Source organism: Pseudomonas antarctica (assembly GCF_001647715.1).
GTDB lineage: Bacteria > Pseudomonadota > Gammaproteobacteria > Pseudomonadales > Pseudomonadaceae > Aquipseudomonas > Aquipseudomonas antarctica_A.
The window spans coordinates 3,076,947-3,307,632 of the sequence record NZ_CP015600.1 but is presented as its reverse complement, the minus strand read 5'-3'; the positions used below and the strand labels follow the sequence as shown (position 1 = coordinate 3,307,632).

General features: G+C 59.1%; 189 protein-coding genes and 8 pseudogenes (2 of these 197 only partly in view). 101 read left to right on the top strand and 96 right to left on the bottom strand.

The window, feature by feature from the left end:
• Positions 1-1,879: the 5' portion of a hypothetical protein gene (locus A7J50_RS14885; protein WP_064452494.1), read on the bottom strand. It extends 1,376 nt beyond the left edge of the window; only the first 1,879 of its 3,255 coding nucleotides appear in the window; the start codon lies at positions 1,877-1,879; its stop codon lies beyond the left edge, outside the window.
• Positions 1,880-2,155: 276 nt separating this feature from the next.
• Here A7J50_RS14885 and A7J50_RS14880 point away from each other — a divergent pair, with 276 nt between their 5' ends.
• The 5 genes from A7J50_RS14880 to A7J50_RS14860 all read left to right on the top strand — a co-directional run bounded on the left by A7J50_RS14880 (position 2,156) and on the right by A7J50_RS14860 (position 8,723).
• Positions 2,156-5,653 (top strand): response regulator, encoded by a 3,498-nt coding sequence (locus A7J50_RS14880; protein WP_064452493.1) that lies wholly within the window; start codon positions 2,156-2,158, stop codon positions 5,651-5,653.
• A complete protein-coding gene (locus A7J50_RS14875; protein ID WP_208604435.1) occupies positions 5,654-6,484 on the top strand; it encodes a CheR family methyltransferase in 831 nt (276 codons plus the stop codon).
• Complete coding sequence (locus A7J50_RS14870) at positions 6,481-7,080, top strand: chemotaxis protein CheB (RefSeq protein ID WP_064452492.1); 600 nt, start codon at positions 6,481-6,483, stop codon at positions 7,078-7,080. Before A7J50_RS14875 ends, A7J50_RS14870 begins: the two co-directional genes overlap by 4 nt.
• The gene (locus tag A7J50_RS14865; RefSeq protein ID WP_064452491.1) at positions 7,074-8,267 is read left to right on the top strand and encodes a hybrid sensor histidine kinase/response regulator; all 1,194 of its coding nucleotides are present in this window, start codon (positions 7,074-7,076) and stop codon (positions 8,265-8,267) included. Before A7J50_RS14870 ends, A7J50_RS14865 begins: the two co-directional genes overlap by 7 nt.
• A gap of 78 nt (positions 8,268-8,345) precedes the next feature.
• On the top strand, positions 8,346-8,723 hold the full coding sequence (locus A7J50_RS14860) for a response regulator (RefSeq protein ID WP_003217591.1): 378 nt from the start codon (positions 8,346-8,348) through the stop codon (positions 8,721-8,723).
• Between the two features lie 25 nt (positions 8,724-8,748).
• Here A7J50_RS14860 and A7J50_RS14855 read toward each other — a convergent pair whose 3' ends face one another.
• From A7J50_RS14855 to A7J50_RS14840, 4 genes are all read right to left on the bottom strand, one after another.
• Positions 8,749-10,419, bottom strand: a complete 1,671-nt coding sequence (locus A7J50_RS14855) for an ATP-binding protein (RefSeq protein ID WP_064452490.1) — start codon at positions 10,417-10,419, stop codon at positions 8,749-8,751.
• Entirely contained in the window at positions 10,416-11,918 is a 1,503-nt protein-coding gene (locus A7J50_RS14850; RefSeq protein WP_064452489.1) for an ATPase domain-containing protein, read from the bottom strand. The genes A7J50_RS14855 and A7J50_RS14850 overlap by 4 nt, the downstream gene beginning before the upstream one ends.
• 143 nt (positions 11,919-12,061) lie before the next feature.
• Complete coding sequence (locus tag A7J50_RS14845; protein WP_064452488.1) at positions 12,062-13,120, bottom strand: HEAT repeat domain-containing protein; 1,059 nt, start codon at positions 13,118-13,120, stop codon at positions 12,062-12,064.
• Positions 13,121-13,196: 76 nt separating this feature from the next.
• A complete protein-coding gene (locus tag A7J50_RS14840) occupies positions 13,197-14,090 on the bottom strand; it encodes a bestrophin family protein (protein WP_064452487.1) in 894 nt (297 codons plus the stop codon).
• 223 nt (positions 14,091-14,313) lie between these two features.
• Between A7J50_RS14840 and A7J50_RS14835 the strand changes: the two genes are divergently transcribed.
• The 5 genes from A7J50_RS14835 to A7J50_RS14815 are packed head-to-tail and all read left to right on the top strand — an operon-like array spanning position 14,314 to position 19,871.
• A complete protein-coding gene (locus tag A7J50_RS14835) occupies positions 14,314-15,963 on the top strand; it encodes an AMP-binding protein (RefSeq protein ID WP_064452486.1) in 1,650 nt (549 codons plus the stop codon).
• 21 nt (positions 15,964-15,984) lie between these two features.
• Entirely contained in the window at positions 15,985-16,752 is a 768-nt protein-coding gene (locus A7J50_RS14830) for an SDR family NAD(P)-dependent oxidoreductase (RefSeq protein ID WP_064452485.1), read from the top strand.
• Positions 16,753-16,764: 12 nt separating this feature from the next.
• A complete protein-coding gene (locus tag A7J50_RS14825) occupies positions 16,765-17,949 on the top strand; it encodes an acetyl-CoA C-acyltransferase (protein WP_064452484.1) in 1,185 nt (394 codons plus the stop codon).
• A gap of 9 nt (positions 17,950-17,958) precedes the next feature.
• Positions 17,959-19,086 (top strand): acyl-CoA dehydrogenase, encoded by a 1,128-nt coding sequence (locus A7J50_RS14820; RefSeq protein ID WP_064452483.1) that lies wholly within the window; start codon positions 17,959-17,961, stop codon positions 19,084-19,086.
• An 11-nt stretch (positions 19,087-19,097) separates the two neighbouring features.
• Positions 19,098-19,871, top strand: a complete 774-nt coding sequence (locus A7J50_RS14815) for an enoyl-CoA hydratase (RefSeq protein WP_064452482.1) — start codon at positions 19,098-19,100, stop codon at positions 19,869-19,871.
• A gap of 206 nt (positions 19,872-20,077) precedes the next feature.
• Here A7J50_RS14815 and A7J50_RS14810 read toward each other — a convergent pair whose 3' ends face one another.
• The 12 genes from A7J50_RS14810 to arnC form a co-directional block, all read right to left on the bottom strand.
• The gene (locus A7J50_RS14810) at positions 20,078-21,229 is read right to left on the bottom strand and encodes an acyl-CoA dehydrogenase family protein (RefSeq protein WP_064452481.1); all 1,152 of its coding nucleotides are present in this window, start codon (positions 21,227-21,229) and stop codon (positions 20,078-20,080) included.
• Positions 21,230-21,232: 3 nt separating this feature from the next.
• Complete coding sequence (locus A7J50_RS14805) at positions 21,233-22,351, bottom strand: enoyl-CoA hydratase/isomerase family protein (RefSeq protein WP_064452480.1); 1,119 nt, start codon at positions 22,349-22,351, stop codon at positions 21,233-21,235.
• Between the two features lie 131 nt (positions 22,352-22,482).
• Positions 22,483-23,193, bottom strand: a complete 711-nt coding sequence (locus tag A7J50_RS14800; protein ID WP_064452479.1) for an HPP family protein — start codon at positions 23,191-23,193, stop codon at positions 22,483-22,485.
• Between the two features lie 173 nt (positions 23,194-23,366).
• Complete coding sequence (locus tag A7J50_RS30720; protein ID WP_082895893.1) at positions 23,367-23,561, bottom strand: type VI secretion system contractile sheath small subunit; 195 nt, start codon at positions 23,559-23,561, stop codon at positions 23,367-23,369.
• A gap of 266 nt (positions 23,562-23,827) precedes the next feature.
• Entirely contained in the window at positions 23,828-25,450 is a 1,623-nt protein-coding gene (locus A7J50_RS14795) for an ArnT family glycosyltransferase (RefSeq protein ID WP_064452478.1), read from the bottom strand.
• 3 nt (positions 25,451-25,453) lie between these two features.
• Positions 25,454-26,833, bottom strand: coding sequence for a UDP-glucose dehydrogenase family protein (locus A7J50_RS14790; RefSeq protein WP_064452477.1), 1,380 nt, complete (start codon positions 26,831-26,833; stop codon positions 25,454-25,456).
• Positions 26,830-27,243 carry a 4-amino-4-deoxy-L-arabinose-phosphoundecaprenol flippase subunit ArnF gene (gene arnF, locus A7J50_RS14785; RefSeq protein WP_064452476.1) on the bottom strand — a complete coding sequence of 138 codons (414 nt, stop codon included), beginning with the start codon at positions 27,241-27,243 and terminating at the stop codon, positions 26,830-26,832. Before arnF ends, A7J50_RS14790 begins: the two co-directional genes overlap by 4 nt.
• Positions 27,240-27,587: a 4-amino-4-deoxy-L-arabinose-phosphoundecaprenol flippase subunit ArnE gene (gene arnE / locus A7J50_RS14780; protein WP_064452475.1), complete on the bottom strand. Its 348-nt coding sequence runs from the start codon at positions 27,585-27,587 to the stop codon at positions 27,240-27,242. The genes arnF and arnE overlap by 4 nt, the downstream gene beginning before the upstream one ends.
• Positions 27,584-29,239 (bottom strand): lipid IV(A) 4-amino-4-deoxy-L-arabinosyltransferase, encoded by a 1,656-nt coding sequence (gene arnT, locus A7J50_RS14775; RefSeq protein ID WP_064452474.1) that lies wholly within the window; start codon positions 29,237-29,239, stop codon positions 27,584-27,586. Before arnT ends, arnE begins: the two co-directional genes overlap by 4 nt.
• On the bottom strand, positions 29,236-30,120 hold the full coding sequence (gene arnD / locus A7J50_RS14770) for a 4-deoxy-4-formamido-L-arabinose-phosphoundecaprenol deformylase (RefSeq protein ID WP_064452473.1): 885 nt from the start codon (positions 30,118-30,120) through the stop codon (positions 29,236-29,238). Before arnD ends, arnT begins: the two co-directional genes overlap by 4 nt.
• Complete coding sequence (gene arnA, locus A7J50_RS14765; RefSeq protein ID WP_064452472.1) at positions 30,120-32,111, bottom strand: bifunctional UDP-4-amino-4-deoxy-L-arabinose formyltransferase/UDP-glucuronic acid oxidase ArnA; 1,992 nt, start codon at positions 32,109-32,111, stop codon at positions 30,120-30,122. Before arnA ends, arnD begins: the two co-directional genes overlap by 1 nt.
• Positions 32,108-33,142 (bottom strand): undecaprenyl-phosphate 4-deoxy-4-formamido-L-arabinose transferase, encoded by a 1,035-nt coding sequence (arnC, locus tag A7J50_RS14760; RefSeq protein WP_064452471.1) that lies wholly within the window; start codon positions 33,140-33,142, stop codon positions 32,108-32,110. The genes arnA and arnC overlap by 4 nt, the downstream gene beginning before the upstream one ends.
• A gap of 466 nt (positions 33,143-33,608) precedes the next feature.
• On the opposite strand from arnC, the gene A7J50_RS14755 reads away from it, so the two are divergent.
• Positions 33,609-34,427, top strand: coding sequence for a M949_RS01915 family surface polysaccharide biosynthesis protein (locus A7J50_RS14755; protein ID WP_064452470.1), 819 nt, complete (start codon positions 33,609-33,611; stop codon positions 34,425-34,427).
• A gap of 108 nt (positions 34,428-34,535) precedes the next feature.
• Positions 34,536-35,450, top strand: a complete 915-nt coding sequence (locus tag A7J50_RS14750) for a site-specific integrase (protein ID WP_064452469.1) — start codon at positions 34,536-34,538, stop codon at positions 35,448-35,450.
• A gap of 6 nt (positions 35,451-35,456) precedes the next feature.
• Here the strand turns inward: A7J50_RS14750 and A7J50_RS14745 are convergent, their stop codons facing one another.
• Positions 35,457-35,720 carry a DUF2790 domain-containing protein gene (locus A7J50_RS14745; RefSeq protein ID WP_064452468.1) on the bottom strand — a complete coding sequence of 88 codons (264 nt, stop codon included), beginning with the start codon at positions 35,718-35,720 and terminating at the stop codon, positions 35,457-35,459.
• A gap of 111 nt (positions 35,721-35,831) precedes the next feature.
• Positions 35,832-37,034 carry a multidrug effflux MFS transporter gene (locus A7J50_RS14740; RefSeq protein WP_064452467.1) on the bottom strand — a complete coding sequence of 401 codons (1,203 nt, stop codon included), beginning with the start codon at positions 37,032-37,034 and terminating at the stop codon, positions 35,832-35,834.
• Positions 37,035-37,329: 295 nt separating this feature from the next.
• On the opposite strand from A7J50_RS14740, the gene rbsK reads away from it, so the two are divergent.
• Genes rbsK through A7J50_RS14725 form a run of 3 tightly spaced genes read left to right on the top strand, consistent with a single transcriptional unit; the run spans position 37,330 to position 40,651 of the window.
• Positions 37,330-38,250 (top strand): ribokinase, encoded by a 921-nt coding sequence (gene rbsK / locus A7J50_RS14735; RefSeq protein ID WP_064452466.1) that lies wholly within the window; start codon positions 37,330-37,332, stop codon positions 38,248-38,250.
• A gap of 26 nt (positions 38,251-38,276) precedes the next feature.
• A complete protein-coding gene (fucP, locus tag A7J50_RS14730) occupies positions 38,277-39,608 on the top strand; it encodes an L-fucose:H+ symporter permease (RefSeq protein WP_064452465.1) in 1,332 nt (443 codons plus the stop codon).
• Positions 39,605-40,651 carry an aldose 1-epimerase family protein gene (locus A7J50_RS14725; protein WP_064452464.1) on the top strand — a complete coding sequence of 349 codons (1,047 nt, stop codon included), beginning with the start codon at positions 39,605-39,607 and terminating at the stop codon, positions 40,649-40,651. The genes fucP and A7J50_RS14725 overlap by 4 nt, the downstream gene beginning before the upstream one ends.
• On the opposite strand, the gene deoR is transcribed toward A7J50_RS14725, so the two are convergent.
• The gene (deoR, locus tag A7J50_RS14720) at positions 40,648-41,406 is read right to left on the bottom strand and encodes a DNA-binding transcriptional repressor DeoR (RefSeq protein WP_064452463.1); all 759 of its coding nucleotides are present in this window, start codon (positions 41,404-41,406) and stop codon (positions 40,648-40,650) included. The two genes, A7J50_RS14725 and deoR, sit on opposite strands and share 4 nt — an antisense overlap.
• Before the next feature lie 128 nt (positions 41,407-41,534).
• Between deoR and deoC the strand changes: the two genes are divergently transcribed.
• Positions 41,535-42,218, top strand: coding sequence for a deoxyribose-phosphate aldolase (deoC, locus tag A7J50_RS14715; protein WP_064452462.1), 684 nt, complete (start codon positions 41,535-41,537; stop codon positions 42,216-42,218).
• Between the two features lie 137 nt (positions 42,219-42,355).
• On the opposite strand, the gene A7J50_RS14710 is transcribed toward deoC, so the two are convergent.
• Positions 42,356-43,246, bottom strand: a complete 891-nt coding sequence (locus tag A7J50_RS14710) for a thaumatin family protein (RefSeq protein ID WP_064452461.1) — start codon at positions 43,244-43,246, stop codon at positions 42,356-42,358.
• A 541-nt stretch (positions 43,247-43,787) separates the two neighbouring features.
• Here A7J50_RS14710 and A7J50_RS14705 point away from each other — a divergent pair.
• Positions 43,788-44,288, top strand: coding sequence for a hypothetical protein (locus tag A7J50_RS14705; RefSeq protein WP_156526283.1), 501 nt, complete (start codon positions 43,788-43,790; stop codon positions 44,286-44,288).
• Positions 44,289-45,005: 717 nt separating this feature from the next.
• Here A7J50_RS14705 and A7J50_RS14700 read toward each other — a convergent pair.
• On the bottom strand, positions 45,006-46,220 hold the full coding sequence (locus A7J50_RS14700) for an acetate/propionate family kinase (RefSeq protein ID WP_064452459.1): 1,215 nt from the start codon (positions 46,218-46,220) through the stop codon (positions 45,006-45,008).
• A 194-nt stretch (positions 46,221-46,414) separates the two neighbouring features.
• On the opposite strand from A7J50_RS14700, the gene A7J50_RS14695 reads away from it, so the two are divergent.
• Positions 46,415-46,984 (top strand): GNAT family N-acetyltransferase, encoded by a 570-nt coding sequence (locus A7J50_RS14695; protein WP_064452458.1) that lies wholly within the window; start codon positions 46,415-46,417, stop codon positions 46,982-46,984.
• A 4-nt stretch (positions 46,985-46,988) separates the two neighbouring features.
• On the opposite strand, the gene mgtA is transcribed toward A7J50_RS14695, so the two are convergent.
• The 10 genes from mgtA to A7J50_RS14645 form a co-directional block, all read right to left on the bottom strand.
• Positions 46,989-50,492, bottom strand: a complete 3,504-nt coding sequence (gene mgtA / locus A7J50_RS14690) for a magnesium-translocating P-type ATPase (protein ID WP_237140845.1) — start codon at positions 50,490-50,492, stop codon at positions 46,989-46,991.
• A 163-nt stretch (positions 50,493-50,655) separates the two neighbouring features.
• Positions 50,656-51,549: a universal stress protein gene (locus A7J50_RS14685; RefSeq protein ID WP_064452456.1), complete on the bottom strand. Its 894-nt coding sequence runs from the start codon at positions 51,547-51,549 to the stop codon at positions 50,656-50,658.
• A gap of 63 nt (positions 51,550-51,612) precedes the next feature.
• Positions 51,613-52,530: a universal stress protein gene (locus A7J50_RS14680; RefSeq protein ID WP_064452455.1), complete on the bottom strand. Its 918-nt coding sequence runs from the start codon at positions 52,528-52,530 to the stop codon at positions 51,613-51,615.
• Between the two features lie 539 nt (positions 52,531-53,069).
• Positions 53,070-53,843: a helix-turn-helix domain-containing protein gene (locus A7J50_RS14675; protein WP_082895892.1), complete on the bottom strand. Its 774-nt coding sequence runs from the start codon at positions 53,841-53,843 to the stop codon at positions 53,070-53,072.
• Positions 53,844-53,874: 31 nt separating this feature from the next.
• Positions 53,875-54,456, bottom strand: a complete 582-nt coding sequence (locus tag A7J50_RS14670) for a GNAT family N-acetyltransferase (RefSeq protein WP_064452454.1) — start codon at positions 54,454-54,456, stop codon at positions 53,875-53,877.
• The gene (locus A7J50_RS14665; protein ID WP_064452453.1) at positions 54,446-55,474 is read right to left on the bottom strand and encodes a zinc-dependent alcohol dehydrogenase family protein; all 1,029 of its coding nucleotides are present in this window, start codon (positions 55,472-55,474) and stop codon (positions 54,446-54,448) included. The genes A7J50_RS14670 and A7J50_RS14665 overlap by 11 nt, the downstream gene beginning before the upstream one ends.
• Entirely contained in the window at positions 55,452-56,972 is a 1,521-nt protein-coding gene (locus tag A7J50_RS14660; RefSeq protein ID WP_064452452.1) for a bifunctional ADP-dependent NAD(P)H-hydrate dehydratase/NAD(P)H-hydrate epimerase, read from the bottom strand. Before A7J50_RS14660 ends, A7J50_RS14665 begins: the two co-directional genes overlap by 23 nt.
• Before the next feature lie 13 nt (positions 56,973-56,985).
• Positions 56,986-58,020: an alcohol dehydrogenase AdhP gene (adhP, locus tag A7J50_RS14655; RefSeq protein WP_064452451.1), complete on the bottom strand. Its 1,035-nt coding sequence runs from the start codon at positions 58,018-58,020 to the stop codon at positions 56,986-56,988.
• Between the two features lie 64 nt (positions 58,021-58,084).
• Positions 58,085-59,515: an NAD-dependent succinate-semialdehyde dehydrogenase gene (locus A7J50_RS14650; protein ID WP_335707177.1), complete on the bottom strand. Its 1,431-nt coding sequence runs from the start codon at positions 59,513-59,515 to the stop codon at positions 58,085-58,087.
• 72 nt (positions 59,516-59,587) lie between these two features.
• On the bottom strand, positions 59,588-60,241 hold the full coding sequence (locus A7J50_RS14645; protein WP_064452450.1) for a BON domain-containing protein: 654 nt from the start codon (positions 60,239-60,241) through the stop codon (positions 59,588-59,590).
• A gap of 171 nt (positions 60,242-60,412) precedes the next feature.
• On the opposite strand from A7J50_RS14645, the gene A7J50_RS14640 reads away from it, so the two are divergent.
• Complete coding sequence (locus A7J50_RS14640) at positions 60,413-61,117, top strand: VIT1/CCC1 transporter family protein (protein WP_064452449.1); 705 nt, start codon at positions 60,413-60,415, stop codon at positions 61,115-61,117.
• Between the two features lie 25 nt (positions 61,118-61,142).
• Here the strand turns inward: A7J50_RS14640 and A7J50_RS14635 are convergent, their stop codons facing one another.
• The 3 genes from A7J50_RS14635 to A7J50_RS14625 form a co-directional block, all read right to left on the bottom strand.
• Positions 61,143-61,604, bottom strand: a complete 462-nt coding sequence (locus A7J50_RS14635; protein ID WP_064452448.1) for a hypothetical protein — start codon at positions 61,602-61,604, stop codon at positions 61,143-61,145.
• Positions 61,558-61,812: an Lpp/OprI family alanine-zipper lipoprotein gene (locus A7J50_RS14630; RefSeq protein WP_064452447.1), complete on the bottom strand. Its 255-nt coding sequence runs from the start codon at positions 61,810-61,812 to the stop codon at positions 61,558-61,560. Before A7J50_RS14630 ends, A7J50_RS14635 begins: the two co-directional genes overlap by 47 nt.
• A 114-nt stretch (positions 61,813-61,926) precedes the next feature.
• On the bottom strand, positions 61,927-63,546 hold the full coding sequence (locus tag A7J50_RS14625) for an oleate hydratase (protein WP_082895891.1): 1,620 nt from the start codon (positions 63,544-63,546) through the stop codon (positions 61,927-61,929).
• Between the two features lie 378 nt (positions 63,547-63,924).
• On the opposite strand from A7J50_RS14625, the gene tpiA reads away from it, so the two are divergent.
• Genes tpiA through A7J50_RS14610 form a run of 3 tightly spaced genes read left to right on the top strand, consistent with a single transcriptional unit; the run spans position 63,925 to position 68,173 of the window.
• A complete protein-coding gene (gene tpiA, locus A7J50_RS14620; RefSeq protein ID WP_064452445.1) occupies positions 63,925-64,710 on the top strand; it encodes a triose-phosphate isomerase in 786 nt (261 codons plus the stop codon).
• A 35-nt stretch (positions 64,711-64,745) separates the two neighbouring features.
• A complete protein-coding gene (locus A7J50_RS14615) occupies positions 64,746-67,133 on the top strand; it encodes a phosphoketolase (RefSeq protein WP_064454941.1) in 2,388 nt (795 codons plus the stop codon).
• The gene (locus tag A7J50_RS14610) at positions 67,130-68,173 is read left to right on the top strand and encodes a class I fructose-bisphosphate aldolase (protein ID WP_064452444.1); all 1,044 of its coding nucleotides are present in this window, start codon (positions 67,130-67,132) and stop codon (positions 68,171-68,173) included. Before A7J50_RS14615 ends, A7J50_RS14610 begins: the two co-directional genes overlap by 4 nt.
• Here A7J50_RS14610 and A7J50_RS14605 read toward each other — a convergent pair.
• Entirely contained in the window at positions 68,160-68,855 is a 696-nt protein-coding gene (locus A7J50_RS14605; protein ID WP_064452443.1) for an HAD family hydrolase, read from the bottom strand. The genes A7J50_RS14610 and A7J50_RS14605 overlap by 14 nt on opposite strands.
• Positions 68,856-68,864: 9 nt before the next feature.
• A complete protein-coding gene (locus tag A7J50_RS14600) occupies positions 68,865-69,629 on the bottom strand; it encodes a Crp/Fnr family transcriptional regulator (protein WP_064452442.1) in 765 nt (254 codons plus the stop codon).
• Positions 69,630-69,910: 281 nt separating this feature from the next.
• Between A7J50_RS14600 and A7J50_RS14595 the strand changes: the two genes are divergently transcribed.
• The 7 genes from A7J50_RS14595 to A7J50_RS14565 all read left to right on the top strand — a co-directional run bounded on the left by A7J50_RS14595 (position 69,911) and on the right by A7J50_RS14565 (position 86,335).
• Complete coding sequence (locus A7J50_RS14595) at positions 69,911-70,738, top strand: PRC-barrel domain-containing protein (protein ID WP_064452441.1); 828 nt, start codon at positions 69,911-69,913, stop codon at positions 70,736-70,738.
• Complete coding sequence (locus A7J50_RS14590; RefSeq protein ID WP_064452440.1) at positions 70,735-71,382, top strand: BON domain-containing protein; 648 nt, start codon at positions 70,735-70,737, stop codon at positions 71,380-71,382. The genes A7J50_RS14595 and A7J50_RS14590 overlap by 4 nt, the downstream gene beginning before the upstream one ends.
• 408 nt (positions 71,383-71,790) lie before the next feature.
• Entirely contained in the window at positions 71,791-74,013 is a 2,223-nt protein-coding gene (locus A7J50_RS14585) for a response regulator (protein WP_237140844.1), read from the top strand.
• A gap of 219 nt (positions 74,014-74,232) precedes the next feature.
• Positions 74,233-74,628 carry a hypothetical protein gene (locus A7J50_RS14580; RefSeq protein ID WP_082895889.1) on the top strand — a complete coding sequence of 132 codons (396 nt, stop codon included), beginning with the start codon at positions 74,233-74,235 and terminating at the stop codon, positions 74,626-74,628.
• A complete protein-coding gene (locus A7J50_RS14575; RefSeq protein WP_064452439.1) occupies positions 74,625-76,091 on the top strand; it encodes an ATPase domain-containing protein in 1,467 nt (488 codons plus the stop codon). Before A7J50_RS14580 ends, A7J50_RS14575 begins: the two co-directional genes overlap by 4 nt.
• A 36-nt stretch (positions 76,092-76,127) precedes the next feature.
• Positions 76,128-77,516: a diguanylate cyclase domain-containing protein gene (locus A7J50_RS14570; RefSeq protein ID WP_064452438.1), complete on the top strand. Its 1,389-nt coding sequence runs from the start codon at positions 76,128-76,130 to the stop codon at positions 77,514-77,516.
• A 173-nt stretch (positions 77,517-77,689) separates the two neighbouring features.
• Positions 77,690-86,335, top strand: coding sequence for a glycoside hydrolase family 94 protein (locus A7J50_RS14565; protein WP_064452437.1), 8,646 nt, complete (start codon positions 77,690-77,692; stop codon positions 86,333-86,335).
• A 551-nt stretch (positions 86,336-86,886) separates the two neighbouring features.
• Here A7J50_RS14565 and A7J50_RS14560 read toward each other — a convergent pair.
• From A7J50_RS14560 to A7J50_RS14540, 4 genes and pseudogenes are all read right to left on the bottom strand, one after another.
• Entirely contained in the window at positions 86,887-89,490 is a 2,604-nt protein-coding gene (locus A7J50_RS14560; RefSeq protein WP_082895888.1) for a cation-translocating P-type ATPase, read from the bottom strand.
• 277 nt (positions 89,491-89,767) lie between these two features.
• Positions 89,768-90,325, bottom strand: a pseudogene (locus tag A7J50_RS14550) (cytochrome b).
• A gap of 319 nt (positions 90,326-90,644) precedes the next feature.
• Positions 90,645-91,064, bottom strand: a complete 420-nt coding sequence (locus tag A7J50_RS14545; protein ID WP_064454938.1) for a DUF6691 family protein — start codon at positions 91,062-91,064, stop codon at positions 90,645-90,647.
• Positions 91,065-91,066: 2 nt separating this feature from the next.
• Positions 91,067-91,501, bottom strand: coding sequence for a YeeE/YedE family protein (locus A7J50_RS14540; protein ID WP_064452434.1), 435 nt, complete (start codon positions 91,499-91,501; stop codon positions 91,067-91,069).
• A gap of 64 nt (positions 91,502-91,565) precedes the next feature.
• Here A7J50_RS14540 and A7J50_RS31635 point away from each other — a divergent pair.
• Positions 91,566-91,724 (top strand): annotated as a pseudogene (locus A7J50_RS31635) (GNAT family N-acetyltransferase); the annotation flags it as partial.
• Here the strand turns inward: A7J50_RS31635 and A7J50_RS14535 are convergent.
• From A7J50_RS14535 to A7J50_RS14520, 4 genes are all read right to left on the bottom strand, one after another.
• Complete coding sequence (locus A7J50_RS14535; protein WP_064452433.1) at positions 91,653-91,919, bottom strand: hypothetical protein; 267 nt, start codon at positions 91,917-91,919, stop codon at positions 91,653-91,655. The pseudogene A7J50_RS31635 and the gene A7J50_RS14535 sit on opposite strands and share 72 nt — an antisense overlap.
• A gap of 27 nt (positions 91,920-91,946) precedes the next feature.
• Complete coding sequence (locus A7J50_RS14530; RefSeq protein WP_064452432.1) at positions 91,947-93,026, bottom strand: ArsO family NAD(P)H-dependent flavin-containing monooxygenase; 1,080 nt, start codon at positions 93,024-93,026, stop codon at positions 91,947-91,949.
• A 194-nt stretch (positions 93,027-93,220) separates the two neighbouring features.
• Positions 93,221-94,555 (bottom strand): ATP-binding protein, encoded by a 1,335-nt coding sequence (locus tag A7J50_RS14525; RefSeq protein WP_064452431.1) that lies wholly within the window; start codon positions 94,553-94,555, stop codon positions 93,221-93,223.
• The gene (locus A7J50_RS14520) at positions 94,552-95,211 is read right to left on the bottom strand and encodes a response regulator transcription factor (RefSeq protein WP_053256075.1); all 660 of its coding nucleotides are present in this window, start codon (positions 95,209-95,211) and stop codon (positions 94,552-94,554) included. The genes A7J50_RS14525 and A7J50_RS14520 overlap by 4 nt, the downstream gene beginning before the upstream one ends.
• Before the next feature lie 131 nt (positions 95,212-95,342).
• Between A7J50_RS14520 and A7J50_RS14515 the strand changes: the two genes are divergently transcribed.
• From A7J50_RS14515 to A7J50_RS14490, 6 genes and pseudogenes are all read left to right on the top strand, one after another.
• Positions 95,343-95,666, top strand: coding sequence for a PepSY domain-containing protein (locus tag A7J50_RS14515; protein ID WP_053256076.1), 324 nt, complete (start codon positions 95,343-95,345; stop codon positions 95,664-95,666).
• Positions 95,667-95,751: 85 nt separating this feature from the next.
• The gene (locus A7J50_RS14510) at positions 95,752-96,222 is read left to right on the top strand and encodes a DUF2271 domain-containing protein (protein ID WP_064452430.1); all 471 of its coding nucleotides are present in this window, start codon (positions 95,752-95,754) and stop codon (positions 96,220-96,222) included.
• 25 nt (positions 96,223-96,247) lie between these two features.
• Complete coding sequence (locus A7J50_RS14505; protein WP_064452429.1) at positions 96,248-98,428, top strand: PepSY domain-containing protein; 2,181 nt, start codon at positions 96,248-96,250, stop codon at positions 98,426-98,428.
• Positions 98,418-99,374, top strand: a complete 957-nt coding sequence (locus tag A7J50_RS14500; RefSeq protein ID WP_064452428.1) for an FAD:protein FMN transferase — start codon at positions 98,418-98,420, stop codon at positions 99,372-99,374. Before A7J50_RS14505 ends, A7J50_RS14500 begins: the two co-directional genes overlap by 11 nt.
• Before the next feature lie 43 nt (positions 99,375-99,417).
• Positions 99,418-100,119 (top strand): VIT1/CCC1 transporter family protein, encoded by a 702-nt coding sequence (locus A7J50_RS14495; RefSeq protein ID WP_064452427.1) that lies wholly within the window; start codon positions 99,418-99,420, stop codon positions 100,117-100,119.
• A gap of 1,049 nt (positions 100,120-101,168) precedes the next feature.
• Positions 101,169-101,495 (top strand): annotated as a pseudogene (locus A7J50_RS14490) (transposase); the annotation flags it as partial.
• Between the two features lie 416 nt (positions 101,496-101,911).
• On the opposite strand, the gene A7J50_RS14485 reads toward A7J50_RS14490, so the two are convergent.
• Positions 101,912-102,370, bottom strand: a complete 459-nt coding sequence (locus A7J50_RS14485; protein WP_064452426.1) for a MarR family winged helix-turn-helix transcriptional regulator — start codon at positions 102,368-102,370, stop codon at positions 101,912-101,914.
• Between the two features lie 52 nt (positions 102,371-102,422).
• Between A7J50_RS14485 and A7J50_RS14480 the strand changes: the two genes are divergently transcribed.
• Positions 102,423-103,553, top strand: coding sequence for an FAD-dependent oxidoreductase (locus A7J50_RS14480; RefSeq protein ID WP_064452425.1), 1,131 nt, complete (start codon positions 102,423-102,425; stop codon positions 103,551-103,553).
• A gap of 1,596 nt (positions 103,554-105,149) precedes the next feature.
• On the opposite strand, the gene A7J50_RS30710 is transcribed toward A7J50_RS14480, so the two are convergent.
• From A7J50_RS30710 to A7J50_RS14455, 3 genes are all read right to left on the bottom strand, one after another.
• Positions 105,150-106,003, bottom strand: a protein-coding gene (locus A7J50_RS30710; RefSeq protein WP_156526282.1) for an IS5 family transposase whose coding sequence is annotated in 2 segments (ribosomal slippage) — positions 105,150-105,655 and positions 105,655-106,003 — 855 coding nt in all. Because the reading frame shifts where the segments join, the coding sequence is not laid out codon by codon here.
• On the bottom strand, positions 105,901-106,821 hold the full coding sequence (locus A7J50_RS14460) for a hypothetical protein (RefSeq protein WP_156526281.1): 921 nt from the start codon (positions 106,819-106,821) through the stop codon (positions 105,901-105,903). The genes A7J50_RS30710 and A7J50_RS14460 overlap by 103 nt, the downstream gene beginning before the upstream one ends.
• Positions 106,822-107,314: 493 nt before the next feature.
• Positions 107,315-107,779 (bottom strand): DUF3429 domain-containing protein, encoded by a 465-nt coding sequence (locus A7J50_RS14455; RefSeq protein ID WP_064452420.1) that lies wholly within the window; start codon positions 107,777-107,779, stop codon positions 107,315-107,317.
• Positions 107,780-107,915: 136 nt separating this feature from the next.
• Here A7J50_RS14455 and A7J50_RS14450 point away from each other — a divergent pair, with 136 nt between their 5' ends.
• Entirely contained in the window at positions 107,916-108,977 is a 1,062-nt protein-coding gene (locus A7J50_RS14450) for an SDR family oxidoreductase (protein ID WP_064452419.1), read from the top strand.
• 144 nt (positions 108,978-109,121) lie between these two features.
• On the opposite strand, the gene A7J50_RS14445 is transcribed toward A7J50_RS14450, so the two are convergent.
• From A7J50_RS14445 to A7J50_RS14420, 6 genes are all read right to left on the bottom strand, one after another.
• The gene (locus A7J50_RS14445; protein ID WP_064452418.1) at positions 109,122-109,799 is read right to left on the bottom strand and encodes a glutathione S-transferase family protein; all 678 of its coding nucleotides are present in this window, start codon (positions 109,797-109,799) and stop codon (positions 109,122-109,124) included.
• The gene (locus A7J50_RS30705) at positions 109,796-110,467 is read right to left on the bottom strand and encodes a TetR/AcrR family transcriptional regulator (RefSeq protein WP_237140906.1); all 672 of its coding nucleotides are present in this window, start codon (positions 110,465-110,467) and stop codon (positions 109,796-109,798) included. Before A7J50_RS30705 ends, A7J50_RS14445 begins: the two co-directional genes overlap by 4 nt.
• A gap of 606 nt (positions 110,468-111,073) precedes the next feature.
• A complete protein-coding gene (locus tag A7J50_RS14435; RefSeq protein ID WP_064452416.1) occupies positions 111,074-111,724 on the bottom strand; it encodes a dTMP kinase in 651 nt (216 codons plus the stop codon).
• A 222-nt stretch (positions 111,725-111,946) separates the two neighbouring features.
• Positions 111,947-112,195 (bottom strand): CsbD family protein, encoded by a 249-nt coding sequence (locus A7J50_RS14430; protein WP_064452415.1) that lies wholly within the window; start codon positions 112,193-112,195, stop codon positions 111,947-111,949.
• 140 nt (positions 112,196-112,335) lie between these two features.
• The gene (locus A7J50_RS14425) at positions 112,336-113,706 is read right to left on the bottom strand and encodes a heavy metal sensor histidine kinase (protein WP_064452414.1); all 1,371 of its coding nucleotides are present in this window, start codon (positions 113,704-113,706) and stop codon (positions 112,336-112,338) included.
• On the bottom strand, positions 113,703-114,374 hold the full coding sequence (locus A7J50_RS14420) for a heavy metal response regulator transcription factor (protein ID WP_064452413.1): 672 nt from the start codon (positions 114,372-114,374) through the stop codon (positions 113,703-113,705). The genes A7J50_RS14425 and A7J50_RS14420 overlap by 4 nt, the downstream gene beginning before the upstream one ends.
• A 146-nt stretch (positions 114,375-114,520) precedes the next feature.
• Here A7J50_RS14420 and A7J50_RS14415 point away from each other — a divergent pair, with 146 nt between their 5' ends.
• From A7J50_RS14415 to A7J50_RS14390, 6 genes are all read left to right on the top strand, one after another.
• Positions 114,521-115,024 (top strand): GlcG/HbpS family heme-binding protein, encoded by a 504-nt coding sequence (locus A7J50_RS14415; protein WP_064452412.1) that lies wholly within the window; start codon positions 114,521-114,523, stop codon positions 115,022-115,024.
• 10 nt (positions 115,025-115,034) lie between these two features.
• The gene (gene uraH, locus A7J50_RS14410) at positions 115,035-115,445 is read left to right on the top strand and encodes a hydroxyisourate hydrolase (protein ID WP_064452411.1); all 411 of its coding nucleotides are present in this window, start codon (positions 115,035-115,037) and stop codon (positions 115,443-115,445) included.
• A gap of 268 nt (positions 115,446-115,713) precedes the next feature.
• Positions 115,714-116,178 (top strand): thiol-disulfide oxidoreductase DCC family protein, encoded by a 465-nt coding sequence (locus tag A7J50_RS14405; RefSeq protein ID WP_064452410.1) that lies wholly within the window; start codon positions 115,714-115,716, stop codon positions 116,176-116,178.
• A gap of 153 nt (positions 116,179-116,331) precedes the next feature.
• A complete protein-coding gene (gene folE, locus A7J50_RS14400) occupies positions 116,332-116,892 on the top strand; it encodes a GTP cyclohydrolase I FolE (RefSeq protein ID WP_064452409.1) in 561 nt (186 codons plus the stop codon).
• Positions 116,893-116,928: 36 nt separating this feature from the next.
• Positions 116,929-117,639: an SDR family NAD(P)-dependent oxidoreductase gene (locus tag A7J50_RS14395; protein ID WP_064452408.1), complete on the top strand. Its 711-nt coding sequence runs from the start codon at positions 116,929-116,931 to the stop codon at positions 117,637-117,639.
• A 220-nt stretch (positions 117,640-117,859) separates the two neighbouring features.
• Positions 117,860-118,297 carry a PAS domain-containing protein gene (locus A7J50_RS14390; RefSeq protein WP_064452407.1) on the top strand — a complete coding sequence of 146 codons (438 nt, stop codon included), beginning with the start codon at positions 117,860-117,862 and terminating at the stop codon, positions 118,295-118,297.
• A gap of 43 nt (positions 118,298-118,340) precedes the next feature.
• Here the strand turns inward: A7J50_RS14390 and A7J50_RS14385 are convergent, their stop codons facing one another.
• Entirely contained in the window at positions 118,341-118,904 is a 564-nt protein-coding gene (locus A7J50_RS14385) for a carboxymuconolactone decarboxylase family protein (protein WP_064454937.1), read from the bottom strand.
• Between the two features lie 272 nt (positions 118,905-119,176).
• A pseudogene (locus A7J50_RS32275) lies at positions 119,177-119,314 on the bottom strand (inorganic diphosphatase); the annotation flags it as partial.
• A gap of 253 nt (positions 119,315-119,567) precedes the next feature.
• Between A7J50_RS32275 and A7J50_RS14380 the strand changes: the two are divergent.
• Positions 119,568-120,989 (top strand): ATPase domain-containing protein, encoded by a 1,422-nt coding sequence (locus A7J50_RS14380; protein WP_167353730.1) that lies wholly within the window; start codon positions 119,568-119,570, stop codon positions 120,987-120,989.
• Positions 120,990-121,033: 44 nt separating this feature from the next.
• Positions 121,034-121,396 (top strand): response regulator, encoded by a 363-nt coding sequence (locus A7J50_RS14375; RefSeq protein WP_064452405.1) that lies wholly within the window; start codon positions 121,034-121,036, stop codon positions 121,394-121,396.
• 124 nt (positions 121,397-121,520) lie between these two features.
• Here the strand turns inward: A7J50_RS14375 and A7J50_RS14370 are convergent, their stop codons facing one another.
• Positions 121,521-122,393, bottom strand: coding sequence for a patatin-like phospholipase family protein (locus tag A7J50_RS14370; protein WP_064452404.1), 873 nt, complete (start codon positions 122,391-122,393; stop codon positions 121,521-121,523).
• Between the two features lie 202 nt (positions 122,394-122,595).
• On the opposite strand from A7J50_RS14370, the gene A7J50_RS14365 reads away from it, so the two are divergent.
• The 3 genes from A7J50_RS14365 to A7J50_RS14355 all read left to right on the top strand — a co-directional run bounded on the left by A7J50_RS14365 (position 122,596) and on the right by A7J50_RS14355 (position 124,368).
• Positions 122,596-123,234: a cytochrome b/b6 domain-containing protein gene (locus tag A7J50_RS14365; RefSeq protein WP_064452403.1), complete on the top strand. Its 639-nt coding sequence runs from the start codon at positions 122,596-122,598 to the stop codon at positions 123,232-123,234.
• Complete coding sequence (locus tag A7J50_RS14360; protein WP_064452402.1) at positions 123,231-124,016, top strand: molybdopterin-dependent oxidoreductase; 786 nt, start codon at positions 123,231-123,233, stop codon at positions 124,014-124,016. The genes A7J50_RS14365 and A7J50_RS14360 overlap by 4 nt, the downstream gene beginning before the upstream one ends.
• A 70-nt stretch (positions 124,017-124,086) precedes the next feature.
• A complete protein-coding gene (locus A7J50_RS14355; RefSeq protein ID WP_064452401.1) occupies positions 124,087-124,368 on the top strand; it encodes a pentapeptide MXKDX repeat protein in 282 nt (93 codons plus the stop codon).
• A gap of 280 nt (positions 124,369-124,648) precedes the next feature.
• On the opposite strand, the gene A7J50_RS14350 is transcribed toward A7J50_RS14355, so the two are convergent.
• Complete coding sequence (locus tag A7J50_RS14350; RefSeq protein WP_064452400.1) at positions 124,649-125,551, bottom strand: LysR family transcriptional regulator; 903 nt, start codon at positions 125,549-125,551, stop codon at positions 124,649-124,651.
• Positions 125,552-125,698: 147 nt separating this feature from the next.
• On the opposite strand from A7J50_RS14350, the gene A7J50_RS14345 reads away from it, so the two are divergent.
• From A7J50_RS14345 to A7J50_RS14240, 22 genes are all read left to right on the top strand, one after another.
• Positions 125,699-125,896 carry a tautomerase family protein gene (locus tag A7J50_RS14345; protein WP_064454936.1) on the top strand — a complete coding sequence of 66 codons (198 nt, stop codon included), beginning with the start codon at positions 125,699-125,701 and terminating at the stop codon, positions 125,894-125,896.
• Positions 125,897-125,982: 86 nt separating this feature from the next.
• On the top strand, positions 125,983-126,336 hold the full coding sequence (locus A7J50_RS14340) for a putative quinol monooxygenase (protein ID WP_064454935.1): 354 nt from the start codon (positions 125,983-125,985) through the stop codon (positions 126,334-126,336).
• Between the two features lie 241 nt (positions 126,337-126,577).
• Entirely contained in the window at positions 126,578-128,092 is a 1,515-nt protein-coding gene (tssA, locus tag A7J50_RS14335) for a type VI secretion system protein TssA (protein WP_064452399.1), read from the top strand.
• A 53-nt stretch (positions 128,093-128,145) separates the two neighbouring features.
• Positions 128,146-128,643 carry a type VI secretion system contractile sheath small subunit gene (gene tssB / locus A7J50_RS14330; RefSeq protein ID WP_064452398.1) on the top strand — a complete coding sequence of 166 codons (498 nt, stop codon included), beginning with the start codon at positions 128,146-128,148 and terminating at the stop codon, positions 128,641-128,643.
• A 4-nt stretch (positions 128,644-128,647) separates the two neighbouring features.
• A complete protein-coding gene (gene tssC, locus A7J50_RS14325) occupies positions 128,648-130,135 on the top strand; it encodes a type VI secretion system contractile sheath large subunit (protein ID WP_064452397.1) in 1,488 nt (495 codons plus the stop codon).
• Positions 130,136-130,217: 82 nt separating this feature from the next.
• A complete protein-coding gene (tssE, locus tag A7J50_RS14320; RefSeq protein ID WP_064452396.1) occupies positions 130,218-130,637 on the top strand; it encodes a type VI secretion system baseplate subunit TssE in 420 nt (139 codons plus the stop codon).
• 7 nt (positions 130,638-130,644) lie between these two features.
• Complete coding sequence (gene tssF, locus A7J50_RS14315) at positions 130,645-132,357, top strand: type VI secretion system baseplate subunit TssF (RefSeq protein ID WP_064452395.1); 1,713 nt, start codon at positions 130,645-130,647, stop codon at positions 132,355-132,357.
• The gene (gene tssG, locus A7J50_RS14310) at positions 132,354-133,334 is read left to right on the top strand and encodes a type VI secretion system baseplate subunit TssG (RefSeq protein ID WP_237140905.1); all 981 of its coding nucleotides are present in this window, start codon (positions 132,354-132,356) and stop codon (positions 133,332-133,334) included. Before tssF ends, tssG begins: the two co-directional genes overlap by 4 nt.
• Positions 133,331-135,952 (top strand): type VI secretion system ATPase TssH, encoded by a 2,622-nt coding sequence (gene tssH, locus A7J50_RS14305; RefSeq protein ID WP_064452393.1) that lies wholly within the window; start codon positions 133,331-133,333, stop codon positions 135,950-135,952. The genes tssG and tssH overlap by 4 nt, the downstream gene beginning before the upstream one ends.
• Before the next feature lie 91 nt (positions 135,953-136,043).
• Entirely contained in the window at positions 136,044-138,596 is a 2,553-nt protein-coding gene (locus tag A7J50_RS14300; protein WP_064452392.1) for a type VI secretion system Vgr family protein, read from the top strand.
• 28 nt (positions 138,597-138,624) lie between these two features.
• On the top strand, positions 138,625-141,018 hold the full coding sequence (locus A7J50_RS14295; RefSeq protein ID WP_064452391.1) for a DUF2169 family type VI secretion system accessory protein: 2,394 nt from the start codon (positions 138,625-138,627) through the stop codon (positions 141,016-141,018).
• On the top strand, positions 141,011-141,958 hold the full coding sequence (locus tag A7J50_RS14290; protein ID WP_064452390.1) for a pentapeptide repeat-containing protein: 948 nt from the start codon (positions 141,011-141,013) through the stop codon (positions 141,956-141,958). Before A7J50_RS14295 ends, A7J50_RS14290 begins: the two co-directional genes overlap by 8 nt.
• A gap of 10 nt (positions 141,959-141,968) precedes the next feature.
• A complete protein-coding gene (locus tag A7J50_RS14285; protein ID WP_064452389.1) occupies positions 141,969-142,619 on the top strand; it encodes a DUF3540 domain-containing protein in 651 nt (216 codons plus the stop codon).
• Positions 142,620-142,629: 10 nt separating this feature from the next.
• On the top strand, positions 142,630-143,037 hold the full coding sequence (locus A7J50_RS14280; RefSeq protein WP_064452388.1) for a DUF4150 domain-containing protein: 408 nt from the start codon (positions 142,630-142,632) through the stop codon (positions 143,035-143,037).
• The gene (gene tssJ, locus A7J50_RS14275; RefSeq protein WP_064452387.1) at positions 143,034-143,660 is read left to right on the top strand and encodes a type VI secretion system lipoprotein TssJ; all 627 of its coding nucleotides are present in this window, start codon (positions 143,034-143,036) and stop codon (positions 143,658-143,660) included. The genes A7J50_RS14280 and tssJ overlap by 4 nt, the downstream gene beginning before the upstream one ends.
• A 40-nt stretch (positions 143,661-143,700) precedes the next feature.
• On the top strand, positions 143,701-145,086 hold the full coding sequence (gene tssK / locus A7J50_RS14270; protein ID WP_064452386.1) for a type VI secretion system baseplate subunit TssK: 1,386 nt from the start codon (positions 143,701-143,703) through the stop codon (positions 145,084-145,086).
• Entirely contained in the window at positions 145,083-145,751 is a 669-nt protein-coding gene (locus tag A7J50_RS14265; protein WP_064452385.1) for a DotU family type IV/VI secretion system protein, read from the top strand. The genes tssK and A7J50_RS14265 overlap by 4 nt, the downstream gene beginning before the upstream one ends.
• Positions 145,752-145,758: 7 nt before the next feature.
• The gene (locus A7J50_RS14260) at positions 145,759-149,451 is read left to right on the top strand and encodes a type VI secretion protein IcmF/TssM N-terminal domain-containing protein (protein WP_167353699.1); all 3,693 of its coding nucleotides are present in this window, start codon (positions 145,759-145,761) and stop codon (positions 149,449-149,451) included.
• Positions 149,448-152,135, top strand: coding sequence for an ATP-binding protein (locus tag A7J50_RS14255; protein WP_082895886.1), 2,688 nt, complete (start codon positions 149,448-149,450; stop codon positions 152,133-152,135). The genes A7J50_RS14260 and A7J50_RS14255 overlap by 4 nt, the downstream gene beginning before the upstream one ends.
• Before the next feature lie 24 nt (positions 152,136-152,159).
• Positions 152,160-152,804 (top strand): two component system response regulator, encoded by a 645-nt coding sequence (locus A7J50_RS14250; protein ID WP_064452382.1) that lies wholly within the window; start codon positions 152,160-152,162, stop codon positions 152,802-152,804.
• Positions 152,805-152,920: 116 nt separating this feature from the next.
• Positions 152,921-153,409, top strand: a complete 489-nt coding sequence (locus A7J50_RS14245; RefSeq protein WP_053256108.1) for an Hcp family type VI secretion system effector — start codon at positions 152,921-152,923, stop codon at positions 153,407-153,409.
• Positions 153,410-153,604: 195 nt separating this feature from the next.
• Entirely contained in the window at positions 153,605-154,513 is a 909-nt protein-coding gene (locus tag A7J50_RS14240) for a LysR family transcriptional regulator (protein WP_064452381.1), read from the top strand.
• 42 nt (positions 154,514-154,555) lie between these two features.
• Here the strand turns inward: A7J50_RS14240 and A7J50_RS14235 are convergent, their stop codons facing one another.
• Complete coding sequence (locus tag A7J50_RS14235; RefSeq protein ID WP_064452380.1) at positions 154,556-155,497, bottom strand: hypothetical protein; 942 nt, start codon at positions 155,495-155,497, stop codon at positions 154,556-154,558.
• A gap of 422 nt (positions 155,498-155,919) precedes the next feature.
• Here A7J50_RS14235 and A7J50_RS14230 point away from each other — a divergent pair, with 422 nt between their 5' ends.
• The 4 genes from A7J50_RS14230 to A7J50_RS14215 all read left to right on the top strand — a co-directional run bounded on the left by A7J50_RS14230 (position 155,920) and on the right by A7J50_RS14215 (position 162,793).
• Positions 155,920-157,464 (top strand): efflux transporter outer membrane subunit, encoded by a 1,545-nt coding sequence (locus A7J50_RS14230; RefSeq protein ID WP_064452379.1) that lies wholly within the window; start codon positions 155,920-155,922, stop codon positions 157,462-157,464.
• Between the two features lie 104 nt (positions 157,465-157,568).
• Positions 157,569-158,681 carry an efflux RND transporter periplasmic adaptor subunit gene (locus A7J50_RS14225; RefSeq protein WP_156526323.1) on the top strand — a complete coding sequence of 371 codons (1,113 nt, stop codon included), beginning with the start codon at positions 157,569-157,571 and terminating at the stop codon, positions 158,679-158,681.
• A 9-nt stretch (positions 158,682-158,690) separates the two neighbouring features.
• Complete coding sequence (locus A7J50_RS14220) at positions 158,691-161,744, top strand: efflux RND transporter permease subunit (RefSeq protein WP_064452378.1); 3,054 nt, start codon at positions 158,691-158,693, stop codon at positions 161,742-161,744.
• Positions 161,745-161,923: 179 nt separating this feature from the next.
• Entirely contained in the window at positions 161,924-162,793 is an 870-nt protein-coding gene (locus tag A7J50_RS14215) for an isocitrate lyase/PEP mutase family protein (protein WP_064452377.1), read from the top strand.
• A 58-nt stretch (positions 162,794-162,851) separates the two neighbouring features.
• Here A7J50_RS14215 and A7J50_RS14210 read toward each other — a convergent pair whose 3' ends face one another.
• Complete coding sequence (locus A7J50_RS14210) at positions 162,852-163,487, bottom strand: hypothetical protein (RefSeq protein ID WP_064452376.1); 636 nt, start codon at positions 163,485-163,487, stop codon at positions 162,852-162,854.
• Between the two features lie 123 nt (positions 163,488-163,610).
• Positions 163,611-166,220: a hypothetical protein gene (locus A7J50_RS14205; RefSeq protein ID WP_064452375.1), complete on the bottom strand. Its 2,610-nt coding sequence runs from the start codon at positions 166,218-166,220 to the stop codon at positions 163,611-163,613.
• 461 nt (positions 166,221-166,681) lie between these two features.
• Here A7J50_RS14205 and A7J50_RS14200 point away from each other — a divergent pair, with 461 nt between their 5' ends.
• Positions 166,682-168,004 carry an OprD family porin gene (locus tag A7J50_RS14200; RefSeq protein WP_064452374.1) on the top strand — a complete coding sequence of 441 codons (1,323 nt, stop codon included), beginning with the start codon at positions 166,682-166,684 and terminating at the stop codon, positions 168,002-168,004.
• Positions 168,005-168,051: 47 nt separating this feature from the next.
• On the opposite strand, the pseudogene A7J50_RS32270 reads toward A7J50_RS14200, so the two are convergent.
• Both A7J50_RS32270 and A7J50_RS32265 read right to left on the bottom strand, forming a co-directional pair.
• Positions 168,052-168,528, bottom strand: a pseudogene (locus A7J50_RS32270) (methyl-accepting chemotaxis protein); the annotation flags it as partial.
• A gap of 111 nt (positions 168,529-168,639) precedes the next feature.
• Positions 168,640-169,407: pseudogene (locus A7J50_RS32265) on the bottom strand (PAS domain-containing protein); the annotation flags it as partial.
• A 181-nt stretch (positions 169,408-169,588) separates the two neighbouring features.
• Between A7J50_RS32265 and A7J50_RS14190 the strand changes: the two are divergent.
• Both A7J50_RS14190 and A7J50_RS14185 read left to right on the top strand, forming a co-directional pair.
• Positions 169,589-169,969, top strand: coding sequence for a RidA family protein (locus A7J50_RS14190; protein WP_053256117.1), 381 nt, complete (start codon positions 169,589-169,591; stop codon positions 169,967-169,969).
• A gap of 80 nt (positions 169,970-170,049) precedes the next feature.
• Positions 170,050-172,029 carry a peptidase U32 family protein gene (locus A7J50_RS14185; RefSeq protein WP_064452372.1) on the top strand — a complete coding sequence of 660 codons (1,980 nt, stop codon included), beginning with the start codon at positions 170,050-170,052 and terminating at the stop codon, positions 172,027-172,029.
• On the opposite strand, the gene A7J50_RS14180 is transcribed toward A7J50_RS14185, so the two are convergent.
• Positions 172,007-172,912 (bottom strand): DMT family transporter, encoded by a 906-nt coding sequence (locus A7J50_RS14180; protein ID WP_064452371.1) that lies wholly within the window; start codon positions 172,910-172,912, stop codon positions 172,007-172,009. The genes A7J50_RS14185 and A7J50_RS14180 overlap by 23 nt on opposite strands.
• Before the next feature lie 109 nt (positions 172,913-173,021).
• Between A7J50_RS14180 and A7J50_RS14175 the strand changes: the two genes are divergently transcribed.
• Together A7J50_RS14175 and A7J50_RS14170 are read left to right on the top strand one after the other, a co-directional pair.
• Positions 173,022-173,462 (top strand): Lrp/AsnC family transcriptional regulator, encoded by a 441-nt coding sequence (locus tag A7J50_RS14175; protein ID WP_064452370.1) that lies wholly within the window; start codon positions 173,022-173,024, stop codon positions 173,460-173,462.
• Positions 173,463-173,563: 101 nt separating this feature from the next.
• Positions 173,564-174,421: an NmrA family NAD(P)-binding protein gene (locus A7J50_RS14170; RefSeq protein ID WP_064452369.1), complete on the top strand. Its 858-nt coding sequence runs from the start codon at positions 173,564-173,566 to the stop codon at positions 174,419-174,421.
• A 244-nt stretch (positions 174,422-174,665) separates the two neighbouring features.
• Here the strand turns inward: A7J50_RS14170 and xylB are convergent, their stop codons facing one another.
• The 6 genes from xylB to A7J50_RS14140 form a co-directional block, all read right to left on the bottom strand.
• Positions 174,666-176,126, bottom strand: a complete 1,461-nt coding sequence (gene xylB / locus A7J50_RS14165) for a xylulokinase (RefSeq protein ID WP_064452368.1) — start codon at positions 176,124-176,126, stop codon at positions 174,666-174,668.
• A 16-nt stretch (positions 176,127-176,142) separates the two neighbouring features.
• Positions 176,143-177,135, bottom strand: a complete 993-nt coding sequence (locus A7J50_RS14160; RefSeq protein WP_064452367.1) for a LacI family DNA-binding transcriptional regulator — start codon at positions 177,133-177,135, stop codon at positions 176,143-176,145.
• 21 nt (positions 177,136-177,156) lie between these two features.
• A complete protein-coding gene (locus A7J50_RS14155; protein ID WP_064452366.1) occupies positions 177,157-178,089 on the bottom strand; it encodes an ABC transporter substrate-binding protein in 933 nt (310 codons plus the stop codon).
• Between the two features lie 34 nt (positions 178,090-178,123).
• A complete protein-coding gene (locus tag A7J50_RS14150) occupies positions 178,124-179,092 on the bottom strand; it encodes an ABC transporter permease subunit (protein ID WP_064454933.1) in 969 nt (322 codons plus the stop codon).
• Between the two features lie 13 nt (positions 179,093-179,105).
• Complete coding sequence (locus A7J50_RS14145; RefSeq protein WP_064452365.1) at positions 179,106-180,638, bottom strand: sugar ABC transporter ATP-binding protein; 1,533 nt, start codon at positions 180,636-180,638, stop codon at positions 179,106-179,108.
• A gap of 212 nt (positions 180,639-180,850) precedes the next feature.
• Positions 180,851-181,402 (bottom strand): cytochrome b, encoded by a 552-nt coding sequence (locus tag A7J50_RS14140; protein WP_064452364.1) that lies wholly within the window; start codon positions 181,400-181,402, stop codon positions 180,851-180,853.
• 157 nt (positions 181,403-181,559) lie between these two features.
• Between A7J50_RS14140 and A7J50_RS14135 the strand changes: the two genes are divergently transcribed.
• The 7 genes from A7J50_RS14135 to A7J50_RS14105 are packed head-to-tail and all read left to right on the top strand — an operon-like array spanning position 181,560 to position 187,857.
• The gene (locus A7J50_RS14135; protein ID WP_064452363.1) at positions 181,560-182,237 is read left to right on the top strand and encodes a thermostable hemolysin; all 678 of its coding nucleotides are present in this window, start codon (positions 181,560-181,562) and stop codon (positions 182,235-182,237) included.
• Positions 182,227-183,705 carry an AMP-binding protein gene (locus A7J50_RS14130; RefSeq protein ID WP_064452362.1) on the top strand — a complete coding sequence of 493 codons (1,479 nt, stop codon included), beginning with the start codon at positions 182,227-182,229 and terminating at the stop codon, positions 183,703-183,705. Before A7J50_RS14135 ends, A7J50_RS14130 begins: the two co-directional genes overlap by 11 nt.
• Positions 183,702-184,376, top strand: coding sequence for a TenA family transcriptional regulator (locus A7J50_RS14125; protein WP_064452361.1), 675 nt, complete (start codon positions 183,702-183,704; stop codon positions 184,374-184,376). The genes A7J50_RS14130 and A7J50_RS14125 overlap by 4 nt, the downstream gene beginning before the upstream one ends.
• Positions 184,363-185,172, top strand: coding sequence for an SDR family oxidoreductase (locus A7J50_RS14120; RefSeq protein ID WP_064452360.1), 810 nt, complete (start codon positions 184,363-184,365; stop codon positions 185,170-185,172). The genes A7J50_RS14125 and A7J50_RS14120 overlap by 14 nt, the downstream gene beginning before the upstream one ends.
• Positions 185,169-185,813 (top strand): tetratricopeptide repeat protein, encoded by a 645-nt coding sequence (locus A7J50_RS14115; RefSeq protein ID WP_064452359.1) that lies wholly within the window; start codon positions 185,169-185,171, stop codon positions 185,811-185,813. Before A7J50_RS14120 ends, A7J50_RS14115 begins: the two co-directional genes overlap by 4 nt.
• 11 nt (positions 185,814-185,824) lie before the next feature.
• Positions 185,825-186,487, top strand: coding sequence for a response regulator (locus A7J50_RS14110; RefSeq protein WP_064452358.1), 663 nt, complete (start codon positions 185,825-185,827; stop codon positions 186,485-186,487).
• Entirely contained in the window at positions 186,484-187,857 is a 1,374-nt protein-coding gene (locus tag A7J50_RS14105) for an ATP-binding protein (RefSeq protein WP_064452357.1), read from the top strand. The genes A7J50_RS14110 and A7J50_RS14105 overlap by 4 nt, the downstream gene beginning before the upstream one ends.
• Positions 187,858-187,905: 48 nt before the next feature.
• Here the strand turns inward: A7J50_RS14105 and A7J50_RS14100 are convergent.
• Both A7J50_RS14100 and A7J50_RS14095 read right to left on the bottom strand, forming a co-directional pair.
• A pseudogene (locus tag A7J50_RS14100) lies at positions 187,906-188,262 on the bottom strand (DUF4010 domain-containing protein); the annotation flags it as partial.
• Between the two features lie 79 nt (positions 188,263-188,341).
• Positions 188,342-189,415, bottom strand: a complete 1,074-nt coding sequence (locus tag A7J50_RS14095) for an NAD(P)-dependent alcohol dehydrogenase (RefSeq protein ID WP_064452355.1) — start codon at positions 189,413-189,415, stop codon at positions 188,342-188,344.
• A 121-nt stretch (positions 189,416-189,536) separates the two neighbouring features.
• On the opposite strand from A7J50_RS14095, the gene A7J50_RS14090 reads away from it, so the two are divergent.
• From A7J50_RS14090 to A7J50_RS14075, 4 genes are all read left to right on the top strand, one after another.
• The gene (locus tag A7J50_RS14090) at positions 189,537-189,875 is read left to right on the top strand and encodes a GNAT family N-acetyltransferase (RefSeq protein ID WP_335711412.1); all 339 of its coding nucleotides are present in this window, start codon (positions 189,537-189,539) and stop codon (positions 189,873-189,875) included.
• A 184-nt stretch (positions 189,876-190,059) separates the two neighbouring features.
• On the top strand, positions 190,060-191,409 hold the full coding sequence (locus tag A7J50_RS14085) for a sensor histidine kinase (RefSeq protein ID WP_064452354.1): 1,350 nt from the start codon (positions 190,060-190,062) through the stop codon (positions 191,407-191,409).
• Positions 191,394-191,777, top strand: coding sequence for a response regulator (locus A7J50_RS14080; protein WP_064452353.1), 384 nt, complete (start codon positions 191,394-191,396; stop codon positions 191,775-191,777). Before A7J50_RS14085 ends, A7J50_RS14080 begins: the two co-directional genes overlap by 16 nt.
• A gap of 9 nt (positions 191,778-191,786) precedes the next feature.
• The gene (locus A7J50_RS14075; RefSeq protein WP_064452352.1) at positions 191,787-193,040 is read left to right on the top strand and encodes an EAL domain-containing response regulator; all 1,254 of its coding nucleotides are present in this window, start codon (positions 191,787-191,789) and stop codon (positions 193,038-193,040) included.
• 26 nt (positions 193,041-193,066) lie between these two features.
• Here A7J50_RS14075 and A7J50_RS14070 read toward each other — a convergent pair whose 3' ends face one another.
• Positions 193,067-194,065, bottom strand: coding sequence for a succinylglutamate desuccinylase/aspartoacylase domain-containing protein (locus A7J50_RS14070; RefSeq protein ID WP_064452351.1), 999 nt, complete (start codon positions 194,063-194,065; stop codon positions 193,067-193,069).
• A 90-nt stretch (positions 194,066-194,155) separates the two neighbouring features.
• Between A7J50_RS14070 and A7J50_RS31930 the strand changes: the two are divergent.
• A pseudogene (locus tag A7J50_RS31930) lies at positions 194,156-194,695 on the top strand (TetR/AcrR family transcriptional regulator); the annotation flags it as partial.
• Here A7J50_RS31930 and A7J50_RS14060 read toward each other — a convergent pair.
• The 7 genes from A7J50_RS14060 to A7J50_RS14030 all read right to left on the bottom strand — a co-directional run bounded on the left by A7J50_RS14060 (position 194,651) and on the right by A7J50_RS14030 (position 201,901).
• Positions 194,651-195,649 (bottom strand): DMT family transporter, encoded by a 999-nt coding sequence (locus A7J50_RS14060; protein WP_064452350.1) that lies wholly within the window; start codon positions 195,647-195,649, stop codon positions 194,651-194,653. The pseudogene A7J50_RS31930 and the gene A7J50_RS14060 sit on opposite strands and share 45 nt — an antisense overlap.
• A complete protein-coding gene (locus tag A7J50_RS14055; RefSeq protein WP_064452349.1) occupies positions 195,646-196,344 on the bottom strand; it encodes an ABC transporter permease in 699 nt (232 codons plus the stop codon). The genes A7J50_RS14060 and A7J50_RS14055 overlap by 4 nt, the downstream gene beginning before the upstream one ends.
• Before the next feature lie 7 nt (positions 196,345-196,351).
• Positions 196,352-197,056 carry an ABC transporter permease gene (locus A7J50_RS14050; protein ID WP_064452348.1) on the bottom strand — a complete coding sequence of 235 codons (705 nt, stop codon included), beginning with the start codon at positions 197,054-197,056 and terminating at the stop codon, positions 196,352-196,354.
• Position 197,057: 1 nt separating this feature from the next.
• A complete protein-coding gene (locus A7J50_RS14045; protein WP_064452347.1) occupies positions 197,058-197,912 on the bottom strand; it encodes a transporter substrate-binding domain-containing protein in 855 nt (284 codons plus the stop codon).
• A gap of 24 nt (positions 197,913-197,936) precedes the next feature.
• Complete coding sequence (locus A7J50_RS32135) at positions 197,937-199,931, bottom strand: aminotransferase class I/II-fold pyridoxal phosphate-dependent enzyme (RefSeq protein ID WP_064452346.1); 1,995 nt, start codon at positions 199,929-199,931, stop codon at positions 197,937-197,939.
• A gap of 174 nt (positions 199,932-200,105) precedes the next feature.
• Positions 200,106-200,861: a CDP-diacylglycerol diphosphatase gene (locus tag A7J50_RS14035; protein ID WP_064452345.1), complete on the bottom strand. Its 756-nt coding sequence runs from the start codon at positions 200,859-200,861 to the stop codon at positions 200,106-200,108.
• Positions 200,862-200,917: 56 nt separating this feature from the next.
• A complete protein-coding gene (locus tag A7J50_RS14030; protein WP_064452344.1) occupies positions 200,918-201,901 on the bottom strand; it encodes an aldo/keto reductase in 984 nt (327 codons plus the stop codon).
• 113 nt (positions 201,902-202,014) lie between these two features.
• On the opposite strand from A7J50_RS14030, the gene A7J50_RS14025 reads away from it, so the two are divergent.
• Positions 202,015-202,941 carry a LysR family transcriptional regulator gene (locus A7J50_RS14025; RefSeq protein WP_064452343.1) on the top strand — a complete coding sequence of 309 codons (927 nt, stop codon included), beginning with the start codon at positions 202,015-202,017 and terminating at the stop codon, positions 202,939-202,941.
• 58 nt (positions 202,942-202,999) lie between these two features.
• Positions 203,000-204,367 (top strand): cation:proton antiporter, encoded by a 1,368-nt coding sequence (locus tag A7J50_RS14020; protein ID WP_064452342.1) that lies wholly within the window; start codon positions 203,000-203,002, stop codon positions 204,365-204,367.
• Here A7J50_RS14020 and A7J50_RS31625 read toward each other — a convergent pair.
• The 3 genes from A7J50_RS31625 to A7J50_RS14010 form a co-directional block, all read right to left on the bottom strand.
• Positions 204,358-204,498 carry a hypothetical protein gene (locus tag A7J50_RS31625; protein WP_167353698.1) on the bottom strand — a complete coding sequence of 47 codons (141 nt, stop codon included), beginning with the start codon at positions 204,496-204,498 and terminating at the stop codon, positions 204,358-204,360. The genes A7J50_RS14020 and A7J50_RS31625 overlap by 10 nt on opposite strands.
• A gap of 11 nt (positions 204,499-204,509) precedes the next feature.
• Entirely contained in the window at positions 204,510-204,722 is a 213-nt protein-coding gene (locus tag A7J50_RS14015) for a hypothetical protein (protein WP_064452341.1), read from the bottom strand.
• Between the two features lie 86 nt (positions 204,723-204,808).
• Entirely contained in the window at positions 204,809-205,354 is a 546-nt protein-coding gene (locus A7J50_RS14010; RefSeq protein WP_064452340.1) for a hypothetical protein, read from the bottom strand.
• 418 nt (positions 205,355-205,772) lie between these two features.
• On the opposite strand from A7J50_RS14010, the gene A7J50_RS14005 reads away from it, so the two are divergent.
• The 3 genes from A7J50_RS14005 (at position 205,773) to A7J50_RS13995 (ending at position 208,672) form a co-directional block, all read left to right on the top strand.
• Positions 205,773-207,182 (top strand): circularly permuted type 2 ATP-grasp protein, encoded by a 1,410-nt coding sequence (locus A7J50_RS14005; protein WP_064452339.1) that lies wholly within the window; start codon positions 205,773-205,775, stop codon positions 207,180-207,182.
• Between the two features lie 2 nt (positions 207,183-207,184).
• A complete protein-coding gene (locus tag A7J50_RS14000) occupies positions 207,185-208,135 on the top strand; it encodes an alpha-E domain-containing protein (protein WP_053256152.1) in 951 nt (316 codons plus the stop codon).
• Between the two features lie 108 nt (positions 208,136-208,243).
• On the top strand, positions 208,244-208,672 hold the full coding sequence (locus A7J50_RS13995; protein WP_064452338.1) for a nuclear transport factor 2 family protein: 429 nt from the start codon (positions 208,244-208,246) through the stop codon (positions 208,670-208,672).
• A gap of 118 nt (positions 208,673-208,790) precedes the next feature.
• On the opposite strand, the gene msrA is transcribed toward A7J50_RS13995, so the two are convergent.
• The 3 genes from msrA to msrB form a co-directional block, all read right to left on the bottom strand.
• Complete coding sequence (gene msrA, locus A7J50_RS13990; protein ID WP_064452337.1) at positions 208,791-209,486, bottom strand: peptide-methionine (S)-S-oxide reductase MsrA; 696 nt, start codon at positions 209,484-209,486, stop codon at positions 208,791-208,793.
• Positions 209,487-209,569: 83 nt separating this feature from the next.
• Positions 209,570-211,330, bottom strand: coding sequence for a cytochrome c biogenesis protein DipZ (locus A7J50_RS13985; protein WP_064452336.1), 1,761 nt, complete (start codon positions 211,328-211,330; stop codon positions 209,570-209,572).
• Positions 211,331-211,365: 35 nt separating this feature from the next.
• Positions 211,366-211,866 (bottom strand): peptide-methionine (R)-S-oxide reductase MsrB, encoded by a 501-nt coding sequence (gene msrB, locus A7J50_RS13980; RefSeq protein WP_064452335.1) that lies wholly within the window; start codon positions 211,864-211,866, stop codon positions 211,366-211,368.
• A 140-nt stretch (positions 211,867-212,006) separates the two neighbouring features.
• Between msrB and A7J50_RS13975 the strand changes: the two genes are divergently transcribed.
• Both A7J50_RS13975 and A7J50_RS13970 read left to right on the top strand, forming a co-directional pair.
• Positions 212,007-212,717, top strand: coding sequence for a response regulator transcription factor (locus A7J50_RS13975; RefSeq protein ID WP_064452334.1), 711 nt, complete (start codon positions 212,007-212,009; stop codon positions 212,715-212,717).
• A complete protein-coding gene (locus A7J50_RS13970; protein WP_064452333.1) occupies positions 212,714-214,180 on the top strand; it encodes a sensor histidine kinase in 1,467 nt (488 codons plus the stop codon). The genes A7J50_RS13975 and A7J50_RS13970 overlap by 4 nt, the downstream gene beginning before the upstream one ends.
• Here the strand turns inward: A7J50_RS13970 and A7J50_RS13965 are convergent.
• The 3 genes from A7J50_RS13965 to A7J50_RS13955 all read right to left on the bottom strand — a co-directional run bounded on the left by A7J50_RS13965 (position 214,143) and on the right by A7J50_RS13955 (position 219,061).
• Complete coding sequence (locus A7J50_RS13965; protein ID WP_064452332.1) at positions 214,143-215,075, bottom strand: alpha/beta fold hydrolase; 933 nt, start codon at positions 215,073-215,075, stop codon at positions 214,143-214,145. The two genes, A7J50_RS13970 and A7J50_RS13965, sit on opposite strands and share 38 nt — an antisense overlap.
• Before the next feature lie 90 nt (positions 215,076-215,165).
• Positions 215,166-217,421, bottom strand: a complete 2,256-nt coding sequence (locus A7J50_RS13960) for an ATP-dependent DNA helicase (RefSeq protein ID WP_064452331.1) — start codon at positions 217,419-217,421, stop codon at positions 215,166-215,168.
• Positions 217,418-219,061, bottom strand: coding sequence for a VRR-NUC domain-containing protein (locus tag A7J50_RS13955; RefSeq protein WP_064452330.1), 1,644 nt, complete (start codon positions 219,059-219,061; stop codon positions 217,418-217,420). Before A7J50_RS13955 ends, A7J50_RS13960 begins: the two co-directional genes overlap by 4 nt.
• 187 nt (positions 219,062-219,248) lie before the next feature.
• Here A7J50_RS13955 and A7J50_RS13950 point away from each other — a divergent pair, with 187 nt between their 5' ends.
• Positions 219,249-219,473, top strand: coding sequence for a YgdI/YgdR family lipoprotein (locus tag A7J50_RS13950; RefSeq protein WP_064452329.1), 225 nt, complete (start codon positions 219,249-219,251; stop codon positions 219,471-219,473).
• A 59-nt stretch (positions 219,474-219,532) separates the two neighbouring features.
• Here A7J50_RS13950 and A7J50_RS31620 read toward each other — a convergent pair whose 3' ends face one another.
• Positions 219,533-219,700, bottom strand: a complete 168-nt coding sequence (locus A7J50_RS31620) for a hypothetical protein (RefSeq protein ID WP_167353697.1) — start codon at positions 219,698-219,700, stop codon at positions 219,533-219,535.
• Between the two features lie 189 nt (positions 219,701-219,889).
• Between A7J50_RS31620 and A7J50_RS13945 the strand changes: the two genes are divergently transcribed.
• On the top strand, positions 219,890-220,162 hold the full coding sequence (locus A7J50_RS13945) for a hypothetical protein (RefSeq protein ID WP_064452328.1): 273 nt from the start codon (positions 219,890-219,892) through the stop codon (positions 220,160-220,162).
• Here the strand turns inward: A7J50_RS13945 and A7J50_RS13940 are convergent, their stop codons facing one another.
• The 5 genes from A7J50_RS13940 to A7J50_RS13920 form a co-directional block, all read right to left on the bottom strand.
• Positions 220,163-221,593 carry a lipase gene (locus A7J50_RS13940; RefSeq protein WP_064452327.1) on the bottom strand — a complete coding sequence of 477 codons (1,431 nt, stop codon included), beginning with the start codon at positions 221,591-221,593 and terminating at the stop codon, positions 220,163-220,165.
• Positions 221,594-221,785: 192 nt separating this feature from the next.
• On the bottom strand, positions 221,786-224,893 hold the full coding sequence (locus tag A7J50_RS13935) for an autotransporter outer membrane beta-barrel domain-containing protein (protein ID WP_064452326.1): 3,108 nt from the start codon (positions 224,891-224,893) through the stop codon (positions 221,786-221,788).
• Between the two features lie 175 nt (positions 224,894-225,068).
• Positions 225,069-228,026, bottom strand: a complete 2,958-nt coding sequence (locus tag A7J50_RS13930) for an autotransporter serine protease (protein ID WP_064452325.1) — start codon at positions 228,024-228,026, stop codon at positions 225,069-225,071.
• A gap of 30 nt (positions 228,027-228,056) precedes the next feature.
• Positions 228,057-229,391, bottom strand: coding sequence for a TolC family outer membrane protein (locus A7J50_RS13925; RefSeq protein ID WP_064452324.1), 1,335 nt, complete (start codon positions 229,389-229,391; stop codon positions 228,057-228,059).
• Between the two features lie 2 nt (positions 229,392-229,393).
• A protein-coding gene (locus tag A7J50_RS13920) for an HlyD family type I secretion periplasmic adaptor subunit (RefSeq protein ID WP_064452323.1) crosses the window boundary here: on the bottom strand, positions 229,394-230,686 show its 3' portion. 21 nt of this gene lie beyond the right edge of the window; only the last 1,293 of its 1,314 coding nucleotides appear in the window; the start codon falls outside the window, past its right edge — the gene reads right to left on this strand; it ends in the stop codon at positions 229,394-229,396.

Sequence of the window (230,686 nt, the reverse complement as noted above, 5' to 3'; positions counted from 1 at the left end):
TATTTGCATTTCGTTTATCCAGTTTTTCACCACTGTAAGGCTCGGTGAACTTACTTTTCAGGTGGTTCGCTTTCTCAAAGGTTCCCTTACTGGTATCAAGGTAATAAATATTCACCTCACCCGCGCGAGTGGTTTTTACATGCAGCGTATTCCCCCGTTTTGCCAGCGCGAGCGGCGACGTGAAATCCATGTCCACCTTGTAGTCATTGGTGTGGAAGAACTCGAGTTTGCCGGAATCGAGGTTCCTGCGATCGTCCAGTGACAATGTCGAGGTCAGGTACTTCACCATCTCGTGGTGCCCATCGGCTTGGGCTCTTAAGGTGTTTTTATACTCATCTTTGAATAGACGGGCGGCCTGAAAGTTATCGGACTGGACATAGGCGTTGAAACGACTGATCGGAACGCTGGTGTCGTCGGTGACCCAGCTGTGATTTTTTTCGAGCCTTTCACCTTCCATTGCGATGTCGAGCATGGAACGCCGCTCGGGGAAAACGAAGGGCGCCTGACTGCTGTTCTTGTGGAGGAGTTTCAAGACTTTGGCTTCAAAAACCGCTGGATCAACCCCCGGGAATTCCGCTTTAAGGCAGTTGAGCGCGATCTCCTTTCGACTGGGCCAAGGTGTCTGCATCAACGAAGAAGCGTTGGTCAATGCTTTCAACTGATTGTTATAGGCATTCCTGACCTTCTCGATTTCGGGCTCCGAAGGTTGGGTGCCGAAGAGATCCAACATGCCACTGACCACGCCCCAATTTCTCAGGGCTTCGCGCTGGGCAGATTGAACTGCATAGCTGTCGGTCGGCATGGATTCTGCGGCGGCAATAACCTCGGCATAGGTCATGTTTGGTACCCGACCAGGCGTCTGCGCTTCGATCTTGGCTACTGCAAGGGTCAGTTGCGTCCAGACGGTGCTGCCGTACGTCACAGTGGGCGGGATATCTTTGATGAGAAATTGTGGGTAACTGCGGGCTAACAGAAGGTGCGTTGCGAGTTTAACGGTGGTCGCTGTCGCTTTGCTGTTGGCAACAAGTTGATCGCTCACGGATTTAACCGCCAGCGAGGGGGACGCGCCCCAGTACGAGGAGTCATGCAAAACAACACCGGCTACCTTGTTACGCTCGGGATGCCTACTGGACGCCTGATCGAGTCCAAGATGAATGGCGGCCAATACATAGTCGTAAATACTGATGTCCGATGACGCGCCATTCAGATGCGTTTGCAGCGCTTTCCCCAGTGCCTGGCCCTTGGGTGAGTCGATTAGTTTTTGTAGCGCCAGGGCGGGGTTGTGCAGGTCGCTTGACGTCAGCGAACTGCCCCTCAACAAGTAACCAAGGGTGCTGTCGCCATCTCTGGGCAGCGGTAAGCCAGGCAGCCCCGTGTTGTGTGAGTGGAGGAAGTTCACGATGCGGGTCTGGTCTTGTTGCGATATCGGCATTGGCCAGGACAGCGCGCCACCGAAATCTCCCAGAGGATGCAATGAGGCCTTTTGCTCCAGCTTTTGCGCCAACGCAGTGAATTCATCCGCAGTACGCGGCAGGTCATAACCGAGGTCAGTAATGACGCTGGTAAACGTTTGAGGCGTGGTCTGGGCTGAGGCTTTGGACGAATGCTCATGCAGCCGCAGTGTGTTTTTGTTCAACCAGTCTGAAGCTAAGAAGCCGTCTTTAACCCAGGGAACAATCCCCCGCAGCCTGCTGGCCAGGTTTTTCAGGTTTTCCTGGTCAGCGAGAAGTCGCTGCAAGGAACTGGTAGTGGGCGCCTGAACGGTGGCAGTGGTCGTTGTTGAAGTGCTTGAGGCGTTTTGCGTTTTAACGTCAGGCTCTGTGACAGTGTGGTTGTGAGAGGTGACGACTGGCTGCAGTGCAGCGTGGGTGATGCTCATGTGAATTACCTTGGTGGGTCAGAAAAGACGCCTTCCAAAAGATCTTCCGTGTTCCTGAGGCGCAATCTTGAGTGCGAAAACCTTGTAGGTCCGTTCCGCTGAAGTCCCAGTCATCTGTTTTAAGGTGTGTAAATGAGTTGAAGAAACCAGCCGAAATCACCTTGAAATGCACGTGCAGTGAGTAGGCTATTGCTTCAAATCAACGCAGAAACGTAGCCCTTGGCCCTGGTATTCGGGCAAACTCCCCCTTTTTCCGCACTTGGCCAAGGCATGCCCATGACTCCCGCTTCGTCTGTCGATGAAAAGAGCTTCCGTAAACTCCTGAGCCGAAACGTGGCCTTGCCTCTGGGCGTGGGCGTGCTCAGCGCGGCTTTTTTTGTCGTTTTGATCACCTATCTGTTGTCGGTGATCCAGTGGGTGGAGCACACCGATCGGGTCATCAATAACCTCAATGAGTCGTCCAAATTGACGGTTGACCTGGAAACCGGCTTGCGGGGTTTCCTGATTACCGGCGATGAGCATTTCCTCGACCCGTATGAAGTGGCAAAGCCGCGCATCATTGGCGATTTACGTAATCTGCAGGAGCTGGTTGCGGATAACCCGCAACAAGTGGATCGCCTTAAACGCCTGGAGTCGATGCAGGCCGAGTGGAACAAGTACGCCCAATCGATGATCGACCTGCAGCGCCAGAGCGGGGATTACCGCGGGGCGGTCAAGTCCGGCCGGGGCAAGAGCCTGACCGACGCCATTCGCCAGGAATATGCAGATGCGGTGGATATGGAGCAGCAGTTCCGTGTCACCCGCAACGCAGATGTCACCCGCACAACAGTGGTCAGCGTGAGCCTGTACCTGGCCTTTGTGCTCGGCCTAAGCGGTTTTTTGGCGTACAGCGGCAGGAAGAATTTAGTATCCTTATCAGATAGTTACAGCGCAAACCTCGCGTCACAACAGAAGATCGCCCGGCGCCTGGAACAGCAGGCTTGGTTACGCAACGGTCAAACCGAGCTGGCCGAACAAGTGCTGGGGCAACTCAGCGTGAATTTGCTGGGGCGCAACATCCTGCATTTCTTCGCCCAGTACATGGGCTCGGTCGTGGCTGCGCTGTATGTGCGTGAAGAGCACGGCGGCCTCAGACGTGTTGCCACGTATGGCTTCTCCCGTGAACAGGAGCAGCAGGAACAGTCGATCTACAGTGACGAGGGCATCGTTGGGCAGGCCGCCCAGCTCGATCGCCTGATTCGCCTGGACGATGTGCCGGTGGATTACTTCAAGGTCAGTTCGGGCCTGGGCGAAGGCTCAACCCGCAGTGTGCTGGTGATGCCGACCAGCGACGACGACCGTGTCAACGGCGTCATCGAACTGGGCTTCCTGCGCCCGCTGGAAGAGCGTGATGTCGAATTGCTGGAATTGATTGCCGGCAATATTGGCACGTCCATCGAAGCTGCCCGTTATCGCCAGCGCCTGCAAGAAGTGCTGGCCGAGACCCAGCAACTCAACGAAGAGCTGCAAGTGCAGCAGGAAGAGCTCAAGACCGCCAACGAAGAGCTGGAAGAGCAGTCGCGCATTCTCAAGGAATCCCAGGCTCACCTGGAAACCCAGCAGGCCGAGCTTGAGCAGACCAACGAGCAGTTGGCCGCGCAGACGCAAACCCTGGCCGAGCAGCGCGATGCCATGGACCGCAAAAACGTCGAGCTGAACCGCGCCCAGATCGAACTGGAAGACCGCGCAGATGAATTGCAGCGCTCCAGCAAGTACAAGTCCGAGTTCCTCGCCAACATGTCCCATGAGTTGCGCACACCGCTGAACAGCTCGCTGATTCTGGCCAAGCTGCTGGCGGAGAACCCTCAGGAAAACCTCAGCGCAGAACAAGTCAAGTTCGCCGAATCCATCTATTCGGCCGGTAATGACTTGCTTAACCTGATCAACGACATCCTCGACATTTCCAAGGTAGAAGCCGGCAAACTGGAGGTGCGCCCGGAAAACTCCAGCGTCGCGCGGCTGGTCGATGGCTTGCGTGTCATGTTCGAACCGCTGACCGCCGACCGCAAGCTGGGCTTCCAGGTTGAGGTACAGGCAGACTCACCGACGATGCTGTTTACCGACCGCCAGCGTCTGGAGCAGATCCTCAAGAACCTGCTGTCCAACGCCGTCAAGTTCACTGAGCAAGGTGAGGTCAGCCTCTCGGTGTCTCGTGCCGGGGAGGGCGGCATTGCCTTTACCGTGCGGGACTCAGGGATCGGCATTTCGCCGGACCAGCAGGAAAGCATCTTCGAGGCGTTCCGTCAGGCGGATGGCACGACCAACCGCCGTTACGGCGGGACCGGCCTGGGCTTGTCGATCTCGCGTGACCTGGCGACGTTGCTCGGCGGCTATATCAGCGTGACCAGCGAGCCGGGCAAGGGCAGCGTGTTTACCCTGGTGTTGCCGGAGCAGTACGTGGAACACGCGCAGAACGACGCGCCGATCGAGCCGCCACGCCAAGTCGTCGCGGCGCCTGCACCGAAGCCTGTTGTGGTCTCTGTGTTGCCGATTGCCGACGCACAACAGATCCCGCGTTTTGCCGATGATCGCGACAAGGCACCGTTCACCACCCGTTGTATTCTGGTGGTGGAAGACGAACCCAATTTTGCGCGCATCCTGTTCGATCTCGCCCACGAGCTGGGCTACAACTGCCTGGTCGCCCATGGCGCGGACGAAGGCTACAGCCTGGCCGAGGAGTTCATCCCCGACGCCATCCTGTTGGACATGCGCCTGCCCGACCATTCCGGGCTGACCGTGCTGCAACGCCTCAAGGAACACGCCAATACCCGCCACATTCCGGTGCATGTGATCTCTGTGGAAGATCGCGTCGAGGCCGCGATGCACATGGGCGCCATCGGGTATGCGGTCAAACCGACCACCCGCGAAGAGCTCAAGGATGTGTTTGCGCGCCTGGAAGCCAAATTGACCCAGAAGGTCAAACGCGTACTGCTGGTGGAAGACGATGACCTGCAACGCGACAGCATTGCCCGCTTGATCGGCGACGATGACATTGAAATCACCGATGTAGGCTACGCCCAGGCCGCGCTGGACCTGCTGCGCACGAATATTTACGACTGCATGATCATCGACCTCAAACTGCCGGACATGCTCGGCAATGAGCTGCTCAAGCGCATGGCGACCGAAGACATCTGCTCGTTCCCGCCGGTAATCGTCTACACCGGGCGCAACCTGACCCGTGACGAAGAGGCGGAGCTGCGCAAGTATTCGCGCTCGATCATCATCAAAGGCGCGCGCTCACCTGAACGCTTGCTGGACGAAGTGACACTCTTTCTGCACAAAGTCGAATCCCAGCTGTCCCATGACCGCCAGAAGATGCTCAAGACCGCCCGCAGCCGCGACAAGGTCTTTGAAGGTCGCAAGATCCTGTTGGTGGACGACGATGTGCGTAACATCTTCGCCCTGACCAGTGCCCTGGAGCACAAGGGCGCCGTGGTGGTGATCGGGCGTAACGGCCGTGAGGCGATCGACAAACTCAATGAAGTTGACGACGTGGACCTGGTGTTGATGGACGTGATGATGCCGGAAATGGACGGTTACGAGGCTACCACCTTGATCCGCCAGGACCCGCGCTGGAAAAAGCTGCCAATCATTGCAGTGACGGCCAAGGCCATGAAAGACGATCAGGAACGTTGTCTCGCGGCGGGCTCGAACGACTACCTGGCCAAGCCGATCGACCTGGACCGTTTGTTCTCGCTGATTCGCGTATGGCTACCGAAGATGGAACGCATTTAAGTGGAGCGAAGTTTTTTGGATAAAAGCAGCGATATTGAGCTGCGCCTGCTGATCGAGGCGATTTACCTCAAGTACAGCTATGACTTTCGCGACTACTCGGGTGCGTCAGTCAAAAGACGTGTGGCCCACGCCTTACACCAGTTTGGCTGCGCCACTATTTCCGCGCTGCAGGAGCGCGTGCTGCACGACCCCGCCGCGTTCATGCAGTTGCTGCAATTTCTGACGATTCCGGTGAGCGAGATGTTTCGCGACCCGTCGCACTTCCTGGCGATCCGCCAGGAGGTGGTGCCGTTGCTCAAGACCTACCCGTCGATCAAGATCTGGATCGCCGGTTGCAGCACGGGGGAGGAGGTGTACTCCATGGCCATCCTGCTGCGCGAAGAAGGCTTGCTGGAGCGCACGATCATCTATGCAACGGATATCAATCCGGCATCGCTGGAAAAAGCCAAGCAAGGCATCTTCTCCCTGGAGAATGTGCGGGCCTACACCGCCAACTATCAGCAGGCCGGCGGGCAGCGTTCATTTGCCGATTACTACACGGCGGCCTACGATTATGCGATCTTCGACAAGACACTGCGCGAGAACGTCACCTTTGCCGATCACAGCTTGGCAACCGACAGTGTATTCTCAGAAACTCAATTAATTTCATGCCGCAACGTGCTGATTTATTTCAATAAAAAATTACAGGATCGAGCGTTCGGGTTGTTTCATGAGTCGCTGTGCCATCGCGGTTTTCTGGTGCTGGGCAGCAAGGAAACCCTGGATTTTTCCGCTTACAGCAAGCAGTTCGAACCCTTGGTCAAGCAGGAACGGATCTACCGAAAATCATGAGCGACGCCGCAACCAGCCCGATCAGCGGGATTGAAGCCATCGTCGTCGGCGCTTCCGCCGGCGGTGTCGAGGCGTTGCTGAGTATTTTTGGCACGTTGCCCGGTACCTTCAGTGTGCCGATCATTGCCGTATTGCACCTGCCGGATGAGCGCCGTAGCCAGTTGGCCGAAGTCTTTGCACGGCGCCTGCGCATCCCGGTGCAAGAAGCACGAGACAAGGAAGTGATAGTGGCGGGCACCTTGTATTTTGCCGGGCCCGGCTATCACCTGTCGGTGGAAAACGATCGCAGCCTGTCCCTGAGCCAGGAAGACCGCGTACACCATTCCCGACCCGCGATCGATTATTTGTTTGCGTCCGCTGCCGATGCCTATGGCACCGGTTTGATGGCGGTTCTGCTGACGGGCGCCAACCATGATGGCGCGCGCGGCCTTGCCCACGTCAAACAATCGGGTGGCACCACCGTCGTACAAGAACCCACAGAAGCACGCATCGCCGTGATGCCCCTGGCGGCCCTGGCCTTGCATACACCTGATCATATTCTAACGTTGAGCCAGATTGGCTCACTGCTGGCTTCCCTGGAACCTTCCCCATGTTAAGTACTGTCCAGGCCAAACTGCTGATCGTCGATGATCTGCCGGAAAACCTGCTGGCCCTCGAGGCGCTGATCAAGCGCGAGGATCGCCAGGTCTTCAAGGCATTGAGCGCCGACGAGGCCTTGTCACTGTTGCTGGAGCACGAGTTCGCCATGGCGATTCTCGATGTGCAGATGCCCGGCATGAACGGTTTCGAGCTGGCCGAACTGATGCGCGGCACTGAAAAAACCAAGAATATCCCGATTGTGTTCGTCAGCGCTGCCGGCCGTGAACTCAACTATGCCTTCAAAGGCTATGAAAGCGGTGCCGTGGACTTCTTGCACAAACCGCTGGATATCCATGCGGTCAAGAGCAAGGTCAATGTGTTCGTAGACCTGTATCGCCAGAGCAAGGCCATGAAACTGCAGGTGGAAGCCCTGGAGCGCAGCCGCCGTGAGCAGGAACTGTTGCTGACGCGCCTGCAGGCCACCCAGTCCGAGCTGGAGCAGGCGGTGCGCATGCGTGACGACTTCATGTCAATCGTCGCCCACGAAGTGCGTACGCCGCTTAACGGGCTGATCCTGGAGACCCAGCTGCGCAAGATGCACCTGGCGCGTGATAACGCCGCTGCGTTTACGCTGGACAAGATGCACGCGATGGTCGACCGCGATGAGCGCCAGATCCAGAGCCTGATTCGCCTGATCGAAGACATGCTCGACGTGTCGCGCATCCGCACCGGCAAGCTGTCGATTCGCCCGGCGCGTTTCGACCTGACCCAACTGGTGCGTAACCTGGTGCAGAACTTCGCGCCGCAGGTGGCCGCGGCGGGCTCGACCATGGACCTGGAGGCCGAAGAGGGCGTCGTGGGTAATTGGGATGAGTTTCGCATCGAACAGGTGGTGACCAACCTGCTCACCAATGCGTTGCGCTACGGGGCCAAGAGCCCTGTGGCTGTGCGGGTATATACCTCACACGGCGAGGCGCGCGTTGAAGTGCGTGACCATGGCATTGGTATCAGCGAAGACAACCAGAAGCGTATTTTCCAGCAATTCGAGCGTGTCTCGGCCAGCCATGTAGCGGCAGGCCTGGGCTTGGGGTTGTTTATCTCCGAGCAGATCGTGACCGCCCACGGCGGCGCCATCGAGGTCGAAAGCCGCATAGGCGAGGGCGCCTTGTTTCGGGTGTGCCTGCCTCTTGAGGCGTCGGTATGAAATCAATCGTCACCTCGACGCAACCTCTGCGTGACCCCATGGTCGTACTTGCAGCAATTGACCGGACAAAGGCTTCCCATGAGTGAAGATGCACAAGATGTCGTACTGATCGTCGAAGACGACGAATCCATTATGTTCGTGCTGGGTGAATACCTGGCCGGCCTGGGCTACCGGGTATTGAAGGCGATCGATGGGGAGCAGGCCTTTGAAATCCTTGCGACCAAGCCGCACCTGGACCTGATGGTGACGGACTACCGTTTGCCGGGTGGCATTTCCGGTGTGCAGATCGCCGAGCCGGCGATCAAGTTGCGACCGGAACTGAAAGTCATTTTTATCAGCGGCTACCCGCAGGAAATTCTTGACTGCAACAGCCCGATCACGCGCAACGCGCCGATCCTGGCCAAGCCTTTTGACCTGGACACGCTGCAAGAGCATATCCAGCGTTTGCTGGCCTGAAGCTCGCCAGGGCTGCCATGCAGCCCTATTGCTTGATCATCTCCCGCACCTTTTCCGTCAGCAGGTCAAACGTGAACGGTTTGGTGATCAGTTGCATGCCCGGGTCCAGGAAGCCACCTCGCACGGCTGCATGCTCGGCATAGCCGGTGATAAACAGCACTTTCAGCTCCGGGCGCAGTTGCCGCCCGATTTCCGCCAGTTGCCGCCCGTTCATGCCGGGCAGTCCGACATCGCTGATCAACAGGTCAATGCGCTGGTCAGACTCAATGATCGGTACGGCGGTGTTGGCGTCACCTGCTTCCACAAAGGCATACCCCAATTCCGTGAGTACAGCGCTGACCAGCACACGCACGGCGGGGTCGTCTTCGACGATCAATACCGTCTCGCCAGGATTGGCAAACGGCAACAGCGCCGGGTTAACGGCGGCGGCCGTCACCGGCTCACCGATAAAGCGTGGAAGGAACAGGCTGACGGTCGTGCCCTTGCCAACTTCACTGTGGATGATCACATGGCCATGGGATTGCCGGGCGAAGCCATAGATCATCGACAGGCCGAGGCCCGTTCCCTGGCCAATCGGCTTGGTGGTGAAGAAGGGGTCGAAGACGCGACCAATCAGGCTCTCAGGGATACCGCAACCGGTGTCACTCACGCTCAGTTCGACATAATCGCCTGGCATCAACGTGCCGTAGGCGGCGGTGAACACACTGTCGAGGTGGCGGTTGGTGGTCTCCACGATAAGGCTGCCGCCGTTGGGCATGGCATCACGCGCGTTGATCACCAGGTTGAGCAGGGCACTTTCCAGTTGGTTGGGGTCGGCTTCGGCGGTCCACAGCGCGTCGGTCAGGCGCATATCCAGGCTAATGCTTTCGTTGATGCTGCGCTGCAGCAGTTCGCCCATGGAGGCGACCAACTGGTTGATCTCCACGGGCTTGGGATCGAGGGATTGGCGACGGGAGAACGCCAGCAGCCGATGGGTCAGGCCGGCGGCGCGGTTGGCGGAGGTGACACCCAGGTCGATCAGGCTGTCCAGATCATCCAGCTTCCCGCGCGAAACGCGCCTGCGCAGCAGTTCCAGGCTGCCGATGATCCCGGTGAGCATGTTGTTGAAGTCATGGGCGATGCCGCCCGTCAGCTGTCCCACAGCTTCCATTTTTTGCGACTGACGCAGCGCTTCTTCGTTGCTGCGCAACTGCGCCGTGCGCTCTTCGACCTGCTGCTCAAGGGTCTCGAGGGTACGTTGCAGGCGCAGTTCACTCTCGCTCAAGTCGATCAGGCGGTCACGCGCGTCATATTGCCGACGCCGACCGCGCAGGGCCGCGCTCACCAGGCTGATCAGGGTCACGGGATGGAAGGGCCGCTCCAGGAAGGTCACGTTGCCCAGCAGCCCGCTCAGATGGGATGAGCCATTCTGTTCGCTGCCACCATGGTGGGTCATCAGTACGATGGGCAGGTCTGACCAGGCCGGTTGTTCATGCAGGTATTCCAGCAGCGGTTCCAAATCGACACCGCGCAGGGCTTCAGCGGCAATCAACAGCATACCGGCGCCTTGCTCCAGGGCCTCGCAGAGTGCCGTCAGGTTGCCGGCAATCATGCCGCTGTAGCCGGCTTCGTTGAGCATCTTCAGCGCCAGAGAGCTGTCACGGCCCAATGGCGCGAGGATGATTGCGCGTTCGGAGAGGGGGGAAAGACCGGTCACACGCCGTCTTCCTTGAGCAGCGGGGAACCGGCGCCCATATAAGTCGGGATGCCGCGCAGTACGCCTTGGAAATTGTCGAGGGGTTCACCAATAGTCAAGCCACGCGCGCTGATTCGATACTCGCGAATGGTCGACTCATGGGCGCCGGTGCGTTTCTTGATAATCGAAATGGCCCGGCGAACTTTGCCGAGCGCTTCGAAGTAACGCAGCAGAATCACGGTGTCGGCCAGATAGGTAATGTCCACGGGCGCCTGCATATCGCCGACCAGCCCGTGCTGGGCCACCGTCATGAAGGTCGCGGCGCCCCGGCGGTTGAGGTACAGCAGCAGTTCGTGCATATGCAAAATCAGTGAGTTTTCTTCCGGCATTGCGGCCTGGTAGCCGTTGATACTGTCGATCACCACGGTTTTGATCCCGCGCTCGTCGACGCAGCGCCGCACGCGGTGCGAAAACTCGCCAGGAGAAAGCTCGGCTGCGTCCACCTGTTCGATCAGCAGGTTGCCCGTGGCTTGCAGGGCGGCGAGGTCGATGCCCATGTTGTTCATGCGCTCGAACAACAAGCCCAGCTCTTCGTCGAAAATAAACAACGCGGCTTTCTCGCCACGGGCCACGGCGGCTGCGGCAAAGATCATCGAGATCAGGGATTTGCCGGTACCGGCAGGGCCGAGGATCAAGGTGCTGGAGCCGGTCTCGACCCCGCCGCCCATCAAGGCATCCATTTCGCGGATGCCACTGCTCAGGGTCTCACGCACGTAACCACCACGGTGCTCGGCCGCTACCAGGCGGGGGAATACGTGGATGCCGTCGGCCATGATGGTGAAGTCATGGAACCCGCCGCGGTACTTCTGGCCACGGTATTTCACAATCCGCACGCGACGGCGCTCGGCGCCGTAGGTGGGCGTCAATTCTTCCAGGCGAACCACCCCGTGGGCCACGCTGTGTACGGTCTTGTCCAGGGATTCGGTGGTCAGGTCGTCCAGTAACAGCACCGTGGCGTTGTAGCGCACAAAGTAGTGCTTGATCGCCAGGATCTGCCGGCGATAGCGCAGCGAGCTTTGCGCGAGCAGACGGATTTCCGAGAGGCTGTCGATGACCACCCGCGACGGTTTGACCCGTTCCACCTCTTCAAAAATCTGTCGAGTGGCTTCGCCCAGTTCCAGGTCGGAGGAGTACAGCAAGCTTTGTTGGTGATCGGCGTCGAGCAGGCTTTCCGGCGGGGTCAGTTCGAAGATATGGATATTGTCATCCAGGTCCCAGCCATGGGATTCGGCGCCTTGGCGCAACTCCCGTTCGGTTTCGGACAGGGTGATGTACAAGGATCGTTCACCGTTCTTTGCGCCGTCCTGCAGAAAGTGCAGCGCTACGGTGGTTTTACCGGTGCCGGGTTCGCCTTCCAGCAGGAACAGGTGGCTGCGCGAAAGCCCGCCGGAAAGAATGTCGTCAAGACCTTCGATGCCGGTGGCCGCCTTTTCACTGAACAGCTCTTTGGATGTAGACAAGAAGTGCCCTCGGGTCACGTACAAGTAGAGGAGCGCACCGCCTTGGGCGCGCCATATTTACTTGACCGTAGTGGTCCGTGGCGGTTCAACGTTTTGCACAATTTGTACAAGCCTGGCTAAGGCTTACATCTTTTTAGCGCGAGCTACAGGCCTTGCTGCAGGGCGGGATCATCCGGATTTTGTTGCTCAAGTTGGGCGAGTAACACCTGGACGTTCTGCAACTGGCCGCTCTCTTTCCAGTAATTGACCAGCAACACCCGTGCCTTGCGATTGGCCGGGTGGCGCTGAATGATTTCTTCCAGCTGACGCTGGGCCGCTTCCAATTCCTCCTGGGCGTGCAGGGTGGTGGCGAGGTCGTAGCGGTAATCTTGATTGTCCGGTTCAAGCTCTACCGCTTTGGACAAACCGAGCAGGGCATACGGCCGTTCGCCGTGGTGCAAGAGCCACATGCCCAGAGCATGCTGCAAGTAAGCCGACTCGGGATGGGCCGCCAATTGGCGTGCCAGCAACTGACGCGACTCATCGGTTTTGCCTTGTTTGTCCAGTAGCTCGATTTGTGCGACCACGGCCTGCAGATTGTCCGGCTGCAAGCGCATGGCCTGCTCCAGTGCGTTTTGCGCCTCCGGCAGCAAGGCACTGTGGATGTACAGGCGCGCCAGTTGAATCCAGCCTTCAGCCGTTTCGGGCTCGCCCTTGAGCTTTTTCACGAACTCATCCAGCACCTGCTGCAAGGGCCCGAAATACAAACCCAGGGTGTCCGGCGACAGGCCGAGCAAGGCATTCGCGGCGGCAAAGCGCACGTCTTGTTCAGGGTCATCCAGCACAGGGCCGAGCAACAACGTGCGTTGGCCGCTGGGTACCAGGCCGACAATGCTGTGAATGGCCGCCTCGCGGACCAATGGAGACTCGTCGGCCAGGTCTTTATCGGCCAGTTTCAGCGCTTGTGGGCTGGGGTAATTGGGCAGTTCGGCGTGCAACGCAGCGCGACGCTGGGGAGTCAGGTCCGGCCGGCCGAGCTGTTGATACAGCACGCGCGCGGCCCCTGGCTCGCCGTTATGCGCCTGCTTCAAGGCTTTGGAATAGCCGTGGGCAATCGCCGGCGGCACGGCCACTGGACTGGAGCGGGAGAAAAACCAAGTGACCAACACAAGCAACAACAGGGCGCACAGGCCGATGATGGAGTAACGGCGTGACTTTGACATGCAGGCGTCCAAAAGCTGGGGCAGCTATCGCAAAGCCATCAGCTTCGGTCAGACCACGGCGAGTGTCAAACCCGCGTCAGTTCAGCACGTATTCAACCGGCTCCAGCGCCGGTGGCAGGTCGGATTCGCCGAGGGCGGCGAGCAACTCGCGCTCCAGGGTGCGTACGATCGCATTGCACGGCAAGTCGTTTTCGTCAAAACCGAACGGGTCCTCCAGGTCGTCGCCGATTTCATCCAGGCCAAAGAAGGTGTAGCTCACGATGGCGGTGAACAGCGGCGTCAGCCATCCCAATGGCTCGGCCATGGCGAACGGCAGAAGAATGCAGAACAGGTAGATGGTGCGGTGCAGCAGCAGCGTGTAGGGGAAGGGCAGCGGCGTGCTTTTGATGCGCTCACACGACGCTTGCACCTGGCTCAGGCTGACCAGCCGGGTTTCGAGCTGGGTGTAGCGCCATTCGCTGATCACGCCCCGTTCTGCCAGCAGCGAAAATCGCGCGCCCAGTTGTTGCAATACCCTATCGGGCAGGTTGGGGTGCGCCTGCTCGACGCTGATCCAGGGCTTGATGGCCCGGGCCTCATCTTCATGACGCAAGCGCGCGATCAAACCATGGGCAAAGCCGCACAGACCGCGCAACACGCCCGCGCGCTCAGCCGGATCAGCCAGCACCTGGGTTTCGCGAATCAGCGAGCGCACCTCAATGATCATTTGGCCAAGTTGCTTGCGGCCTTCCCACCAGCGGTCGTAGCAGGCGTTGTTGCGAAAACTCATGAAGATCGACAACGACAGCCCGAGCAACGTGAAGGGCGTGGCGTTGACCTTGGAGAAATAGGCCGGGTGCAGGGTTTCCACCAACACGATCACTGAGGCCAGTAACGTGACCAGCAGGCTGCGCAAGGCGATGCGCTTGGCAATCGAGCCCTTGAGGGAAAACAGGATGCCCAGCAGGTTGGGTTTGGGGCGAACGATCATGGAAGGCTTCTGTGGTGGCGCAGGCCATCAGGTTAGAAGCAAGCGCTGGGGGCGTCCAATCACTTGGGCTGACCGGCTGATCAGCGCAATCAATGATTGGCCAAACCAGTCAGCCAAGTTGAAGGCTTTGACCATTGCTGCTGCGCCGCTCCAGAGCGACTATTTCAGCGATTCTTGTCCTCAAAACCGTCATCAAAATAAAAATACAGAAGGATTTGAAGCAATGCGTGAGTACCTGGCTGCCATCACCGAATTCGATTATCAGCACACCGTCGATGCCGCACTGGCCGGCAATCTACAGGCGCTCAATGCCTGCGTGGAATGCTGCGACCGGCACGCGCTACCGGGGCGCATCGCGTTGTTCTGGGAGGGCAAGGACGGGCAGAGCGCCACGTCTACCTTTACCCAATTGCAGGACCAGGCGGCCCGCTTCGCCAATTTCCTGCAGGCCCGGGGCGTCAAACGCGGTGACAAGGTGGCGGGCCTGCTGCCCCGCACGGCTGAATTGCTGGTGGTGGTGTTGGCGACCTGGCGCATCGGCGCGGTCTATCAGCCGTTATTTACTGCGTTTGGCCCCAAGGCTATTGAGCATCGTCTGAGCAGCTCCGCCGCGGCGCTGGTGGTCACCGATGCGGTGAACCGCCCGAAACTGGCTGAGGTGCAGGGTTGCCCAACCATTGTCACGGTCGCGGGTGCCAAGGGTGAAGGCATCGTGCGGGGCGATTACAGTTTCTGGGCCGAATTGCCCAACTATTCCCCGGTGTGCGAGCCGGTGTTGCTGGGCGGCGATGACCCTTTCCTGCTGATGTTCACCTCGGGCACCACCGGCCCGTCGAAAGCGCTGTCGGTGCCGCTCAAGGCGATCGTTGCGTTCCAGCGCTACACCCGTGACGCGGTGGACCTGCGCCCTGAAGATGCGTTCTGGAATGTGGCCGACCCAGGCTGGGCCTACGGTATCTATTTCGGCGTGACCGGGCCGTTGTCCATGGGCCACCCGATCACCTTCTACGATGGCCCCTTCACCCTCGAAAGCACCTGCCGGGTGATCAATAAATACGGGATTACCAACTTGACCGGCTCTCCCACGGCGTATCGCCTGCTGATTGCCGGTGGTGAGCAGTTCGCCCGTTCGATCAAGGGCAAGCTGCGCATCGTCAGCAGCGCCGGCGAGCCGCTGAACCCGGAGGTCATCCGTTGGTTCGCCGATAACCTGGGCGTCACTATTCACGACCACTACGGCCAGACCGAACTGGGCATGGTGCTCTGCAACCACCATGGCCTGGCGCACCCGGTGCACGTCGGCTCGGCCGGTTTTGCCTCACCGGGGCATCGTATCGTGGTGCTGGATGACGATTACCAGGAGTTGCCCGCCGGGCAACCGGGAATCCTGGCCATCGACCGTGAACAATCGCCGATGTGCTGGTTTGCGGGGTATGACGGGGTCAAGACCAAAGCCTTCGTGGGCAAGTACTACCTCAGTGGCGACACCGTCGAGCTGAACCCTGACGCCAGCATCAGTTTTGTCGGGCGCAGTGATGATGTGATCACCACTTCCGGTTACCGCGTGGGGCCGTTCGACGTGGAAAGCGCGCTGGTCGAGCACCCGGCTGTCATCGAGGCTGCGGTGGTCGGTAAACCCTGCCCGGAGCGCACCGAACTGGTGAAAGCGTTTGTGGTGATCAACGAGCAATACCGCGCCACCCCGGAATTGGCCGAAGAGCTGCGCCTGTATGTGCGCCAACGCCTGGCCGCCCATGCCTACCCACGAGAAATCGAATTCGTCAGTGACTTGCCCAAGACCCCGAGCGGCAAGCTGCAGCGCTTTATTTTGCGTAATCAGGAAATCGCCAAGGCCCAAGCGGCACTGGCTTGATCCACTTTTAAGGAAACAATGATGCAGATTGAAAACAAGGTATTCCTGGTCAGCGGCGGTGCCTCGGGCCTCGGCGCGGCCACCGCTGACATGCTCATCGCGGCCGGTGCCAAAGTGATGCTGGTGGACCTGAACGCCGAGGCCGTGGCGGCCAAAGCCCTACAGCTCGGCGAGAACGCCCGCAGTGCGGTGGCAGATATCAGCCAGGAAGCCGCTGCTGAAGCTGCCGTTCACGCCACCGTTGCAGCCTTTGGTGGTTTGCATGGCCTGGTGAATTGCGCCGGTGTCGTACGCGGCGAGAAGATCCTCGGCAAGAACGGCCCCCACGGCCTGGCCAGCTTTGCCCAGGTGATCAACGTCAACCTGATCGGTAGCTTCAACCTGTTGCGCCTGGCTGCTGCGGCAATGGCCGACACCGAGGCGAATGCCGACGGTGAGCGCGGTGTAATCATCAACACTGCATCGGTGGCCGCCTTTGACGGGCAGATCGGCCAGGCGGCGTATGCCGCCTCCAAAGGCGCCATTGCCAGCCTGACCTTGCCCGCCGCGCGCGAATTGGCACGCTATGGCATTCGGGTGATGACCATTGCCCCCGGCATCTTCGAGACGCCAATGATGGCGGGTATGACGCCGGAAGTGCGCGATTCCCTGGCTGCCGGCGTGCCATTTCCGCCGCGCCTGGGCAAACCGTCCGAATACGCTGCGCTGGTGCGGCACATCATTGAAAACAGCATGCTCAATGGCGAGGTGATCCGTCTCGACGGTGCCTTGCGCATGGCGGCCAAATAAGGAGAATTATTCATGAGCGATCCGATTGTCATTGTCAGCGCCGTGCGCACGCCCATGGGCGGTTTCCAGGGCGACCTCAAAGGGCTGACCGCACCGCAACTGGGCGCCGCCGCGATTCGCGCGGCTGTCGAGCGCGCCGGTATTGCGTCCGATGCCGTGGATGAAGTGTTGTTCGGTTGTGTGCTGCCCGCAGGCCTGGGCCAGGCGCCTGCGCGTCAGGCGGCCCTGGGTGCCGGGCTGGACAAGGCCACCCGCTGCACCACGCTGAACAAGATGTGTGGTTCAGGCATGGAAGCGACCATGCTAGCCCACGACGCGTTGTTGGCCGGCAGTGTCGAAGTGGTGATCGCCGGTGGCATGGAGAGTATGTCCAACGCGCCGTACCTGCTCGACCGTGCGCGCAGCGGCTACCGCATGGGCCATGGCAAGGTGCTCGACCATATGTTTCTCGACGGCCTGGAAGATGCGTATGACAAGGGCCGCCTGATGGGCACCTTTGCCGAAGACTGCGCCGAGCACAACGGGTTTACCCGTGAAGCCCAGGACGCGTTCGCCATCGCCTCGCTGACCCGTGCGCAAGCGGCGATTACCGGCGGCAGCTTCGCTGCGGAGATCGTTCCGGTGCAGGTCACCGTTGGTAAAGAGCAAAAAACCATCGTGCATGACGAACAGCCACCCAAAGCCAGGCTGGACAAGATCAGCAGTCTGAAACCGGCGTTTCGTGAAGGCGGCACCGTGACGGCGGCCAACTCCAGTTCGATTTCCGATGGCGCGGCGGCGTTGCTGCTGATGCGCCAGTCCGAGGCGCAAAAGCGCGGTCTCAAGCCGCTGGCGGTGATCCACGGGCATGCTGCATTTGCCGATGAGCCGGGGCTGTTCCCGGTGGCGCCGGTGGGCGCAATTCGCAAGCTGATGAGCAAGACCGGCTGGCACCTGGGCGACGTAGATTTGTTCGAGATCAACGAAGCCTTCGCGGTCGTCAGCCTGGTGACGATGAGCAAGCTGGATATCCCCCACAGCAAGGTCAACATCCACGGCGGCGCCTGTGCCTTGGGGCATCCGATCGGCGCCTCCGGCGCGCGCATTCTGGTGACCTTGCTCTCGGCCCTGCGCCAGAAAGGCCTCAAGCGTGGCGTTGCCGCCATCTGCATCGGCGGTGGTGAAGCCACGGCCATGGCCGTCGAATGTCTGTATTAAGGACTCAACATGCTGCCCAATGACGAACAACTGCAAATCAGCGAGGCGGCCCGGCAATTTGCCCAGGAACGCCTGAAACCGTTCGCCGCCGAATGGGACCGCGAGCACCGTTTCCCCAAGGAAGCCATCGGCGAAATGGCCGAGCTGGGCTTTTTCGGCATGCTGGTGCCGGACCAGTGGGGCGGTTGCGACACCGGCTACCTGGCCTATGCCATGGCGCTGGAAGAAATCGCCGCCGGTGACGGCGCGTGCTCAACCATCATGAGCGTGCACAACTCGGTGGGTTGCGTGCCGATTCTCAAGTTCGGCAACGATCAGCAGAAAGAACTGTTCCTCAAACCCTTGGCCAGTGGCGCCATGCTCGGTGCTTTCGCATTGACCGAGCCACAGGCAGGCTCTGATGCCAGTAGCCTGAAAACCCGTGCGCGCCTTGAAGGCGACCATTACGTGCTCAATGGTTGCAAACAGTTCATCACCTCCGGACAGAACGCCGGCATTGTGATTGTGTTTGCGGTCACTGACCCGGCAGCCGGCAAACGTGGGATCAGCGCGTTTATCGTGCCTACCGACTCACCGGGTTACACGGTCGCGCGGGTGGAAGACAAGCTGGGCCAGCACGCGTCCGACACGTGCCAGATTCTGTTTGAGGATGTGAAGGTGCCCGTCGCCAATCGCTTGGGCGAGGAGGGCGAAGGCTACAAGATCGCCCTGGCCAACCTCGAAGGCGGGCGTGTGGGTATTGCCTCGCAATCGGTGGGCATGGCCCGCGCCGCGTTTGAAGCAGCACGCGACTATGCACGTGAGCGCGAAAGCTTTGGTAAAGCGTTGATTGAGCACCAGGCGGTGGCGTTCCGCCTGGCGGACATGGCCACTCAAATCACGGTCGCCCGGCAAATGGTGCATTACGCCGCCGCGCTGCGTGACAGCGGCAAGCCGGCGCTGGTCGAAGCGTCGATGGCCAAGCTGTTTGCCTCGGAAATGGCCGAGAAAGTCTGCTCCGCCGCCTTGCAAACCTTGGGCGGTTACGGTTACCTGAGCGACTTCCCCCTGGAGCGGATCTACCGCGATGTGCGGGTCTGCCAGATTTACGAAGGCACCAGCGACATTCAACGCATGGTCATCTCACGCAATCTTTAAGGAGCCAATACATGAGTTATGAAACCATTTTGCTCGAAGTGCAGGGCCGCGTCGGGTTGATTACCCTTAATCGCCCGCACGCGCTGAATGCCTTGAATGCGCAATTGGTCAGCGAGTTGAACCAGGCCCTCGACAGCCTGGAAGCCAACCCGCAAATCGGTTGCATCGTGTTAACCGGCTCCAAAAAAGCCTTCGCTGCCGGTGCCGACATCAAGGAAATGGCCGAGCTGACTTACCCGCAGATCTACCTCGACGACCTGTTCAGCGACAGTGACCGCGTGGCCAACCGCCGCAAGCCGATCATTGCGGCCGTTAATGGGTTCGCCCTGGGCGGCGGCTGCGAACTGGCGTTGATGTGCGACTTCATCCTGGCCGGTGATACGGCGAAGTTCGGTCAGCCGGAAATCAACCTCGGTGTATTGCCGGGCATGGGCGGCACCCAGCGCCTGACCCGCGCAGTGGGCAAGGCCAAGGCCATGGAAATGTGCCTGACCGGGCGCTTTATCGATGCGGTGGAAGCTGAGCGCTGCGGGATTGTCGCGCGCATTGTGCCGGCCGATGAACTGCTGGAAGAGGCGCTGAAAGTCGCCACACTGATTGCCGGCAAGTCAGTGCCGATCAGCATGATGGTCAAGGAAAGTGTGAACCGCGCGTTTGAAGTGAGCCTGTCCGAAGGCGTGCGCTTTGAACGCCGGGTGTTCCATGCGGCGTTTGCGACGCAAGACCAGAAGGAAGGCATGGCGGCATTTGTGGCCAAGCGCGCGCCTGAGTTCAAGGACCAGTAAGCTGACCCCAAGAACACGGTAGACCCCATGGTGGGAGCGGGCTTGCTCGCGAATGCGGTGGGGCAATCAACATCAATGTTTGCTTCAGGCCGCCTTCGCGAGCAAGCCCGCTCCCACATTTGATCTTCGCTGCATTGAGCACTTCGTTCGCTTAACTGACTGGCATTAGGGCAAGACCGCTCCCACAGGTGGGAGCGGCGTATCTGTCAGAGCTGGTAGTGCTTGAGCTCTCGGGCAATGACCATCCGCTGAATCTCACTGGTCCCTTCGTAAATCTGCGTAATCCTGGCATCCCGGTAGTAACGCTCCACCGGGTAATCCTCAAGATACCCATAGCCGCCATGAATCTGCATCGCTGAAGAGCAGACCTTTTCGGCCATTTCCGAGGCGAACAGCTTGGCCTGGGAGGCTTCCGACAAGCATGGTTTGCCGGCACTGCGCAGGCGCGCGGCGTGCAGGATCAGCAGGCGTGCGGCATTGAGCCGGGTTTGCATGTCTGCCAGCAGGTTGGCGATGCTCTGGTGCTCAATGATTGCCTGGTTGAATTGCACGCGATCACGGGCGTACGCCAGCGCCGCCTCAAACGCGGCCCGTGCGATGCCCAATGCTTGGGCGGCAATACCGATGCGCCCGCCTTCGAGGTTGGACAGGGCGATGGCCAGGCCTTTGCCGCGTTCACCCAGCAGGTTGGCTTCGGGCACTGTGCACTCGCTGAGTGTGACGGCGCAGGTATCCGAGGCGCGAATGCCCATCTTGTGTTCCGTGCGATCAACCACAAACCCCGGCGTCTGGGTGGGCACCAGGAACGCGGAAATACCTTTCTTGCCCAACGCCGGGTCAGTCACCGCAAACACAATGGCCAACTTGGCGCGCTTGCCGTTGCTGACAAACTGCTTGGCGCCATTGATTACCCACTGGCCATCACGCAGTTCAGCGCGGGTGCGCAGGTTGTGGGCTTCGGAGCCGGCCTGGGGTTCGGTCAGGCAGAAGCAGCCAATGGCCTGGCCGCTGGCAAGGTCGGGCAGCCAGGTTTGTTTCTGTTCGTGTGTGCCGTAGTTGAGGATTGGCCCGCAACCCACTGAGTTGTGGATACTCATCAGCGCGCCGGTAGCACCATCACCGGCAGAAATCTCTTCTACCGCCAGCGCATAAGCCACGTAGTCGACGTAGGTGCCGCCCCATTCCTCAGGGACCACCATGCCCAACAGGCCCAATTCACCCATTTTTGCGACCAAAGCGTCATCGATCCAGCCGGCCTTTTCCCACGCTTGCGCATGCGGGGCGATTTCGCCACGGGCAAAGTCGCGCGCCATGTCACGGATCATTACCTGTTCTTCAGTGTATTCAATATCTTGCATGGCCTATTTCCCAGTCTGCACGAAGTCGCGGAAGAAGCTGTCGACATGGCTGGCGTCCAGCCCTTGGACAGTCGGCGGGTTCCAACGGGGCGTTTTGTCTTTATCGATGATCAGGGCACGAACCCCTTCGATCAGGTCGCCGCGTTCGAACCACTGGCGATCCAGGTACAGTTCCAGGGCAAAGCACTGCTCCAGCGGCAGGCGGCGGCCACGGCGCAGCATTTGCAGGGTTACGGCCATGGCCAGCGGCGAGCGGGTTTGCATCAGGTTAACGGTACTCAGGGCCCATTCGTGGCTGTCGGCGACGGTGACTTCCTGCAGTTGCTCAACGATGCTCTGCACGTCCGGCAAGGCGAAGAAGTGGTCGATAGCAGGTCGCAGCGCGGCCAGTGGTGCATCGGGCAATTGCTGTACGGCCAGTTTGGCCAATACGCCTTGCAGGTCCTTGAGCGGCGAGTCCTGCCACTGCAATTGATCGAGCTTGCGGTCCAGCTCGCTGAGTTTGGCGCTGTCGATAGACCAGTCCGCCAACCCGCAATACAACGCATCGGCCGCGCGAATCTGTACGCCGGTCAGGCCGAGGTAAATCCCCAGTTCGCCCGGAATGCGGGGCAGGAAGTAGCTACCGCCCACATCCGGGAAATAGCCGATGGCCACTTCCGGCATGGCCAGGCGGCTGCGCTCAGTGACTACGCGCAGGTCGGCACCTTGCACCAGGCCCATCCCACCGCCCAGCACAAACCCGTCCATCAGGGCCAATACGGGTTTGCGGTAATGATGAATGGCCAGGTCGAGGGCGTATTCTTCAACGAAAAAATCTTCGTGCAGGTTGTCGCCGTTCTTGAAGCTGTCGTACAGCGAACGGATGTCGCCACCGGCGCAGAAGGCTTTTTCACCGGCGCCGCGCAGTACCACGGCGTAAACCTGAGGATCATCCGCCCAGGCCTGTAACTGCGCCGTCAGGCTGCGGACCATCTCCAGGGTAATGGCGTTCAAGCCAGCGGGGCGATTGAGGGTGAGGTGGCCGATATGGTTACGCACGTCGGCCAGCACCTCGTGCTTAAGGGCCTCCTGCTGAAGAGCCTCGGCGCGGCTTGCTTCGGATGAAACCTGAGCAGTCATCTGTAACTCCCTGCTTTTATTGTTCTTTATCAAGATGTTCGCGAACGAACCCTCTCGCGATCGTACCAGTGCAAATTTGCCCCGTACAACCCGGAATCATGCAGGTCGTTTTTGCATTTATGCAGATGAGGTCAAGCGACGCGACTGGCCAGTACCTGGCCAATGCTGCGACGCCGTGCATGGCCTTCGGCCGCGTGGATCAGTTGTTCCAGCTCGGTCGGTTGCACATCGTAAAACTGCTCCATCTCGGCCATGGCCAGCTTCAGGTCGGCTGCGGTGATGGCGGCGTCTGCCCCCGATGGCGCAGTGCCGATGATGACCGCAGGTGATTCGCCCGTACCCTTGGGATAACGCGTGCGCGTGGCGTTGTTATAGGCCAACGCGCACACCAGCAGGGCACACGCGCCGAGCATGACCGGGGCCAACTCCTGCCAACCCAGCGCAATAGAGGCGGGGTCGGCAAGCACCAGGGTCATGGCCAGGCCACCGGCGGGTGGGTGCAAGCAACGCAGCCAGCACATCAGGATGACGGTCATGCCGGCCGCCAGGCAAGCGCTGCCCAGCGTACGGCCCAATACCCGAGCGACCAGCAACCCCACCACGGCGGCGCACAAATAGCTGCCAATAATCGACCAGGGTTGGGCCAGCGCACCGGACGACACCGCAAAGAGCAGCACGGCCGAAGCGCCAAGGGGACCGAGCAGGTGCAGTGCGACTTCCATTCCAAATAGCCGGGCACACACCCAGACACTGAACAGCGTGCCTACGGCCATGCCGACTGCGGCGCGGCTCCATTCGGCAGGGCGGGTATTGATTGCAGCGGGTAACCAGCGAGCGAGCATCGAAGCAGTCCATCAATAGCAGGCGAAAAAAAGGGCTTGGCGGGTTTCCCGCAAAAGCCCTTTGAAAGTTCCAATAGTTGGGGGAGGAACACTGAACAGTGTGCCGACCTGGGCACCCTGGCGCCACTGCATATTAATGAGGGTTGAATGCAAAAAAAGTGAAGTTATAGGGCTTAATCAAAAGGGATCAGGCGTTTCTGCTGCGCGAACGGCCTGTTGATCCGCCCGAGAACACGGGTATCGGCCTCTTCATTGAACAGCTGCCTTTGCAGGTTCGCCTGCAGCGCAGTGTTATCGGCCAAGGGTCCCTTCAACGCCACCAACGCGTCGCGCAGCTCCATCAACCGATCCAGCCTCGGCGCAGGCATAAGCAACAAATCTTCTGGCACGGTATTGCCCTTTTAATGATGGCGGCCACTGTGCGTTGAAGGGATGGCAGCGTCCTGTAGTAGATAGTTAACGCACTTGGCGAACGAGTCTACATTTGGGTTCCAGGCATCGGAAGGCAAAGCGCACCAGCCTTTACGCATAGCAACGTAGGTGCTTTCCGGGCGCTAATAACGAAAAACGCCCACTCTTTGAGGAGTGGGCGTTGTTTCCGTCAGACTGCTGTGACCGCGATCAGTGAACGCGATCAAGGCGCTGAGACTTTCTCCAGATGCAGCAACACATAAGGATCTTTGTCGAACTCTCCACTGAGCGTCGGTGTGATCGAGCGCAAGCGTGGATCTTGCAGTTTTTCGAAGTCCTGAGCACTCATCACCAGCCAGGCCGGCCCTTGCAACGGGGCCAGATCTGCGGACGATTGGGTAAACAGTGGCACCTTATCGCAGTTGAAGTTGACCATGAACTTGATGGCTTTCGCATCTTTACCCAAGCCATGCAGTACCACCGGTGCCGGTTGCTGCAGGATTTGCGCTTTGACCGCGAGGCTGAAGGTGCGGGTGTCGTAGAGCGTGCGTTCCAGCGGTTCGACCACCACGATGTAGGTCGACCAGAGCGCCAGCACTGCCGCGAAGGCGGGCCCCAGCGGCCGCAGGCGTGCTTTGAGGAGTGACAGCAACGCCAGCCCCTGAAGCACACCCAGCAACGTGAAGATCAGCCCAAGGTTGTCCAGCTGCGCCGGGTAACGCTTGCGCGCCACCACCAGCCCGATCACCAGGAGCGCCGGCAGCAGCGTCCAGATACCCAGCATCAAAGCGCGTAGCGCCGCGAACAGTCGCCCCTGGGTGACCTGGAACGGGTAGGCCGCAATGATCGCCGCCATGGGCAGCATCGGCAGTATGTAGCGGGCCTTTTTGGCCTGGGGTACCGACAGGCCCAGCATCACCAGCAGACCGGCCGCCGCGCAATACAACACCAGTTGCAACGCTGGGTCCGGCGCTCGGCGCCCGCCGACGACGACCGCCAACAGCACCAACAACGCCAGCGGATAGGCCAACGCATAGTTGCCCATGGAGCTGGTGAAGTAATACAGCACGCCGCTGGAGCCTTCGGTGCCGTCCATACGCCCCAGGAACTGCATGCGGATCACGTCCTGCATGAAGTCTTCGCCACCGCTGAGCTTGGCCAGCAGCAGCAAGAGGCCGACGCATGCCACCAACAGGGCCAGTGCCAGCACACCAAAAGTGAACAGTTGGCGCCATTGGCGATTGATCAGGTAATAGCTGCAGAGTACGCCGGTCGGGATCACCAGGCCGATTGGCCCACGCACTGCAAAGCCTAGAATCACCAGCAGGAACAACCAATGCAGACGTTTGGCGGCACCGAAGTGATCGTGGGCGTAACCCAGGTAGAACACCGCCAGGGCGATGGCGGCGAGCATCTGGTCCAGGGACACCGCACGGGTTTCACTGATGAAGGTGCTGCTGAGCAGCAACATCGCGATGCTCAACAGGCCCCAACGCGTGGAGTAGGGCGCCGTGAGGCGATACACCAGGGTTACGATCAGCGCTGACGCGATAGACGTAGGCAGCCATGCCGTCAGGCTGGTGACCTGGCCGAACGGCAAGGACAACAGCCACGTCAGCAGTGTTGAGGTCGCCAGGTAGTCAGCGTAGGGCTGGCCATAGGTGGTGGGAAAGAAGCTCGGCCCATGGCGCAGCATCTCCTGAGCAAACACCAAGAAGCGCGAGTCGAACCCGATGATGGCCTGGTGCCAATTGCCGACGATAAACAGCACCAGTGCAAGGAGCCCAAGCCCCAGCGACTGGTTGCGGATCGTTGCAGTAAGCAAGGGCGGTTGAGCTTTGTTCACGTGTCAGTCTTCCTTGACCGGCGCTACCCAGTTTTGCTGAGGAATCGGCAACTCGCAGGAATCACCACGACCCATTGGGAAGTATTTGAAGCCTTTGCGCGCCAGGCGCTCGCCGTCGTACAGGTTGCGACCGTCGAAAATCACCGGGTTTTTCAGGCGGTCGAGGATCAGCTCGAAATCCGGGGCCTTGAACTGCTGCCATTCGGTGCAGACGATCAGCGCATCGGCGCCGCTCAAGGCGGACTCCGGTGTGCCCAGCAGCGTCAGCCGCGACTCGTCACCGTAGATTCGCTGGGTTTCCTGCATCGCTTCAGGGTCAAACGCACGTACATTGGCGCCCGCCGCCCAAAGGGCTTCCATCAGCACACGGCTCGGTGCATCACGCATGTCATCGGTGTTGGGCTTGAAGGCCAGGCCCCACAACGCGAACGTCTTGCCTTTCAGCTCGCCCTTGAAGTAAGCATTGATACGTTCGAACAGCTTGCTCTTCTGGCGCTGGTTGATGGCTTCGACCGCTTCCAGCAGGTCGCTGGAGCAGTTGGCTTCCTTGGCGCTGTGGATCAGGGCGCGCATGTCTTTGGGGAAGCACGAACCGCCGTAGCCGCAACCCGGGTAGATGAAGTGGTAGCCAATTCGTGAGTCGGCGCCGATGCCCAGGCGTACGGCTTCGATGTCCGCACCCAGGTGTTCGGCCAGCTCGGCGATCTGGTTGATAAAGCTGATCTTGGTGGCCAGCATGCAGTTGGCGGCGTACTTGGTCAGTTCGGCGCTGCGCAGGTCCATGAAGATGATGCGGTCGTGGTTGCGGTTGAAGGGCGCATACAGGTCGCGCATCACTTCACGCACTTCTTCACGTTCGCAACCGATGATAATACGGTCCGGGCGGCGGCAGTCGGCAACGGCCGTGCCTTCCTTGAGGAATTCCGGGTTGGAGACGATATCGAATTCCAGGTGACGGCCTGCGATGTGCAGGTTTTTTTCGATATGGGCGCGCAAGGTGTCGCCGGTGCCGACGGGTACGGTGGACTTTTCCACCAGAATCACCGGTTCCACACGATGGCGGGACACGGCATCACCTACCGACAGCACATACTTGAGGTCGGCTGAGCCGTCTTCATCCGAGGGCGTGCCCACGGCGATAAAAAGCACTTCACCGTGTTCAACGGCGAGTTTTTCATCAAAGGTAAAGTGCAGGCGGCCACTTTCCAGGTTTTCCTTGACCATGGCAGCCAGGCCCGGTTCGAAGATGGTCACATGGCCTTTCTGAAGCGACTCGACCTTGCTCTTGTCAACGTCCATGCAGATCACATCGTGACCGACTTCGGCCAATACGGTGGCCTGTACCAGACCGACGTAACCGCTACCAAATACACTGATTTTCATGGGGCATTCCTGGGGCTTGCAACGCTAGCACGACGAGAGTTAATAACCAGAACACCGAGGATGACCAGCGCCACCCCCAGGGTTTTTGAAAGCGAAAAATGTTCGTTGAACACCGGCAGGCTGGCCGCCAGCAGGTACACCAGCGCGTAGCTGATGCTGAGCAGCGAATAGGCGCGACCCAGGGGTAAATGCTTGAGGGCGCCGAGCCAGCACACCATCGACAGCGCATAGGCGATGATTGCCAGGCTGACCACGCCCAGGGCGCCCAGATCAATGGCGTTGCTGTTGAATGCGCTCAGCCACTCGTCAGGCAGTGGCAGGCGCGTCATGCTCCAGCGCATGCCCAGTTGAGCGGCGCTCACCAGGCCGACGCTGCCCAGGGCCAGGGCAAACCCTTGCGCCCGGCTCATACGTGACGCCCCAGCAGTACAACGCCGCCGATGACCAGCGCCACACCGAGCCAATGACGGCCATCGATGTGCTCATGAAACACAAAGCGCGCCATCAGCGTCACCAGCACGAAATTCAAGCTGAGCATCGGGTAGGCGATGCCCACCTCCAGACGCTGTAACACCAGCAGCCACACCAACAGGCCCAGGCCCAGGCACACCAGCGCCGACCACAGCCACGGGGAGCGCAGTTTCGGCGCCCAACCGTCCGGCTGGTCACGCCAGCTTTCCACGGCAAATTTTTGCGAAACCTGGCCCATGCAGGTGAGCAGGCAGGCGCTTAATAGCAGAAGCAACGTGATCATTGCGCAGCCTGTGGGAAAATCAGGATCACGATATTGCCTTGCTCATAACGCTTGCCGTCCTGGGGCAGCAGGTTCACTTCAGCAACCTCATCGTCGCCCTTGACCCGCATCACCACGCCGACAGAACCCTTTTTGCGCGCTTCGCTCATCCATTGCTGGACTTCGCTGGTATCGATCTTGCGATGGGCGGTGTCCGGGTAGGCGATGCCGTATTTCACTTCGCCGACGGTGTTGTAGAGGCTGACGTCCGGGCGGCCCAAACGCCATGACAGGGCCGACGCGGCGCCCAGGTCATTGCTGAGCAGAGCGGTGGTCGGTTGCAGTTCTGGCAGGTGGTCGATGATGAACTGATCCGGCGTCTTGTTGTACACCACCGAATGGGGCAGGGCGGCCGGCACCAGAGCGACCAGCAACCAACTGCCGATCGCCGGCGCTGCCCACAGTTTCAAAGGGCGCGCGGCCTGCAGAAGGTTGACCACAATCCAGCCGAACAGGAAGGTAAACACCAGCACCAGGCTGAGGGTTTCTTGTCCGTGTTCGTACACCGGGTTCTTCAATTGAAACCAGCTGATTGCCAACAAGGCCGCGATACCGATACCCAGGTTCAGCCAGCCGTTGATGCGCAGTGCGCGACTATGGCCCCGGGCAAGTTTGTCGCTCAGGGTCGACCCCATCAGCAGGGCCAGCGGCAGCAGGCAAGGCATGATGTACGACGGCAGCTTGCCTTTGGCCAGGCTGAAGAATGCCAGGGGCATCAATAGCCAGAGCAGCAGGAACGCGGTTTTAGGCAGGCGTTTTTCCAGCCAGGCGCGTTTCACCGTGGATGGCAGCAGGGCAATCCATGGCAACGAGAACGCGACCATCAGCGGCAGATAGAACCAGAATGGCTCGGCATGCTGGGCGTCATCCCCGGCGAAGCGTTGGATATGCTCGTGCCAGAAGAAGAAGTTCCAGTAGTCCGGCTCTTGCAGGTGCACAGCCAGGGCCCACGGCAGGCTGACCACAATCGCAACGACCACGGCGACCACGCCGTAAGCCAGCAATTCACGAAAGCGTTTCTGCCAGATTGCGTAGGGCAGGGCGATCAACACCGGCAGCAGCCAGGCCAGGAACCCTTTGGTCATGAAACCCATGCCACAGGCAAAACCGAGCATGGCCCAGGACCATAAACGGCCGCGGCGCGTGGTGCTGTCGAAGCAGAACCACAGCGCCACGCCGGTCAGGTTGACCCAGAAGGTGAATTGCGGGTCCAGGTTGGCATAACCGCCAAGCAAGGCCACGCTGACAAAACTCATGTACAGCACCGTGCTGACCAGGCTTTTTTGCGGGTCGTTCCACAGTCGGCGAGACACAAGATAGACCAGCAGGATGCTCAACCCGGTGCTCAGCGCGGATGCAAAGCGCACGCCGAACAGGTTTTGCCCGAAAATCGCCTGGCCCAGCGCAATCATCCAATAGCCGGCGGCGGGTTTCTCGAAGTAGCGGATGCCCATGAAGTGTGGCGAAGCCCACTTGCCGGTCAGCAGCATTTCCTGGCTGATTTGTGCATAACGGGTTTCATCCGGAATCCACAGGCCATGACTGGCCAGCGGTAACAGATAAAACGCACCAAACGCCAACAGGAGCAGGGGCAATGCCCAGCGCCGGATCATGCCTGCTGTACTCCGAGCCATCCCTCGCGGCCGCTCAGCGCGCCGCGCACCAGGTGTTGCTGGGGCAGGGTGGTCACATCCGCGGGCAGCAGATCGCCCAAGGGTTTGAAGTCGATGCCGCGCTGCCCGGCCTGGGCGAGCAACTGGCGAAAATCTTCAGCCATCAGAATCCCTTCTACTTCTGCGTGGATCGTGTAGACGTTCAGCTTTGACGCGGTAAACCGGTCAAGAATAAAGCTGTTGAAATCTTTGGCAGCCACCACCGGACCGACGACTTCGTCGAAGGTCGGCAGGTCTACCGGAATTTGTGGGGTGCCCGCACTGCCATCGGCCAAGGTGGGTCGAAACAGGCTGCTGCCCCGGCAATCACTGTTGTAGCGAAAGTTGAAACCTTGTTTGGCTTGCACCACGCGTTCATCGGCACGCCAGCCGGCGGCGGCGGAACAGTCGATGCGTTCACCGAGAATGTCGCTCAAGGTGTCGACGCCGCGACGAATCTGCTCTACCAGTTGTGCGTCGCTCCAGCGCCCGGTGTTGGCCTGCCAGCCGTGGTGGTCCCACGCGTGCAGGCCGACTTCATGGCCGGCGGCCTTGGCCTGGCGCATCAAATGCCCCAGGTCACGGCCAATCGGCTTGCCCGGCCAGGCGGTGCCGGCCAGCAAGATATCCCAGCCATACAGCCCGGCGGCATTGGAACGCAGCATCTTCCACAGGAATTGCGGACGGATGAGGCGCCACAAGTGGCGCCCCATGTTGTCCGGCCCAACGCTGAAGAAGAACGTCGCTTTCACCCCGGCTTCATCCAGGGATTCAAGCAACCGCGGCACACCTTCACGGGTGCCACGGTAGGTGTCGACGTCGATGCGAAGACCTGCCTGCATCAGCGCTTGTCCGCGATTTCGAGCATGGCTTCTTTAAGGAAGAAGTCCAGGGTGTTACCGATGGTTTCGCTCATCTCAACGGTTGGCTCCCAGTTCAGCAGGCGCTTGGCGTTTTCGATGCTTGGCTTGCGGTGCGCCACGTCCTGGTAACCGGTGCCGTAGAACGCCTTGCTCTCTACGTCGCGGAAACCGGCGAACGGAGGGAAGTTGCTACGCAGCGGGTGAGCTTCGAACTGACGCAGCAGCTCTTCGCCCAGCTGACGAATGCTGGCTTCGTTTTCCGGGTTGCCGATGTTGATGATCTGGCCATTGCAGACATCGTTGTCGTTATCAATGATGCGTGCCAGGGCTTCGATGCCGTCAGCGATGTCGGTGAAGCAACGCTTCTGCTCGCCACCGTCGAACAGGCGGATCGGCGTGCCTTCTACCAGGTTCAGGATCAACTGGGTGATTGCACGGGAGCTGCCGATACGTGCCGAGTCCAGACGGTCCAGGCGCGGGCCCATCCAGTTGAACGGACGGAACAGGGTGAAGTTCAGGCCTTTGTCGCCGTAAGCCCAGATCACACGGTCCAGCAGTTGCTTGGAGACCGAGTAGATCCAGCGTTGCTTGTTGACCGGGCCAACCACCAGGTTGGAGGTGTCTTCGTCGAAGTACTGGTCCTGGCACATGCCATAGACTTCGGAGGTCGACGGGAAGATCACACGCTTGTTGTACTTGACGCAGTAGCGAACCAGTTTCAGGTTCTCTTCAAAGTCCAGTTCGAACACGCGCAGTGGGTTACGGGTGTATTCGATAGGGGTAGCGATGGCCACCAGCGGCAGGACCACGTCGCACTTCTTGATGTGGTACTCGATCCACTCGGAGTGAATGCTGATGTCGCCTTCCACGTAGTGGAAGTTCGGGTGGCTGCGCAGGCGCTCGATAGCGTCGGAACCGATATCCAGGCCGTAGATTTCGTAACGGTCGTCACGCAGCAGGCGCTCTGACAGGTGGTTACCGATGAAACCGTTCACACCCAGGATCAGTACGCGAGTACGACGTGGCTTGCGGCCGGACTCGGCGCCGCGCAGTACGGAACCGTCCACCAGGCCCAACTCGTCGGCCAGGGAAGGACCGGCCAGGTACAGGCCGTTTTCGTTGCGCTGGCCAAACTTGACCACCAGGGAATCTTCACCGCAGGCGATGCGCAGCGGGTTGACGCTGATCACACGGCCCGGGGCAATGCCTTCGTTGCCCTTGACCACATCGGCTTGCCAAACGATCAGTTTGTGCTCGCCTACGGCGCAGAAGGCGCCCGGGTAAGGTTGGGTGACGGCGCGAACCAGGTTGAACAGCTCTTCAGCCGGCTTTTTCCAGTCCAGTTTGCCATCGGCAGCGGTGCGGCGGCCGAAGTAGGTCGCCTGGCTTTCGTTCTGGGCAGTTTCCGCCAGCTTGCCTTGGGCCAGTTGTGGCAGGGCATCACGCAGCAGGTTGGTGGCCGCTTCACGCAGTTTGGCGTGCAGGGTCAGGCCAGTGTCAGTGCGGTCGATAACGACTTTTTGCTGGGCCAGGATCGCGCCAGCGTCGGCACGCTTGACCATGCGGTGCAGGGTCACGCCGGTTTCGGTTTCGCCGTTTACCAGCACCCAGTTGGCCGGGGCGCGGCCACGGTACTTAGGCAGCAGCGAGCCGTGCAGGTTGAACGCACCTTTTTTGGCGGTGGCCAGCAGGGCTTCGCTCAGCAGGTTGCGGTAGTAGAACGAGAAGATGAAATCCGGGTTCAGCTTGGCAATGCGCTCGATCCACAGTGGGTGGTTGGCGTCTTCCGGTGCGTGTACCGGGATGCCGTTGCGGGCACAGAGTTGGGCGACGGAGCCGTAGAAATTATTTTCCTTGGGGTCGTCGGCATGGGTGAACACGGCAGCAATGTCGTAGCCGGCGGTCAGCAGGGCTTCAATGCCTGCACAGCCAATATCGTGATAAGCGAAGACAACAGCTTTTGAATTCATGACGAAACCTGATCGGAAGGAGAAGTGGAAGTGTGAGAACTTGTCAGGCCGTCGACCACGACGACCGGAGCAGGTGCTGCGGGTTGGTTACGCAGCACTTTTTCAATAAAGAAGCGTGGGCGGGCGCGCACGTCACTGTACATGCGGCCCAGGTATTCACCCAAGAGGCCCATGCCGATGAATTGACCGCCGGTGAACACGAACAATACCGCAAACAGTACAAACGTGCCTGAGCCTGCCCATTCGGCACCGAAGACCAATCGCAGGAATACCAGTGCAAAGGCAAACAGCATGCCCAGCGCCGCCAGGCTGAAACCGACGATGCTCAGCAGGCGCAGCGGGGTGGTGGTCATGCAGGTCAGCAGGTCGAACATCAGGCTGATCAGGCGCATCGCGCTGTATTTGGACTCGCCGTGCTCGCGCTCGGCGTGATGCACCAGAATCTCGGTCGTGTGCCGGGCAAAGCCGTTGGCCAGGATCGGAATAAAGGTGCTGCGCTCACGGCAGGCGAGCATGGCGTCGACGATGGTGCGGCGGTAGGCGCGCAGCATGCAGCCGTAGTCGGTCATGGCCACGCCGGTGGAGCGTTGCACCGCCAGGTTGATCAGGCGCGAAGGCCAGCGGCGGAAGGCCGAGTCCTGGCGGTTGTTACGCACGGTTGCCACCACGTCGTAACCCAGGGCAGCTTGTTCCACCAGGCGCGGGATCTCTTCGGGCGGGTTCTGCAGGTCGGCGTCGAGGGTGATGACCACCTCGCCCCGGCACTGCTCGAAGCCGGCCATGATCGCCGCATGCTGGCCGTAGTTACGGTTGAGGATCACCGCCACCACGTTGCTGCCGTCTTCAGCGGCGGCGTCTTCAAGCAATTGAGCCGAGTTGTCGCGGCTACCGTCATCCACCAGGATGATTTCGTATTCGTAAGCCAGTTGCTTGCAGGCTGCCGTCGTGCGACGCAGCAATTCAGGCAGGCTCTCTTGTTCGTTGTAGACCGGGATAACGATCGACACGCAATGAATAGGGTAGGGTTTCAAAGATTCATGACCTCGGGGCTAGAGCAATTGAAGCGTGAAAACAGCAGTAATCAGTCGGTAAAACGCTGACTGATTAAACGTAGCGTGGGTTTGCGGCATTCATTCGACTTTCCTGAAGACGGGCAACGGATTCTTCCATGGGTATCAGATTAAAGACGAAATATATGAAAGGTAAAGCGTAATCAACAGGTTAGTCGGTAAAAACGCGGTTTGTTCTCAAGTTCTGCGGCCAAGGTTAAGCGGAAAAATGTTGAACGAATATGAAAGGCGGATGAAAAACTCGTTTATTTGACAGGTAGACAGCTAGGGTTCAGCTAAGTGACTGAAGCGCCAAGCAATAGGTTTACCGGGTAAAACTGCTGGGTTATTTCAGCGTTGTGCCGCCGACCGATTGTAATTCAACAATCTTCTCTGCATTGCCCTTCAAGTGCCGGTAAAGTAAGCCATCTCTTGCCAGGGTACTCGGATGAATAGCGTGCAGCTTTTTCGCGGCCAATTACGGCCTGCGTTGATGGGATTGTTGATGGCCGTGGCCTGTGTCACGACCGTACGGGCCGACGACGGGGTAGTGCTCTCGCGCATCGAGCAGGTACCGGAGGGCGTGGAAGTGCGTGGCAAGCAGGTCGCCGCCTATACCTGGGACGACCGCCAAGGCAAAAACCTGCTGGTACTCGCCGAGCAAGTTGGCGAGCGTGACGATGACGGCACCCAGTCGGCCTTCGTCTATGCGGCCCAATACCTGCTGGCGGGCGACCATCCCAAACGCGTCTGGATGCTTTATGACGACGTGCAGCATTGCCAATTCGATGCAGCGCTGCGCTTTGACATGGCGGCGACCAAGGTCACCGACCTGGCCGGGGATGGCATGACCCAGGCGACCGTGGGCTATTCGCGAACGTGCACCAGCGACGTCAGCCCCCGTGAATTCAAACTGATCATGCATGTCGGCAAATCCCAGAAGTACCGCCTGCGCGGTGTCGATCGCGTCGGCGCGAGTTGGTGGGACGAGGAAGCTGGCGCCCTGCGTGGCATGCCGCTGCCGACGGACTGCTCTATTGCAGCGCAACAGGCGCTGGTCAGCCAGTACAAGGAGCAGGGCACGGAGTTGCCGCTTCCCGGCTGCTATGGCGATGAGAGTGATTTCGCCAAGGCGCCGGACGGTTACCTGGCGTTCATGCGCCAGCATTGGTTTGGGCTGATGCAGAAACAGGACACTGAATGGAGCCAGACCCAAACCCAGCCTCAGCCCGAAGACGCCACAGAGGATGACGAATCGGCCCAGTGATTTTGTGCAAGGGCCGGTCGTGCGTTAAACTCGGCGCTCGCCAATTCACTAAATACCTCGATTAAACAATGAGTTGGTCGAGGTATTTAATCCAAAGGCTGATCTACCTTGACTGAGTCTATCCGCAACCCGCTGACCCTCTACCTCACCCGCCTGGCGCCCTCCAGTCAACTGATCATGCGTTACGTGCTGCAGGACGCCGCCGACCGACTCGGTTTTGAAGACATCAATCTCGAAGAGATCGACTGGCACCTGCTGCAACCCGAACACGTGATTGCCCTGGTCGCCGCGTTGCGCGAGGACGGCTATGCGCCGAACACCTCTTCGTTGTATGTAAATGCGGTGCGCGGGGTAATGAACGAGGCGTGGCGCATGAGCTTGATCAGCCAGGACCACCTGTTGAAGATGCGTTCGGTCAAGGCTGCGCCCGGTACCCGCCTGGGGCAGGGCCGTAACCTGCGGCGCACACTGATCCGCGAAATGATGGACGTCTGCGCCGCCGACCCACGCCCCCAGGGCCTGCGGGATGCGGCGGTGATCGGTATTTTGTATGGCTCGGGCATGCGCAAGTCGGAGTCGGTCAACCTCGACCTGGCGCAGATCAACTTCGACGAACGCAGCTTGCGCGTGACCGGCAAGGGCAACAAGGAACTGATCAAGTACGCACCCGCCTGGGCGTTTGCCAAGCTGCAAGCATGGCTGGAGTTTCGCCGCGAACACCTCAAGGAAGGCGAACAGGACGATCCATTTCTGTTCAATCGTATCCGCCGGGGCAGCCATATCACGCGCGAACGCATTACCAAGCACGCGATCTACTACATCGCCCGTCAGCGCGGCGAACAGGTGGGCGTGAAGATCATGCCCCATGATTTCCGACGGTCTTTCATCACCCGGGTGATCGAAGAGCATGACCTGTCGATCGCGCAGAAACTGGCGCATCACTCCAATATCCAGACGACCGCCAGTTATGACGTGCGCGATGACAACGAGCGGCGGCGGGCGGTGGACCGGTTTGATTTGTAAGTGAGCTTAACTGTGCGGGCAGGTGTCACCGACCCGCCTATAGTCCAGTTCGTGACGCACGCCCTGGCTGTCAACGTACACAACATGGCCCTTGACCGGGCCGCAGGTGGCGGACGCGGCGTTGGTATTGCGCACGGCCTTGGCGATGTCCAAGTCTTCGGCGTAATTGTCGGCCTGATTGACCGGTTTGTCCGCGCCCGGATTGGGGGCGCCCTGGGCGGCGGCGAAAGTGCTGACCACGCTCAGCAGTGCAATAAACAGGTAACGCATGACGACCTCCAGCACCGATCGGTGGCGGTTTGACTGTGGTCGCCATTCTATAAAGCCTGGCCCCGCCCCAGAACGGATTCCGGCCAATAACGGCTATCAGTCAAAACAATGTCAGGACCTTGCGCGGGCCAGATGAGTCGGTAAACGACGCAGGGTCCACAGGGTGACCAGCATTGCGGCGACGGCACACAGCGCGATGCCAATCAGCATGGGGGCAGGTGTGTGGTCGGCAAACACACCAACCAGGGTCATCGAGACGGCCGCCGTGATCATTTGGATAGCACCGAGCAGCGCCGACGCGGAACCCGCTACGGCACCATGATCTTCCATGGACAACACCCCCGCGGCCGGCAGTAACAGGCCGAGAAAGCCGAAACCGATAAACAGCAGCGCCATCATCAACGCCAGGTTGTCGCTCCATAGCGTGGTGGTGGCCAGCAATGTCATGACCACGGCAACGCCTACAACCGACCAGCGAATCAGTGGGGCCAGGCCAAAGCGCGCACTCAGGCGCGCCGTCAGTTGGCTCATGGCAAAGAATGAGGCAGCGTTTACTGCAAAGCACAGGCTGAATTGCGTCGGCGTCAGTCCGAAGTACTCGATGTATACGAACGGTGCGCTGCCGATAAACACAAAGAACGTCGCCAGGCCAAAGCCACACACCACCGACAGGCCAGTGAATACCGGGTCACGAAGGAGGGCGCCGTAGCTGCCGAACGCATTGCCCAGGGTCTTGCCCAAACGGCGTTCGGCCGGATGGGTTTCCGGCAGTTGCACGATGGTCATCACCAGGCACAGCACCGCCACGACAGCCAGCGCCACGAACACTTCACGCCAACTCCAAAGGGAAATGACGACGCTGCCGGCCAAGGGCGCCAGGATCGGTGAAACACTCATCACCAGCATCAGCAAGGCCATCAAGCGCGCCGCTTCATGGCCGGTATACAGGTCACGAACGATGGCCCGGGGAATGACCATGCCGGCGCACGCACCAAACGCTTGCAGGGCACGAAAGCCGATCAGCACTTCAATAGTGGGGGCCAGCGCACAACCGACGCTGCCCACGGCAAAAATCACCAACCCTGCATAAATCGGCGGCTTGCGACCGAACACATCGCTGATGGGCCCGTAGAACAGCTGGCACACGCCAATGATCATGAAGAACACCGTCAAGCTCATCTGCACGGCCGCCGGCGACGCCTGCAGGCTGGCCCCGAGGGTGGGCAGCGCGGGCAAGTAGCTGTCGATGGCGAAAGGGCCTATGGCGGTGATCAACCCCAGCAGCAAGGCGAGGTGGGCAATACTTCGAGGCATGGGGATTCCGGGTTGCATCAAAAAAGATCGGCCAGCTTAGTGAGCGCTCCCCGGGGACACAAGGTGACGCTTACACACACGCTACATAATTGCGACCTTGCCCTTTTTGAGTCGGGCTATGGAGCAGACCCGACGCAGTCGATCAGCAGCTGCTTAAGGCCGCTGCTGGCCATGTGCACACTCCGTTGATCTCTCATCGCAAAAAAAGATTGAATATTCACACCTAATGTTATTTAAATAACAAAACAAGAGCGCCACAACCTGCCTGGTCGTGCCGCAACAAGGTGGAATAGCAATGAGCAAGATCGCAGTCATCGGCAGCAATATGGTGGATTTGATTACGTACATCGACCGCATGCCGGGCCAGGGCGAAACCCTGGAAGCACCGGGCTTTGCCCTGGGTTGCGGCGGTAAAGGGGCCAACCAGGCGGTGGCGGCAGCCAAGCTTGGGGCGGATGTGTTGATGTTGAGCAAGGTCGGGGACGACATGTTTGCCGACAACACCCTGGCCAACTTTCAGCACTTTGGTATCGACACCCGTTATGTGCAGCGGGTGCCTGGCGTTTCCAGCGGCGTGGCGCCGATTTTTGTCCGGGCCGACTCCCACAACAGCATTTTGATCGTCAAAGGCGCCAACGCGCATTTGTCGCCTGCGGATATCGATGCGGCAGCAGCCGACCTGCGCGCGTGCACGTTGATCGTGCTGCAACTGGAGATCAACCTGGAGACGGTCTACTACGCCATCGAATTCGCTCACCGGCATGGCATTGCGGTATTGCTCAACCCGGCACCGGCCATGGCCGGGTTGAGCGCCGAGCATTTGGCAAAATTGGATTTCCTGATCCCCAACGAATCGGAACTGGCGCTGATCACCGGCCAGACCGTGGACTCGCCGGACTCAGCCCGCACCGCCGCAAAAACCCTGGTAGCCAGCGGTATTCGCCACGTGATTGTCACCCTTGGCGAGCAAGGCGCGCTGTACGTGGGTGAAGAGGGTGAATTCCAAGTGCCGGGCCAACGGGTTGCCGCCCGTGATACCACCGGTGCCGGTGACGCCTTTATTGGTTGCTTCATTCAACACTGGAACCGCGACGGCGGGATTCGTCACGCCATGGAACAGGCAGTGGCGTATTCCGCCTGCTCGGTGATGGCGCTGGGTACGCAGACCTCCTATCCCGACAGCGAAGCATTCGCCCGCTTTCAGCAACAGCGGTAACACCCCCATCAGCCCGGAGAACAATAATGAACAAACCTGCGCTGCAACAAACCCCCGACGGTTTCTACCTGAACCGCACGCCCTGGTTCGCCTTTATCCTGCTGTGCAGCATCTTTGCGCTGTGGGCAGCCGCCGCGAGCATGAACGACGTGCTGATCGCACACTTCAAGAAAGCGTTTTTGCTCAGTGATTTCCAGACCGCCTTCGTGCAGTCGGCGTTTTACCTGGGCTATTTTTTTGTAGCGATTCCGGCCGCGATGGTGGTGCGTCGCTTGAGCTACAAGAGCACGATTCTGATCGGGCTGTTGTTGTACATGTTTGGCTGCCTGCTGTTTTTTCCGGCGGCCTCCACCGCCAAGTACGGCATGTTCCTGCTGGCACTGTTTGTGATTGCCGCCGGCCTGTCGTTCCTGGAAACCGCGTGCAACACCTACTCGACGCTGATGGGCCCACGGGAAACCGGGACGCGACGTTTGAATATCTCGCAGACCTTTCACCCATTCGGCGCGATGGCCGGGGTGTACGTGGGCAGCTTTGTGATGTTCAAGGACTCCGACGCCACCACTGAACAACTGAAGCAAATGAGCGCCTCCGAGGCGGCGGTGCAGCAGTTGCAAATGATCCAGTCCACGTTGCTGCCGTACAAATGGATGATCGCTGTACTGGTGCTGATGTTTATCCTGATCGCCATTACCCGGTTCCCCGCGTGCAAGGGCAACAAGCCTGCCGGCAGCAAGCCTGGCAGCCTGCGTCAAAGCCTGGGGCGGCTGTTGCGTAACCCGCGTTTTACCTTTGGTGTACTGGCGCAGTTTCTCTATGTAGGCGCGCAGGTGGGTGTGTGGAGTTTTACCATTCGCCTGGCCATGCAAATGGGCGGTATGAATGAACGCAGCGCCTCGTGGTTTCTGCTGACCACTTTTGCGGCGTACTTTGTTGGCAAGATGATCGCCAACCTGTTGATGCGCAGGCTGCACCCGGCCAGAGTGTTAGCGATTTACGGCGTGCTGTGCATTGTGCTGCTGGCCTACACGATTCTGGTGCCGAACATTTCGGCGGTGTATGCAGCGGTTGGCGTGAGTATTTTTCTCGGCCCATGCTGGCCGACCATTTACGGCCTGACCATCGATGGCCTGGGTGAAGACACCGGCGTCGGTGGTTCATTGCTGGTGATGAGCATCGTCGGTGGCGGGGTCATCCCCATCTTCCAGGGCCTGTTGTCCGATGCCAGCGGCGGCAACATGCAACTGGCCTACAGCGTACCGTTGCTGTGCTTTATCGTGATCGTGATGTACGCAGTCAAATGCCTACGCCAGTCAGACACCTTGCCAGCGGGCGCGGCAGCGGCGGTGGCCTCATGAACACGCGTATCGCGCTGCATCGTGCGGTGTTTGGCGAGCAGGAAAAGATCCTTTTGCAGTCTGAGGATTTCAAGGTCAGTGCCTGGACCTACCCGTCCGGTGTGTTGGCCCTGAGCCTGGAGAACAGCCGTGGACGCCTGGTGGTGCTGCCTTATCAAGGGCAGATGATCTGGTCGGCCGTGTTCGAGGGGTGCGACCTGACCATGCGCAACCTGTTCGAGCAGCCCCGGCCGAGCCCGACGGTCATTGATACCTATGGCTGTTTCATGTTTCACAGTGGCTTGCTGCGCAACGGCTGCCCGGCGCCGGATGACACGCATGCCTTGCACGGCGAAATGCCCTGCGCGCCTATGGACACCGCCTGGCTGGAGTTGGGCGAGGGCTTTGTACGCCTGGGCGGGTCATATGAATATGCCAAGGGGTTCGGCGATCGCTACCGGGCCTGCCCCAGCGTGACACTGCGCGCTGATTCGGCCTTGTTCGATATCGAGATGGATGTGACGAACCTGGCCGGCAAGCCCATGGACCTGATGTACATGGCCCACATGAACTACGCCTATGTGGACGGTGCCCGGTTCGTCGAGCCGCTGGGCATGCAGCGTCTGCGCCTGCGGACCAGTGTGCCGGACCACGTCAAGCCGACACCCGAGTGGAGTGCCTACATGGCGCAACTGGCCGAGCATCCCGCCCAGTTGGCCTGCCTCGAAGCGCCTGCGCTGTATGACCCTGAAATTGTGTTTTTCCTCGACGGCGTCGGCACCGACGCCAGCGGCCACGCGCACTTTCTGCTCGAGCATCCCGATGGCGCCGCGTTCTACACCCGTTATCGCCCCGAGCAATTCGAGCACGCCGCACGCTGGGTCCTGCACACACCGGATCAGCAAGTGGCCGCGTTCGTGCTGCCGTCGACCTGCGAGCCCGAGGGCTACAACGCTGAGAAAGCCAAAGGCCACGTGAGGCAGCTGGCGGCCGGGGCGAGCGCCTCGTTCAGCGTGACCACCGGCTATTTGAATAAGAAGGAACGGCAGAGGTTGTTGGGTTAAACCAGCAATTGCGCACCGCGGGCCTGGATGACTTCTTTATAGGCGCGGGGAATTTTCTTGTCGCTCACCACGTACTGGAAATCTTCCAGGCTGGCGAAATGAGCGGTGCGCACCGTGTCGAACTTGCTGAAGTCGGCGAGCAACACGCGTTGCTGGGCCTGGCGCAGGACCTTTTGCTTGACCTCGACTTCATTGAAGTTGAAGCATGTCACACCGAATTCCTGACTGACACCTGCCGCAGTCACGAAGGCCCACGTCAGGCGCACGCTGTCGAGAATGCTGCTTTCGGCGCTGCTTTCGAATACTTGGTTCTTGCGGTGAAAGGTGCCGCCGCACAAGACGATGTGGCAGTTGGGCTTGTTATGCAACTTGAGCAGCACGTTCAACGAACTGCACACGGCCGTGAACTCCAGCTCATCGGGGATGAAGTCAATGACGAAGGGCGAGGTGGTGCCGCAGTCGAAGAAGACCGTGTCACCGGGCTGTATCAAACCGGCAGCGAGTTTGCCGATGCGGCGCTTCTCTTCGACGTGGCGCGTGCCTTGGTCGGCGACCCGGTATTCGCTGACCTCACTGCCGCCCCGGGTTATGTAGCCGCCCAACAGTCGCAGGTGATCGCTGAAGTGATTGAGATCACGGCGCAGCGTCATCTCGGAAACGTCCAGCAACGCTGCCATTTCCCTCAGGTGAATGGCGTTCTGGTCCTGCAAGGCTTGTTGGATAAGCTTGAGTCGCTCGGCTTTTTTACTGTCCACGAGTATTCCAGGGCTTGATTGTTGTTGTTAAATAAGCAACATTAAGTGTGACTATTGTAACGTATTATTGTGAGCGCTGTGACAAGCGGCACACGATCATTGGCAACATACAGGCAAGGGCCCGTTAAATGAACACTCTTCAACCCGCAGCATTGGCAAAGTACATCGATCACACTTTGCTGGCTCCCGACGCCTCCCGTGAGCAGATTCGCACCTTGTGCGAGGAAGCCCAGGAACACGGCTTTTATTCGGTGTGCCTGAATTCGGGACAGGTACCTTACGCCGCGTCGTGCCTGACCGACGATACCGTGGTGATTTGTGCGGTGGTGGGCTTCCCGCTGGGCGCGGGCCTGAGTGACAGCAAGGCATTTGAAGCCGCACGGGCGATTGCCGCCGGGGCAGGGGAGATCGACATGGTGCTCAATATCGGTTGGTTGAAGGAAGGGCTGCTGGACGCGGTGCGCGATGATATTGCCGTGGTGCACAAGGCCTGCGGCACCGTACCGTTGAAGGTCATCCTGGAAACCTGCCTGCTCGACGACGCACAGAAGGTCCAGGCGTGCGAAATCTGCCGGGACTTGGGTGTGGCTTTCGTCAAGACGTCTACCGGGTTCAGCCGAAGCGGCGCCACGGTCGAAGACGTGGCACTGATGCGCAAAACCGTAGGCGCCGGGGTTGGGGTCAAGGCATCCGGTGGGGTGCGTGATTACCCGACGGCGGTGAAAATGATTGAAGCCGGGGCGACGCGCTTGGGCAGCAGTTCAGGGATTGCGATCGTGGGTGGGGCGATGACGGCGGCGAGCGGTTACTGAAGGGTCTCCGGTCTAGTATGTACTTGCAGTCCTTACGGCGGCGGTCAGCTTCAGCTTTTGCCAGCCGAGAAAAAGCTGGCCTCAAGGGCCAGCTTTTTTACATAGGGCGATTTTAGACGTGTATGGGCGCAACCCAATCAAGCAATTCGCACGTTAAGGCTGTTGGAGTTGGAGCCGAGCGTGCTCGCGTCATCCTTAGGCACGACGTACCCCTCGCCGTCACCGACTGCGGCACGGTAGTAGCTGACCACCGAATCGTTGATGACTTGCGCGTTGGTGGTTTTCTTCAGCCCGTAGACATTGCCGTGCTCATCCCGCGCCTTGATGCTGTCGGGTGCGCCGCTCACGATGTCCTTCAGTGTGCCGGACACCGGGCCGCCCGAGCTCGGTTCGATGGTCATACGGGCGTTGTTGCCCTCGATATAGCTGACGTCGTAGAAAGTCTGCTTACCGTCCGCTCCACCATTGAAAGCCACTTCGCCAAGTGTGGCGTTGACGCCATCGCCGGTCGAGGAGCGGAAGTTACCCGACCAACCTTCGGGGAAAGACTGCGCCAGTGTTTCGCCGGGTTTGAGTGTGACGGAGGGAACAAGGGGCTGGCCGGCATTGGCGGTGAACACGATAGTCATCGGCGTGTCACGCTCGTTGGTGAAGTTCAGCGTGTTACCTGTCGGCACATCCTTGGGGCGCTCAGCAACGGCGTTCGATGGGGTCGGCAATGATTTCGAAGTTGGCAGAGGTGGTGCTGTGTCCAGCACCGAGCTTTTCGAAGGTTCTGATTCGCTGGCACCTGCCAAGGGTGGCGTAGTGTCGCTTGGCACACCCTCCGGCATCATCAGTTTCAGGACATCCAGTTCGTTTTGGAAGTGTTGCGCCAACGCTTCATTGCCCGATGCCTTGGCCTGGTCGCGCGCCGCCTCGCGCCGTGTCCACTCGTTTTTCCAGGCACCGTTGAGTGCAGCATCGAAGACCGAGCCGCTATCGCCTTGCTTGGGCACCGTATTTTTCCCCACGCTTTCAACTGACATGGCTCGCTCCTTCAGCAACGTTAAAGACGGCTTGGATAATCCTCCAAGTGTGTCCCGAGCGGTTGTGAAAAGCTGTTAAACAAGACTATCTGTAAAGACGATGGAGGCCTTCCTGGCAATGGTACTGACTCGCTAACGGCTCGACTTCCACGGCACGATGTATTTGATTATGTACAGGCCTAATAAATGAGCCAGGGAAGGGTATCTGCAGAACTGGCACGTCACGTTATCAAGGAGGGCAGGCATACAGACACCTCATCGATGGGACATAAGGCAGGTATGCAGCCTATTAATGCCTTTAAAGAATAACTAAACTAAATGTCTATTTAGTTTAGTTATAAATAATGGCTATTAAAGAGGAGGGAAGGTCATCTGGTTTAGGAGCCGCGGTCATTATGCGCGTGGATGGCTGAATTAAGACTGCGTGCGAACGGGCGTCAGGATTATCGTGGGCAACTTTGCAGAATTGCCTTAAGGTAATACCTTTTATTTTAAGGTACCTCGGCGCCGTCGAGCTTTTCTGAAAGGACATCAGGTTGAGATGAGAAAGCATATTAAGATTGCCGCGCTGCTATTGGCTTCGCTGTCAATTCCTTCAGGTGCAGTCATGGCCAGCGAAACATTGCCCAGCAGCACAGCTGTTCACTATGAAAAAAAGGATCTGTACGGCGTTTGGTACATCAACCTGAATGAGGGAAATTCCAAAGGTATGGCGTTGCTGGTCCTGGATGAAAATGGTGCGGCAACGGACTACCTGATGGTCGGCGATCAGGACACCTCGCAGAAGATAATCCAGAAGTCCTCTTGGTCGTATGACTCTGAACGCAATCTGTTCGAGCAGACTGTCAATGAAGTCTCCCTCCAAAAAGGCAAGTCGGCTGCGGTTGTCTCGCATCCACATGAAGTCATACGAGCATCGATCAGCCTGACAAAACTTGGAGATGAGGTCGTCGGCATCAAATTCAAAAAAGACGATGGCGAACTCACGGGATATCTCAAAGGCAGTGACCGTATGCTGGATATGATTACGCGCAATCAGTAAAGGCTGAAGCCTGCATCGAGGCGGTGATGGGTGCAGATCAAATAATCTGACCACCAGAGCCCCCCAGGCCGCATAGAAAGGTTCGCATAATGTATATTATGTTAAATGATGTGTCATGATGGAACTACTTAACTGTTAGTGTTCCTCGCGACTGCGGAAATTCGAGACTTTTCCCACGAAGTTCTCGGTCCCCCCCATTGAATGCGCGCAAATTTAGAACAGCATCGCCCCAAAATGCTCAATTTCGAAATTCCCTCGCCTTAGGACCACATCTGTATCTGACAGATCGTACGAATACAGACCGCCGAAGCCATTTTGCAGATACAACGTGGACAATGTTTGTAAATTACCTTTCCGCGATTTCATGACGTGGTCAGCTTGCGTTGACCGTAACTTGGCAATGCAAGCTGCTGAGCCCTCAATGGTGACCGGCGCGTATACGGCACCCCGCACGGGTTCATCTGGTACCTCCGGCCGCGAGCTGCTGGCTAGCTCTACGGACTGCTCGTGTACTCGCAAAGGATCAATCGACAGCTTTGGAAGTCAAAAACGGTTCGATCATTAAGTCAAACCGCTCTTCCTCTAAAATCCTACCATGCAAAAGTATTTCTTCGACCGAAGGGTAATGTCGCAATAGGCCAGTCACCCCCTCCCCATCGGTTGGCTAACGAAGACGAGGTACTTTCCTCCTCCTTGCCGTCCGCTGCTATGAAGGGGTCAGTTACAGGAAAGGCTGTGAAGCCGTCGCAAGGCATGTCGGGCCATGATCAGATTTTCGTCAGTGGGTATGACCCAGGCCGACACAGGGCTATCAGGCATCGACAGGCAGCCTGATAACTCATTTGCCTCACTCTTATCGCGCCGCACACCCAACCATTGGCAACCGTTAAGAATCGCGGTGCGCACCGGGGTGGAGTTTTCACCGATGCCGCCCGTAAATACCAACGCATCTACCCCGCCCAATACGGCCGCATACGCTCCAATCTCACGCACAACGCTGCGTACGAACAAAGCAACCGCCGCCTTGGCTTCAGGCGCTTCACTGGTCTGCAATACATGCATGTCGCTGGAGATTCCCCCTGACACACCCAGGAGCCCGCACTCGTGGTACAGCAGGTGTTCCAGGGACGAAACGCTCATGCCGCGTTCACGCATCAAGTAGAGCAAGATGCCCGGGTCGAGATGCCCAGGCCGAGTGCCCATGAGTACCCCGTCCAGTGTGGAGAAGCCCATGCTAGTTGCCTGACTGACACAGTTATGCATCGCGCACAGGCTGGCACCGTTGCCCAGGTGGGCGACGATGGTCTTGCCCTTCGCCGCTCGTTTGTCGTATCGGGGCAGAATACTGGCGATGTATTCGTAGGACAAACCATGAAAGCCATAGCGGCGCAAGCCTTGCGCGGTCAACGCACGGGGCAGTCCGTAGGTCACTTCCACCGTGTCGAGGGTGTGGTGGAATGCAGTGTCGAAACACACGAACTGCGCCAGGCCTGGGTGCTCATGCGCCAGATAGATGATTGGCGCTAGGCACTGGGCCTGATGAAGGGGCGCCATCGGGATAAGCGCTTGGAGTTCAGCCATCACCGAGTCGTCGACCCGTTGCGCCACCTCAATACGATCTCCGCCATGAACCACACGATGGGCCGCTGCACAGATTTGCCAAGCGTAATGACGCTCAATCCAGTTCATCAGATTGAACAAGGTTCCGCCTGGCGGCGAGGCGTCGTTGCGAGGCCACTGTTCTTCCTTTCGTGCTTGGGCGCCCGTGAGCTTGAAGATCAGGTGCTCGGTGTCCTGATGAACGTTGAAACTCCCGCTGCCCAGGCATTCAGGTCCGCGCCAGGTAACAATGTCCGTCTGGTAAAGCGAAAACTTGATACCCGACGACCCCGCATTCAGGACCAGCAGCACATGGCGTGAATCGTCAGTCATGATGCACCTCGTGAATGAACCCTCTTACCCAAGCCGCCAACGCCTGACAACGGCACGCTCGAACAACCAATGGTCAGTTTGATCGCCAATAAGCTGGCAGTCTTGACCTAAATCAGAAACACCCGACATCTGAGGGGTACACAAGAGAGGCAGCTTCGTTTCAGTGGTATTTACGATTGACGAGGAATCTCACCATGACCGCCCTACCCCATAACGCCTCAAACAGCACCCCCACTATGTCGGACGTTCAAACCGATCATTGGATCGACCCTTTGAAGGACGGTACCCATGTACTCATTCGCCCGTTGGAAGCCAAAGATCGAGAGCGCGAATTCGCCTTCATCAAGAACCTTTCTTCCGAGTCACGGCATTTTCGCTTTCTATGCAGCATCACTGAGCCAGGTAACGCCCTGATGAATCAATTGATGGCCGTCAACAGCCCGCAACAGATGGCGTATGTCGCACTGTTCATGGACGGTGGACACTTGATCGAGATCGGCGTGGCGCGTTATGCCTCGGCCGAGGGCGACACTCAGTGCGAATCGGCGGTGGTAGTTGCCGATCAATGGCAAAACAAAGGCCTGGGCAAACGGCTGATGCAACACTTGATCGATGCGGCACGCCTCAATGGTTTTGAGTCCATGATGTCAATGGACTCAGCGGTGAACACTCACATGCGCGGTTTGGCGCTAGAACTGGGCTTTGACAGTCATCGCGACCCGCTGGATGCGACGCAAGTCGTGTATCGATTAGCGCTGAACTGAGCATTCAAGCCGGTCGCCGCTGCAAGGAGCGGGATTGGCGGTCACGTTGATAAAATACGCGCTTGAGAACTTCGGCCGCTGCCATGTAGCACAGGCTGATGCTTAACACGGTTACGAGGATCGGTAGTGGCAGCGGTACCAGTCCAAACCAGCTTGCGGCCGGGCTGTAGGGCAGCGCTAAGGTCAATAGGCCGATGACCAGCGCGCTAACCATCAACCAAGTCGCTGGTTTGCTACGATAAAACGGTTTTGAGGTGCGCACGATGAAGATCGTCAGCAGTTGGGTCAGCAACGACTCGACGAACCAACCGCTGCGAAATAACTCAGGGACCATGCCGACCCACAGGTACAAGGCCACGAACGTCAGCAAGTCAAATATCGAGCTGAGCAGGCCGAACACCACCATAAAGTTGCGTATCTGCTTCATGTCCCAGCGATGAGGCGTCTGTTCCCATTCCCGGTCCACATTGTCGCTGGCGATGGCCATCGACGGGATGTCGGAGAGGAAGTTGTTCAGCAGAATCTGCTTGGCCAGCAACGGCAGAAAGGGCAAGGCCAGCGACGCCAGAGCCATGCTGATCATGTTGCCAAAATTAGCGCTGGAAACGATGGAAATGTACTTGAGGGTATTGGCGAAGGTATGCCTGCCCTCCTCTATGCCTTCGCGCAACACATCAAGATCGTGTTTTAGCAGGACAAAGTCGGCGGCCTGTTTGGCTACGTCGGCGGCATTGTCCACCGAAATACCAATGTCGGCGGTCTGGAGCGCGGGCGCGTCATTGATGCCGTCACCCATATAGCCCACCACGTGGCCGGTTTTCTGCAAGGCACGGATGATGCGCTCTTTCTGATTCGGATCAACTTCGGCGAACAGCGCTGTCAAGGGCGCCAGGTTCATCAGCGCCTCGTCTTTCATGGCATCCAATTGCGCTCCCGTGATCACGCGTTGCACCGGTAGACCCACGGCTTGCGCCACATGGCGGGCAACCAAATGGCTGTCACCACTGATGATCTTGACCTGCACGCCGAGTTTTTCTAGGGTTGCCAGGGTATCTTTCACGCCGGGCTCGGGTGGGTCGAAGAACAACAGGAAGCCTCGAAACGTTAGCTCCTTCTCGTCCTCCCTACCATAGTGCGCCTGCTCTGGCAGCACACGGCTGGCGACGCCCAGTACTCGAAAACCCTGCTCACTCCAGTCGGCGAAACGCTGACGAATCGCCTTGAGGGCTGTTTCATCCAGTGCTGCAGTCTGCGCGCCACTGCGTAACTGGGTGCAGACCTGAAGCACGTTGTCCAGCGCGCCCTTGGTCACCATCAACAGACTGGCCTCGGGCGCGTTGCCCACCACGACACTGAGGCGTTTGCGCACGAAGTCATAAGGGATCTCATCGCGTTTGGTCACCTTCAGGTCGTTCGGCAAGTCCTTGCCGGCCAAGGTGATTGCATCGTCCATAGCGTTGCGCATGCCGGTTTGCAGACTGGCATTTAATACCGCCAGTTGCAGCACGTCTGGATCCGCAACGCCTTGCACACCCATGGCACCGTCCAGCACAACGACGCCCCGGGTCAAGGTGCCGGTCTTGTCGGTACACAACACATCCATCGCCCCAAGGTTTTCGATAGCGTTGAGGTGACGCACGATGACGCCTTTGGCGGCCATGCGTTGGGCGCCTTTGGCCAATGTGATGCTCAGAATTGCCGGGAGCAGCTCGGGGGACAGCCCGATGGACAAGGCGATGGCAAATAACAACGTATCGAGGGGCGGACGATCCAGCAGAATATTGATGCCAAACACCAGAATCGTGATGACCAGCATGACCCGCAGCAGTAAACCGCCGAAATGACGTAGTCCACGTTCAAATTCGGTCTGCGGTGGTCGCAGCGACAGCGTTCGGGTGATGTTGCCCATTTCGCTGTCTTGAGCATGGCGTGTCACCAGCACCTGTGCAGTGCCGCTGCGAACCGAAGTGCCCATAAACACACAATTGTGACGTTGGCCAAGGGCGGCATCCGGCGCGCTTTGTCCTGGAGCTTTCTCTACTGGAAAGGTTTCGCCGGTCAATAAGCTTTCACTGACGAAGCAATCGATCGCTTGCAGCACACGCCCATCCGCGGCAATCAGGCTACCCGCGCTCAGTACCAGGACGTCGCCTTGCACCACGCTGCTGGCTGCGACGTCAAGGTGTACGCCATCGCGCAATACCGTCGCCCGTAAAGCGATTTTCTGCCGCAGTTGTTCAACCGCGGTATTGGCGCGATTTTCATACCACGCGCTGAGCACTGCGCTGATCAGCACAATGCACCACACAATGGCCGCGTCGAGCCAGTCGCCGATGATCAGCGCCACCAATGCCCCCACAATCAGGATCAACACCAATGGGGTACACATCTGCTCAAGCACCAGCCTTGGCAGACCTCGTGAGTTCTTCACTGCAGGGGCCTGTGCAGTGCTCATCCGCGCTAGAGCCTGTGCACTGCTTAAACCCTCGGTGGTACTGTGCAACGCATCCAGTACGTCGCTGACCGGGCGGCTCCAGTAGTCCGCCTGCGCTTGAGTTTGAGCGATCTTTGCCGTGGGCTGCCACTGACTGCGCGCCAACCAAAGGCCAGGCAACATCGGCAGCCAGAATGTCAGGCCGCGAAACAGCAGCGTTGCCGACAGTGCAACAGCAATTTCCACCCCCACCCAGTGCAGGCTCAATACGGCTGCTGCTTCGAACGCACCCAGCCCCCCGGGGACAATGCCAATACTGCGCAAGACGCTGGCGAGCATGAACCCCGCAAACAACCCTATCGGGTCGACTGACACTCCTAGCGCCAGAACCAGCAACCAAAATGTCACGCTGTCGAGCAGGATGATTGCCAGTTCGAGCGAGGTCACCCGGCACAACAACCCCCAGTTGCCTACCAACTGCGTATCGGCGCCGGTGATCAGTGAAATACTTTTGCGGATCAGGGCAAAACGTTGTCCCGGCAGGTGAGCGGCGAGCTTGGCATTGCCCGCCAGTCTCGGCGCTAGAACGGCTAGCGCCAGGCTGACCGCAATAAATACCAGGCATAACGTGGTCACCGTTGCTGTCGCATGCCCCTGGAACATCAGCACCAGCAACGCAACCCCAACGGACAGCACGTAGGCAAGAAAGTAACCGGAAAGGTCCAACACCAGGCACGCAAGCACCACCGGCCTGGCAAAGCCTAGGCGGGTAAAGGACGCCACCACTGCAAATGCCCCACTGATCCCGGACGATGGCAGGGCCTGATCGACGAACAATTTGATCAGGCTCAACTTGCCCGCTTGCCACAACGACAGTTGTTGCGCACCGGCTTTCAATACGCTGCGAAAAATCTGCCCCTGGGCGACATAGGTGAGCAATTGCACTGCCACCGCGGCGGCCAGCCACAGCGGTTGGACCTGGGTCAGCAATCCGGCGAAGGATTCTGCATCGGTAAAGTGCAGCGCGAGCCCAATTACCGCCGCCAGCATCGCAGCCCCCAGTAGCCAGGTCATCCAAAGCGCTGGGCGGTTGTAGTGAGCGGCCTCATCGACTAGCGAAGAATGAGCTGCGCCGATTATTGGGATAGGTGCCGACATGTCGTGCCCCTGATGAGTGGCGCCGATGAATGAATTACAGAAAGACACCCCGGTTTGCCGGCAGCGCTGTGCAGGCTTTTTATCGCTCGTAGATTCGCGGGTTGAGTGTCAACAGGCTGCTGGGCAAGTGATGCGCCACTTGTTCCGTGGTACTGCCCAGCAAAGCGTTGAGCCGGTCGCGATGCACGGTTCCCATCACAATTACATCAATACCCTCAGACTGAGCGAAGTCCTTGATCACCTTCGCCGGGTTGCCCATAAGCAAATGTTTGCACGCTTGCGGTACACCAAAGCGGTCGGTCAATTGGTCGAATGCGTGCTCCTCGGTTTCATACAAGGTCTGCGCCAGGCTCGATGAAAAGTCCATCAACCCTTCCGATGCATAAATGTAGCTTAGGTCGTAGGCATAGAGCAGATGCAACTGCGCACCGCATTGTGCCGCCAGCCTCTCGGCCCCCGTAATGATCGTGTCATTGACCTTCGCAAAGTGCTCATCGGGGCCGAATGGGTCAACGGCTGCGAGAATCTTGCGCGGTAGTGCATGGGCCACTTTCGAAACAAGGTGCAAGGGTGCTGGGCAATCATGCAGCAGGCGCACATCCAACGGGGTAAACAAAGCACGCGTCAGCCAGGACAGATGCTCAAGGTCCTTGATCACCATCGACGGTTTTATCTCCCGCACATGCACCATGATTTCTTCATGCGGGCGAGGCGCCCACACCACCTGGGTAGTCACGCGCACGCCTTGATGACGGATGGAATCAGCCTGTTTTTCCAGCCATTGGCGATGGAGCATCAGGTAACTTTCACGCGCGTGTTTCAGTGCGAGCTCGTCAAAAAAAAGCCCTGCGCTGGCAAGCCCGTCCAAATAGTCGAATGCGACGATATGCAGCGCCGCTCCCTTGGCCAGGGCGAGCGCTGTTGCGCGCTCAAAGGCAGGGCTGCGGGTCATCAGGGGCGGAGCAACCAGCATTAAACGCTCTGGCTCAAACACGACGCACCTCCCTCGTCACAAGCAAAACATTAGTATTCATGACTACAATACTCGCCCGGGCTTTACCGCCAGCACACTGCACGGCGCCTGATGCAAGAGCTGTTCGGCAGTGGTTCCCAACAGTTTTTTCAGGCCTCTATGCTGTACGGTTCCCATCACGATGACATCGGTATGATGGTCGGTGGCGAACTCACAAATATTCATCAGCGGTATGCCCTCAATGAAGTGGCGACATTCCACAGGTACGCCATGCCGCTCGCACAGGGCCGCGAACGCCTCACGCTGGGCCACGCCCAACGCTTCATAAATCCCGGTTGCCAACGGCAGCGCGCCATAGCCCATGTCTTGGGCGTATACGGCCGTCCAGTCATACACGTGGACCAGCTCAAGCCTGGCATCACACTGGTCGGCCAACTTCACAGCGGCGTCGATGATCTGGTCGTTAAACACAATGTCTTGTTCTTCACTGCGCAACAGATCAACGATAGCAAGCACATTGCGTGGGAGTGGGTTGAGACTGTTGGTCACAAGATGAACCGGCGCGGGGCAATTGCGCAGCAACTGCCAGTCCAGCGGTGTGAAGAAGATGCGCTTCAACACAGACTCTTCCTCGGCATCTTTGATAATCAGGGCCAGTTGTGTCTCGTTGACAAATTGTAGGATTTCTTCGTAAGGGTGTTTAATCCAGATCACTTCACTTGTGGCACGAATGCCCTGCTGGCGTGCCTGCTCGGCTTGCTTCTCCAGCCACTGGCCACGGGTCTGCAGAAACCCATCCCTGGCCTGGTTCATTTGTTCGGGAGCGAACAGTCCCGCCACCGCCAAGGCCTGTAGATAATCAAATGCGACGATATGCAACGGTAGCTGCATGGCTTTAGCCAACGCATTCGCCCGGTCGAACGCCGCCGTTCGGATCATGGCAGCCGGGGCAATCAACAGTAAGCGCTGTGTATAGGACATGGTGCACCTCGGCTGCATGAATAAGACTCCAGACTGAGCGTTTCTGGCCCGGATAACTTGATCCTTGTCAGTTATCCTCGCGCAGGAGTCGAACTGCTAGTGAGCCAGTACCACCGCAAAGTAGCCAAGTACCGTCAGCAATATGCCCGACACGGCATAAGCCACAGGAAAGACGATCCAGTGCAAGCTGCTTTACACTTCCTTGGCGGCCTCGCGCGCAGGGCCCAAATGGCTGCGTGCGCCTGCAACACCGCCCATATGGCATTAACCCTAACGAGAGGAATGTTGACTGCTGGGTTTTTTACCCACCTTCCAGGAGTTTATGTCTGGAGTTTGATTGGCAGCCAAGGTCACGCTTCCCCGAAGTACTTAATGTCATCGCCATCATAGGGTGAGGGTGCAAACACGCACAGCGTCGGAAACTACTCATGCATACTGAGTGCAGGGCGTGGATAGGGTGTGCATGCAGGTTGGGCGATACGCGCTTAGTTAAGCGTCATACGTACATCTACTCAGGTCTGTATTGACCGAGCGGTGGGTCACGCTGACCGGCTTGTATGACTGCGTTGGCAAAACGCTTTTAGTCGGACTATGTCCAGGATCTCGACGCTGCGCCCTTCAACCGTGATTAAGCTAAGCTCGCGCAGACGCGCAATCGCCCGGCAAATCGTTTCGGACCTTACGCCAATAGACAAGGCAATGTCTTCACGTGACATGCGCAGCAGAAAACGGTGCGCGGAGTAGCCCCGTTCTGCAAAGCGTTTGGACAGCCCTAGCATGAAGATCGCCAAGCGTTCTTCTGAGTTGTAGTGCCCCAGTGCGAACAGCCTGTTTTGACCGTGGGTGATCTCTCGACTGAGCATCCTGCTTAGGTTCAAGCGCAAAGCGGGCAACTCGCGCGCCAGACTTTCGAGCCGCCGATAAGAAATCATATACGCCTCACTGTCCTCCAGTGCCACCGCCGAACATAAATGCAACTCTCCCGTAATGGCTTCCAGGCCCAATGGTTCTGCGGACATGGTAAATCCCGTTACCAAGCTGAACCCTTGATCGCTGACAAGAACGGTTTTAAAACTACCGTGCCGCACAAAATATAAATATTGTGAATTCCCGCCCGCGTGGTAAAGCTCGGCGCCTTTGTTAATGCGCACTGTGTGGGTGATTAATTCATCGAAACGCTCACACTCCGCCTCAGAGCGCTCGAGCGACAAAAACGCCTCATAAATAGCGGATTGATCAAGGTTCTTGACCGGGTCGTAGGCGCGTAAGGGAAACGACGTAACAGGTCTTGTTCGTTCAGTATTGATTAGCATCGTGCACACTCCGGCGGCGTCGAATGAGGCGCTACCCAAAGGTAGGCGACAGCTCGAGTTCATAAATGATTTCGTCATCGCCAGTGGCCGGATATCGGCAATGAAATCCGAGGCTCCGGGCGAGGCGATGCATACCAAAGTTGTTGACCTGGTGGACCGACATCATTTTTTTGAACCCATTCCGTTTGGCCGCAAGGATCAGGTGACCCATCAACAGCGTTCCCATGCCCTGACGTTGCCAGCGGTCCGCGACAACTACCGTGCAATCACACTGTGGGTTACCGGCAGTCGCGTCATAGCGACTTATTCCAACTTCCGTTAGCTGGCCATTCTCATGAACCATTGCGATGTATGCCATACGGTTGAAGTGGTCCACATCCATCATTTGGTCCAGCAGCGAGACATCTGGTTGCCCCATCACCCCAAAAAAACGTGTGCGAAACGACTCCGCTCCAAGCTGTTGAATAAATGTGAACTCACGTCCACGATCTTGTGGGTGCAAGGGCCGAATCAGCACATGGGTATCGTTGTTCAAGGCCTCTATCCAATGCTCGTCGGGAGGTTCGTGACCGAGCCCCGCAAGAATTTGTTCTACCGCATAGTCATTTATCATGACGGGCTGCCCTATCAGGAAGTGAAAGAGTGGAGTCGAGCACCAAGACAGCGGCGCCTTCGAACTTGCCTGAGCGCAAATCTTCGAGTGCTTGATTGGCTTGGGTGAGGGGGTACGACGTGGTGTGGGTGACGATGCCTATTTCAGGCGCCAATCGCAGAAAATCGATACCGTCCTGACGTGTCAGGTTGGCCACTGACACCAACGAGCGCTCGCCCCACAACAACTCGTAGGCAAACTCGGGGATCGGGCTCATATGGATGCCGGCACAGACCACCCGCCCGCCTTTGCGCACGGCTTTTAATGCGAGGGGCACCAGTTCGCCCGCCGTTGCGAAGATAATCGCCACGTCCAGCTTTTCAGGCGGCATTTGATCGGAAGCTCCCGCCCAACAGGCGCCCAGTTGCAGTGCGAATGCTTGAGTCGAAGTGTCTTCGGGACGGGTGAAAGCAAACACTGAGCGTCCCTGCCATACCGCCACTTGGGCCACGATATGCGCGGCAGCGCCAAAACCGTAAAGGCCAATTTTTTTGCCCTCGCCACCAATCTGTAAGGCCCTCCAGCCTATAAGCCCGGCACACAACAGCGGCGCCAGTGAGGCATCCGTCCCCTCCTCGCCCAGGGTAAACACATAGTGGGCGTCTGCAATCACCGAGGTGGCAAAACCACCCGCTCGGGTGTAACCAGTAAACGCTGGGTGATCACACAGGTTTTCTTGATGGTTGAGACAGTACGGGCACACCCCACAGGTGTGCCCCAGCCAGGGAATTCCGACACGCTCACCGATGGTCAGCCCTTTGACGCCGAGGCCGATGGCGTCGACTCTGCCGACCACTTCATGGCCCGGGGTAATCGGTAATCGAAGGTTTGGAAGTTCGCCGTCCACCACATGCAAGTCGGTCCTGCATACACCGCAGGCACTAACCTTTACACGCACTTCGCCCACTCCAGGCTCCCGATCTGGCAAATGGGTCCACTGCAGCGGGCTACCAACCTTATTCAATACCATCGCGTACATGATGGGCCTCCCCGCAGCTGTACAGCCGACGGAGTACCGCCGGGAGCATATCGGGCAAATCTTCTGCCAATAACCCGGGACCAAATTCGGCCGCCGCCGCCCCATGCAACCAGACACCAGCTGCCGCAGCGGTAAAAGCCGATACTCCTTGGGCGAGCAAACCCAGAATGATGCCACCCAATACGTCGCCGGAACCGGCAGTCGCCAATGACGAAGGCGCATTGGTATTGATGATTGCGCGACCATCAGGCGCTGCGATCACGGTGTCACTGCCCTTAAGCACAACGACCGATGAGCAACGAAGGGCTGCGGCTCGGGTGCGGGTCAGCTTGTCGCCGGAGGCGTCAAATATTCGGCAGAATTCACCGTCATGGGGTGTCAGCACACAAGGCCCCCGTATCGCACGGTCCAAAGCTTCGGGGTCATCCTGAAAGACCGTAATTGCATCAGCGTCAATCACCGTGGGGCGACCGGTTGCGAGCATCGCCAACACGTGGCCGAACGTATCTTTGTTAACGCCGGCACCGGGACCGATTAACCACGCGGAAAAACGGCTGCCGTTTAGCAGGTGACCAAAGTCTTCCGGGGTTACCCAGGGCTGCACCATGATGCTATTGAGCGTCGCGGCGTAAACGGGCAGTGCTATGTCAGGCACGGCAATCGTCGTCAGGCCCGCACCGGCCCTTGCAGCACCTCTGGCGGCCATGCGGGCGGCCCCGGTCATCGGGTAACCGCCGAATACCAAGGCATGTCCGCGGCTATGTTTATTGGTGTCGGCCTGCGCTCGCGGCAGTTCGGCCAGCCACAACGCCGGATCATTCTCGAAGGCCCGCGGTGTGATGGAATCAAGCACCGATTTAGGATTGCCGATATCGGCAACCACAACTTCGCCGCACAGGTCTCGACCTGGTAGCAGCAGGTGGCCGGGCTTTTTGCGCAAAAACGTCACGGTCAGCACCGCCGGTACTGCGCCCAGCGCGGCGCCCGTATCGCCCATGACGCCGCTGGGCGTATCAATCGCAACAATCGGCACACAACCCTGGCCAGCTGCAGCCAATGTATCGAGCGCCTGCCCTTCAAGTGGACGGCTGAGGCCGGCACCAAAGAGCGCATCGACGATCAATTCGGCACCTTGAAGTACTGATGGGCTGAGCGCTTCAACTTCGCCACTCCAGCGTTGTGCATGTTGCCTTGCTTCATTCTGAAGGCTGAAACGACTACCCAGCATGGCCACCCTCACCGGCCAGCCGGCCTCTGCCAACAGGTGCGCGGTGACGAACCCATCCCCGCCATTGTTGCCTGGCCCGCATAGCACAAGCAGCGGCCTGGGCGTCCATCGGGTTTCAATCTCGTGCGCCACAGCCGCACCGGCATTGCCCATCAACTCGAAAGACGACACGCCAGCCGCTACCGATAAACGATCAGCCTCAGCCATCTGTCGCACAGATAGCAAGGCGGTCTGGCTGATCGCATCAGCCCCTGAACTCAACCTGTTCATGCACTTTACTCTCTCATACAGCACCGAAATCTATGACCACCCGCGAGGGCACATCACCGTGTTCAAGGCGCTCGAAAACCTGGTTTATCGCTGACAGTGGTTGCAATTCAATGTCGGCTTTAACCTTGCCTTGGGCCGCGAAGTCCAGCGCTTCGGCCATGTCCTGACGATTGCCGACAAACGAGCCACGAACGGTGATGCAGTTGGCAACTACCTCGAACAAAGGCAGCGGGAATTCACCTGGGGGTAGCCCCACCAGTACGCAGGTGCCGTGCTTGCGGGTCATGCCCACGCCTTGGCGGAAGGCACTCAGGGACGGCGCGGTAATCAGCACGCCGTGGGCACCGCCCCCGGTGGCCTTGATCGCAGCCTCGATGGGGTCGTTCTGTTTGGCGTTGACCACCGCATCGGCCCCAAGGCGTGTGGCATGTGCCAGCTTCTGGTCGTCGATGTCCACGGCGCAAACTCTCAGCCCCATGGCTTTGGCGTACTGCACCGCTAGGTGGCCTAGGCCGCCGACGCCGGAGACGATCAACCATTGGCCTGGCCGGGTGGCTGTCTCCTTGATGCCCTTGTAAGTCGTAACGCCCGCGCAAATGATCGGTGCAGCTTCACAGGCTGATAACACCTCAGGGATGTGGGCCACGTAATTCGGGTCGGCCAGGATGTATTCGGCGAACCCACCATTCTGGGTGTACCCCCCGAACTGCGCCTGGGCACAGACCGTCTCCCACGCGCTGAGACAGTATTCACAATGCCCGCAGGCCGAATACAACCAGGGCACCCCGACCCGTTCGCCTTCCTTGACACTAGTTACACCTTGCCCCAGCGCCGTCACGATACCGATACCTTCATGCCCTGGGATAAAGGGCAACCCGGGCTTCAGCGGCCAGTCGCCCCGCGCCGCATGTAGGTCGGTATGACAGACCCCGCAGGCTTCTGTGTGAACCAGGATCTGGCCGGGCCCAGGCGTTGGAATATCACAACGTTTGAGCACCAGCGGTTGACCAAATTGTTCAACGACGGCGGCTTGCATTGTTTGAGTCATAGGGACATCCTTTTTTTGCGCAATTCCTTGGGCCGGCCGCATAAGCGGTGAGCTCCGCGGGCGATTAAACCGGAGCGTCGATATCGACATAACGCACCAGTTTCTTGTTGACGAAGGCCTGGATGCCTATATCGCCAAGTTCACGCCCGTAACCGGAGTTTTTGATCCCGCCAAAAGGCAACTCGGCATCAGACCAACTGATGTTGTTGATGAACATCATGCCGGTGTCCACTCGGCTGGCGACTCGCAGTCCGCGGCCCACGTCCTCGGTAAATACCGAGCCGCCCAGGCCGAAGTCTGAGTCGTTGGCGAGCGCGATGGCCGCTTCTTCATTCTTGACTCGGAAAAACAGCGCCACAGGGCCAAAAAATTCGCCTTTGTACGCCGGATTGTCCGGTGTGATATTGGTCAGGATGGTGGGACTCATATACGAACCGGGACGATGAATTCGACCACCGCCTAGCAGCACCTCTGCGCCGGAAAAAACTGCATCGTCTACCTGGACGAGCAGCTGTTGCAGGGCCGACTCTGTCGACAAGGGGCCGAGCGTTGTGCTCTCGTGCATCGGGTCGCCGGGCTCCAGCTCCGCCAGTGCTGCCCTGAAGCGCTGGATAAAGACATCGGCGACGTCCTCGACCACGATGAACCGTTTAGCGGCGCAGCAGGTTTGCCCACAGTTGTACATGCGGCCCCACACTGCCCATTTGACGGTGAGGTCCATGTCGGCGTCTTCCAGAACAATAAAGGCGTCGCTGCCGCCCAGTTCCATTGACGAAGGCTTGAGGTTGGCCCCTGCTCTAGCCGCGAGACTGCGGCCCGCAGGGACGCTACCGGTCAGAGCAACGCCTTTGACTCTTGGATCATCGACTACGCTGTCCGACTGCTCGTGGGATATCAGCAGGTTGGTGTAAAGCCCCACAGGTGCACCGGCCTCGATCAATAACGCCTCGAAAGCCATCGCGCACTGCGGCACACAGCCGGCATGCTTAACCAGCAGCACGTTGCCTGCCATCAAATGCGGCCCCGCCACACGCGCCAGCTGATAGTAGGGAAAGTTCCAAGGCTCCACTCCGAAAATCACCCCAATAGGACTGCTTTCAATGTGTGCCTCACCCTCTTCAGGATGAAGCTTACGGCGCATTAAAAAGCGCTCAGCGTTTTCCCTGTAGTAGTCCAGTATGTCCGCGCTGAAGCTCACCTCGCCGCGTGCCTCACTGATGCGTTTTCCCATCTCCAAGGTCGCTAGCCGGGCAAATTCGTCTGCCCTGGAACGCATCAGATCAGCGGCCCTGCCAATGATCGCGGCACGTGCCGTGTAAGAGGTGTGCTTCCAGCTTTGAAAGCATCGCTGCGCGGCCGCCAGTTTTGCCTCCAGAGCCTCATCACTGATTTGCTCGAAGCTTTCCAACAAGCGGCCGTCGCTGGGATTTACGCTTGTATACGCCATGATGAATGCCTTTCCCTTGAGATCACGCACGCCGATGGAGTTCGGCAAAAAGCACCTCAAAGGCAATAACCAATGGGAGCGCTCTGGTTGGGCGCTGCGTCGCCCTGTGCTAGTTAAGCGTCAGTACGCGACGATGATGTTGTTTTGTACGTTCTGGACACCCGCCGTGCTCCAGGCAGAATGCCTCGCCAAATCGCGCTCAGCCCAGTTGTCGACAGTTCCTGAGAGCGTCACATCTGAACCGTGCACATCCACTACGATTTTTTGTGAGTCCGTAATTGCACGGCGTTTGAGCGCATCAATGATGTCTGCCTTTACACCGTTGGCCGTTACTTTTGACTTGATCACGATGTTGTTGTTGATGCCTTTGACACCCATCAGATTGCGCACGGCGCTCAGGGCCGCCCGACGCTGATATTCCCACTCCACATCACCGTCTAAGGTCACCCAGCCACTCTCAACCTGGATCTTGATCGTGTTTCTAGGCAGATAGGTTGTCCACTCCAAGGCACTGTCGGCCGAACGCGCGATATCGGCATCATTGCGCTGGCTCAGGCTCGGGAGTTTCACATCCATTTCTACGGCCAGTGCGCGCACGCCAGAGACTTTCTTCGCGGCTTTCTCGGCAGCCCACTTCTCAACAAAACTGTCGACATGCCCGGCTAGCGTCACAATGCCGTCCTTGACCTCAACTCCGATTTGCTCGGCATTGACCGAGGGTTCCCAACGCAGCTCTGCGAGAATGTCATTTTTCAGTTGTTTGTCCGTTTTCATCTCAGTGCTCCCAAAGAGGTAATTGCAGATTCCGCTTCTGCGAGAGGGGCATTCAACAACCTGACTGCGCAGCGGCGGAGACATCCAAGTTAGGCGTCTGAATGGCGTGTGGGTAGCCTCGGAAACTACCTACACTCAGGGTCCAAGCCATCGCGTATCAGGCCAACACCCATGAACCGAGTCATCCGACATCCTGCAGAAACCCATAACAGCAGCCGAGTTGGCTGGCTGAGGGCAGCCGTTCTGGGAGCAAACGATGGAATTGTGTCAACCGCCAGCCTGCTGATCGGTGTTGCTGCCGCCAGTACGACCCACAGCACACTGATCGTCACTGGCATTGCGGGGCTCGTGGCGGGCGCCATGTCGATGGCTGCAGGCGAGTATGTTTCGGTGCATTCCCAAGCGGATACCGAGCGCGCGGACCTGATCAAAGAGAAGAAAGAACTTGAGACCAAACCCGAAGCTGAGCACAGAGAGCTGGCCCGGATCTATGCAGGCCGTGGCCTTGAGCCCGATCTTGCCAGGCAGGTTGCCATCCAATTAATGGCCCATGATGCGTTGGGTTCGCACGCGCGAGACGAATTGGGTATCTCCAAGGAACTGAGCGCCAAACCTCTTTCGGCTGCATTCGCCTCGGCGACGAGCTTTATTGTCGGCGCCGCGTTGCCCGTTGCCGTCACCTTGATGGTGGCGCTTGAGAACGTGATTCTCTGGATATCGATCATGTCACTTGTGTTTTTGGCGGTCCTGGGAGCAGTAGCTGCAAAAGCCGGAGGCGCACCGTTGCTGGCAGGCGCCTGGCGCGTGACATTTTGGGGGGCGCTGGCAATGATCATTACCGCGCTGGTGGGCCGGCTATTTGGCGCGGTTGTGTAGCGCTGCGCCTGTCATCATCGATGACTCAGGAATAGGAGCAGATCAGTGTCAGGAATTCATTCTCGACACTGATCCCGGCGGGCGCCCTTTCATCTGAAATAAACAGCTCGCCGTTGTAGTAGGCGAAATAGGCCGAGTTTTCTGTGCCCCGCTGGCGAGCGAAACCACACACTGCAAGGTCACGCCCAGCAGCGTTTACCGCCGTCGCGTAGACCGGGTCGAACACCCAACCTCTCCCCTCAAACCCGGCGAGTGCCTTGGTCTTGGCGATTTGCTCGTCCTTGGCAGCAACCGGGACCTTGATGCGGGGCTGGCTCAGGCTTTCAATCGAGTCTGGTGTTGTCACGCCTGTTTGCGAAGGCGTATGGCTGCACCCGACCAGGCATGTGCCTGCCAGTCCGAGCGAGGCAATAAAACCTACTGGCCAAAGCCTGCCGCGACTAATTAACACGTCCGGCCTTCTTGAGGATGAGTTGCGCACGCTCATTGGCTTCATCCGCAGACTTCTTGGCAGCGAGAGCCGCCTGCAGAGCCTTATCGGCCTTCGCTGATGACGCATCTGCGTGCACCCTTGCAGCCGTCGCCATGTCTTCAGCGCCACTAAGCCGCGCATCAACTTCTTGTCGCCGATGGCCACAGCCGGCAGTCAAAACCAAACTCAGGATCAATGACGTGATCAAAATGAGCCGTCTCATGGTGTCGCTCCTTTATTTTCAATGGTGGGTGCAGCTTTGCCGGTAATGCGTCTTCACGGTATTCGTTTGCGCGATATCGCAGCAGGCTCGGAAACTACTCAAGCCTGCGTGTAATCAGTTACCGATGTCATGCAGTGCCTTGAACGCCTTGAACAACACACGAGGATCAGTCGCTCCTTTGTAGACTTTCGGTGGGTGACGTTTGAGCCCAAGCAGGCTGGAAACCGCACACTGCGCCGTACGTATGGAGTACTCCACGGTGAAGACAACGTCGTTGGGCAGTTCGCAGAACTGGCCGATGAAGGCCAGGTTTTTATACCCTTCAGGCAGCACTTGTGGTCGGTCGCCCGGTTCTCGCGGCATGAACTGACTGGTAATGAAGGGCATCATGCAAGGAATACAGATTGCGCTGTTGAGGATGGACTGGCTGTCTGAACTAAACTGCAAATGCCCAAGCAACTCCGTCATGATCTCCCGCCCGGTGCAAGCGGACATTGGGATATTGACGAAATTCCCAGGTGCATCCACATGCAAACCGTACCCCCAAAACACAGTGATTTCTTCAGGTTGATCAATGAAGTGAGGTTGAAAGGGCACGACGATCGACATTAGCCAATTGGAGTCAGGAAAGGTAATCAAGCCACCCTCCCCCGGTACATTGCCCGTGAACTCCACAATCCGCCGCAAGAACACGGGGTCACTGAGCGTGGTAGTAAAGGATACCCATTTGGTTGCGTCGATATGACTGGAGAACGCGTGCGGTTGCCCGAACTCAGGCCTGCCCTTAGCCAAGGTTTCCCATAGCGCCCAAGCTCCTTCTATCGCCTTGCCTTGCAGGTTTGGGGCCTTATCCATCCCGCCAAGGCTGGAGGCTTCGGTCATGGAACCCAGTGTGACCAACACGTAGTCGCGCACCCCTACCTCCACGCACGCTTGCTCGCCGTTGCACTCATAGAAGATGCGTTTGACGCATTTGCTGCCGCCCTGCTCGTGCAACTGCATGTCGGTCACGCAACTGCCCAGCTGGAACACCACACCGCGGTCGACTAACCATTTGTGCAGTGGCCTGACCAATGAATCGTATTGGTTATAGACCGTACGCATGATGCCTTCGAGCCGGTTGAACCCGGCAACCATATGTGCAAAACGCAAAATGTAGCGCCGAAACTCGACGGCGCTGTGCCAAGGCTGAAAGGCGAATGTGGTGCACCACATCAGCCAGAATTGAGTTTGAAAGAACGAAACCGAAAACTGATCTGCAATGGTGGTTCGCCCTAATGTCTCTTCGGATTCGATCGCCATCCTCTCGATCGTCAGAATGTCGCTCTCGGTCAGCCCGAATGCCGGCGCGGTTTCTCGAACACCGTTGCGGGCCAGTCGCGACTTGGAAGAGGTGTGCATCCGTTCATTCCACGCCAGGGTTTCCTGTGTGACCGTGGTGGTGCCATCCAGGGTCGGAATCGAGGCGAATAATTCCATCGTGCAGACGTATTTGCTCTCGAACATTCGGCCCCCACGTAACACATAGCCTTCTTGCGCAGACCCGGCGCCATCAAGGCTGCCGCCGGGCGCGTCGCGCTGCTCGAAGAGGGTTATGTTGCTACCGATAACATCACCATCACGAATCATGAACGCCGCTGCGGCCATTGCCGCTATGCCACCTCCAACCACATAAAAGCGCGGGTCAGGTTCATTGGCTGACGTTGTTTCCCAGTCATGTTTTTTTCCGGTCATGGGGCTATCCCTCGGTCGTGTTACGTCGAAAGCACCGCCCTGGCGAACGGGAGGATTGACCGCAGCGTATGAGGGATACCCCGATGGCGACAGACTCGGAAACTACCTAGGTGTTTTTTGCGCGCACCAGGCGTAACCATCATCAGCGTTGAGGCTCAAGTGGATAGCCGTGTGTGCTACCGCACAGAACGAAGCCTTGCCCGGGCGCATCTTCAGGCTTGGAGCGAGTGACGTGAGTCCGAGAAGGAGAGCAACAATGGTGTATGTCTACTGGCGTGAACGGCACATGGGGCGGGGTGGGTTTTCATGGTAATGCTTGGCCCAACAGACGATATTCAGTGGCCGAACACTGATTGCGTATCGTCGGAACAGCACCGCATGCGGCCGCTGATCGTCGGAAACTGGAAGATGAACGGCCTTGCGGAACAGCTCAGCGAAATCGAAGCTATGGCCGTATCAGTCAGGGCAACGCTGCCATCGCTCGACGCTATGATCTGCCTGCCCGCCACCCTGATCGCGCAAGCTGTGTTGACGGCTACTGGTCGTATCGCCATCGGAGGGGAGGATTGCAGCGCCGAAATCAGCGGCCCTTTTACTGGCGACATCAGCGCAGAGATGCTCATAGATGCTGGCGCTCGCGCAGTCATCATCGGTCACTCGGAGCGCCGTCAGCAGCACGGGGAGACGGATGCAGTCGTGGCGGCAAAGGCACATGCAGCCCGGCGCGCCGGCCTTCTGGCAATTATCTGCATCGGTGAAACGCACACGCAACGACTGGCAGGTAAAGCATTGTCCGTCTGTGCCACGCAAATCACCGAGAGCGTGCCCGAAGGTATGACAGCGTCCAATACAGTGATCGGCTACGAGCCACTTTGGGCCATCGGCTCCGGTCAAGTGCCTACCCACTCGCAGATCATGGAAATGCATTCGCACATCAGGGCATGCCTGACCCAGCGTCTGGGTGCTGAAGGTCAAAGGCTACGGATCCTATATGGCGGGTCAGTCAAACCCTCCAGTGCCGAAGCCATCCTGAGACTGCCGCAAGTCGGTGGCGTGCTGGTCGGTGGCGCCAGTTTGAACGCTACGGATTTTCTTGCGATTTGCCGCGCCGCTCCGGTGGTGCCTGCGCATATCCTCCATACACCAGAGGAACAGAGACGATGAACGACGCATTGACGTTGCGGCCAGAGCCTGAAAGCATGGACATCGCAAGGCTTCCGGCCGCCGATGTTCCCACGTTGGGCGTAGAGGAATTGTGGCGATTAAACGCTTACTGGCGAGCTGCGAATTACATCTCGGTTGGGCAGATGTACCTCTATGACAACCCACTATTGCGCGAACCGTTGACGATGGCACACGTCAAGCCGCTCGTCGTCAGTCACTGGGGCACAACGCCTGGTCAGAACTTCATCTATGTGCATTTGAACCGGGTGATCACGAACCTCGATCTGAACATGATCTACATTGCGGGCCCTGGACATGGCGGCCCCGCCATTGTCGGAAATGTCTACCTTGAAGGCACCTGGAGCGAGGTCTATCCGAATGTCGGCCAGGATGAGGCAGGACTGAAGAAGCTGTTCAAGCAGTTCTCGTTTCCTGGGGGCATTTCCAGCCATGTAGCACCCACAACGCCGGGGTCGATCCATGAGGGCGGGGAGCTCGGTTATTCCCTCAGCCATGCCTTCGGTGCCGCATTTGACAACCCTGACCTGATCGTCGCCTGCGTGATCGGTGACGGCGAAGCCGAGACCGGCCCGTTGGCGACGGCGTGGCAATCGAATAAATTTCTCGATCCGGTGACCGATGGTGCGGTACTGCCTATTCTGCATCTGAACGGCTACAAGATCAGCAACCCCACACTACTGGCACGCATTGAGCCTGACGAACTGGAACAGTTTCTGCGCGGCTGCGGCTGGGCTCCTTATTTTGTCGAAGGCGATGACCCTGCGACGATGCATGAACTGATGGCCAGCGTCCTCGACAAAGCCATCGCCCACATCAAACAATTGCAAGTTCGCGCCCGCACGAGTGGCGCAGCCACACGGCCACGCTGGCCAATGATAGTGCTTAGATCGCCCAAGGGTTGGACGGGGCCGAAAGTCGTCGACGGGCTTCCGATAGAGGGCACCTTCCGGGCGCACCAGGTGCCGCTGGTGGTCGATGGCAATCACCCCGATCACCTGTCGCAGCTTGAGCTGTGGATGAAGAGTTACAAGGCAGAGGAACTGTTCGACGAGCGCGGGCGACTCGTCGCGGAACTCGCCGCAATGGCTCCCAAAGGCCTGCGTCGCATGGGCGCCAATCCCAACGCAAACGGCGGGCTGTTGCTACGCGATCTGCATATGCCGGACTATCGTATACATGCAGTTCATGTGCCCTCCCCCGGTGCTGTTTTTGCGCAAGATACCTTGGTGCTGGGTGAATTTCTCAAGGATATCGTCCTACTCAACCGGCGTAACTTTCGCATCTTCGGGCCAGATGAAACATTGTCGAACCTGCTCGGCGCCGTCTTCCAGGTGACCAACCGCCAATGGGACGCTGCCAGCGTTGCGAACGACGAGTTTCTTGCGCCTGCCGGGCGCGTCCTCGATGCAATGCTCAGCGAGCACCAATGCGAGGGCTGGCTGGAAGGCTACCTGCTGACCGGCCGACACGGGCTGTTCAACAGCTACGAGGCGTTCATCCGCATTATCGACTCGATGTTCAGCCAGCACGCCAAGTGGCTCAAGGTCACGAAGGAGCTGGCGTGGCGTCGACCGATCGCCTCACTGAACTACCTACTCGCTTCGCACGTCTGGCAGCAAGACCATAATGGTTTTACCCACCAGGACCCGGGTTTCCTCGACCATGTGATCAACAAGAAAGCCGACATCGTTCGCGTCTATCTGCCGCCGGATGCGAACTGCCTGCTTTCGACCTTTGACCACTGCCTGCGCAGCCGAAACTACGTCAACGTCGTTGTCGCCGGCAAGCATGCGTTACCTCAATGGTTAACTATGGATGAAGCGGTGGTGCATTGCACTCAGGGAGTTGGGATCTGGCAATGGGCCAGCAACGATCAGGACACGGAACCGGATGTGGTGATGGCCTGCTGCGGCGATACGCCTACACTGGAAATCCTGGCGGCCGTGTCCATCCTGCGGGAGCATTTGCCTGAGTTGAAGATTCGCGTGATCAATGTTGTGGACCTGATGAAGCTGCAGTCCGCCAGCGAGCACCCGCATGGGCTAAGTGATGCGGACTACGACTCGTTGTTTACCAAGGACAAGCACATCATCTTCGCTTTCCATGGCTACCCTTGCCTGGTGCACCGGCTGACCTATCGGCGCAATAACCGCAACCTGCATGTGCGCGGCTACAAAGAGGAAGGGACGATTACCACGGCTTTTGACATACGGGTCCAGAACGACCTGGACCGATTCCATTTGGTGCAGGACGTTGTCGACCGTCTGCCTCATCTGGGCAGCAAGGGCGATTACTTGAAGCAGAAGGTTCGGGACAAGCTTGTCGAACATAAGCTCTACATCGAACAGCACGGCGAAGATCTGCCCGAGATCCGCAACTGGAAGTGGGGAGTGGGCGTATGAACGCGTCTGAACTTATCGATACGGCACGCCTCATGCTGGCGCCCGGTAAGGGGTTGCTCGCAATGGATGAGAGCACACCAACGTGCAATGAGCGTTTCGCCTCGCTCGGAATACCACAGACCGAAGCATCACGGCGCGCATGGCGCGAGCTCATCATCACCACCCCGCGGCTGGCTGACAGCATCAGCGGCGTTATTCTCTACGATGAGACGATCCGTCAACGGTGCACCGATGGCACGCCGTTCGTGAAGCTACTGAATGACGCGGGCATCGTGGTAGGCATTAAGGTGGACACTGGCGCGAAGCCTCTGGCTGGGCATGCTGGAGAAAAAATCACTGAAGGGTTGGACGGTTTGCGCGAGCGGCTGCAAGGCTATTCTGCGATCGGTGCGCGCTTTGCCAAGTGGCGCGCGGTAATCTCGATTGGCCCCGGACTTCCCAGCACCGCCTGTATCGCCGCCAATGCCCATGCGCTGGCCCGCTACGCGGCCCTTTGTCAGGAGGCCGGGCTTGTGCCCATCGTTGAGCCTGAGGTGCTGATGATGGGCGGACACACACTGCAGGGTTGTGCTGAAGTGAGCATGCAGGTGCTGCACGAGGTTTTCGAGCAACTGTATGTTCAGGGCGTACTGCTGGAAGGTATGGTGCTGAAGCCGAACATGCTCCTGCCGGGCTTGAACTGCTCCCACCAGGACAGCCTAGACGAGGTGGCTGATGCCACCGTGACAGTTCTCCTGCGCGCTCTGCCCGCCGCACTGGCGGGCGTCGCATTCCTTTCAGGCGGCCAAAGTGCCGAGCTGGCATCCGCGAGGTTGAACGCGATGAGCCAGCGTCATAAATGGCGCCTGCCCTGGGCACTAACATTTTCTTTCGCGCGTGCGATTCAACAGCCGGCACTCGAGATATGGCGCGGGGGGGCCGCCAACGTGATGCAGGCTCAGAGGGCACTGGGGCACCGCGCTGCTTGTAACAGTGCGGCGCAGCAAGGCACCTACTCGGCCGCGATGGAGGGCATGGGTAACGCCATCAACGATGTATAGCCGGAGGGGCCAAGTGTGAGCGGTCTATCGTAACGAGATCGCCTATGCATTCGATCGTGATATCCGCAGCCGGTTGTGCCGCGATAATCTTCGCGTCCAGTGCATAGTGGCCCTGGCGAACGAAGACGGTGGTTAGCCGTTCTCGCCATACCGACTTCATCGCAGCCAGAACGCCCAGCTTGTCGTCGACCATCACGTAGTGACGGGCGGGATAATGGCGCTGCACAGCAGGCAGCATTTTTTCTTTGTGCACATAAATCAGAGCACGCCCCTGCACGGCTTGCCACAACCCCGAGCGTTGTATTTTGCGCGGCTGCAACACGATGTCGCCATCGGACAGGATGACAGTCGGCCCATACTGATCCAAATGGGTGATCGCCTCTAAAGCGCGAGCATAGATGCGATCAGCAAACGGGTAGTCAATCAAGAAGGCTGCGGCCATTAACAACTGCTGTTCGTTGGCATCACCCTGTTCGAGTTCAAGCCGATAATGCTGCAGGGCGCCGAGGTAGTCGACATAGCCAAGCGCTTTGCGCAATCTGTCGAAGATGACCCAGTAGCGCCGTGCGCAGGCGCTGCCCAATTGTTGCTTCAAACAGGTGTGAAAGTCGACCACGACACGGTCGCCGTCGAGCAATGTGTTGTCAACGTCGAGCAAGAAGACCACTTCGAGTTCAGTCATGGCTATCAATCACAGAGTATGCGCTGTGACGGTTTGGCAGACATGCCTGCTCAGATGAGTTGGGTGAACATAGGGCTGCAGTCGGTCGGTCTCATGCTTGACCACCGCGTAGCACTCGCAACTCAGTGACTCAAGCCGCGGGCGATCCAGCACGGTAATTAGGCCGCGGCTATAGTCAATGACGCCAAGTTTTTGCAGCTTGCGTGCGGCTTCGGTGATGCCTTCGCGACGAACGCCCAGCATGTTGGCGATGAGCTCTTGGGTCATCGTCAGCTGGTTGCCGGATAGACGGTCCAGCGACAACAACAGCCAGCGGCACAGCTGCTGATCGATTGAGTGATGTCGATTGCAGACTGCCGTTTGGGCCATTTGAGTGATCAAGGCCTGGGTGTAGCGCAGCGTCAGCTGCAACATTTCGCCGTGGCGATTGAACTCGTCCATGAGAAACTGCGCCCTCAGCCGGTAGGCGTATCCGGCGCATTGAACGACGGCACGGCTTGAAGTGCTCTCACCGCCCATGAACAAGGCCACACCGATCAGCCCTTCATTGCCCACCACCGAAATATCTGCAGCCGCTCCGTTTTCCATGACGTAGAGCAATGAAACGATGGAGTCGGTCGGAAAATAGACATAGCGCAGGATGTCGCCGGGCTCATACAGGACTTTTCCAAGGGGAAATGACACCAATTCGAGGTGAGGGATAAGGCGACGGCGTACCTCGCTGGGCAATGCAGCAAGTAGATGATTTTTTTGGAGGCTCGGTGTCTCGGACATATCAGTAGCCTTTTGGCTGGGCGCGTCCCATCAAGGTAGCCGCGCGCCGCGCCCGTGAGTAGCCTCGGAAACTACCTAGTGGACTCATGCGAAAGGTTGGAGAAAGCGAAGGTGAGTGGTCGTCAGTGAACGGGGTCGACGTCATGGCCTCCCCCTTGGTGAGCGTGCGTCACCGCACAGACGCCAGGAGGTGCGAGGCACACAGTGCTGTTAGCCACACTCGGCATGCAGCGGTGCTCTGGGCCGAGGACATCGATCAATGCTCAACAAAGGACAGTCCTATGTTACGTAGCATGCAAGACCTGAAGGATTACACCATTGCAGCGACCGATGGGGATATCGGGGAAGTGAAAGACTTCTATTTCGACAATGAGGCGTGGGTAATCCGTTACTTCATTGTCGAGACCGGTGCCTGGTTCTTCAGCCGCAAAGTCCTCATCCCCCCCTTTTCCATTCAACGCCCCGAGTGGGAGCAGCGACGATTGCATGTCGCCATCACCCAGGAACAAGTCAAAAACAGTCCCAATATAGACACCGATAAGCCCGTGTCTCGGCAGCATGAGATGCAATACCTGAGTTACTACGGGTATCCGTACTACTGGGGGGACGCCAATATCTGGGCTGCAGGAATAGACCCAGGAGGTTTTGGGCTGCCAGGGGGCGCAGTCGGGCAAGCGGGTGCTCGCCAAGAGAATGCAAAAATAGAACGCGCGCACCATGAGGACGACGACCCTCATTTACGCAGTTGCAAAGCGATTATCGGTTATCACATCAAAGCCACCGATGGTGCAGTGGGGCATGTCGAAAGCCTGCTGATCAATGAAGAGACGTGGGCAATTCAGTATTTAGTGATCAACACCAGCAATTGGTGGATCGGGCATAAAGTACTGATTGCGCCTGAGTGGATCGACGAGATCAGTTGGGCGGACAGATCCGTTACTGTCGACCTCGACTGTGCGTCGATCAAGGCATCGCCACCCTATGAGTCGTCTCAACAGTTGAACCGAGAACGCGAGTCGAATCTATACGAGCATTACGGGCGTGCGGGCTACTGGCAGGTTGAAACCCTTGTAGCGAGACAGGTCTTCCATCCGGAGGACAAATCATGAGTGACCTTACATTACGCAGACGTATTCTGGACGAGCTGGAGTTTTTACCGCACATCGATGCAGGCGCGATTGGTGTCACCTTGGAAAACGGTGTTGTCGTGCTGACTGGCCATGTAAATACCTACGCTGAAAAAATCGCGGTTGAATGCGCCGTCCAGGCCATCAAAGGCGTTTTAGCGCTGGCCGAAGAGCTGGAAGTCCGAGTATCTGGGCTAGACGCTGTTGAAGACAGTGTGATCGCCTCGCGTTGCCTGGACCTGGTTCGCTGGAACACGACCGTTTCCGATGAGCCCATTCACATCAAGGTGCAGCACGGTTGGGTCACGATCCGGGGAAATGTCGAATGGCAATACCAGAAAGAGGCTGTACAGAGCGTTATAGAGCAATTGCAAGGCGTCTCGCGTATCGACAATTTTTTGGTCATACAGCCTAAAGAGAGTACTCAAGACATCAAAAAGCTAATCGACGCTGCTTTGATCCGAAGTGCTGGACTGGATGTAAGCAAGATTCGCGTCACTGTCCACGGCAATCAAGTGACCCTTGAAGGCACCGTTTCGCTATGGAGTGAACGTAAAGCGGTCGAACAAACAGCGTGGGCAGTAGCGGGTGTCAGTCATGTAGAAAATCACCTGCTCATCGCCTGACTCGGCACTTTATACCGTCAGGCTTCGACCGCCGGTCGGAGATTCTGAAGCTGATGCGCTAGCACTCAACACGCTCGTCTTCAACAAAGTGGGGGTAGTTTTCAAGGGGCTACCTGTTAATCGGATCCAAACGGTCCTGTAACGGCATAGCACTCCGGGCCGGGCATTGCGTATCACTCAAAGGGGTGTAGGCTCCATGTAGATGCGTTCCTTCGGAATGCTGTGATGCGGAAAACAATAATGCCTGTATGCCTTCCACTCGACGTTGGAACGGCCACGCCCAAGGAGGTTACCCCATCCCCTTCAGCCGACGCTGCAACGTTGAGCTCAACACAGGAATCTTCACCACACGTCACTAACACGCAGTCGCTTGATCAGTTGCGCTCGCTGAACAATGAGCTTACCGAGATGAACGATCAGCTTAGGGGTTCACTGGAGCAGCAGCGGGCGACCTCTCAAGTAGCGTTAAATGTACTGCACAGCACCCATATTGCAGCCATTTTGCTAGACGCCGATCTGAATATCCGCTTGTTCACGCCCGCCAGTCAGTCGTTGTTCAATATTCTAAATCAAGACATTGGTCGACCTCTCGCTGACCTTCGTCCGATGTCCACCGATATCAATTTGCTGGATGACGCCAGAACCGTCATACGCGACAGAGTTGCGCTGGAACGTGACGTCGAATCGCGCAGTGGTGTGAGTTTTACCCGCCGTATTTCGCCCTACAACCAACAAGACGATTTTGTTGAGGGCGTGGTCATTACCTTTACGGACATATGCGACAAAAAGCAGGTGGCTCAAGCTCTCGAAATCGCCACGCAGCAGGCCGAACTGGCGAGTACTGATCGCTTACGCTTTCTTGCTTGCGCAAGCCATGAACTTCGTCAGCCGTTGCAGACACTCAAGTTGTTGCAAGGCCTGTTGTTGGGATTGCTTGACGATGAGCAACCCCGAAAACTGACCGCGAGAATCGGCGAAACGGTGGGTGCAATGTCCGGCATGCTGAATGCGCTTCTGGATATCAACCACATTGAAACGGATGCTAATCGCGCCAATATTGTCAGCTTTCGCATCAGTGACTTGCTGGAGCGACTGGCTGATGAGTTCAGCTATAAAGCCGGCGCTAAAGGTTTGAAACTCAAGGTTGTACCGTGTCAGCTCATCGTGGAAAGCGATCCACGTTTGCTCGAACAAATGTTGCGTATCTTGCTGTCGAATGCACTGCAGTATACCCATGAGGGCCGCATCTTATTAGGCTGCCGCCGCCATGGAGGGTGGCTTAGCATTGAAGTCTGGGATACCGGCATCGGCATGCCCACGCCGATATTGGAATCTTACCTTGATAGCCATGCGCCTATCGCCATCTCCTCCAATCAAAACACCACCGGTTTGTTTATCGTCAAACGTTTGTGCAAGGTCTTGGGGCACCGCCTACGAGCGCAGTCGGGTAACACCAGCGGGTCAGTATTTTCCATAGATCTCACGTTTAATCGTCCGGTCATCTCGTTGCCCCCTACTCAGCCAGACGCTGATCTCAACGAGAAAAGCCAAACGCATGATGGTGAAATGGTCCTTATTATTGAAGATGATGTGGAACTGCTGGAGTTATTGGGCATTTTGCTCAAGTCCGAAGGCTACCAAGTGGAAATGGCCGTTGACGGGCTAAGCGCCCTGGAAAGCGTCACACACGGTGGTGTACAACCTGACTTGATACTTGCTGACTTTAATTTGCCGGGCTCTTTCAATGGCTTACAGGTCATCAATCAACTGCGTAAAACACTGCGTCGCTTCATGCCTGCCATCATTCTGACGGGCGATATCTCTCGTCAAACTTCCCATGACGTGGCTTTTGAGGACTGCTCTCAACTTAACAAGCCGGCGAAGCTTAAAGAAATCGTATTCGTTATTTCTTCTCTGCTTGAACAGCAGCGTTTGGCGAACGTCGAGTACGAGCAACACCCGCCAGTCGACCCTGCCGGTACAGAGGCATCGATCATATTCGTAGTCGATCGCGACGATTTTTTTCGCAATACGATCCGAAGTTTACTCGAGTCCAAAGACTATCTGGTTCGGGATTACGCATCATGTGAGGCGTTCCTGGAGGACTACTCTCCCGGCCTGCGTGCCTGTTTGCTGGTCGATGCACACCTCCCCGGCATGCAAGGTCTAGAGCTCCTACAACGGTTGAGAGGAAATGGCGATGATCTGCCAGCTGTCATGATCAGTGATAGCAGGGAAATTTCAATTGCCGTTAATGCCATGAAAGCCGGTGCCTCTGACTTCATTGAAAAACCCTTTAGTCGTAATGAAGTTCTGCACACTGTTGCGCGAGCGCTGGAGTACTCGCTGGACGCCAATAAGAAGATGGAATGGACTCAGAATGCTACCCACTGCATTGACAGCTTGACGATGCGACAACGCCAAATCATGGACATGGTGCTTGCCGGGCATCCGAGCAAAAACATTGCAGTCGAACTTGGAATCAGTCAACGCACTGTCGAGAACCATCGCGCGTCGATAATGACGCGTACCCATTCAAAATCGATTCCAGCCCTGGCGCGTATTGCACTGGCGGCAAACTCTAAGACATCGAGTAAGTCGACCTTCAAGGGCAAGCCGTTTAAAGCGTAGGTTTCGGCGTCTCGCTAATCGCGTGTCCCGGTGACCACAGTTATCGCTTGTCTTATGTACGCCAACAGACAGACGACGCACTGGCTAATCGACATTATTCCGAGCTGAATACGGGCTGCGGGGTTTTTGCCTGCAAATACACTGGCCTTTTACTAACCCGTTTGGTGCAGATGAGTGAACAAGCTCATGTCAAGTGATGAACCAAGGCGCCGCGCACCTATGCTCAAGTCAGTTAGAAAGGGTCGAGAAAACGCTGGCCAACTGACGGACGCGTTAGCGCTGACGCTGGAAGAAATACGTGCAGTGCTCACACCGATTCTTGGACCGGTGGCAGTCACTGCACTTTACCGGCGCTGCCTGCATCTATGCGCGGCTAGGCACCCCTGTTTCGAATCGATTTACAAGAACGAAGATGTCTCCATGACCCCTTCGTCTGTAAGCGTCATGTTGGCCCAGCTAAGCAGCGCCGATGAGCTTCAACTCGGTGATGTGCTGATCAACACTTTCTATACGTTGTTGGCTTCTCTGATCGGTCCCCCGCTCACAGAGCAACTGGTGGGCGATTGCACTGCCCGTGCCAGGGCCCGCAACGATCAACAGGGCGACGACACATGAGTACCAACGTTCACATTAAACGCCTATCTACCGGCGTGCCTGGGTTCAACGAAGTGCTGGGTGGCGGGCTGCCGGAATTCTCGTTCAATCTCATTGCCGGGCCTCCAGGCAGCGGCAAGACGACGTTAGCCCATCAAATGATGTTTGCATTGGCCACGGCGGAGCGCCCTGCCCTTTACTTTACAGTCCTGGGCGAACCGCCTCTGAAAATGTTGCGTTACCAGCAGCAATTTCAATTCTTCCAAACACATGCGATCAATCACTCGGTTCGCTATATCAACCTCTCTATGGACACGCTCGCCGGTGACCTTGGCGAAGTCCTCAGGCGCATCGTCGGCGAAGTCGAAACCTATAGCCCGGGGTTGATCTTTGTGGATTCGTTCCGCTCGGTTGTACTGGCAAGCCAGACTCAGGCCAATCCCAATAATAATCTCCCGCAATTTGTTCAACAGCTCGGGTTGATGATGACCAGTTGGCAGGCAACGACCTTTCTGATTGGCGAATACTTTTCGCAAACAGAAAGTAATCCCATCTTTACCGTCGCAGATGGACTGATTTGGATGGGTCAGAGTGTGCAGCGCAACTCTATGGTTCGACAAATGCAGATCATGAAAATGCGCGGGCAACCAAGCTTGCCGGGGCTGCATACTTTTCGGATCAATCAAACGGGCTTAGAGGTTTTCGCCCCCGTGCAAAACGCGGTTAAGCCGAAAGCGGCCCAACCTGCATCGCGCGCACGCCTGGGTACAGGTATCGCAGGTCTGGATGAAATGCTGGGCGGTGGTCTGCCGCAGGGCTACTCACTATTGGTCGCCGGACCTTCCGGCTCTGGCAAAACCATTTTGGCCGCGAGCTTCCTCGCCAGCGGTGCACAGCAGGGCGAGAAAGGCGTCATTGCGGTCTTCGAGCAAAGTCCCAACCGCTTGCAGAGTCCTGAACTCTTGACGCTCATCGAAAGCGACCGGGTGGGTGTAGTGGATAGCCACGCGTCTGACCTGTCCATAGATGAGATTGTGCATCGGCTGCTCGGTGAAATAGAGCGGCTTGGCGCCACACGCGTTGTCATCGACTCGCTCTCCGGTTTTGAACTTGCCCTGGCACCGACGTTTCGAGCCGATTTTCGTGAATCGCTTTCGTGCCTGGTGAGTGCCTTGAGCCAGGCAGGCGTCAGCGTACTGATGACGTGTGAGCTTGAAGACCGCTATACCGACCTGCGATTCAGCCCATACGGCACCGCCTTTATGACGGATGCCATCATCGTTCAGCGTTATATCGAAATTGACAGTCGTTTAATGCGAGTCATGGCCGTCGTCAAAGTGCGCGCCAGCGCTCACTCCGATGAGTTACGACTTTACGAGATCAGTGATGAGGGGATGGTGGTTGGTCACCCTTTGAAGAGTCACGAAGGACTGCTGGGTGGGCGACCTTCACTGATGTCGCCGCCGACACAAAAGGGTCATTGATCAGGTTCTTTCCACTAAATCTTGTTGAGATATGCCATGAAGCATACCCGTGACGCCCAACAGTTGATAGCAGCGAATGAGCAGTTAGTGCTGGGTATGCTGCGGATTCAAAGCGAGGTGCAAGCGGCCGAATATACCCTGAACGAGATCGTCCGCGCCGCCAACATAGATGAGCTGACCAACCTACCTAATCGTCGGGAACTGCGGGCGCGTCTTCAGCATGCTATTGAAGATGCTCAACTTCGCGGTCACAGCTTCGCTTTACTGTTTTTGGATTTGAACGACTTAAAGTTGATCAACGACACTTTGGGCCATCACATAGGTGACGTACTGCTAATCAAAACGGCGGGCTGCCTGACTCAGTGCGTTGAAGATGGTGACACGGTCGCTCGTTATGGCGGCGATGAGTTTGTCATAATGCTCCCGCATTGCACCTCTCGCGATGATGCCCTGAGGGTGGCGGATAAGATCATCTCGACTTTGAACGCTCCCAAGGCCATCGGTGAGCAACAGTTACGTATCAGCATCAGTATAGGCATTAGCCTTTACCCAGCCGACGGTACAGACTCACAGTCGCTGATTGATAGTGCCGATGCCGCGATGTACCGCGTTAAAAGGGACAAACCTGCCGCCTCCTCTCCCCCTCGCGGTTTGAGACAACGCATGTTGCACATGCGCGAAGCCAACGGTGCACTTGTTACCGCTGCACTCAAAGCACAACACTTGCAAACACTGGCCGAAGCCACGCTGGAACATGAGAAGTTCATTCTAGCCATGGTGGCTCATGAACTTCGCACTCCTTTGGCGCCACTTAGCCTGAGCGCTGAAATGCTTGAACGTGGCGATCAAAGAGACGTACCGAGGCTCCATGCGATTATCCACAAACAGATCGAACACCTGACACGTCTGGTAGACGATCTGGTCGATGTCACTCGAATCGGTACGGGCAAGCTCCACCTGACGCGTAAAGCCCTCGATCTCGCGGCAGTGATTCAACAAGCCGTCGATATTTGCACCCCGGCGATGAATGCCAGGTCCCAGACGCTTGAACTCAAGGTTGCACCGACAACGGCCAGGGTTGACGGCGATCATCTACGGCTCACCCAAGTGTTCTCCAACTTACTGAGCAACGCTTCAAAATTCACCCCCACGAATGGCGTCATCCAGCTATCGCTTCGGGTCGCGGGTAGATGGGCGCAGGTTGACGTCTCAGACACCGGCATTGGTATATCGGCGAACGCCCTGCCGGTCATATTCGAACCGTTTATTCAGGACGAACACACTGTGTGCGTTAATCAAAAAGGCCTGGGGGTTGGCTTGACGGTAGTGCGTGAATTGGTCGAGGCCCATGGAGGTAGCGTTGTTGCGCATAGCAAGGGATTGGGAACAGGTAGCTGTTTCACCGTCCGCCTGCCGTTGTCATAGCGCTTGGAGTACCAGGGGCAAACGAGGGCCTTCGCTATGTTCGCCAGCGAACAGACCCCATTGGCGTCCTGTCTGCACACTGCTATTGCTCAAATAGCTGTGCTCACCGAGGCACATACCAGTGTCCGGCCCCACCCTAGCCGCTGGATGGCGTGCGAGCGAACAGAGGAAATATGACAAGCAAATGGATACGCACCAAGTTGTTCCTTTCTCGATGGGTTGCCTTTTCCCGAAGCGGTAAGTTCCCCCACCTCAAGTTTGCCTACGAGCCGATTCTACGGTCCGAACTGTTCAACGCAGACCAGATGGCCAGCCACGGAATCGCCCTGGCCAAACAGCACCAGCTCAGTGCTTTGTCGTCACACGATGCGTTGCTGGGCAGGCTGGACGACAATGAGAGCTTGCTCAGCAGAAGCTGCAATGCGCTGACCCAGGCACAGTTGTCCGACCGCCGCGTCACCCCGGCCGCCGAATGGCTGCTGGACAACTACTTCCTCATTGACGATCACATCCGTACCGCTAGAAAACACCTGCCCAAAGGCTACAGCCGCGAATTACCACGCTTGACCAACGGCCCCTCTGCGGGCCTTCCCAGGGTCTATGACATTGCGTTAGAGACGATCTCCCATGGCGATGGTCGATTCGACGAGGTCAGCCTCAGGCGCTTCATCGTGGCCTATCAAACCGTCATGCCACTGGCGCTGGGCGAGCTGTGGGCAATCCCGATCATGGTGCGCCTTGCCTTGATCGAAAACCTGCGCCGGGTGGCGTCACGGGTCATGTCCAATTGGGACGACCGAAACGTGGCTGACCACTGGGCCGAGCAGTTGATCGAGATCTCCGAGCGCGATGTGAAAAGTGTGGTGCTGACCGTCGCCGACATGGCGCATTCGGCGCCGCACTTGAGCGCGGCTTTCGTCGCCGAGTTTGCCCGACGTTTGCAGGGCCAAAGTGCCGCGTTGGCACTGCCTCTGAACTGGATCGAGCAAATACTCGGTGAAACCGGCTCCAATACCGAACGTCAGGTGCAACTCGACGCGCAGCAGCAGTCTGCCGATCAAGTGTCTATCAGCAACAGCATCGCCAGCCTGCGCTTGCTGACGGCGACCAATTGGCGCGATTTCGTCGAATCGATGAGCCACGTGGAAGAGATCCTAAATCAGGACCCTGCCGGCGTTTACTCGTGCATGGACTTTGCCACCCGTGACAACTATCGCCACATTGTCGAACGGCTCGCCAGGCGCAGCCGGCACTCAGAGATACAGGTCGCTCAAACGGTCGTGGACATATCTGGACAGCCACACGCAGCAGCGCTGGACAGCGCGCTGCATAGCCACATCGGCTATTACCTGATCGGCGCTGGCGTGGGAGTGCTTGAACAAAAGCTCGCCGCAAAAGTGCCACTGGCTGAGCGCTGGAAACGCCTTTTGCAGTTCTCTCCATTGATGTTCTACCTGACACCGGTCGGCATTCTCACGCTGATCTTTGCCTTGCCGTTGCTAGCCTCTGCCAGTCGCGACGGCTTGCCCGACTGGGCGTTGGCGTTGCTTGCGGTGCCGTGCCTGATCATGACCAGCCGCCTTGCAATCAGCCTGATCAACTGGTTGGTGACGTTCAGCCTGATGCCCACGATTTTGCCCAAGATGGACTACGCACACGGTATTCCCGATGAAGCTCGCACACTGGTTGCCATACCGACACTCATCGCCACGAGAGCCGATGTCGAGGATCTGGTGGAGGGCCTGGAGGTTCGGTACTTGGCGAATCGAGACGACAACCTGTTTTTTGCCCTGCTCACCGATTTTCTTGATGCGCCGCAAGAAGTAGAGGCTCAGGACGCAGAACTGCTGACACTCGCCTCGCAGGCTATCACTGAGCTCAACGTCAAGTACGGTGACAGTGTGCTCGACCGTTTTTTCCTGTTTCATCGACCGCGTTGCTGGAACCCCGGTCAACAGATGTGGATGGGCCATGAACGCAAACGTGGCAAGCTGAACGATTTGAATGCGCTGATACGCGGAACTGGTAAAGCATGCTTCACGACGATTGTCGGTGACATACGGCCCCTGCTGTCGGTGCGTTACGTACTAACCCTCGATACCGACACATTGTTGCCACAGGATGTCGCCCGCCAATGCGTGGCGGCAATGATGCACCCGTTAAGCCGCCCCTTGTTTGATGCTTGCAAGGAAAATGTCATCTCTGGTTACGCCCTATTGCAGCCGCGCGTAGGCATCAGCCTGGCAAGCACACCGCGCACGCTCTATTCCCGCCTGTTTGGTACTGATGGTGGGGTCGACCCTTATACACGTGCGGTATCGGACATCTACCAGGACCTGTTTCACCAGGGCTCCTTCATAGGCAAGGGCATCTATGATGTGGACGCGTTCACATGCGCTCTACAGGGCTGTCTGCCGGACAACCAGATACTCAGCCACGACTTGATCGAAGGCTGTTACGCACGCTCAGGCTTGCTTAGCGATGTGCAGCTTTATGAGCAGTACCCTTCTCATTACAGTGCCGACGTCAAACGTAGGCATCGCTGGATACGCGGTGACTGGCAGTTGCTCCCATGGCTTCTCCCTTGGGCACGTAACGCAAAAGGTGAATGGGCAAACAATCGCCTGGGCGTCATGGCGCGCTGGAAGATCCTCGACAATCTGCGTCGCAGCCTGGAACCATTGGCGTTGATGTCAATGCTGGCCTGGGGTTGGTTTGCCAGCAGTGAGCCCCTGGCTTGGACGCTGACGGTGGTCGGTTTGTTGGTCATCCAGACACTGCTCAGAACCCTCACCGATGTACTGCAACCTCCGCTGAACGTGCCTTACAGGCAATACCTGAAAGCCCTCGGCGATGGGCTGGCGCAAGACCTCGCGCAAGTCTGTGCCTCCATCGGTTGGCTGCCGTTCGAGATGTACTACAGCGCAGGCGCCATTGCGCGCTCGCTGTGGCGCATGCTTTTCAGCAGACGGCTGCTGTTGCAATGGCAACCGTCACGAGAAGTTGAGCGCAGAACGGCGAATCGGCTTTGCGGGCTGTACCGCGAGATGTGGTTTGGTCCCCTGTTCGCGTTGGCCGCAGTCGCCGGTTTATGGACTGACCCAGTCAAGCTAGCGATTGCTTCCCCGCTCCTGCTGGCGTGGCTGATTGGTCCATGGATCGCATGGCGACTAAGTGCCAAGCCACAGCGTGAAGCCTTTGAACCTACGCCTGAAACGTCGCGGTTTTTGCGTGTGCTGGCGCGTCGAACATGGGCGTTTTTTGATGAGTTTGTAGGGCCGCAGGACAATTGGCTACCCCCGGACAATGTTCAAGAAGAACCTAAACCAGCGGTTGCCCACCGAACCTCCCCCACGAATATGGGCATGGCCTTGCTCGCCCACTTGGCAGCCCACGACTTTGGTTACTTGAGCACAGAACGCCTGTTGCGGCGCCTATCCGCCTCACTGGACAGCATGAATGCACTGGAACGTTACCAGCAGCACTTCTACAACTGGTATGACACGCAGACCCTGCTGCCAATGAGGCCGCACTATATCTCGACGGTAGACAGTGGCAACTTGGCTGGGTTGTTGCTGACCTTACGGGCAGGCTTGGTGCAAGTACCGAACAAACCACTCTTCGACCTTTCAGTTGTCAACGGCCTGCGCGATACCTTGAACACACTAGGTGAAATACCAGCAGCCAGCGACCTGATCAAGCCGTTGCACGCGGTATTCAAGCAAGTAGCCAAAACACCCGACGCCCCTGCCTTGCTGACCCTGTTACAGAACGCGCGAAGCATAGTCGCGGCAACACCGGCAAGTACCGAGGGTGATATCACCTACTGGCAGCAGGCGTTCACTGCTCAATGCGACGACTGGATCGCGGCGCTTGATCGCTATCAACTTCCCGCCCCTCTGATCGGCCATGAACCGCGGCGTCAAACGTTGCGGGAGCTGGCACAGCTCAACAATGATGACTGGCCCATCGAACACCATGTTCGTATTGCTGCGGTGCGTAATGCTGCGTCCGAGACCATAAACGTCCTAGTCCGGCTGATCAAGTTGACCGGCAGCCTCGCCCAGATGAATTTTGCGTTCCTCTACGACAGCAAACGTGATTTGTTCTTCATCGGTTACAACGCTGAAGAACGGCGATTGGACTCCGGCTACTACGACCTGTTGGCTTCCGAGGTACGCCTGACCAACTTCGTTGTGATCGCTCAAGGCCAAATTCCTCAGCGGGCCTGGTTTACGCTTGGGCGATTGTTGGGGGAATATGCCGGCGTGCCGACCTTGATGTCCTGGTCAGGGTCGATGTTCGAATACCTGATGCCGATGCTGGTGATGCCCAACTATGAGGGCAGCCTGCTCGACCAGACCTGCCGCGCCGCGGTGAGCATACAAATCGAACAAGGCAAAAGCCTCGGCATTCCTTGGGGGGTATCTGAGTCGGGTTACTACACCTTCGATACCCACTTCAATTACCAATATCGCGCGTTTGGCGTGCAGGCCCTTGGCCTCAAGCGCGGCCTGAGCGATGACGTAGTGATCGCACCTTACGCCAGTGCTCTGGCGCTGATGGTCAACGCTGAGGCCGCCTGCAAAAACTTGCAGCGTCTCGCTCATCAGGGCGCCGCCGGTCGTTACGGGCTTTATGAGGCCGTCGATTACACCGAAGCACGACTGCCACGAGGTCAGCGGTTTGCCCTTGTGCAATCTTTCATGGCCCACCATCAAGGAATGAGTTTGCTGGCGCTGACCAGTGTGCTGCTCAATCAGCCAATGCAGCGGCGGTTCGAATCAGACCCTACGTTGCAATCCGCCCTGCTGTTGCTGCAAGAGCGTGTGCCCAAAGCTGCAGAGCCTTACCTACAAACCGCACAACCACCCGCCTTTGATGACATCGCCCAGAGCCAGGACACCCCCTTGCGGTTATTTGCGCATCCTGGGAGCAAGCGCCCCGCTGTTCAGCTGCTGTCAAACGGCAATTATCACGTGATGCTCAGCAGTGCAGGCGGTGGCTATAGTCGTCGAAATGACATGGCGGTGACACGTTGGCACGAGGACACGACCCAAGATAACTGGGGTACTTTTTGCTATTTGCGCGACATCGCGACAGGCGAATTCTGGTCGGCTGCGTTTCAACCCACACTGCGTCGAACAGAAAGCCAAGAGGCCATTTTCAGCGATGCACGTGCAGAGTTTCGCGCGCTAGAACTGGATTACGATTCCCATATGGAAATCGTCGTTTCGCCAGAAGACAACATTGAGTTACGTCGGCTACACATCACCAATCGCGGCGCCTCTGCCCGAAAGTTCGAGATCACAACCTACGCCGAAGTCGTGCTGGCCCCGCCCGTCACAGACGCGATGCATCCCGCGTTTAGCAAGTTGTTTGTGCAGACCGAATTGCTATTGCCGCTGCAAGCTATCGTTTGCAGTCGTCGCCCTCGGTCCAGTACTGAGAGTACGCCGTGGATGTGCCACTTGCTGGCGGCCCACGGGGTGGATATCGACAATATCTCCTATGAAACCGATCGCGCCCGTTTTGTCGGTCGAGGACTCAGCCTCAGAGCACCTGCCGCTTTAGCGCCAGGGTGTGAGCAATTATCGGGAAGCCAAGGCGCGGTACTTGATCCGATTGTGTCGATCCGCTGCCGCGTCACTCTGCAAGCAGGACAGCAAGCTACTATCGATCTGGTGACCGGCGTGGCCGATAACCGCGACGGCTGTATTTCGCTGATCAATAAATACCGCGACCGCCACTTGGCTGATCGGGTTTTCGATTTGTCCTGGACCCACAGTCAAGTTCTGTTGCGGCAGCTTAACGCCTCACACTCCGACGCTCGCCTGTTTGAACAAATGGCCTCTTCGCTGCTTTATGCCAACGCCGCAATGCGCCCTGACAGCACAGTATTGATGAGCAATCGGCGCAACCAGCAGGGACTTTGGGGGCAGTCGATTTCCGGCGACTTGCCTATCGTGCTTTTGCAGGTGAAAAGCCTGGAGAACTTCGAATTGGTCCAGAAGATGATTCAGGCCCACGCTTATTGGCGTCAAAAAGGCCTGGTTGTGGACCTGTTGATCTGGAATGAAGACCAGAGCGGTTACCGCCAGCAATTGCAGGACGCGATCATGGGGCTTGTAACCTCCGGCAGCGAAGCAACATTGATGGATCGCCCCGGCGGGATATTCGCGCGTACTGCCCAGCAGATGTCGAGTGAAGATCGTACGTTGTTTCTTTCTGTCGCATGGCTGGTGCTCAGTGAAGGGTTAGGCTCTATCGCCGAGCAAGTCAACCGCCGGCGCGTGGCCCCGGTGTACGCGCCATTCGTTGCAACCCGTCAATACTTTCCCGCGCCAGCGGCAACGAGGTTGCCGCCAGACACTCGCCCTTTGTTACTGGGCAACGACTATGGCGGCTTCACAGAGGATGGCTGCGAGTATGTGATTAACACGACGGAAACCGGGCCCACACCTGCGCCTTGGGTAAACGTCATCGCGAACGCACAACTGGGCACCGTGGTGTCTGAGTCCGGGAGTGCCTACAGTTGGGCGGAAAACGCTCATGAATACCGCCTCACACCTTGGCACAACGACCCCGTCACCGACCTTAGCGGCGAAGTTATTTATGTACGCGATGAAGAGACCGGACATTTCTGGTCGGCCACGCCCAAGCCATGCCCTGCGACAGGTAAGTACGAGACACGCCACGGTTTTGGCTACAGCGTTTTCGAACATGAAGGAGATGGCATAAAGACCGAGTTGTGGGTTTACGTAGCCCTGGATGCGCCGATCAAGTTCTCACGACTGATTCTGCGCAACCTGTCCGGCCGCAGTCGAAAACTCACCGTGACGGGATACATCGAATGGGTGTTGGGCGATTTACGCGGCAAGTCAGCGATGCACGTCACGACCCAATCCGATCCGGTCAGCGGTGCACTGTTTGCCCGTAATGCTTATTCGGTCGAATTCGGTGAGCGTGTGGCATTTTTCGATACCGACGGTATTGATCACACTGTCACGGGTGATCGCGGCGAGTTCATCGGCCGCAGTGGCACGCTTCAATCTCCCGCCGCTATGCAGCACGCAGGGCTGTCCGGACGCCTCGGCGGTGGCATGGACCCTTGTGCGGCGATCCAGGTAGCGGTAGCACTTGCATCAGGAGAAAGCACGGAAGTGATTCTGCGCATGGGTGCTGAAAAAACCGGCCTCGCAGCCACCCAATTGGTACAAAACTACCGGGGTGCGCAGGTCGCAGCCACGGAATTGCAGAAAGTTCGAGAACACTGGCGTTCGTTGCTTTCGGTGATCCAAGTGAAAACGCCGTCAGCCGGTTTGAATGTCATGCTCAACGGCTGGCTGATGTACCAGGTCATCGCCTGCCGGTTCCTGGCCCGAAGCGGCTACTACCAATCGGGGGGCGCCATCGGGTTTCGCGATCAGCTCCAGGACAGCATGGCAATGATTCATGCCGACCCTGCAACCGTACGTGCTCATTTATTGTTGTGCGCAAACCATCAATTTCAGGAAGGCGATGTTCAACACTGGTGGCACCCGCCGCTTAATCGCGGCGTGCGCACGTCGTGCTCAGACGATTTCTTGTGGCTGGTGGCGGCCACGAACCGCTATATAGAAGTCACCAATGATTTATCGGTGCTCGCAGAGCCTGCCGGCTATCTGGCGGGGCGCGCACTGGACAGTGGAGAAGAGTCGTACTACGACCTGCCGGGTATCTCGGACTTGCGCGAGCCCCTCTATCGGCATTGTGTACGGGCCATCGAACACAGCATGCGTCGTGGCGAGCACGGACTGCCGCTGATCGGCAGCGGTGACTGGAATGATGGCATGAACCGCGTTGGTTACTTGGGCCAGGGAGAAAGCGTCTGGCTAGGATTTTTCTCTTGTCATGTACTCAAAGGCTTCTCCAATGTCGCCCAACAGTTCGGCGATGATGAGTTCGCACGACGCTGTGACGAACACGTCAAGCTGCTAAGCGACAGCCTAGAAAAATCAGCCTGGGACGGTGCCTGGTACAGACGTGCATGGTTTGACGACGGCCAGCCACTGGGCTCATCGGTCAACGACGACTGCCGCATCGACTCCATTGCCCAGAGCTGGTCAGTCCTGTCCGGCGTTGGTTCTCTAAAGCGCCAGCGCTTGGCAATGCAGGCGCTTGACCGGTATCTGGTGAAACCTGAAGTTCGGGCCATTCTGTTACTCGACCCGCCGTTCGACAAAGGCGTACAAGACCCCGGTTACATCAAGGGCTACGTGCCAGGTGTGCGAGAGAACGGTGGGCAGTACACCCACGCCGCAGTGTGGGCAGCCATGGCGTTTGCTCAATTAGGCGATGCTGCGAAGGCTTGGGAGCTGATCAACCTGATCAACCCTGCGACCCCTCTTAACAGTGCATGGATTGACATCTACAAAGTCGAGCCTTATGTAATGGCCGCTGATGTTTATGGTCTTGCACCCCATGCCGGGCGCGGTGGTTGGACGTGGTACACAGGCTCGGCCGGCTGGATGTATCGTCTCGGTATGGAGTCGCTGCTAGGTCTGCAGCGCAATGGAAACATGCTCAGAATAGAGCCATTGATCCCGCAGGACTGGCCCGGTTTCACGCTGACGTACCGATTCGGCTTGACTCAATACCATTTCAAAATAACCCAAGGCATCACCGGACTCACTTCAATAACACTGGATGACAAGCACGTTGAAGGAGGCGCACTCATGCTTATCGATGACGGCGTGGAGCACCAAGTTCACGTCGAGTGTCGTTCTTCCGTATCGGGGTTGCATGAGGTCGAATATGCGAACGCCGACGATGAGTAGATCTTCTTTGACTGACGCCCTCTTCAGAGAACCTTGATTGCCAGATCACTTACGATGGTCGTTTTCCAACCTAATTAGCAAAGACCTGTTCAACGTCGACACCCCATTGCGTGGATCTCGCTCATCAGAATCGCGGTGTTCGGGCAGTTTGAGGCAAATGTGCGTGATCTTCCGTGATCAATCAAAGCGATGAAAATTCTGCCGGCCACTGACAAGATCGCGCTGCTACTCTTAGCTTTGCGCACTCAGAGAAAAAGGGAGTTTGATTGGTGAAAATCGTTTTAGAGTGTCCAAATTGTGGAATTGAGGGGTTAGCAGTTTTCCAGCGTCACAAGTCAGTTTCAAAGAGAAGAAAAAACTCTACCAACAGCAAATGTAGTAACTGCGCATACACTGAGCGCCTTGCAGACTCATTCAAACGAATTGAGTCAAATATTTCAAATGCCGTAGAAGACGAACTCAATACGTTGAATCTTCCCTAAGCCCTGATGCTTTTTTTTGCACCTCGAAAAGAAACTCCCTGTTGTTGATGTCGTTCGTGTCTTGGCGTGTCAGTCATTATGCTTGTTCTTCATTCTTATCCCCCATTTCACCACCTCAAACCAAAGCAAGCTGAGAGCGACGATACCAACCGCGAAGAGTATAAGCGCCGGCGCAGGTGTCACGAATGAGAACAACCGGGTGACCGGCGGAAAAAAGAGCGCTATTGCCAACATGGAGAACGTAGCGAAAGCGATCCAGATGAGCTGGACACCAAACGCGCCATGCCCCACCCAGCGTGTGCGACCCCATGACCTGTTCGTATGGATCAGGGCGAGATTGGACAGTACAAGTACGACGAAGGTTAATGTTCTCGCAAGGTCATCTCGGCCAGACTCTACCGGTGCAAAAAACCTAATACCCGCGTAGGTCGCCAGAAGAAGTATCAGTAAGCCAATACCCTGGCAGATACCGCGCGTTATAACCGCACTGTCGAACAGCAGTTGATCCCTCCGACGTGGAGGAGACTTCATAGCATCTGGCTCTAGCGGTTCGGCTTCGAACACGACCGAGCAGGCAGGGTCGATGATCAGTTGTAGGAATAGGATGTGCACCGGCATGAGCACCATCGGCCAGCCGAAAAGCACTGGAAGCATAGATAGGCCGACTATTGGTACGTGCACGGCCACCACAAATACAATCGCTTTGCGCAAATTGGCGAAGATACGGCGGCCATAGCGCACTGCGGTGACCAGCGACGCGAAATCATCATTGAGCAAAACTAGAGCGGCTGCCTCGCGTGCTACCTCGGTACCGCGAGCGCCCATTGCAACACCAATGTCGGCTGCCTTCAGTGCGGGGGCGTCGTTGACACCATCGCCGGTCATGGCAACTACATCGCCATGTGCACGGAAAGCGCGCACTAAGCGCAGTTTTTGGTCTGGTTTAACGCGGCAAAAAATTTGCGTCCCAGCAAGCCGTACGTCTAACTCCGCATCGCTTAGGGTGGACAATTCGGTTCCAGTGATCACAGGGGCATCGGCGCCTAGACCCGCCTGTCTTGCAACCGAGATCGCTGTAGCCGGGTGGTCGCCGGTCATCATAACCACACGGATGCCTGCTGCTCGGCATTCGGCAATAGCCTGCGGCACATCTGGCCGCACTGGGTCTTCGAGGCCGACCAACCCAAGAAACCTGAAGTCAAAGTCGTGTTGTATACCCGGCAGAACCTTGGCTATGAAGGTAGCCTGTGCGACGCCAAGAACGCGAAGCCCGTCAGCAGCCATCGCCGACACCTTAGCGGCAATGAGCGCGCTGCGAGCGGGATCCAGATGGCACAAATCAACGATGGCTTCTGGGGCCCCCTTCGCGGCAATGAGTTGCTCTTGCCGATCAGGAGATTGCCAGACTCGCGACATTGCGAGCATCTCGGGTGACAGGGGATAGTCATCGATCAGAGTCCAGTCAGTATGAAGGTGCTCGGTGAGTGCCAGCAGGCTCTGCCCGGCCTCGCCAATTGCTGACTCCATCGGATCGAACGCATGACGGTGGCTAGCTAGAACAGCGTACTCAAGCACACCATGAAGTTCTTCCTGCAAAGGTGAGCCCACCTTCGCGCCGCCCTCAGCGACTTCATACACCGCTTCCTCTGACCAAAGGCGCTTAACCGTCATTCTGTTGGCCGTTAGTGTGCCAGTCTTGTCGACGCATAAGACGGTGGTAGCACCGAGTAACTCTACGGCGGGGATGCTACGCGCTAATACCTTCTCACGTGCGAGTCGCCAGGCACCAAGGCCTAAAAAGAGCGTCAGCACCACCGGCAACTCTTCCGGAAGAACAGCCATCGCGAGCGTCAGACCAGCAAGTGTCCCATGCAGCCAATCGCCGCGCAGCAGCCCGAAAGCGATGGCGAGCGCCGCCGCGAGCGCAAGGCCAATGAAAGCGATCCGCTTGACCACACGGCGCGTTTCCTGCTGTGTCGGAGTAGGTTCTACTTCTATATCTGCGAGTGACTGGCCGATCCGGCCCAACGCACTGCGCTCGCCTGTAGCTGTCACATGTCCCCGGGCAGTGCCGCTGGTGACCAATGTGCCTGAAAATGCCTGCGCAAGGGCGGTATCCGTTGGTTGAAGCGCTAGATCACCAAGCGCATGAGACTGCGGTGTGACACGCTTGCTTACCGGCATAGACTCTCCGGTCAACAAGGACTCGTCGATTGCAAGGTTAGCGCAGGTTGTTAGTAACAGGTCAGCCGGTACGCGATCACCTTCAGCCAGCATTACCACATCACCAACTACCAAATCCCGCGAAGGAACGCTGCACTCCCTCCCTTCCCTTAGCACTTGAGCCTTTGGGCTGGAAAGATCGCGCAATGCATCCAGGGAGCGTTCACTGCGCCGCTGCTGGACAAAGCTGATAGCCATCACGACGAAGACGAAGCCTAGCAACATCAGTGCTTCCTGGACATCGCCCAACACCATATACAAAGCGCCGCACGCGACCAGCAATAGGAACATCGGCTCGAAGGCAACCTCGCATATTAGACGCAGCGCGCTGCGTGGTCGGGATACGGGAAGTTCGTTTGGCCCCTCCTGCGCAAGACGCTGCTGCACCTCTTCTTCGCGCAAACCCTCGAGCGGTGTCTGTGAACCAGAATCAGGTAACTTAGTATTCACCGAATGGCCGCTATGAGTGATGTGTCATGATAAAAATCGGGAGGGCCCCATGGGGCAATGTGTGTCATCAGGTTCAGTATCCCAGGTCGCTGCAATACCCGCAGGAGGACTTCTATGGTGTCGTCTTGGAAGGTGGTGCTGATGATCGCGTGGCTTACTGGCAGCAAGAAGCCTCAGGTGAAGTCAGCCGCAGACTGAACGACCCGAGTGGCGAGTCGGACACGCGACTGGTGTTCGTGCATGCCGGCGGCATGAAGAGTTGCGGGAGTTTTGTGCTTTAGTCTGAGTCGCTACGCTTGGGTAACATGCGCAGCAGGGTGTTATCCCGCACGAAGTAATGATGGAACAGCCCGGCCAGGGCGTGCAGGCCGATCAGCCAGTATCCGGTGCTGGCAATAAGTTCATGCCACTCCTTAAGCTGGTCGGCATACTCCTTATCTTCGCCCACGAGTGGCGTTAGTTCTATGCCATAGAACATCACCGAATGTCCCTGAGCGCTCACGACCAACCAACCTAAGATCGGTGTGGCGATCATGAACATGTACAGCGCCAAGTGCATGACCCGTGAAATAAGCACCTGCTAGGCCGGCGGCGCGGGGGTGATTTTCGGTGCCACGCCGAAGGTGCGCACCAGCAAGCGCAGCCACACCAAGATGAACACGGTCAGGCCGAGCATGTAGTGCCACTCAACAATCAATGTACGGTTGCCACTGCCTTTGGGGAAAACTTCACGAAACTCGATGCAGGCATATACAGCAGCAAGCAGCGTGAGCATTAACCAGTGCAGCGCAATCGACAAGCTGCTGTAGCGGCTGTCGGTATTTTCCCAGCTCATAGCGTGCTCCTCGGATCATCAAAAACGGAAACATCCCATATTCAAACTTTAATCGGTTTTCCTGGTTTTTTTCTGCGGTAAGTCAAGATTTCCGCAGGTTGTCTGAGTACCGGACTTCCAGCTTTATAAAACGCAGGATGGATATCACCGCTCCAAGCGACGATCTCTAGAATTTAATGCGGGCAGTTAAATTTCCGATGCGAGAACGCATCAAAATCAGCACCCGGCGATGAGATTTTTCTGGCGCAATTTAGAGTAGGTAGCGTGCAAATACTAAACCGATGGATATGTCCTGACCGCTTTCATAGCTATCGCCTAATCAGATCGTTCGCCGACGTTCTAATAAAGAGAACAAGTACATACCGGCCAACATTGCCAATACGAACGTGGTGACTTTCCCGTTCCCCGTAAGCAAAATAGCGACCGCTGGCCCAGGGCAGATCCCCGCAATTCCCCAACCAATACCAAACACCAGGCTGCCGCCAATCAAGCGGGCATCCAACTCTCGTTTCATCGGTAACTGCATGGGTACACCTAGCAAGGATTGCTTATTCTTGCGCGCCCAATTCAGAGGGATAACCGCCACTGCGATGGCCCCTCCCATCACCAGTGCGAGTGACGGATCCCAGGCCCCGACCACGTCAAGAAAGGCCAATACCTTGGCGGGATTCGCCATGCCTGCCAGGAGAAGCCCTAGGCCGAAGATCAGTCCAGAAATAAATGCGCTCAGCTTGATCATCTTCATGCTCCCACCACATGACGAATGACGTACACCGTCGCAAAACCGGCGAACATAAAGCACATCGTTGCCGTGATGGATCGGGCTGACAGTCGAGAGATCCCACAAACGCCATGACCGCTTGTACAGCCGGAGCCGTAACGGGTGCCCACGCCTACTAGCAGCCCCGCAATAATCAGAGCCGGCCACTCAGCCTTGATCTCGATCTCCGGTAATAAGGTGAAGGCTCCCCACAACAAAGGAGCAATCACTAGGCCAAGAAGAAACAGCGCCTTCTCGCTCCAGCCTTCACTGCCAAATTGCATCACGCTTCCAATCAAACCACTGATGCCTGCGATGCGACCATTTGCGAGAACGAACAAGCTAGCCGCCAGACCTATCAAGGCCCCTCCGCCTGCGGAAGTCCAAGGCGTAAAGTTGATCCAATCAATGCTCATGTTGCATCTCCTGCACAGAGGTTCTGGTAAAAGGTACTGCTAAGTTTTAATAGGGACGACGTAGATGGCTTTGAAAATTCGTGCAGCGCTGGTGGCTGATGCGCAAGCCATTCAGCGCATTTATGCTCCCATTGTTTTAACGACGGCGATATCATTCGAAGAGACTCCACCAAGCGTTGAGGAAATCGCTCAGCGGATAGAGACCACGCTTCAGACATATCCGTAACACTTTGGGCGTGTCGTAGAGAAAAAATTGTAAGGCGCCTCCAAGATGACTATTACGATCAACAGGAAGCGCTGCGACCAAAGCTTCTGATACGGGAATCAGGGCTTCATACAATCCGAACCAGACAAGCGCTGCTACCGCTAAAAACATGCGGGGATTCCTCTCAGGCCAGTGCACAATCATTTTGTTCATGTCCACTACTCCTCTAGCGCAGGCGTACTAGGCCAAGGACGGATCGCCAATGAAGGTTGCAATCTGATTGACTGTGCTGCGCGCTGTGCGTGTAACACCGATCAGTGTGGCGGAAGCCGAACCTGTCCACTCGCCATAGCCGACCAGCCATAGTCTTGGTTCTTGGATAGAGTGAGTGCCTTCGACCTGAACACGGCCTTCGGTGTTGATCACTCCCAGCGTATCCAGATGCTCAAGGGCTGGTCTAAATCCGGTACACCAGATCACCACATCCACGGCAGACTCAGACCCATCGGCCCAAATAACGCCTTCGTGAGTGAAACTTTCAAATGGACGTACAGATTTTAGAGCTTCACGTTCACGGGCCTCTACAACCGGCGGCACCATGACGATGTCTCCCAACCCGCCGACGGGTTGATCAATGACACGCCCCTCCTGTTGAGCTTTCAAGCGCTGAGTAGCCCGCTCGAATAGCACCCGTCCATCCACTTCATCTGGCAAAAAAACTGGCTCGGTAGAGGTTACCCAAGTGGTCTCAGCGACCTTGGATACTTCCGCCAAAATCTGTGCTCCTGAATTACCACCACCCACCACCAAAACCTTCTTGCCAGCAAACGCTTGCGCTTCAACGTAGTGCGCGGAGTGCAACTGCCGACCGTTGAATAGCTCGGCATTAGGATAGTGAGGGATATACGGATTGCTCCAAGTGCCGGTAGCGCTGATTACAACCTTGGCATCCCAATGCTTGTCGTCAGAACGCACTCGTAAGCCAGACTCTATACGCTCTACAGAAACGGCCCGAACCGGACGCTCAACTGGAAATTGGTAGCGCTGCTCATATTGGTTGAGATAGTCGACCACATGATTTCGTGTTGGATAGCCCTCTTGCTCGGGCGGCATCATCCAGCCAGGGATCGAACTCCAGGTGGAGGGGGAGAATAAACGCAACGAGTTCCAGCCGTGCCGCCAAGCACCACCGGGTTCTTCCTCAGCATCAAGGATAACGAATGAAAGTTTGGTTCGACGTAGGAAATACGCTACCGCTAAGGCTGACTGCCCCCCGCCGATAATGACTACATCTAGTTGGTCACTGGTTGAATGAGCCATGGGGGGCGGCCTTAAGTCGATGCTGAGCGGTCGTGAGTATAGCGACCCAGATTGACCCCAATCTGATCTCGATCATATGTTGAGGATGCTAAAACTGTCATTGGTCAGCCGAAGGCGTGAATCGCCCGGACTCTCTAGACACCTTGCAAGCCCAATGCGTAACGCTTTTCAAACGCTAAGGGCTCAATCCGCATTTACCCTGGCAGGCACAAAAACTGGACGCGGACTTCAAACCCTTCCTCCCGGCCTGTTGCGGGCGAGGCCAGGGTTAACGTTGCTTTGACCCCTAGCGCAATCGTTTTGGCAATCGCCAAGCCCAACCCTGAACCACTGGCTTCGCTGTTACCCCGCACAAAGCGTTCGGTCAGGCGCTGCAACACCTCCTCCGGCACGGCCGGGCCGCCGTTGATCACCTGCAGCAGCGCCTGGTCTGTGAGGCTGACTTCGACCGGCTGGTCCACGGCACCGTACTTCAACGCATTTTCGATCAGGTTGCGCAGCAGGATGCCAAACGCATCAGGGTCTATGGCTGAGTAAACGCTGCGCTGGGTGGGTAGCCGCAATTCAATTCGCTGCCCACTGCTGCGATTCCACTCGTCCACCCCGTGGGCCAATAATGGGATCAGGTCCTGGGGCGCCTCGGATAACAGCCCACCACCCTCGGCTTTGGCCAGCTGCATGAGCTTTTCCGAGAGCCGCGCCAGGTCGCGCAATGAGTTTTCGATCTTTGCCGCGCGCACGCGTAAAGGGCCTTCTGGTGCTTCTTGCCTCAAGCGCTGAATTTGCGCCAATGTCGCGGCCAGCGGCGTGCGCAGTTCATGGGCGCTGTTTGCAGTAAAGCTGCGCTCGGCCTCCAGCGTTTTGCGCAAGCGCTCAAGCAAGTGGTTGACCGCGTCGGCCAACGGGTCGATTTCTGCCGGCAGCCCTGCCACGTTGATCGCTGACAAATCCCCTGCCCCCCGGGTTTCCAGGGGGCGGCGATAAGCCAATACGCTGCGCAAGCTGATGCGCACAAATAACCAGGTGCCCAACAGGCTGATAGGGATCAGCGCCAACAACGGCAGCAACAACGCAAACAAGGCTTCCTGCGCCGCTTCACGGCGATGCGCCAGCGGTTCGGCAATCTCAATGAACAGCGTTTTGCGTAGCGCGCTAGCCCCATACAGCCGGTACTTTTCAGTGGTGGAAAACCCTTCATCCGGATGTTTGTTGAAGATCTTCGGGTTGGCATCGTGGGATTGCATCAAAATCCGGCCCTGTGCATCACGCACCAGATAGGTCAGGTATTCCTTGCGCATTTTCAGGGTGGCCACGTGTTGTGCTTCGCGGGGCGCCTCGCGGTTGCTGATCTCCAGCACGGCCAAGGGCAGGATGCGTTGCGCGGTCTCTTCCAGGGCGCTGTCGAACGCCTCGTTCAGTTCATGTTGCACCACCAACCAGGCACCGACGGTCGCTCCCAGCCAGAGCAAGGTCATACCCATGGTCAATCCCAGGCCGAGGCGTTTTTGCAGGCTTATCGGCGACTTCATACTGGCGTCAACCGATAACCCATGCCACGAACGGTCTCAACCAGGTCGCGTCCCAGTTTTTTACGCAGGCGACTGATATAGACCTCAATGGTGTTGCTCTCGATCTCCGCGCCAAAAGCGTACAGGCGCTCTTCGAGCTGGGACTTCGACAGCAACGCATTGGGGCGCTGTACGAATGCCTCGAACAGCGCCCACTCACGTGCGGTCAAATCCACGGTGATACCGGCGCGCTGGACTGTGCGAGCGTTCATGTCGATCTGCAGTTCACCGAGTTTGATCTGCGGGTTGGGGTTACCGCTGTAACGTCGGGCCACGGCTGCCACCCGGGCCGAGAGTTCAAACAGGTCGAACGGTTTGACCAAGTAGTCGTCAGCGCCGGCATTGAGGCCGGCAATGCGATCGGATATTTGGTCCTGGGCGGTGAGGATAATCACCGGGGTCACGTTGCCTGCTGAGCGCTGCTCGCGCAAAAAGTCCAACCCGCGACCGTCCGGCAACATCAGGTCCAGCAGGATCAAGTCATAAGGCGTGGTGCGCACGCTATTGCTCGCGTGGTTCAGGCGCTGCACCCAATCAACCGCATGGCCGTCGTCGGCGATCTGCTCGCGCACTGCCTCCCCCAACCCGGGGGCATCCTCAACCAATAAAACCCGCATCTGCTACCTCTCCTGATGAGTGTCGTGCAGCACCTTAACCGCCAGACCTGAGGTGAATCTGAAGATTCAGCTGGTTGTCAGGAATGCCCCTTAGGGTAGGCCACAGAGGCCTATCCGGCAGGAGACAGATCATGAAAACCGCGTTTATTGCACGTACCGCGCTGTTGAGCCTGTTGCTCAGCGGTAGCGTGTTGGCCGATGACGACTGCAGCGAGCCCGTCAGCGATTGGCAACCGCGAGAGACCTTGCGTCAACGCGTAGAGCAGCAATACGGCTGGAGCGTGCAGCGCATCAAGGTCGACGACGGTTGCTACACGCTCAGGGGCACTGACCGCAGGGGCAACGCCATCGAGGCGCGTTATGCACCCGCCTCCCTGCGTCTGCGCACGTTGCACGTCAATTTCGGCGACGACGGCGATGCCCGGGACTACCTCGTCAGCCCGGGTGCTGAATGAGCATTTCGATTTCTCCCCGGGCTTTCAGGTTGTTGTCAGCCAGCAAGTCCAGGCTCTCGCTACAACGCTCAACCAGGACATCCTCATGAAAAAATTCATCGCTGCAACCTGCCTCGCCGGCGCCATTGCCTTGCCGGGGCTGGCCCAGGCCCGTGAAGTGACCCTGACGACCCAGCTCAAGGACTACAACGGTAACGATGCGTACCTGGCGATTTACCTCACCGATGCCAACGGCCAGTACCAGAAAACCCTGTGGGTCGCCGGCAAGAAGGCCAAGTACTACCGGCATTTGACTGACTGGGCCCGCGGCAGCGGCCAGAACCCCAGGGAGTTTGATGGGGTCAGCGGTGCGAGTGTGGGCAGCGGACGCACCCTCAAAGTCAGTGTTCAATTGGCTGACACCTTGATTGATGCCGGGTATCAGATCCGAATCGACAGCGCCGTGGAGAACCAGCGTGAAGGACGAGCCGACATCAGCGTCCCCCTGACCACCCAAGGATCAGGCAAGCCGGCAACCGGCAGCACTTACGTCAACGCGTTTACTTACGACCTGTAGCACCCACCCCTTCAGGAGGCTGAACATGCTTCGCCAGTTTCATTCGCTGCCCGGTCTGATCGCCGCCCTGTTGGTCATGATATTGGCCATCAGTGGCGCGGTATTGTCGGTTGATCCGGCGCTGGAACGCCTGCACAACACGTCCACCGCTGCCGGCCAGCTTAATGTCGGCCAGTTGGCGGAAGGCGTCGCACATCACTTTCCAGGCGTGGAGCAAATCCAGCGCACCGCCTCCGGCACGGTCATCGTCTACTACAACCGCGATGGCCAGTCCGGGGCGGAAACGGTTGACCCACTGACCGGCCAGGGCCTCGCGCCCTACGCGCCGTCCACCTTCACCCGCTGGGTGAAAGACTTGCACCGCGCGCTGTTCATGGGCACACCGGGCCATGGCGTGTCGGGCGTCGGTGCGTTGTTCATGTTGATCCTGGCAGTGTCCGGCGCGTTGCTGCTGGCCCGGCGCCTGGGTGGCTGGCGCAACCTGCTGCGGCCACTGCGCGGCACGTTCAGCCAACGCTGGCATGCGGAAGTCGGGCGCCTGGCTTTGCTCGGGCTGCTGCTGTCGGCCGTAAGCGGGCTGTACATGGCCGCCACGACCTTCGGCTTGATCGCCGATGGTAGCCAGAGTGAACCGGCCTTCCCCACCCACCTCAGCGCCGGCCCGGCGTTACCGGTGGCGAACCTGCAGGCCTTGCAGGCCATCGACCTGAATGACCTGCGCGAACTGGTCTACCCGAGCCCGGGCAACCCAAACGATGTGTTCTCGTTGCGCACGGCCCAGGGTGTTGGCTACGTAGACCCGGTCAGCGGCGCCCTGCTGTCCTATCAACCCCACGACTCCATGCACACCGTCTACCAATGGGTCTATCAGCTCCACACCGCAGAAGGCCTCTGGTGGCTGGGCTTGCCACTCGGGCTCTGTGCCCTCTGTGTGCCATTGATGAGCGTGACCGGCATCCTGCTCTGGTGGCGCCGTCGCAAAGCCGGTCCGAACATTCGCCACAACAGCCCCGCTCACTCGGCCGACAGCGTGATTCTGGTAGGCACTGAAAACAACACCACATGGGGGTTTGCCAACACGTTACATGCGGCCTTGCATCAGGCTGGGCACCACGTGCACAGCGCGCCGATGAATGAATGGAAAGGCGAGTACCGCAACGCCCAGAGACTGTTGATCCTCACCGCGACCCACGGTGATGGCGATGCACCGGCGTCGGCCGCGCAGTTTCTGGCACGGCTGAACCACAAGGGCGTCAAACCCGGCCTGCCCTTTGCAGTACTGGGGTTTGGGGACCGCCAGTTTCCACAGTTCTGTCAGTACGCCCATCGGGTGCAGGCCGCGCTGGAACTGGCCGGTGCCTCACCGTTGCTGGAGCTGGAAACCGTCAACCGCCAGTCTTCCCAGGAATTTGCGCGCTGGGGCCACGCCCTGGCCACAGCACTGGGGCATGACTTGGCCCTGGCCCATACACCGGAGCCCCCGCGCACCTATCAACTGGAGCTGGCCGAACGCATCGTTTATGGCGAAGAAGTGAATGCGCCAACCCACGTCCTGCGCTTCAAGGCGCACAGCGAGCTACCGGGCTTCCAGGCAGGAGACCTGGTAGGGATTATCCCGGCGAATAGCCCGGTACCGCGTTTTTATTCACTGGCCAGCAGTTCCACGGACGGCGTGCTCGAGATTTGCGTACGCAAACACCAAGGAGGCCTCTGCTCGCAACTCCTGCATGGCCTGGACCTCGGCGCTTCGGTCGAAGCCTTTATCCAGCCCAACCCACAGTTTCGTCCTGCGTCGGGGGCACACCCGGTGATCCTGATCGGTGCCGGTACCGGCATTGGCCCGCTGGCGGGCTTCATTCGCAACAACACTGCCCGCCACCCGATGCATTTGTATTGGGGCGGGCGCAACCCGGCCTCGGACTTTCTGTACGAGCCTGAACTTAACCGCTACCTGGCAGACCAGCGACTTACCGCATTGCGCGCGGCTTTTTCCCAGGTACAGAACGGTGGCTACGTCCAGGACCGGCTGCGCAGTGATGCACTGTCCTTGCGCCGGCTGGTGGAAAAAGGCGCCCAGGTGCTGGTCTGCGGCAGTCGTGAAATGGCCAAAGGCGTGATGCAGGCCCTGGATGAAATATTGGCTCCGCTGAACCTGAGCGTACTGACCCTCAAGGCACAAGGACGCTACCGTGAAGATGTCTACTGATGTGCAGCGCTACAACCTGAACGGCGAGACCATGGGCACCCGCTACACCGCGGTGTTCTATGCGGCGGCCGGCATCGACACCGACGAAATCGGCCAGCGCCTGGCCCACGCTGTGAGCCGGGTGGACCGGCAAATGTCTACCTGGAAAGCCGACTCTGACCTCAACCGCCTCAACGCAGCCGCCGAGCAGGAATGGCTGCCAGTGCCCAAGGAACTGAGCACGGTGCTGGCCGCTGCGTTACGGGTCAGCCAGCAATCCGGCGGAGCCTTCGACATTGCCGTCGGCGATCTGGTGCAAGCCTGGGGCTTCGGCCCCGGCGAACAGACGATCACCGCGCAAGCACTCACGATGCCACTGCCACGCGCGCGACTCTCTGCCAGCGCGGCGCTGGTGGTGGACTCGCAACGCAATCGGGTGCGCAAACGGGCGCCGCTGAACCTGGATTTGAACGGCATCGCAAAAGGCTTTGGCGTCGATGAACTGGCCCGTTGCCTGGAAGCGTCAAACATCACCCGCTACCTGGTCGGCATTGACGGCGAAATGCGCGCCCGGGGCATGAAGCCAGATGCCCAACCCTGGATCGTGGCCATTGAAAAACCCTGCCGGGGCGTGCGGCAAGTCATGGGCGTAATGGAACTCGTCGACGCCGCCATCGCCACGTCCGGGGACTACCGCCACTGGGTGGAAATGAGTGGGCAATCCTGCGCCCACACCATGAACCCCGTCACCGGCGCACCGCTGCGCAACGCGCTCGCAGCGGTTACCGTCGTGGCGGGCTCGTGCATGCTCGCCGATGCCTGGGCCACGGCACTGATGGTGCTGGGTGAAGTTGAAGGCCCACGCCTGGCACAAGAACGCGGGATGGACGCATTGTTCGTGCTGCGCGACGGTGACGAACTAACGGAAATTTCGATTGTAGGCGGCACCCTGCAAGCGCAGGCTTAAGCCGCCAATCCAAACCCGTGAATAACCTGAGTCCCCTCAAACCATGAAATTCATGCACCGGCACACCGAGCTCCACCGCAGTGACCGTATCGGCTGGCTGCGTGCCGCTGTCCTGGGGGCCAATGATGGGATCGTCTCCACGGCCAGCCTGTTGATCGGCGTCGCTGCCGCCAACGCCAGCCACTCCACACTGATCGTTACCGGCATTGCCGGGCTGGTGGCGGGCGCGATGTCCATGGCGGCGGGTGAATATGTTTCCGTACACTCCCAAGCCGATACCGAGCGGGCTGACTTGTCTCGGGAGCGGGCGGAGCTGGACAGCAACCCGAAAGCCGAGCACAGCGAGCTTGCCCATATCTACATGCACCGTGGGGTATCGCCCGAGCTGGCCCATCAGGTCGCCGATCAATTAATGGCACACGATGCACTGGGCGCACACGCGCGAGACGAGCTCGGCATCAGCGCAGCACTCGCGGCCAAACCGCTGCAAGCAGCGCTGGCCTCGGCCGCCAGCTTCGTGCTCGGTGCCGCCTTGCCCCTGGCGGTCATTTTCATCGCCCCGCCCGACAGTGTTGTGCCGTGGATATCCGGCATGTCGCTGGTATTTCTTGCCGGCCTTGGCGCCATTGCAGCCAGGGCCGGGGGGGCAAAAATAGGGATCGGCGCTTGGCGGGTAACCCTCTGGGGTGCGTTGGCCATGGGCATTACGGCAGCCGTGGGGGCGCTGTTCGGGGCGGTAGTTTAGTTAGCGCGTTTTTTGGGCGCGAAGACGGGGGCCTGGAGTTCCAGCGCTGCGACGCTGCGCTTTGAAGGCATTTCTCAGCCCAAAAGCTTGAGCGCCACCCGAACCACGAACAGCCCCCAAATCAATGCCAGCAGGGCGGTGAAAAAAAGCCATCTTTGCCCCATTACTTATTCCATTTTTTGACGTCTTCACTTCGTACTGTTCAGGCACACTAGAATAAGACTTAATCTGATTAACAGAAAGCTAAAAAAATATTCGCCGACAACAAAAGTCGTCACGCTACACGTTTATCGATCTAAACTATGGGTCACACATACACGCTTTTGAAGGGGCACTCAATCATGGGATCCATTTTATGCCTATTCAAACGACACGCTCATTTTAGAAACTATGCGCTCATAGATAGTAACGGTACCTGCGTAGGGTTTAAACAATGCGATCACAACCCGGGAAGCCAATGGGTGCAGGTCGAAGAGATAAGCCTGGCACGACTAACCAAAGCGCGCCCTAGTGCCTCGAACACCGAACCGTCAAAATAACAATACTAAATTCACACCAACCTTACACTTTTTTCACATAGCCTACCCGTTAAGCCACTTGAAAACCTTAAGAGTCTTAATGATAGGAGGCGCTCTCAATTACTTCAATTAATCTTTAGTTTCGTTAACTATTAAAGAACGACGCCGATAGTATTAGCTCACACTACTGTACTTAAAGGGGATCAACATGACGTCAGCCATCAATGGTTCAACCCAGGTCACTTTGCCGAAAGCCACCGCCATGACAGCCCCAAAAGCTCTGCCTGTGCGGGTAGACAGCGACGGCGATCATGACGCTAGCGGGCCGAGCGAAGTGCAACTGCCCAAAGCGACCTCCGGGTCGATCGGGACGCGAATCAACACCACAGCGTAAGTGAGTTTATGCGCAGGCCCATCGAAAGCGGGGCCTGCGTCGTTTGAGACAGAGGTCAATACTGGCAGGATTAGTCGTGTAACTGGCTTCGTGCAGTCTTAGTCGTCATGTACAACTCAGGCTCGAGTGGCGGCCGATATTGGAGTTCAAAATGTCAGGGCTGCGCCTTGAAAACGCAGTGCACACCGAGCAAGCAACGCCGTGTTCGGCGATGGGAGCATGAGGCGATATTGGAAGAGATGCAGGTCAGGCTTAGCAACGCGCCGGACATGATGCGAGTCGGAAAGCGCACAGTTGAGCATCCCTTCGGGACGCTCAAACAGTGGATGGGCGCGACTCATTTTTTGACGCGAAGTCTGGAAGGCGGCAGTGCAGAAATGAGCTTGAATGTACTCGCCTACAACATGAAGCGGGTTATGAAAATCCTCAGCACCAGCAGCTTAATGAAGGCGTTGTCGGGCTGAAAGGGTTGGCTTTGTTGCCTACCTGGCACCATAGCGGCTTTATTGAAGCCTCCAAGACCCTAGTGACGACCCGCAGGGCTTACCGCGAGCGAGTACATAGCTAAAAACCGTCGAGGCTACGTGCCGACATTGCACTGGCCCGTTTTTACACACTCTGGGCCGACTGCTGCCGGTCACGAGCGAAAACATCAGCCTTTTCGGTGATGGATTGGAACGACTAAGCCTACAGGCAACGTATTCCCTACCTGCCAGAGCCGCCATTAAAACCGCGTACCACTTTCGTACCCCCCCCCCCGGTAAATCGGCACCTATATCCGGCCGCAGATGTCACCACGGGGATATCCTGGCTCACGGCTCTGTCGCTGCGGTCCCAATACCAATGAAAAGCGCATCCTAGTGTGAAAGACGAGAACATCTTACGGACTCGGCTGTTGCATTTGATCCAGAGCTTGGTTGAGATTGGCATCTACCTTGAGCAACAGTCCATGCAATAGCGTTTGTTCTTCAATAGTCAAACCGTTGAGTGCCTGGATACATGTTTGATCCATCACGCGCTTTGCTATGGGCAACTGACGAGATGCCTGCGCCGAAAGCAAGATCAAGCGACTCCGTCCGTCGGCCGGATCAGGCACGCGTTGTACCAACTCATCACGCTCCATACGGCTCAGAAGTTGCGCCATGCTGGGTTGTTCTACGCGCGCGATGCGTGCCAGTTCTCCCTGCGACATTGAACCGGATTTTTTTAGTGCAACCAGTACAGGTAACTGGCTAACCGTGAATCCTAGCTCGCGTAGCGGTGCATCGACCAAGCGGGAAAAAGTTCTAGAGATCTGACCGATCAGCTTCATGGGATTTGAATTGGACACTGTTGACATGCATAGGCACCTATATTATTTATATAGGCACCTATCTTAATGAGTATTCCCCATGAACTCAAATCCACGTATCGCGATCATCGGAGCAGGACCTGGCGGACTCACGCTGGCGCGCATTCTTCATCTCCATGGAATTGTAGCTACTGTTTACGAGCGAGAGGAGCACCCGCCTTCGCGTCCCCAAGGTGGCACGCTGGACCTGCACCAGGACTCCGGTTTGCTGGCGCTGGAACATGCTGGTTTGAGCGACGCATTTCAAACCATTGCGCGCTACGAAGATCAAGGAACACGGCTCTTGGATAAAACCGGGCAAGTGCTTTTCGATGATCAGGGCGCCAGCAGCGAAGATCGACCCGAAATTGATCGCACCGAGTTGCGAGCTCTCCTTTTAGGTTCTGTGCCGCAGTCGACGGTCCGCTGGAATCGCAAGATGCTTGATCTGGAGGAAGCCGCTGACGGCGGCTGGAACCTAACGTTCGACCATGGTAACGAGGGGCCCTTTGATTGCGTTGTGGGTGCGGATGGCACATGGTCACGCGTCCGGCCCTTAGTCTCAGCGTACGAGCCGCAATACAGCGGGCTATGCTTTGTAGAGTTTGGTATCGACGATATCGACCGCTTGCATCCCGCTTTGGCCGCGATGGTGGGGCACGGAAAAATCTCAGTGCAAGGCGAAGGTAAAGCACTTATCGTCCAACGAAATGGCAACTCACACGTCCGTGGTTATGCGATATTTCGCGTTCCCCTGGGCTGGGTAGAGAAACGCTTTGACTTCTCCTCGGCGCCCGCAGTGCGTGAGGGCCTGATTCAAGAGTTCGCTGGTTATACCGACGAGATTCTGGCTCTGTTCCGGGCCAGCACCAATAATTTTGCCGTTCGCCCAATTTTCGCATTGCCTGTGGGTCACTCTTGGGTCCACCGCCCGGGTTTGACCCTGATCGGCGATGCGGCACATGCGATGTCCCCTTTCGGCGGCGATGGAGTGAACAACGCTATGCTCGATGCTGCCGAGCTTGCTAAATTGCTGATCGAGTGTCGCCAGTGCAACAGCGCGATAACAGAATACGAGCGTGGGATGTTCCGTCGCCTGATTCCATCTGCCAAAAGCGCCGCCGAGGATGCGGCTACTTTTTTATCCCATGATGGACAGGCACTGACTTTAGTTCGTTATCAGAGCCACTAGTGTGCTGTTCGCGAAATAAATTCCTGAGTAATTTATCTACACTTCAAATGTCATTCCCGCCTTGAAGCGCGCACAGTGAGCGCTCTGGACATCACGTTTACCCCCGAAGAAAAGATCGAACTAAAGGACGCGTTCGCTCTGCGACCATCCTCCAGTGGGGTATAGGGGATCAGACCACGATATCTGACGTACTGGCCTGCTTCAGATGCCGATACATTCCACACGGAGCAATGCGCAACGCGAGGTCGTGAGAAGCACAGCACACGCCCCTCCCACACCCAAGACCCATCCCTGATAAACTGCGCCCATTCACCCCGCTGACTCAGACCCCCCATGCCCCTACAAACCGCTCCCCTCTCCCGTCGCTTCTCCGTTGCACCCTTGATGGACTGGAACTACTAAACCAAAGAATCTCTAAAACAAAGGCCTACAGATGCCCCGGGTTCAGCTCGTACCATTTATGTATCATTGGGCTCCTTTCGACCATGCCTCCGCTCTGACTAGCCGCCTTACGCATCAGGCAGATAACGTCCAAAAACTGAGAGTTGTAAGCGTCTAGAAAATCCGGGGTTATTCACTCCGTTTCTTTATGAACTTAGTGAGAGACCCACCACTCCCTAGAGAAGGACGCAGATTTGTGAGCGTGTCTTCAAACGTTTGAGATCGAGGTCAGGAAGTCATGTCCATTGCCAGGAGCGATATTCATCCCGCGATCAGCCTACTCGCCACGATTACTTACGCAACCTCCGTACATGAAGCACGGAGGAATGAGGCTCGCACGCAAGAACTGATTTTTGAGCTTCAACTAGGAGAGACTATTTCCAAACTCGATGCAGACAATCTACGAGTTTTGTTCAGAGGGGCGCTTGAGAAGCGCCTCTGGGAAATTTCGAGCGAGTAAAATCCGGGTATTGTCTAAATCGACATACGCCGCTTATGTCAAAAAGGCCCCCACACTTGGCCCAAGTGCGGGGGCCTTTTTGTGAAACCACTACCCGCCCCATTGTGGTCTATCCGGAACAGGCTTTCCAACGGGACGGAGAAGCAAGATGCATTTGAAGCGGATCAGGGCGTCAAATTTTCGGGCGTTTGGCGACAGTAAGGTTGCCCCCTCACTTGATTGGGAGCTTGCCCCCGGACTGAACATCTTTGTTGGGGAAAACGATTCCGGCAAACCATCGGCGTGAGCCCGAGCAATGATTCAGACTTAAATGTGATAGAGAAAGAAATCCCTTTCGCTTCATCTGAGACTTCATCCCTGGATGGGTTTAACAATTCCTCCCCAAAACGAGACAGCTGTGCCTGTCGCGAACCGTGACCGCGGGGTCAGCGTTTGCTTCTGTCCTAACAGGAGCCAACTTCTGGCTTAGTTCCGCCGCTCGTTGTGGCCGGTGAACCTCTCCTATGTGTGGCGTCGGCACCAGTCCCACAATTTTGCCAAGCGCTATTAATTTCCACGAGTGCATCGCCCAACTGCAGAGTCATCAAAGAATTTCTGTAGTCCGGCGCCCTACGACCGCTCAGGAGAGGCCGACCCAACATCTCGCGCTCGGGCTTTGATCACTGCGGGGGGGGCGCGCGTTGGATGGCCTGCTCTTAGGTTCTGTACGAAAAGTATTGTCGCAAGCACCGCATGGCACAGGCCAATGAGACCATCGCCGCAAAACTTGTTGCCAGCTTGTCGAAACGCGGAACGATGCGACGGTTCTCCTTCAGCCAGCCGAACATGCGTTCGATGATATTGCGCTGCCGATATTTGGGCCGATCAAACAACCTGGGTAGGCCTGGCCTGGGTTTGCGTTTCATGTCGCGTAGTGGGATCGCCGGTTGCATCCGATAGCGATCACAGTAGCGACGCAGAGCTTCAGCATCGTATCCCTTGTCAGCCAGCAACCATCGGCAGCGTTTGCGAGGACGGCCGCTCAGGCTGGGGATATAAGCCTCGTCCAGCAACGGTTGGGCATAGGCAATATCGCTGGCTTGCCCGCCTGAAAGCAGGAAACGCAGCGGCACACCATTGGCGTCGCACAGCATGTGGATCTTGGTCGTCAGGCCGCCCCGGCTGCGCCCGAGCGCGTGGTCTTGCGGCTCTTCAGGCCCCCTTTTTTCCCGGCGCCTGATGAGGCTCGGGTTGCACGAATGGCAGTGGAGTCGATCATCCAGGTTTCCAGATCGATCAAGCCTTGCTCGTTCAATCGGATGTGCAGGCGCTTGAGCATCTGATCGAAAGCGCTGCAATTACGCCAGTCGCGAAACCGCTGATACACCGTTGACCAAGGGCCAAAACGCTCCGGCATGTCTCGCCAGGCCGCGCCGGAACAGAGCACCCAAAGGATGCCGTTGAGCATCAGGCGATCATCGACTCGAGGGCGCCCGCTGCGGCGGGTTTCAGTGAAGAGATCGGCAACCAAATCCCAGGCTGCATAGGGGAGTTCATACCGCTTTGCCATCGTGGCCTCCTGGCGTTAATGGCGGCGGATTCTACCGGAATCGATGTTTCAAGGGATTTCGTACAGAGCCTATGTGAAATGACCACCAATGGAGGCTCTATTTCCGCCAGTGCGATATCCCTATAAGTCATCGCATTCAAAACGTGCTTGATAAATAGCTCAACGACCTGTTTGGCTGGCAATGCTTCAAAAAGCGGGGCGATCTTGAGAATCGGGCAAGGGAGCACGATAGTGTCGATGTATAGTCCAGCAGTCGATACAACGTTTTCCCAATGCGCGGGGAACAGGTCACCAGAGAAGGTAGCTTTGAACTGCTGGCCATCTTGGAGGTGGAATGCGGCTGGATCTGACACCGATGACCAGAACTCCCTGATACCCTCTGCCAGTTCGGGCAGAGCTTTTGTGCAATGCTTCACCAGCTCGTCATTTCTCACCGCAACTGCAGCCGCCTGTGCAGGTGTCGCATCAGCCTTGACCATCGGCTTGTAAAGAAAATCGAATTCCCGGAACAAAAAATCAAAATATACACTTCGGATTTTTTGCAAGCTTACCGATTTTTTAGAGTCCTCTCGGTAGGCAAAGGCTCTGATGGCCAGAGTCATGGCGCGAATCCGACCATCAACAGTTGTCGGATCGACAAGGCCATCAGGGCGTAACCGAATCGCCATTAAACTTCCTCTGAAGTCATCTACCAGATGCGCTGCAACATGAAGTTTTCCCTCTTCGAGCCGGGCTCGGAGCAAGAAGACTCTGTCCGTGAGATCCTGAACTTCTTCTTCGGAGTATTGGCGCATCCTGGTCATCTCTTCATCGTTCAATGGCGGGTCGGCACTAACGTCCCTCAGATATTCTATTGCAGATCACGCGGTCAGCGTACGCGACCTTGCTTTCATCGTTGCGAAAGGGATCACGGGCGTGCCTACACTTGGCCTGACATCCCTGCCTTATCTGCGCAACTGACTCCAGCCGCCATTCCGAAATGCTAAAAGCTCAGGGCGCGGTTCGATGGCGCGGGGTGTGACGATCCAGTAGCTGTAGTCATGTGGGATGGTCAGTCTAGATGGCTGCACCAAGCGGCGCTCGGATGTCAGCATCGGCCAGCATCAAACCCCGCTGCGACTTCCTGCCCATCTACCGCAGCGTCCTCACCAATAATTAGCCGCCAAAGCCTGGATTGACCAGACGAGCGGAAAACCTCGTCCATGAACATAACTAGCATGCCGCCCGCGACGCTCTAGGCCAAACTGCCAAAGCGCATCAACCGCGATAAGCAGCTACCAAGCACGGCCAACGCACCGGGCACGCGAGGCTTCATAAATGAAGCACCTCAACAAGCGCGGCAAGCAGCAAGCAGACGCTTGCCACGAAGGTAAGCCGTAATCGCATTGGCTGGTACCAAGCGGGCAAGTTCATAACCCGCAATAGCTGCTTGTCCTGCCAGAGGTGGACAACTAAGCCGATGACCAATAGCAAGCAACCCAATGGCATTGGCAATAACGTGGCAATCCAAGCAATAAGCGCCGGAATGACACTCCAGATAAACCGGTCTCTGCCCTGCTCGGCGCTCATGTCTCGCACGGTCATGGCGAAGCCCCAGTGTAAGGCGCCGACGAAGCTCAGGATGACTGCGCCATAGTTAACAAGCGCAATCGCAAACAACGGCCGATAGTCGAGTGAGAACGGGATCAGCAGCGCCAGAAAAATAAACGGCAACAGACCGCCATAACCCAGCAGGCTGACGTGCTTTGGCGGAGACGTTGAAGGAAACACGTTCATTTGTATTCCTTGCAGTGAGCGACACTCAAGACTGTAGGCCCAAAAGCCCCGCTTGGGCGAGATATTGTACGGATCCGGTTTAGGTTGAACCTCTGTTGCCTAGGTGGACTCCCAGATCTAAATCCAGGAGAACCTTATGAGCCAAACAGCTTTGGTCGTCGGCGCCAGCGGCATCGTCGGCAGCGCCATTACTCAATTACTCATCGACAACAATTGGCAGGTCGCCGCGCTATCGAGGCATCCGTCACAATTGCAAGGCGTGATCCCCGTCGCGGCAGACCTTCAGGATCCTGCTTCGCTGGAACATGCGCTGGCGGATTTGAAACCCACTCATGTGTTCATCACCACATGGTCACGGCAAGCCACGGAGGCCGAAAACATTCGCGTTAATGCCGCCATGGTACGCAACGTGCTCGCCGCCATTCGGCCAGCCAAGAGCGTTGAGCACGTAGCACTGGTTACTGGCCTGAAACACTACCTCGGCCCTTTCGAAGCCTATGGTAAAGGCAGCCTTCCGCAAACACCGTTCCGCGAAGAGCAGGGTCGTCTGAATGTAGAGAATTTCTATTACGCCCAAGAGGACGAACTTTTCGCCGCTGCTGAAAAGGACGGCTTCACATGGAGCGTTCATCGCCCGCATACCGTCACCGGGGTTGCCGTAGGCAACGCGATGAATATGGCAACCACCCTCGCCGTCTACGCCTCGATTTGCAAAAAAACCAATCGCGCTTTTGTATTTCCGGGATCAAGAGTGCAGTGGGACAGCCTCACCGATATGACGGATGCACGGCAATTGGCGAAACAACAACTGTGGGCGGCCACCACGCCGGCTGCGGCCAACCAGGCATTCAATGTCACTAATGGTGATGTGTTTCGCTGGAAATGGATGTGGAGCCGAATTGCCGAATACTTCGACGTGCCTGCTGCCGATTATCCCGCCTCACTCTTACCTCTTGGGAAGCAAATGGCTGACGACCAAGCCGTGTGGACGCAGATAGCCGCGGAGCACGGTTTGAAAGAAGCCGATATTGGTCGCCTGATATCCCCATGGCATACCGATGCAGACCTTGGTCGCCCCATCGAAGTCGTCACTGATATGTCGAAAAGCCGTGCAATGGGCTTCACCGCCTACCAAGCGAGCGATCAAGCATTCTTCGATGTGTTCGACAAACTACTCGAGATGCGCTTGATACCCTAGGTCGTGCCGCAACGGACAAAGCACTGAGAATAGGTAAAGACCGCAAGGTGCGGGCCCCTTGTAAGGGCCCGCAGTCTTGAACCGCGCAAATTGCTCAACTTTTACCAATGCACACTGGAGCAATGCCGTGCGCAAGCGGTGCGTCTACTGAGTAATCTGAGGGAACATTGCCTTACGCGCGTCAGCATCCATCTCGGTCTTGTAACTGTGCTGGGTCTTCAGCTCTTCGGTTCGCTGTGCTGCCGGTCGAGCATTGATGTCATCAAGGAGCCGTTTCACGTTTGGAAGTTTTACCCAAGCGTCATTACCTAGGATGAAAGGTACCGCGCGCGCCCACCCCCATACGGCCATGTCCACCAGCGTGTACTCACCTCCGAGCATGTAAGGCCGTTTGGCCAGGTGCTCGTTGATGATGGTCCAATGACGCCAGGCTTCGAAGGTGTAGCGGGTAACGGCGTAGTCTTTTGGCTCAGGTGCGAAGTGCTTAAAGTGGACAGCCTGTCCAGAGTACGGGCCGATGCCGGTCGCGACGAACATGAGCCAGGAGTACATCTCCCCTCGCGCCTTGAGATTGTCAGCAGGCAGGAACATCCCGGTCTTTTCGGCTAGATAGAGCAGTATGGCGTTGCTGTCGAATACCACGTTATCACCATCAATCAGAGCCGGTGTCTTGGCATTCGGATTGATCTTAAGAAACGCCGGATCGTGCTGTTCACCCTTGCGCGTATCAACAGGGATGAGTTCGTACTCAAGGCCTGACTCCTCCAAGAACAGCGCAACCTTCGCGGGGTTAGGAGACGGGTGATAGTAGAGTTTGATCATATTGACTCCGTGCAGTGGTTTTCAGTGAACATCGCTAAAGCCAAGGGAGGAAGACCCAGGCTTTTGATTGCAATACCAATGGCGTCTGTTACACACGCAGGATCGGGATTAATCCGAGCCAAAACTCGAATACCAAGTAACACACTCAGCAAATGATGCGCCCCCTGCTTCACATCAATCTCGACAGAATCGACAGATTGCAGGCGGAAGGCTTGCAGGCGGCCTTCAAAAAAACTGCGAATGGCGTCGAATTCTTCTGCGACGGCCTGTCGCAAATCCATGTCTTCTGCATTTGCTTCGAGGGCAGAATTCACCAACAGACACCCACGATGAAAAGGATCGTTGAGTGTGCGACTCAACACCTCTGCGAAGAACCCAGTTATGGCCATTCCCGCGTTTGGCAGAGCTTCAAGGCGCCGAATTCGATCACGCACACTGCACTCCAGATAGTGCACAAGGGCGCGACGGTAAAGACTACGTTTGTCGCCAAACGCGTTGTAAAGGCTTGGCTGATTGAGCCCTGTGCGATTGACGAGGTCTCGGGTCGAGGTGGCCTCGTAGCCCTGCGTCCAGAACGCTTCAGCGACGGCTGTTAAAACAGTCGACTCATCGAATGTACGGGGACGGGCCATGGTTTTCGCACGCATTTGAGAACTGTTGTTGACCATAGCACAGGTTTTGTATCGATCACCACAAAACGAATTTCACATCTCCGAACTTCACTGACCAGAGATGCGCACGGAAGAACTCTCGAATGGAAGAGCAAGAACTGGTCAATTTTTGATATCGACTCGCACCCTTGTACATCAAGTGAATAGGCGGAGCACGTGAACCAACCATTCAGCGCCAGGGTCATCTACCGTCGCATGCAATCGGTTAACCTGCCTTTTGAGAGGCGAAGATCACTCTTTACCAAAATGATGAGTATGGGCGAGTAACGAATCGGGTATCCCGTCGCGAATCAATCCGCCCTCTTCTATCCAGGCTTGGGTTCACTGATAAGTAAGCTGCAGCAGTTGGTCTGTCTGGTTGAAGTCGAACACTGTAGCGTCCAGTGGGCATTAAGCGCGGACGCGAAAGCGGCGCAGACGCCGAGCGTTTATTGGAAATTGTGCATCAGTTCAAACTCTAATCGCGCGTCATCTCGGGCGAGTCCAGTCGGCTTTAGATGAGGCTGGCAATCACATTGCCCACAACGAAGTCCATCTTTCCAATGCGCGGCCCGTGATCCTACTGGACAAAGGGAGGCAATTCATCTCCTCGCAACGGCTATCTCACCGCATCAAGGCCGGCGCAGCAAACTTCGTCCAGGGGCATCGAAGGACTCTATAAATCTCCGAAACTACCTGCATCGTCGCGTCTTCGATCGATCCTTCATTACGGCATAAAACCCAGCCGTGATCTGCAACCGCTTGCTCGAACGACCTGGTACAAGCGACATGTTCTTCCAGCTTATGGATTACGGTACTGCTCAGCCCGCGCCGGCGCGCCGCTGCCCTCGCCCATGAAATATCAGGGGCGGTGACAACCCCGACATGCAGGTCTGGGACACGCACGTTTCGATCAATGTTCAACTGTAGAATCTCTGCAAACGCGATTGTCCGGCGAAACGCGGCATCAGACGGGTACCAGCGATCGATCAAAATGATGCTGCCAGGTGGCTGTTTAGCCAGCACGTGCCGGGAAATCCAGTGACGGCTATCAGCAAAGCGCTCACAAACCCCCAGCTCCAAATCCCGGGAGGGATTTCTGACGAGCTTGTTAACGAGGGCCATTGTTTCACCCCTATAGGGATCGCTTTTTTTCTCGCAAAGCCGGATCACCTTTTGGTTGTCTGCCCTCAGTACTTTCGTAACGGCCTCCAACAGTGTTGTTTTGCCAGTGCCTTTGGGCCCATCTAGAGAAACAAACAGCGGACGATTCATTCTTCAAACAACGAGTGATATACGTTTTTTTGCCCGGTTCGTTCGTTGAAACCGCTTGGCGCGACTACGCGAATCGAGTGGAGGGTTCTTATGAACAGACAGTGATGAACACTCTACCCCGCTTTCTGGCTAAAGGTTCCCAAAATCCAGGGTCTCGCACTCTCCAGATAGACAACCCTGGGGAGTACGAGGTGAAAACCACTGAAAACGTCTCCTCGCGGCTCAACGGCGCAGGAAACGGTCCAGCACCAGCAGGGCCACTGCGCCGATTGCAAGTGCGGCAACAGGCTTCTCTTTAACGAACGTAGATACGCTGTCCAGTGCGTCACCATAGGTCTGGGTCAACTGACCAGCAGCCTGGCGACCGGCACCTTCAGCTTCAATTTTCGAATCACCCAACAGTTTCCCGACCGCGCTCTGCGCCTTGCCGGCAAGTTTTTCTGCAACACCTTCGACTTGTTCACTCTTCATGATTCACCAAACCTTCGCGTGTAAGGGGTTAGCTCAGGGTCGAACTAACCTGGGGGCTATTTGCACAGCGTTAGGGTGATGGGCATTATGATTAGTTCAGAATGGATGAGCCTCAGGAGCCGTTCGCAGAAACCGACTTATCAACCGTTTCGAACAGGAAACGCCAAGCAAAAGCTCGTTCCTGCTGGACTGCTGTCTACGGTCACCCGACCGCCATGTAACTGCATAATTGAGTGAACGATTGCTAACCCCAGGCCACCGGAGTCATCTGGCTGATTGCGTGATGGGTCGCACCTGTAGAAGCGTTCAAACAGTCGCGGTAGATGCTCCGCTGAAATCGGCGGGCCTTGGTTGTGCACAGAGACTTCAATCCAGTCCTCCCGCACCACACTGTTGATAATCACGTCCGCAGCGGGAGCTCCGTAGCGCAGTGCATTGGCCACCACGTTAGCCAATGCTCGACGGATCAAAGCCGGATCAGCCCGCAATTCAGCATGGGCATGATTGATCAGCGTTACATTGCGTTCTTGCGCAACGCCCTCGAAATACTCACACAACTGTTCGACCAGATCATGCAGGTTGATAAGTTCGTCATGCACGGATGCTTGCGACTGCTCGGTACGCGCAAGAAACAGCATGCTATCGATCATTCGCGCCAGCCGCTCATATTCCTCTTGATTGGATACCAGCAGGTTCTGGTAGTCCTCGATTGAACGACTGTGCCTCAGGCTGTGTTGGGTATGCCCCATTAGATTACTGAGCGGGGTACGCATCTCATGGGCGAGGTCTTCCGAGAATCGTGAGAGCTGGGCGAACCCTTCTTCAAGGCGTGCAAGCATTTGATTAAGTGCATGGCTGAGCGCTTGCAGTTCACTCAGTTCATTGAACTCATCCAGCCGCAGATGCAGATGCTGTACATCAATGCCGGTTGCGCGCTGCGCCAGCCTGCGCACAGGTTGCAAGGCTCGTCGACTGACCCACCCGCCGAGCAAAAAAGCCAACAGCGCGCCGACCGACATGGCCAGCCAGAGTTTGAGTCGATAAGCCCCCAGCATCTGCTCACGCTCACTTAACAACTTGCCCGCAATAAGGGTCAAGCCGCGCCCTCCCTGCATGACATCCTTCCAGGCAAGTCGCACTGCCTGCGAGGCATGGCCGTCACCGAGCCGGGCCTGGGCAGCCGCTGGTAACGTGGGCAAGCTCATGCTTACGGGGTTGATTTCGATCAGCACCTGGCCCGTGTCATCGACAATCCACAGCAGGTTGTCGCGATTGCCCAGCATATTTTCGTAGAGCGTGGGCCGATTTCTGAGTTGCTCGACGCTGACACTGTCATTGATCAACGCCTGCATGCGCTCCAGGCGCCCAAGCAGGGCCTGGTCATCGCGCCACGCGATTTCTCGCTGTAACGACTGATAAAGATAAAAACCAATCGAGCCCAGCAGCAGCGCACTGACTAACGCGAACATGACTGCCAGGCGCAAGCTCAAGGCACGCGGGAACAGTTTCAGGATTGCACCTCGAGCATGTAGCCGATGCCACGCACTGTGTGTATCAATTTGAGCGGGTAAGGATCGTCAACCTTGGCGCGCAGACGCCGGATGGCAACGTCGACCACATTGGTATCACTGTCAAAGTTCATCTGCCAGACCTGTGAGGCAATCAACGAGCGCGATAGCACCTCCCCTTCACGACTGACCAGCAGGTGCAACAGGGCAAACTCCTTGTTGGTTAAGGTCAGGCGCTCTCCCCTGCGCGTAACCTTACGCCGCAACAGATCCAGGCTCAGGTCTGCAACCAGGAACTGCTCGACCTCACGGGGCGGCCCCCTGCGCAGCAGAGTACGTACGCGTGCCAACAACTCGGCATAGGAAAAAGGTTTGACCAGGTAATCATCGGCGCCAGACTCAAGCCCCTTGACCCGATCCTCCACAGAGTCCCTGGCGGTAAGAAAAAGCACCGGGGTTTGCCACTTGCGCCGAATAATCTGAAGCAATTGCCATCCGTCCAGGCCCGGCAGCATGACGTCCAGGATGATCAAGTCGAACTCACTTTCCTGCGCCAGGTACTGGCCCTCCAGGCCATCCAGGGCGACCTCAACCACGTAGCCCGATTCAGTCAGGGCTTTGTGCAGGTAATCCGCTGTTTTCGCTTCATCTTCAACGACCAGGATACGCATCTCTTCCTCCAAACCGGGAGCATAGGCTAGCGCGCCCGACCGGTTTGGCACATTACATCTTGGTAATCATGAGGCAATCATTCTGACGGAGTGCACGGGTCATCATGCCTGGCTATGACCCAGCCAGACAAAACAAAGGAAAACGCATGCGTATAAGCCTATCGACTTCATTGCTGATGTCACTCGCAATGAGCTCTGCGCTCGCCGTTGCAGCCCCGGCTCAAGTTGTGCAGCGCAACGACGTGTCACTGGCAATGGCCAATGATTTGCTAAATGCCGCGCTGGCAGCGTGCCATGCCGATGGCCGCACAGGTGTTGCTGCAATTGTCGACCGCGGAGGCAATTTAGTTGCCCTGCAGCGCGACGATAACGTTGGCCCACACAACACATTAGCGGCCCAACGCAAGGCCTATACCGCCCTGTCGACCAAGACGCCAACACGACTATTGGCAGAGCGTGCTCGCAGTACACCCGATGCTGAAAACCTCAACACCCTGGGTGAACTATTGCTGCTGGGCGGTGGAGTGCCGCTGTTGTTTGAAGGGCAAGTCATTGGCGCTATCGGAGTGGCTGGTGCCGGTGGTGCCGCATTCGACGAAGGTTGCGCATTAGTCGCGATCAACAAAATTTTACCTGCTGTTAAAAACTAAGGACATCATCATGACTGTATTAAAAGCACTCTTCGCTGGCGTGGTATTGAGTGTCGTATCGTCACTGGCATCAGCGGCAGGAAACCCGCTCAGTGTGCATGTACTCAACTTACAAGATGGTTTGCCGTCCCCGGGTGTCAATGTCACGCTGGAAAAACAAGACGGCGAGCGCTGGAACATACTCAACAGCGCAGCGACAAACGAGCAAGGTCGTATTCCCGGGCTTTACCCCGAAGGTCAGGCCCTGGAAAAAGGCACCTACCGTGTCACCTTCAAAACCGGTGAGTGGTTCAAAGCTCACAAGATCTCAAGTTTCTTTCCGGAGGTACCGGTCATTTTTGAGGTGGACGGCACCCTTGCGCACTACCACATCCCATTGCTGCTCAGCCCCTACGGTTTCTCTACCTACAGAGGGAATTGAGCTTCTACCGGACAAAGAGACAAGGCCGCCCCTCATCCCATGGGCGGCATTTTTTTGCACGCCCCGCTTTGCTGGAAATGACCGGTTGGGCCCTCCCCCCGAACATGAACGCCTTCGCCTAGCTCGCCGCCACCTTCCTATCGAAGGCACTGGCAGTCCCTTCACAAAACCGGGCATCACCGTCCTTAGCGCAGTAAAAAAACACTGCCCATTGTCAGGTTGTTTCTTTCGGCATATCTTGTATAAAACTTATACAAAGGCCTTGTCGATGTACAACAAAATGAATTGGCCGCTGACGCTGTACTTTGACGGTGAATGCCCTCTGTGTGCGCGCGAAATCAAGTACCTGCGCGGGCATGCGGTGAAGGATCGACTGGTTTTTGTGGACATCAGCAGCGGTGCATTCGATGCCGAGGCACTCGGGTTTACGTTCGAGCACATGCAGTCGTCGTTGCACGCCCGTTTCGCTGACGGACGCTGGGTAACCGGCCTGGACGCCACCCTGTGGAGCTGGCGAGCCGCCGGTTTGGGTTTTTGGGCAACGCCACTGACGTGGCGTGCATTGCGCCCGTTGCTTGAACTGGGTTATCGCCTTTTCTGCCGCTTACGGCCCCATTTGGCGTGGTTACCCCACCCAGACAGTGGTCGCCGCTGTGTCGATAACCGTTGCACGGTGCCGGCGTCCAAACCCGCATCAGACGAGGCGTCAACGTTGAAAACCAAGCAGACCTAGAAAGCTTCGCCTGGTCATGGCCCCGACGCAGAACCTGGCTCATGGCTGATTTGGCGAACCCTGTGTCATCTGCGTCAGACGTGCGCAGCAGATACTCTCCTACCGCCAAGGATTGCCGACACATACAGCGCAGCATGGCTGCGAGGAATCAAGATGAACCCATCATTAGCCGAACATTACCGTGAAATTCTCGTCGGCGTAGGCGAGAACCCTGAGCGTGAAGGTCTGCTGGACACCCCCAAGCGTGCCGCCAAAGCGATGCAGTACCTGTGCAATGGCTACACAATGAGCCTGGAGGAAGTGATCAATGGTGCACTGTTCGAATCGCAAAACGATGAAATGGTCATCGTGCGCGACATCGAACTGTATTCATTGTGTGAGCATCACATGCTGCCCTTCATCGGCAAGGCTCATGTAGCGTACATCCCCACCGGCAGGGTACTGGGCCTGTCGAAAGTGGCCCGAGTGGTGGATATGTTCGCCCGTCGCCTGCAGATCCAGGAAAACCTGACCAAACAAATTGCCGACGCCATTCAGCACATCACCGATGCCGCCGGCGTGGCGGTGGTCATTGAAGCGAAGCACATGTGCATGATGATGCGGGGCGTGGAAAAACAAAATTCGGTGATGACCTCATCCGTGATGCTGGGCGCCTTTCGCGAGTCCTCCGCGACGCGTCACGAGTTCCTCCAACTGATAGGGCGACTGGGTTAACACCAACAAATCGCATCAGACCGCAGGAGAGCCTGGATGAACAGTCACTTGACGATGAACTCCCTTGGTGAGGGCTATCGTGCCCTCGTGATAGGCGCCAGTGGCGCGCTCGGCTCGGCTTTTTGTGAGTTGCTCAATCAGGATCCACGGTGTGCGTATGTTCGTGAGTTGGGGCGCAACAGTGTTCCATGCCTTGATCTGGAGGATCCCGACAGTATCGCCAGAGCGGCAGCCGAATTGACTGAAGAAGCACCGTACCAGTTGATCGTGCATGCTGCAGGCCTGCTTCATCGCGACGAAATAAAGCCTGAAAAAAGCTACTCCGCGATTGCAGCAGACGCGTTGCAGTCAGTCTTTCAAGTCAACACGTTCGGGCCTGCGCTGGTTTTGCGTCACTTCCTGCCGTTGCTGGACGCTCATGGCGCAATGGCGATGCTCTCTGCCAAGGTAGGCAGCATCGGCGATAACCGCCTGGGCGGCTGGTACGCCTATCGTGCATCCAAGGCAGCACTGAACATGCTGATTAAAACGGCTGCCATCGAACTGGCGCGAACCCGCCCTCAGACCCGCTTGTTGAGCCTGCATCCCGGCACGGTAATTTCGGGCCTGTCACACCCGTTTCGTGGTGCCTCGGCAGCCAGGCCGGCGAGCATTGCTGCCCATGAGTTGTTATCTCTGATTGACCGCTTGGCGCCTGCCGACAGCGGCAATTTCTTCGCTTATAACGGCGAACGTCTTCCCTGGTAAGCAGGGAGTGGACCTTGAATCTATAGGGGCTGGCCGATCATCAATGATCGACTCAGGTTGTTGCAGTGCGCCCATGATGAGATTTGCGGCTCAGGTGAAGGGCACATCGAATCGTCGGCAATGTCTCGGTAAGTCACAGGGATACTTTCAAATGATCTCGAAAACCTTCTTGCCCCCCAAATTGTCCTAAAATGATGTGAAATTTACTGGGGCTCGGAAAATGATCAACGCAGAACTGCTGAAACTGGTTGTTGAAGCATCAAACGATGGCATCGTCGTTGCGGAGCAGGAAGGCGATGAGAACATACTGATCTACGCCAACCCCGCCTTCCTGCGCCTTACAGGCTATAGCGCCGACGAAACGCTGTACCAGGACTGCCGCTTCCTGCAGGGGGATGACCGTGACCAGGCCGGCCTCGCCGCTATTCGCGAGGCCATTAAGAACCTTCAGCCTTGCCGGCAAATCATTCGAAACTATCGCAAGGACGGTAGCGCCTTCTGGAATGAGCTGTCGATTACTCCGGTTTTTAACGAGGCGGACCAGCTTACCTATTACATTGGCATCCAGAAGGACGTCAGCGTCGAATTTGAGGCCCGCGAACGCGTGCGTGAACTTGAAGCGCAAGTCGCCAGCTTGAAGGCTCAACTGGCTCAATAGCCATGAGCGGCCTGAATAGAGACTTAACTCGCCTCAGCAAGCCCTAGGGTTCAGGGAATGGCAGTGGTGCATCTCCATCGCGTCGCACGGCAAAAACATTGAGTGTCATCGCCACAAACGCGTAGTACCCGTAGACACCTATCAACTCAACCACAGCAGGCTCGCCAAGCGTACTGACGGCGTCGGTGTACAGAGCATCATCAACCCGACGATGCTCATAGAGCGCCCTCCCCAGACGATAAACAATACGTTCGTCATCCTGCTGAAACTCGGGCAAAACCTGCTGCTTGAGCGACTCGATGATGCTGTCTGACACACCCGCGCTGCGGGCAATGGGCTCGTGAATTTGCCACTCGGCCTGGGACTGCCACCAGGCGGCAGTGACAAGAATTGCCAGCTCGGTCAATCGAAGCTCCACGCGCGTACCGTATCGGCAAAACGCACCCAACTTTTGCGCATGGTTGGCAAGCTCGGGACTGTGAATCCAGGCTAAAAACGGGCCGTCAAGGTTACCTCGTGGGCCACTGATAATCTCGCTGAGGACAGCTCTCTGTGATTCATCCATCTGTTCTTCAGAAAGTGGGCTGAGGCGCGATTGTAGGGTCATAGCTAATTTTCCTTTAAGGCCCACCTCGGAGCCACGCTCCAAGAGGATAGTTGCAGCGATTCTTCCCATGACGGGACTCAATGTGCTGCTCGGATAAAACCGTCGGCCGTTGCGATCCTATGATCCGTTTCAGTCATCGATCCGATTTAGCCAAGTACCTGCACATCCATCACCGGAGCGTTTTGCGCCTGAACACGCCTTAAAAGGCAACACAAAACTTATACGCGACATTTATCCACGTACAACAAAATCGGATGAGTGTTGACGTTTTATTTGGCATCCGCACCCGCTTCGTCCGTCCTGCTCATCACACCTACCGGGCGACTGCGGATAACAACACCTGGCGATACCGGATTAAGGCAAATCACCAAGACGCCCAAAGGATCAACGTCATCGCTCAACGTATCTGGGGCGAGTGGTTTTCAGGAATCTCGATAACGGTCAAGAATTCATGGAGTGAAATTGAATCACTGCAAGGCGAGAGGGTCATTTGCTGGGAAGTTGGACGTTAGAGGGAATAAGGCCGAGTAAAAGGCGGCCTTGGAATGCGACGGACAACGCACGTAGCCAACCATGCTTTAGGCGTGAATGGCCCCAGAGCGAAAATAGCGTTAGCATTCCGCCCACTCGGCTTAAACAGCCTGTTTTTCAGATCAGGGTCGCATCGTGGAAAAGCTAATACGCCTCCAAAGTGGAATAGAAGGGCTCGACGCTCTGCTCAAGGGAGGGCTGGTCGCAGGCGCTTCATACATAATCCAAGGGCGCCCAGGGTCTGGCAAAACGATCCTCGCCAACCAGCTTGGGTTCCATCATGCGAACAATGGAGGTCGGGTTCTGGTCGCCACGCTATTGGCCGAGTCACATGACCGTCTTTTTCAATTTCTTTCTACCCTGAGCTTTTTCGACGCGTCCAAAGTCGGCGCCGACATTCAATTTGTCAGCGCGTTTGACACTCTGGAAAACGAAGGTCTGGATGAAGTAGTAAAGCTGCTTCGGCGCGAAATAAGCCGTCAAAAAGCCACGGTGATGGTAGTCGACGGTCTGCTCAATGCGCGCTCAAAAGCCGACTCGCCGATCGACACAAAGAAGTTCATCTCCGAATTGCAGGGGCATGCCGCTTTCGCGGGTTGCACGGTGCTGTTTCTCACCAGCTCCCGGCTCGACGACGGCAGCCCTGAGCACACCATGGTTGATGGCGTAATCGAGATGGGCGAAGAGCTATATGGAACGCGCTCAGCACGTCGTATACAACTGCGTAAAACCCGTGGCAGCGGAGCAATGACCGGTCTGCATGAGTGTGAAATCACGGACAATGGATTGGTGGTTTACCCGCGTCTCGAAAGCCTTTACAGCCACCCGTCCGCCCCCGACAGCGCCGACATGACGCGTATTGCCAGTGGTATTGGATCACTGGACAGCATACTGGGCGGAGGCCTTTACAGTTCCAGTGTGTCTCTGGTCATGGGCCCCTCCGGGATAGGTAAAACCACGCTGGGTCTCAAATTCCTGGCCGAGTCGACGGTGGAAACTCCGGGGCTGCATTTTGGCTTCTACGAGAGCCCGCAACGGTTGCGACTCAAAGGCCAATCACTGGGTATCGATATCAAAGGTATGGAAGACAGCGGCGCGCTGACCATTGCCTGGCAGCCTACTACGGAAGGCCTGCTGGATGGACTGGGCGCACGCCTGCTGAGTATCGTTGAAGCAAAGGGCATCAAGCGCCTGTTCATCGATAGCCTTGGCGGTATGACAAGAGTCTCGACAAATCCGGCGCGGATCAATGACTTCTTCAGTGCATTGATGAACGAGCTGCGATCCCGGGGCGTTACAGTGTTTGCATCCTGGGAAATGCGCGATTTATTTGGCTCCGAGGTCAGCGCACCAAGCTCTGACCTGTCCAGCATCGTCGACAACCTGATGCTGATGCGATTTTCTGAGAATCACTCTGAACTAAGCAGGACGCTATCTATTCTTAAAGTACGAGATAGCGCTTATGACCCCTCGCGATTTGAGGTCGTCATCCAAGATCAAGACGTTTTCCTGAAAAAGGCTTCAAGGCATGAACCACCAGTCCCCACTGAGTGATCTCCCGGTTCAATTTCTTAAGCTTTTAAGTGGGTTGAATTAACATGACCACCATCCTGGTCGTCGACGACGAGTATTTGATCGCTGACATTCTCAGCTTCGCGCTGGAGGATGAGGGGTTCATGGTGGTGACGGCCAGCAATGGTCGAAAAGGACTCGAGGTGCTGGACAGAGAACGGCCTGCCCTGATCATTACCGACTTCATGATGCCGGTCATGGACGGCCTGGAATTCGCCACCGCCGTCCGAGCCCTTCCTTGCGCGAATGATTTGCCGATCATCTTGATGAGCGGTGCTCAGGCACATATCGGTATGCAGAGATCAGATTTGTTCGATGCTGTATTGGCAAAGCCATTCAATATCGATTTGATCATTGCCGAAGTTAAAAAACTCTTGGCTTCAGGATAGCGCGCAACCGTTCAACGCCATGAGAGCCCGCCATGTCACTCAAAGGGCTCTCATTTGCGCTCAACACAACGATGCAGCGTGTAGTCCTTCGTGTGCAACTCCGCAACCGCCTGCGTGGCTAAAGTCAGCGCTCACCAACATGATGAGTATGGGCGAGTAACGAATCGGGTACCCCGTCGCGCATCAATCCGCCCTCTTCTATCCAGGCTTGGGTTGACTGATACGCACGTTGCAGCAGTTGATCTGTCTGGTTGAAATCGAACACTGACGCATCCAGTGGGCACAGCGGCGGCACTACATGGATAGCTGCATGCGCCTTGTACAATTCGATGTCGCGTACCAGTTGACGCATACTCATCAAGTTAAGCGTGTGCAAGGCTAACGCAACGAGCCCGCTCGGTGGGCACAGGCAAGCACAACCGAACCCGGTGGGCAGAACTACAACTCGCGTTGCCCCCAATGTCACCGCACTGGAAATCGGCGTGTTACTGGTGACACCGCCATCGACCAAGAACTTTTCTCCCACCCGGACATTGGGAAACACTAACGGAATCGCAGCACTGGCGAGCAAGGCCTGTTCAGCATTACCACTGGACAGAAGTTCTTCGGCGCCGCTGAGCAGATTGGTGGTGACAATATGCAGGGGTAGTTCAGTCTCTTCGATTAATTCGACCGGGAGAGATCTGCGCACTAAACGATGCAGCGCCGAAGCACTCAGCAGGTGACCGCGACGATTCAGAATACCCTTGAAGGTGTCGAGTGCCGAGAACGGAAACACATCCGACTTACGTAAGCTGCGCCAGAAATCCGCAAGCTCGCTCACGCCTTTAGCATTCGGTCTGGCCGCGAAGTAGGCACCATTGATGGCTCCGACCGAAGCGCCAACCACCAGGTCGAATGAAACCTCAGCCTCAACGAGCGCCTGTAACATTCCGACCTGAACCGCGCCAAGGCTCCCACCACCAGCAAGTACAAGAGCAGTTTTTACAGTTGGCATAGACGTACCCTCTCTGATAACGCCCTCCTGACGTTACAAGCCTAGCTGACTGGCGACATTGGCTCGGATGGAGACTACCTGCCTCATAGGCATATGGGACGTACGGAACGCTTCGCCCACCTCAAAGGAGCATCGTGTTTTGAGTTAGCGTCTACACTCGATCAAATGGTTATGACGTTATTCCTGTTTGGAGTCTCCTCCAATGCAAGCCGCACCTGAAACAACCCGTGCTGCTCCTGTGGCCCCACAAAGCAGTCATCCAGCCTGGTTGAGATTGGCCCATTGGCTGAACGCTTTGGCGGTGTTGGTGATGGTCACCAGCGGCTGGCGTATCTACAACGCCTCTCCCCTTTACGATTTTAATTTCCCCACGTCGATCACCTTGGGTGGCTGGCTCGGGGGCGCGTTGCAATGGCATTTCGCAGCAATGTGGATGTTGGTCGTCGTCAGCCTTTTCTACCTACTTTTCAATCTTTTTAGCGGCCGTCTGTCGCGACGTTTTTTTCCTGTATCACCCAAAGGTTTTTTTAATGACCTGTGGTCTGCACTCCATGGGCGGTTGGGGCATAACGATATAAGCCATTACAACCACGTGCAGCGTGTGGCGTATCTGTTTGTGATGCTCGACATTATTGCTCTAGTGGTTTCCGGGTTGGTTCTGTGGAAATCAGTCCAGTTCCCGCTACTACGTGAACTGCTGGGTGGCTACGACAGCGCGCGGCATGTGCACTTCATTGCGATGTCTTTGTTGGTGGCATTCATCGCCGTGCATTTGGTGATGGTCGCACTCGTTCCAAAGACGTTATTGGCCATGATTGTTGGCCATAAGGAGCGCGTATGAGCAAGCGTGAGCAACGCCCAGCGCTGGATGAGTCGTCCATTTTGAAGGATGCACGGAAAATTATTTCGCTCCAGGTCGAAGATCGCTCAAGGCGCGCCTTCCTGCTGCGTAGCTTGACCTTGGGCGGCGTGGCGATGCTGTCCGGCTGCAACATTTCCGATAACGATCACGTTGAAACCGCGCTGTCCTCCATGTCGCGCTTCAATGACAGGGTGCAGGGCTGGCTGTTCAACCCGAACGCCATGGCCCCTACCTACGCAGAGTCGATGATTACGCGGCCATTTCCCTTCAATGCCTTCTACGGCATCGACGAAGCGCCTGCCGTCGATGAGGACACCTACCGATTGGAAGTAACCGGCATGGTCGCCGACAAGCGCAGCTGGAAGCTTGAGGAACTGCGTGCCATGGCACAGAGCGATCAGATCACCCGGCACATCTGTGTCGAGGGCTGGAGCGCCATCGGGCGCTGGGGCGGTGTGCGCTTCAGTGATTTCCTAAAACGCGTCGGGGCCGACACCGACGCAAAGTATGTCGGCTTCAAATGTGCCGACGATTACTACACCAGTATCGACATGGCCACGGCGCTACATGCTCAAACGCTGCTGACGCTGACCTACGACGGTGCCGTATTGCCGCGTGAATATGGCTTCCCAATGAAGCTGCGCATGCCTACCAAGCTTGGCTACAAGAACCCAAAACACATTCAAGCGATTTTCGTCACCAATACCTATCCGGGTGGTTACTGGGAAGACCAGGGCTACAACTGGTTCGGTGGTAGCTGACGCCCATGGCAACCCCATTGCGCAGCCCGGGCTGCGCTTTTTCGCAACCTGAGTCTCAAGGAGCTTCACGATGAAAAGGTTAACGACTGCAATCCTGGGTATGTGCCTGGCAGTGGGCGTCGCGGTTGTACACGCCGACGATACGATGAGCAATGACACGATGAAGAAAGACACGATGTCCCACGATACGATGAAAAAGGACACGATGAAAAAGGACGAAATGCACAAAGACACCATGGGTAAGGACACGATGAAAAAAGACACCATGGGCAAAGACACGATGAAGAAAGATTCCATGTCCAATGACGGCATGAAAAAAGACGACATGAAAAAGAATGACATGTCTCAGTAAAGCGGTGCATTACAGGAAAATTGTACTGCGTCTGGAAAACCCGCCTCGGCGGGTTTTCTCGATAGCGCTCACAGGTGCGATGGCATCAACCTGCAATCTGAAAGGTTCTCCTCTCATTGATCAGGTGTTTCCAGTTCCAAACGTTGGGTGCCTGATGCCAAGCATTTTGCAAAGGAACACCAGGCACAAGCGCGTACGAACGCCTGTTCTCCAGCCCTTCAATGAGGTTGACGGCCTCTTGCGGTTTGATTTGTTCAGTGCTTAAGCATGTGCACGTCCATTACTGCCAATGCGCACACAGTTTGACCAGCTCATCGACCACATACCGCACTTTGGGTCGCAAGTGCGAAACCTTCGGCCATACCGCGTGCACATCAACCGCTTCAGGTTCATAAGCATGTAACACCTCAACCAGCCTGCCCGCTTCGATATCGCCCTGGAACAGGCTGCGCGGCATCTGGCATAAGCCGGTGCCTGCTACGGCCGCAAGAATCATGGCTTCGCCGTCGCCAATCTGATGGCTTGAGGGCGGTGCGTAGCGTACGGTCTGCCCCGCTTGCATCACGCGCCATGCGAGCGGCTGGCCACGGCGATGGCCGACAATGCAGCGATGCTGGCTCAGCTCTTCCAGGGTTTGCGGGATGCCCAAACGTGCCAGGTAATCAGGGGCTGCACAGATGGCCCAGCGCTGACGAGTCAGTCGTCGCGCCACGAGGCCACTGGTGTCCTGCAATTCGCCAAAACGTACGAGCAGATCAATACCTTCTTCGAACGGGTCCACCAAGTGGTCGGAGAAGGTCAGGCTCAGGTGCAGTTCAGGGTATTTGTTGGCGATCTCGAACAACAAAGGTGCGACGACCCGACGTCCGAACGCCACCGGCACATCAACGCGCAAACGCCCGGTTGGCTCTCCACCTCCCGAAGCCAGCCCACTTTCAGCTGTGCCGATTTCCTCCAGCGCCGTAGAGCAAGCCAAAAAATAGGCCTCGCCATCCGCAGTCAGGGAAATCCGTCGCGTCGTGCGATGAAACAGCTGCGTCCCCAAGCGTTCTTCAAGGCGCGCGATGGCTTTGCCCACGGCGGACTTTGACAGCCCCAAGCGCTCGGCTGCCTGGGTAAAGCTGGAGGAGCGGGCCGCGACGACAAAGGTGATGACGCCCTGAAAGGAATCGATAGGTACCATGCTCGGCTCGCCAATTGTAGAGTTTTAGTCTACCCAGATTATAGCTGGAGGCCATTTATCACCAGCATGTTCAACAGTACGATGGATTCCAGTCAGACAACGGTGCACCGCGCACCCTCCCCGATCAATGTCCTGAAGGAACACATCATGCCCGTCGTACGTGTGAGCTGGTTCGAAGGTAAGGAACACGCGCAAAAAGCCGCTGTTGCAGCCGATATCACTCAAAGCATCGTCAAACACACCGGTACCGATGCCAATTACATCTACGTCATTTTCGAAGACGTCGCCGCCTCGGATTGGGCGGGCGCCGGCAAGCTGTTCGGGGAAGCGCCCGAAAACACCTGATACTCCCTGCCCGCACCGCATGAATCGGCTAGGCCAGCGACATGGCGGTGCAGGCGTTTGTAATGCCTCTGCCGGAGACAACCACGATGCACCCCATTATTTCCTGCCTGTTTTCTCTCGCGGTAAAACCCGCGCAGTTCGCTGAATTCAAGGCCTTGATCGCCACAATCGTTGCCGCCACCCGTGCCGAACCGGGCACACGGGTTTACGAATACAGCGTCAACGAAGAGCTGAGCACCGTGCACATTCTTGAGCGGTATAACGCCGATGCCGTGGTGAGCCACGTAGACAGCACTTTCGCCCCTTTCGGCCAGCGTTTCCTGGCGCTGTGCACCATCACCAGCCTGGTGGTATACGGCACCCCCGATGCAGAAATTCGCAAACGCCTGGACCCATTCGGGGCCGTATACATGACCCCGTTCGATGGCTTCAGCCGCTGAGTTCGCTCAAAGCCAGCACCGTTTCCTGCGCACTCCACATCCTGCACAGAGATCACTATGTCCGTTATCGCCGACGTTATTAAGTCCCGCATCTGCGCCCGCGCTTTCAGGTGTTGACCTGATGGGATGAATCGCCCCCATCCCCTACGGTACTGCTTAGTCGTCAAGCCCCGGGCCCTTCGTTTACTGCCTCGGGCCTTCGCACGACTCCTTTAAGCAGGCAGTAGAAGGCAAACGAACTATGCATGGTGACCAGGATCAGTTGGGGGCTTATCCCATCAACGAACAATACCCGGCAGGTCACAACCCTCGCGAGGGTGATGCGTTTGCTGCGGCTCAGGCAGAGATCGACAAGCTCAATAATATCCATGCGGTCGACGCCGTGGATTGGCAGCGCCTGTCGACACTCTGCGAAGGCATTCTCAAATCCGAAGGTAAAGACCTCAGTGTCGCCATTTGGCTGCTGTGTGCTTGGACTCGCCTGCGCGCAATGGCTGGGCTAAGCGCCGGGGTTCATCTGCTCAGAGAGATGTTGGACCTCTATTGGCACACCCTGACGCCACCCGTCTCGCGCTTGCGGGCTCGGCGCAATCAAGCGCAATGGCTGATCGAGTGGCTGGACAAGACGCTGGCAGAGCCTTTTGAACCGTTGGACCCCCTGGCGGCTGAGCGTTTGATCAGCGACTGGGAGGCCATTGATGCGTTCTGGCGCACGCAGGATGACCAGGCCCCGAGCTTTGCCAGAGTTCGTCGGCGCCTGGAGCAACTGACCCGTAGCAAAACCCAAGAGCCGTCACAGGGCACGACGTCGCCAGCCGCGCAATCCACGCCCGCTGACGTCGCGACCGGCGCCCTGCCCATGGTCATCAGCCCGCCAGTGACCTTATTGGACGGCGATGAGGCCATCGTCAGCAACGTAGAAAAGGTGTTCGAGTCGCTGCGTCCGGTGCACGCCTACTGCCTGGATCAGCGCCCTGCTCTGCCCTTGACCTATCGGCTGAATCGCCAGGCACTGTGGATCACGCTCGAAGCGCTTCCTCCCAGCCAGGGTCGAAACACTCGCCTGCCCTCTCCGCCCCTTACTCTGCGAGAGAGTCTCCTGCGTTTGCAGGAAGTCGCCGAGCCGCTGGATATCGCGCGTTTCTGCGAAGGTCGGCTGAGCAGCTACCCCTTTTGGCTCGACCTTAATCGCATCAGCCACATCGCCCTTTTACAGGCGGGTGCTAGCGCTGCTGCCCAGGCCATAGCGCACGAGGTGCAAGGGTTGGTAAGCCGCCTGCCTGGCGTTATCGATCTGACCTTCGCCGACGGCATGCCTTTTGCCGATGGCGCCACCCGAGCGTGGCTGGAAAGCCTGGCGCCGACGACGCCCGTAGTCGCCCCCAAGGACGCTATCGAGACCTGCGTGGAAGACGCTCGGCGTATGGCCAATGAAGGTCGGCTGAATGATGGGTTAGCCGAACTGCAGCGCTGCATCGCTCATACCGCCAGCGCGCGCGACCGTTTCAGGCTGAGTGCCTCGCAATGCGTGCTGGTTTATCGGTTCGACCCCCACCCTGATCTGCGTATCGCGCTGGAAGGCCTGCTGGCCCGGGCCGACGAGCTCAATCTGGAGCAATGGGAGCCCGAGTTGGTCAAGCCGCTGCTTGAAATGATGCTTGAGCACAGCAACTCGTCTGAATGGTCACGGCGATTGTCACGCCTGGACCTTAACGGGTTCTGGCGCAAGCGCAGCGCCTGTACCGCAACTGACTGAACCCCTGACACGACGCGACTGCCTCTGCGAGTCGCTCACTGAGGAGAAACACCATGGCAAGTGACGGTTCCGTCGCGCCTAAAGAGCGCGTCAATATTGTCTACAAACCTGCGACGGGCGATGCCCAGGAACAGGTCGAGCTGCCGCTCAAGCAATTGGTGATCGGTGACTTCACCCTGCGTGAAGACCAGACACCTGTCGAAGAACTCAAGCCGATTCGCGTCGACAAGGACAACTTCACCGACGTGCTCAAAGGCCAGAACCTGAGCCTGCAACTATCCATCGCCAACCGCCTCTCGGATGACGCAACGCCAGACGAGCGTCTGGCGGTGAATCTGAAGTTCGAATCGATTCGTGACTTTGAACCGGACGCCCTGGTTGAGCAGGTACCGGAACTCGGCCAGTTGATCGCCCTGCGTGATGCACTCAAAGCGTTGAAAGGCCCACTGGGTAACGTGCCCGATTTTCGCAAGGAATTACAGGCATTGATCGAAGACGACGGTGCGCGTGCCCGCTTGCTCGGTGAGTTGGGCGTTGAGGAAAAGGAGTAAAGCCATGACCCAAGAAGCAACGCAAAACCCGGCCACGCAACCGTCTGCGACGCAACAGGAGGGTTCGCTGCTGGATCAATTGATCCATACCGCGCGAATAAAGCCTGGCGACGAGGCCTACGCGGTGACGCGCCAAGGTCTGGAGGCCTTTGTCGCACAGTTGCTGGAACCCAGCCGCGCGGTCGAAAAAGTCAGCGCCAACCTGATCGACGACATGATTGCAGCGTTGGACGCCAAGCTCTGCCGTCAAGTCGACGCTATTTTGCATCATGAGCGTTTCCAGGCGCTCGAGGCGTCATGGCGCTCGTTGAAATTTTTGGTCGACCGTACCGATTTTCGTGAAAACAACCGCCTGGAAATTCTCAGTGTGTCCAAGCAAAAGCTGCTGGACGACTTTGAAGACGCCCCGGAGATCACGCGCTCGGGTCTGTACAAGGCCGTTTACAGCGCAGAGTTCGGACAATTCGGCGGCCAGCCGTTCGGCGCCATCATCGGCAATTACGAGTTCAACCCTGGCTCACAGGACATCAAGCTGCTGCAGTCCATCGCGTCCGTATCGACGATGTCGCACACACCCTTCATCGCGGCGGCAGGCCCGCAGTTCTTTGGTGTCGAGAGCTTTTCCCAGTTGCCCAACCTGAAAGACCTGCAAGCCGTATTCGAAGGCCCGCAGTTCATCAAGTGGAATGCGTTTCGCGAGAGTGAAGACTCACGTTTTGTGGGGCTGACGTTGCCGCACTTCCTGCTGCGCACGCCCTACGGGGAAGAAACGGTGCCGGTCAGAAAATTCCGTTACAACGAAAGCGTGACCTCCAGCAATCACGATTTCCTGTGGGGCAATGCCGCCTTCGCCTTTGCCAGCCGATTGTCCGACAGCTTCGCCCAGTACCGTTGGTGTGCCAACGTCATCGGCCCGCAAGGTGGCGGTACCGTCAGCGACCTGCCGATTTACAACTACGAAGCCATGGGTGAGGTGCAGACCAAAATCCCGACTGACGTGCTGATCTCCGAGCGGCGGGAATTCGAGCTGGCCGAGCAGGGTTTTATTGCCCTGACCATGCGCAAGAACACCGACAACGCCGCGTTCTTCTCCGCCAACTCTTGTCAGAAACCCAAGTACTTTGGCAATGACAAAGAAGGCAAGGAAGCGGAGTTGAACTACAAGCTCGGCACCCAGTTGCCCTACATCTTCGTGGTCAGTCGCCTGGCTCACTACATCAAGGTCATCCAGCGCGAAAACATCGGCACCTGGAAAGAGCGCGGCGACCTGGAGTCGGAGCTCAATGGCTGGATCCGTCAATACGTCGCCGACATGGACAACCCTGCTGTGGGCGTGCGCAGCCGTCGGCCATTGCGCCAGGCCGACATTTCCGTAAACGACGTCGAAGGTGACCCAGGCTGGTACCGCGTGAGCCTCAAGGTCCGGCCGCATTTCAAGTACATGGGGGCTTCGTTCACCTTGTCGCTGGTCGGCAAGCTGGACAAGAGCTGAAAGCTGCGCGCTGCTCACTCTGCGGTCATCCGCCCTGCCGATGGCCGCAACCGTTGAATCATGAGTGATTGAGGGATCGGTGATGAAAGAAAAACGCCTGCTGGAACGCATTGGCGCCCTGCAACTGGGCAGCGAACGCTCCCACCTGACCCAGGCGCAAGTGCTGCTGGACTCACTGATGGAGCATCTGAGCCGGATCCTTAACACTCGCCAAGGCAGCGTGCCGATAGACCCGGATTTCGGGGTGCCCGACTTCACCAACCTGGCCGGCAGTTTCGCCACCGGAGAAACGGCGCAAATCATCGACCACATGACACGCATGGTTGCGCGTTACGAACCGCGTCTGAAATCACCCTGCATCACCCTGGCCGAACACGGTTGCGAGGTGTTGTCGTTGCGCTTCATGCTCGACGGATTGGTCGCGATCAATGACCGCGACATCCCCATCCACTTGTCGACCCTCGTCTCCTGCGACGGGCGCGTCTCGCTGTCGATGCGCTAGGTGGACTGTGCAGAACTTCTACTACCAAAGTGAACTGAATAACCTGCGGCATCTGGCCGATGAGTTCGCCCAGCGTAACCCTGCCCTGGCGCCCTTGCTCGGCAGTGGCTCCGCCAGTGATCCGGATGTGGAGCGGCTGCTCGAAGGCGTGGCCTTCCTGACGGGCATGGTGCGCCAGCGGTTGGATGACGAGTTTCCCGAATTTGTCCAAGAACTGGCGCAGTTGCTTTATCCGCAGTATTTGCAGCCACTGCCGTGCATGACGCTGCTGCAGTTCGCGCCGCGAACAGCGCTTTCACAGACACAAGCTATCGATACCGGCTGCGAAGTGGCTTCCGTACCCATTGATGGCCATCGAGTGAGCTTTCGCAGCACGATGCCGGTCGACCTTGAGCCGGTCACGCTAACCGGTGCGCGCTGGGAGGGCGGAACCTCAGACAGCCGTTGCCTGGTGCTGGACCTTGCGCTGACCGTCGCGCCCAATGACTTCAAGGCCGACAGCCTGATCTTTTACCTGGGTGATACCTTCAGCGAAGCCTGCGCCCTGCTCCGTCTGCTGGACCAGCATGTGCGCGAAATACGCATCCAGGGTGAAGGCCAACCGATAACGCTGCTGTCGGCCAACCACATCCAACCGTGCGGCTTTGATCGTGAGCACGCGTTGTTGCCCTACCCGGACGCCGCACACCCGGCCTACCGGGGCTTGCAGGAGTATTTCGCGTTGCCGGAAAAATTCCTGTTCGTGCGCTTGAGCGGTTTGCAGCGCTGGCGCCATCGAGGCGAACACACCCGCATGAGCGTAAAGCTGGTGTTCGACAAAGTGCCGTCGTGGGCACCCTCGATAACCGAAAACAGCTTCATGCTCGGGGTGACACCCGCGGTCAATCTGTTCACCCAGGACGCTCACCCGCTCAGGGTCGATCACCGCCAACCCGAATATCGCATCCAGCCTGCGAACCAGTCCCAGCGCCAACGCCTGCGCATTCATTCAGTGCTGAGTGTCAGCGCCTATTCGGGCACCGGCAACGAAAAAACCTTAAAACCCTTCCACACCATTTACCAGCGTGATGCGTTCAACCTGCGTATTCGCCAGGGCAGCAATGACCCGCGTGATTACGAGCACTTCATCAGCCTGCCGTATGTCGACCGTCAATCGCCGGAAGACCTCACCCTGTCGATCTCGCTGCTGTGCACTGACGGCCCGCTGCCCGAGAGTTTGCACCCCGGGGACCTCAACCAGCCGATGGACAACACCCCGGCGCGCGTCACGCTGCGCAACATTCGTGGCATCACCCCCTGCCATCCGCCCAAATACCAGGACCGTTTGCTGTGGCGCATGCTTTCCCAGCTGAATGCCAACCACTTCAAACTGCTGGACGCCGAATACCTCAAGAGCCTGCTCAAACTCTACCTGCCGAGCGCCGATGAGGGTGGGCAAGACGCCAACAATCGACGGATCAACGGCATTGAAAAAGTCTTTGCCACGCAGGAGCGACGCTTCATCAACGGCCTGCCCATCGAAGGTACGGTGGTGCGCCTTGAGTGCCGCGGCGACCATTTCCTGGGTTCCGGAGGGCTTTACCTGTTTGGCGTGGTACTCGATGAGTTCTTTGCCGGCAGTGTCGCGCTCAACAGCTTCGTAGCGCTCAACCTGTACGACAGCGTTAATCAGGAAACACTGGCGTGGCCGGCGAAAATCGGCCGGCAGCGCCTGCTATGACTCAGGACGCCTTGCTGGCCAACGGTCGCGACTATGCTTTTTTCCAGGCGTTGCGCTTGCTGCGTCTTCGCTTCCCGGACGATAACGCCTTCAGCGATGGCGTACGCGTGCGCCCTGGCCTGGGGTTGGGGTTCCCCGAGAGCGATATTTTAGCCATTGACCAGGACGACAGCGGGCGTTATCACCTGCAAGCCAGCTTCTTTGGCTTGTATGGCGTGACCTCACCGCTGCCGACGTTCTACACCGAAGACCTGATCGACGAGCAGCTGCAAGGCCGCAGTGCCGGCCGTGATTTTCTCGATATCGTGCATGCCGCGCTGTACCCGCTGCTGTTTCGTGCCTGGGAAAAACACCGTCTGTGGATGGCTATCGGCGAGCGTCGTGACCTGAGCCGTCTCAACCTGGTGCGTTCGCTGATCGGCCTGGCCGACGCCGACCCGCAGTGGCGCCAGCATGCACCGCAATTAGTGCGCTACGCCGGCATCTTCAACCAGTTCCCGCGCTCGGCGCTCGGCCTGGAGCAACTGCTCAGCAGCACACTGGACGGCGATCCCGTCGAAGTCGTGCCCTGCGTGCTGACCCAAGTGCCGATTGATGACCAGTCCCGCTGCCGGTTGGGTCTGCAGGGCAACGTGCTGGGGCAGGACAGCCTGCTCGGGCAACAGGTCAGCGACCGCACCAGTACTCTGGACATCCGTATCGGCCCCCTGGACGCCTTGCGTTTTCACCTGCTGATGCCGGGCGCCGCACTCTACAAACGTATCGAACGATTAACCGCGTTGTACCTGCACACCCCGCTCAAATGCCGGCTGGTGCTGAGCCTTAAACCAGAACAACAGCGTGGCACGCGATTGGGTGACAGCTGGCAGCGCCTGGGCACCAACACCTGGCTGGGGCGCACAGTCGACCAGGGCAAGGCGGTATTCACGCTGGCCGGGGCGCAAAGTCCCGGCGCTCAATCGAGGACCGGACAATGATTCAGGTAGAACTCAAGCCGTTATTTGCCAGGCTCAATACCTTCAGCAATCACGCCCTGGAAAATAGCGCCGGCATGACGCTGGCGCGCGCCCATTACGAAATTACGATCGAGCATTTCCTGCACCAATTACTGCAGGACCCGCAGGGTGATATTGCGTTGATTCTTGCGTATTTTGAGGTAGATCCCTTACGCCTTTCAGCCCGGCTTGACGATAGCCTGGCCCAGTTCAAGCGAGGTAATCCGGGACGCCCGGTCTTTTCACCGCTGTTGACCGAGTGGGTGCAGGACGCCTGGATCGCGGCTTCGCTGATTGTCGGCAGCCCCAGCATCCGCGCCGGGACGTTGCTGCTCGCCTTGGTCACGCGCCTGGGTTACTACACGGCGGGCACCCGTTACGGCGAACTGCTCAAGGGCGTTTCACGCGAGCGCCTGGGTAATCAGTTCGCCGATATCGTCGCTGGTTCCAGCGAAGGCCCATTGGCACACCTGCAAGGCGCAGCGCCGGGCGGCAGCGCGCCTGATACCAGCGCTGGGGTCAATCGCGAAAACACCATCGCGCGGTTCTGCGAAGACCTCACCGCCAAGGCCGCCAAGGGTGGTATTGACCCCGTGTTCGGACGTGACCAGGAAATTCGCCAGATGGTGGATATCCTCGCCCGACGCCGCAAGAACAACCCCATTGTGGTCGGTGAACCGGGCGTTGGTAAGTCCGCCGTGGTCGAGGGCCTGGCGCTGGCTATCCACCTGGGCGATGTCCCGGATTTTCTGCGCAACACACGGCTGCTGAGTCTCGATATGGGCCTGCTGGAGGCCGGTGCCAGTGTCAAAGGTGAGTTCGAGAGTCGCCTGCGCGCGGTGATCGACGAGGTTAAAGCGTCCACCGTGCCGATCATTCTATTTATCGACGAAGCCCACATGCTGATTGGCGCCGGGGGGCCGACCGGTGGCACTGACGCCGCCAACCTGCTCAAGCCTGCGCTGGCCCGGGGAGAGCTGCGCACCATCGCCGCAACCACTTGGGGCGAGTACAAAAAGCACTTCGAAAAAGACCCTGCCCTCGCCCGCCGCTTCCAGCTCGTCAAGCTTGAGGAGCCGAGCGTGGCAACCGCTGTGCTGATTCTGCGAGGCCTCAAGCCCCACTATGAAAAAGTCCACGGTGTCAGCGTTCGCGATGATGCAATTACCGCCGCCGCCGAACTGTCCGACCGCTATGTCACAGGGCGGTTGTTGCCCGACAAGGCTGTCGACCTGCTAGACACGGCCAGTGCGCGCGTGCGTATTGGCCTGGACACTCGGCCCGCGAACCTGGAACAGCTCGAACGGCATCAAGGCGCCTTGTCCCGCGAGCGCGAGGCCCTGGAACGCGATCAACGCCATGGCCACCCGGTGGACCCTGGCCGTATACAGGCCATCGAGCAAACACTCATTCAACTAGGTGTGGAGTACCAGGCGCTGGAACACCGCTGGCAGTTAGAGCGTGCTGCTGCATATCGCGTGCTTGAGGTGCGCGCCGAGACGCAAACCCTTGACGACTGGCCAGCAAGGCTGGCTGAGGCCCGTGACAGCCTGGCGCACCTGCAAGGTGACGACCCATTGCTGTTCACCGAGGTCGGTCCGGACACCATCGCCAAAGTCGTGTCTGACTGGACCGGCATCCCGCTGGGCAAGGTCTTGCGCGATAGCGCCGGCGGCGTCATGTCGTTGGCCGCCACGATCAACACCCGGATTCATGGCCAGGACGCCGCCGTCCAATGCATCACCGACATACTCAAGGCGGCACAATCGGGCCTGCGCGATCCGCAACAACCCCTGGGCGTGTTCCTGCTGGTGGGTCCTTCCGGTGTCGGTAAAACCGAAACTGCACTCGCCGTGGCCGATCACTTGTTTGGCGGCGAGCATGCACTGACCACGCTCGCCATGAGTGAGTTTCAGGAAAAGCACACGGTGAGTCGCCTGGTCGGCTCGCCTCCCGGTTATGTGGGTTATGGAGAAGGTGGCTTGCTGACAGAAGCCGTGCGCCGTCGGCCCTATTCGGTGGTGCTGCTCGACGAGGTGGAAAAGGCCCATCTGGAGGTGGTCAACCTGTTTTATCAGGTGTTCGACAAAGGCATCCTTTCCGACGGTGAAGGCCGCCAAATCGACTTCAGCAACACCGTGATATTTCTCACCAGCAACTTGGCGAGCGATGAAATCAGCGCATTGTGTGCCGGCGAACGCCCGAGTGCCGACACGCTGGTGGAGCGGATTCAGCCCGTGCTGTCGTCGCACTTCAAACCGGCGTTGCTCGCCCGCATGACCGTGGTGCCTTACTTCACCCTGCAAGCAGAACACCTGGCGAGCATTGTCGAGCTGAAACTCCAGCGCCTGGCGTCGCGCCTGCTGGCATCGGCCAAGGTACGCCTGTGCTTCAGCGCGTCGGTCGCGCGCACCCTCGCCGAGCGCTGCACGAACGTCCAAAACGGCGCGCGCAACATTGACTTTATGTTGCGCAAAAGCCTGACGCCGCGCCTGTCGGACGTGCTGCTCACGGCGATGGCCGAGCAGCGCGTGCTCAGTGCCATCCGCGTCGATATGGACGCCAGTGGTGGGTGGCGGATCGACGCCCTGGACAGCTGAACAATCAGGTCTTTACCCGAGCGCAAAAAAAACGGGCCCGCCCTACAGTGGCCCCGTGACTCGATTGCGCAGGTAACCAGGAGTTCAGACCATGACATTGACCGAGCAACCTCTGTGCACCTTCCTCAGTGACGCGCTCGCCTTGGAACCCCTGCTGGTCGCCCGTTGGCAGGGTGAAGACGTGTTGTCACGGCCCTATCGCTTCGAGGTGGTACTGGCATCGCTGAACCCGTTACTGAACGAAGATGCCATGCTCGGTGCAGCCGCCCACCTGACCCTGTTTGACACCCTGGGCACTGCTCACCCGTACCACGGCATCGTCACGTCGGTGGAACTGTTGGACGCCGATGATCTTTACCACTATTGCCGTGTGGTGCTGGAGCCGCGCATCACTCGACTCCGCCAGCAGCGCTTCAGCGAAATCTGGCTGGACAAAAACCTGCCGGAGTTGGTCCGCGACATCCTCAAAAATGCCGACCTGACGCGTGAAGGCCCGGGCTCGGACAGCATCAGCACGGCCGCCTTCGATTTTGATGTACGCCTGCGGGGCGACGACATCCCCCATACGCAAGCCAACTTTACCTGCCAGTACGAAGAATCCAGCTTCGACTTTCTGTCGCGCCTGTTGGAATACAGCGGCTGCTACTACTTCTTCGAGCAGCAGGATCAGCAGGAAGCGCTGATCATTTGCAGTGATCGCAGCGCCCAACCCAAGACAGTGCTGCCGGTGCTGTACCGCCCCTTGGACACCGCGCTGAACAACGGTCTTCAGGCGGTAGCGCACACCTTTATCCGTCGCACCCTAGTGCAACCGGAGCAGGTGGTGCTACAGGACTTTTCTGCCAGCAATGCACAACTGGCGCTACACAGCACAGCGTCGGTGGCGGCCGGTAGCGTCGCCGAAGATGCCCAAGCTCCGAGCGCCTCGCCAGCGTTCAGCGGCGACTATGGCCTCTATGGTGAGCATTTTGGCAGTCACGCTCAGGGCATCTGGCTGGCGCAACGCCGTGCCCAGGCGCTGGGATGCCGTCATCGGCTGTTCCACGGCAGTGGCCATGTTACCGGCCTTCGATCAGGCGGTTCGATGGTCTTGGCCGGGCATGCGCGGCCCTGCATGAATGCGGCTTATCAAGTGCTTGAAGTGCACCACAGCGGGCAACAACCACTGCCCGCTACGGGCGAGGATAACGTGGCCCGCGATACCCAAACGCGCTTTCTGGTGATCCCCGCCGAGGTGCAGTTCCGTCCGCCCCTGGAAACCCCAAAACCCAACGCGTTTGGCGTACTGAGTGCCGTGGTGGATGGCGACGACAGCGGCAAGCCCCTGCTCAACCAGCACGGCTGCTACAAAGTCCGTTTCCCGTTTACCCGCGATCAAAAACCCAGCACTCGGGGTTCGGCATGGCTGCGCAGGGTGTCGTTGTCTGCCGGTTCCAGCCATGGCATGCACTTTCCGCTGCTCAAAGGCAGTGAAGTGTTGGTGTCATTTCTCGGCGGCGACCCGGACCGGCCGATTATCGTTGGCTGCGTGCCAAACTCGGAAAACCCGAGCATGGTCATTGAGCGTAACGCCACTCAGAGCGGCTTCTCCACGGCCGGAGGGCACTTCCTGGCGATGGAAGACCACCCTGGGGCCGCCCATCTGAAACTGGGCGCGCCTGGCGGTAACAGCACCTTCACACTGGGCAATGGCGAAGTCGCCGGCGCGCAACTGCGCACCAACGCCCATATGCAATTGACATCGTCCTCGCTCACGCACGAGGTGCCCGGCGTGTACTCGTTGTCCATGGGCACCGGGGACCCGGCGACAGCCAGTGGCAGCGACTCGGGCCCGGATACCACCGTGCCGACTCCGCCACCCAAACCAACACCGGGGGAACTCAACACAGGTGTCAATTGGGGCGGCCCGAACTGGCTCAACCTTGGCGCCAAGGCTGAATTCAGCAATGCGCCTACCTTCTCGACATCACTCAAGACGGCGGCAGCCCAGTTGGAGGCAAGCCTGGGCGGAGCCAAGGGAAGCCTCACTGTGCAAGGAAAAGCGACCACCGTGAATATGTCGGGCGTCAGCATTTCACTGTCGTGTAACGGGTTCACTTACGTCTGGGAAAAGATCGGGAAGAAGGTCGCGGCAATTTCCGAAGACAAGAAGCTCATCGATAAAACGGTGGCCTCCGTCTCAAAACTTGAAGCAGAGCTGCACAAGGTGACTGCCGATCTATACACGGTGACCGGTACGACCTCGATCACGCTGAAATGCGCTGAGCATTCCATCGTATTAAACCAAGATGGCATTCGGATCCAGTCGCCTAAACCGATCATGATCGACGGCGACGTGGCCATTACCGGTAAAACCCGGTTCGTGGGAAATGTCGATGTGGCTGGCGATATCAACTGCAAAAACGCGACCGTATCCTCCCAGTTGAAAGCCACCTACACCAGCCTCGACGAACTGAGTGCGACCAATGCAACGTTGGGCGCCGTTTATATCCCTCCCACGCCGACGCAAGCGCTGATAGAAGCCGAAGAAACCGCGCGGCTCAAAGCCTTTGAGGTGCTCAACGAAATGGCTGAGGCGGTCGCCAGAGGGTTGGACGACGGGGCCAATGCGGCACTCCAGGTAGTCGACAACTTCGAGCCTTAAAGCGTTTCTTCCTGACGAGGGTTCAAGCATGCACCTTTCCTATTCCGACATGAGTCTGCTGACCCTGGCCCGTCAACAGGGGCCACGGCCTGCCACCCTGGCAATTACCGTGGGCCTGCTGTTCGGTGCCGACCATCAGGTGCTGGCCGCTGAACATGCATTGCCCTGGCTCAGCCAGCGCTTCGACAAACAGCCGTTCGACAGTGGTTTGAAAAAGGCCCGTGGCAGTTTCGCCGTGCATGGCGACGCGTACCCTCTGACGCCTGAGCAGCAACACACGGGCATGGCCGTACGCGTGCGCATCGCAAGCATCAGTAAAACCTTGCACCTGCACCCGCCAAGGTGCTGGGAGCGCGGGGTGCTCGGCCTCACCGCGCGTCCAACGGGCCCGCTCCTGCGTTTGCCGTTGGATTTGCAGCACGCGTTCGGCGGCGCCGGCTGGGCAGATAATCCCGAAGGCAGCGGCTATCTGGCGGACCCCGACAGCAGCGTGGGCATGCCGTTGCCGCAAATCGAAAACGAACACTTGCCCCTGCGGGTACCCGGCCAGACGCTGCCAATTGCCAGCCTGCGTCCGCTGCCGCCGCAATGCCGTGAACGCCGCGATTTGTGGGGCACCTGCGATGAACACTGGACAGCACGCCGGGCACCCTGCCCGCCTCTGGATTGTGACGCTCGCTGGTTTGATGAAGTCGCTCAGGACCAATGCAACCCAGGTTATTGGGCAGGCAACGAAGCCTGGAGCGTTGACGGCATGCACCCTCAGCATGCGCAAATCCGCGGTACGTTGCCCGCATTCCGTGCCCGGGTGTTTCTCAAGCGAGCGGCACCGGCACAACAGATCGAAGAGCCACCCCTGGACCTGGACACGGTGTGGCTATTCCCCGACGTTGAGCGGGTGTTGCTGCTGTACCGGGCCGAGGTCAACGTGGCCGATCTTGACGGCGCCGATATTGCTCAGTTGGGCGCCGTGTATGAACACCGCGACGCGCCAAGCGAAACCGCCGCAGCCTGCTGCGAAAAACTCTGGCCCGCGGTCAAGCCGCCTCCTGCGGCCATGCCAATACCGCCTGCAACGGTCGACAAAGACGCCATCATTCACCGTATGCAGGCCTCGATAAATGCCCGTTACGCGGCCTTCGCCGCCGAACAAGCCAGGGTATTGGCCTGCGCTGGCGACGTGGGCAAACGCTTCGGCAAACCGTTGAACCCGGCGGAGTACCCGGCGACTGCGCCTAACCTCACCGCACTGGCGCAACGCCCGCCGGCCGAGGTCCGGCCGTTTAACCCGGCCGCCCTCAAAGCGAGCATCCAAACCAGCATTGAACACGCGGAGGCGGCAACCGAGAAGTTCCTCGACGAGACAGCGGTACGCCTGAACATGAAGCCTGAGGCGCTGCGCGAGGCGATCAGACAGGTTGAACAAAACGCGCCGCGCCCCGTCAAGACAGACCCAATGTCCAGTCTTGACCCACTGCCCCTGCCGGCGTCACGCAAAGCCTCATTGCGCGCGCAACTGAGCGCCGGTTTGCAAGAGATGCGTGAGACAGAGCAGCAGATCAACGCGAAGATGCAGGCACTGCGGGCGAAATTGCCGGCGGCCAGTCCGCCAAAAAAGCCATCGCCGCCCCCTCCTGCCGGCGGCGACACCGTAACCCCTGAGGCCGGTCCCTGGACTCGTGCGTTGCTCGAAGCTGCCCACGCCCGGGGTGACCGCCTGGAAGGCGCACGTTTTGTCGGCCTGGACCTGTCTGCCAGTGATTTGGCCGGTGCGGTACTGCACCGCTGTTCGTTTGATCACTGTGTGCTGGCTGCTGCGCATTGGCCAGGTATCGACCTGACCGGCAGCACCCTAAAAAATTGCGACTTGCGGCAGATCGACTTGCGCGAAGCGCAGTTAGCCAAAACACGTCTGCGCGACTGCCTGTTGGACCATGCGCGGCTGGCCGGCGCCGGCCTGCACGCGGCAGCGTGGTCAGGGGTCGAAGGCCAGGACATCGACCTGACCAATGCCCGCGCCGCCGAACTGCAACTGGACCTGGGTTGCCAGTTGCCCGGCATTCGCCTGGATAACGCAGACCTTGCGAATGCCAGCCTGCAAGACGCGTCACTGATGGGGGCAAGCCTGCGGGGCAGCCACCTGCACAACGCCCTGCTCATTCGCTGCGACTTGCGCAGCAGCCAGGGTTATCGCCTGGACGCGCGCAATGCCGACTTCACCGGCAGTGACCTCTGCCAAATACAGTGGGTGGGCGCCAACTTGCAGCAAGCCCGCCTACGCAAAGTCCGACTGGATCAGGCCGACCTGCGCGACTGCAATCTGCATGCGGTCGTCAGCGAAGGCGCCCGAGGTGTCGGGGCCCGCCTGGAAGGCGCTTTATTGAGCTATTGCCGATTACCCGAGGAACTCGAACATGTCTGAATCAATGACCGCCGAACAGCTGCGCGCGCGCGTCGCCGAGGGTGGCGTGCTGCGCGACCTGTGCCTGGCCGATGGTGACTTCCGGGGCGTTGCGCTGCGCCATGCGCGCCTGGAGCAGGTCGACGCGCGCAACGCCTGCTTCAACGACGCCGACCTGGAGGCCTGTACCTGGGTCGACTGCCAACTGGCGGGGAGCCACTTTTCTCGCAGCCAGTTGCGTCAGGTCGACTTCAGAAACTGCCAATTCGATGGGGCAAACCTGGCCACGGCAACCCTCGACGGTGGCCGTTGGTTACGCTGCGAGGCCGTTGGGTTGAACCTCAACGAAGCCAGTGTCAGCAACCTGAGTTTCATTGACTGCGCATTCTCAGTGCCCAATTTGCGCGGCAGCATCATGCGCCAATGCCAACTGGACCATGTCAGCCTGTGTGATGCCGATGCCAGCTCGGCGCAATGGCAGCAGGTGCGCGTGACCGACAGCCTGCTGCGCAACCTCTACCTGATCGACGCACACCTTGAGCAATGTGCCTTTGATCGCAGCAGCCTGACCGATGTTGACCTGAGCCACGCCGAAACCCGTGCCCTGTCGCTGTTCCAATGCCAGGGCGCTCGAGTGCGGTTCATCGCCACGAACCTCATCCAGGCCATCTTTACCGACGCGCGGCTGAACGCTGCCGACTTCACCGACAGTGGCTTGGTCCAGGCCAACCTGAACGGCGCAGTGCTGCCCGGCGCGCAGTTCTTGCGGGCCCGCCTGCGCTACGCCCAATGCATCTATCTGCGCGCCTGCGGTGCCGACTTCACCGATGCCGACCTGTTTGGCGCCAACCTGCACGCCGCCGAACTGGACAACTGTCAGTGGAAAGGCGCGCGGCTCGACGACATTCGCCCTACCGACCCGCTGCGCCTGGCCGCCGATCGTTGGCAGCCGACGCTGTAAGGAGAACACCATGCCACTGCAAGCCCCGCAGCACAGTCAATGCCCGGCCACGTTGCACCATGGGCGGATCAATGCCGAGGATGGCGAGCGTTTTGGTGTCGTCAGTACCGACGGGCGCCGTTACTGGCTCAAGCCCGCGGCCGGTTGCCTGTTGCGTCCGGCACTCGGGGATGCGGTGCTGATCTGCGTGGAGGGTACGAGCGGCTACGTCCTCACCGTACTGGAGCGCGACAGCAGCACGCCCGCCCGCTTGAGTGTGGACGGCGACCTGCACCTGCACTTGCCGGCAGGTGCGCTGCATATAGAGGCGCGGGACGGTATTAGCCTGGACGCCGGCGCGGCACTTGCCGTGCGCAGCGCTAACGTCCTGCTGCACAGCACCCACGCGTGCCTGACGACCCAAACGCTGCAGGTCAGCGGTGAACGCGCCGACAGCCATTGGCTGCAACGCCATGACACGGCGTTGCACGCTCACCAGACCGTGCAGGTCCATACCGCCGAGTTCGGCGACAGCCGCCGCCGCGTGGAAGGGCACGAAGAGCTGTACGCGGGCTCGGTCAGCCAGCAGGTGAAAAACGATTGGCAATTGCGTGGCGAAACCCTTGACCTGTTCGCCGATATCACCGTCGCGCTGGATGGCCAGCGCATCAAACTCGGTTAGGAGTCTTCCCATGTTCATGCTGACGAATGATGGCGCAGTGGCCACCGCCACCGCCCCCGACATGTGCAACACACCAACCCCGACCGGGCCTTTGCCCATGCCCTATCCCAACACCGCCGACACCCGCATGGCCGACCCCGGCGGCCTGATGTCAAACGTGCTGGTGATGGGCATGCCAGCGATGACGCTGATGAGCAAAGTGACGATCAGCAATGGCGATCAACCCGGTGCCGCAGGCGGCCTGCTCAGTGGCCGGATCATGGGCGAAATGACCTTTCTCAACGCCAGCACCTGCGTCACGGTCGGCGGTAAACCTGCCGTGCGAGTGACCTGCCTGACCGGGCATAACGGCGCCCCTCAGAATACCGTGGGCATGGTCAGCGCGCCTGGCCAGACCAAAGTGCTGGTGATGAGATGAACACAGTGGCGCTTAAACCCCTAGCGGTGCTGTTGCTCGGCGTGTTGCTCACAGCCTGTAGCAGTAACGGTCCGACACCGCAGCAACAGGCGTTGAACGAGCTGAAGTGGAACTACGCCAATGGCAGCATTGAACTCACGCTGACCGCCGACAAAGACCTCAACCAATACGACGGCCAGGCACACACCCTCCTGCTGGTCGTGACCCAGTTCGCTCAACCGAACGCCTTCAGTGCCTACACCGGCAGCAGCCAGCAACTGAGCAAGCTGTTGCTGATGAACAGCGCTCCACCGGACCTGATCGGCCTGACACGCCTGTTTATCGAGCCGGGACAGACCCGCACCGTGCGTTTGCCACGCCTGGAGGGGGCAAAAATGGTCGGCATCAGCGCCGGCTATGCCCACTTGGACCCGCAGCGCAGCGTCAAGCTCTACCGGATTGGCGTGGACGTGGCCTCCACAGGCTTTTTCAGTAAAACCTGGACCGCCCGCCCGAAAACGCTGGCCATCAACCTGTTGCTGGGGCCTGACGCACTGTTGCGCAGCCAGCAAAGCCAGCTGGAAAAACCGTTGACCGAGCAACCCGTCGAAGGCGAAGTCAGCCTGACTGGCGCCGGCCAATGATCGGTGTTCCGTGTGTTTCCCCTCTCTGTCGAGGTGCCCTATGAACATCGACAAACCGCTCTACTGGCATCAAGGCCTGTTCCTGCAGCCGCAGCACTTTCAGCAGAATGACGCTCGCCTGGAAAGCCTCGTGACGAGGACCCTCGCCTGCCAACAACCCCATGCCTGGGGGCTGATATCGATGTGTTTGAATGATGCTGCACTGGCGTCGCGTCAATGTCGGGTTGAACAACTGTCGGTGCGGTTTACCGACGGCAGCCTGGTCGAATACCCCGGCAACGCCTCACTGGAATGCCGCCCGCTGGCGCTTGCAGACTTTGTCAGCGACAGCCGCACGCTGTATGTCGGCCTCAAGCGCAGCCAGCCGGGCGAACCGGATGCCCAGGTGTTCGAAGACCTGCAAGACGCCCAAAAAGCCAACGTGCGTTTTGCCGTAAGGGCCGACCCGCACACACTGAATGATCGTCACGGCGACGCCCCCGAAGCGCTGGTGCGGCAAATGTCCTACGTTTTGCGCTTGTTCTGGGAAGATGAACTGGACAACCTCGGCGCCTATGACTTGCTGCCTATCGCGCGGTTGGAGCACGACGGTGACCGCATTCATTTGGCCGAGCGTTACATCGCACCTTGCGTGATGATCGGTGCCTCGCCGGCGTTGATGCAAACGTTGCGAGACACCCGTGACGAATTGGTCGGCCGAGCCCGCCAGCTGGAGGTGTTCAAGCAATCCGGCGACGCGCGTTACGGCGACTTCGATGCCGCACACACGCACAATTTGCTGGCATTGGTGATCCTCAACCGTTATGGCCCATTGCTGACTCACTTGCTGGAGACGCCACAAGTCTCGCCGTGGCAGGTGTATGGGACGCTGCGTCAATTGATCGGCGAACTCAGTGTGTTCAGCGAGCGCTGCGACATGCTGGGGCAAACCCGCGACGGTCGATCGCTGCTGACGTCCTATCAGCATGAAACCTCCGGCCAGGCCATTACCCTGGCTGCCGGGTTGATCGGCCAATTGCTTAACGAGATCAGCGTCGGTTCAGAACTCCTGGTGCGGTTGCTGCCCAGCGAGGGGTTATTCCAAAGCAGCTTGCCGGACGCATTTCTCGGCCCGCGCCACCGCTATTACCTGGTGGTCCGCAGCGATGGTGATCCGACGCGACTCGCGCAGCAGCTGGAACTGGATGGCAAGTTGGGTGCGCCGCAGGACATGCCGGACCTGATCAACCGTGCATTGCCGGGGGTCGAGCTGATTTACCTGCAAGTGCCGCCGCAAGGCATGCCCCGTCGTCCCGGAGCGCTTTATTACCGCCTGGAGCCACTGAGCGAAGCCTGGGAAAAAGTCTGCAGCACCCAGGCAGCCGCATTGTTTATGCCCAACGCCCCGGCAGACATGCTGGTCGAGCTGGTGGTGGTACGCGCATGAACGAAGGTCGCTTGGCCGACTGCTGGGTCGGCATCTTTGAACGCACTCGGGCCGTGTTCGCCGATCCTGCGGCGTCGGCCGCCACCGCCACAGCACTCCTTATCAACCAGCTGGAAGTGGCGGCCGGTCGCGCCCGTGAGCGCGGTTACGTCGAGGCATGGGTTCGCGAATCGCTGTTTGCGGTGGTGGCCTGGGTGGATGAAACCGCAATGACCACCGCGTGGCCCGGCGCCGCTGACTGGCGCCGTTCGCCTTTGCAGCGTCACTACTTTTTTACCACTCGGGCTGGGGTGGAGTTCTTCCAGCGCTGGCAGGCGCTACCTGAGGAGGCGGGTCCCGTACGTGAGGTCTTTGGCCTGGCGTTGCTCGCCGGTTTCGCCGGCCACTACGCAACGCGCCCAGCCTGCGAGCTGGACGACTTTCGTCGGCAATGCCTGCAACGCATCGCCCGGGACGGCCAGATGCGCACGCTGGATACGTCCGGCACCTTGTTCAACCAGCCGTCACTCGGCATCTCGGCGCAGCGTCGCCGCACGCGCCGGCGATTGCCCGCGCTGGTAGTTACCCTGCTGATCGTGATTCCGCTGCTGGGGCTGGCGGCACTGTACATCGGTCTGGACAGGCCGCTGGCAGCGGCCGCTGCAATGCTGATGGAGGCCCATTGAAATGTTGATGAAAGCGCTTGTCGCCGTGCTCTGGATGGTCGCGCTGATTGTTCTCGGCTGTGCTTGCTGGGTGGTCACGGTGCTGTCTGGCTGGCCTTTATGGTGCATGCCACTGATGCTCATCGCGGTGATTCTCAGCACCTGGATGCTGGTGCGGACGGTGCGCTACTGGCAAGGCTGGCGGCTGCGCAAGCGCCTGCAGCGCGACCTGCCTGGGCGCGCCGATCCGCTCGAGCCCGATGTCGATCAGTGCTGGAACAGCGGTGTGCGTTTACTGCGCCAGTCACGTCTGGGCCAGTCGGGCCAGTTTGGCGCTGCACTCTATGCCCTGCCCTGGTTCATGCTGCTCGGGGATACCACACGCGACAAAAGCACACTGTTGGCGCGTAGCGGCCTGGATACGCCATTGCGTTCAGCACGGCATGAGGCGAGCACCTCACCCGGCGACGTACTTGACTGGTGGTTTTTTGAGAATGCCGTGGTACTCGACCCGTCCAGCCGCTTGCTCGACAGTGCCAGTGCCTGGAAACGCCTGTTGTTGCGACTGTTGCGTTCACGGCGGCGCGAACCGCTGAACGGCGTGATTCTGGAGGTTGCGATTGAATCTCTGCAAGACAAGAACAAGGCTCACCTGACCGCGCTTGGGCAGAATCTGCGCCGCCAACTGGACGATCTGGTGAAGGTATTCGGAGCACGCCTGCCGGTGTACCTGGTTCTTACCGGCGCTGAGCGCATTGACGGCATGCCGGAATGGGCCGCCAGCCTCACTCAGAATCAACGCCAGCAGGCGCTCGGTCTGCTGGTCGATGGTGGCGATGCAGACGCCCGCGCATTCCTGGACAAGGTACTGGGTGAAGTCGGCCGTCGTCTCTTCGAACTGCGGGTCGACCTTGGGCAACGGCTGCTGCCCAACGCCCAGGCACTGCATTTTCCCGAGCGTGTCGCCGCGCTGCGCCCGGCATTGGAACAACTATTGTTGCCCGCCTTCGCCAGCAACCCTTACTGCGCCCCGCCCCTGTTGTCCGGTCTGTTTTTAACCGCCGAGGGGGTTGAGGAAGATGGCAGCACGGTCGGCTGGTTCAGCCATGAACTGTTCGACCGTGTACTGCCTTCGCAACGCTTCGCGTACCGCGCCATCGACGGTTGGCGGCACTGGCGCCGTTTGACAGGGCATGCCGCCGTCGTGCTGTGGTTGGTCGGATGCGGCGCCTGCGCCGTCCTGCTGATGCACTCCAGCAATCATGTCAGTCACGAACTGGACCTGATCGCTCAAAAATGGCCGCCCACCAGCACTTTCGATAAGGGGTTGGAACGGGATCTGCACACGTTTGACCAGTATCACCAGTTCATTGAGAGCCTTGAGCATGATGTGACGCCGAGCTGGAAGCGCTGGCTGCCTTTCCACAACCGGGTCAATCAAGTGATTCAGTTCGACCGTGCCGGATACGTGGCCGGGTTCGATAAAAACGTGCAGCGCCCCTTGTTCATGACGCTGCTGCCTGATCAGTTGCAGGCGATTGCGACCAGCAACGACGACACCCTGATCGCCAGCTACACGGAGCTGTTGGTTCGGCGCATCAACTTGATCAATGCGCGCCTCGCCGGCGGCGCCCTGAATGCCTTGCCAGGCCCTGGCGAGGAACTGCTGCCGCTGCTACGGCGGTTTTTACCGGATCAGGTGCCCAGTGCGACGCAGGTGCAATCGTTGAGTGGCAGCTTCAAGGCTTACCTGAACTGGCAAACCGACGAACGAGCCTTGGTGGAGGATCGCGCTAACGCGCTGCGCCAGCTTAACGGCCTGGGCCTTGCCAATCGGTCATTGTCCTGGTTGGAAGCCTGGGCTGACCAACAGCCGCAATTGCCCACGCTTCGCTATTCTGACTACTCGCAGGTGCCGAAAGACGCCGACGCTGCGCTACCCCGTGCATTTACTTTTGAAGGCCGCAGCGCGATTCTGGGATTCATCGATGAGCTGATCGCCGCGACGGGTAATCAGGCATTATGGAAAAATCAACGTGAGCATTTTCTTGTGCAGTACCAGGATGACACGCAGGATGCCTGGTATCGCTTTGTCGAAGGTTACCTTTCGATGGATCAAGCCCGGATGACCAGCCAAGCACAATGGCGCGACGCCCTCAGTACCGTCGGCACGGCACGTGCGCCTTACCGTCAACTGCTGCAACGCACTGCCGAGCGTTTCGCCTTGATTCCGGCGGCCAACCGCAGGCCGTGGGCGCAACTGAGCGTGCACATGAACCGCCTGTTTGAGTTGGCGCAAGAAACCCCCGCAGCGGATAACAGCAGCCTGCTCGGACACCTGCGCATCGCCAATGAACTGGGCGGTAACGCAATCAAGGATGTCGCCAGCAGCGGCTCTGTCGCCAAGGGCGTGGATGCCGTGAACAGTGATATGAGGCAGGCAAAGGTACTTAGCCAGTTCAATCAAAAATTGCAGGCGGTAGCCACTGACCTGCGCAAGAGCGATGCACAGGCGTTCCAGGTAGCCCTCGACAATTGGGGCTTTGGCAACGACCCGACAATCAAGTCCGCTGCCCTGTGGGAAGCTCAAGACCTGCGCGACGCTTTGCGTAACCAATTGACGCAAGGTGACGCGCGCGAATCGCTCGTCTGGAAACTGGCCTCCGGCGGCCTGGATTTCGAGATGGCCTACGCCGGCCAGATTGCCGCCAGCCAATTGCAGCAGCAATGGAACAGCCAGGTATTGGGCGCCGTGGCGGGCGTGCAAGACCCGGTGTTGTTGAATGACGCGCTCTATGGCGAGCGCGGCCAACTCCCGCGGTTTCTCAATGGCCCAATCAAGACCTTCATCCAGCAGGATGCGCAGGGGTTTAAACCGGTTATTGCATTGGGCCAGAAAGTGCCGATGAACAGTGCCTTCCTTGCCTACATTGGCCGCATGCAACATGCCCAGTCGGACCTCGCAGCCGCCAAGCGCCAAACAGGTGCGCAACAGGCTGTGCGCCAGGCGCAACGGCAAAATCTGCAAACGGCTGAAAAAGAGTTGCAGGCACAGCTGGCAGCGTTGCAGCCCCAGCTCAGCCTGCCAACCAGTGCCTCCGTGGTCGGCATTCAGGCCACACCGGTGTCGATCAACCTGGGCGCCCGGCAATTACCGCAGCAAACCCGACTGACGTTGCAATGCAGCAGCCATACAACCGTCCTGGATAACTTCAATTTCCCCACCAGCGAATCCTTCACCTGGACGCCAGGCGCGTGCGGCGATGTCAGCCTGCAGGTACGTTTTGCACACTACACGCTGACTAAACGCTGGCCTGGCAAGCATGGGTTCATCGATTTCCTGCAGTCATTTGCCAGTGGCCAACGCACCCTTACCCCGGACGACTTTCCTGACCAGCGTGACTTGATGGCCAGCGATAACATTACCCAGCTGACACTCACCTATCGATATACCGGGGCGGATACGTTGTTACAAACCGACCAACAAACCCAGGCTGCCGACAGCCAGTCCAAGGCGATCAATGAACAACTGAAAACCATCAGTGACCAACTGACGGCCATGGATACCCAGGACGCCACTAACGCAGTGGGTGAAGCCGCGCAAGGCAGCGTTGCCGAACGGCGTTTGGCCGCGCAGGCACCACCGGCACAGATTGCCTATGGCTGGTCGGGCACCCCGTCCCCCGTATGGCCAGCGGATACCAAGGCCCCACCTGAATGAGAAAACTATGGCGCCGGTCACTGGCTTTGCGCATTACCTGCGTGCTGGTCGTGGTTCTGGCCGGCAGTTGGTGTGTTGCAACCGGGCTGAGCGCGTGGCGCGTCTACCATCAACTGGAGCGCGAGTCGCTGCAGGAGCTCAGCCAACGCGTGGAGTTGATCACGCGCGTCGATAACGATGATTTGCAGGAAAGCGCCGATGGCGCCCGCCGGTTACTGCGACTGTGGCGCAGCCCGGCGACCGAAGAAATCGATATACCGACGCCGCGCAGCACGCTCTGCTGGCTACCCGACCCAGGCGCCGCACCGTCGACCAAGTTACCCCGTGCAGCAGTGGCGGCCGAAGCCTATGGCGCGGCGGGCCTGTCGATGATCGTGGATACGTTTTTCTACTTCCCGGGCATCGGCGCTGCCTTTTCCACCGGCCCCTACCCCGTCAAGGGGTTTACCGCCAGCCGTGCCGACTATCTGCGGGACTTGAGCAAGCGCCTGCCGGATACAAAGGCCGACATTGTCTGGGACGGGCCTGTCTATGACCCCCATACCGGGCAACAACTGATCACTGTGGCCGCCATCGGCCGCGACAAGCACGGCAAGGTGGAAGTCATCACCGGCTACGACCTGCAGCTCAATGACCGTTTTGCGCGCATGTCGCAGTTACTGCGCGGCTACAACGGTTTTATTATCGACCACACCGGGCTGCCCATCGCCACGCTGCCCGGAGGGGCACCCAAAGAGTACCGTTACCTGACGACGCCGTTACCCGGCCTGGACATGAAAGGCACCTTTCCCCAGCTACTGAAGCTCAACCATGGCACTGCGGTGGTCGCGCGCCTGGACGTGCTGGACTGGTACCTGGTGTCGCTTTACCCGCGAGCGCGCCTGCAGGCCAACACCTTGCAACTGATCATGAACGAAGCGCCGTTTGCGTTGATCGGTTTGGTGCTGTTGACCCTGGGCCTGCTCACCGTACTGCGCCAACAACTGGCGCGCCCGCTGGCCGGCTTCGCCCAGGCCATCGAAGAAACCCGACACTCCGATGACCTGACTCGCCGCCTGCCGGTGGTTCACGACGATGAGCTGGGACGCTTTGCCCGAGCCTATAACGACCTGCTCGACACCGTTCACACCGAGCGTCTGGGGCTTGAAAGCCAGGTGCAGGCGCGCACCTGCGAGTTGCGCGAAGCGTGGCAGAGCGCCGACCGGGCCAACCTGCTCAGGGGCGAGTTCCTGGCGAACATGAGCCACGAAATCCGTACCCCGCTCAACGCGATCATCGGCATGAGCCATTTGCTCGCTGACACGTCATTGGACACACCACAGCTGCGCTTCGTGGGGTCTATCCGAGATAACGGCGACGTGCTGCTGGCGTTGATCAACGACATTCTTGACCTTTCCAAAATAGAGTCAGGGAACCTTATCGTGGAACACACGGCGTTCGACGTGGTTGCGTTGGTTACCGAGGCGATCAACGTGCTGGTGCCGAGTGCGCAAGAGAAGCAGCTGCGCCTGACCGTGCAAGTGGCCAGCGACGTACCGGCGGGCGTCAAGGGTGACCCCTTGCGCTTGCGGCAGATATTGCTCAATTTGCTCGGCAATGCCATCAAGTTCACCCCGAGTGGTTCTGTGCGGTTACTGGTGTGGAAGGGGCCGGGGATCACCGTGGGTTTTAGCGTCGAAGACACCGGCATTGGCATTGCCGAGGACAAACAGGCACAGATTTTCGATGCTTTTCGCCAAGCCGATGCCTCCACCACTCGCGAATACGGCGGTACCGGGTTGGGCCTTTCAATCAGCCACCGCCTGGCGCAACTCATGGGCGGCGAGCTCGGAGTCAAAAGTACACCCGGCAATGGGTCGACGTTTACCCTGGTGCTGCCCTTCCCGCCCCTGGCTCCGGATGAAGTGATCGTACCGCCGGTACGCGAGGACATGGACACACTGCTTGGCCAAGCGTATCAACTCAATGTTCTGGTGGTAGACGATGTCGCCACCAACCGTGAAATCGCCTGCCTGTACCTTGAACGATTCGGCCATCGTTTCCAGTGCGCGAGCAATGGGGAACAAGCCTTGCAGCTGATGAGCAAAGTGATCTTCGACGTGGTCTTGATGGACAGTCAAATGCCGGTGATGGGTGGGCTGGAAACCATCGGCAAGCTGCGCTCGGGGGCGAATGGGGTGCTCGATGAAGATATCTGGGTCATTGCACTGACAGCGAACGCCATGGAAGGTGATCGCGAAGGTTTCCTGCGCCAGGGTGCCAATGCCTACCTGGCGAAACCGGTGCTGCCCGGGCAGCTGTTCAGGGCACTGGAAACCGCCATTGCCTGGCAACTCAAGCGCGGCATGGAACCTGCGCCGATGCCCGCCGGTGCCATTGGCCCTCTACGGGTGCAGGCCACTGAGCCGCCAGCCGTCTCGCCGCTCACCGAACCGCGCCTGCGCGAGCTGTTTCGGGTCGACACGCAACGCTTGCTGGGTGCGCTGCGCCAGGCGTGCGACGTGGCGGATTACGCGGAGTTGGCGCAACTGGCACACACCCTTATAGGCACCTGCGGGCAATTCGGTGAGCGGGAGCTGGAGCACCTCGGCCGCCAGCTTGAAGACAGTGCAGAACAACAAAAACACGCTGACTGCGAAGCCGCATTACGCAGTCTTGAGACCGCGTGCGCGCGGCTTTTTTGATACACCCCTCATACAGGATGACCTATGGCTGACTATCGGATTGTGCTGGTAGATGACCACCCGCTGATGCGTGAGGGTTTGCGTGCCCTGCTCCTTGACGCGCCTGGAGTCAGGGTTGTCGGGGACGCCGAGAATGGGCGCCAGGCGCTGGACGTGTGCCGCGCCCTAGAGCCGGACTTGCTGCTGCTGGACCTGAACATGCCGGTGATGGATGGCCTTTCTGCCTTGCCGTTGATACGCCAGCGCTGGCCAGCTATTCGTGTCCTGACCCTCACGGCTCGTCTTAGTGAACAAAACGCCGCCTTGGCGCTGGATGCCGGCGCGGATGGTTACGTCCTCAAAAGCAGCACCAGTGAGGTGCTCAGGGCGGCCATTGCCACGTTGCTCGCGGGCCGGCCGTTTCTGGATGCCGACTTGAACCCCGACCAGGTCGCAGCGCTGCGGGCAAACGCGAGCGCACAGCCAGGCATCACGCTGACCGATCGCGAGCGCCAGATCCTTAAGCTGGTGGCTGAAGGCGCGCGTAACCGCGATGTTGCCGAGCTGTTATGCATCAGCTTGAAAACGGTCGAAACCCACCGCTTGAACCTGATGAAAAAACTCGATGCGCACAACGCCGCGGACCTTACCCAATGGGCGTTCAAGCTGGGCGTGTGCGCTCAAGAATGATTCAGGTCTTCACCGGAGGGTCGCGGTTGCCGGCCCTCAGTAATCTGACTCCATCGCGAAGCGGCTTGAAGGCCATCGCGTACGTTCACCTTACTTAATGAACTGGAGTGCTCGTTATGCCCATGCCCTGCTATCTCACGCTGGAAGGCCAGAACCAAGGCAAAATCGAAGGTTCGACCAAAGTCCAGGGCCACGAAGGAAAGATCCTCCTGCAGGCCGTAGACCACACCATCGAAATCCCGAAAAACCCGCAAACCGGGCTTCCTACAGGCAAGCGCGTGCATGGCGCAATGACCCTGACCAAGGAAATCGACAAGGCCTCGCCCAAGCTCTACCAGGCCTTGACGTCCGGCGAGCAAATGAAAACCGTCTCCCTAGAGTTCTATCGCATCTCGCCCAAAGGCACCGAGGAGAAGTACTACACCGCGAAGCTCGAAAATGCGGTGCTGGTGTCGATGAAGTCATGGACGCCGAACTGCCTGGACCCGAACAACAAGCAAATGGGGCACATGGAAGACCTGGCGTTCACCTACGAAAAAATCACTTGGACCTACGAGCCAGACGGCATTGAAGCCGAAGATTCGTGGTTGGCGCCGAAGGTATAAGACGGCAACGAAGGCTGCAGGGTCCTATCGCCCTGTAGCCTTCGTCTACCTGTGTTTGGAACAACCATTGAACAATGCTTACAGATTGCTTTTTTGCAGTACCTCGCTGAATGGGGTTGCAGGATGTGAATGGCCGCGCCCGACAAGAGCCGGTAACCTGAGCGCCTCTCCCCATCCTAAATAGCGAGGCGGCACTTGGACTATTTCACTGCGCTAACCGCCTTCGTCGAAGCCGCTGAAGGCAATAACTTCTCCCGTGCCGCCGAGCGGCTCGGCATCAAGGCGTCAACGGTTTCACGCTACGTGAAGGATCTTGAGCAGGACCTGGGCATCGCCTTGTTCAACCGGTCCACGCGCATGCTGCACCTGACGGAAGGCGGCCAGACATTTCTGATGCACGCCCGCAGGGTGCTGGATGAACTTGAACAAGCCAAAGCGGCAACCTCGGCACTGAACCAGGAACCCAGAGGGTTACTTAAACTCAACTTGCCGCCCGCATTTGCCCGCCACCATATCCTTCCGGTCTTGAACCTGTTTCTGGCCCGCTATCCGCAGATCAAGCTGGAGCTTGTACTGGATGACGACCAGGTCAACCTGATCCATTCAGGCGTGGACCTTGCCATACGCATTGGCGCCCTTCCCGACTCCACGCTCAAAGCCCGCAAGATTTGCGACGGCAAGTATTGGCTGGTGGCAAGCCCGGCTTTTTGCATGGAACACCCGGCTCCGGCAACGCCCGCAGACCTCGCGGGCCTGCCTGCCATCGTGAGTACGAATGCCGCTGGGCACTTTGCGTTTGCCCGCGCCGACGAACTGTTGCCACTGATGCATAACGACGGTGTGCGGATCAACGATCTGGACGCTCAGTTAATCGCCGCGCGCCAAGGGCTGGGCTATGCGTTGCTGCCTGACTGGCTGGTGGCCAAGAGTATTGCAGCGGGTGAATTGCAGGTCTGGCTGGAGCAATGGGAAATCCGTGGCGCAGAGCAGGCGTATGCCGTGTGGTTTGTCTATCCGCCGAAGCGAATCGTGTCGTCCAAGGTAAGGTGTTTTATCGACTTTATCGTCGAGCAGTTGGGTGATACACCTTACTGGAAACGCTAAAACCGCCCGGCAACAAGGCCAGGGCGGTGCCTTTATGGCCTGTCAGCTGAACCGAATATCCAACGCGCGCAAATAGGTTTGCAGCCCGGCGTCCTGGACAGGAATCAGGAAGGCTTCCTGGTCGGACTCGTTGAAGTGCGCGTGCCAGTAACCCGGTGGCGTCACAAACGCCAGGCCAGGCGCCCAATCAACGCGCACCGGATTGCGGATCTGGCCGTCGGCATCCAGCTCAGTGCCGACCAGTGAATAGCACCCCTCGGGGCAGTCGATGATGAAGTCGAGTGCAATCGACTGGTGCCGGTGCGGCTTTTGAATCGAGCCCGCCGGCAGAATGCCGTACATTGCCCAGAGCACATGGGTCACGGTCCGGGTCTGGGGAAAGTTGCGATTACCCAGCAAAATACTGATACGGCTGCGATCCTGGGCATGTGGATCATCTGCCGCTTCACGCAATTTCTGGTTGGCCAGTGCTGCGGGGTACAGCGTTGGCACGAAGCGGTCGGTGCTGCGCGTCACCCCCAGATAGCGCAGCAGCGGTTCATCGTGCACGTAGTACAGTCGCGCATCCTGTGATGCACTGAAGCGGGCTTCCAGCATGCCCGGCAATGCGATAAAACAACCGGTTGACCATTCGATAGCGTGCTCGCCCTGCACGACACGCCCCTCCCCGGCAATCACGTAGAACACTTGTGAAGTCGCGTTAGGGTGCAGCGTCAGTGCGTCGCCGGCGTTCAGGCGAATGAAATTGGCACACAGCCCCGGGCCGGTGGCCGGGCCTTCGCAACCCAGTGCATCACTGAGGTCGAGCGCTACCACCCGTGAGGGGCCGCTGTCATAGAGCGATGCCGGAAAGTTGTGGTACGGAATTCGGGTAATCAGATTGGCGCTGATGGGGTTGGCCGCTTTGCTGTATTCAAAGTATTCGGCGTCCGCTTGATGGCTCGGCAGCGCGTGGTTGTGGTCGGGCTTGAATTCGCTGTTCATGATGTTCACCTCACTCTTCGGCTGGGTTGCACAGCGCCTCGCAGGGCGTTGCGACGGTGAACAAACTATAGTGATCGCGCGCCAGGCGATTAAGCCCTCACGCCGCACAGCAGTTATGCGCAATGGGGCAGCCACCCGGTACCGGCAAGATAGGCGCAACCCTCACCCAACATCCCCCGCTGAAGATTGCATCTATTGGCGGTTACGCCATTCTTGAATTAACGTTCAACCCACGCGCCCCGCGTGACTTGAACCCCGTCACGCCAAGCGGCCCGGCCTGATGCACCTTTACTCATTGCTGAACAAACAAGCAGTTAACCAACTGATTAATCAGAGTGAATATGAAAGAGCAGCCTCGGCAGCCTGCATCGGGACCGCACCCTGTGGCGCCAGCCTGTGCGCTTTTTCGACCCTCACACCTTATGGCCTCGTTGAGCCTGCTGTGCCTTGCCCTCGCCGGCTGCACCGTCGGGCCTGATTTCACACGGCCCGATGTGGCCGCGAATGCCGACTACTCGCGGGAAAAACTCACCACCACTGCCCAGGCCGACATCGCCGTCGGCGGCGCGGCGCAGCGGTTGATCGCCGGGATGGATATTCCCGGGCAATGGTGGACGCTGTTCCGTTCGCCGGCGTTGAACGCTCTGGTCGAAGAAGCCTTACGTGCCAACCCCGATGTGAGCGCCGCACAAGCAGCGCTGCGCCAGGCCAACGAGCTGGTCTACGCCGACCAGGCGTCGCTGTTTCCCTCGGTGAGCGGCAACGTTCAGAAAACCCGCGAGAAAGTCTCCGGGGCCACGTCTGGCCTCCCCGAGTCGCCGATTCTCACGGTGAGCTCCGCGTCGCTGAGCGTTTCCTACGCCCCGGACGTCTTCGGCGGCACCCGCCGGCAAATTGAATCGACCACAGCGCAAGCCGAGTACCAACGCTTCCAGCTGGAGGCGACGTACCTTACGTTGACCTCCAATGTGGTCAATACCGCCATCAGCCTGGCGTCTGTGCGGGATCAAGTCGCCGCCACCGAAGAAATCATCCGACTCCAGAGCGGCCAACTGGACCTGCTGCAGGCGCAGCGCCGACTCGGCGCCATCGGTGATGCCGACGTGCTCACGCAGCAGACCGCACTGGCGCAAACCCGCGCCACCTTGCCGCCCCTGCAAAAACAATTGGCGCAAACGCGTAACCAGTTGATGGCTTACCTGGGCCGATTTCCAAATCAGGATCGAGGCGAGCGCTTCAACCTCGCGTCTCTGCAACTCCCGCAAGAACTGCCGCTGAGCTTGCCCTCGGCCATTGTCGGCCAGCGGCCGGATGTGCGTTCTGCACAAGCTCAACTGCATCAGGCCAGCGCCAACATTGGCGTGGCCGTCGCCAACCAGTTGCCGCAGTTCAGCATTACCGGCTCTTTGGGGTCTACGGTGACCAGCGGCACCAAGCTGTTTTCAGCAGGCTCCGGCGTCTGGAGCCTTGCCGGCTCGATCACCCAACCGATATTTGATGCCGGCGCCCTCGAACATCGCAAACGTGCCGCCGTGGCGGCCTATGACGAATCGGCGGCGCGCTATCGCGGCACGGTGATTACGGCGTTCCAGGATGTGGCCAATGCGCTCCGAGCGCTGGAGGCTGACGCCGACGCGCTCAACCAGCAAGTCGCGGCTGAACATTCCGCACAGGCCAACCTCGATTTGGTGCAGGCCCAGTTCCGCCTCGGGGCGGTGGCTTACATCAACCTGCTGACCGCCCAACAAACTTACCAGAACACGGCACTGGCGCGCGTCAAGGCGCAGGCCGCCCGGTACAGCGACACCACTGCGCTGTTCCAGGCATTGGGTGGCGGCTGGTGGAACCGCGCGGATGTGGACCCCGCCACCAAGGGTCGCCCGGATCGCTTCGGCCTGCCGTCGTGGCAAGAAATCATGCCGGCCAAGACCAAGGCGGCGCCTGCCGATGCGGCGCGGCTCAACTGAATTGAATCATTGAAACAGCGAGAACCCCCATGGCTGAAGTCAACCCTGCCTCTGCCCCACCACCCCAGCCCGGCAGCCCACGCAAGCGGCGACTGTGGCGGCCGATGCTGATCATGATCGGGGTGGTCGTGGTGATAGTCGCGATCATTGCCGGGGTGAAATTCGTGCAGATTTCAGCGCTGATTGCCCAGTCAAAAGTGCCCTTGCCCGCCGCTGTTGTAACGGCCATGCAGGTGCCCTTCAGCGATTGGCAACCGAGTGTCTCCGCCGTGGGCTCTATGAAGGCGGTGCGCGGGGTGGATGTAACCACCGAAGTCGGCGGTATCGTGCGCACCATCGGCTTCAAACCCGGGCAAGGCGTCGAGGCCCAGGCACTGCTCGTGCAGTTGAATGCCGACGCCGACATCGCGCAACTTCACTCGCTTGAAGCAACGGCCGACCTGGCCGTGATCGTGCTCAAGCGTGACAAGGCGCAACTGGCGGTAAACGCGGTGTCCCAGGCCCAGGTTGATACCGACACTGCCGACTTGAAGGCCAAACTCGCCGCCGCAGAACAGCAACGGGCGCTGGTGGCGAAAAAAACCATTCGCGCACCGTTTGCCGGGCACATCGGGATTACCAGCGTCAACCCCGGACAGTACCTCAACCCCGGCGACAAAATCGCCACGTTGCAGACCTTTGACCCGATCTACATTGACTTCTCGGTGCCGCAAACCCAGCTGGAGTCTATCGCCATCGGCCAAGCGGTTTCGGTGACGGCCGATGGCCTGTCCAAACAAACCTTCACGGGCAGGATCAGCACCATCGACACCCAGTTCGATTCAACCACACGCAACGTCACGGTCGAAGCCACCGTCGAAAACCCCAAACAAAACCTGGTGCCCGGCATGTTTGCCCGCGCGGTGGTCAACTCGGGTACGACCCAGCGCTACCTCACCGTGCCACAAACGTCGGTCACCTATAACCCTTACGGCACCACGGTGTTCATCGCCACGTCGAGCAAAAATGACAAGGGCGATGAGGTGCTCACCGCGCAACAAACCTTCATCAAGACTGGGCCGACCCGTGGTGATCAGGTTGCCATCCTGTCCGGCGTGAAAGAAGGCGATCTGTTGATCACCAGTGGCCAGATGAAACTCAAAAACGGCTCGGCGGTGAAGGTCGATAACAGCACCGCACCGCTGAACGACCCGGCTCCGACTCCCCAAGAACATTAAAGGTGTCCCATGAAACTTACCGATACCTTTATTCAGCGACCGGTCTGGGCCGTGGTCGTGTCGCTATTCATCTTGATCCTGGGGCTGCGCTCGATCTTTGAATTGCCCGTAAACCAATGGCCACGGACCGAAAATACCGTGGTCACCATCACCACGGCCTACTACGGTGCGGACGCGTCCACGGTCGCAGGCTTCATTACCCAGCCGCTGGAGTCGGCCATTGCCCAGGCCCAGGGCATTGACTACCTCTCTTCATCAAGCATCACCGGTGTCTCGACCATCACCGCCACGCTGCGGCTGAACTATGACGCGAGCAAGGCCCTCACCGAGATCAATACCCAGGTCAACTCGGTCAAGAACCAACTGCCGGCCCAGGCTCAGGAGCCGGTGCTCACGATCGCCGTCGGCCAGACCACAGACGCCATGTACCTGGGTTTCTACAGCGACACGCTGCCCACCAATAACATCACCGACTACCTGGTGCGGGTGGTCAAACCCAAGCTGGATTCGATCCAGGGCGTGCAAACCGCCGAGATCCTCGGCGGGCGCCAGTTTGCCCTGCGTGCCTGGCTGGACCCGGACAAACTCGCGGCACATAACGTAACCGCGCAGGACGTCGCCGCCTCCCTGGCCAACAACAACTACCTGTCTGCCGTCGGATCGACGCGAGGGCAAACCGTGACGGTGGACCTCACGGCCGGGACGGATTTGCACACGGTGGATGAGTTCAAACGGCTGGTGATCAAGCAGAAAGGCGACGCGCTGGTGTACCTGGAAGATGTCGCGACCGTGACCCTTGGCGCCGAAAGCTATGACAGCAGCGTGGCGTTTTCCGGCAAGCGTTCAGTGTTCATCGGGATCAAGGTGGCGCCTACCGCGAACATCCTGACCGTCGCCGACAGTGTGCGCGAGGCCTTCCCCGAACTGCAGTCGCAACTGCCTACCGGCGTGCGCGGCGACATCGTGTATGACTCCACCGCGTTCATCAACACCTCGATTTACGAGGTGGTCAAGACCCTGGTTGAGGCCATGATTATTGTGTCGGTGGTCATTTACCTGTTCCTCGGCTCGTTCCGCGCAGTGGTTGTGCCGCTGGTGGCGATCCCGCTGTCGCTGGTCGGCACATTCTTTGTCATGTACCTGCTGGGGTATTCCATCAACCTGCTGACCCTGCTCGCGTTGGTATTGGCGATTGGCCTGGTGGTCGACGACGCGATTATTGTGGTGGAAAACGTCGACCGCCATATCAAGGAGGAAGGCAAAGGCGTGCTCGAGGCGGCGCTGTTGGCGGCGCGGGAACTGGGTGGCCCGATTATCGCGATGACGGTGGTGTTGATTGCCGCGTATGTGCCTATCGGGCTGCGCAGTGGGCTCACCGGGGCACTGTTCAAGGAGTTCTGTTTCTCCTTGGCGGGCGCTGTGACCGTGTCGGCCGTGGTCGCGTTGACCCTCTCACCGATGATGACCTCCAAGCTGTTCAAGACCGGGCAGGAAGAAGGTCGTTTCGCACGCCGGCTCGACCACTACTTTGACTGGCTACGCGGGCGTTACCACCGCGTCCTGTCAGGCGGCCTGGACATCTGGCCGGTGCTGGTGACGTTTGGTTTTGTGCTGTTCCTGCTGGTCGCCGCCAGCGGCATGACCGCCAAAAGCGAGCTGTCCCCCACCGAAGACCAAGGGCTGGTCTTCATGCAGATCAAAGGCCCGCCGACGGCCTCGCCACAACAGATGGAACGGATTGCCGACCAGGCTTTCCAGATCGCCAACAAAGAGCCGGAATACGCGCAAATGTTCCAGCTGACCGGCCTGCCTGCACTTAACCAGGGCCTGGGCGGCGTGTTGCTCAAGACCTGGGGGGATCGCACGCGCTCCCAAGCCCAGCTGATCCTGGATCTGCAGCAAAAATGGAGTCAGGTGCCCGGCGCCACGATCGCGGCCTTTCCGCTGCCGTCACTGCCGGGCGCCCAAGGGCTGCCGGTGCAATTTGTGATCACCACCACCGACTCGGTGGAAAACCTCAATGAAGTCGCGCAGGCAGTCATGGCCGAGGCGCAAAAACAACAGCTGTTCTGGTTTTCCGACATGGATTTGAAGTTGGACAAGCCGCAAGCCAAGCTGGTGGTGGACCGCGAAAAAATTGCCGCGCTGGGCATGACCCAAGCCGACGTGGGTGCCGCCTTGTCTGCCGCACTGGGTGGCAACTACGTGAACTACTTCTCCACCGCCGGGCGCTCTTACAAGGTGATTCCCCAGGTGTTGCAGGTGGATCGCCTCAACCCCGAGCAAATTCTCGACTACTACATTCGCACACCCGCAGGCGCCATGATCCAGGCACGTACGGTGGCGCATATCGAGACCTCGACGCAGCCGGAATCGATCAACCACTTCCAGCAACTCAACTCGGCCACGCTTTCGGGCGTCAGTGGTGTGGCCCAGGGCGAGCTGCTGGCCAAGCTGAACACGATCCTGACCCAGGTTGCGCCCTCGGGTTACACCTCCGACTTCTCGGGTGAATCGCGCCAATTCATACAGGAGTCAGGCGGGTTCGTCGGCCTGCTGTTGTTCTCGATTCTGATCGTCTACCTGGCCCTGGCCTTCCAGTTCGAGAGTTTCCGTGACCCGGTGGTGATTCTGTTCTCGGTGCCGCCGGCCCTGTTTGGCGCGCTGGCGTTTATCACCATGGGCTATGCCTCTATTAACGTGTACACCCAGGTCGGCCTGGTGACTCTCTTGGGGTTGATCACCAAGCACGGGATTCTGATCGTGCAGTTCGCCAACGAGTTGCAGCGCGCAGGCCGCAGCAAGCGTGAGGCGATTGAAGAAGCGGCCGCGGTGCGGTTGCGCCCGATCCTGATGACCACGGCCGCGATGGTGCTGGGCGTGGTGCCACTGGTTTGGGCCTCCGGCGCCGGGGCGGCCGGGCGGCATGATATGGGCCTGGTGATCTTCGCCGGGCTGTCGATCGGCACGCTGTTGACGTTGTTCATGGTGCCGGCGATGTACCTGTTTATTGGCGCGACGCATCGTCACGAGGCAGGCACGGCCCAGCAGGCGTATGGGTGATGAGGCGCAGAAAGCGCCTTATCGCCTTGTCCAGCCCCCAAGCGTGAAGCAACAATCCATGTGTTGGGCGCCTACCCCATGCTCAAACGTCATAATCCCCGGTTCGTGTGCATGGTAATCTGGCATCACCATGAATAGACATTGATCGTCACTCGACGATGACAGAGCCAGGAAAGAACATGCCGAAGATTTCTCACTCAGCGTTGCGCCGCAACTTCCGTGAATTGCTTGCAAAGAAAATGTGCGTTGAAACCGCCTCCGTTTTCGACCCCATGTCCGCCCGTATCGCGGCAGACCTGGGGTTTGAGGTCGGTATCCTGGGTGGCTCAGTCGCGTCTTTGCAGGTACTGGCCGCACCGGATTTTGCATTGATCACGCTGAGTGAGTTCGTCGAGCAGGCCACCCGGATTGGCCGTGTCGCCCAACTGCCTTTCATCGCTGACGCCGACCACGGTTACGGCAATGCCCTGAACGTGATGCGCACCGTCGAGGAGCTTGAGCGTGCCGGCGTGGCCGCACTGACGATTGAAGACACGCTGTTGCCCGCCCAGTTTGGCCGTAAATCCACCGACCTGATTTCTGTTGAGGAAGGCATCGGCAAGGTCAAGGCGGCGCTGGAGGCGCGTGTCGATCCGCAGCTGTCGATCATCGCCCGGACCAACGCAGGGGTGTTGCCGACCGAAGATGTCATCGCCCGTACCAAGGCCTATGAACACGCCGGTGCGGACGGCATTTGCATGGTTGGGGTCAAAGACTTCGAGCACCTTGAGCAGATCGCAGAAAACCTCACCGTGCCACTGATGCTGGTGACCTACGGCAATCCGAAGCTCAATGACAGCGAGCGCCTGGCCAGCCTGGGCGTGCGCATTGTGGTGGCCGGCCACGGCGCCTACTTTGCGTCGATCAAGGCGACTTACGACAGCTTGCGCGCCCAGCGCAAGATGACCAGCAGCACCTCGAACCTCAGCGCGACTGAACTGACGCATACCTACACGTTGCCGGAGAGCTACGTGGCATGGGCTGCAGAGTTCATGGACGTTAAGGAGTAAGGGTCGCAACGGTGCTGATTGAAACAATCAGCACCGGGCTCACGGGGTGAGCGCGGTCTCAATCAGGTTTCCAGCGCTCTCCCTGGTTATTGCCAGTGCCTTTGTAGCCGCCGTCCCCATCAGGTTCCCAGCCGCCACCCGCGTTGTCACCCGTGCCGATAAATCCGCCCCGGCCATCGGACTCAAGCCCCCGCCCCTCGTTTTTGCCCGTCCCGATATAGCCGCCACGGCCATCAGACTTATACCCACGCTTGCGGTATTCGCCGGTGCCCTCATAGCCGCCTTGTCCATCGGACCGCCAGCTGGCGCCCGACGCTGTGCCGTTGCCGCGAAAATAGCCTTTGCCGTCAGACCGGTAATCCTCGCCTGAGTTATAGCCGGTGCCCTTGTAGCCGCCCGAGCCATCCGGGGCAAACCCGCGACCATTGTTGTAGCCGATGCCTTTGAGGCCACCGTCATCGGCCGGCACATACCCTTTGCCGCTATTTTTGCCGGTGCCCATGAGAGAGCCATCTTCAAGCAGCTTATAGTCACCGCCCAGGTTCCCCCCGGTGCCTCTAAGGCCACCGTGGCCATCCGGTTCATAGCCGTTACCGGTGTTGATGCCGGTGCCAATAAAACCTTCGGCCGCCAGCGTTGAGGCACTGAGCCCCAATAAAACTGTGGCAAGCAGGATGTATGACGGTTTTTTCATGAAGCCTCTGGTCCTTGTAGAGAGGAGAGCGTGCGCCATGATAGGGCATGTATTTTTCGCGGCAAGCCGCAAAAACAACAACACCGCCATTTCGACGGTGTTGGTTGCAAAGGCCTGCGTCAGTCAGTAATTGGCGTTGGGATTCCCCACGTCAATGTAGCCATTTTTCGGCGCAATGATGACGTCCAATGGCGGCGGCGTGACGCCGAAACCATTGAGCTGATCTGTGAGCCCTTTGTACCAATCCTCTTGCTGTTTCTTACGCGCATTGTCGGCCTTGATGTCGGCAATGATCGCGTAGATCAAACCACCCACCGCCGCGATGCCGCCCACTGCACCCGCCAACGCACCGGCAGCCCCGCCAATCGCCCCTGCGGCCTCGGCAACACCGGCTGCAACCGTGGTAATGCGCGGCACCACGTAAGTGGCGACTTCCACCGCACCGGCGACGGCGGACAAACCGTTGAGGCCTGCGAAGGTGCCCTGGAAGCCTGCGGCGACCTTGTCGCCACTCTGGGCCGAGTTTTTGGCGGATAGCGCCCCGGTGACCAGGCCCAACACGTTACCGGCCACGCCGCCGAGGCTCTTGCCGATATTCTCTACATCTTTGACAAACTTGGGTGCATCAAACTTGTAGGTGCCTTGCTGGGTGCGGTCGAACTGATCCTGGACAAATTTGGCGCCGCCTTCCATGAACAGGCCCGCCGCCTGGAACGACTGGCCCACTGTTTGCGCAGTGCTGCCGCCCTTGCCGCTGGCGATCCGCGTGCCGATGGCGCCGGCCAACAATACGCCGGACACGCCGTGCATGACCCCGGCCTTGTAAGCCGCGCTGACCCCGGCCGGCAGCTTGCCGCCCCAAGTGCTCTGGACTTTCTTGATGGCGTCGTCGAACTTGGCGCCGCCGCGCATGGCGTCCTCCACCGCACGGATACCGCTGATGATATCGGCGGTCTTGGGCGGTGCTTCGCCGGGCGCGGTGAACGCGGCAATGTTGTCGTTGATGACCTGCTCGAGACGTGGATCATTGGCGCCGGTAACCCCGAGGCCACGGTAGAAATCATCGATGGACTGGCCTTTGAGCACGTCTTCACGGCCCATCTTGGCGGCCGCATCGTTAAAGCTGGCGCTGCCGGCCTGCACGGTTTTGTCATCCAGTACCGCGTCGAAGATCGCTTTGTTCACACCGGACTGAATCACCGCTTTGTCCGCCGGCACGCCGCTGGCGATCAGGTCGTTCATTTGTTTGCCGGAGGTGATGTCCGCGTATTCGGCCTTGACTTTGTCCTTGATGGCCTGCGGGGCGTTTTCCAGGGCTTTTTTGTAGTCCGGTTGCTTGCCCAACGCCTGGGCGTAGAAGTCCGGGTATTTGATAAAGCTCGACAGTGCATCCGAGGTGCTGACGCCCTTGGCGGCAAACGCGCTTTGCAGCGCGTCGGTGCTCGATGACGCTTCCAGGCGGCGTTCCATCTCGGCCTTCAAGGCCGGGTCGGCAGCGACCCTTTTCTGCAATTGCTCGGTGCCCTGGGTGTTGAGGAACTGCTGCACGTCCGGGTCTTTGCTGAGTTTGTCGATGCGGCCTTGCACATCGTGAATAAAATCTTCGCGCTGCTGGCCGGGTGATTTGCCGTCGCCGGACCACTCATTGGCCCCAGCCGGCCCCTGGTGCGCGAACGCATCCGCACCGGCCTTATAGTTGGCCAGGCCGGTCGACAACTGGATAATCGCCGCCGTTTTATCGGCACCGCTGGCGCTGCTGGTGCCGCTGACAAAATAGTCGGCGCCGACCTTGGAGGCGTCGCCACCGGCCGCCTTGACCGCCTCTTCAGTGGCCTTGGCATTCAAGTCCTTGATCTGGTCGTCGGCGCTGTTGCCGTCCAGGCCCTTGAGGTTGTCGTAGCCGTATTTGCCAAAATCCTGCAGGCGCCCTGCTTCCGTGCCGTGGCGCGCTTCGCCATCTTTGGTGAAGCCGTCGATGCTGCCATTGCCGACGTTGGCGCCTTCAATGTGTTTGCCGGTTTCGTCGTAGTTCTCGACGTAATTGAGCACCTGGGCCGCACGCCAGGCGGCATCCGGATCGTGCTCGAAGTCGCCGACACGCTCGCGCAGCTTGTCTTTCACGCCGCTCTGGTTGCCGAGGTTTTTCAGCAAGGGGTTGTCTTCAATGATCTGCTGCGCGCTGCGGGTATCGCCCATCGGCCTGCCTTCTCCCGGCAAGGGCAGATGGTTGGACGGAGTATCGCCTTTGGGCGGCGTCTTGGGTGGCGTGACCGGCAGATCGCCCTTGAGGGTGTCCCAGCCGTACTTGCCGAAGTCCTGCAATCGCCCCGCTTCAGTGCCGTGACGGGCATCACCGCCTTTGGTGAACCCGTCGATCTTGCCATTACCGGCCTCGTTGAACTCTGAACGTTTAACGGTCGGTTTGCCGTTTTCATCGAGTTTCTCAATGTGCTCCAGCACCCGACTCGCGCGGTAGGCGGCGTCCGGATCGTGCTCGAAATCCCCCACGCGCTCACGCAGCTTGTCTTTCACACCGCTCTGGTTGCCGAGGTTTTTCAGCAAAGGGTTCTCGTCGATGATCTGCTGCGCGGTGCGAAAGTCACCCTGAGGGCGCTTTGTATCGGGGCCGAGGCGGTTGTCGCTCGGTGGGGTGCCTACTGCCCTGGATACCGCTTTATTCCAATTGCCGTTATCGCGCGCTGTGGGTGTGCTGTCGACCGGGTTGACCTGCATGACCTGTCTCCTGGAGCTGGCGTGGGAGAGAGGATTATTGGGGGGTATGTGCAACAGTCTTGTTACAAACAAATAATTGAGACAAGCAGAATCAAATCGCCATCAGTGATGGAGACTTCCGAGTATAAATATTTATCTAAGTTTATTTAACCACGTCTAAAAAATCCGCCGCAGAGCCTGCGGCGGCAAACCAAAGGTTTTTGTCGAAGCAGAGCGGCTAAGACCCTATCAACGCTACACCTGCGGCTGATTAAAAGAAGTGAAGTTTAATTAATCGAGTTTAATCGCCGGCAACGCTGCAGGTGGCGAAAAATATGATAAAAATCAGCCTCGACAAACACGTCGAGCACAATAAAAACAGCCTGTCGCTCACTTGAAAACATCTGCCCATAACACCTAAGTTCCGTCCAAAAAATGCGGTGTTTCTGTGCACGCGTTAATTATTCCGGGGAAGTAACAACATGATCAAACAGTGGAGCCTGTTAACGCTGGCGGTGTGCGCCAGTGTCAGCCAAATGGCCCTCGCCGAGTCTGTCACCGACCAGGCAGATTCCAAAGGCTTTATCGAGGGCAGCAGCATTACCGGCCTGTTGCGTAACTATTACTTCGATCGCGATCGCCAAAGCGGCAAGGCCGACAACCGCGACTGGACCCAGGGCGCGATGCTCAATTACGCCTCGGGCTTTACCCAGGGCACGATTGGGTTTGGCGTGGATGCCTATGCGTACGGCGCGATGAAGCTCGACGCTACCCACGCAGATGCCGGCACCGGTGAGCTGCCGACCGACCGAAATGGCGACCCTGCAAATGGCTACGGTTCAGTGGGCGCAGCGGTGAAAATCAAGGTCTCCAAGACCCAGCTGAAATTTGGTGATATGCAGCCCACCGCACCGGTCTTCGCCACTGGCGGCACACGCATTTTGCCGCAGACGGCCACCGGTTTTGACCTGACCAGCAGTGAAATCGCCGGCCTGGACCTGGAAGCCGGGCACTTCACCAGCACCAACAGCGGCATGACCAGCAACCATGACCACGATATCTATGCGACCTATGCCAACGTGGCCGCCAACAGCGCCAGTTTCATCGGCGGCAAATACACCTTCACACCGTCCTTGAGCGCGACCGTGTATGCCGGCGAGCTGGAAGATATCTGGCGCCAGTACTACACCAACCTCAATTACGTATTGCCATTGGGGCATGACCAGTCGCTGGCACTGGACGGCAACCTGTACCGCACCCTCGACACCGGCAGCGCCAAAGCCGGGGCAATCAACAACACCACCTACTCGGTGGCGGCGGCCTATTCGTTCCTGGCGGCCCACACCCTGACCTTGTCGTTCCAGAAAGTGCATGGCGACACGCCGTTCGACTACATCGGCACCGGCGACAACGGCGCAGGCGAAGGCGGCGACTCGGTCTTGCTGGCCAACTCGGTGCAATGGGGCGACTTCAACGGCCCGGGGGAACAATCCTGGGGCGTGCGGTATGACCTGAACATGGCCAGTTATGGCGTGCCGGGCCTGAGCTTCATGACCCGCTACATCAACGGCTCGGACATCAATGGCACCCACACCCCGGCCAACAGCGCCTATGCCGGCGACTACGGCGCGGATGGCGACCACCACGAAACCGATGTGGAGGCCAAATACGTACTCCAGAGCGGCCCGGCGAAAAACCTGTCGCTGCGCGTGCGTGACGCCATGGTTTCATCGAATGCCGGTCAGCGCGACGGCAAGTTGAATGAGCTGCGGGTGATCGTCGACTACCCGTTCACCCTTTTGTAAGGCGTTCAGTGCGCCGACCGGCTCCTATGCTGGCTGGCGCACTGCCATTATCCAACCCAGCCGACCGCGGCTTTCGGAATGACCTCAGACTCATCCATCTTTGAGGCAAACATGCTCACGGCTTGTACGGCATCGCTGGTGCTGGTGCGAATCTGCAGGATCACCGAACCCGCCTGGTCAGCCAGGCTTACACCACGCTGCGCGCCTTCCTGAGTGGCATTCATACTGGCAACGGCATCACGGGTCTCCGACAAGATCATGCTGATCATCTCGGCAATCTCCGCTGTTGAACCGCTGGTCCGCCCTGCCAGTTGCCGCACCTCATCGGCCACCACCGCAAAGCCACGGCCCTGATCACCTGCCCGCGCCGCCTCGATGGCAGCGTTGAGCGCCAGCAGATTGGTCTGGTCAGCGATGCCGCGGATGGTATTGACGATGGCGGTAATCTGTTCGGAGCGATCACCCAGTTGGCCCACCAGCCGGGCGGAGACGCCGATGTTGTCCGCAATCCGGCGCATTTCACTGGCGGTTTCTTGAATCACCTGTGTGCCATGTTCGGCGAATCGCTCTGTTTCGGATGAAATATGGTAAGCCCGTGAAGCGCCTCGTGAATCTTCCTCGAACTTTTCCACGCGCTCGGTGATGTCGCTGGCAAATTTGACAATCTTGATCAAAGTGCCATCGCCGTCATACACCGGGTTATAACTGGCTTCCAACCATACAACGCGACCGTGCTTGCCCACACGCTTGAATTGCCCGGTAAAAAATTCGCCATTGTTAAGGCGGCGCCAGAAGTCGGCGTACTCATGGCCATTGATCAAGTCGGGCTCGCAAAACATGCGGTGGTGTTTGCCTTTGAGTTCCGCGAGTGAATACCCCATCACGTTGAGGAAGTTTTCATTGGCATCCAGGATTTGCCCTTTCAAGTCAAACTCGATCACCGCCATCGCCCGGTCCAGCGCGACCAGTTTGCTGTGGATGGCCGCTTCCTGTTCGACTTTGCGGGTAACGTCCAGCGCGTACTTGACCACTTTTATGACCTGGCCACGGTCATCCAGCACCGGGTTATAACTGGCCTCCAGCCAAACAACGCGGCCGTCACGGGTTACGCGCTTGAAGGTGCCTGATACGAACTTCCCCGCCTTGAGGTCATTCCATAACGCCGCATAGGCCGGGCTGCTGGTCAGCGCAGGTAAACAGAAATCACGATGGGCCTTGCCGACCAATTGATCGGCGCTGTAACCCAGGGCGTTCATAAAGTTTTCGTTGGCGCGTAGCACTTTGCCATTTGTGTCGAATTCGACCACCGCCATAGAGCGCTCGAGTGCAGTAATCAGTCCTTTATACTCGACGACTTCGGCCGTCCTGGCCGTCAGTTCTGTTTTGAGTGTTTTATTGAACATGACATACCCTCGTTTGTGCGCAGAATCCGGGTTACTCCATTGCACTATCGACACGGAAATACGCGACTTGATAGTCGAAAAATAATTATTAATTGACGTCAATTGTCCGGTGAGTTTTGCGCCGAATCGCGGTGACCCTGTGTTTAAATTGACGCCCCTTTTTACCTGCCAGGAAAACACCATGGCCAACCACGACCTGACCTACACCCCCGACCCGGATGCCGATTCCATTTCCTCCGACGTCATCGGCTTCAACGGCATTCTGGTCTCCACGCAGATCCCGACCCACGCCGACGGTAGCCTGGAACTGGGTGATATCACCCTGCAAAGCGAATGCACATTGCAAGCGTTGAAGGTGGCGCTGGAGAAAGCCGGCAGTTCCATGGACCGGGTCATGCACCTGACCATCTACCTCACCGACATGGCTGATCGGGCTGCATTCAACGAAGTCTACAAGCGATTTTTTGCCAAGCCCTGGCCTGTTCGCGCTGCCGTCGGCGTAGCGGCCCTGGCCGTTGAAGGCATGCGTGTGGAAGTCACCGCGATGGCCGCCAAGGCCTGACAGCCCTGTGGTAGATGCCGGTCAGGCATTTCACGGCTACAATGCACGCCTCAACCGTGACAAGCCTGACTAAAAAAACTATGTCCTTGCCCAAGCATCACCTGGAATTGCTCAGCCCTGCCCGCGATGTCGCCATCGCGCGCGAGGCTATCTTGCATGGCGCCGACGCCATCTACATCGGCGGCCCAAGCTTCGGCGCCCGCCACAATGCGTGTAACGAGGTGAGCGATATCGCTCAACTGGTCGAATTCGCCCGCCGTTACCACGCCCGCGTGTTCACCACCATCAACACCATCCTGCATGACAACGAGCTGGAACCTGCGCGCAAGCTGATCCATCAGCTGTACGACGCCGGTGTCGATGCGCTGATCGTGCAAGACCTGGGCGTGATGGAGCTGGATATTCCGCCGATTGAGCTGCACGCCAGTACCCAGACCGACATCCGCACCCTGGGCCGCGCCAAGTTTCTCGACCAGGCCGGTTTCTCGCAGTTGGTATTGGCCCGTGAGCTGAACCTGCAAGAAATTCGCGCGATCGCCGATGAAACCGATGCCGCCATCGAGTTCTTTATCCACGGCGCCTTGTGCGTGGCGTTCTCCGGGCAGTGCAATATCTCCCACGCGCAGAATGGCCGCAGTGCCAACCGTGGCGACTGCTCCCAGGCCTGCCGCCTGCCGTACACCTTGAAAGATGACCAGGGCCGCGTCGTGGCCTTTGAAAAGCACCTGCTGTCGATGAAAGACAACAACCAAAGCGCCAACATTCGCGCGCTGGTCGAAGCCGGTGTGCGTTCGTTCAAGATCGAAGGTCGCTACAAGGACATGGGCTATGTGAAGAACATCACCGCCTATTACCGCCAGCGTCTCGACGAAATCCTCGAAGACCGCCCGGACCTGGCCCGCGCGTCCAGCGGCCGTACTGCGCATTTCTTCCTGCCCGACCCGGAAAAAACTTTCCACCGTGGCAGCACTGACTACTTCGTCAGTGATCGCAAGATCGACATCGGCGCTTTCGACACCCCGACCTTTACCGGCCTGCCGGTGGGTGTGGTGGAAAAAGCCGGCAAGCGTGACCTGCAAGTGGTCACCCATGAGCCGCTGTCCAACGGCGACGGCCTCAATGTGCTGGTCAAGCGTGAAGTGGTGGGTTTCCGCGCCAACATCGCAGAAGCCAAAGGCGAGTTCGAGGAAGACGGCAAGAAGCGTTACCGTTACCGCGTCGAGCCGAATGAAATGCCGGCCGGGCTGCATCAACTGCGCCCGAATCACCCGCTGAACCGCAACCTGGACCACAACTGGCAACAGGCGCTGCTCAAGACCTCGGCCGAGCGCCGTATCGGTCTGTCGTGGGTAGCACGCCTGCGTGAAGACCAGTTGGAAGTCACTGCTACCAGCGAAGAAGGCATCCGCGCCAGCGTTACCCTGCCCGGCCCGTTTGGCGTGGCCAACAAGCCGGAACAGGCGCTGGATACACTGCGCGATTTGCTTGGCCAACTCGGCACCACCGAGTACCACGCCACGCACATCGAACTGGATGCGCCCCAGGCGTTCTTCATCCCCAACTCGCAGCTCAAGGCATTGCGCCGCGAAGTGATCGAAGCGCTGACGGCCGCACGCGTCGCGGCTCACCCACGAGGTAGGCGCAAAGCCGAGACCTCGCCGCCGCCGGTGTACCCGGAAGCGCATTTGTCGTTCCTGGCCAACGTCTACAACCAGAAAGCCCGTGATTTCTACCACCGTCACGGCGTGAAGCTGATTGATGCGGCCTTCGAAGCCCACGAAGAAACCGGCGAAGTGCCGGTGATGATCACCAAGCACTGCCTGCGGTTCTCGTTCAACCTGTGCCCTAAACAGGCCAAGGGTGTGACGGGCGTGAAGACCAAAGTCGCGCCGATGCAGTTGATCCACGGCGACGAAGTGCTGACCTTGAAGTTCGACTGCAAGCCATGCGAGATGCACGTGGTGGGCAAGATCAAGGGGCATATCCTTGGGTTGCCGCTGCCGGGCAGCGGCGTGGGCCATTTCGACCCGGAAAATATCATCTTTCAGGGCACGCACTAGCTCTTGGGGAGCGGGGCCACCACCAGCCCCGCTGCAACCCCGCGGCCGCTAACAGAATCGCAACAACCCCCAGCCATTGCAGCCAACCCAGGCGATGCCCAAAGGCAATCCAGTCGACAACAATCGCCGCAATTGGGTAGATAAACGACAGCGCGCCGGTCATCGCGGTCGGCAGTTTCTGGATCGCCCCGTACAGCAACACATACATCAGGCCCGTGTGCACAACGCCCAGCGTCACCAGCGCAGCCCAGGCATTTGGGGTTGCGGGCAAGCTGTTCCAAGGCACTAACGGCGCCAACAGCAATGCGCCAGTGATTACTTGAATCAACGCCATCAAGTGCGCAGGCACTTCCTTCAAGCGCTTGATGATCAGCGCCGCAATCGCATATAAGAACGCTGCGCCCAAGGCCAAAGCGATACCCGCCAGATAATCCCCGCCACCGCTTTGCTGCTCGCCATGGGCGGTGACAATCGCCAACATGCCCAGGAACGCCACGCTCAACCACGCGAGTTTCTGCACGGTGATTTTTTCGCCGAGAAATACCGCCGCCAGCATCACCAGCATGAACGGCTGCACGTTATACACCGCGGTACTGATGGCGATGGACGCGCGCGAATAGGATTCGAACAACAGCAACCAGTTGCCGACAATGGCCACGCCGCTGAGCATCGCCAGGCCAAGCTTGGCCCAGGTGAGCAGGTCCAGTCGCAGGTAACCCAGCAACGCACAGACCAGCAACAGCGTCAGCGCGCCTATCACGCAGCGCCAGAACACCACTTCGATCACCGATACGCCCGACACCAGCACAAACCAGCCGATGGTGCCCGAAATCAGCATGGCGGCAACCATTTCCCACGACCCGCGACGGATAGATGTGTCCACGATGGAGGCTCCTCAAGTGAGGCTCAATTATGGCAATCTGAGTATCAGCCGCTCCAGCGACTAAACAAGGCAAAACGCCGCAATCACCTTTTCTTATTAGGCAAACCGCATGATTGACACCATCGACCAGCAACTGATCGCCGCCTTGATGGACGACTCGCGCCTGTCCCTCAAGGCGTTGGCGGGTATCACCGGGCTGTCATCGCCCAGTGTTGGCGAACGCCTGCGTCGCCTCGAGGAGCGCGGCGTGCTGACCCACTACACCGTCGACATCGACCCCAAACACTTCGGCTATTTGTTGCAAGCCATCGTGCGCATCCGTCCGTTGCCCGGCAAATTGCAGGAGGTGGAGCGCCAGATCCAGGCGATCCCGGAGTTCACCGAGTGCGACAAAGTCACCGGCGATGACTGCTTTATTGCGCGCCTGCACGTTCGCACCATGGATCACCTCGACAGCCTGCTCGACCGGCTCAACGCCTATGCCGAAACCAACACCGCCATCGTCAAGAAAACCCCGGTAAAACGGCGTTTGCCGCCGCTGGCTGATTAATGACTGAGGGTCATTAAAGCAGTGACGGAATCGCTATTCTGTCATCGCTGGCCGGTCTTTATGCTGGGCTCCACTCATTGGAACCCACAGGTGTAAAGCGCATGTACGTCATTACAGGTATTACAGGCAAGGTCGGCGGCGCGTTGGCGCGTGCGCTCATCGCAGCGCAGCAACCGGTGCGCGCGGTGATTCGCGATCCCGGCAAAGCGGCTTATTGGGCCGACCTGGGTTGCGAGATCGCCTTGGCTCGGATGGAAGATGCACAGGCACTGACTGAGGCGTTCAAAGGTGCCACGGGCGTGTTCATTCTGCCGCCGTCGGATTTTGACCCGCAGCCCGGGTTTCCTGAAGCGCGTGCGGTGATCGCTGCCGTCAGCCAGGCCCTCAAGGCCGCCGCGCCACACAAGGTGCTGTGCCTGTCGACCATCGGCGCCCAAGCCACAGAGCTCAACCTGCTGACTCAGCGCACGCTGATGGAGCAAGCGCTGAGTGCCCTGGACATCCCCGTGACCTTCCTGCGCCCGGCCTGGTTCATGGAGAACGCGGCGTACGATGTCACCACCGCGCGTGACAACGGGCTGATCCATAGTTTCCTGCAACCGCTCGACAAGCGCGTGCCGATGGTTGCGACGGCCGACATCGGCGCCCTCGCCGCGCAGCTGTTGCAGCAAGACTGGACCGGCCGCCGCGTGGTCGAGTTGGAAGGCCAATGGGTGAGCCCGAACGACATTGCCCAGGCCCTGGGGCAACTCCTGGGCCGTGACGTGAAGGCCGAAGTGGTCGAACGCGAGACCTGGGAAACCTTGCTTCGCGCCCAAGGCGCACACAACCCAACGCCGCGCATGCGCATGGTCGATGGATTCAACGAAGGCTGGATCTGTTTCGAGCACGACCCCGTGCTCAAGGGCACCACCTCGCTGGACAGCGTGCTGCGCAGCCTGGCCATTCAAACCACCTGATCCAGTGTGGCACCGCTGCTGTGTCGAGCGGGCTTGCCATAATGCCGTTCAGGTAAGCGAACGCAATGCTAAAAGCAGCGAGGATCCAATGTGGGAGCGGGCTTGCCCGCGAAGACGTCGGCCCAGCAAACATTAATGTTGGCTGACCCACCGCTTTCGCGGGCAAGTCGAATCGTCGCATCGCCGCTCCCACAGGGGATCTGCGCTTAACTGAACGGCATTGGGGAAGTCACCAGGAGGTTGATCAGCCGTGCAGCGCCTTTGCCGCAGCGTGTAAACCCTGGAACTTGCGATAACGCGCTTCCAGCCTCGGCTGTTGCGTGGCGTCCGGCAAGTACCGCGACTTGACTGGCATGCCCGCTTGCAACAAGGCTGCGCCCTGCCCGATCGCCAGAAACCCAAGTTTCGCGGCGCCAATGCAGGCGCTCAATTCACTGCCCTGCAAGGTAACTATCTCGCGCTGCAGGATATTGGCCAGCAACTGCGCCCAATATTCGCTGCGCGCCCCGCCACCGACCAGGGCGCAAGCCCCCACGCTGGCGCCGGCCGCTTGCACGGCGCGCAGGGCATCCAGCAAACCAAAACCCACGCCTTCCATGACCGCATAACCGAGCATGGCCGGCGTGCAATCGTGGCCCAGGCTCATAAAGCCGCCGCGCAATAAAGGATCGTTATGCGGCGTGCGCTCACCGGCCAGGTACGGCAGGAACAGCGGCGTGTCCAACGGCACGGGCTGTGTGATCGGCAGCTGCGCTTGCACCCGATCCAGCAACGTCTGCTCATCCGGCATACCGGTCAGCCGCGTCACCCAACGCAAACAACTGGCACCGGCCAGCATCGCGCCCATGGTGTACCAGCGGTTCGGCAGCGCGTGGCAGAAGCTGTGCACGGCGCTGGCCGGATTCCCGGCGGCATGATCGGTAATCGCGACAATCGCCGCGCTGGTGCCCAGCGTAATGAAGCCGTCACCGGCGTTGATCGCGCCGATGCCGACGGCGGCCACCGGGTTGTCGCCGCCACCGCCGGCAATCACGACCTCAGGCGACAGGCCCAAGCCGCTCGCGGTCAAACACGCACTTGCCGCGCCGCCCTCCACCAACCTGGGCATCTGCGCAGGCGTCAGGCCCGTGGCGCGCACCATGGGCGCAAACCATTCACGCTGCGCCACATCCAGCCACAGCGTGCCGGCGGCATCCGACATCTCGCTGATGCGTTCGCCCGTCAGGCGTAGGCGCAGGTAATCCTTGGGGGACAGCACGCAATCAATCGCCTTGAACACCTCGGGTTCATGCCGCTGCAGCCACAGCAGTTTCGGCGCCGTGAGCCCGGCCATCGGCAAGCTGCCGGTGACCTCGGCAAACCCGGCACCGAGTTGTTCGGCCTCGGCCATCGCGCGCGAGTCGTCCCACAGGATCGCCGGGTACAACACCCGATCGTCTTCCCCCAGCAACACCGCGCCGTGCATCTGCCCCGACAGGCCGATACACGCCACACGGGCATACGCCTCATGCACCCGTAACTGCTCCAGCGCCTGCAAACAGGCCTGCCACCAGTCTTGCGGTGCTTGTTCGGACCAGCCGCTCTGGCGCCGCGACACGCTCAAACGCACGCCAGTGTGGGCCAGCACGACGCCGTCAGCGTCCATCAGGATCGCCTTGAGTTCCGAAGTGCCGAGGTCTATGCCGAGGGAAACAGGACTGCTCATACGGGGATCATTCCAATCAAATACAGCCACATGAATTACGGTATTGCAGGCGGGGTGCCAGGCGCACACTTTGCGTAGGCGCAGCCGGCGACGCCATGCGCTGCAGCAACATTTGTACGGCGCGAGCCCCCAATTCGTTGACCGGTTGAGCAATCAACGTCAGGCGCGGCACGAAAAAATCCGCCCAGTCAAAATCATCAAACCCCACCAGGGCCATCTGCCCCGGTACTTCAATGTGCGCATCACGCAAGGCGTGCATGGCGCCAAGCGTCATCAGGTTATTGCCCGCCATGATCGCTGTCGGTGACGCGGCCAGGCCCAGTAACTGCGCGGTAGCGGCCCGCGCCGGCGCGCTGCTGGAACCGCCATTGACCAGCAATTGCGGGTCGAATACCAGGCCCGCCGCCGCCAGGGCAGCGCGGTAACCCGCCACGCGCTCATCGGTGGTACCCAGCCCCGCTCGCCCGGCGATAAAGCCGATACGACGGTGCCCGTGTTCAATCAGGTGGGCCACCAGCGCCAGTGTGGACTGGGTATTCTCCACCCCGATCTGATCAAACTGCTCACTCATCATGCGGTCCACCAACACCGTCGGCATGTCATTGGCCTGCAGATACTCCAGGGCCGTTGACCCAGTGGACGGTGCCAACAGAATGCCGTCGACGCGCCGGTGATGCAGCGCCGTGACCACCTGCAGCTCTTGCTCCGGGTCGTCATGGGGGTCGGCAAACAGCATCATGTAGCCGTGCTTTGTGCACTCGGCTTCAATCGCGTGCACCATCTCGCTGAAGTAGTGGTTGGACAGCGCCGAGATCGCCACGCCAATCGTGCTGGTACTGGACCGGGCCAGCGAGCGCGCCAGGGTATTGGGGATGTAACCCAGTTCCTGAATCGCGCGCTGCACCGCCTGCACCGTGGCTGGGCTGACCTTGCGGGTGCCGTTCAACACGTGCGACACCGTCGACGTCGACACACCCGCTCTGCTCGCCACGTCATCCATGGTGATCACGACGCGCTCCCCTTCAGTGGATCAATGTTTGCTCGACCAGCCGCTGTAGGTACCGATGTTGTCGCGGGTAATCAATTTTGGCGTGAGCAGGGTCACCGCTTCGGCCGGAGCCTTGTCATTGAGAAGGTCATTGCCGACATTCACCGCGGTCTGGGCCATGGCCCAAGGGTCCTGAATGGCGGAGGCCTGGATCTGGGTGTCAGTCTTCAATGCATTCTCGATGTCCGGCGCACCGTCCACCGAGGTGATGACGATACCGCTGCGTTTAAGCTGCTTGGCCGCCAGGTCGCTGCCGATAGCCTGCGGGTCGTTGATCGCAAACAGACCGTCGATTTTCGGGAATCGAGTGAGGTAACCCTGCATCACATTCAGGCCACCTTCGCGCGAGCCTTTGCCGTCCTGGTCGTCGGAGAGCACCTTGATGTCCGGCGCGCCAGCCAATGCAGCCTTGCAGCCTTTGACGCGGTCGGTCACGGCGGTCACTTGCGGGCCATTCTGGATGATCACATTGCCTTTGCCCGCGAGCTTGTCCACCAGGAACTGGCAGGCCAGCTTGCCGGCTTCGACGTTGTCGGTTTGCACGGTGGCGTTGACGCCTTTGGCGTCTACATCCACGGCCACCACCACAATTCCGGCGTCACGGGCTTTCTTGATGGCCGAGGCCATCGCCGACGGATCGACGGCGTTGAGCAGGATCAGGTCGACCTTGGACGAAATGAAGTTGTCGATCTGCGAGAACTGCTTGCTCAGGTCATAGTCGGCCGACACCGAGGTGACCTTGACGTTGGGGTTCAGCTCCTTGGCCCGGGCCGTGGCACCGTCGGCCAGGGTCACGAAATACGGGTTACCGAGCGAGCCCATGCTGATGCCGAGGGCTTTGAGCTCCCGGGCTTCCACGACGTTGGACATAAGGGCAGCCAAGGCAAGCACGGGAAACAGGCGTTTAAGGTTCATGCGGGTCTCTCTTGTGATTGTTGTGGGAGTGAAATCAGGTACGTGCGCCGGATTGGCGATAGCGATCCAGCGCCACCGCGCCAATGATCACGATGCCCTTGATGATGTACTGCCAGATATCCGACACCCCCAACAGCACCAGGCCATTGGTGAGCACCGCGATAATCAGCGCGCCGATCAACGTGCCGCCGATGGTGCCGACGCCGCCGGTAAAACTGGTGCCGCCGAGAATCACCGCAGCGATCGCATCCAACTCATAGGACTGGCCCAGTTGCAGGCCATTGGCGGCAAACAGGCGCGAGGCGCTCATCACCGCGCCCAGCCCGGCCAATGCACCGGACATGGCGTAGACGAACAGCAACACCTTCCACACCTTGATCCCCGACAGCCGCGCGGCCTCCGGGTTGCCGCCCACCGAGTAAATCTGCACGCCCATCACGGTGCGGCGCAGGATGAACCACGACAGAAGCACCACCGCCACAGCGATGACCACCAGCCACGGCACGCCGAGGATCGAGTCATTGCCGATAAACGCGAATGGCAGGTCGGGGTTGAACACGGTTTTATCATCGGCCAGCAAACGTGCAAGACCACGCATGGCAGTCAGTGCGCCGAGGGTGACGATGAACGGTGGCAAGCGCATGAATGCAATCAGCCCACCGTTGACCAGGCCCAGCAACAAACCGAAACCGATCCCGGCGGCAATCCCGAACATGCCGAACTGCGGCGACATCGACGCCTGTAGCGCCACCACGGCGGAGGCCGCGAGGATTGCGCCGACGGACAGGTCGATGCCCGCCGTGAGGATCACAAAGGTCATTCCCGCCGCCAGCACCACGTTGACCGAAGCCTGCTGGGTGATGATCGACAGGTTCTGCACGGTCAGGAAGTTCTCGCTGGCCAGGGCAAAGCCCACCAGCAGCAACACCAGTACCGGCAGCATGCCCACCGTGCGCATCAGCTCGCGGACGCGTTCGGCCTTGCCCACCGCCGCAATTGTCATCGTGTTGTTTGAATCAACCATTGGCAGCCACCTGATCGCCACCGGTGGCGAGGTCAATAATACGTTCCTGGGAAATAACGTGGCCGGAGGCCCCGCCAACTTCGGCCACCAACTGGCCTTCGCGCATGATCAGCACACGGTCGCAGGTGCCGATGATTTCCGGCAGCTCGCTGGAAATCACCACGATGCCAACCCCGGCCAGGGCCAGTTGATTGATGATGCGGTAGATCTCGGACTTGGAGCCGATGTCGACGCCCCGCGTGGGTTCGTCGAGGATCAGCACATGCGGCTTGACCTCCAGCAGCCGCGCCAGCAGTACCTTCTGCTGATTGCCGCCGGACAGCGCACCGACATTGACCTTGCCGGAGGCCACGCGAATCGACAGCGACTTGATCGCATCATTCGCGCGTTGCGCGGCATGGCCGCGGTCCAGCACACCACCCGCGTGGGCATCCGGCACACACGCGCAGACGTTGATGTTGTCGGCGACGCTCATGTCCAGGAACAGGCCCTGGGCCTTGCGGTCTTCGGTGAGGTACACCACGCCGGCGCGGATTGCGTCCGCCGGGTTGCGCAGCTGGGTAACGGTCTTGCCCACCACTTCCAGGGTGCCGGAGGTGCGCGGGTCGGCGGCGAAGATCAGCCGTGCCAGTTCGGTGCGCCCTGCCCCGACCAGCCCGGCGATGCCCAGCACTTCGCCGGCATGCAGGTCGAAGCTGCAATTGCGCACGCGCTTGCCATCGGCCATGTCGCGCACGCGCATCACTACGTTGCCGGGGTTATAGGCGGCGTGTTCCTTCTTGTAGAAACCAGAGAGGTCGCGGCCGACCATCATTTTCACCAGTACTTCGGCCGACAACGCGTCGCGGGTCAGTTCGCCAATGTACTGGCCGTCGCGCAGCACCGAGACCCGGTCCGACAACTCGTAGATCTCGGCCATGCGATGGCTGATATAGATGATCGCCAAGCCCTGGCTACGCAGTTGTTTGATCAGCGCGAACAGCCGATCGGTCTCGCGCGATGACAGCGGCGTGGTCGGTTCGTCCATCACCAGGATCCTGGCGTGGGCATGCAGCGCACGGGCGATTTCCACCAACTGGCGCTCGGCAATCGACAGGCTGCTGACCGGCGTCGTGGGTTTGAACTCGGCGCCCAGCCGTTGCAGCACCTCGATGCAGCCGTTCTGCATGCCTTTGCGGTCGATGGTCCAGCCACGCCGCAGTTCACGGCCCAGGTAAATGTTCTCGGCCACGCTCAGGTTCGGGCACAGGCTCAGTTCCTGGTAGATCACAGCGATGCCGAGGGTTTTGGCGGTGGCGGGGTCAAACGTGGCGACGGGCTGGCCGTCGATGCGGATTTCGCCGCCGGGGTCAGCCTGATAGGCGCCGGAGAGAATTTTCATCAAGGTTGATTTGCCGGCGCCGTTCTCACCCATCAAGGCGTGGATTTCACCGGGGTAAACCTTCAGGCCGACGTTCTTGAGCACCCGCAAACCATTAAAGGTTTTGCTGATGCCCTGCATTTCAAGCAAGGGTTCAAGGCTCATGCATGAGCTCCTGGAATTATTATTTTTGTAGTCGAACGCTGCCGACTCTATTCCAGTTGCATTTCGTTACGCAAGCGCTTGCGTCTGCCGTTTATCGCTTGGTTAAACGTTTCATCAGCTCAATAAATGTGAAATTCACGAACTACATGGATGGTTTAACGCTTCCTTGGGGGATGCTTGCAGCCACCCATGCTTCGCCATGTGCTGCGCGTCTAGCGCCCGAAACGCGCGGGCAGCATGCGCACCAGGGTGTTGTCCCGAACCCAGTAATGGTGAAACAACCCTGCGGCTGCATGCAGGCCGATCAACCAGTAACCGGTGCTGCCCAACCACTCATGCCAGTGCTTGAACTGCCTGGCCAGGTCCGGGTCCGGCGCCACCAGCGTCGGCAAGGCAAACTCGAAATACGGCACCGGTTTGCCGGCGGCATTGAGCATCAGCCAGGCCAACAACGGCGTCACCACCATCAAGCCATACAGCGCCAGGTGCATCAGGTGAGACGCTGCCGTTTGCCACATAGGCGGACGTGGCAGGATCGCCGGGCGCGGCACCAGGCGCCCGAGCAGACGCAGCCACACCAGCACGAATATGCCGATACCGAACAAGGAGTGGGCGCCAAGGAACACCCCTTTGAGCGCATGCCCGCGAGGCAACAAGCCTTTGATTTCAATACAGGCATACACGCCGACAAACAGCGCCAGCATCAACCAGTGCAGGGTCATCGAGAGTTTCGCGTAGCGCTGCGTCTGCGGATTTTGGGTCATGGGGTATAAGCCTTCTGCTTGAGTAGTGGCGCTACCCTGCCGAACAAGTCTTAAGGCAGTCTGAAGATCAGCCCACCGATCATTTCCAGCACCTTCAGACTTCGTTAAGAAATGCCTTTGATACTCCTCCCAACTTCACGTGGGAGGCTCACCGCCAATGCCCGATATCGATTGGAAAATTCCCTTGCCCGTGCTGTTCGGCCAGGCCGATCGTGCACAAATGCGCCTGGCTTGCGCCCTGCCCCACGACACTCAGCGCCCCGCCTTCGAGGCATTCATCCAACAGCGTTTCCGCCTTGCCCACGGCGCCGACATCCGGCATTTCATGCCTCAGCTATTTGGCGTCAGCCACGCCAACGGTGACCTGTGTGCGGTCGCCGGTGTACGGCTGGCGTGTGCCGAGCCGCTGTTTCTGGAGCGTTACCTGGACCATCCAATCGACCCCCTGATCAGCGCCGCTGCCGACCAAACAGTAGAACGCCACGCGATTGCCGAAGTCGGCAACCTGGCCGCCAGCGATACCGGCAGTGCGCGCCTGAGCATCATCGCCATCACGTGGTTGCTGGCCATGGGCGGCCTGGAGTGGGTGGCGTTCACCGGCAATATCGGGCTGGTCAACAGTTTCCACCGCCTGGGTTTGAAGCCGGTCACCCTGTGCGCGGCCGACCCGCAGCGCCTGGGAGATGACCGCCATCTGTGGGGCAGTTACTACGAAAGCCAACCGTGGGTGCACGTCGGCAACATCCGCGCCGGGTTCATCCATTTGCGCAACATGGGCCTGTTCTCACGCCTTGGGTTGCCCACCACGCTTGAGGACAACAGCCATGTCGCCTGAAACCCGCCGCTTCCACGCTGTGCTGCGCGGCCATGCCGAACGCAACGACGGCACCATTGCCCTGTGGGGCGATACCTTGAAAATGGATTACACCTCACTGTTCGCCGAAGTTGCGTATCGCCAGCAACGCCTGCGCGATGAAGGCGTGAAGGTGGTGGCGCTGGCCTTGGACAATGGCGTCGACGCCATGCTGTGGGACTTGGCGATACTGTTCGAAGGGTTGACCTGCTTGACCCTGCCGCCGTTTTTCAGCCCCACCCAGCGCGCCCATTGTCTTGAACAAAGCCATGCCGAACGGGTGATCGCCGAACCAGACCTGGAGGCTGAGCTACTGGCTGCCGGTTACCAGCAACACGGCGACTTCTGGTGCAGAAGCTTTGCAGGCCGCCCTTCGATGCCATCGGGCACTGCCAAGGTGACATTCACCTCCGGCACCACCGGGGCGCCCAAGGGCGTATGCCTGAGCGCCGACAGCCTGCTGCGGGTTGCCCGCGAGTTGCACCAGGCCAGCCACGCTTCCGATCCACGCCACCACTTGGCGCTGTTGCCCCTTGCGATTCTGCTGGAAAACCTTGGGTGCTACGCCGCGCTGTATGCCGGCGCCACCTTGAGTGTGCCCAGCCAAAAAAACTTGGGCATCCAGGGAGCCAGCGCGGTGGATGCCGCTCAATTGCTCGGCTGCCTGGCGGTGCGTCAGCCCCATAGCCTGATCCTGGTTCCGCAATTGCTGTTGATGTTGGTCATGGCCGCCGAGCAGAAGGCATTCAACCCGCAGCACCTGCGCTTTGCCGCCGTCGGCGGTGCCCGCGTGGCCAAGGGCTTGCTGCAGCGGGCGCAGCAGTTGGGCATGCCGGTTTATGAAGGTTACGGCTTATCGGAATGCGCCTCGGTGGTGTGCCTTAATCGCCCGGATGCACAGCGCCCGGGCAGTGTCGGCCAGCCCCTGCCCCATGTGGAGGTTCGCCTGGCCGAAGACGGTGAAGTGCTGATCAAAGGCTCGACTTTGCTCGGCTATCTGGGCCACACCGGACACCCTGATCAGTGGTGGCCCAGCGGCGACCTGGGCACCTTCGACGCGGACGGATTCCTCTACCTCAACGGCCGCAAGAAACATCAGTTCGTTACCAGTTATGGGCGCAACGTCAACCCGGATTGGGTCGAGGCCGAATTGACTCAAGGCGGCGTCATCGTCCAAGCATTTATCTATGGCGAAGCCCAGCCCGAGAATCACGCGCTGCTCTGGCCCCATCGCAACGACTGTACCGACACCCAGCTGGCAGCGACCGTGGCCGCCGTCAATGCCGGCTTGCCCGACTACGCCCAGGTGCATCGCTGGACGCGCCTGGATGAACCCTTCAGTGCCGCCAACGGCTTGCTCACCGCCAACGGCAGACCACGGCGCGACGCCATTGTCGCGCGTTATCACACCCAGCTTGCCCCCGCCTTCAACGAGGAAACCTCATCGTGAATTTTTTCGATACGCTGCAAGATGCCACCCAACAGGAACGCCAGGCGCTGTTCAGCCTGCCGATCATTCGAGATGCGCTGGAGGGCAAGGTCAGCCTGGAGAGCTATCGTGCGTTCCTGGCCCAGGCCTACTACCACGTGCGTCATACCGTGCCGTTGATGATGGCCTGCGGTGCGCGCCTGCCCTCACACTTGGAATGGCTGCGCAAGGCCGTCTGTGAGTACATCGAAGATGAGTACGGCCACGAGCAATGGGTGCTCAATGACATCGAGGCCTGTGGCGGCGACAAGGATGCGGTCCGTGACGGGCAACCGGGTTTACCCATTGAGCTGATGGTCAGCTATCTGTATGACCTGATCGCGCGTGGCAACCCGGTCGGCCTGTTCGGCATGGTCAATGTGCTGGAAGGCACCAGCATCGCCCTCGCCACTCATGCAGCCGGCAGCATCCGCGAGCGCCTGCAACTGCCGGCCACGGCGTTCAGCTACTTGAGCTCCCACGGCTCCCTGGACATTGGGCACATGGAAACCTACCGCCGCTTGATGAACAGCCTGGACGATCCCGACGACCAGGCTGCCGTGATCCATGCCTCCAAGGTGGTGTACGCCCTCTATACCGACATGTTCCGCAACCTGCCACGTATTGCGGAGGCCGCCCATGCGCCTGTCTGACGCCCACGTGGTACTGACCGGCGCCAGCGGCGGCATTGGCCTGGCGATTGCGGGCGCCTTGTGTGCCAGCGGCGCGCACGTGCTGGCCGTGGCACGCCATCGCACACCGCTGGAGCCGTTGCTTACGCAGTACCCGCAGCAGCTCTGCTGGGTGAGTGCCGACCTGACCTTCCTCGCCGATCGGCGCAAGGTTCGGGCCGCCGCCGAGGCCATCGGCGGCGTCAATCTGCTGATCAACGCCGCCGGCATCAATCATTTTGCCATGCTTGAACAACTGGACGACAACGAAATCAACGGCATGCTGGCGTTGAATATCACCGCACCCATCTGCCTGACCAAGCTGCTGCTGCCCCTGCTCAAGCAAGCCGAGAGCGCCATGGTGGTGAATGTCGGCTCCACCTATGGCTCCATCGGCTACCCCGGCTATGCCACTTACTGCGCCACCAAGTTCGCCTTGCGCGGGTTTTCCGAAGCCTTGCGCCGGGAACTGGCCGATACGCGAGTAGGCGTGCTGTATGTGGCGCCGCGCGCCACCCATACGCGGATGAACAGCCCGGCAGCGCAGGCGTTGAACGACGCGCTCAAGTCCAATGTGGACGACCCGCTGACGGTGGCGTCGGCGGTGATCCACGCAATCGCCAATGATCGTCGTGACCTTTACCTGGGCTGGCCTGAGCGCTTTTTTGTGCGCCTCAACAGCCTGTTGCCAAACCTCGTCGACCGTGGCTTGCGTAAACAATTGCCGTTGGTACGTCGCTTGAGCGACAAACCCGTGAATAAGGATCTGAACCCATGAAACGCCTCTTTGCCGCGCTGCTGCTCAGCGCCTTGAGCCCACTCACCTGGGCGCTGGAGGCTGGCGACCAGCAGCGCCTGACTGATATCCAGACGCGCTGGGCCCATATCCAATACAACCTGCCTGAAGAACAGCGTACTCAGGCGTTTGCACAACTCGCGACGCAGGTGACGGCGTTCACCCAGGCGCGCCCTCAGGCCGCCGAAGCATGGATCTGGTCCGGGATTGTCACCAGCAGTTGGGCCGGCGCCCAAGGTGGGCTCGGCGCATTGAGCAAGGTCAAGTCGGCCAAGGCAGACCTTGAGAAAGCGCTCGCTCTGGACCCCAAGGCCCTGCAAGGCTCGGCCTACACCAGCCTCGCGGCGCTGTACGATCGCGTACCCGGCTGGCCGATTGGCTTTGGCGATGCCGACAAGGCTGAACAGCTACTCACGCAAGCCTTGCAACTGAACCCGACGGGCATTGATAGTCTGTATTTCTGGGGCGACCACCTCTACCGGCAAAAACGCTATGGCGAAGCCCGCGATGCGCTGCGCAAAGCCTTACTGGCCGCACCACGGCCGGGTCGCGAGACTGCCGATGCCGGGCGTCGCAAAGAGATCGAAAGCCTGCTGGTCGACCTCGACAAAAAACTCACCTGACAGGAGTCCATGTGCGGCTATTACTGATCGAAGATGACGTAGCACTGGGCGAAGGGATTCATCAGGCACTCGTGCGTGAGGGCTATACCGTTGATTGGCTTCAGGATGGCAGCAGTGCATTGCATGCTCTGCTCAGCGAGACCTTTGACGCGGTGGTGCTCGACCTGGGCTTGCCGCGCATGGACGGGCTTGAGGTACTGCGCCGCCTGCGGGACAGCGGGTCCAACCTGCCCGTGCTGATCCTCACCGCGCGCGATGCCACCGAAGACCGTATCGCCGGGCTCGACGCCGGTGCCGATGATTACCTGGTCAAACCCTTCGACCTCGCCGAACTCAAGGCGCGCCTGCGCGCACTGCTGCGGCGCAGTGCCGGCCGTGCGCGGGTAGTGATCGAGCACGCCGGCATTTGCCTGGACCCCAGTACCCAACAGGTCAGCTACCAGGGCGCGCCGGTGCCGCTCACACCCAAGGAATACCAGTTGCTGCACGAACTGCTATCGCCACCCGGCCGCGTGATGACCCGTGACCAGTTGATGCAGTTGCTGTATGGCTGGAACGAAGAGGCCGAAAGCAACACCCTGGAAGTGCATATCCATCATCTGCGTAAAAAATTCTCCAGCGAGCTGATCCGCACTATTCGCGGCGTCGGCTACCTGGTGGAGGAGCGCCGATGAGCTCTATTCGGCGACGAACCCTGACCCTGATCATCGGCCTGCTGTTCACGGGACTACTGGTGATCAGCGTGCTCAACCTGCATGACAGCAACCACGAAATCGCCGAAGTTTACGACGCACAACTGGCGCAGAACGCCCGGCTGCTCCAGGGCGTGATGAGCATGCCACTGGCCAGTAACGATCAGACGGACCTGTACCGCGCCTTCAACAAAGCCTTGGGCGAAGCCATGCCCAAGGTCGATGGGCACCCCTACGAGAGCAAAATCGCCTTTCAGGTCTGGAACACCGAGGATGAGCGCCTGGTATTTACCGCCAGCGCACCGTCATTTGCCAAGCCTCCCGGCCAGCCGGGGTACAGCAATGTCGCCGACCTGAATGGCCGTCAATGGCGCGGTTTTTTGCTCAAGGACAAAGACAATGGGCTGCGGATCTGGGTGGGTGAGCGCGACGACGTACGCTCTGACCTGGTCGACCGTATCCTGCGCCACACGCTATTGCCCAACATACTCGGCAGCCTGATTCTGGCCGCGATGGTCTGGCTGGCCATCGGCTGGGGGCTCAAGCCGCTGGCGAATATGGCGGCGACCTTGCGCGCACGGCATTCCGGCTCCCTGGAACCGATGCAACTGACCCCGCTGCCCACCGAACTGGAACCGATGCAGGCCGCGCTGAACCGCATGCTGGCGCAGATCCAGGAAATGCTCGGCCGCGAACGCCGCTTCATCGCCGACGCCGCCCACGAAATGCGCACGCCTCTGGCGGTGTTGCGGGTGCACGCGCAAAACCTGTTGGAGGCCGGCACGGAAGCCGAGCGGCGCGAGTCCCTAGGGTTCCTGATCACGGGCGTCGACCGCACCAGCCGCCTGGTCAACCAGTTGCTGACCATGGCTCGCCTGGAACCCAGCGCCGTGCAACCACCGGCGCAGGCCATCGACCTGGCGACCACCGTGCGTGAAACCCTGATTCAGTTGACGCCCTGGTTGCTGAGCAAGGGCCTGGAGCTGGCGTTCGACGTCGATGATGCCGACTACGGCGTGAGGTCCGACGCGTCCGCGATCAATATCGCGCTGACCAACCTGGTGACCAATGCGGCGAATTTCTCGCCGGAACACGGCGTGATCACCGTAGGGTTGTGCAAAACGGCCACGGGGTTCGAGTTGACCGTGGATGACCAAGGGCCAGGCATTGACGAGAACGAGCGCGAGCGGCTGTTCGAGCTGTTCTACAGCCGGGGAAATGCCGAAGGCGCAGGTTTGGGGCTGACCATCGTACAGACCATTGCCCAACGCCTTGGGGGGCACATCCGCCTGGCCAACCTGGCCAACGGCGGGTTGCGCGCCACCTTGCAGATCCCGGGATCACTGGCCTAGCAGTCCCAGCCACATCGCGCCGGTCAGCAGTACCTGACCGGCAATCACCTACGCCGCAAACCGACGGCCGCCGCGGACCCACGCCACCAGGCACTTGCTCAGGGAGTTGCAACTGACCGCCAGCAACACCGGAATAGATACTGCCTGCAGGGCGAGTTGGCCGCTGGTGGCCAGGGCGGCGATGGATGCGGTCGAAGCATGGGTATCGGCAAACCCACTTTGGGCCACCGTCGCCAGGTTGGAAAAGATCGCCGCCGCCAGCGTGCGCAGGTTCGAGGGTTCTTTTGCGGCCCTATGGCCCATGGCGGCAATGGTCACGGTACTGGACGAGAACCCCGAAGCAATGGCCCCTAGGGCATAGCCATAACGCGCGCCCAAGGTACGCACGGCCACATGCAAAACCGCGCTCCAGCCCCACCAGCATGCAGATACCCAGCGCGGCGGCGCCGCCGGCAAGCCCCAGGGTGGTCATAGGTCGGCGCCTTCAGGGGGTAATCGCGACTTTCATGACGCCATCGCGCTGATGGGCGAACAGCTCATAGGCGGCTTCGATGTCGTCGAGTTTGAAACGGTGCGTCACCAGCGGCGACAGGTCCACCCCGCCACTGGCAACCACGGCCATCAACCGGCGCATGCGTTCCTTGCCGCCAGGGCACAGGGTCGACACGATGCTGTAATCCCCCAGCCCTGCCCCAAAGGCATCATAGGGAATACGCAAGTCGCTGGAGTAAACCCCCAGGCTGGACACACGCCCGCCCGGGCGCAGCACCCGCAATGCTGACTCGAACGTGCCTTGGGTGCCCAGGGCTTCGATCGCCACATCCACTCCGCGACCGTCCGTGAGGGCCATGATCTGCTCAACGACATCGCCTTTCTTGAAGTCGATGATATGAGTGGCCCCCAGGCGTCGAGCCACGCCCATGCGCTCAGTCACGCCGTCGACGCCGATGATCATCGACGCGCCCTTGAGCCGTGCGCCCGCCACTGCACACAAGCCGATAGGCCCCAGGGCAAATACCGCCACCGTATCGCCAATGCTCACCTCACCGCGTTCGGCGCCGGAAAAACCGGTGGACATGATGTCCGGGCACATCAGCACTTGTTCGTCGCTCAGGCCGTCGGGAATCGGGCACAGGTTGGCCAGCGCGTCGGGGACCAACACGTACTCGGCCTGGCAGCCGTCGAGGGTATTGCCGAACTTCCAGCCGCCAGCCGCCCGAAAGCCATGGCGTGTGTCGGGACCGTCCTGGGAACCGCAGCCGCACAGGCACGCGTAGCTTTGCCCGCTGGGGGTGATGGCCCCGGCGATCACCCGCTGCCCCTCGACAAACCCGCTGACCTGGGAACCCAGGCGTTCAATCACGCCAACCGGCTCGTGGCCGATGGTCAGGCCTTTGGCGACCGGGTACTCGCCGCGCAGGATATGCACGTCGGTGCCGCAGAGGGTCGTGGTGGTGATACGCACCAAAGCGTCCAGCGGGCCGACTTCGGGAATGGGCTTGTCCTGCAGGACAATGCGGTTTTTTTCAACGAAAACAGCGGCTCTCATGGCTGCCATAAGGTGAACTCCTGTGCAGGGGAACTCCAGACTGCGCCGTGATCGCGTCTTGCAGGTTGATCATGATCAACTATCGCGCAACTGACCGGACATCGCATGCCGCTCTCGGCCTACAGATAATTTGATACAGATCAACCTCGACCTCGCGCCAGGGGCCATGATCGCTCTGGTGCACGACAACGGCACGCTGATCGAAATCGGCGTGGCTCGCTACGCCACTGCCAAGGAACATGAGTGCGAATGCGCGATCACGGTGGCCGACACATGGCAATGCCTGGGGCTGGGGCGCATTTTGATGCAGCACCTGATGACGGCGGCGCGAGCCAATGTCTTCAAACGGATGTATACGGTCCATGCGGCGACTAACCTGCCACTGCGTGAACTGACGCATGCGCTGGGCTTTAACAGCGTCACAGACCCCGATGAACGTACTCAGATCATCAGCAGTGTGGCGCTCTGAGCGCATTGGCACTGCAAACGACTCATACACTCGTTTGAGTGTATTCGTACCGTGCTGGTCGCAGCATCTGCTATTGTCCAAGGACCTCATCTCCTCCTCATCGCGGTCATGCGATTTTCTGTGAGCATGCTCTGCGGCCGTGTTCTGAACACGGCCGGGTCTGATATGCACGGACAACACTGCATTGGACAAAACCAGCCCTGGCGCAGCGCCCGAATTACAATCGCGGGCCGAAAAAATCGTCGAGTTCAAACGCCAGAAGACCCTGCTCAAGACCGGCGCCCTGCAAGACGCGATCTTCAACAGCGCGTACTTTTCGAGCATCGCCACTGACGAAAAAGGCGTGATCCAGATCTTCAATGTTGGCGCCGAGCGCATGCTCGGCTATGCCGCCGACGACGTGCTCAACCGCATCACCCCCGCCGACATATCCGACCCCGCCGAACTGATTACCCGTGCCGCCGCCCTTAGCCTGGAGCTGGACACGCCGATCACACCGGGCTTCGAAGCCCTGGTGTTCAAGGCCTCACGCGGCATCGAAGACATCTACGAACTCACCTATATCCGCAAAGATGGCAGTCGCCTGTCGGCGATGGTCTCGGTAACGGCCCTGCGCAATCGCCACGACACGATCATCGGCTACCTGTTGATTGGCACTGACAATACCGCGCGCAAACAGGAAGAAGCCGAGCGCAAAGGCTTTGAACGCGCGCTGGAAGAAAAGAACCTGGAACTGGAACACGCCAGCCACATGAAGTCCGAGTTCCTCGCCACCATGTCCCACGAGCTGCGCACGCCGTTGAACGCGGTGATTGGCTTTTCAGAGGCGTTGAAGGATGGTTTGGTCGGCGACATGAGCGAGGTGCAGCGCGAGTACATCGGCGACATCTTCACCAGCGGCCAACACCTGCTGTCGTTGATCAACGACATTCTCGACCTGTCCAAGGTCGAGGCCGGGATGATGGACCTGGAGTTGGAGCCTGTGGAACTGGCGGGGTTGCTCGCCAACAGCTTGTTGATCGTGCGCGAGAAAGCCGCCTTGCAACGTATCCAATTGAAGCTGGAATGCGAGGACGATTTTGGCACCCTGGAACTGGACCTGCGCAAGACCAAGCAGATTATCTACAACCTGCTGGCCAATGCGGTGAAGTTCAGCGCACACGGCGGCTCCGTGACCCTGGCGGTCCGCGAGGTCAGCCTCGCGCATGTCGGCCACATCCCCGGCGATTGGCCCGCCCACGGCTTCGCCCTGCAACCCAGCACTCACACGCAATTCCTGGAGCTGAGTGTCAGCGACACGGGCATCGGGATCGCCGAGGACGACATGAGCAAGCTGTTCAAGGCTTTCAGCCAGATCGACAGCAGCCTGGCGCGCAAATTTGAAGGCACGGGTTTGGGGCTGGCAATGGTCAAGCAACTGACCGACCTGCACGGCGGCAGCGTCGCCGTGGCCAGCCGCGAAGGCTTGGGTACGCGCTTTGTGGTATGGCTGCCGTTGCACCGCGCGCCGGAGGCTGCATGGCTGACATCCTGATCGTCGAAGACAACGAGGCGAACATGCGCCTGGCGCGGTTGTTGCTCGTCAATGCCGGGCACGGCGTGTTGTGGGCGGCGGATGCAGAAACCGGCCTGACCCTGGCGCGGGAAAAACAGCCGGCGCTGATATTGATGGATATCCAGTTGCCGGGCATGGACGGCCTGGCCGCCACCTCGTTGCTTAAGCAAGACCCCAACACCGCACACATTCCGGTGATTGCGCTGACCGCCATGGCCATGAAGGAGGACCGCGAAAAAACCCGCCTGGCCGGTTGCGACGCCTACATCATCAAGCCGCTGCGCTACAAAGAGCTTTACCAGGTCATCGACACTTTGCTGCAACAGCACATCAGCCCCCACCTGTGAGTCCTCTCCATGGCCAGCCAACCTGCAACGCTGTTGATCGTTGACGACGAACCCCAGATTCGCAAACTGTTGGAAACCCTGCTGCAGCACGAGGGCTACCAGACCCTGAGTGCGAGCAGCGGTGAAGAGGCCTTGCAGCTCGTGGCGCAACAACCGCCTGACCTGATCCTGCTGGACATCATGATGCCGGGCATGGACGGCTACGAGGTGGCCAGCCACTTAAAGGGCAACGAAACCACGGCAAGCATTCCGATCATCATGTTGTCGGCCCTCAGTGAGCCGAGCGCGCGCGTCAGCGGGCTGGAAACCGGCGCCGAGGAATTCCTCAGCAAACCGGTGGAACGTGTCGAATTGTGGCTGCGGGTGCGCAACCTGTTGCGGCTCAAGGAACGCGGTGATCAGTTGAAGGTTCACAACCTGATGCTGGAGCAGCAACTGCAACGGCAAACGGGCGAGCCAGCGGGGATGAGCGTGCACGACCTGGCGCGCCAGGACTTTGAAAAAGCCCTGCGTCAGGCGGTGGAAAACAGCGAGTTCACCGTGCACTACCAACCCAAGATCGAGCTGGCTGGCGGGAAGATATGCGCCCTTGAAGCCTTGCTGCGCTGGGAGCGTCCCGGCTATGGCACGGTGTCGCCGGCGGTGTTTGTACCCATACTCGAGAGCCTGGGCTTGATTGTGCAGGTCGGGCGCTGGGTGATCGACAGCGTTTGCCAGCAAATCGCCGTGTGGCAACGCGGCCTGATTGGTGCCGTAGAGGTTTCGGTCAATGTATCCGGTCACCAATTGATCGAGGGCGATCTGATTGCCGATATCGAACGCATCCTGAGGGCAACCGGGGTTGCGCCCCATTGGCTGGAGGTTGAGCTGACCGAAAGCTCATTGATGGAAAACACCCAGCACACCATCGCCAGCCTGCAACGATTGCGCACAATGGGCGTGAAAATCTCCATCGATGACTTCGGCACCGGCTATTCAAGCCTGGCGTATCTGCGGCGGTTCCCCATTGATACGTTGAAGATCGATATCGCGTTTATCCGCGAAGTCACCACTAACCCGCAAGACGCGGCGATCACCCGCACCATCATTGAACTGGCCCATAGCCTGGGCTTACAAGTGGTCGCCGAAGGCGTGGAAACCCAGGAACAGCTGGGGTTTTTGAAGCAAGCCGGCTGTGATCAGATTCAGGGGTATCTGTTCAGTCGGCCATTGCCCGCAGCAACCCTGGAGCGCCTTTTGTTGGAACGCACGCCGCCGTTGTAACCGCGAGGTTCAATCAGCAGCTGTTCCTAAGGGTCGAGCACTCCGCCGCTGTAACTGTCGGATAACCGCGCCCCGGTAAACTTCGCCACCACCGCGCCCTGCGCTACCAGGCGTTCGCGATGGGCCGTGACCATGCGCCCGGTTTGCGCGGCGTGTAAAATCACTTCTGACGCCGCATCACCCGGCCGGCCGATGATCCTGGCGAAACGCTCGCCCTCCTCGACCTGATCGCCCAGGCCCTTTTCAAACACCAGCACACCGGCGCGGGGCGCGAGGATGGTTTCCATACAGCCCATGTCCACTGCCTCGCCTTGCCATTCGCGGATCGCGGCCACTTCGTCGATCACGCCGTTGATGCACAGCCACGCCCACAGGCCATCGACATCCTGTTGCGCCAGGGCATCGCTGACATCCGCTTGCCCGCGCAATTCGATAGTCGCCGCCAGCCGTGGCGCGCCGTGATTGATGATGGTTTCTTCAAAGGAGCCGTCGCCGCCGTCATCCCAGACGATCACCACATCCACCTGCAAGGCCGCCGCCAGCGCCAGGCCTTGCTCCGGCCAGAAGCTGCGATGAATGTAGAGGTAAGGCAGTGCCTCATCGTCGGTGTGCAAGTCCAGCACCAGGTCGGCATCGGCGGCCAGTTGCACCAGGCTCTTTTGCCACTGCGCCAGGTTGCTCGCCGGGCGCTCCATGGCAAGGGAATGATCGAAGGCACGATTGAAATTCTGCCCGGTGGCCTCGTGAAACCGCCCCAGCAGGCGGCCCTGACGAAATTGGCCGATACCAAACGGGTTGGCCTGCGGCACTACGGTGACACTGCCTTTGAGCCGGCCCTGTGCCTGGCAAGCCTGCAAGCGCGGCAACAGTTGGTGCAGCACCAGCATCCCGGCGATTTCATCGGCGTGCACGCCCGCTTGCAGGTGCACTGATGGCCCGCTACCGTCGCCTTCATAGCGCCAAGCACCGATGTGCAGCGCGTTGCCCGCATCGCCCGCCACCTGCCACGAAAGGTCGTTTGCCATGCCTTGCCCTCCTCTCATCATTTAATCGCTAGAGATTGAACACGCGTTCAACTAACCTGTGCGCTCTGGTCTTTCATCAAAGGCATTCCCGTGACCATCGACCCTCCCAAACTGCGCCGTGCCGACCCCGATGAACGCCGGGACTTGCTGATTGCCGCCACCCTTACCAGCCTGTCCCGCGACGGGCACGCTGGAATTTCCGTGCGCAAGATTGCAGCGCAAGCCGGTGTTTCAGTGGGCTTGCTCAATCATCATTTCGGCAGCATCGATGCACTGATCGCCGAGACCTACCACAAGCTCGCCAGTGAATTGACCAGCGCGTTATGGGCGCAAGTCGAGTTGGCCGAAGGCGCCGCCGCGCGCCTGGATGCGTTTCTCAGTGCATCCTTTTCACCACGCGTCATGGACCCCGACCTGCTCGGCGTGTGGGTGGTGTTCTGGAGCCTGATCCGCCACTCGCCCCACGTAAATCAGTCCCATGAAAACAGCTACCGCGCTTACCTGGCGCTGATCCAGCAACTGCTCGACGACCTGGCCCGCAGCGAAAGCCTGGTAATCCACGACAGCCACCTGGCCGCTATCGGCTTATCGGCGATGCTTGACGGGCTCTGGCTCGAGGGGTGCCTCAACCCCGGCACTTTCAGCCCCGCCAACGGCCTGCATATCTGCCGCTGTTGGGTACAGGGGTTGCGTCACGGCGCATTCGGCGCCGACCACATCGTGTGATTCGGTGTGGCGGGCGCTGAGCATCGCCAACGTCCCGCTGACTGCGATCAGCACCGCGCCGATGATCAGCGACAGGTCCATCGACGTGCCCCAGATCAGGCTGGATAACAGAAACGCCCAGATCAAACCGGTGTACTCAAACGGCGCGAGCAAGGTCGCCGTGGCGCGACGGAAACTGGCGAACAACAGAAACTGACCGATACCGCCGACCAGCCCCGCCGCCAACATGCCCAGCCAGGCCGGGGTCGGCGATGGGGTATGCGTCCAGGGCAAGGTCAGCGCCATGCACACCACGAACACCACATTGGTGATCAGCATCTGCTCCAGCACCGAGGTGGTCGGGTCGACCTGGCGCAACTGGATATAGGTAAATGCCCAACACAGCGCAGCGGCCAGGGTCAGTGCGATTGGCAACGGGTCGACCATATTGCTCGGGCGACAGGCGATCACCACGCCGACAAAGCCGATGATCAGCGCGACCCATTGGCCACGGCTGGCGCGTTCCTTGAGGATCAGCGCGGCGAGCAACGTGACCATGATTGGCGCGGAAAAATACAAGGTGGTCATTTCCGCCAGGGTCAGGTCCTTGGCGGCCGTGTAATAGAGCAACCACGCCAGCAGCGACAGCAACCCGCGAATGATCAGCAGCCTGCGGCTCACCGACGTCCATGCGCGACGCAACAAGCCCATGCGCCCGGCGATCACGCAGGCGCCCACCACCACCAGGCTGCGCCAGAACAGGATGGTGAACACCGAGTAATCAGCCACCAACCATTTGATCACCGCATCCTGCAGCGCCAGGAACGCATAGGCCAGTGAACACAGGGCAATCCCTTGCAACGCGCGATCCTGTTTCATCCGATCGACCTGCGCAGCGGCGTGCCGCGCCGTTCGGCGATGGCGTAAACGCCTTCGATCAGGAACGTCAGGCACAGGTAGACACCGGCCACCAGCAACAGCGGTTGATAGATCTGCAACGTCTGCGCCCGCACCACGTTGGCCGCGCCCAGCAGGTCGACCACGGCAATCGTCGACGCGAGTGCGGTGGACTTGAGCAACATCACCGTCTCCCCCGCCAGGGTCGGCAGCAGCAGACGCATCGCCCGGGGCAGGCGCACCCGCAACAACGCCTGGCGCGGCGTCATGCCGAACGCCGAGGCGGCCTCCATCTCGCCCTTGGGCACTGCCAACAGGCCGCCGCGAATCACTTCACCGACATAAGCGCCTACCGACAGCACCAGGGCAAAGACGATGTACCAATACCCGTCGCGCAGGAATGGCCACAGAAAGCTGGTGCGTATCAGCGGAAACTGGGCGAACAAACTCCCCAGCCCGTAGTAGAAAATATAGATCTGGATCAACAGCGGTGTGCCCCGCAGCACACTGGTGTAGGCCAGCGCACCCCGGGCCAGCCATTTGCGCCGCGACAAACGCGCCAACGCCACCAGCACCGCCAGGACGAAGCCGAGCACTGCCGAGATCGCCAGCAATGACAAGGTGGTCTGCAGCCCCTTGGCGATCAGCCCCGCGTAGTAACTTATCCATTCAGGCATAGCCCACTCACTCGACAACCGGCATCCAGCGACGAATACGTCGTTCCAGGCGCCCGGACAGGTAGTTGGAAGCCAGCGTCACCAGGTAATACAAGGCGGCGGCCGTGAGGTAGAACAGTAAGTATTGACGGGTCGAACCCGCCGCCTGCTTGGCGGTGTAGAGCAATTCGTTGGTGCCGACCACACTGATCAAGGCGCTGTCCTTGATCAGGTTGATCCACAGGTTGGACATGCCGGCCAGAGCGTACGGCGCCATGATCGGCAAGGTCACCCGGCGGAACAGGCCGATGCCGCTCAAGCCAAAGGCCCGCGCCGCTTCAATCTGGCCATGGGGAATCGCCAGGATTGCCGCACGAAAAATCTCCGACGCATAGGCGCCCTGCACCAGCCCCAACACCAGGATCGCCACCAGCGGGCCGCTGATGTTCACCTGCTCGAACCCCAGCCACAGCATCAACGCGTTCAGGCCCATGGAACCAGCGTAGTACAGCAGCAGGATCAACAGTAACTCCGGCACCGCGCGAAACACGGTGGTGTAGCCGCGCATCAACAAGGCGACCGGGCGTGGCGCGCTGAGCTTGGCGCAGGCCACGACCAGGCCGATCAGCAAGCCCACGGCAAACGAGCCAGCGGAGATTTGCAGGGTCATCCATAACCCTTTTAGCAGTGCGTCGCCCCATCCCTGTTCGCCGAAGCTGAGGAGGTCGAACATCTTATTCGGTCTTCTGGGCGATTTGCTGGTAGGGGCTGTCGCAGACCTTGCTCACATACGCCGGGGTGTCGGCACGCTTGCACGGGCTGACCGACACGCCGAAGTAATGCTCGGACAGGTCATCAAAATCCTTGCTCACCAGCAGCTCTCCGATGGCCTTGTCGAGACGGGCCTTGAGCGCGGTGTCTTCCTTGCGTAAGCCGGCACCGACGCCACGCCCGATGATCGGGTCGTAGGGCACGCTGGCGATATGCGCCAGGCCACTGGCCTCGGGGGTTTTGACCATCATCGCGATGGCGGTGTCGTCTGCCATCATGTAGTCGATACGGCCTGCGATAAGGTCGGCGTTGGCCGATTCCTGGGTGTCGTAGTACTTAAGGTCGGCGATGTTTTCGTAATACTTCTTCAGGTAGTTGGCGCTGACGGTGGAGATTTGCACACCGATCAACTTGCCCTTGAGGCCTTGAGGGGTAATGTCCACCGTCGCGCCCTTGGGCCCTGCCACACCCAGCAGCGAGTCGTAGTAGGCACGGCTGAAGGCGATCTGCTTTTCACGCTCATCAGTCACCGACATCGACGAGAAGATCACGTCGATCTTCTTGGCCAGCAGCGACGGGATGATGCCATCCCACGCCACTTCCTTGATCTGGCATTCGGCTTTCATGCCTTCGCAGAGTTTGTGAATCAGGTCCACTTCAAAGCCCGACCACTCGCCGTTACCGCCTTTTACGGTGAACGGTGGATAGGGTTCCGCCGCCACCGCAAACACGATGGGTTTCTCCGCCGCCAGCGTAAAACCTGCGGCCAACATCAACACTGCACCGCTCAACCAGCTTGCCATGGGTCTTGATTTCATGATTTGCCCCGTCTTTTTGTGGAGTTAGCGCGTTTGATGCGCGTTGACGAACTGCCGGCAACGCTCACTGCGTGGGTCGATAAACACCGAGTCCGGCGTACCGGTTTCCTCGATCATGCCTTGGTGCAGAAAAGCGACTTTGGAGGACACATCCCGGGCGAAGGCCATTTCATGGGTGACCAGGATCATGGTGCGGCCTTCTTCGGCCAGGGAGCGGATAACGCGCAGCACTTCGCCCACCAGTTCCGGGTCGAGGGCCGAAGTGGGTTCGTCGAACAGCATGACTTTGGGACGCATGGCCAACGCGCGGGCAATCGCCACCCGTTGCTGCTGGCCGCCGGAGAGAAACGCCGGGTATTCATTGCGCTTGGCGGCGAGGCCGACGCGATCGAGCAAGGCCTCTGCGCGCTCGATCGCCTCGGCGCGGCTTTCGCGCAGCACCTGGGTCGGGGCTTCGATGAGGTTCTCGAGCACCGTGCGGTGAGGCCACAGGTTGAAGTTCTGGAACACCATGCCGAGGGTCGAGCGGATGCGCACCAGTTGCTTCGCATCCGCCACCAGCGGCGCGCCGGGAATGCCGTAATTGAGCTTGATGCTTTCGCCGTCGACATGAATGCTGCCTTGATCCGGCACTTCGAGCATGTTGATGCAGCGCAACAAGGTGCTCTTGCCCGAACCGCTGGCGCCGATCAGCGAGATCACCTCACCTTCGCGAGCCGTGAGGGAGATGCCCTTGAGCACTTCGATATTGCCGAAACGCTTATGCAGGTCGATGACTTCAATCATCTTCCTGGCTTCGACCGGTTGCAGCACTTCAATCTTTGGCGCAGCCGCGACACGCGGCTCACCGGCGAGCCTGGCAACAAACCCGGCAATACGCTGGCAAGCCTCGGCAAGGCGGGCCTCACCCAAGGTAAACGACAACCGTACAAAGCCTTGCGCCGGCTCACCAAACGCGGCGGCATCGAGCACCGACACGCCCGCCTCGCGGAATAACCGCCAGGCAAAATCCAACGACCCCAGGCCGGTGCCGCGCACATCCATCAACACGAACATGCCGGCTTGCGGCGCCTGCACCTTGATCCCCGGGCACGCGCCGAGACCGGCCACCACCAGGTCACGGCGGCGCCGGTAGATCTCGCGCATGCCCTGCGTCACCTCATCATGGGCCAGCACCGCCGCCGTGGCGGCCTCCATCACGAACCCGGGCAAGCCATAGAGCATGCTCAATACCAGGGTTTCTGCGTGAGCGATCATCTGCGGCGCAGCAATGATCCAGCCAATGCGCCAGCCGGTCATGGCATGGGATTTGGACAAGCTGCCAATCACAATGCAGCGCTCGGCCATGCCCGGCAGTGCGGCGAGGCTGTGGTATTCACCGTCGAACACCAGGCTTTCATACACCTCATCCACGACGACCCAGAGATCATGGGCGATGGCCAGGTCGGCGATGGCTTGCAGCTCTTGGGGGTTGAGGACCACGCCGGTGGGGTTGTTCGGGTTGGAGAAGAAAATCGCCCGGGTACGCGGCGTGATCGCCGCGCCGAGCAATTGCGCATCCAGGCGAAAGCCCGACTCCGGCGAACACGGCACGCGCGTTAGCGTTGCGCCGCTGGCCTTGAGCGTGGCTTCGTAGGTGACGTACATCGGGTCGAGCACCAGCACTTCATCACCGGCTTGCAGCAGGCACAGCGAGCTGATGAACAACGCATTCTGCGCACCCGGCACGATGATGACGTTTTCGGCTGTCACCGGCCGCGACAGAGTCGTGCTGTAGCGGGCTGCAACGGCGTCGCGCAATGGCGGTCGGCCAGGGATTTCGGTGTAGTGGGTGTCACCGTCGCGCAGTGCGCTGACGGCCGCGTCGGTAATAAAAGAAGGCGTGGCAAAATCCGGATCGCCGACGCTGAGGATGATGATGTCCTCGCCCTGGCTGGCGGCGTGGAACGCGGCGTGGTGGATGTCCCAGGCGGCTACGCCCTGCCCTGCAATCCGCTCAACAAAGGGGGAAAACCGCATGCCAGAGCCTCTCGTACAAGAAGAAAAAGCGCGAACCCGTCTGCGTACAAACGGGTGGATGCGGTCAACATAGTGCAAACTGAACAGTCGTTCAATGAATACGCTTGCGGGGTGTCGTTTATCGAGCGAACAGGTCGCAGTCAGTGTTTTATCGACCTCGTCGCGACAGTGGGCTTACCGCGCGGTCATCAGGTTACAGTGGCGGTCCTGCAATTCCTCGGCCGAACCCAGGTTCAGTTCACTCAGCGCCACGTGTGTGCTCAGCAACACAAAACTGCCGTCTGCACGAGGTGCCATCAGCAGGCTGTACTGGCTCATGCTCGCGCCTTGGGCATCGACGTATGCACGCAACACGACCAAGGGGTCGAGCGCATCAGCGTCCACCGCCGTCAGCGTGCGGGCACTGTAGGTGTGCCCCATCAATCGGGCCGGCAGTACCCGCCACTGTTCGTTGAGGGCAGTGCCTTGCTGGTTGAGCACGGCAAAGATATCCGGGCGCAGGCAGGCGATATGCAGATGCAGCTGGTTCTGTGTGCGGCCGTAACGGGAGTTGATCGCCACCGAAACGAAAGCATCGGGAATCGGCTTTATCAGGCCATCGGACAACACACTGCGGTGCCGCCAGGCTTGGGTAAAGTAATGCGGCAGCAACTGACGGCCCAGGGCCGCGTCTTCGATGCCGGTGATTTTATCCACCGGAATCAGCAGATCCTGCAGCGGGCCATTGCGGTCTTTTAACAGGGTGTAGCCACGGTCCAGATCGACCGCCAGGCACGGGCTGGGGTTGTGCTGCTGTTGCTGGTTGGGCACGCATTGCCGGCTGACGATATGCCACAAGGCATCGGGGTTGCCCCGCCATTGCCAGGCGCCGACCAACGCCAACCCTAAGAACACACCACCGACGATCTTGAATACGGTACCGCGCTTCATGCAAAAACCTCTACGCACAGGGAAGTTGTTTTTTTGCCGACATCCCTGTCGTAGAGCTAACGTTTTACGGGCGCCATACAGTCCGGCTCGATCGGATTTTTTAGCGTGTTGGCGAGGATACGGTCGATATGTGTCAGGTCATCGGCGCTCAGGTGCCAGCCAAACGCCTCTTCAAAACCGTTCAATTGCTCGGGACTGCGGGCGCCCCACAGTGCGATGGTCGGGCCTTGGTCCAGTACCCAGCGCAAGGCCAGTGCGAGCACCGACTTGCCATGACATTCACGGGCATAAATATCCAGCGCCGCCACGGCCGCCAGGTAGTGCTCAAAACGCGGCGCCGTGAATTTCGGGTCGAGCTTGCGTCCGTCATCCTCGGCAAAGCGGGCGGCTGAATGCAGGCTGCCGGTCAGCAACCCACGGCACAACGGGCCATAGGCCAACACCACCAGGGAATGTTGCTTGGCATACGGCAGAATGTCGCTGTCGATAGCGCGCTCGAACAGGTTGTATGGCGGCTGTACCGTGGCCAAGGTTGTGTGCCGGCTGAAATCGTTGATTTGCGCGCAGGAATAGTTGCTGACGCCTACCGCAAGGATCTTGCCCTCGCGGCGCAGGCACTCGAGCGTATCGGCAGTTTCCTGCTGAGCCACCAACGGGTCGGGCCAATGCACCTGGTACAAGTCGATGTAGTCCGTTTCCAGGCGCACCAACGAGTCTTCAACCTCTTTGCGAATACGCTGGGCCGTCGCATGGCGTCGGGGGGAGCCGTCGTCCCATTGCAAGCCGGCTTTGGTGGCGATCACCGCACTGTGGCGCTGGCCGCGCAGCGCCTTGCCGATCAGCGTTTCGCAAAGGCCCAGGCCGTGCACCGGCGCGCTGTCGATCAGGTTGATGCCGCAGTTCAACGCGTGGCGAATCGTTCTGATCGACTGCTCGTTATCCCCGCCGCCCCACAGGTGCCCGCCCATGGACCAGGTGCCGAGGGCGATCCGCGAGACGGCTTTGTCGATGCCGGCAATCCGGAGGGTCTCGATGCGCATAAAAAATAACCCCTGCCCGTAAAACGACGTATAAAAGCAATTACTCTAGATCATCCAAGGTTGAATAGGGCTCAACGCCGCATGCAACCGAACTCCTATAAAAGAGGCTTGTAATGGCGGCTTTCAATCGTTCCGAATTGGCCGATCTCAATGTGTTCATGGCGATCATCCGGCGCCGCAGTTTTCGCCATGCTGCCCACGAGCTGGGGGTTACCACGTCGGCGTTGAGCCACACCATGCGCAACCTGGAAACGCGCCTCGGGGTAAAGCTGCTGTACCGCACCAGCCGCGCCGTGGAACCCACCGACGCCGGCACCCTGCTCGCCGAAAAACTCGGCCTGGGTTTTGCCATGATCCAGGACGGCCTCGACACGCTGGAGTTGCACCGCGAGTCGCCCATCGGCCGCCTGCGCCTCAACGTGCCACGCGATGCGGCGGCGCTGCTGCTGGCGCCGATACTTGGCGAATTCGCCAACGCCTACCCGCAACTGCGCCTGGACTTGATCGTCGAGGACGCAATGATCGATATCATTGCCGAAGGCTACGACGCGGGTATCCGCTATGGCGCCACGGTGCCCCAGGACATGGTGGCGGTGCCGCTGACCGCGGCGTTGCGCTGGATCATGGTCGCCTCCCCCGCTTACCTCGCACGCCGGGGCATACCGCAAGCCCCCCAAGATTTGTTGCAGCATTCCTGCATCCGCATGTACCTGGGCGACAAGACCACCTACAAATGGGAACTGGGTAACGGCCCGAGGCAGCAACGTATCGACGTGCCCGGGCATTTCAGCGCGGCCGACACCGAGACCATCGTCAACGCCGCGCTGCAAGGCGTGGGGATTGCTTACTGCCTGTCCAACCGCGTGCAACAGGAACTGGTGGACGGCCGTTTGGTAGAGGTCATGCCGGACTGGGCCTGCCTGGGTGAACCGCTGTGCATGTACTACCCGAGCCGCCGCCAGTCGCAGCCGGGGCTGCGCCAGTTGATGGACATGATCCGCCTGAAAACCATCGGCTCGCAGTTGATGGAATCACATTGAACCTGAGCCCGGCAGCCATCCTCCAACCTGCATAGACCACGGCCGCGGTGCACGCTTCATGACTTTTATCCTATGGTTGGCCGTATTGGGCGCTGTGCTGCTCACGCTCGCCCTCACTTCTTCCTATTTGCGCTGGATGCCGGTGACCACCTCAGCCGTGTGCCTGTTGCTCGGCGTGGCCATCGGGCCGCTGGGTGTGGACCTGTTGCACCTGGATATCAAAAACTCAGCCCGCTGGATGGAGCACCTGACCGAAGTAGCGGTGTTGTTTTCCCTGTTCGTCAGCGGTTTGAAACTGCGCCTGCCGCTCTGGCATTGCACCTGGCGTATCGCGTTTGGCATGGCGGGGCCGGTGATGCTGCTGACCATCCTGGGGGTGTGCCTGGCCCTGCATTACGTGTTCGCGTTGTCCTGGGGCGTCTCGTTGCTGGTGGGTGCGATACTTGCGCCGACCGACCCGGTACTGGCGGGGTTGGTCCAGGTCAACAATGCGCAGGACTATGACGCACTGCGTTTTGGCCTGTCCGGCGAAGCAGGCTTGAACGATGGCACTGCCTTTCCCTTCGTGATCTTTGCGCTGCTGTTCATGCAGCACGGCGGTTTTGAGGGTGACTGGTTCGGTGGCTGGGTGCTGAAAAACCTGCTGTGGGCGGTGCCGGCCGGGCTGTTGATCGGCTACTGGATGGGCCGTGGCATCGGCCGCGTGACGCTGTGGATGCGCATCACCAATGAGGACAGCACGCTGTCCCCCAACGACTACCTGACCCTGGCGTTGATTGCCCTGGCCTACGTGGTCGCCGAGGCGGTGGGTGGCTATGGCTTTTTGTCGGTCTTCGCCGCTGGGCTGGGCTTGCGCCAGGCGGAGTTCAGGTCCACGGGCAACTCGGTGACGCCCTCGGAGCATCTGGCACTGCCGGTGGTGGGCCACCTGGAGGTGGCTCCTGAGCGCGCCCTGCAAGGCGATGTCAGCGAACTGGCGGATACGCAGATCGCCGCCGGCGTGATGATGGGCGACATGCTCTCGTTCGGCAGCCTGGTGGAGCGTTCGATGGAGGTGTTTCTGGTGACGGTGTTGGGCATCGTGCTGATCAGCCACTGGGACTGGCGAGCACTGCCAGTGGCGGCAGTATTGTTCTGCGTGATTCGCCCCGTGAGCGTGCTGGCAATGCCATGGGGCCGTTTGATCGATTACCGACAACGCGGTTTGATGGGCTGGTTCGGAATTCGCGGGATCGGCAGCATTTACTACCTGTTCTACGCGCTCAATCATGGGCTGGTCGGCACCAGCAGCGCGGTAGCGGTGAACCTTACGGTGTCGGTCATTGCCTTGAGCATCGTCGTTCATGGCCTCAGCACCCAACCGATGCTGTTGTGGTACGAACGACGAGCCAAGGCTAAGACTCAACAGGTAACCGCTCAGTCCTGATTTTCGGTATTGCCCACATCAGCCGCATCGTCCAGGTCATTGAGCGGCACTTCTGCATCATCCATCAATGAGCCCGGGTCTTCGTTGCCCGGGTCATTGAGTTCTTCGTCGTCGTCGAGTTCTTGTGACATGACTGTCTCCTTTAACCGCCTTGAGTGTCGATATCAGCATCCGTTTCAGGCTTGGGCTCGCGCTCGGGCTTGAAGTCTGGACTGTAGTCGTTTTCCTTGGCCTTGGGGTCGACGGCAGGCTTCGGATCTTTCGGCGCGTCAGCCGCCGTACCGGGTGCGGGTTCACCGCCATCTATTGCCGGATCGTTACGGTTACTGACTTGGGGATCGTTGCTTGTGCTCATGATTCACCTCTGTTGAAAAACGCAGCCTGCATAAAGGTAAGGTTCTGCGCAGGACGGTGAAGTTCCGACGATTTAACAGGCAATGTTCAAGAGACAGGGTTATCAATCTGGATGTAAAACGCATAGGCACCGAGTAATACCCAGAACACCATGAACAACCACGGCGCGCGCATGGAGAACAGCAGCGACTTGCGATAGCCCTTGTGGGACGACTCGGTTTCACAAAACAACGGCGAATCGTCATAAGCCATGCCCATTACCGGCTCGCTGCGCAGCAGTTCACTTTGCTTGTAGTGCCAGTGGTCGATGATTTCGTACGCGGCACGGATACCCGGCCAGGCATTCAGGGAGCTGAGAACGCCAAGGGACGCCAGGAACACTGGCACGATCAGCGTAAAAAACTTACCCCATTCCGGGTTGAGGTTGCCCATGCCGGAGACAAAGGCGATGACCAGGAACGACTGCGCGGTGAGGTAGGCGTCGGTGCGGTTGGCCAGGATGGTGGTTTCGTACTGAATTTCGCGGCGATAAAAGTCAAGACGGTCCTTGGGTGAACCGAAAATCTTGGCGTTGTGTTCACTGTGTTCGTCCAGCGACGCTTCTGGAGTGTTTGGAGAGATGATTCTGGGCACGACGATGCTCCACAAGGTGACAAGTCTTGTTAGAAGAATCGGGGCTGAGTGAAGTTCAAGTTTGTTCATGCACCATTGTGGAACACGTGCCGCACTGTTGTGGCGATCGCGTTGGGCTGGCGGCTGCTGGAGTGCGCAGGCCTCGGGCATTTTTTTGGCCCATTGCTCAGCCCAGCGCCCGCTGGCTCGCTCGCCAACGGGTAATTACTCTGCCAAAAATGGGTTTCGGCACAGGCATTGCTTAATCCATTCATCTGCCCGGATACAGGAGCATTCGTTACCCCCCGACCCAGAGCCGACCCCATAAGAAAGTAAGGACCAGGCTTGTTGGCACCCTCAGCCACAGGCTCATAAAACTATGCGTTTTTCAAAGCGGCAGTGCCACCCGCGCAATCCTCGGCACTGACAAGGTACTGGAATGGCTCGATCTTTCTTTGATGAAATGAATGACGCACAAGGCGCTTGCCGTGCGCACTATCAGGAATTCTCCCGCTGGCTGGCCAACACGCCGCCGGAACTGCTGGCCCAAAGGCGCCGCGAAGCGGATTTGCTGTTCCACCGGGCCGGTATCACCTTCACCCTTTACGGCGACGAGCAAGACACCGAGCGCCTGATCCCCTTCGACATCATCCCCCGCAGCATTCCTGCCAGCGAATGGAGCGTGATCGAGCGCGGCTGTATCCAGCGGGTCAATGCGCTGAACATGTTCCTTGCCGACATCTACCACGACCAGCGCATCATCAAGGCCGGGATCATTCCGGCGGATCAGGTGCTGGGCAACGAGGGTTATCAGAAGGCAATGGTTGGCCTGGACCTGCACCGCGACATCTACTCGCATATCTCCGGTGTGGACCTGGTACGCGATGGCGACGGCACCTATTACGTGCTCGAAGACAACCTGCGCACCCCCAGCGGCGTGAGCTACATGCTCGAAGACCGCAAGATGATGATGCGCCTGTTCCCCGAAGTGTTCGCCAAACAACGCATCGCGCCGGTGGACCACTACCCCAACCTGCTGCTCAAAACCCTGAAAAGCGCCAGCCGCCTGGACAACCCCAACGTGGTGGTCCTGACCCCCGGGCGCTTCAACAGCGCGTTCTTCGAACACGCGTTCCTCGCCCGGGAAATGGGGGTGGAACTGGTGGAAGGCGCCGACCTGTTCGTGCACGACCTCAAGGTGTTCATGCGCACCACCGACGGCCCCAAGGCGGTGGACGTGATCTACCGCCGCATCGATGACGCGTTCCTGGATCCGCAGGCATTCAACCCCGACTCCATGCTTGGCGTGCCTGGCCTGGTGGCGGCGTACTGCGCGGGCAATGTGGTGCTGGCCAATGCAATTGGCACCGGCGTGGCCGATGACAAGTCCATCTACCCCTATGTGCCGGAAATGATCCGTTTCTATCTGGATGAAGAACCCATCCTGCAAAACGTGCCGACCTTCCAGTGCCGCAAACCCGATGAGCTGTCCCATGTGCTGGCCCATTTGCCCGAACTGGTGGTGAAGGAAACCCAGGGCTCCGGCGGCTACGGCATGCTGGTCGGCCCGGCGTCCACTGCGGCCGAGATCGAGGACTTCCGCCAGCGCATCAGGGCTCGCCCCCACGCGTACATCGCCCAACCGACCCTGAGCCTGTCCACCTGCCCCACCTTTGTCGAAAACGGCATCGCGCCACGGCATATCGACCTGCGCCCATTTGTGCTCTCGGGCAAGGAGACCCGCCTGGTGCCCGGCGGCCTCACGCGCGTGGCGTTGAAGGAAGGTTCGTTGATCGTCAACTCGTCGCAAGGCGGCGGAACCAAGGACACCTGGGTGGTGGAGGGCTGAGTATGTTGAGTAGAACCGCCGCAGATCTGTACTGGATGTCCCGTTACCTGGAGCGCGCAGAAAACCTGGCGCGCATGCTCGAAGTCAGTTATTCGCTGTCATTGATGCCCCAGGCCGGGCGTAGCGATGGGCTGGATGAGCTGGCCATGTCGTTGCTCAGCAGCGGCACCCTGGACAGCTACCTTGAGCGTCACAAACAACTGGATGCGATGCGGATGCTGCACTTCTTCGCCCTCGACGAAGAAAACCCCGCCAGCATCTATAACTGCCTGCGTGCCGCGCGGGGCAATGCCCACGCAGTGCGCGGGCGGATCACCGCCGACATGTGGGAAAACCTCAACGCCACCTGGCTGGAAATGCGCAGCATCGCCGCCGGTGGCCTGGCCCGGCATGGCATCAGCCACTTCTGTGACTGGGTCAAGCAGCGTTCGCACCTGTTCCGGGGGGCGACCTCGGGCACCATCATGCGCAACGACGCTTATCGATTTATTCGCCTGGGCACGTTTGTCGAGCGTGCGGATAACACCCTGCGCCTGCTGGATGCGCGCTACGAGATGTTTGGTGAGGAGTCGGAAGAAGTCAGCGACCTGTCGGCACGCGGGTATTACCAATGGAGCGCCCTGCTGCGGGCCTTGTCGTCATTCGAGGCGTATACCGAACTGTACCCGAACGCGTTGAACGCGCGCTCGGTGTCCGAGTTATTGCTGTTGCGCAGCGATGTGCCGCGTTCGTTGCACGCCTGCATCGAGGAGTTGAGCCACATCCTGGCGGACTTGCCCGGCAGTTATGGGCGCACGGCGCAGCGCCTGGCGGCCGAGTTTGAAGCGCGCCTGCGGTACACGGGGATCGATGAGATTCTGGAGGACGGCCTGCACAGTCGGCTCACCGACTTCATCGACACCGTACGCGAGCTGGCCCGGGCGATTCATAGCTCCTACCTGGAAGTGGTGTGAGTTCATTGCAGTCACTTAACTGTCAATTCGGGTGATTGACCCTGCTTTGTTACCGCTCTTATGTTGGCGAGGTGAAATGCCTTTCCACCATAAGAACAGGTACACAGCATGTCCGAACTGAAACTGCACCCCGCCGCCGCCCACAGCCTGCAACGCTGGCATGCCATGCTGGCTGCTCACGACCTCAAGCCCCTTCCCGAATTGCTGGCGCCCGACGCCGTCTTTCGCTCGCCCATGGCCCACACGCCCTACCCTGGCGCGCCCGTGGTGTCGATGATCCTCAACACCGTGTTCAAGGTGTTTGAAGACTTTGCCTATCATCGCGAACTGGCCACCGGTGACGGCCTGAGTGTGGTGCTGGAGTTCAGTGCGCGGGTGGGTGACAAGCAGCTCAAGGGCATTGATTTGATCCGCTTTAACGAGCAGGGGCAGATTGTTGAGTTTGAAGTGATGGTGCGGCCATTGAGTGGCTTGCAGGCGCTGGGTGAAGAGATGGGGCGGCGGTTGGCGCCATACCTGGCAAAAGCCAAATCCTGAGCCGTCGTGGAGGCTAGTGTGGGAGCGGACTTGCTCGCGAAGGCGGCGTGTCAGGCACAGTATTAGTAACTGACCCACCGCTTTCGCGAGCAAGCCCACACATTTTGGTTTGCGGTGACTACTGGTTTTTGACCAGCACCGGTTCTGCTCTGTATTGGTCCGGGAACAGCTTTTTCAGCTGCGCCACTTTCGGCAAATCATTGATCACGATGTACGGGTAAGACGGGTTCTCGGTGAGGAAGTCCTGGTGATAGGACTCCGCCGGGTAAAACGCCTTGCCCATCTCTACCTTGGTCACGATCGGCTTGTTGAAGGCTTTGGCCGCTTCCAGCTGGGCGATATAGGCCTGGGCGACTTTTTGCTGCTCGGCATTCTGCGCAAAGATTTCCGAGCGGTATTGAGTGCCGCTGTCGGGGCCTTGGCGGTTCAGTTCTGTGGGGTTGTGGGCCACTGAAAAGTAGATTTGCAGCAGCTTGCCGTAGCTGACCTTGCTTGGGTCGTAGGTCACCGACACCGACTCGGCGTGGCCGGTATCGCCTCCGCTGACCGACTCGTACTGGGCGGTGTTGGCCGCGCCGCCGTCGTAGCCGGACACGGCGTTTTTCACACCCTGCACGTGCTGGAACACACCTTGCACGCCCCAGAAGCAGCCCCCGGCGAACACGGCCGTTTGCAGGTTGCCGGGCTCGGCGGGAAGGTCGAGGGCAGGTGGTGCGATTATTACGGCGTCTTCAGAGGCGCCAAAAGAGAATGCCGAGCTTTGGCCGACGAAAGCAGCGAAAGCGAGTGCGGGTAAAAATTTGAGCAGTTTCATACAACGTACTCCAGTACTCGGTTGAATGTGGGCGCTGGCTTGCCAGCGCCCACATTCAACCGAGTTAACAGTTAATGAATGGGTTAGCCGAAAGTGAAGGCATAGGCGGCCACATGCGGGTCGAGAAAATCGATGGTGAAGGTACGGTCCTGCACGGCGCCGCGCTGACGAACCAGTTGGTACAGGCGTTGCTCGGTCACCGTGCCGCTGCCATCGGGCGCCACATCCGTGCCGTGGGCATCGCCCGGGGCCTGGCCATCAATCGTCACCTTGAATCGCACCGGTTTGCCGTCAGCCGCCGGGCCCAGCACCAGGTGCAGGTCGCGGGCATGGAAGCGATAGACGATGCGCCCGCCAGCCTGGTCGAGGGTGGCTTGCTGGCCGCCAACGTTCCAGTGGCCTTCCAGGGTCCAGTTGTTCAGGGCCAGCGTGCCGGCGGCCGGGTAATTCACCACGCTGTCAGTGCCTAGAGTGCCAGTGGTCACGAAGTTTTCGGCACGCTGGAAGCCCAGGTAGGTTTCCGGCGACTGCACTTCATTCACGTCCGGCGCTTGCTCAACGCCCTTGGCATCCGCCTCGATCAAACCACCTGCGACATCTTTCGCCCCGGCTTCACGCAGCAATTGCTGGATCACCCGCTCCGACTCAGCGTAATCACCCTCGCCAAAATGGTGATAGCGAATCTGGCCCTTGGCATCAGCAAAGTAATGCGCCGGCCAGTACTGGTTATTGAACGCGCGCCAGATCTTGTAGTTATTGTCGATCGCGACCGGGTACGTGATGCCCAAGTCCTTCATGGCCTTGGTGACGTTGTTCACGTCGCGTTCAAAGGCAAATTCCGGGGCGTGTACGCCAATCACCACCAGGCCCTGGTCGTGGTACTTCTCGGCCCAGGCTTTCACATACGGCAAGGTGCGCAGGCAATTGATGCAGGAGTAAGTCCAGAAATCCACCAGCACGACTTTGCCCTTGAGCGCTTCGGCGCTGAGCGGCGGGCTGTTCAACCATTGCACCGCACCATCCAGCGGCGGCAGCGTGCCTTCGATCGGCAGCGCGTCGCTGTGATTGGCCGCCATCATCATCGCGCCACCGGCCATCATCGCGCCGCCCTTCTGTTCGGGTTTGGCACTCAATTTGTCCACCAGGCTTTGTTCCAGGCCGCCCGTGGATGCAGTCGACAAGCGCGACAGCACACCGGTGTCCAGGCCCAGGGCGATGGCGGCCACACCGACCAGCATCAGTGCGCCGAGGCCACGGCGCAGCCATTCACCGGCACCGAGCGAGCGCTTCATAACGCCAAAGACTTTACCGCCGACCAGCAACGCCAACGCCAGGGACGTAGCGGCACCGGCGGCGTAGGCCAGCAACAGCAAGGTCGTGCCGATGCTGGCGCCCTGCAGCGCCGCGCCGGTGAGCACCAGCCCCAGGATTGGCCCCGCGCACGGTGCCCACAGCAAACCGGTGGCCACGCCGATCAGAAACGAAGCGCCCGCACGCGGCTTTGCGTCCGTTCCAGCGGCTTGCGACAGGCGACTGCCGGCGGCCACTAAAGGACGCGTCAAGCGTTCCGACAGTTGCGGCAGCAGCAGCGTGAGTCCGAACAGGGCAACGCACAGCAACGCGAGCCAGCGCCCGTACTGATTGACTTGCACCACCCAACCGCCGCCCACCGCCGCCAGTGAGGCCACCAGGGCGAACGTCACCGCCATCCCCGCCAACAGCGGCAAGCCACTGCGCATAAACGGCTGCCCGGTGCGAGCGAAGACAAAAGGCAGAACAGGCAGGATGCACGGGCTGACAATTGTCAGCACGCCGCCTAGGTACGCGAGAACCAGAAGCCACATGGGATCTTCCCTTATAAATATGCAGAGACATCGGCTTAAGCCGCCGTGAACGTCATGGCCACGCCATTCATGCAATAGCGCAGACCAGTAGGTGCCGGGCCGTCATCGAACACATGCCCTTGGTGACCGCCACACCGGCGGCAGTGAATTTCCTTGCGCACCACGCCGTAGGACGTATCGGTGTGGCTGGCGACAGCGTTGTCCAGTGGCTGCCAGAAGCTTGGCCAGCCGGTGTGGCTGTCGAACTTGGTACTCGAGGCGAACAACGGCAACGCACAACCGGCGCAGGCAAAGGTGCCCGTGCGGTGTTCATCATTAAGGGGGCTGGTGTAGGGGCGCTCGGTGCCCTCCTCGCGCAGCACGGCGAATTGCTCGGCACTCAGCAGGCTGCGCCATTCGGCCTCGGTATGGTTGACTTCGAACGTCTCGGCGGCCTCCACCTCAGCGACCATATTCAGCTGTTTCAGCAAGCCGCCGGCCAGGACGGCGACACCCAGGCCACCACCGGCCAGCAGTATTTGTCGACGTGAGTACATGGCGTTCTCCTCGTTAAGCAATGAGGCCATCTTGAACCCTGGCCGGTCGCGAAATCCTCACGCAGAGTTAAACAATTCGTGATAACTACACTGTTGCAAAACCCGCACAATGCGCGAACTACAAGCGAAGGTTTCTTTACATGGATCAGCCCAAACGAGTCCTCGTCGTCGAGGACGATGCCCATATTGCCGACTTGATCTGCCTGCACCTGCGCGATGAGCAATTTGAGGTGGTGCACAGCGCCGACGGTAACGAAGGCCTGCGCCTGCTGGAACAAGGCGGCTGGGATGCGCTGATCCTTGACCTGATGCTGCCCGGCGTGGACGGCCTGGAAATCTGCCGCCGCGCCCGCGCCATGACGCGCTACACACCGATCATCATCACCAGCGCGCGCTCCAGTGAGTTGCACCGCATCCTTGGCCTGGAGCTGGGCGCGGACGACTATCTGGCAAAGCCGTTTTCCATGCCGGAGCTGGTGGCGCGGGTCAAAGCGCTGTTGCGCCGGGTCGACGCCATGGCGCGTAACTTGAAGATGGACGCCGGCAGCCTTGAGCTCGGCCCGCTTTTCATCAATCCGCTGACCCGCGATGCCACCTTGCAGGGCCAACGCCTGGACCTTACGCCGCGCGAATTCGACCTGCTGTATTTCTTCGCCCGCCAGCCAGGCAAGGTCTTCTCCCGCATGGACCTGCTCAACGCCGTCTGGGGCTACAGCCACGAAGGCTACGAGCACACGGTGAACACGCATATCAACCGCCTGCGCGCCAAAGTCGAGACCGACCCGGCCAACCCGTCACTTATCCTTACGGTATGGGGCCGGGGCTACAAATTTGCCGAGAGCAACCCATGAAGCTGACCCTGACTCAACGCCTGTCAGTCGTGTTCGCGGTGCTGCTGGTGATTTGCAGCGGTACCTCGGCCTGGTTGCAGGTACGTTCCAACCGCATGCACGAACTGGAAGTGGTGCAAGGCTTGTCCCGCGACCTCGCGGCGCACATCGCCCGTGATACACAACTGATGGACGCCGACGGCCTCAAACCCGATGCCGTGCGCATGCTGTTCAGCCAGTTGATGCTGGTCAACCCGAGTGTCGAGGTGTACTTGCTCGATATCGACGGCCGCGTCGTGGGCAATGCTGCACCCAGCGGGCATTTGCTGCGTGACCATGTAGACCTCGCGCCGGTTCGACGCTTTCTCAGCGGCGCCATGCTGCCGATCCTCGGCGATGACCCGCGCAGCGTTGACGGGCGCAAGGTGTTCAGCGCCGCACCGCTCAAGGCCAACGGCCAACAAACGGGTTTCCTGTACGTGGTGCTGCTGGGCGAAGCCCACGATGTGTATGACGCCAAGGACGCAACCGGCATGGCGCTGAAGATCGCCCTCTGGTCCATCGGCCTGGTGGCGCTGCTGTGCTTGATGGCCGGCCTGATCGCATTTGCCTGGATCACCCGGCCCTTGCGCCAACTGACCGACAAGGTTGGCCAATTCGATATCAACGGCGCACCGAAACCTGCGCAAGCGCCTCCTCGCGAGCTCAATAGCGGCGATGAAATCGCGGTGCTCGACCACGCTTTCGTGCAAATGGAAAACCGCCTGGGCGAGCAATGGCGTGCCATCACCCATCAAGACCAGGAACGTCGGGAAATGGTCGCGAATATTTCCCACGACCTGCGCACGCCCTTGGCCTCGCTGCATGGCTACCTGGAAACCCTGTCCCTCAAGGACGCCAGCCTCAGCCCCGAAGAGCGCCGCCGCTACCTCGGCATCGCCCTGGACCAAAGCCGCAAGGTCGGCGGCCTGGCCCAGTCGCTGCTGGAACTGGTGCGCCTGGAACATGGTTTCGTGCAGCCGGTAATCGAAGGCTTTTCCTTGCCGGATCTGGTGCAAGACATCTTCCAGAAATTCGAACTGACCGCCGAGGCCCGGTCCATCACGCTCACCGCCACCTTGCCGCCACAGGTGCCGACGGTGTTGGCCGACCTGGGCTTGATCGAACGGGTGCTGACCAATCTGCTCGACAACGCCCTGCGGCACACGCCGGTGAATGGTGAGGTCGAGGTGATCTTGTCACCCGAAGCGGATGGCATGGGCGTCACCGTCAGCGACAGCGGCCCGGGAATCGACCCTGAGTTGCGTGAAGGCTTGTTCCTGCGGGCCTTCACCATCGGCGGCGCGCGCCGCGATGGCGGCCTGGGCCTGCGCATCGTGCACCGCATCCTGCAACTGCACGGACGCAGCATCCGCTTGGTGGACCGCCCCGGGCATGGCGCGACCTTTACGTTCTGCCTAGAAACGCGAGCATCAGCGCGTTGACCCGCTGCCCCTGCTCGTTCTGGATCCAGTGACCGCAGTTGGCCAACACATGCTGCTCAAGGTCGGGCACTGAGTCGGGCATGCGCTTGAGGGTGTGGGCTTCGAACACCCCGACCGGGTCACGGTCGCCAATCAGGAACAAGGTCGGTTGCAGCACCTGCCGGCCCGCCAGGAACTCGGTGCGCTGCCAGTTGCGTTCGAAGTTGCGGTACCAGTTCAGCGGGCCGCGAAAGCCGTGTTCGGTGAACGCCTGCAGGTAGATATCCAAATCCTCCCGGGAACACCAGTGCGGCAATGTGCTGGGGGTTGAGACACCTGCGAACAGGCTGGCATTCGCCGATTTCTGCTGCAGGAACACGTCCTCATCCTGCATGAACAGCCGCAGCGTGCGTTCGATGTCGGCGTTCAGTTCCTGTTCGGCTACGCCAGGCTCCTGGAAATACAGGATGTAGTTGAAACGGTCGGCGTACAGCTCGCGCATGATTTCAATCACCGGGCGGCGGGCGCGCCCGGCAAAAGGCACGGACATTGTGATCAGCCGAGTGATGCGCTCAGGCTCCAGCAGCGCCAGGTGCCAGGCGACCACCGCGCCCCAATCGTGCCCTGCCATCGCCACCTCACGGTGACCGAAATGATCCATGGCCTGCTGGATGTCGGCGCACAGGGTCAGCAATTGGTAGTCGGCAATCTCTGCGGGCGAACTCGATTCGCCGTAGCCACGCAGTTCAGGGGCAAACACCCGGTACCCGGCGGCGGTCAACGCAGGAATCTGTTCGCGCCAGGAGTGCCAACATTCAGGAAACCCGTGCAGCAGCCAAATTGGCCGGCCATTTTCGGGGCCATCGATGTGCACGCACAGGTGAATACCGTTGACGGACAGTGTTTGCAGGCGCATGGGCGTGACCTTTCTGCGTGTTTTGATCAGGGTGCAGAATCGGCGCCGTGCATGCCAGTATCATTGATGGCGGGAATAAGCCAAACGCACTTAATCGACTGTCCACCAGCGCGGCAACAACTGCCGCACCCGCGCCTCGCCAAAGCGGTCATCAATCAACATCACCACCCCCCGGTCTTGTTGACTGCGGATCACTCGGCCCGCGGCCTGCACCACTTTCTGGATGCCGGGGTACAGATAGGTGTAGTCGTAGCCGGCCCCGAAGATCGCGCCCATGCGTGCTTTCATTTGCTCGTTGATCGGGTTCAGTTGCGGCAAGCCCAGGGTGGCAACAAACGCCCCGATCAAGCGCGCCCCAGGCAAATCAATACCCTCGCCAAACGCGCCGCCCAGCACGGCAAAGCCGATGCCCTGGCTGTGATGGGTGAACTGCTCAAGAAATGCTTGCCGCTCGGCCTCGGCCATACCGCGTGATTGCAACCACAGCGCGACCTGGGGGTGCCGTTCGGCCATCAGCTGCGCCACTTGTTGCAAGTAATCGAAGCTGCTGAAAAACGCCAGGTAGTTACCCGGTTGCGTCGCAAACTGCCGTGCAATCAACGCGACGATGGGCTCCAGTGACGCTTGGCGATGCACAAAACGCGTAGAGATCTCATCGACGATGCGCACCTGCAATTGCTCGGCCTTGAACGGCGACTCCACGTCAATCCAGGCGGTATCCGCCGGCAGGCCAAGCAAGTCGGCGTAATAGTGACGCGGGCTCAGCGTCGCGGAAAACAGCACGCTGCTGCGGGCCGCCGTCAGCCTGGGGCGGATGAATTCGGCAGGCACCACGTTACGCAGGCACAACGTTGAAACACTGCGCTTGCCGCCGAACTGACGCTTGCTGATATCGAAAATGAACTGCTCGTTGAACAGCTCGGCCACTTTGGCAAATTGCAGCGCCTCGAAATAGAACGCTTGCAGGTCGCCAGTGAGGGTTTCGGGGTGGTCGTTGAAGTGGTCGCCCATGGCGCTGGTGCACAGGCTCAGGGCCTGCAGCAGTTTGTCCGGCTTGGTGGCATAGGCCTGGTACGGCGCAAGTTGGTCCTTGTGCAAGGCGTTCCATTCGCGGTTCAGGCGCTGCAAGGGTTTCTTCAGCGGCTCGGGCGCAGCGTCGCGCAAGGTTTTGAGGCTGTACTGGTCGAGGCTCGCGCTGTACATCGAGCGAGCGCGCTCCACCAGGTTGTGGGCTTCGTCCACCAGCACAGCGGCGCGCCATTGGTTCAACTGGGCCAGGCCGAACAGCATGGCGCCAAAGTCGAAATAGTAGTTGTAGTCGGCGACCACCAGGTCAGTCCAGCGCGCCATTTCCTGGCTGAGGTAATACGGGCACACATCATGGGCCAGGGCGACGTCGCGCAGGTTGCGCTGGTCCAACAGACGCACCTTCGAGGCTGCCGTGCGCGCGGCCGGCAGGCGATCGTAAAAGCCCTTGGCCAAGGGGCAGGAATCACCGTGACAGGCTTTGTCCAGGTGTTCGCACGCCTTGTCCCGCGCCACCAGTTCAAGTACGCGCAGCGGCAGATCGGGGTGACTGTCGAACAGCACTTGGGCGGCATCCAGTGCCAGCTTGCGGCCCGGGGTCTTGGCGGTGAGGAAGAACACCTTGTCCAATTGCTGCGGCGCCAGGGCCTTGAGCATCGGGAAGAGCGTGCCGACGGTCTTGCCGATGCCGGTGGGCGCCTGGGCCATCAGGCAACGGCCGGTGCTGACCGCCTTGTAGACGGACTCGGCCAGCGAGCGCTGGCCGGGACGAAACTCGGCATGGGGGAAGGCCAGGCGTTGTGCAGCACTGTTGCGCGCGTCGCGGTGCTGCATTTCCTCGCGCGCCCAGCCCAGGAACAGCGCACATTGCTGGTTGAAGAACCGCTCAAGCTCGGCCGCCTGAAAACGCTGGTTGAGCAGGGTTTCACCCTCACCGACGATGTCGAAGTACACCAGCGCCAGGTCGATTTCATGCAGGCCGAGTTTCTGGCACATCAACCAGCCGTACACTTTGACCTGGGCCCAATGCAGTTGCCGATGGTTGGCGGGCTGGGCGTCGAGATCGCCGCGATAGGTTTTCACCTCTTCAAGGCGGTTGCTGTCCGGGTCGTAACCGTCCGCCCTGCCCCGCACCTTGAGCTGCTGGTAGTCGCCTTCCAGAGCCACTTCATTTTGATAGTGCGCGCTGCGTCGCGAGGCGACCGTGCGATGGCCGACGATACCTTCCTGGGCGCTGGGCGACGGCGTGAAGCGCAGGTCGAGGTCGCCGACCTTGGCCGTGAACTCACACAGCGCCCGCACCGCAACGCTGTAGCTCAAGCCGGTTCAGCCCAGCGGACATAGCAGACGGTAACCGGCATCTGGTATTCACCACAGAATTCCAGCCAGCGCAGTTGGTTGTCCTGCAGGCGATCGCCAGGGCCTTTGACCTCGATCATGCGGTAGGTCTTTTGTGCGGGCCAGAACTGGATCAGATCCGGCATGCCCGTGCGGTTGGCGCGGATGTCCAGCAGCAGACGTTCAAACCAGTAACGCAGGTGTTCGGCCGGCAAACACGCGAGTGCTTGCTCGAGCAGTTCTTCGCTGAGCAGGTTCCAGAACACGAACGGTGACTGGATACCCCACTTGTCCGCGTAGCGCTTGCGGATGGTGGCCTTATAACGCCCGTCCTCCAGTTGGTCGAAACAGGCGGCGAACACCACGCTGCGGCGCTGGTGAAAGTCTTCACTGTGCAGGTCCACCGGCCCACGCTGGAACGGGTGGAAGAACGAACCTGGCAACGGCGCAAAAATCGCCTCCCAGCACAACAGCCCGAACAAGGAATTGATCAGGCCATTTTCGACATAATGCACCGGCCCATCGGGCTCGCTGAGATGGGCCTGGACACAATACTCCACTGACATCAGCGGCTGCGGGACCAGTGCCAGGTCCAGGCGTGTGACCTCGCGTGGCCTGGTCTTGGGCAACGCCGGTTCGCCGAGTTTGCGGCGCAGGCGTGGCAGCACTCGCAGCAGGTGTTGTTGTTCGGCGGCACTTTCCGGGGCCTGTTGCGCAGCGCACGCCAAAGCCATGGCTTGCGCGTAGTGCGCCTGACGCTCCAGCACGCGAATCAGCCGTGAGCGCGCGCCTGGGTAGGCGCAATCACGGTAGATCTGCGCCGCCAGCGCCAATTCGGCGCTGCGCTCGCAATACTGGCCGACCTGGAACAACAGCTTGGCCCGACGTTTTTCCAGCCAGGGGTTGTCGGTGACAAGCGAAGCGATCCGTAGCAGCACCTCGTCCAGCGTCTCCCCCGCTTCAAAGGCCTGCTGACATTGGTGCAGGAACAGAAAACCGACGACATCGTCACGGCTGCGCAGGCCACGGGACTCGGCGCAGAACTCGACTTTTTCGTAGGTGTAGATGCCCAGGTCAGCCAGCACGAACTCCGACCAGTCCTGATACAGATTGCCGAAGAACATCAGGCGCAGGCGATCGCACAAATCCATGATGGTCAGGCTGTAGAGCGCATCGCTGACCGTCGGGCACCACTGGGCAAACCGACGCTGTTCGGTGAACTGCTCCGCCAGCAACGCCAGCCAATCGGCCTTCCTGCCCTTGGGCTGATCAATCCACGGCTTGAAGGCCTCGAGGATTTCGCCTTTTTGCAGCAACGCAAACAGCTCTTCGACGCACAGCTGCCCCTGATCCTCAACCCAACCCTGCTCCACCAGTGCCAGCGCGGCCGTGCGGGTGCAACCAATCTCCAGATAATTAAGTTTGCTCGCCCGAAAGTGCACGCCCTTGCGCATCACCATGCGCACCAACAAGGCTTGGGACGCTTGCGGCAACCTGTCAAATTGCTGAATGAAATGCTGTTCATCCGGGTCGAGTAAATCGGCATAGCGTTGCCCCAACCAATGCAGCACTTGGCGGAAGTTATGCAGGTAATACAAGGGGTCGTCGAGGGGATTGGCCATGTCGCGCGCTGATCAAATACTGGTTATGCATACAGAGTGCCGCCAGTGGCGCGCTGTTGCAATCGGTAATAGATAAATGGCGCACGCAACTTTTTGTATAAAAGTGATCAGATAGGACAGTTGATGGCGTAACATTTGCGGCCCGCAGCCCATGGCGCGGGACTTTTCAGGGTTAAAGGTAAGGGTTATGAACATGAAGAATTTGGGTCTTCCACTGGTTGCACTCACTTTTCTGCTATTGACTGGTTGCTCCACGCAAACCGTCGTGACATTGCAAAACGGCACGCAGTATTTGACCAAGGACACCCCCAAGACCAAGACAGCCGACGGCTTCTATGAATTCACCGATATCGCCGGCAAGCACATACGCGTCAAGGCGGATGATGTAGCGACGGTGCGTAACGAAAAGTAAGCACCTGAAAACCAAAAAGCCCCGCCAATGCGGGGCTTTTTGTTTGGGCTGCCAACCGATCAATACCGGTAGTACGGGTGGTAGTAATACGGGTGGTAATAGGGATGGTAATAGTACGAGTGGTAGTACGGCCGGTAGCAGCATGGGCCCGGATAGGCCGGGTACACCGCGCACCCGCCCAGCCCCAGCAGTACCAGAGCGCACAGCATCAGTCGAAATCGGGACATGCTCAGCTCCTCACATAACGCGCGAAACATCTCGCAGGCAGTGATTAAACGCCTGAGACCGGCCCAATCCGTCGCTGCGCTGCGCCGTTGATCCGTGAAGATTTATTTACCGAAGGTTTTTCGCCCTGCCGGCGTTTAACCGGTAAGCCGCCTTCATTTTCGAGGGTGGTAGAACGGAGAAAGACGGCCATGGCACTCATGTCCCGGACAGTACGCGCTCTTTTACTGATTCCGCTGACGCTGGCGGCCCTGGCCAGTGCGCCGGCGTTTGCCGACACCATCATCATTCGTCAGCCGCCAAGGGTGATCGTGGTGCAAGCCCCGCCTCCACCGGTCTATTACGGCCACTGGGGTTACGGCCCACGGCCCTATTACTATCCGCATCATGTCTACGGTTACGGCTATGGCAACCCCCACCGGCCGTATTGGGGTGGCGGCTGGCGGGGGCATAATTGGCGTTGATCAGCCGATGCTGACGCCGTCCGCCCACAGGCCACCATGCCCGACACCGACCAGGGTCACCGAGTCGGCGCCAAACGTGAGCACCGTGTCCGCGCCGACCACTTTGGCATGGTCACGCAGGTCGGTGCTCCCCTGCACGTCCTGGAACACCAGCTTGTCGGTGGCCTGGTAGCCAATCACGCGATCGTTGCCGAACTGGCCGCTGAACAGAAAGGTGTTATGCCCACTGTTGTCGCGAATCGTGTCATTGCCTTTGCCGCCTTCGATAAAGTCCGCGCCCTTGCCACCCTGGATCAGGTCGTTGCCGTCGCTGCCGATAATGAAGGTATTGCCTTTGTGCGGCTCGGCATTGCGGTTGAGGTCCTGCACCCAGGTAGTGGCTCGCGCCGGGTCGGACAAGTTGGCAACGATTACCGTGGAATCACGGGTCATCTGGTCATAGAAGCCGGAGTCGAGGATGCGCGTCATGCCGTCGCCATACGCGGTTGGCAGGTGCGAGACCCAGGTCGGCAGGTTGACGATGGAAAACGGCAGCACATTCCACAGCGTCGAGGCGTAGTGGTCGTTGAAGCTGACGATATTGTCGGTGGTCGACTCGTGGGGCTTGTCGTGCACGCCCAGGGACGACAGATTGAAGGAGGAGCCGTCCAGCGCGCGAAACACCGGGTCGTTTTCATAGCCGATGTTGAGCACCTTGTCGCCGGCGCTTTGGGTCGGTGATGCATAGGCCACGTAGTTGGCGTCCTTGTAGAAGCCCGACCATTTGTTGGTGCTCAAATCCGCCATGCTGTTGACCGCCAGGCCGCCCAGGCTGTGGCCGCTGACCACCACGTCCTTGCCCGTCAGGCCATGGGCACCGGCGTAATCGGCGACGTTTTTGAGCAAACCGCCGAAGGCTTCGCCGGCGTAGTTTTTTGCGTAATCCTTGGGGCCCAGGGCAGCGAGCAGATCGCTGATCAGGTCGCCGATCGAGTCGCTGATCAAGGTTTCCCGTGGCCCCGATGTGCCACGAAAGCCGATGCCGATTTCCAGCAGTTTGCCGGCGTCATCGTACTTGCCCAGCACCTCGACCTGCGCCGTGGTGTAGCCGGCTTTTTCGCCAAAGAACGTGCCGCGCGCATCGACTTTGCCGCCGTAGCCGAGGGTACCTGCGCTGATGGGCGTCCAACCGGCTTTTTGCACCGCCTCCAGCGCGGCTTTTTCCGAATCGGGGTTCCAGGGAATACCTGGGATCACGCCCTGTGAATCCGTGCTCCCGAGCAGCGCACCGACCAGCGTGGCCGGCAAACCAAGCCCGAGGCCATTGTGCTGGTAACCCACGGCAAAGCCGTTATCCAGGTTGTGGTAGGAGTACAACGTGATCGCCATGGCGTCGGCGAACAGCGCTTTGGAACCCTCGGTGCCGAGGTTTTTATAGTCAAAGATACCCATGGTAGTGCCTCTCTGTTGTTGGATTTGTAGAGAAAGCGAAAACACCCGTTGCCCCTGAGGGAACAGGCTTTATGTGGGAGCTGGCTTGCCTGCGATAGCATCACCTCGGTGCAACTGACCTACCGAGGTGCCTGCATCGCGGGCAAGCCCGGCTCCCACACAAGCCCGGCACCCTGCAAGGGTGTGAAACCCTTAGAACGCCCAGTCGAGGCTCAACCCCACCCCGTGGATTTTTTCCTTGCTGGCCAGCAGGCCGTTGTAATCAAAGTTCACCCGCGCGTCCTTGCTCAACGCCAGGCTGACCCGCGCGCCCACCAATGCCGCATCACGCACCATCGGTGCGCTTTCCACCGCAAACGACGGACCGCCCGAGGCAAACGCCAGGTGCTGTTCGGAATCGGTGCTGCTCAGGTTGTGCTGCCAGCCCAGCGTGCCGGACACCTCGAGTTGCTGGTGGTCATTGACATTGAAGGTCTTCAACGCACGCATGCCCAAGGTGCTCAACACCACATCACGGCTGTCGTCGCGACCTTTCAGCGCAGCGGCATCACCCTTTTCGGTGAAACCGTCGGTGTCCAGGTGCACGTAGGCCAGGTTGGCGAACGGCTCCAGGGCCAAAGGTTGCAGGTTGACGCGATATGCCGCCTCGCCGAACACCTGGGTGCTGCTCGCATCCACTTTGACTTTTTGCTTGCCGGAGACGTCGCCGTATTGCAGGTCGCGCTTCACGTCGGCGCGATGCCAGCTGTAGGTCGCACCACCGCTCAGGCGCAAGGCACCGATCTCATGCCCGGCGTACGCGCCGAAGTGGTAGCTGTCGACCGAAGCCCGGGAATGGGTGTCGTTGCCCATGTTCAACGAGGTGTCGCTGTAGCCGGCGACCAGGCCGATACGGGTCGCCTCGTCCAGCGCGCCGTCTACACCAGCGAGCATGCCGCCCAGTGACGTGGTGTAGCCCGCCGTGTCGCTGCGGCTGTCCGTCTTGCCCCACGCGCCCAACGCCTTGACCCACACGTTGCCACGGCTATCGAGGGTCTGGCTGCTGGCGCCCATCTCGCCATTGCGCAGGCGTTCGCCCACTGCTTCACGCACGTAACGGCTGTCATTCACCAACGCACTTTGCAGCGCCGGGTAAATTTCGCCGGAGAGCTGTTGGAACGCACCTTGCGCCGAGGCTGCAGTCGGCGCCAGCAACAGGCTTTCATACACCGCATTGCCCGCGCCCAATTGGTCGGCCGCAGCCGCCACAGCACGCTGGTTTGGCGTCACGGCCACACTGGCGAAGCTGTTGGTACGCGCCACGTCCAGTTGCACGCCGGTGGCGGCGTAGTTCAAGGTGCCACCGACAAACAGGTAGTTCGGCACTACCGCACCGAAACTGCCGGTTACGCCGCCTGCGGCTTGCAGGATGTTGTACTGGCGACCGATCAAGCTTCCAGCCTGCGCATTGGTCAGCAGCGTCGGGCTGTTTTCCAGGGCCAGGGTCACGGTGCCGCCATTGAGCGTGGCGGTCCCCCCGGCGACAATTCGGTCACTGCTGGTCGGCGACAACTCCACCGCGTAGGTCGACCCTGCGTCAAAGGTGACATTACCCGCCACATTCAGCGTGCCGATGGAATTACCCGGTGCCACGGTGCCGCCGCTTTTTGCGCTCAGCGAACCGATGCGCCCCGAGCCACCGAGCACACCGCTCTGGCCGACGGTCACGTCGGAAGTGACCGAGCCGTTGATCGCCAGCAAACCTTGATTGACCAGGGTCGGGCCGCTGTAGGTGTTAGCGCCGGTCAGCACCAGGGTGCCGATGCCCTGCTTGGTCAGGCCGCCATGGCCTGAAATATTGTTGCTCCACACGTCCAACCCGCAATGCACGTCCGTGCACAGGCGTTGGGTCGGTTTGCCGGCATCCACCACGGCGCCGATCCCTGGCAAATCCGCGACAAACTGCCCGCTGCCATACGCCCCGTCGATACGGAACTCAGCCGGGATATCTTCGGCGGTAATAAACATCCCTGGCCCATTAACCGCCTTGCCCAGGTTGATCATGCCCCAGCCGTACAGCGCGTCGATGCCCGGCGCGCCGAGGTCGGTAGCGGTGGTTTTGAGCACGGTGGAGACCTGCTCGCCGCTCATGTACGGGAAGCGCTCCATCAGCACCGCCGCGGCGCCCGCCACATGGGGCGCAGCCATAGAGGTGCCGTTTTTGTTGGCCCAGTCGGTGGTGAGGTTGGCAAGGGTGGTGCCGTTGATGATCGAGCTGAAAATCTTCGTGCCCGGCGCCGACACACAGAAGCTCGCCGCATACCCGCAGCGCGACGAGAAGGTGCTGATCACATACGGATTGGGACTCGTGGTATCCGGGTTTTGCTGCAAGGCGGCTACCGACAGCCAGTTCGGTGCAATCTCCGGCACAAAGTACGCCAGGCCCGACATTGCATCCGGGTTGTTGCGGTTGTAGTCGTTACCGGCGGCAAAGATGGTCAGCACGCCGCTGCGGGCCGCATCGATTGCGCCTTGATAAGCACCACCGGCAAGCGTGCCGAGGATCGGCCGGATATTATTGAACTGCGCCTGCGCTTCATTGACCGTGAAGTTCGGGTACGCCGGATCGCGACCGCCCTTGGCGTACTGGTCACCAATGCCGATGCCCCAGCTGTTGTTGATGATCCGGGCGCCGCTGGCGACCAGCCCATCCCAGCCTGCCTTGTACACCGCGCCGTCGTTGCCGAGGATGATCCCGTCTTCCGGCCCCGGGTCGCCGTTTTCCGCGCTGATGATTTGCGCATTGAAGGCCACGCCATGCATCGGCCCTCCGTCACGGTTACCGGCGGCAATGCCGCCGACGTGGGTGCCATGGTTACCCAGCTTGCCGTTAGAGTCCTGGGACGGCGTGCCGTCATAACGGAACGCATCGCCCGCCTTCACCGGAATATAGGGGTCGGTGTATTGGCGGATGCCTTCGGTGACAATCGTCACCACCTTGCCGGGGCTGGCGAATTCCGGGTGCTGGGCGTACACCGGCTGGTCGAAGATGCCCAGCTTGACGCCCTTGCCGGTGTAGCCGGCGGCGTAGGCAGCGTCTGCGTGCACGGCGCCCAGGCCCCAATCGGCCTTGAACTCGTTGCTGCGCCAGCTCGCGGCGTCGCCCAGTTTGCCCGCTTCCACATAGGGTGCGGCCTGGGCGGTTCCCAGGCTTGCCAGGCAGCACAGCAACGCGCCGTATGGCACGCAGCTCAAGGCCTTGAGCGGATAGCCCGGGCCTGTGTGAGTGGCGGTAATTAACCCTGACTTGTGTTTTTTCACGGTGACCTTCCTTAGTTTTCTTATTGCACGTGTGTAAATCGCTTTCTCTGGAGCGCCGACGAGTGAATGTGGGAGCTGGCTTGCCTGCGATGAGGGTGTATCAGCCAGCAACTGCATCACTGCCCCACCGCTATCGCGAGCACGCCCGCTCCCACCTTCTGACCTGCGCTGCCCTCTAGAACTGCCAGTTCAGGCTCAGCCCCACGCCCTGGGTTTTCTCACGGCCACCCAACTGGCCGTTGTAATCCAGGTTGACCCGTGTGGTCGGGCTCAGCGCGAGGCTGGCCTGCACACCGACCAATGCGGCATCGCGCAGCAACGGCGAACTGCGCACGGCAAATGAAGGCCCGCCTGCGACAAACGCCAAATGTTCTTCGGAATCGACCGCCGTGAGGCTGTGTTGCCAGCCCAGGGAACCGGAGAGTTCAAGCTGCTGATGGTCATTCAGAGGCAGGGTTTTCAGCGCCCGCACACCAAGGGTGCTGAGCACGGCATCGCGCCGATCACTGCCACGCTCAAGCGCTGCGGCATCGCCTTTTTCGTGGAAAGAGTCACTGTCCAGGTGCACGTAGGCCAGGTTGGCGAACGGTTCCAGCGCCAGCGGTTGCAGGTGAATGCGGTACGCGGCTTCGGTGAACAGCTGGGCCGTGCGCGCGTCCAGCTTGGTCTTTTGCTTGCCGCTGACTTCGCCGTATTGCAACTCACGCTTCACATCGCCGCGATGCCAGCTGTAGGCACCGCCGACGCTGACGCGCCAGTCGCCCAATTCACGCCCGGCATACGCGCCGAAGTGGTAACTGTCGATGGACGCCGACGAATGCGTGCCGCTGCCCATATTCAGCGAGCTGTCGCTGTAGCCGGCAACCACACCCACACGGGTCTGCTCGTCGAGTGCACCGTCGACACCGGCCAGCAGGCCGCCGATCGAGGTGTTGGCGCCAGCCGTTTCGCTGCGGCTGTCGGTCTTGCCCCAGGCGCCGAGCGCCTTGAGCCACAGGTTGCTTTCACCGTTCACCGGCACATGGCGCAGGCGCTCGCCGACGGCGTCGCGCAGTTGCAGGCTGTCGTTGATCAGCATCGCGCCAATCGCCGGGTAGATTTCACCGGACAATTGCTGCAAGCCTTGGCGGGCGGTGGCGACCGAGTCCGACACCAACACGCTCTCATACACCGGGTTACCGGCGCCGAGTTGCTCGGCGGCGGCCGCAACGTTGCGCTGGTTACGGGTGGCGGCGACGCTGGCGAATGTGGCGTTGTTGCGCCCCACGTCCAACTGCACGCCATTGGCGGCGTAGTCGAGTGTGCCGCCGAGGAACACGTAGTTGGGCAGTACCTGGCCAAACTGGCCCTGGATGCCACCCGCCGCCTGGAGGATGGTGTATTGCTGGCCAATCAGGCTGTGCACCTGGTTCTGGCTGAGTAACGTCGGGCTGTTTTCCAGCGCCAGGGTTACGGTGCCGCCGCCCAGCACGGCCTTGCCGCCCGCGACAATGCGGTCGCTGCTGGTGGGGGTCAGTTCCACCGCATACGTGGAGCCCGCGCCCAGGTTCACATCGCCGGCCACCTGCAAAGTGCCCACGGAATTGCCCGGTGCCACCGTGCCACCGCTGTTCACCGACAAGGCGCCGATACGCCCGGAACCGCCGAGTGTGCCGCTGGTGTTGACGGTCACGGCCGAGGTCAACGCGCCATTCACGGCCAACAACCCCCCATTAACGGTGGTCGCGCCACGGTAGGTGCTTTCGCCGCTGAGTACCAGGCTGCCGGCACCGGATTTGATCAGGCTGCCTTCATATACCCGGTTTGCAGCGGCCTGGTCGCGGGCGTTGCCAACGGCGTAATCGGTCTTGTCCTGCTGGCTGGCGGTCGCGCCCACACCATTTTGCCAGCCCTTGTCGACCAGGGTTTGCTGCCAGGCGCTGTGCTCGGCGCGGTCCTCGGCCTGGCGCTGGAGCAAGGCCTGATCGGAGATTGCATTGCTCCAGACATCACCCTGCCCGGCGGCCAGGCTGACATTCATCGGGCCAAGCAATTGCCCCGGCCCGTGCATTGCCCGGCCGAGGTCTGGCACGCCCCAGCCCACAGTGGTGTTGGGTGCCTGGGTGAGCGAACCGTCGAGCTGCGTGGCGGTGGTCAACAGCACCTGCAACGCTTGCTCATTGGTCATGTACGGGTAGCGTTCCATGACCAGCGCCAGCGCGCCCGTGGCATGGGGCGCCGACATCGAGGTGCCGGATTTCACCCCATAACCGCCATCGGGAACGGTGCTGTTGATCAGCGCGCCCGGTGTGGAAATGCACCAGTATTTGGCGATCCCGCACTTGTTGTATTTCTGGTTATTCGCCTTGTCCAAACCCGACACGGCCAACCAGTGGCCTTCCAGTTCCGGCTGGAAATACGGCAAGGCCGAACGCACGCTCGCGTTCGCGTAACCGCTGTTACCGGCACTGAACACGTTGATAACGCCGGCCTTTGCCACGTCCGCCGCCGCATCCAGCCACGTGCCCTGGTTGTAATGCTGGGCGTAGGCCGCATGCAGGTCGCCGAGGGTTTGGTAGCTGACGTCCTTGGGCTGGCTGCCCCAACTGTTGTTGATGGCCCGCACACCGGAATCCACCAACGCGCTGTACACCGCCTTGAAATACTTGGGGTCCGGGGTCGGGCCAAACAGGAAGCTGTCGTTGGCGTTGGTATTGCCCACATAGATTTGCGCGTTGTAGGCCACGCCGTGCATGCCGGTGCCATCACGGGCGGCGCCCATGGTGCCGGTGACATGGGTGCCGTGGGAGTCGTTATTGGGGTTGAGCGCACCGGTGGTGCTGAACGGGCTGCCATCGACGTAGGTGCCTGTGGCGGTGACGGCGTGATAGCGGTCTTTGGAAGCCTCGGGGTGATTGGGATCGAAGCCTGAGTCCAGCGCACCGACCTTGACCCCGTTGCCGGTGATGCCGGTGGCATAGGCTTCATCCGCCTTCATGCGACCCAGGCCCCAGTCGCTCTGGAATTCGGCGGAACGCCAACTGGCAGGGTTACCGGGTTGGCCGGTCTCGATATAGGCCGCCTGTGCCGCAACGGACAACAGGAGCAAGGAGCCTGCGGTAAACGGTTTGAAACGCGGTGAATCGGTGATCATCTAAACCATCCTTATTGTTTTTATATGTGCTCATTTCACAGGGCCGAAGGCCTCATCGACTTTCGCAAGGTCGGTGTCGCGCAAGTTGCCCGCGTAGTAGTGCAATTTGGTCCAGGCCATCAGGTAGTCATACCGGGCCTGGGCCAGGTCGCGACGGGTGCTGTACAACTGCTGCTCGGCGTTCAACGCGTCGAGGTTGACCCGCTCGCCGCCGAGGATGCTTTGCTTGGTCGACACCACCAGCGCCTCGGCCGACGTCAGGGCCTTTTGATAGGCGCGCAATTTGCTCACCCCCGACAGGCAGGCGCTGAACTGGCGACGCAGCTCAATCAGGGTTTCGCGGGTCTTGCCTTCCAGCTCGTACTCGGCCTGCTCCATGCTGCGACTGGCCTGACGGGTAGAGGCCGAGATGCCGCCACCGGCATACAGCGGCACGCTCACTTCGACGCCGATGGTGTTGGTGTCGTAGCGCTGGTTGTAGGTGTTGCCGCTGTCGGATTCCTGCTGGCGTGAACTGGCATACGCGGTGATCTTCGGCAGATGCCCGGCGCGGTTGCGCTCCACTTCATAACGCGCCACTTCCACGGCCTGGCGCTGGGAGGCCAGCGTGGGGTTATTGCTGATCGCCAGTTCATACCAGGTGTCGTAATTGGCCGGGGTCAACGTGAAAGCGGCAAAGCTTTGGTTCAGTGGCGCCAGGTCATTGATGTTGACGCTCTGCACGCCGATCAACGCACCCAGCTCGCGTAACGACGCGTCTTGTTCGTCCAGCGCCTGGATTTCTTCGGCGGTGGCCAGCTCGTAACGGGATTCGGCTTCGAGGATGTCGGTGCGAGTGCCCTCGCCCTGTTGGAACAGGTGCTGGTTCTGCTGGAACTGCTGCTCGAAGGCCTTCTTTTTGGCGCGGGCAATATCGATCTGGTCCTGGGCAAACAGTGCCTGGGTGTAATAGCTCAGCACCCGCACCAGCAGCGCCTGGCTCTTGTCGCGAAAGCTTTCATCGGCAAACAGCGACTGGGCCACGCCCTTGCGGTAGTTGGCATAGGCTTCGTAGTCAAACAGCGGCTGCTGCAGGCTGAACGTCGAGCCATAGCTGTCGTAGTTACGGTTGTCGTGGTAATTACCGCCGCGCCCGTCGGGCAAGGTGGCTTTGGAGTTGTTGCGGCCCTTGTTGTAGTTGTACGACAGCCTCGGCAGCAGCCCGGCGCGACCGATGGTGCGGTTTTCCAGGCCGGCGTCGCGCTCCTTGATGGCACCCAGAAACACCGGGTCGTTGCGCAGGGCCTGCTCGTAGACATCAAACGGGCCCATGGCGGCTTGGGCACCGGTGCAGCTCAATAGAAAGGCGAGGAACACAGGCTTCATGCTCATTCCTCGGTCAACGCGGAGCCGGCGCGATCGAGCAGCGGCTTGAACAAGTAATTGAGCAACGAGCGCTCGCCGGTGCGCACGAACATCTCGGCGGGCATGCCCGGCTTGATCACCAGGCCATGCAGCTTCGCCAGCGCCACCTCGCTCACAGTGGTGCGCAGCACGTAGTACGGCGCGCCGGTTTTTTCATCGAGCATCTGGTCGGCGGAGATCAGGCTGACTTCCCCCGGTACCCGCGGCGTGCGGCTCTGGTTGAAGGCGGTGAAGAGAATATCGACCGGCAAGTGCGTACCGACCTTGTCCACCAGGTGCACCGGCAAGTGCCCTTCGACTTCCAGGCGCGTGCCTTGCGGCACAATTTCCAGCAGGGTCTCGCCCGCACGCACCACGGCACCTTCGGTGTGCACGCCGAGGTTGACCGCAATGCCATCGGCCGGCGCATTGATTTCGCTGTGTTGCAGGTTGAAGCCGGCTGAGGTGAGCTGTTGCTCCAGGGTCAGGCTGCGCAGTTGCGCATCGGCCAGTTGGCTGCGTACTTCCTTTTGATATTCCTCGCTGTGTTGCTGCAACTTGAGGCGCGACTCAAGGATGCCCTGCTCCACACGCCCGCTTTCGCCGGTGTTCTGGGCGAGGTCTTGCTGAACCTGGGACAGTTGGCGCTGGTATTCCATTAGCCGGTTGCGCGGGATGTAGCCGTTGTCGGCCAACGGTTGCAGGTTGCTCAGTTGGTCACGCAGCGATTGCGCCTGGGCGGTCAGGTCGCTGCGGGCGCGACGCATGCCGCTCAGCTGTGAGGTGGCGCCGTCAATGTTCGCGCGGATACCGGCTTGTTCGCGGGCAAAGGCTTCGCGACGGCTGCTGAACAGTTGGCGCTGGCCTTCCAGAACGAGCGCCAACGCTGGATCAGGGTTGGCGCTCAACTCGGCAGGAAAGGCAATGCTGGAACGGTTGTCACGCTCACTCTGCCAGCGCGCCACGCTGGCCCAGGCCATGCTGTACTGGGCTTGCAGGGATTGCACGTCGGCCTGGTTCTGGGTCTGGTCGAGGCGAAACAGCGGCTGGCCCTGTTTGACCAGTTCGCCTTCCTTCACCAGGATCCGGCTGACCACGCCGGGGCTGAAGGTTTGCACCGCCTTGCGCTTGCCCGACACCACCACCGTGCCTTGCACCGGAATGCCCTGGTCCAGCGGCGCCAGGCTGGCCCAGAGGAAAAAACCACCGGCGCCGACCAGGGTCAGCAACCAGCCCATACGGACAAAGAAACCGGCGTCACGCTGTTCAAAACGGGG

Coding starts and splice junctions, on each gene's coding strand:
- A7J50_RS14245 (WP_053256108.1), top strand. CDS start 152,921: ATGCCCATGCCCTGCTATCTCACGCTGGAAGGCCAGAACCAAGGCAAA.
- A7J50_RS13965 (WP_064452332.1), bottom strand. CDS start 215,075: ATGCGCCTGCAAACACTGTCCGTCAACGGTATTCACCTGTGCGTGCAC.
- deoC (WP_064452462.1), top strand. CDS start 41,535: ATGAACACTCTTCAACCCGCAGCATTGGCAAAGTACATCGATCACACT.
- adhP (WP_064452451.1), bottom strand. CDS start 58,020: ATGACTCAAACAATGCAAGCCGCCGTCGTTGAACAATTTGGTCAACCG.
- A7J50_RS14020 (WP_064452342.1), top strand. CDS start 203,000: ATGACTTTTATCCTATGGTTGGCCGTATTGGGCGCTGTGCTGCTCACG.
- A7J50_RS14815 (WP_064452482.1), top strand. CDS start 19,098: ATGAGTTATGAAACCATTTTGCTCGAAGTGCAGGGCCGCGTCGGGTTG.
- A7J50_RS14050 (WP_064452348.1), bottom strand. CDS start 197,056: ATGTTCGACCTCCTCAGCTTCGGCGAACAGGGATGGGGCGACGCACTG.
- xylB (WP_064452368.1), bottom strand. CDS start 176,126: ATGAGCAGTCCTGTTTCCCTCGGCATAGACCTCGGCACTTCGGAACTC.
- A7J50_RS14045 (WP_064452347.1), bottom strand. CDS start 197,912: ATGAAATCAAGACCCATGGCAAGCTGGTTGAGCGGTGCAGTGTTGATG.
- A7J50_RS14510 (WP_064452430.1), top strand. CDS start 95,752: ATGAAAAAATTCATCGCTGCAACCTGCCTCGCCGGCGCCATTGCCTTG.
- A7J50_RS14355 (WP_064452401.1), top strand. CDS start 124,087: ATGAAAAGGTTAACGACTGCAATCCTGGGTATGTGCCTGGCAGTGGGC.
- A7J50_RS14260 (WP_167353699.1), top strand. CDS start 145,759: ATGAAAGCGCTTGTCGCCGTGCTCTGGATGGTCGCGCTGATTGTTCTC.
- A7J50_RS14445 (WP_064452418.1), bottom strand. CDS start 109,799: ATGATCAAACTCTACTATCACCCGTCTCCTAACCCCGCGAAGGTTGCG.
- A7J50_RS14290 (WP_064452390.1), top strand. CDS start 141,011: ATGTCTGAATCAATGACCGCCGAACAGCTGCGCGCGCGCGTCGCCGAG.
- A7J50_RS14185 (WP_064452372.1), top strand. CDS start 170,050: ATGTCCTTGCCCAAGCATCACCTGGAATTGCTCAGCCCTGCCCGCGAT.
- A7J50_RS13955 (WP_064452330.1), bottom strand. CDS start 219,061: ATGGCCAATCCCCTCGACGACCCCTTGTATTACCTGCATAACTTCCGC.
- A7J50_RS14215 (WP_064452377.1), top strand. CDS start 161,924: ATGCCGAAGATTTCTCACTCAGCGTTGCGCCGCAACTTCCGTGAATTG.
- A7J50_RS13945 (WP_064452328.1), top strand. CDS start 219,890: ATGGCACTCATGTCCCGGACAGTACGCGCTCTTTTACTGATTCCGCTG.
- A7J50_RS14360 (WP_064452402.1), top strand. CDS start 123,231: ATGAGCAAGCGTGAGCAACGCCCAGCGCTGGATGAGTCGTCCATTTTG.
- A7J50_RS14075 (WP_064452352.1), top strand. CDS start 191,787: ATGGCCAGCCAACCTGCAACGCTGTTGATCGTTGACGACGAACCCCAG.
- A7J50_RS14745 (WP_064452468.1), bottom strand. CDS start 35,720: ATGCGTTACCTGTTTATTGCACTGCTGAGCGTGGTCAGCACTTTCGCC.
- A7J50_RS14590 (WP_064452440.1), top strand. CDS start 70,735: ATGAGTGACCTTACATTACGCAGACGTATTCTGGACGAGCTGGAGTTT.
- A7J50_RS14435 (WP_064452416.1), bottom strand. CDS start 111,724: ATGAATCGTCCGCTGTTTGTTTCTCTAGATGGGCCCAAAGGCACTGGC.
- A7J50_RS14530 (WP_064452432.1), bottom strand. CDS start 93,026: ATGGCTCATTCAACCAGTGACCAACTAGATGTAGTCATTATCGGCGGG.
- A7J50_RS14250 (WP_064452382.1), top strand. CDS start 152,160: ATGGCTGACTATCGGATTGTGCTGGTAGATGACCACCCGCTGATGCGT.
- tssJ (WP_064452387.1), top strand. CDS start 143,034: ATGAACACAGTGGCGCTTAAACCCCTAGCGGTGCTGTTGCTCGGCGTG.
- A7J50_RS14580 (WP_082895889.1), top strand. CDS start 74,233: ATGCTCAAGTCAGTTAGAAAGGGTCGAGAAAACGCTGGCCAACTGACG.
- arnE (WP_064452475.1), bottom strand. CDS start 27,587: ATGATCACGTTGCTTCTGCTATTAAGCGCCTGCCTGCTCACCTGCATG.
- A7J50_RS14675 (WP_082895892.1), bottom strand. CDS start 53,843: ATGCTAATCAATACTGAACGAACAAGACCTGTTACGTCGTTTCCCTTA.
- A7J50_RS14740 (WP_064452467.1), bottom strand. CDS start 37,034: ATGCCTCGAAGTATTGCCCACCTCGCCTTGCTGCTGGGGTTGATCACC.
- tssB (WP_064452398.1), top strand. CDS start 128,146: ATGGCAAGTGACGGTTCCGTCGCGCCTAAAGAGCGCGTCAATATTGTC.
- msrB (WP_064452335.1), bottom strand. CDS start 211,866: ATGTACTCACGTCGACAAATACTGCTGGCCGGTGGTGGCCTGGGTGTC.
- A7J50_RS13995 (WP_064452338.1), top strand. CDS start 208,244: ATGTCCGAACTGAAACTGCACCCCGCCGCCGCCCACAGCCTGCAACGC.
- A7J50_RS14210 (WP_064452376.1), bottom strand. CDS start 163,487: ATGAAAAAACCGTCATACATCCTGCTTGCCACAGTTTTATTGGGGCTC.
- A7J50_RS14515 (WP_053256076.1), top strand. CDS start 95,343: ATGAAAACCGCGTTTATTGCACGTACCGCGCTGTTGAGCCTGTTGCTC.
- A7J50_RS14255 (WP_082895886.1), top strand. CDS start 149,448: ATGAGAAAACTATGGCGCCGGTCACTGGCTTTGCGCATTACCTGCGTG.
- A7J50_RS14545 (WP_064454938.1), bottom strand. CDS start 91,064: ATGATCAAGCTGAGCGCATTTATTTCTGGACTGATCTTCGGCCTAGGG.
- A7J50_RS14130 (WP_064452362.1), top strand. CDS start 182,227: ATGTCGCCTGAAACCCGCCGCTTCCACGCTGTGCTGCGCGGCCATGCC.
- A7J50_RS14135 (WP_064452363.1), top strand. CDS start 181,560: ATGCCCGATATCGATTGGAAAATTCCCTTGCCCGTGCTGTTCGGCCAG.
- msrA (WP_064452337.1), bottom strand. CDS start 209,486: ATGAAACTGCTCAAATTTTTACCCGCACTCGCTTTCGCTGCTTTCGTC.
- A7J50_RS13940 (WP_064452327.1), bottom strand. CDS start 221,593: ATGGGTATCTTTGACTATAAAAACCTCGGCACCGAGGGTTCCAAAGCG.
- A7J50_RS14630 (WP_064452447.1), bottom strand. CDS start 61,812: ATGAGACGGCTCATTTTGATCACGTCATTGATCCTGAGTTTGGTTTTG.
- A7J50_RS30720 (WP_082895893.1), bottom strand. CDS start 23,561: ATGCCTGCGCCGAGGCTGGATCGGTTGATGGAGCTGCGCGACGCGTTG.
- A7J50_RS14660 (WP_064452452.1), bottom strand. CDS start 56,972: ATGAACAGGTTGAGTTCAGGGGCTGATGCGATCAGCCAGACCGCCTTG.
- A7J50_RS14565 (WP_064452437.1), top strand. CDS start 77,690: ATGACAAGCAAATGGATACGCACCAAGTTGTTCCTTTCTCGATGGGTT.
- A7J50_RS14030 (WP_064452344.1), bottom strand. CDS start 201,901: ATGCGCATCGAGACCCTCCGGATTGCCGGCATCGACAAAGCCGTCTCG.
- A7J50_RS13975 (WP_064452334.1), top strand. CDS start 212,007: ATGGATCAGCCCAAACGAGTCCTCGTCGTCGAGGACGATGCCCATATT.
- arnT (WP_064452474.1), bottom strand. CDS start 29,239: ATGATCCGGCGCTGGGCATTGCCCCTGCTCCTGTTGGCGTTTGGTGCG.
- A7J50_RS14060 (WP_064452350.1), bottom strand. CDS start 195,649: ATGAAACAGGATCGCGCGTTGCAAGGGATTGCCCTGTGTTCACTGGCC.
- A7J50_RS14625 (WP_082895891.1), bottom strand. CDS start 63,546: ATGACCGGAAAAAAACATGACTGGGAAACAACGTCAGCCAATGAACCT.
- A7J50_RS14430 (WP_064452415.1), bottom strand. CDS start 112,195: ATGAAGAGTGAACAAGTCGAAGGTGTTGCAGAAAAACTTGCCGGCAAG.
- A7J50_RS14695 (WP_064452458.1), top strand. CDS start 46,415: ATGACCGCCCTACCCCATAACGCCTCAAACAGCACCCCCACTATGTCG.
- A7J50_RS13925 (WP_064452324.1), bottom strand. CDS start 229,391: ATGAAGCCTGTGTTCCTCGCCTTTCTATTGAGCTGCACCGGTGCCCAA.
- A7J50_RS14220 (WP_064452378.1), top strand. CDS start 158,691: ATGAAACTTACCGATACCTTTATTCAGCGACCGGTCTGGGCCGTGGTC.
- mgtA (WP_237140845.1), bottom strand. CDS start 50,492: ATGACCTGGCTACTGGGGGCTGCGATGCTGGCGGCGGTAATTGGGCTC.
- A7J50_RS14710 (WP_064452461.1), bottom strand. CDS start 43,246: ATGTCAGTTGAAAGCGTGGGGAAAAATACGGTGCCCAAGCAAGGCGAT.
- A7J50_RS14235 (WP_064452380.1), bottom strand. CDS start 155,497: ATGAACAGCGAATTCAAGCCCGACCACAACCACGCGCTGCCGAGCCAT.
- A7J50_RS13985 (WP_064452336.1), bottom strand. CDS start 211,330: ATGTGGCTTCTGGTTCTCGCGTACCTAGGCGGCGTGCTGACAATTGTC.
- A7J50_RS14570 (WP_064452438.1), top strand. CDS start 76,128: ATGAAGCATACCCGTGACGCCCAACAGTTGATAGCAGCGAATGAGCAG.
- A7J50_RS14140 (WP_064452364.1), bottom strand. CDS start 181,402: ATGACCCAAAATCCGCAGACGCAGCGCTACGCGAAACTCTCGATGACC.
- A7J50_RS14000 (WP_053256152.1), top strand. CDS start 207,185: ATGTTGAGTAGAACCGCCGCAGATCTGTACTGGATGTCCCGTTACCTG.
- A7J50_RS13970 (WP_064452333.1), top strand. CDS start 212,714: ATGAAGCTGACCCTGACTCAACGCCTGTCAGTCGTGTTCGCGGTGCTG.
- A7J50_RS14880 (WP_064452493.1), top strand. CDS start 2,156: ATGACTCCCGCTTCGTCTGTCGATGAAAAGAGCTTCCGTAAACTCCTG.
- A7J50_RS31620 (WP_167353697.1), bottom strand. CDS start 219,700: ATGTCCCGATTTCGACTGATGCTGTGCGCTCTGGTACTGCTGGGGCTG.
- A7J50_RS14845 (WP_064452488.1), bottom strand. CDS start 13,120: ATGTCAAAGTCACGCCGTTACTCCATCATCGGCCTGTGCGCCCTGTTG.
- A7J50_RS14420 (WP_064452413.1), bottom strand. CDS start 114,374: ATGCGTATCCTGGTCGTTGAAGATGAAGCGAAAACAGCGGATTACCTG.
- A7J50_RS14820 (WP_064452483.1), top strand. CDS start 17,959: ATGCTGCCCAATGACGAACAACTGCAAATCAGCGAGGCGGCCCGGCAA.
- A7J50_RS14345 (WP_064454936.1), top strand. CDS start 125,699: ATGCCCGTCGTACGTGTGAGCTGGTTCGAAGGTAAGGAACACGCGCAA.
- tpiA (WP_064452445.1), top strand. CDS start 63,925: ATGCGGCCGCTGATCGTCGGAAACTGGAAGATGAACGGCCTTGCGGAA.
- A7J50_RS14605 (WP_064452443.1), bottom strand. CDS start 68,855: ATGACTGAACTCGAAGTGGTCTTCTTGCTCGACGTTGACAACACATTG.
- arnF (WP_064452476.1), bottom strand. CDS start 27,243: ATGAGCCGGGCGCAAGGGTTTGCCCTGGCCCTGGGCAGCGTCGGCCTG.
- A7J50_RS13950 (WP_064452329.1), top strand. CDS start 219,249: ATGAACATGAAGAATTTGGGTCTTCCACTGGTTGCACTCACTTTTCTG.
- A7J50_RS14575 (WP_064452439.1), top strand. CDS start 74,625: ATGAGTACCAACGTTCACATTAAACGCCTATCTACCGGCGTGCCTGGG.
- A7J50_RS14480 (WP_064452425.1), top strand. CDS start 102,423: ATGAACTCAAATCCACGTATCGCGATCATCGGAGCAGGACCTGGCGGA.
- A7J50_RS14080 (WP_064452353.1), top strand. CDS start 191,394: ATGGCTGACATCCTGATCGTCGAAGACAACGAGGCGAACATGCGCCTG.
- A7J50_RS14700 (WP_064452459.1), bottom strand. CDS start 46,220: ATGACTGACGATTCACGCCATGTGCTGCTGGTCCTGAATGCGGGGTCG.
- A7J50_RS14450 (WP_064452419.1), top strand. CDS start 107,916: ATGAGCCAAACAGCTTTGGTCGTCGGCGCCAGCGGCATCGTCGGCAGC.
- A7J50_RS14300 (WP_064452392.1), top strand. CDS start 136,044: ATGACATTGACCGAGCAACCTCTGTGCACCTTCCTCAGTGACGCGCTC.
- A7J50_RS14155 (WP_064452366.1), bottom strand. CDS start 178,089: ATGAACCTTAAACGCCTGTTTCCCGTGCTTGCCTTGGCTGCCCTTATG.
- A7J50_RS14615 (WP_064454941.1), top strand. CDS start 64,746: ATGGACATCGCAAGGCTTCCGGCCGCCGATGTTCCCACGTTGGGCGTA.
- A7J50_RS13930 (WP_064452325.1), bottom strand. CDS start 228,026: ATGATCACCGATTCACCGCGTTTCAAACCGTTTACCGCAGGCTCCTTG.
- A7J50_RS31625 (WP_167353698.1), bottom strand. CDS start 204,498: ATGTCACAAGAACTCGACGACGACGAAGAACTCAATGACCCGGGCAAC.
- A7J50_RS14145 (WP_064452365.1), bottom strand. CDS start 180,638: ATGAGCCTTGAACCCTTGCTTGAAATGCAGGGCATCAGCAAAACCTTT.
- fucP (WP_064452465.1), top strand. CDS start 38,277: ATGAACAAACCTGCGCTGCAACAAACCCCCGACGGTTTCTACCTGAAC.
- A7J50_RS14870 (WP_064452492.1), top strand. CDS start 6,481: ATGAGCGACGCCGCAACCAGCCCGATCAGCGGGATTGAAGCCATCGTC.
- A7J50_RS14105 (WP_064452357.1), top strand. CDS start 186,484: ATGAGCTCTATTCGGCGACGAACCCTGACCCTGATCATCGGCCTGCTG.
- A7J50_RS14120 (WP_064452360.1), top strand. CDS start 184,363: ATGCGCCTGTCTGACGCCCACGTGGTACTGACCGGCGCCAGCGGCGGC.
- A7J50_RS14370 (WP_064452404.1), bottom strand. CDS start 122,393: ATGCCAACTGTAAAAACTGCTCTTGTACTTGCTGGTGGTGGGAGCCTT.
- A7J50_RS14840 (WP_064452487.1), bottom strand. CDS start 14,090: ATGATCGTTCGCCCCAAACCCAACCTGCTGGGCATCCTGTTTTCCCTC.
- A7J50_RS14665 (WP_064452453.1), bottom strand. CDS start 55,474: ATGTACGCGATGGTATTGAATAAGGTTGGTAGCCCGCTGCAGTGGACC.
- A7J50_RS14585 (WP_237140844.1), top strand. CDS start 71,791: ATGAACGATCAGCTTAGGGGTTCACTGGAGCAGCAGCGGGCGACCTCT.
- A7J50_RS14225 (WP_156526323.1), top strand. CDS start 157,569: ATGCTGATCATGATCGGGGTGGTCGTGGTGATAGTCGCGATCATTGCC.
- A7J50_RS14350 (WP_064452400.1), bottom strand. CDS start 125,551: ATGGTACCTATCGATTCCTTTCAGGGCGTCATCACCTTTGTCGTCGCG.
- A7J50_RS14405 (WP_064452410.1), top strand. CDS start 115,714: ATGTACAACAAAATGAATTGGCCGCTGACGCTGTACTTTGACGGTGAA.
- A7J50_RS14725 (WP_064452464.1), top strand. CDS start 39,605: ATGAACACGCGTATCGCGCTGCATCGTGCGGTGTTTGGCGAGCAGGAA.
- A7J50_RS14015 (WP_064452341.1), bottom strand. CDS start 204,722: ATGAGCACAAGCAACGATCCCCAAGTCAGTAACCGTAACGATCCGGCA.
- A7J50_RS14005 (WP_064452339.1), top strand. CDS start 205,773: ATGGCTCGATCTTTCTTTGATGAAATGAATGACGCACAAGGCGCTTGC.
- arnA (WP_064452472.1), bottom strand. CDS start 32,111: ATGAATTCAAAAGCTGTTGTCTTCGCTTATCACGATATTGGCTGTGCA.
- A7J50_RS14390 (WP_064452407.1), top strand. CDS start 117,860: ATGATCAACGCAGAACTGCTGAAACTGGTTGTTGAAGCATCAAACGAT.
- A7J50_RS14685 (WP_064452456.1), bottom strand. CDS start 51,549: ATGCTGGTTGCTCCGCCCCTGATGACCCGCAGCCCTGCCTTTGAGCGC.
- A7J50_RS14790 (WP_064452477.1), bottom strand. CDS start 26,833: ATGAAAATCAGTGTATTTGGTAGCGGTTACGTCGGTCTGGTACAGGCC.
- A7J50_RS14280 (WP_064452388.1), top strand. CDS start 142,630: ATGTTCATGCTGACGAATGATGGCGCAGTGGCCACCGCCACCGCCCCC.
- A7J50_RS14175 (WP_064452370.1), top strand. CDS start 173,022: ATGATTGACACCATCGACCAGCAACTGATCGCCGCCTTGATGGACGAC.
- A7J50_RS14600 (WP_064452442.1), bottom strand. CDS start 69,629: ATGTCCGAGACACCGAGCCTCCAAAAAAATCATCTACTTGCTGCATTG.
- A7J50_RS14035 (WP_064452345.1), bottom strand. CDS start 200,861: ATGAAGCGCGGTACCGTATTCAAGATCGTCGGTGGTGTGTTCTTAGGG.
- A7J50_RS14230 (WP_064452379.1), top strand. CDS start 155,920: ATGGCCTCGTTGAGCCTGCTGTGCCTTGCCCTCGCCGGCTGCACCGTC.
- tssG (WP_237140905.1), top strand. CDS start 132,354: ATGACTCAGGACGCCTTGCTGGCCAACGGTCGCGACTATGCTTTTTTC.
- A7J50_RS14365 (WP_064452403.1), top strand. CDS start 122,596: ATGCAAGCCGCACCTGAAACAACCCGTGCTGCTCCTGTGGCCCCACAA.
- A7J50_RS14495 (WP_064452427.1), top strand. CDS start 99,418: ATGAAATTCATGCACCGGCACACCGAGCTCCACCGCAGTGACCGTATC.
- tssA (WP_064452399.1), top strand. CDS start 126,578: ATGCATGGTGACCAGGATCAGTTGGGGGCTTATCCCATCAACGAACAA.
- A7J50_RS14485 (WP_064452426.1), bottom strand. CDS start 102,370: ATGTCAACAGTGTCCAATTCAAATCCCATGAAGCTGATCGGTCAGATC.
- A7J50_RS14835 (WP_064452486.1), top strand. CDS start 14,314: ATGCGTGAGTACCTGGCTGCCATCACCGAATTCGATTATCAGCACACC.
- A7J50_RS14205 (WP_064452375.1), bottom strand. CDS start 166,220: ATGCAGGTCAACCCGGTCGACAGCACACCCACAGCGCGCGATAACGGC.
- A7J50_RS14705 (WP_156526283.1), top strand. CDS start 43,788: ATGAGAAAGCATATTAAGATTGCCGCGCTGCTATTGGCTTCGCTGTCA.
- A7J50_RS14525 (WP_064452431.1), bottom strand. CDS start 94,555: ATGAAGTCGCCGATAAGCCTGCAAAAACGCCTCGGCCTGGGATTGACC.
- A7J50_RS14540 (WP_064452434.1), bottom strand. CDS start 91,501: ATGAGCATTGATTGGATCAACTTTACGCCTTGGACTTCCGCAGGCGGA.
- A7J50_RS14295 (WP_064452391.1), top strand. CDS start 138,625: ATGCACCTTTCCTATTCCGACATGAGTCTGCTGACCCTGGCCCGTCAA.
- A7J50_RS14395 (WP_064452408.1), top strand. CDS start 116,929: ATGAACAGTCACTTGACGATGAACTCCCTTGGTGAGGGCTATCGTGCC.
- A7J50_RS14375 (WP_064452405.1), top strand. CDS start 121,034: ATGACCACCATCCTGGTCGTCGACGACGAGTATTTGATCGCTGACATT.
- A7J50_RS14265 (WP_064452385.1), top strand. CDS start 145,083: ATGAACGAAGGTCGCTTGGCCGACTGCTGGGTCGGCATCTTTGAACGC.
- tssK (WP_064452386.1), top strand. CDS start 143,701: ATGAACATCGACAAACCGCTCTACTGGCATCAAGGCCTGTTCCTGCAG.
- A7J50_RS14635 (WP_064452448.1), bottom strand. CDS start 61,604: ATGAGCGTGCGCAACTCATCCTCAAGAAGGCCGGACGTGTTAATTAGT.
- A7J50_RS14200 (WP_064452374.1), top strand. CDS start 166,682: ATGATCAAACAGTGGAGCCTGTTAACGCTGGCGGTGTGCGCCAGTGTC.
- A7J50_RS14095 (WP_064452355.1), bottom strand. CDS start 189,415: ATGGCAGCCATGAGAGCCGCTGTTTTCGTTGAAAAAAACCGCATTGTC.
- A7J50_RS14645 (WP_064452450.1), bottom strand. CDS start 60,241: ATGAAAACGGACAAACAACTGAAAAATGACATTCTCGCAGAGCTGCGT.
- A7J50_RS14535 (WP_064452433.1), bottom strand. CDS start 91,919: ATGAACAAAATGATTGTGCACTGGCCTGAGAGGAATCCCCGCATGTTT.
- A7J50_RS14170 (WP_064452369.1), top strand. CDS start 173,564: ATGTACGTCATTACAGGTATTACAGGCAAGGTCGGCGGCGCGTTGGCG.
- A7J50_RS14520 (WP_053256075.1), bottom strand. CDS start 95,211: ATGCGGGTTTTATTGGTTGAGGATGCCCCCGGGTTGGGGGAGGCAGTG.
- A7J50_RS14865 (WP_064452491.1), top strand. CDS start 7,074: ATGTTAAGTACTGTCCAGGCCAAACTGCTGATCGTCGATGATCTGCCG.
- A7J50_RS14385 (WP_064454937.1), bottom strand. CDS start 118,904: ATGACCCTACAATCGCGCCTCAGCCCACTTTCTGAAGAACAGATGGAT.
- A7J50_RS14800 (WP_064452479.1), bottom strand. CDS start 23,193: ATGCTCGCTCGCTGGTTACCCGCTGCAATCAATACCCGCCCTGCCGAA.
- A7J50_RS14825 (WP_064452484.1), top strand. CDS start 16,765: ATGAGCGATCCGATTGTCATTGTCAGCGCCGTGCGCACGCCCATGGGC.
- uraH (WP_064452411.1), top strand. CDS start 115,035: ATGACTGTATTAAAAGCACTCTTCGCTGGCGTGGTATTGAGTGTCGTA.
- A7J50_RS14115 (WP_064452359.1), top strand. CDS start 185,169: ATGAAACGCCTCTTTGCCGCGCTGCTGCTCAGCGCCTTGAGCCCACTC.
- A7J50_RS14670 (WP_064452454.1), bottom strand. CDS start 54,456: ATGATAAATGACTATGCGGTAGAACAAATTCTTGCGGGGCTCGGTCAC.
- A7J50_RS14500 (WP_064452428.1), top strand. CDS start 98,418: ATGTCTACTGATGTGCAGCGCTACAACCTGAACGGCGAGACCATGGGC.
- A7J50_RS14595 (WP_064452441.1), top strand. CDS start 69,911: ATGTTACGTAGCATGCAAGACCTGAAGGATTACACCATTGCAGCGACC.
- A7J50_RS14025 (WP_064452343.1), top strand. CDS start 202,015: ATGGCGGCTTTCAATCGTTCCGAATTGGCCGATCTCAATGTGTTCATG.
- A7J50_RS14055 (WP_064452349.1), bottom strand. CDS start 196,344: ATGCCTGAATGGATAAGTTACTACGCGGGGCTGATCGCCAAGGGGCTG.
- A7J50_RS14455 (WP_064452420.1), bottom strand. CDS start 107,779: ATGAACGTGTTTCCTTCAACGTCTCCGCCAAAGCACGTCAGCCTGCTG.
- A7J50_RS14610 (WP_064452444.1), top strand. CDS start 67,130: ATGAACGCGTCTGAACTTATCGATACGGCACGCCTCATGCTGGCGCCC.
- tssH (WP_064452393.1), top strand. CDS start 133,331: ATGATTCAGGTAGAACTCAAGCCGTTATTTGCCAGGCTCAATACCTTC.
- A7J50_RS14755 (WP_064452470.1), top strand. CDS start 33,609: ATGAATAGCGTGCAGCTTTTTCGCGGCCAATTACGGCCTGCGTTGATG.
- folE (WP_064452409.1), top strand. CDS start 116,332: ATGAACCCATCATTAGCCGAACATTACCGTGAAATTCTCGTCGGCGTA.
- A7J50_RS14070 (WP_064452351.1), bottom strand. CDS start 194,065: ATGGCAAACGACCTTTCGTGGCAGGTGGCGGGCGATGCGGGCAACGCG.
- A7J50_RS14415 (WP_064452412.1), top strand. CDS start 114,521: ATGCGTATAAGCCTATCGACTTCATTGCTGATGTCACTCGCAATGAGC.
- A7J50_RS30705 (WP_237140906.1), bottom strand. CDS start 110,467: ATGGTCAACAACAGTTCTCAAATGCGTGCGAAAACCATGGCCCGTCCC.
- rbsK (WP_064452466.1), top strand. CDS start 37,330: ATGAGCAAGATCGCAGTCATCGGCAGCAATATGGTGGATTTGATTACG.
- A7J50_RS14285 (WP_064452389.1), top strand. CDS start 141,969: ATGCCACTGCAAGCCCCGCAGCACAGTCAATGCCCGGCCACGTTGCAC.
- A7J50_RS14810 (WP_064452481.1), bottom strand. CDS start 21,229: ATGCAAGATATTGAATACACTGAAGAACAGGTAATGATCCGTGACATG.
- A7J50_RS14190 (WP_053256117.1), top strand. CDS start 169,589: ATGGCCAACCACGACCTGACCTACACCCCCGACCCGGATGCCGATTCC.
- A7J50_RS14860 (WP_003217591.1), top strand. CDS start 8,346: ATGAGTGAAGATGCACAAGATGTCGTACTGATCGTCGAAGACGACGAA.
- tssE (WP_064452396.1), top strand. CDS start 130,218: ATGAAAGAAAAACGCCTGCTGGAACGCATTGGCGCCCTGCAACTGGGC.
- A7J50_RS14805 (WP_064452480.1), bottom strand. CDS start 22,351: ATGACTGCTCAGGTTTCATCCGAAGCAAGCCGCGCCGAGGCTCTTCAG.
- A7J50_RS14830 (WP_064452485.1), top strand. CDS start 15,985: ATGCAGATTGAAAACAAGGTATTCCTGGTCAGCGGCGGTGCCTCGGGC.
- A7J50_RS32135 (WP_064452346.1), bottom strand. CDS start 199,931: ATGCGGTTTTCCCCCTTTGTTGAGCGGATTGCAGGGCAGGGCGTAGCC.
- A7J50_RS14340 (WP_064454935.1), top strand. CDS start 125,983: ATGCACCCCATTATTTCCTGCCTGTTTTCTCTCGCGGTAAAACCCGCG.
- tssC (WP_064452397.1), top strand. CDS start 128,648: ATGACCCAAGAAGCAACGCAAAACCCGGCCACGCAACCGTCTGCGACG.
- A7J50_RS14640 (WP_064452449.1), top strand. CDS start 60,413: ATGAACCGAGTCATCCGACATCCTGCAGAAACCCATAACAGCAGCCGA.
- A7J50_RS14150 (WP_064454933.1), bottom strand. CDS start 179,092: ATGACAATTGCGGCGGTGGGCAAGGCCGAACGCGTCCGCGAGCTGATG.
- A7J50_RS14680 (WP_064452455.1), bottom strand. CDS start 52,530: ATGTCCTATACACAGCGCTTACTGTTGATTGCCCCGGCTGCCATGATC.
- arnD (WP_064452473.1), bottom strand. CDS start 30,120: ATGCAGGCAGGTCTTCGCATCGACGTCGACACCTACCGTGGCACCCGT.
- A7J50_RS14505 (WP_064452429.1), top strand. CDS start 96,248: ATGCTTCGCCAGTTTCATTCGCTGCCCGGTCTGATCGCCGCCCTGTTG.